The 225,125-nt window shown below is 70.1% G+C and carries 225 protein-coding genes, 1 tRNA gene, 1 other RNA gene and 2 pseudogenes (2 of these 229 only partly in view); 144 read left to right on the top strand and 85 right to left on the bottom strand.

Going from position 1 to position 225,125, the window contains the following annotated elements; all coding sequences use genetic code 11:
- From murA to DEJ22_RS09680, 4 genes are all read left to right on the top strand, one after another.
- Window positions 1–831, top strand: the 3' portion of a protein-coding gene (gene murA, locus DEJ22_RS09695; protein WP_111226341.1) for a UDP-N-acetylglucosamine 1-carboxyvinyltransferase. The gene continues 537 nt to the left of window position 1, outside the view; only the last 831 of its 1,368 coding nucleotides appear in the window; the start codon falls outside the window, past its left edge; its stop codon occupies window positions 829–831.
- 4 nt (window positions 832–835) lie between these two features.
- Window positions 836–1,684 carry a lysophospholipid acyltransferase family protein gene (locus tag DEJ22_RS09690; RefSeq protein ID WP_258379547.1) on the top strand — a complete coding sequence of 283 codons (849 nt, stop codon included), beginning with the start codon at window positions 836–838 and terminating at the stop codon, window positions 1,682–1,684.
- 91 nt (window positions 1,685–1,775) lie between these two features.
- On the top strand, window positions 1,776–2,789 hold the full coding sequence (locus DEJ22_RS09685) for an NAD(P)H-dependent glycerol-3-phosphate dehydrogenase (RefSeq protein WP_111226461.1): 1,014 nt from the start codon (window positions 1,776–1,778) through the stop codon (window positions 2,787–2,789).
- 32 nt (window positions 2,790–2,821) lie between these two features.
- Complete coding sequence (locus tag DEJ22_RS09680; RefSeq protein ID WP_284174606.1) at window positions 2,822–3,934, top strand: D-alanine--D-alanine ligase family protein; 1,113 nt, start codon at window positions 2,822–2,824, stop codon at window positions 3,932–3,934.
- 50 nt (window positions 3,935–3,984) lie between these two features.
- Here DEJ22_RS09680 and DEJ22_RS09675 read toward each other — a convergent pair whose 3' ends face one another.
- Window positions 3,985–4,470: a DUF3515 family protein gene (locus tag DEJ22_RS09675; protein WP_111226340.1), complete on the bottom strand. Its 486-nt coding sequence runs from the start codon at window positions 4,468–4,470 to the stop codon at window positions 3,985–3,987.
- 34 nt (window positions 4,471–4,504) lie between these two features.
- Here DEJ22_RS09675 and thiL point away from each other — a divergent pair, with 34 nt between their 5' ends.
- A complete protein-coding gene (gene thiL / locus DEJ22_RS09670; RefSeq protein WP_111226459.1) occupies window positions 4,505–5,503 on the top strand; it encodes a thiamine-phosphate kinase in 999 nt (332 codons plus the stop codon).
- 43 nt (window positions 5,504–5,546) lie between these two features.
- Here thiL and DEJ22_RS09665 read toward each other — a convergent pair whose 3' ends face one another.
- Window positions 5,547–6,107, bottom strand: coding sequence for an RsmD family RNA methyltransferase (locus tag DEJ22_RS09665; protein WP_111226339.1), 561 nt, complete (start codon window positions 6,105–6,107; stop codon window positions 5,547–5,549).
- 152 nt (window positions 6,108–6,259) lie between these two features.
- On the opposite strand from DEJ22_RS09665, the gene DEJ22_RS09660 reads away from it, so the two are divergent.
- The 7 genes from DEJ22_RS09660 (at window position 6,260) to DEJ22_RS09630 (ending at window position 15,420) form a co-directional block, all read left to right on the top strand.
- Window positions 6,260–8,473: an ATP-dependent DNA helicase RecG gene (locus DEJ22_RS09660; protein ID WP_111226458.1), complete on the top strand. Its 2,214-nt coding sequence runs from the start codon at window positions 6,260–6,262 to the stop codon at window positions 8,471–8,473.
- A 26-nt stretch (window positions 8,474–8,499) separates the two neighbouring features.
- On the top strand, window positions 8,500–8,994 hold the full coding sequence (gene coaD, locus DEJ22_RS09655) for a pantetheine-phosphate adenylyltransferase (protein WP_111226338.1): 495 nt from the start codon (window positions 8,500–8,502) through the stop codon (window positions 8,992–8,994).
- A 70-nt stretch (window positions 8,995–9,064) separates the two neighbouring features.
- Entirely contained in the window at window positions 9,065–9,631 is a 567-nt protein-coding gene (locus tag DEJ22_RS09650) for a YceD family protein (RefSeq protein WP_111226337.1), read from the top strand.
- 43 nt (window positions 9,632–9,674) lie between these two features.
- Complete coding sequence (rpmF, locus tag DEJ22_RS09645) at window positions 9,675–9,878, top strand: 50S ribosomal protein L32 (RefSeq protein ID WP_058728177.1); 204 nt, start codon at window positions 9,675–9,677, stop codon at window positions 9,876–9,878.
- A gap of 13 nt (window positions 9,879–9,891) precedes the next feature.
- Entirely contained in the window at window positions 9,892–10,617 is a 726-nt protein-coding gene (gene rnc / locus DEJ22_RS09640) for a ribonuclease III (protein WP_258379546.1), read from the top strand.
- A 4-nt stretch (window positions 10,618–10,621) separates the two neighbouring features.
- Entirely contained in the window at window positions 10,622–11,599 is a 978-nt protein-coding gene (gene mutM, locus DEJ22_RS09635) for a bifunctional DNA-formamidopyrimidine glycosylase/DNA-(apurinic or apyrimidinic site) lyase (RefSeq protein WP_111226336.1), read from the top strand.
- An 80-nt stretch (window positions 11,600–11,679) separates the two neighbouring features.
- Entirely contained in the window at window positions 11,680–15,420 is a 3,741-nt protein-coding gene (locus DEJ22_RS09630) for a chromosome segregation SMC family protein (RefSeq protein WP_111226335.1), read from the top strand.
- A gap of 192 nt (window positions 15,421–15,612) precedes the next feature.
- Here DEJ22_RS09630 and DEJ22_RS09625 read toward each other — a convergent pair whose 3' ends face one another.
- Window positions 15,613–16,638 (bottom strand): TerC family protein, encoded by a 1,026-nt coding sequence (locus DEJ22_RS09625; protein WP_111226334.1) that lies wholly within the window; start codon window positions 16,636–16,638, stop codon window positions 15,613–15,615.
- Between the two features lie 216 nt (window positions 16,639–16,854).
- Between DEJ22_RS09625 and ftsY the strand changes: the two genes are divergently transcribed.
- Together ftsY and DEJ22_RS09615 are read left to right on the top strand one after the other, a co-directional pair.
- Window positions 16,855–17,724 (top strand): signal recognition particle-docking protein FtsY, encoded by an 870-nt coding sequence (gene ftsY, locus DEJ22_RS09620; protein WP_111226333.1) that lies wholly within the window; start codon window positions 16,855–16,857, stop codon window positions 17,722–17,724.
- Between the two features lie 111 nt (window positions 17,725–17,835).
- Window positions 17,836–17,994 carry a DUF4175 domain-containing protein gene (locus tag DEJ22_RS09615; protein WP_137767577.1) on the top strand — a complete coding sequence of 53 codons (159 nt, stop codon included), beginning with the start codon at window positions 17,836–17,838 and terminating at the stop codon, window positions 17,992–17,994.
- 98 nt (window positions 17,995–18,092) lie between these two features.
- On the opposite strand, the gene lipA is transcribed toward DEJ22_RS09615, so the two are convergent.
- Both lipA and lipB read right to left on the bottom strand, forming a co-directional pair.
- Window positions 18,093–19,076, bottom strand: coding sequence for a lipoyl synthase (gene lipA / locus DEJ22_RS09610; protein WP_111226332.1), 984 nt, complete (start codon window positions 19,074–19,076; stop codon window positions 18,093–18,095).
- Window positions 19,073–19,771: a lipoyl(octanoyl) transferase LipB gene (lipB, locus tag DEJ22_RS09605; protein ID WP_220033743.1), complete on the bottom strand. Its 699-nt coding sequence runs from the start codon at window positions 19,769–19,771 to the stop codon at window positions 19,073–19,075. Before lipB ends, lipA begins: the two co-directional genes overlap by 4 nt.
- A gap of 86 nt (window positions 19,772–19,857) precedes the next feature.
- Between lipB and ffh the strand changes: the two genes are divergently transcribed.
- Window positions 19,858–21,411, top strand: a complete 1,554-nt coding sequence (ffh, locus tag DEJ22_RS09600; protein WP_111226331.1) for a signal recognition particle protein — start codon at window positions 19,858–19,860, stop codon at window positions 21,409–21,411.
- 72 nt (window positions 21,412–21,483) lie between these two features.
- Here ffh and DEJ22_RS09595 read toward each other — a convergent pair whose 3' ends face one another.
- On the bottom strand, window positions 21,484–22,614 hold the full coding sequence (locus DEJ22_RS09595; protein ID WP_111226330.1) for a glutamate--cysteine ligase: 1,131 nt from the start codon (window positions 22,612–22,614) through the stop codon (window positions 21,484–21,486).
- A gap of 78 nt (window positions 22,615–22,692) precedes the next feature.
- Here DEJ22_RS09595 and DEJ22_RS09590 point away from each other — a divergent pair, with 78 nt between their 5' ends.
- From DEJ22_RS09590 to trmD, 5 genes are all read left to right on the top strand, one after another.
- Window positions 22,693–24,828, top strand: a complete 2,136-nt coding sequence (locus DEJ22_RS09590; protein ID WP_111226455.1) for an oxidoreductase — start codon at window positions 22,693–22,695, stop codon at window positions 24,826–24,828.
- 182 nt (window positions 24,829–25,010) lie between these two features.
- Window positions 25,011–25,427 carry a 30S ribosomal protein S16 gene (gene rpsP / locus DEJ22_RS09585; protein ID WP_111226329.1) on the top strand — a complete coding sequence of 139 codons (417 nt, stop codon included), beginning with the start codon at window positions 25,011–25,013 and terminating at the stop codon, window positions 25,425–25,427.
- Window positions 25,428–25,431: 4 nt separating this feature from the next.
- On the top strand, window positions 25,432–25,668 hold the full coding sequence (locus tag DEJ22_RS09580) for an RNA-binding protein (protein WP_022902329.1): 237 nt from the start codon (window positions 25,432–25,434) through the stop codon (window positions 25,666–25,668).
- Between the two features lie 19 nt (window positions 25,669–25,687).
- Entirely contained in the window at window positions 25,688–26,248 is a 561-nt protein-coding gene (rimM, locus tag DEJ22_RS09575; RefSeq protein ID WP_181430684.1) for a ribosome maturation factor RimM, read from the top strand.
- 2 nt (window positions 26,249–26,250) lie between these two features.
- A complete protein-coding gene (trmD, locus tag DEJ22_RS09570) occupies window positions 26,251–26,940 on the top strand; it encodes a tRNA (guanosine(37)-N1)-methyltransferase TrmD (protein ID WP_111226327.1) in 690 nt (229 codons plus the stop codon).
- Between the two features lie 74 nt (window positions 26,941–27,014).
- Here trmD and map (DEJ22_RS09565) read toward each other — a convergent pair whose 3' ends face one another.
- Window positions 27,015–27,797, bottom strand: a complete 783-nt coding sequence (map, locus tag DEJ22_RS09565) for a type I methionyl aminopeptidase (RefSeq protein ID WP_111226326.1) — start codon at window positions 27,795–27,797, stop codon at window positions 27,015–27,017.
- Between the two features lie 167 nt (window positions 27,798–27,964).
- Here map (DEJ22_RS09565) and rplS point away from each other — a divergent pair, with 167 nt between their 5' ends.
- The 9 genes from rplS to DEJ22_RS09520 all read left to right on the top strand — a co-directional run bounded on the left by rplS (window position 27,965) and on the right by DEJ22_RS09520 (window position 33,661).
- Entirely contained in the window at window positions 27,965–28,321 is a 357-nt protein-coding gene (gene rplS, locus DEJ22_RS09560) for a 50S ribosomal protein L19 (protein ID WP_111226325.1), read from the top strand.
- A 153-nt stretch (window positions 28,322–28,474) separates the two neighbouring features.
- A complete protein-coding gene (gene lepB / locus DEJ22_RS09555) occupies window positions 28,475–29,218 on the top strand; it encodes a signal peptidase I (protein ID WP_111226324.1) in 744 nt (247 codons plus the stop codon).
- Window positions 29,215–29,916 (top strand): ribonuclease HII, encoded by a 702-nt coding sequence (gene rnhB, locus DEJ22_RS09550; RefSeq protein WP_111226323.1) that lies wholly within the window; start codon window positions 29,215–29,217, stop codon window positions 29,914–29,916. Before lepB ends, rnhB begins: the two co-directional genes overlap by 4 nt.
- Before the next feature lie 46 nt (window positions 29,917–29,962).
- Window positions 29,963–30,286 (top strand): DUF2469 family protein, encoded by a 324-nt coding sequence (locus DEJ22_RS09545; protein WP_058730091.1) that lies wholly within the window; start codon window positions 29,963–29,965, stop codon window positions 30,284–30,286.
- Between the two features lie 137 nt (window positions 30,287–30,423).
- Window positions 30,424–30,777 carry a histone-like nucleoid-structuring protein Lsr2 gene (locus DEJ22_RS09540; protein ID WP_111226322.1) on the top strand — a complete coding sequence of 118 codons (354 nt, stop codon included), beginning with the start codon at window positions 30,424–30,426 and terminating at the stop codon, window positions 30,775–30,777.
- Between the two features lie 152 nt (window positions 30,778–30,929).
- Window positions 30,930–31,283, top strand: coding sequence for a YraN family protein (locus DEJ22_RS09535; RefSeq protein WP_111226321.1), 354 nt, complete (start codon window positions 30,930–30,932; stop codon window positions 31,281–31,283).
- A complete protein-coding gene (locus DEJ22_RS09530) occupies window positions 31,280–32,239 on the top strand; it encodes an ATP-binding protein (RefSeq protein WP_258379545.1) in 960 nt (319 codons plus the stop codon). Before DEJ22_RS09535 ends, DEJ22_RS09530 begins: the two co-directional genes overlap by 4 nt.
- A 47-nt stretch (window positions 32,240–32,286) precedes the next feature.
- Window positions 32,287–33,081, top strand: a complete 795-nt coding sequence (locus tag DEJ22_RS09525; RefSeq protein WP_146241692.1) for a DUF8453 domain-containing protein — start codon at window positions 32,287–32,289, stop codon at window positions 33,079–33,081.
- 265 nt (window positions 33,082–33,346) lie between these two features.
- Window positions 33,347–33,661, top strand: coding sequence for a hypothetical protein (locus DEJ22_RS09520; RefSeq protein WP_111226319.1), 315 nt, complete (start codon window positions 33,347–33,349; stop codon window positions 33,659–33,661).
- A gap of 114 nt (window positions 33,662–33,775) precedes the next feature.
- On the opposite strand, the gene DEJ22_RS09515 is transcribed toward DEJ22_RS09520, so the two are convergent.
- The 7 genes from DEJ22_RS09515 to DEJ22_RS09485 all read right to left on the bottom strand — a co-directional run bounded on the left by DEJ22_RS09515 (window position 33,776) and on the right by DEJ22_RS09485 (window position 37,127).
- Window positions 33,776–34,261: a DUF3846 domain-containing protein gene (locus tag DEJ22_RS09515; protein WP_181430683.1), complete on the bottom strand. Its 486-nt coding sequence runs from the start codon at window positions 34,259–34,261 to the stop codon at window positions 33,776–33,778.
- A gap of 68 nt (window positions 34,262–34,329) precedes the next feature.
- Window positions 34,330–34,881, bottom strand: a complete 552-nt coding sequence (locus DEJ22_RS09510) for a putative PDDEXK endonuclease (protein WP_111226317.1) — start codon at window positions 34,879–34,881, stop codon at window positions 34,330–34,332.
- Window positions 34,878–35,240, bottom strand: a complete 363-nt coding sequence (locus DEJ22_RS09505; RefSeq protein ID WP_111226316.1) for a hypothetical protein — start codon at window positions 35,238–35,240, stop codon at window positions 34,878–34,880. Before DEJ22_RS09505 ends, DEJ22_RS09510 begins: the two co-directional genes overlap by 4 nt.
- 350 nt (window positions 35,241–35,590) lie before the next feature.
- Window positions 35,591–35,905: a hypothetical protein gene (locus tag DEJ22_RS09500; protein WP_111226315.1), complete on the bottom strand. Its 315-nt coding sequence runs from the start codon at window positions 35,903–35,905 to the stop codon at window positions 35,591–35,593.
- A 35-nt stretch (window positions 35,906–35,940) separates the two neighbouring features.
- Window positions 35,941–36,141 (bottom strand): hypothetical protein, encoded by a 201-nt coding sequence (locus DEJ22_RS09495; RefSeq protein ID WP_146241691.1) that lies wholly within the window; start codon window positions 36,139–36,141, stop codon window positions 35,941–35,943.
- Window positions 36,134–36,343, bottom strand: a complete 210-nt coding sequence (locus DEJ22_RS09490) for a hypothetical protein (RefSeq protein WP_146241690.1) — start codon at window positions 36,341–36,343, stop codon at window positions 36,134–36,136. Before DEJ22_RS09490 ends, DEJ22_RS09495 begins: the two co-directional genes overlap by 8 nt.
- A complete protein-coding gene (locus DEJ22_RS09485; RefSeq protein WP_111226313.1) occupies window positions 36,336–37,127 on the bottom strand; it encodes an ArdC-like ssDNA-binding domain-containing protein in 792 nt (263 codons plus the stop codon). Before DEJ22_RS09485 ends, DEJ22_RS09490 begins: the two co-directional genes overlap by 8 nt.
- Window positions 37,128–37,642: 515 nt before the next feature.
- On the opposite strand from DEJ22_RS09485, the gene DEJ22_RS09480 reads away from it, so the two are divergent.
- Entirely contained in the window at window positions 37,643–37,993 is a 351-nt protein-coding gene (locus DEJ22_RS09480) for a hypothetical protein (RefSeq protein ID WP_111226312.1), read from the top strand.
- Between the two features lie 3 nt (window positions 37,994–37,996).
- Here DEJ22_RS09480 and DEJ22_RS09475 read toward each other — a convergent pair whose 3' ends face one another.
- From DEJ22_RS09475 to DEJ22_RS09460, 4 genes are all read right to left on the bottom strand, one after another.
- A complete protein-coding gene (locus DEJ22_RS09475; RefSeq protein WP_111226311.1) occupies window positions 37,997–38,272 on the bottom strand; it encodes a hypothetical protein in 276 nt (91 codons plus the stop codon).
- Window positions 38,272–38,784: a hypothetical protein gene (locus DEJ22_RS09470; protein ID WP_111226310.1), complete on the bottom strand. Its 513-nt coding sequence runs from the start codon at window positions 38,782–38,784 to the stop codon at window positions 38,272–38,274. Before DEJ22_RS09470 ends, DEJ22_RS09475 begins: the two co-directional genes overlap by 1 nt.
- A 50-nt stretch (window positions 38,785–38,834) precedes the next feature.
- The gene (locus DEJ22_RS09465; RefSeq protein WP_111226309.1) at window positions 38,835–39,740 is read right to left on the bottom strand and encodes an ERF family protein; all 906 of its coding nucleotides are present in this window, start codon (window positions 39,738–39,740) and stop codon (window positions 38,835–38,837) included.
- A 126-nt stretch (window positions 39,741–39,866) separates the two neighbouring features.
- Window positions 39,867–40,166, bottom strand: a complete 300-nt coding sequence (locus DEJ22_RS09460) for a hypothetical protein (RefSeq protein ID WP_146241689.1) — start codon at window positions 40,164–40,166, stop codon at window positions 39,867–39,869.
- A gap of 458 nt (window positions 40,167–40,624) precedes the next feature.
- Here DEJ22_RS09460 and DEJ22_RS09455 point away from each other — a divergent pair, with 458 nt between their 5' ends.
- Window positions 40,625–41,329, top strand: coding sequence for a replication-relaxation family protein (locus DEJ22_RS09455; RefSeq protein ID WP_181430682.1), 705 nt, complete (start codon window positions 40,625–40,627; stop codon window positions 41,327–41,329).
- Between the two features lie 75 nt (window positions 41,330–41,404).
- Window positions 41,405–41,548 carry a hypothetical protein gene (locus tag DEJ22_RS09450; protein ID WP_181430681.1) on the top strand — a complete coding sequence of 48 codons (144 nt, stop codon included), beginning with the start codon at window positions 41,405–41,407 and terminating at the stop codon, window positions 41,546–41,548.
- A 196-nt stretch (window positions 41,549–41,744) separates the two neighbouring features.
- Here DEJ22_RS09450 and DEJ22_RS09445 read toward each other — a convergent pair whose 3' ends face one another.
- Both DEJ22_RS09445 and DEJ22_RS09440 read right to left on the bottom strand, forming a co-directional pair.
- Entirely contained in the window at window positions 41,745–42,083 is a 339-nt protein-coding gene (locus tag DEJ22_RS09445) for a hypothetical protein (protein WP_146241688.1), read from the bottom strand.
- Between the two features lie 352 nt (window positions 42,084–42,435).
- The gene (locus tag DEJ22_RS09440) at window positions 42,436–42,762 is read right to left on the bottom strand and encodes a hypothetical protein (protein WP_111226307.1); all 327 of its coding nucleotides are present in this window, start codon (window positions 42,760–42,762) and stop codon (window positions 42,436–42,438) included.
- Between the two features lie 54 nt (window positions 42,763–42,816).
- Between DEJ22_RS09440 and DEJ22_RS09435 the strand changes: the two genes are divergently transcribed.
- The 4 genes from DEJ22_RS09435 to DEJ22_RS09420 all read left to right on the top strand — a co-directional run bounded on the left by DEJ22_RS09435 (window position 42,817) and on the right by DEJ22_RS09420 (window position 44,964).
- Window positions 42,817–43,308, top strand: a complete 492-nt coding sequence (locus DEJ22_RS09435; RefSeq protein WP_111226306.1) for a YdbT family protein — start codon at window positions 42,817–42,819, stop codon at window positions 43,306–43,308.
- Window positions 43,309–43,824: 516 nt separating this feature from the next.
- A complete protein-coding gene (locus tag DEJ22_RS09430) occupies window positions 43,825–44,394 on the top strand; it encodes a CAP domain-containing protein (protein WP_111226305.1) in 570 nt (189 codons plus the stop codon).
- Window positions 44,391–44,696 (top strand): hypothetical protein, encoded by a 306-nt coding sequence (locus DEJ22_RS09425; RefSeq protein WP_111226304.1) that lies wholly within the window; start codon window positions 44,391–44,393, stop codon window positions 44,694–44,696. Before DEJ22_RS09430 ends, DEJ22_RS09425 begins: the two co-directional genes overlap by 4 nt.
- Window positions 44,689–44,964: a hypothetical protein gene (locus tag DEJ22_RS09420; protein WP_111226303.1), complete on the top strand. Its 276-nt coding sequence runs from the start codon at window positions 44,689–44,691 to the stop codon at window positions 44,962–44,964. The genes DEJ22_RS09425 and DEJ22_RS09420 overlap by 8 nt, the downstream gene beginning before the upstream one ends.
- Before the next feature lie 36 nt (window positions 44,965–45,000).
- Here DEJ22_RS09420 and DEJ22_RS09415 read toward each other — a convergent pair whose 3' ends face one another.
- Together DEJ22_RS09415 and DEJ22_RS09410 are read right to left on the bottom strand one after the other, a co-directional pair.
- The gene (locus DEJ22_RS09415) at window positions 45,001–45,294 is read right to left on the bottom strand and encodes a hypothetical protein (RefSeq protein ID WP_111226302.1); all 294 of its coding nucleotides are present in this window, start codon (window positions 45,292–45,294) and stop codon (window positions 45,001–45,003) included.
- On the bottom strand, window positions 45,291–45,662 hold the full coding sequence (locus DEJ22_RS09410) for a hypothetical protein (RefSeq protein ID WP_111226301.1): 372 nt from the start codon (window positions 45,660–45,662) through the stop codon (window positions 45,291–45,293). The genes DEJ22_RS09415 and DEJ22_RS09410 overlap by 4 nt, the downstream gene beginning before the upstream one ends.
- 372 nt (window positions 45,663–46,034) lie before the next feature.
- On the opposite strand from DEJ22_RS09410, the gene DEJ22_RS09405 reads away from it, so the two are divergent.
- From DEJ22_RS09405 to DEJ22_RS09360, 10 genes are all read left to right on the top strand, one after another.
- Window positions 46,035–46,997 carry a DNA adenine methylase gene (locus DEJ22_RS09405; protein ID WP_111226300.1) on the top strand — a complete coding sequence of 321 codons (963 nt, stop codon included), beginning with the start codon at window positions 46,035–46,037 and terminating at the stop codon, window positions 46,995–46,997.
- Window positions 46,998–47,030: 33 nt separating this feature from the next.
- Window positions 47,031–47,738 carry an HNH endonuclease signature motif containing protein gene (locus tag DEJ22_RS09400; RefSeq protein ID WP_146241687.1) on the top strand — a complete coding sequence of 236 codons (708 nt, stop codon included), beginning with the start codon at window positions 47,031–47,033 and terminating at the stop codon, window positions 47,736–47,738.
- A gap of 166 nt (window positions 47,739–47,904) precedes the next feature.
- Complete coding sequence (locus DEJ22_RS09395) at window positions 47,905–48,414, top strand: hypothetical protein (protein ID WP_146241686.1); 510 nt, start codon at window positions 47,905–47,907, stop codon at window positions 48,412–48,414.
- Window positions 48,389–49,927 (top strand): hypothetical protein, encoded by a 1,539-nt coding sequence (locus DEJ22_RS09390; protein WP_111226297.1) that lies wholly within the window; start codon window positions 48,389–48,391, stop codon window positions 49,925–49,927. Before DEJ22_RS09395 ends, DEJ22_RS09390 begins: the two co-directional genes overlap by 26 nt.
- Window positions 49,928–49,944: 17 nt before the next feature.
- On the top strand, window positions 49,945–51,309 hold the full coding sequence (locus DEJ22_RS09385; RefSeq protein WP_111226296.1) for a phage portal protein family protein: 1,365 nt from the start codon (window positions 49,945–49,947) through the stop codon (window positions 51,307–51,309).
- A complete protein-coding gene (locus DEJ22_RS09380) occupies window positions 51,284–52,078 on the top strand; it encodes a phage minor head protein (RefSeq protein ID WP_146241685.1) in 795 nt (264 codons plus the stop codon). Before DEJ22_RS09385 ends, DEJ22_RS09380 begins: the two co-directional genes overlap by 26 nt.
- Window positions 52,079–52,123: 45 nt before the next feature.
- Window positions 52,124–53,233, top strand: a complete 1,110-nt coding sequence (locus tag DEJ22_RS09375) for a phage protease (protein WP_181430680.1) — start codon at window positions 52,124–52,126, stop codon at window positions 53,231–53,233.
- A gap of 15 nt (window positions 53,234–53,248) precedes the next feature.
- Window positions 53,249–53,641, top strand: a complete 393-nt coding sequence (locus DEJ22_RS09370; protein WP_146241684.1) for a capsid cement protein — start codon at window positions 53,249–53,251, stop codon at window positions 53,639–53,641.
- Between the two features lie 29 nt (window positions 53,642–53,670).
- Window positions 53,671–54,615 (top strand): major capsid protein, encoded by a 945-nt coding sequence (locus DEJ22_RS09365; protein ID WP_111226294.1) that lies wholly within the window; start codon window positions 53,671–53,673, stop codon window positions 54,613–54,615.
- Window positions 54,616–54,629: 14 nt separating this feature from the next.
- A complete protein-coding gene (locus DEJ22_RS09360) occupies window positions 54,630–54,923 on the top strand; it encodes a DUF7210 family protein (protein WP_111226293.1) in 294 nt (97 codons plus the stop codon).
- 25 nt (window positions 54,924–54,948) lie between these two features.
- Here DEJ22_RS09360 and DEJ22_RS09355 read toward each other — a convergent pair whose 3' ends face one another.
- Window positions 54,949–55,551 carry a hypothetical protein gene (locus DEJ22_RS09355; protein ID WP_146241683.1) on the bottom strand — a complete coding sequence of 201 codons (603 nt, stop codon included), beginning with the start codon at window positions 55,549–55,551 and terminating at the stop codon, window positions 54,949–54,951.
- Window positions 55,552–55,586: 35 nt separating this feature from the next.
- Complete coding sequence (locus tag DEJ22_RS09350; protein ID WP_146241682.1) at window positions 55,587–56,159, bottom strand: hypothetical protein; 573 nt, start codon at window positions 56,157–56,159, stop codon at window positions 55,587–55,589.
- Window positions 56,160–56,231: 72 nt separating this feature from the next.
- Between DEJ22_RS09350 and DEJ22_RS09345 the strand changes: the two genes are divergently transcribed.
- The 17 genes from DEJ22_RS09345 (at window position 56,232) to DEJ22_RS09265 (ending at window position 69,310) form a co-directional block, all read left to right on the top strand.
- Window positions 56,232–57,143 (top strand): phage protein Gp36 family protein, encoded by a 912-nt coding sequence (locus tag DEJ22_RS09345; RefSeq protein WP_111226290.1) that lies wholly within the window; start codon window positions 56,232–56,234, stop codon window positions 57,141–57,143.
- Window positions 57,143–57,601, top strand: coding sequence for a phage virion morphogenesis protein (locus DEJ22_RS09340; protein ID WP_111226289.1), 459 nt, complete (start codon window positions 57,143–57,145; stop codon window positions 57,599–57,601). The genes DEJ22_RS09345 and DEJ22_RS09340 overlap by 1 nt, the downstream gene beginning before the upstream one ends.
- Window positions 57,594–58,103, top strand: a complete 510-nt coding sequence (locus DEJ22_RS09335) for a hypothetical protein (RefSeq protein WP_111226288.1) — start codon at window positions 57,594–57,596, stop codon at window positions 58,101–58,103. Before DEJ22_RS09340 ends, DEJ22_RS09335 begins: the two co-directional genes overlap by 8 nt.
- A 42-nt stretch (window positions 58,104–58,145) precedes the next feature.
- Complete coding sequence (locus DEJ22_RS09330) at window positions 58,146–58,346, top strand: hypothetical protein (RefSeq protein ID WP_146241680.1); 201 nt, start codon at window positions 58,146–58,148, stop codon at window positions 58,344–58,346.
- Window positions 58,339–59,298: a phage tail tube protein gene (locus DEJ22_RS09325; protein ID WP_111226287.1), complete on the top strand. Its 960-nt coding sequence runs from the start codon at window positions 58,339–58,341 to the stop codon at window positions 59,296–59,298. Before DEJ22_RS09330 ends, DEJ22_RS09325 begins: the two co-directional genes overlap by 8 nt.
- A 100-nt stretch (window positions 59,299–59,398) precedes the next feature.
- Window positions 59,399–59,698, top strand: a complete 300-nt coding sequence (locus tag DEJ22_RS09320; protein ID WP_111226286.1) for a hypothetical protein — start codon at window positions 59,399–59,401, stop codon at window positions 59,696–59,698.
- A 278-nt stretch (window positions 59,699–59,976) separates the two neighbouring features.
- Window positions 59,977–62,643: a tape measure protein gene (locus DEJ22_RS09315; protein WP_111226285.1), complete on the top strand. Its 2,667-nt coding sequence runs from the start codon at window positions 59,977–59,979 to the stop codon at window positions 62,641–62,643.
- Window positions 62,640–63,476 (top strand): phage distal tail protein, encoded by an 837-nt coding sequence (locus tag DEJ22_RS09310; protein WP_111226284.1) that lies wholly within the window; start codon window positions 62,640–62,642, stop codon window positions 63,474–63,476. The genes DEJ22_RS09315 and DEJ22_RS09310 overlap by 4 nt, the downstream gene beginning before the upstream one ends.
- Complete coding sequence (locus DEJ22_RS09305) at window positions 63,477–64,616, top strand: hypothetical protein (RefSeq protein WP_111226283.1); 1,140 nt, start codon at window positions 63,477–63,479, stop codon at window positions 64,614–64,616.
- Between the two features lie 37 nt (window positions 64,617–64,653).
- Window positions 64,654–65,091, top strand: a complete 438-nt coding sequence (locus tag DEJ22_RS09300) for a hypothetical protein (protein WP_146241679.1) — start codon at window positions 64,654–64,656, stop codon at window positions 65,089–65,091.
- Window positions 65,088–65,555: a hypothetical protein gene (locus DEJ22_RS09295; protein WP_111226281.1), complete on the top strand. Its 468-nt coding sequence runs from the start codon at window positions 65,088–65,090 to the stop codon at window positions 65,553–65,555. Before DEJ22_RS09300 ends, DEJ22_RS09295 begins: the two co-directional genes overlap by 4 nt.
- Window positions 65,552–65,974 carry a hypothetical protein gene (locus DEJ22_RS09290; RefSeq protein WP_146241678.1) on the top strand — a complete coding sequence of 141 codons (423 nt, stop codon included), beginning with the start codon at window positions 65,552–65,554 and terminating at the stop codon, window positions 65,972–65,974. Before DEJ22_RS09295 ends, DEJ22_RS09290 begins: the two co-directional genes overlap by 4 nt.
- Window positions 65,975–66,034: 60 nt before the next feature.
- Window positions 66,035–66,898, top strand: a complete 864-nt coding sequence (locus DEJ22_RS09285; RefSeq protein WP_146241677.1) for a hypothetical protein — start codon at window positions 66,035–66,037, stop codon at window positions 66,896–66,898.
- Window positions 66,898–67,245: a hypothetical protein gene (locus DEJ22_RS09280; RefSeq protein ID WP_111226279.1), complete on the top strand. Its 348-nt coding sequence runs from the start codon at window positions 66,898–66,900 to the stop codon at window positions 67,243–67,245. Before DEJ22_RS09285 ends, DEJ22_RS09280 begins: the two co-directional genes overlap by 1 nt.
- Window positions 67,242–67,472: a hypothetical protein gene (locus DEJ22_RS09275; protein WP_111226278.1), complete on the top strand. Its 231-nt coding sequence runs from the start codon at window positions 67,242–67,244 to the stop codon at window positions 67,470–67,472. Before DEJ22_RS09280 ends, DEJ22_RS09275 begins: the two co-directional genes overlap by 4 nt.
- A gap of 1 nt (window position 67,473) precedes the next feature.
- Window positions 67,474–68,808 (top strand): peptidoglycan amidohydrolase family protein, encoded by a 1,335-nt coding sequence (locus DEJ22_RS09270; protein WP_111226277.1) that lies wholly within the window; start codon window positions 67,474–67,476, stop codon window positions 68,806–68,808.
- A 163-nt stretch (window positions 68,809–68,971) separates the two neighbouring features.
- The gene (locus DEJ22_RS09265) at window positions 68,972–69,310 is read left to right on the top strand and encodes a histone-like nucleoid-structuring protein Lsr2 (RefSeq protein ID WP_111226276.1); all 339 of its coding nucleotides are present in this window, start codon (window positions 68,972–68,974) and stop codon (window positions 69,308–69,310) included.
- A 198-nt stretch (window positions 69,311–69,508) separates the two neighbouring features.
- Here DEJ22_RS09265 and DEJ22_RS09260 read toward each other — a convergent pair whose 3' ends face one another.
- From DEJ22_RS09260 to DEJ22_RS09235, 6 genes are read right to left on the bottom strand one after another with little or no spacing between them, the layout of a single operon-like run.
- Complete coding sequence (locus tag DEJ22_RS09260) at window positions 69,509–70,096, bottom strand: hypothetical protein (RefSeq protein ID WP_111226275.1); 588 nt, start codon at window positions 70,094–70,096, stop codon at window positions 69,509–69,511.
- Window positions 70,093–70,368 carry a hypothetical protein gene (locus DEJ22_RS09255; protein ID WP_111226274.1) on the bottom strand — a complete coding sequence of 92 codons (276 nt, stop codon included), beginning with the start codon at window positions 70,366–70,368 and terminating at the stop codon, window positions 70,093–70,095. The genes DEJ22_RS09260 and DEJ22_RS09255 overlap by 4 nt, the downstream gene beginning before the upstream one ends.
- A complete protein-coding gene (locus DEJ22_RS09250) occupies window positions 70,365–72,608 on the bottom strand; it encodes a type IV secretory system conjugative DNA transfer family protein (RefSeq protein WP_111226273.1) in 2,244 nt (747 codons plus the stop codon). Before DEJ22_RS09250 ends, DEJ22_RS09255 begins: the two co-directional genes overlap by 4 nt.
- Window positions 72,609–72,641: 33 nt before the next feature.
- Entirely contained in the window at window positions 72,642–72,821 is a 180-nt protein-coding gene (locus DEJ22_RS09245; RefSeq protein ID WP_111226272.1) for a hypothetical protein, read from the bottom strand.
- Window positions 72,821–73,018: a hypothetical protein gene (locus tag DEJ22_RS09240; protein WP_111226271.1), complete on the bottom strand. Its 198-nt coding sequence runs from the start codon at window positions 73,016–73,018 to the stop codon at window positions 72,821–72,823. Before DEJ22_RS09240 ends, DEJ22_RS09245 begins: the two co-directional genes overlap by 1 nt.
- A gap of 24 nt (window positions 73,019–73,042) precedes the next feature.
- A complete protein-coding gene (locus DEJ22_RS09235) occupies window positions 73,043–73,279 on the bottom strand; it encodes a hypothetical protein (protein ID WP_111226270.1) in 237 nt (78 codons plus the stop codon).
- Window positions 73,280–73,415: 136 nt separating this feature from the next.
- On the opposite strand from DEJ22_RS09235, the gene DEJ22_RS09230 reads away from it, so the two are divergent.
- Window positions 73,416–73,970, top strand: a complete 555-nt coding sequence (locus tag DEJ22_RS09230) for a hypothetical protein (protein ID WP_111226269.1) — start codon at window positions 73,416–73,418, stop codon at window positions 73,968–73,970.
- Here DEJ22_RS09230 and DEJ22_RS09225 read toward each other — a convergent pair.
- Window positions 73,933–75,369 carry a recombinase family protein gene (locus DEJ22_RS09225; protein ID WP_111226268.1) on the bottom strand — a complete coding sequence of 479 codons (1,437 nt, stop codon included), beginning with the start codon at window positions 75,367–75,369 and terminating at the stop codon, window positions 73,933–73,935. The genes DEJ22_RS09230 and DEJ22_RS09225 overlap by 38 nt on opposite strands.
- On the opposite strand from DEJ22_RS09225, the gene DEJ22_RS09220 reads away from it, so the two are divergent.
- Genes DEJ22_RS09220 through DEJ22_RS09210 form a run of 3 tightly spaced genes read left to right on the top strand, consistent with a single transcriptional unit; the run spans window position 75,353 to window position 78,296 of the window.
- Window positions 75,353–76,087, top strand: coding sequence for an ATP-binding protein (locus DEJ22_RS09220; protein ID WP_502861842.1), 735 nt, complete (start codon window positions 75,353–75,355; stop codon window positions 76,085–76,087). The two genes, DEJ22_RS09225 and DEJ22_RS09220, sit on opposite strands and share 17 nt — an antisense overlap.
- Window positions 76,084–77,322 carry a DNA-processing protein DprA gene (gene dprA, locus DEJ22_RS09215; RefSeq protein ID WP_111226267.1) on the top strand — a complete coding sequence of 413 codons (1,239 nt, stop codon included), beginning with the start codon at window positions 76,084–76,086 and terminating at the stop codon, window positions 77,320–77,322. Before DEJ22_RS09220 ends, dprA begins: the two co-directional genes overlap by 4 nt.
- A gap of 41 nt (window positions 77,323–77,363) precedes the next feature.
- Window positions 77,364–78,296 (top strand): tyrosine recombinase XerC, encoded by a 933-nt coding sequence (locus DEJ22_RS09210; protein ID WP_111226266.1) that lies wholly within the window; start codon window positions 77,364–77,366, stop codon window positions 78,294–78,296.
- Between the two features lie 106 nt (window positions 78,297–78,402).
- Here the strand turns inward: DEJ22_RS09210 and DEJ22_RS09205 are convergent, their stop codons facing one another.
- Complete coding sequence (locus DEJ22_RS09205) at window positions 78,403–78,999, bottom strand: murein hydrolase activator EnvC family protein (RefSeq protein ID WP_111226265.1); 597 nt, start codon at window positions 78,997–78,999, stop codon at window positions 78,403–78,405.
- Window positions 79,000–79,289: 290 nt separating this feature from the next.
- Here DEJ22_RS09205 and DEJ22_RS09200 point away from each other — a divergent pair, with 290 nt between their 5' ends.
- The 10 genes from DEJ22_RS09200 (at window position 79,290) to DEJ22_RS09155 (ending at window position 88,055) form a co-directional block, all read left to right on the top strand.
- A complete protein-coding gene (locus DEJ22_RS09200) occupies window positions 79,290–80,732 on the top strand; it encodes a sugar porter family MFS transporter (RefSeq protein ID WP_111226264.1) in 1,443 nt (480 codons plus the stop codon).
- A gap of 305 nt (window positions 80,733–81,037) precedes the next feature.
- The gene (gene rpsB / locus DEJ22_RS09195; protein WP_111226263.1) at window positions 81,038–81,931 is read left to right on the top strand and encodes a 30S ribosomal protein S2; all 894 of its coding nucleotides are present in this window, start codon (window positions 81,038–81,040) and stop codon (window positions 81,929–81,931) included.
- Between the two features lie 87 nt (window positions 81,932–82,018).
- Window positions 82,019–82,846, top strand: coding sequence for a translation elongation factor Ts (gene tsf / locus DEJ22_RS09190; protein WP_111226262.1), 828 nt, complete (start codon window positions 82,019–82,021; stop codon window positions 82,844–82,846).
- A 155-nt stretch (window positions 82,847–83,001) separates the two neighbouring features.
- Window positions 83,002–83,721 (top strand): UMP kinase, encoded by a 720-nt coding sequence (gene pyrH, locus DEJ22_RS09185; protein ID WP_111226261.1) that lies wholly within the window; start codon window positions 83,002–83,004, stop codon window positions 83,719–83,721.
- A 45-nt stretch (window positions 83,722–83,766) separates the two neighbouring features.
- Window positions 83,767–84,321, top strand: a complete 555-nt coding sequence (gene frr / locus DEJ22_RS09180) for a ribosome recycling factor (protein ID WP_111226260.1) — start codon at window positions 83,767–83,769, stop codon at window positions 84,319–84,321.
- Window positions 84,321–85,316: a phosphatidate cytidylyltransferase gene (locus tag DEJ22_RS09175; protein ID WP_111226259.1), complete on the top strand. Its 996-nt coding sequence runs from the start codon at window positions 84,321–84,323 to the stop codon at window positions 85,314–85,316. Before frr ends, DEJ22_RS09175 begins: the two co-directional genes overlap by 1 nt.
- A 113-nt stretch (window positions 85,317–85,429) precedes the next feature.
- Window positions 85,430–85,978 carry a DivIVA domain-containing protein gene (locus tag DEJ22_RS09170; protein ID WP_111226258.1) on the top strand — a complete coding sequence of 183 codons (549 nt, stop codon included), beginning with the start codon at window positions 85,430–85,432 and terminating at the stop codon, window positions 85,976–85,978.
- 339 nt (window positions 85,979–86,317) lie between these two features.
- Window positions 86,318–87,010 (top strand): aggregation-promoting factor C-terminal-like domain-containing protein, encoded by a 693-nt coding sequence (locus tag DEJ22_RS09165; RefSeq protein ID WP_111226453.1) that lies wholly within the window; start codon window positions 86,318–86,320, stop codon window positions 87,008–87,010.
- A 14-nt stretch (window positions 87,011–87,024) separates the two neighbouring features.
- Window positions 87,025–87,330 (top strand): Rv1322 family protein, encoded by a 306-nt coding sequence (locus tag DEJ22_RS09160; protein ID WP_502861841.1) that lies wholly within the window; start codon window positions 87,025–87,027, stop codon window positions 87,328–87,330.
- Window positions 87,327–88,055: an alpha/beta hydrolase gene (locus DEJ22_RS09155; protein WP_181430679.1), complete on the top strand. Its 729-nt coding sequence runs from the start codon at window positions 87,327–87,329 to the stop codon at window positions 88,053–88,055. The genes DEJ22_RS09160 and DEJ22_RS09155 overlap by 4 nt, the downstream gene beginning before the upstream one ends.
- A 133-nt stretch (window positions 88,056–88,188) precedes the next feature.
- Here the strand turns inward: DEJ22_RS09155 and DEJ22_RS09150 are convergent, their stop codons facing one another.
- Window positions 88,189–90,030 carry a hypothetical protein gene (locus DEJ22_RS09150; RefSeq protein WP_181430678.1) on the bottom strand — a complete coding sequence of 614 codons (1,842 nt, stop codon included), beginning with the start codon at window positions 90,028–90,030 and terminating at the stop codon, window positions 88,189–88,191.
- A gap of 185 nt (window positions 90,031–90,215) precedes the next feature.
- Between DEJ22_RS09150 and DEJ22_RS09145 the strand changes: the two genes are divergently transcribed.
- Together DEJ22_RS09145 and DEJ22_RS09140 are read left to right on the top strand one after the other, a co-directional pair.
- Window positions 90,216–91,955: a DUF8094 domain-containing protein gene (locus DEJ22_RS09145; RefSeq protein WP_111226257.1), complete on the top strand. Its 1,740-nt coding sequence runs from the start codon at window positions 90,216–90,218 to the stop codon at window positions 91,953–91,955.
- Entirely contained in the window at window positions 91,952–92,962 is a 1,011-nt protein-coding gene (locus DEJ22_RS09140; RefSeq protein ID WP_111226256.1) for a tetratricopeptide repeat protein, read from the top strand. The genes DEJ22_RS09145 and DEJ22_RS09140 overlap by 4 nt, the downstream gene beginning before the upstream one ends.
- A gap of 345 nt (window positions 92,963–93,307) precedes the next feature.
- On the opposite strand, the gene glgB is transcribed toward DEJ22_RS09140, so the two are convergent.
- The 3 genes from glgB to DEJ22_RS09125 all read right to left on the bottom strand — a co-directional run bounded on the left by glgB (window position 93,308) and on the right by DEJ22_RS09125 (window position 100,410).
- Window positions 93,308–96,025, bottom strand: coding sequence for a 1,4-alpha-glucan branching protein GlgB (gene glgB / locus DEJ22_RS09135; RefSeq protein WP_258379541.1), 2,718 nt, complete (start codon window positions 96,023–96,025; stop codon window positions 93,308–93,310).
- Complete coding sequence (locus tag DEJ22_RS09130; protein ID WP_258379540.1) at window positions 96,022–98,022, bottom strand: alpha-1,4-glucan--maltose-1-phosphate maltosyltransferase; 2,001 nt, start codon at window positions 98,020–98,022, stop codon at window positions 96,022–96,024. Before DEJ22_RS09130 ends, glgB begins: the two co-directional genes overlap by 4 nt.
- A gap of 339 nt (window positions 98,023–98,361) precedes the next feature.
- Window positions 98,362–100,410 (bottom strand): glycogen debranching protein, encoded by a 2,049-nt coding sequence (locus DEJ22_RS09125; RefSeq protein WP_111226255.1) that lies wholly within the window; start codon window positions 100,408–100,410, stop codon window positions 98,362–98,364.
- A gap of 60 nt (window positions 100,411–100,470) precedes the next feature.
- On the opposite strand from DEJ22_RS09125, the gene DEJ22_RS09120 reads away from it, so the two are divergent.
- The 7 genes from DEJ22_RS09120 to DEJ22_RS09090 all read left to right on the top strand — a co-directional run bounded on the left by DEJ22_RS09120 (window position 100,471) and on the right by DEJ22_RS09090 (window position 106,758).
- Complete coding sequence (locus DEJ22_RS09120; RefSeq protein ID WP_111226254.1) at window positions 100,471–101,634, top strand: cysteine desulfurase family protein; 1,164 nt, start codon at window positions 100,471–100,473, stop codon at window positions 101,632–101,634.
- Between the two features lie 74 nt (window positions 101,635–101,708).
- Window positions 101,709–102,818: a peptide chain release factor 2 gene (prfB, locus tag DEJ22_RS09115; protein WP_111226253.1), complete on the top strand. Its 1,110-nt coding sequence runs from the start codon at window positions 101,709–101,711 to the stop codon at window positions 102,816–102,818.
- Between the two features lie 72 nt (window positions 102,819–102,890).
- The gene (gene ftsE / locus DEJ22_RS09110) at window positions 102,891–103,649 is read left to right on the top strand and encodes a cell division ATP-binding protein FtsE (protein ID WP_066654786.1); all 759 of its coding nucleotides are present in this window, start codon (window positions 102,891–102,893) and stop codon (window positions 103,647–103,649) included.
- Window positions 103,646–104,560, top strand: a complete 915-nt coding sequence (gene ftsX, locus DEJ22_RS09105; RefSeq protein WP_058729500.1) for a permease-like cell division protein FtsX — start codon at window positions 103,646–103,648, stop codon at window positions 104,558–104,560. The genes ftsE and ftsX overlap by 4 nt, the downstream gene beginning before the upstream one ends.
- Before the next feature lie 119 nt (window positions 104,561–104,679).
- The gene (gene smpB / locus DEJ22_RS09100) at window positions 104,680–105,156 is read left to right on the top strand and encodes an SsrA-binding protein SmpB (protein WP_066654782.1); all 477 of its coding nucleotides are present in this window, start codon (window positions 104,680–104,682) and stop codon (window positions 105,154–105,156) included.
- A gap of 151 nt (window positions 105,157–105,307) precedes the next feature.
- Window positions 105,308–105,684: a transfer-messenger RNA gene (ssrA, locus tag DEJ22_RS09095) on the top strand.
- A 171-nt stretch (window positions 105,685–105,855) separates the two neighbouring features.
- Window positions 105,856–106,758, top strand: coding sequence for a hypothetical protein (locus DEJ22_RS09090; RefSeq protein WP_111226252.1), 903 nt, complete (start codon window positions 105,856–105,858; stop codon window positions 106,756–106,758).
- Between the two features lie 18 nt (window positions 106,759–106,776).
- On the opposite strand, the gene DEJ22_RS09085 is transcribed toward DEJ22_RS09090, so the two are convergent.
- The 6 genes from DEJ22_RS09085 to DEJ22_RS09060 all read right to left on the bottom strand — a co-directional run bounded on the left by DEJ22_RS09085 (window position 106,777) and on the right by DEJ22_RS09060 (window position 113,717).
- Entirely contained in the window at window positions 106,777–108,081 is a 1,305-nt protein-coding gene (locus tag DEJ22_RS09085; protein WP_111226251.1) for an LLM class flavin-dependent oxidoreductase, read from the bottom strand.
- 2 nt (window positions 108,082–108,083) lie between these two features.
- On the bottom strand, window positions 108,084–109,487 hold the full coding sequence (locus tag DEJ22_RS09080; protein ID WP_111226250.1) for an O-acetylhomoserine aminocarboxypropyltransferase/cysteine synthase family protein: 1,404 nt from the start codon (window positions 109,485–109,487) through the stop codon (window positions 108,084–108,086).
- 87 nt (window positions 109,488–109,574) lie between these two features.
- On the bottom strand, window positions 109,575–110,288 hold the full coding sequence (locus tag DEJ22_RS09075; RefSeq protein ID WP_111226249.1) for a M50 family metallopeptidase: 714 nt from the start codon (window positions 110,286–110,288) through the stop codon (window positions 109,575–109,577).
- Window positions 110,285–110,452 carry a hypothetical protein gene (locus DEJ22_RS09070; protein WP_181430677.1) on the bottom strand — a complete coding sequence of 56 codons (168 nt, stop codon included), beginning with the start codon at window positions 110,450–110,452 and terminating at the stop codon, window positions 110,285–110,287. The genes DEJ22_RS09075 and DEJ22_RS09070 overlap by 4 nt, the downstream gene beginning before the upstream one ends.
- A complete protein-coding gene (locus DEJ22_RS09065) occupies window positions 110,422–110,586 on the bottom strand; it encodes a hypothetical protein (RefSeq protein ID WP_181430693.1) in 165 nt (54 codons plus the stop codon). Before DEJ22_RS09065 ends, DEJ22_RS09070 begins: the two co-directional genes overlap by 31 nt.
- A gap of 398 nt (window positions 110,587–110,984) precedes the next feature.
- On the bottom strand, window positions 110,985–113,717 hold the full coding sequence (locus DEJ22_RS09060; protein WP_111226248.1) for a helix-turn-helix transcriptional regulator: 2,733 nt from the start codon (window positions 113,715–113,717) through the stop codon (window positions 110,985–110,987).
- Window positions 113,718–114,239: 522 nt separating this feature from the next.
- Between DEJ22_RS09060 and DEJ22_RS09055 the strand changes: the two genes are divergently transcribed.
- A complete protein-coding gene (locus tag DEJ22_RS09055) occupies window positions 114,240–115,739 on the top strand; it encodes an MFS transporter (protein ID WP_111226247.1) in 1,500 nt (499 codons plus the stop codon).
- On the opposite strand, the gene DEJ22_RS09050 is transcribed toward DEJ22_RS09055, so the two are convergent.
- From DEJ22_RS09050 to aroA, 4 genes are read right to left on the bottom strand one after another with little or no spacing between them, the layout of a single operon-like run.
- Window positions 115,726–116,508, bottom strand: a complete 783-nt coding sequence (locus DEJ22_RS09050; RefSeq protein ID WP_111226246.1) for an inositol monophosphatase family protein — start codon at window positions 116,506–116,508, stop codon at window positions 115,726–115,728. The genes DEJ22_RS09055 and DEJ22_RS09050 overlap by 14 nt on opposite strands.
- 18 nt (window positions 116,509–116,526) lie before the next feature.
- On the bottom strand, window positions 116,527–117,666 hold the full coding sequence (locus DEJ22_RS09045) for an ABC-2 transporter permease (protein WP_146241676.1): 1,140 nt from the start codon (window positions 117,664–117,666) through the stop codon (window positions 116,527–116,529).
- A 41-nt stretch (window positions 117,667–117,707) separates the two neighbouring features.
- Window positions 117,708–118,766: a ribosome small subunit-dependent GTPase A gene (gene rsgA / locus DEJ22_RS09040; RefSeq protein WP_111226244.1), complete on the bottom strand. Its 1,059-nt coding sequence runs from the start codon at window positions 118,764–118,766 to the stop codon at window positions 117,708–117,710.
- 4 nt (window positions 118,767–118,770) lie between these two features.
- The gene (aroA, locus tag DEJ22_RS09035) at window positions 118,771–120,132 is read right to left on the bottom strand and encodes a 3-phosphoshikimate 1-carboxyvinyltransferase (RefSeq protein ID WP_111226243.1); all 1,362 of its coding nucleotides are present in this window, start codon (window positions 120,130–120,132) and stop codon (window positions 118,771–118,773) included.
- 120 nt (window positions 120,133–120,252) lie between these two features.
- On the opposite strand from aroA, the gene DEJ22_RS09030 reads away from it, so the two are divergent.
- The 3 genes from DEJ22_RS09030 to DEJ22_RS09020 are packed head-to-tail and all read left to right on the top strand — an operon-like array spanning window position 120,253 to window position 121,778.
- The gene (locus DEJ22_RS09030; RefSeq protein ID WP_111226242.1) at window positions 120,253–121,047 is read left to right on the top strand and encodes a sigma-70 family RNA polymerase sigma factor; all 795 of its coding nucleotides are present in this window, start codon (window positions 120,253–120,255) and stop codon (window positions 121,045–121,047) included.
- On the top strand, window positions 121,044–121,286 hold the full coding sequence (locus tag DEJ22_RS09025; protein ID WP_111226241.1) for a zf-HC2 domain-containing protein: 243 nt from the start codon (window positions 121,044–121,046) through the stop codon (window positions 121,284–121,286). Before DEJ22_RS09030 ends, DEJ22_RS09025 begins: the two co-directional genes overlap by 4 nt.
- Window positions 121,287–121,337: 51 nt before the next feature.
- Window positions 121,338–121,778, top strand: coding sequence for a GNAT family N-acetyltransferase (locus tag DEJ22_RS09020; protein ID WP_111226240.1), 441 nt, complete (start codon window positions 121,338–121,340; stop codon window positions 121,776–121,778).
- A gap of 118 nt (window positions 121,779–121,896) precedes the next feature.
- Here the strand turns inward: DEJ22_RS09020 and DEJ22_RS09015 are convergent, their stop codons facing one another.
- Window positions 121,897–125,622, bottom strand: coding sequence for a multifunctional oxoglutarate decarboxylase/oxoglutarate dehydrogenase thiamine pyrophosphate-binding subunit/dihydrolipoyllysine-residue succinyltransferase subunit (locus DEJ22_RS09015; RefSeq protein WP_181430676.1), 3,726 nt, complete (start codon window positions 125,620–125,622; stop codon window positions 121,897–121,899).
- Window positions 125,623–125,900: 278 nt separating this feature from the next.
- Between DEJ22_RS09015 and guaB1 the strand changes: the two genes are divergently transcribed.
- Window positions 125,901–127,340 carry a GMP reductase gene (guaB1, locus tag DEJ22_RS09010; protein WP_111226239.1) on the top strand — a complete coding sequence of 480 codons (1,440 nt, stop codon included), beginning with the start codon at window positions 125,901–125,903 and terminating at the stop codon, window positions 127,338–127,340.
- A gap of 83 nt (window positions 127,341–127,423) precedes the next feature.
- Here the strand turns inward: guaB1 and DEJ22_RS09005 are convergent, their stop codons facing one another.
- The 4 genes from DEJ22_RS09005 to DEJ22_RS08990 all read right to left on the bottom strand — a co-directional run bounded on the left by DEJ22_RS09005 (window position 127,424) and on the right by DEJ22_RS08990 (window position 131,903).
- The gene (locus DEJ22_RS09005) at window positions 127,424–128,518 is read right to left on the bottom strand and encodes a hemolysin family protein (RefSeq protein WP_258379539.1); all 1,095 of its coding nucleotides are present in this window, start codon (window positions 128,516–128,518) and stop codon (window positions 127,424–127,426) included.
- The gene (locus tag DEJ22_RS09000) at window positions 128,515–129,909 is read right to left on the bottom strand and encodes a hemolysin family protein (protein ID WP_111226238.1); all 1,395 of its coding nucleotides are present in this window, start codon (window positions 129,907–129,909) and stop codon (window positions 128,515–128,517) included. Before DEJ22_RS09000 ends, DEJ22_RS09005 begins: the two co-directional genes overlap by 4 nt.
- Before the next feature lie 276 nt (window positions 129,910–130,185).
- Window positions 130,186–131,268, bottom strand: a complete 1,083-nt coding sequence (locus DEJ22_RS08995; protein ID WP_111226237.1) for an NADH:flavin oxidoreductase/NADH oxidase — start codon at window positions 131,266–131,268, stop codon at window positions 130,186–130,188.
- Complete coding sequence (locus DEJ22_RS08990) at window positions 131,265–131,903, bottom strand: HAD family hydrolase (RefSeq protein WP_111226236.1); 639 nt, start codon at window positions 131,901–131,903, stop codon at window positions 131,265–131,267. Before DEJ22_RS08990 ends, DEJ22_RS08995 begins: the two co-directional genes overlap by 4 nt.
- Window positions 131,904–131,927: 24 nt before the next feature.
- On the opposite strand from DEJ22_RS08990, the gene DEJ22_RS08985 reads away from it, so the two are divergent.
- Entirely contained in the window at window positions 131,928–132,788 is an 861-nt protein-coding gene (locus DEJ22_RS08985) for an ADP-dependent NAD(P)H-hydrate dehydratase (RefSeq protein ID WP_111226446.1), read from the top strand.
- Between the two features lie 142 nt (window positions 132,789–132,930).
- Here the strand turns inward: DEJ22_RS08985 and DEJ22_RS08980 are convergent, their stop codons facing one another.
- Window positions 132,931–133,647 (bottom strand): YceI family protein, encoded by a 717-nt coding sequence (locus tag DEJ22_RS08980; protein ID WP_111226235.1) that lies wholly within the window; start codon window positions 133,645–133,647, stop codon window positions 132,931–132,933.
- Between the two features lie 61 nt (window positions 133,648–133,708).
- Between DEJ22_RS08980 and DEJ22_RS08975 the strand changes: the two genes are divergently transcribed.
- Window positions 133,709–135,025, top strand: a complete 1,317-nt coding sequence (locus tag DEJ22_RS08975) for a glycosyltransferase family protein (protein WP_111226234.1) — start codon at window positions 133,709–133,711, stop codon at window positions 135,023–135,025.
- Window positions 135,022–135,330: a thiamine-binding protein gene (locus DEJ22_RS08970; RefSeq protein WP_111226233.1), complete on the top strand. Its 309-nt coding sequence runs from the start codon at window positions 135,022–135,024 to the stop codon at window positions 135,328–135,330. Before DEJ22_RS08975 ends, DEJ22_RS08970 begins: the two co-directional genes overlap by 4 nt.
- A gap of 74 nt (window positions 135,331–135,404) precedes the next feature.
- On the opposite strand, the gene DEJ22_RS08965 is transcribed toward DEJ22_RS08970, so the two are convergent.
- Window positions 135,405–135,584, bottom strand: a complete 180-nt coding sequence (locus DEJ22_RS08965) for a hypothetical protein (RefSeq protein ID WP_111226232.1) — start codon at window positions 135,582–135,584, stop codon at window positions 135,405–135,407.
- A 134-nt stretch (window positions 135,585–135,718) separates the two neighbouring features.
- Between DEJ22_RS08965 and DEJ22_RS08960 the strand changes: the two genes are divergently transcribed.
- Together DEJ22_RS08960 and DEJ22_RS08955 are read left to right on the top strand one after the other, a co-directional pair.
- Window positions 135,719–135,934: a hypothetical protein gene (locus DEJ22_RS08960; RefSeq protein WP_111226231.1), complete on the top strand. Its 216-nt coding sequence runs from the start codon at window positions 135,719–135,721 to the stop codon at window positions 135,932–135,934.
- A 311-nt stretch (window positions 135,935–136,245) separates the two neighbouring features.
- Window positions 136,246–137,511 carry an MFS transporter gene (locus DEJ22_RS08955; RefSeq protein ID WP_111226230.1) on the top strand — a complete coding sequence of 422 codons (1,266 nt, stop codon included), beginning with the start codon at window positions 136,246–136,248 and terminating at the stop codon, window positions 137,509–137,511.
- Between the two features lie 54 nt (window positions 137,512–137,565).
- Here the strand turns inward: DEJ22_RS08955 and DEJ22_RS08950 are convergent, their stop codons facing one another.
- The 6 genes from DEJ22_RS08950 to DEJ22_RS08925 form a co-directional block, all read right to left on the bottom strand.
- Complete coding sequence (locus DEJ22_RS08950) at window positions 137,566–138,045, bottom strand: hypothetical protein (RefSeq protein ID WP_111226229.1); 480 nt, start codon at window positions 138,043–138,045, stop codon at window positions 137,566–137,568.
- Between the two features lie 315 nt (window positions 138,046–138,360).
- Window positions 138,361–139,032, bottom strand: coding sequence for a response regulator (locus DEJ22_RS08945; protein ID WP_069710716.1), 672 nt, complete (start codon window positions 139,030–139,032; stop codon window positions 138,361–138,363).
- A 99-nt stretch (window positions 139,033–139,131) separates the two neighbouring features.
- Window positions 139,132–140,454, bottom strand: a complete 1,323-nt coding sequence (locus tag DEJ22_RS08940) for a hypothetical protein (RefSeq protein WP_111226228.1) — start codon at window positions 140,452–140,454, stop codon at window positions 139,132–139,134.
- Complete coding sequence (locus DEJ22_RS08935) at window positions 140,451–141,608, bottom strand: sensor histidine kinase (RefSeq protein WP_111226227.1); 1,158 nt, start codon at window positions 141,606–141,608, stop codon at window positions 140,451–140,453. The genes DEJ22_RS08940 and DEJ22_RS08935 overlap by 4 nt, the downstream gene beginning before the upstream one ends.
- A gap of 187 nt (window positions 141,609–141,795) precedes the next feature.
- Complete coding sequence (metX, locus tag DEJ22_RS08930) at window positions 141,796–142,995, bottom strand: homoserine O-acetyltransferase MetX (protein ID WP_111226226.1); 1,200 nt, start codon at window positions 142,993–142,995, stop codon at window positions 141,796–141,798.
- A 116-nt stretch (window positions 142,996–143,111) separates the two neighbouring features.
- On the bottom strand, window positions 143,112–144,443 hold the full coding sequence (locus DEJ22_RS08925; RefSeq protein ID WP_111226225.1) for a bifunctional o-acetylhomoserine/o-acetylserine sulfhydrylase: 1,332 nt from the start codon (window positions 144,441–144,443) through the stop codon (window positions 143,112–143,114).
- 244 nt (window positions 144,444–144,687) lie between these two features.
- Between DEJ22_RS08925 and DEJ22_RS08920 the strand changes: the two are divergent.
- Window positions 144,688–144,780: pseudogene (locus DEJ22_RS08920) on the top strand (DivIVA domain-containing protein); the annotation flags it as partial.
- 72 nt (window positions 144,781–144,852) lie between these two features.
- Window positions 144,853–144,969 (top strand): annotated as a pseudogene (locus DEJ22_RS08915) (DivIVA domain-containing protein); the annotation flags it as partial.
- A 13-nt stretch (window positions 144,970–144,982) separates the two neighbouring features.
- Here the strand turns inward: DEJ22_RS08915 and DEJ22_RS08910 are convergent.
- Entirely contained in the window at window positions 144,983–146,080 is a 1,098-nt protein-coding gene (locus DEJ22_RS08910) for an acyltransferase family protein (RefSeq protein WP_111226223.1), read from the bottom strand.
- A 72-nt stretch (window positions 146,081–146,152) separates the two neighbouring features.
- Here DEJ22_RS08910 and DEJ22_RS08905 point away from each other — a divergent pair, with 72 nt between their 5' ends.
- The 5 genes from DEJ22_RS08905 (at window position 146,153) to DEJ22_RS08885 (ending at window position 149,609) form a co-directional block, all read left to right on the top strand.
- A complete protein-coding gene (locus DEJ22_RS08905; protein ID WP_111226222.1) occupies window positions 146,153–146,947 on the top strand; it encodes an SDR family oxidoreductase in 795 nt (264 codons plus the stop codon).
- Between the two features lie 91 nt (window positions 146,948–147,038).
- A complete protein-coding gene (locus tag DEJ22_RS08900) occupies window positions 147,039–147,572 on the top strand; it encodes a phosphoribosyltransferase (protein WP_258379538.1) in 534 nt (177 codons plus the stop codon).
- On the top strand, window positions 147,569–148,288 hold the full coding sequence (locus DEJ22_RS08895) for a Type 1 glutamine amidotransferase-like domain-containing protein (RefSeq protein ID WP_111226445.1): 720 nt from the start codon (window positions 147,569–147,571) through the stop codon (window positions 148,286–148,288). Before DEJ22_RS08900 ends, DEJ22_RS08895 begins: the two co-directional genes overlap by 4 nt.
- Window positions 148,289–148,292: 4 nt before the next feature.
- Window positions 148,293–148,973 (top strand): uracil-DNA glycosylase, encoded by a 681-nt coding sequence (locus DEJ22_RS08890; protein ID WP_111226221.1) that lies wholly within the window; start codon window positions 148,293–148,295, stop codon window positions 148,971–148,973.
- Window positions 148,974–149,000: 27 nt separating this feature from the next.
- Window positions 149,001–149,609 (top strand): GNAT family N-acetyltransferase, encoded by a 609-nt coding sequence (locus DEJ22_RS08885; RefSeq protein WP_111226220.1) that lies wholly within the window; start codon window positions 149,001–149,003, stop codon window positions 149,607–149,609.
- A 257-nt stretch (window positions 149,610–149,866) separates the two neighbouring features.
- On the opposite strand, the gene DEJ22_RS08880 is transcribed toward DEJ22_RS08885, so the two are convergent.
- Entirely contained in the window at window positions 149,867–150,580 is a 714-nt protein-coding gene (locus tag DEJ22_RS08880; protein WP_111226219.1) for a FadR/GntR family transcriptional regulator, read from the bottom strand.
- A 218-nt stretch (window positions 150,581–150,798) separates the two neighbouring features.
- Between DEJ22_RS08880 and DEJ22_RS08875 the strand changes: the two genes are divergently transcribed.
- Complete coding sequence (locus tag DEJ22_RS08875) at window positions 150,799–152,349, top strand: GntP family permease (RefSeq protein ID WP_258379537.1); 1,551 nt, start codon at window positions 150,799–150,801, stop codon at window positions 152,347–152,349.
- Window positions 152,349–152,867: a gluconokinase gene (locus DEJ22_RS08870; protein WP_111226218.1), complete on the top strand. Its 519-nt coding sequence runs from the start codon at window positions 152,349–152,351 to the stop codon at window positions 152,865–152,867. The genes DEJ22_RS08875 and DEJ22_RS08870 overlap by 1 nt, the downstream gene beginning before the upstream one ends.
- On the opposite strand, the gene DEJ22_RS08865 is transcribed toward DEJ22_RS08870, so the two are convergent.
- Complete coding sequence (locus tag DEJ22_RS08865; protein ID WP_146241675.1) at window positions 152,860–153,777, bottom strand: L,D-transpeptidase; 918 nt, start codon at window positions 153,775–153,777, stop codon at window positions 152,860–152,862. The genes DEJ22_RS08870 and DEJ22_RS08865 overlap by 8 nt on opposite strands.
- A gap of 73 nt (window positions 153,778–153,850) precedes the next feature.
- Between DEJ22_RS08865 and DEJ22_RS08860 the strand changes: the two genes are divergently transcribed.
- Both DEJ22_RS08860 and DEJ22_RS08855 read left to right on the top strand, forming a co-directional pair.
- Complete coding sequence (locus DEJ22_RS08860; RefSeq protein WP_349775141.1) at window positions 153,851–155,167, top strand: cytochrome P450; 1,317 nt, start codon at window positions 153,851–153,853, stop codon at window positions 155,165–155,167.
- A 36-nt stretch (window positions 155,168–155,203) separates the two neighbouring features.
- On the top strand, window positions 155,204–155,473 hold the full coding sequence (locus DEJ22_RS08855) for a hypothetical protein (protein ID WP_111226215.1): 270 nt from the start codon (window positions 155,204–155,206) through the stop codon (window positions 155,471–155,473).
- A gap of 43 nt (window positions 155,474–155,516) precedes the next feature.
- On the opposite strand, the gene DEJ22_RS08850 is transcribed toward DEJ22_RS08855, so the two are convergent.
- Window positions 155,517–155,906, bottom strand: a complete 390-nt coding sequence (locus DEJ22_RS08850; RefSeq protein WP_111226214.1) for a MerR family transcriptional regulator — start codon at window positions 155,904–155,906, stop codon at window positions 155,517–155,519.
- 88 nt (window positions 155,907–155,994) lie between these two features.
- Window positions 155,995–156,375, bottom strand: coding sequence for a helix-turn-helix domain-containing protein (locus tag DEJ22_RS08845; protein WP_111226443.1), 381 nt, complete (start codon window positions 156,373–156,375; stop codon window positions 155,995–155,997).
- 129 nt (window positions 156,376–156,504) lie between these two features.
- Here DEJ22_RS08845 and DEJ22_RS08840 point away from each other — a divergent pair, with 129 nt between their 5' ends.
- Window positions 156,505–158,088, top strand: a complete 1,584-nt coding sequence (locus tag DEJ22_RS08840; RefSeq protein WP_111226213.1) for a SulP family inorganic anion transporter — start codon at window positions 156,505–156,507, stop codon at window positions 158,086–158,088.
- A gap of 383 nt (window positions 158,089–158,471) precedes the next feature.
- Here the strand turns inward: DEJ22_RS08840 and DEJ22_RS08835 are convergent, their stop codons facing one another.
- Window positions 158,472–160,136, bottom strand: a complete 1,665-nt coding sequence (locus tag DEJ22_RS08835; protein WP_111226212.1) for an ABC-F family ATP-binding cassette domain-containing protein — start codon at window positions 160,134–160,136, stop codon at window positions 158,472–158,474.
- A gap of 119 nt (window positions 160,137–160,255) precedes the next feature.
- On the opposite strand from DEJ22_RS08835, the gene DEJ22_RS08830 reads away from it, so the two are divergent.
- Window positions 160,256–160,858 carry an NAD(P)H-dependent oxidoreductase gene (locus DEJ22_RS08830; protein WP_111226211.1) on the top strand — a complete coding sequence of 201 codons (603 nt, stop codon included), beginning with the start codon at window positions 160,256–160,258 and terminating at the stop codon, window positions 160,856–160,858.
- Between the two features lie 15 nt (window positions 160,859–160,873).
- Here the strand turns inward: DEJ22_RS08830 and DEJ22_RS08825 are convergent, their stop codons facing one another.
- The 3 genes from DEJ22_RS08825 to DEJ22_RS08815 are packed head-to-tail and all read right to left on the bottom strand — an operon-like array spanning window position 160,874 to window position 163,861.
- Complete coding sequence (locus DEJ22_RS08825) at window positions 160,874–161,542, bottom strand: response regulator (protein WP_111226210.1); 669 nt, start codon at window positions 161,540–161,542, stop codon at window positions 160,874–160,876.
- The gene (locus tag DEJ22_RS08820; protein WP_111226209.1) at window positions 161,539–162,903 is read right to left on the bottom strand and encodes a sensor histidine kinase; all 1,365 of its coding nucleotides are present in this window, start codon (window positions 162,901–162,903) and stop codon (window positions 161,539–161,541) included. The genes DEJ22_RS08825 and DEJ22_RS08820 overlap by 4 nt, the downstream gene beginning before the upstream one ends.
- Complete coding sequence (locus DEJ22_RS08815) at window positions 162,890–163,861, bottom strand: CPBP family intramembrane glutamic endopeptidase (protein ID WP_111226208.1); 972 nt, start codon at window positions 163,859–163,861, stop codon at window positions 162,890–162,892. The genes DEJ22_RS08820 and DEJ22_RS08815 overlap by 14 nt, the downstream gene beginning before the upstream one ends.
- Before the next feature lie 120 nt (window positions 163,862–163,981).
- On the opposite strand from DEJ22_RS08815, the gene DEJ22_RS08810 reads away from it, so the two are divergent.
- Window positions 163,982–164,893: an NmrA family NAD(P)-binding protein gene (locus DEJ22_RS08810; protein ID WP_111226207.1), complete on the top strand. Its 912-nt coding sequence runs from the start codon at window positions 163,982–163,984 to the stop codon at window positions 164,891–164,893.
- Window positions 164,894–164,904: 11 nt separating this feature from the next.
- Complete coding sequence (locus DEJ22_RS08805; RefSeq protein WP_111226206.1) at window positions 164,905–166,344, top strand: amidase; 1,440 nt, start codon at window positions 164,905–164,907, stop codon at window positions 166,342–166,344.
- A gap of 156 nt (window positions 166,345–166,500) precedes the next feature.
- On the opposite strand, the gene DEJ22_RS08800 is transcribed toward DEJ22_RS08805, so the two are convergent.
- The 6 genes from DEJ22_RS08800 to DEJ22_RS08775 all read right to left on the bottom strand — a co-directional run bounded on the left by DEJ22_RS08800 (window position 166,501) and on the right by DEJ22_RS08775 (window position 172,568).
- On the bottom strand, window positions 166,501–167,286 hold the full coding sequence (locus DEJ22_RS08800) for an ABC transporter ATP-binding protein (protein ID WP_181430675.1): 786 nt from the start codon (window positions 167,284–167,286) through the stop codon (window positions 166,501–166,503).
- A complete protein-coding gene (locus DEJ22_RS08795; RefSeq protein ID WP_111226205.1) occupies window positions 167,283–168,086 on the bottom strand; it encodes an ABC transporter ATP-binding protein in 804 nt (267 codons plus the stop codon). The genes DEJ22_RS08800 and DEJ22_RS08795 overlap by 4 nt, the downstream gene beginning before the upstream one ends.
- On the bottom strand, window positions 168,083–169,027 hold the full coding sequence (locus tag DEJ22_RS08790) for an ABC transporter permease (protein WP_258379536.1): 945 nt from the start codon (window positions 169,025–169,027) through the stop codon (window positions 168,083–168,085). Before DEJ22_RS08790 ends, DEJ22_RS08795 begins: the two co-directional genes overlap by 4 nt.
- The gene (locus DEJ22_RS08785; protein ID WP_111226204.1) at window positions 169,024–169,977 is read right to left on the bottom strand and encodes an ABC transporter permease; all 954 of its coding nucleotides are present in this window, start codon (window positions 169,975–169,977) and stop codon (window positions 169,024–169,026) included. The genes DEJ22_RS08790 and DEJ22_RS08785 overlap by 4 nt, the downstream gene beginning before the upstream one ends.
- A gap of 61 nt (window positions 169,978–170,038) precedes the next feature.
- Window positions 170,039–171,562 carry an ABC transporter substrate-binding protein gene (locus DEJ22_RS08780; protein ID WP_111226203.1) on the bottom strand — a complete coding sequence of 508 codons (1,524 nt, stop codon included), beginning with the start codon at window positions 171,560–171,562 and terminating at the stop codon, window positions 170,039–170,041.
- A 61-nt stretch (window positions 171,563–171,623) separates the two neighbouring features.
- Window positions 171,624–172,568, bottom strand: coding sequence for an alpha/beta fold hydrolase (locus tag DEJ22_RS08775; protein WP_181430674.1), 945 nt, complete (start codon window positions 172,566–172,568; stop codon window positions 171,624–171,626).
- Between the two features lie 60 nt (window positions 172,569–172,628).
- On the opposite strand from DEJ22_RS08775, the gene DEJ22_RS08770 reads away from it, so the two are divergent.
- Together DEJ22_RS08770 and DEJ22_RS08765 are read left to right on the top strand one after the other, a co-directional pair.
- Complete coding sequence (locus DEJ22_RS08770) at window positions 172,629–173,558, top strand: siderophore-interacting protein (protein WP_111226202.1); 930 nt, start codon at window positions 172,629–172,631, stop codon at window positions 173,556–173,558.
- The gene (locus DEJ22_RS08765) at window positions 173,555–174,379 is read left to right on the top strand and encodes an ABC transporter ATP-binding protein (RefSeq protein WP_220033749.1); all 825 of its coding nucleotides are present in this window, start codon (window positions 173,555–173,557) and stop codon (window positions 174,377–174,379) included. Before DEJ22_RS08770 ends, DEJ22_RS08765 begins: the two co-directional genes overlap by 4 nt.
- A 28-nt stretch (window positions 174,380–174,407) precedes the next feature.
- Here the strand turns inward: DEJ22_RS08765 and DEJ22_RS08760 are convergent, their stop codons facing one another.
- From DEJ22_RS08760 to DEJ22_RS08740, 5 genes are all read right to left on the bottom strand, one after another.
- On the bottom strand, window positions 174,408–174,764 hold the full coding sequence (locus DEJ22_RS08760; RefSeq protein WP_111226201.1) for a Fe-S oxidoreductase: 357 nt from the start codon (window positions 174,762–174,764) through the stop codon (window positions 174,408–174,410).
- Between the two features lie 2 nt (window positions 174,765–174,766).
- Window positions 174,767–176,170 (bottom strand): dihydrolipoyl dehydrogenase family protein, encoded by a 1,404-nt coding sequence (locus tag DEJ22_RS08755; RefSeq protein WP_111226200.1) that lies wholly within the window; start codon window positions 176,168–176,170, stop codon window positions 174,767–174,769.
- 86 nt (window positions 176,171–176,256) lie between these two features.
- Window positions 176,257–177,078 carry an arginase family protein gene (locus tag DEJ22_RS08750; RefSeq protein ID WP_111226199.1) on the bottom strand — a complete coding sequence of 274 codons (822 nt, stop codon included), beginning with the start codon at window positions 177,076–177,078 and terminating at the stop codon, window positions 176,257–176,259.
- A gap of 45 nt (window positions 177,079–177,123) precedes the next feature.
- The gene (locus tag DEJ22_RS08745) at window positions 177,124–177,849 is read right to left on the bottom strand and encodes a PspA/IM30 family protein (protein WP_111226198.1); all 726 of its coding nucleotides are present in this window, start codon (window positions 177,847–177,849) and stop codon (window positions 177,124–177,126) included.
- A gap of 62 nt (window positions 177,850–177,911) precedes the next feature.
- On the bottom strand, window positions 177,912–179,804 hold the full coding sequence (locus DEJ22_RS08740) for a TPM domain-containing protein (protein WP_284174519.1): 1,893 nt from the start codon (window positions 179,802–179,804) through the stop codon (window positions 177,912–177,914).
- Between the two features lie 204 nt (window positions 179,805–180,008).
- Between DEJ22_RS08740 and DEJ22_RS08735 the strand changes: the two genes are divergently transcribed.
- Window positions 180,009–180,212 carry a hypothetical protein gene (locus DEJ22_RS08735; protein WP_058729997.1) on the top strand — a complete coding sequence of 68 codons (204 nt, stop codon included), beginning with the start codon at window positions 180,009–180,011 and terminating at the stop codon, window positions 180,210–180,212.
- Window positions 180,213–180,252: 40 nt separating this feature from the next.
- Window positions 180,253–180,840, top strand: coding sequence for a 4'-phosphopantetheinyl transferase superfamily protein (locus DEJ22_RS08730; RefSeq protein WP_111226196.1), 588 nt, complete (start codon window positions 180,253–180,255; stop codon window positions 180,838–180,840).
- On the opposite strand, the gene map (DEJ22_RS08725) is transcribed toward DEJ22_RS08730, so the two are convergent.
- Window positions 180,821–181,591: a type I methionyl aminopeptidase gene (gene map / locus DEJ22_RS08725; RefSeq protein WP_111226195.1), complete on the bottom strand. Its 771-nt coding sequence runs from the start codon at window positions 181,589–181,591 to the stop codon at window positions 180,821–180,823. The two genes, DEJ22_RS08730 and map (DEJ22_RS08725), sit on opposite strands and share 20 nt — an antisense overlap.
- Window positions 181,592–181,636: 45 nt before the next feature.
- On the opposite strand from map (DEJ22_RS08725), the gene DEJ22_RS08720 reads away from it, so the two are divergent.
- Complete coding sequence (locus tag DEJ22_RS08720; RefSeq protein WP_111226194.1) at window positions 181,637–181,969, top strand: helix-turn-helix transcriptional regulator; 333 nt, start codon at window positions 181,637–181,639, stop codon at window positions 181,967–181,969.
- Here DEJ22_RS08720 and DEJ22_RS08715 read toward each other — a convergent pair.
- The 4 genes from DEJ22_RS08715 to DEJ22_RS08700 all read right to left on the bottom strand — a co-directional run bounded on the left by DEJ22_RS08715 (window position 181,966) and on the right by DEJ22_RS08700 (window position 188,409).
- Entirely contained in the window at window positions 181,966–183,321 is a 1,356-nt protein-coding gene (locus tag DEJ22_RS08715) for a M1 family metallopeptidase (protein WP_111226193.1), read from the bottom strand. The two genes, DEJ22_RS08720 and DEJ22_RS08715, sit on opposite strands and share 4 nt — an antisense overlap.
- Complete coding sequence (locus DEJ22_RS08710; protein ID WP_111226192.1) at window positions 183,318–187,265, bottom strand: Pls/PosA family non-ribosomal peptide synthetase; 3,948 nt, start codon at window positions 187,263–187,265, stop codon at window positions 183,318–183,320. Before DEJ22_RS08710 ends, DEJ22_RS08715 begins: the two co-directional genes overlap by 4 nt.
- 364 nt (window positions 187,266–187,629) lie before the next feature.
- Window positions 187,630–187,701: transfer RNA gene (locus DEJ22_RS08705), tRNA-Arg, on the bottom strand.
- A 135-nt stretch (window positions 187,702–187,836) separates the two neighbouring features.
- Complete coding sequence (locus DEJ22_RS08700) at window positions 187,837–188,409, bottom strand: hypothetical protein (RefSeq protein ID WP_111226191.1); 573 nt, start codon at window positions 188,407–188,409, stop codon at window positions 187,837–187,839.
- Between the two features lie 59 nt (window positions 188,410–188,468).
- Here DEJ22_RS08700 and argS point away from each other — a divergent pair, with 59 nt between their 5' ends.
- The 9 genes from argS to prmC all read left to right on the top strand — a co-directional run bounded on the left by argS (window position 188,469) and on the right by prmC (window position 200,653).
- Entirely contained in the window at window positions 188,469–190,139 is a 1,671-nt protein-coding gene (argS, locus tag DEJ22_RS08695; RefSeq protein WP_111226190.1) for an arginine--tRNA ligase, read from the top strand.
- A gap of 442 nt (window positions 190,140–190,581) precedes the next feature.
- Window positions 190,582–191,337: an LmeA family phospholipid-binding protein gene (locus DEJ22_RS08690; protein ID WP_111226189.1), complete on the top strand. Its 756-nt coding sequence runs from the start codon at window positions 190,582–190,584 to the stop codon at window positions 191,335–191,337.
- Window positions 191,338–191,412: 75 nt separating this feature from the next.
- Window positions 191,413–192,822 (top strand): diaminopimelate decarboxylase, encoded by a 1,410-nt coding sequence (lysA, locus tag DEJ22_RS08685; RefSeq protein ID WP_111226188.1) that lies wholly within the window; start codon window positions 191,413–191,415, stop codon window positions 192,820–192,822.
- A 46-nt stretch (window positions 192,823–192,868) separates the two neighbouring features.
- Complete coding sequence (locus tag DEJ22_RS08680) at window positions 192,869–194,188, top strand: homoserine dehydrogenase (protein ID WP_111226187.1); 1,320 nt, start codon at window positions 192,869–192,871, stop codon at window positions 194,186–194,188.
- Between the two features lie 50 nt (window positions 194,189–194,238).
- Window positions 194,239–195,318: a threonine synthase gene (thrC, locus tag DEJ22_RS08675; protein ID WP_111226186.1), complete on the top strand. Its 1,080-nt coding sequence runs from the start codon at window positions 194,239–194,241 to the stop codon at window positions 195,316–195,318.
- A gap of 32 nt (window positions 195,319–195,350) precedes the next feature.
- The gene (gene thrB, locus DEJ22_RS08670; RefSeq protein WP_111226439.1) at window positions 195,351–196,307 is read left to right on the top strand and encodes a homoserine kinase; all 957 of its coding nucleotides are present in this window, start codon (window positions 195,351–195,353) and stop codon (window positions 196,305–196,307) included.
- Between the two features lie 177 nt (window positions 196,308–196,484).
- Window positions 196,485–198,671, top strand: a complete 2,187-nt coding sequence (gene rho / locus DEJ22_RS08665; protein WP_111226185.1) for a transcription termination factor Rho — start codon at window positions 196,485–196,487, stop codon at window positions 198,669–198,671.
- A 3-nt stretch (window positions 198,672–198,674) separates the two neighbouring features.
- Entirely contained in the window at window positions 198,675–199,757 is a 1,083-nt protein-coding gene (prfA, locus tag DEJ22_RS08660) for a peptide chain release factor 1 (protein WP_111226184.1), read from the top strand.
- 20 nt (window positions 199,758–199,777) lie between these two features.
- Window positions 199,778–200,653 carry a peptide chain release factor N(5)-glutamine methyltransferase gene (gene prmC, locus DEJ22_RS08655; RefSeq protein WP_111226438.1) on the top strand — a complete coding sequence of 292 codons (876 nt, stop codon included), beginning with the start codon at window positions 199,778–199,780 and terminating at the stop codon, window positions 200,651–200,653.
- 35 nt (window positions 200,654–200,688) lie between these two features.
- Here the strand turns inward: prmC and DEJ22_RS08650 are convergent, their stop codons facing one another.
- Window positions 200,689–201,342 carry an HAD-IA family hydrolase gene (locus DEJ22_RS08650; RefSeq protein WP_181430673.1) on the bottom strand — a complete coding sequence of 218 codons (654 nt, stop codon included), beginning with the start codon at window positions 201,340–201,342 and terminating at the stop codon, window positions 200,689–200,691.
- A gap of 36 nt (window positions 201,343–201,378) precedes the next feature.
- Between DEJ22_RS08650 and DEJ22_RS08645 the strand changes: the two genes are divergently transcribed.
- The 19 genes from DEJ22_RS08645 to DEJ22_RS08555 all read left to right on the top strand — a co-directional run.
- Window positions 201,379–202,053, top strand: a complete 675-nt coding sequence (locus DEJ22_RS08645; protein ID WP_111226182.1) for an L-threonylcarbamoyladenylate synthase — start codon at window positions 201,379–201,381, stop codon at window positions 202,051–202,053.
- Window positions 202,050–203,276: an MraY family glycosyltransferase gene (locus DEJ22_RS08640; RefSeq protein WP_111226181.1), complete on the top strand. Its 1,227-nt coding sequence runs from the start codon at window positions 202,050–202,052 to the stop codon at window positions 203,274–203,276. The genes DEJ22_RS08645 and DEJ22_RS08640 overlap by 4 nt, the downstream gene beginning before the upstream one ends.
- Window positions 203,273–203,809: a Cg1360 family ATP-synthase-associated protein gene (locus DEJ22_RS08635; protein WP_111226180.1), complete on the top strand. Its 537-nt coding sequence runs from the start codon at window positions 203,273–203,275 to the stop codon at window positions 203,807–203,809. The genes DEJ22_RS08640 and DEJ22_RS08635 overlap by 4 nt, the downstream gene beginning before the upstream one ends.
- Before the next feature lie 179 nt (window positions 203,810–203,988).
- Window positions 203,989–204,774 carry a F0F1 ATP synthase subunit A gene (gene atpB / locus DEJ22_RS08630; RefSeq protein WP_111226179.1) on the top strand — a complete coding sequence of 262 codons (786 nt, stop codon included), beginning with the start codon at window positions 203,989–203,991 and terminating at the stop codon, window positions 204,772–204,774.
- Window positions 204,775–204,830: 56 nt separating this feature from the next.
- Window positions 204,831–205,067 (top strand): ATP synthase F0 subunit C, encoded by a 237-nt coding sequence (gene atpE / locus DEJ22_RS08625; protein WP_027465781.1) that lies wholly within the window; start codon window positions 204,831–204,833, stop codon window positions 205,065–205,067.
- 9 nt (window positions 205,068–205,076) lie between these two features.
- Complete coding sequence (locus tag DEJ22_RS08620) at window positions 205,077–205,631, top strand: F0F1 ATP synthase subunit B (RefSeq protein ID WP_111226178.1); 555 nt, start codon at window positions 205,077–205,079, stop codon at window positions 205,629–205,631.
- Window positions 205,632–205,633: 2 nt separating this feature from the next.
- Window positions 205,634–206,428 carry a F0F1 ATP synthase subunit delta gene (locus DEJ22_RS08615; protein ID WP_111226177.1) on the top strand — a complete coding sequence of 265 codons (795 nt, stop codon included), beginning with the start codon at window positions 205,634–205,636 and terminating at the stop codon, window positions 206,426–206,428.
- Window positions 206,429–206,537: 109 nt separating this feature from the next.
- Entirely contained in the window at window positions 206,538–208,166 is a 1,629-nt protein-coding gene (gene atpA, locus DEJ22_RS08610) for a F0F1 ATP synthase subunit alpha (protein WP_111226176.1), read from the top strand.
- A complete protein-coding gene (locus tag DEJ22_RS08605) occupies window positions 208,167–209,069 on the top strand; it encodes a F0F1 ATP synthase subunit gamma (protein WP_111226175.1) in 903 nt (300 codons plus the stop codon).
- Window positions 209,070–209,117: 48 nt separating this feature from the next.
- On the top strand, window positions 209,118–210,572 hold the full coding sequence (atpD, locus tag DEJ22_RS08600; protein ID WP_111226174.1) for a F0F1 ATP synthase subunit beta: 1,455 nt from the start codon (window positions 209,118–209,120) through the stop codon (window positions 210,570–210,572).
- 1 nt (window position 210,573) lies between these two features.
- The gene (locus DEJ22_RS08595; protein WP_058729238.1) at window positions 210,574–210,837 is read left to right on the top strand and encodes a F0F1 ATP synthase subunit epsilon; all 264 of its coding nucleotides are present in this window, start codon (window positions 210,574–210,576) and stop codon (window positions 210,835–210,837) included.
- Window positions 210,834–211,604, top strand: coding sequence for a YaaA family protein (locus DEJ22_RS08590; protein WP_349775162.1), 771 nt, complete (start codon window positions 210,834–210,836; stop codon window positions 211,602–211,604). The genes DEJ22_RS08595 and DEJ22_RS08590 overlap by 4 nt, the downstream gene beginning before the upstream one ends.
- Before the next feature lie 752 nt (window positions 211,605–212,356).
- Complete coding sequence (locus DEJ22_RS08585; RefSeq protein WP_111226171.1) at window positions 212,357–213,049, top strand: FHA domain-containing protein; 693 nt, start codon at window positions 212,357–212,359, stop codon at window positions 213,047–213,049.
- Between the two features lie 53 nt (window positions 213,050–213,102).
- On the top strand, window positions 213,103–213,924 hold the full coding sequence (locus DEJ22_RS08580) for a PP2C family protein-serine/threonine phosphatase (protein ID WP_258379534.1): 822 nt from the start codon (window positions 213,103–213,105) through the stop codon (window positions 213,922–213,924).
- Between the two features lie 134 nt (window positions 213,925–214,058).
- Window positions 214,059–215,468 carry a serine/threonine-protein kinase gene (locus tag DEJ22_RS08575; protein ID WP_181430672.1) on the top strand — a complete coding sequence of 470 codons (1,410 nt, stop codon included), beginning with the start codon at window positions 214,059–214,061 and terminating at the stop codon, window positions 215,466–215,468.
- Entirely contained in the window at window positions 215,465–221,296 is a 5,832-nt protein-coding gene (locus tag DEJ22_RS08570; protein ID WP_111226170.1) for an Ig-like domain-containing protein, read from the top strand. The genes DEJ22_RS08575 and DEJ22_RS08570 overlap by 4 nt, the downstream gene beginning before the upstream one ends.
- 53 nt (window positions 221,297–221,349) lie before the next feature.
- Entirely contained in the window at window positions 221,350–222,321 is a 972-nt protein-coding gene (locus DEJ22_RS08565; RefSeq protein ID WP_111226169.1) for an AAA family ATPase, read from the top strand.
- Window positions 222,318–223,727: a DUF58 domain-containing protein gene (locus DEJ22_RS08560; RefSeq protein WP_111226168.1), complete on the top strand. Its 1,410-nt coding sequence runs from the start codon at window positions 222,318–222,320 to the stop codon at window positions 223,725–223,727. Before DEJ22_RS08565 ends, DEJ22_RS08560 begins: the two co-directional genes overlap by 4 nt.
- Window positions 223,728–223,801: 74 nt before the next feature.
- On the top strand, window positions 223,802–225,125 hold the 5' portion of the coding sequence (locus DEJ22_RS08555; RefSeq protein ID WP_111226167.1) for a transglutaminase TgpA family protein. Its footprint extends 1,091 nt past the window's final position; the window shows 1,324 of its 2,415 coding nt (coding positions 1–1,324); it begins with the start codon at window positions 223,802–223,804; its stop codon lies off the right edge, out of view.

Below are 225,125 nucleotides of genomic sequence, written 5' to 3'. Positions count from 1 at the left end.
CTGCCGTACCCGAGCGTCGGTGCGACGGAGCAGGTCCTGCTCTCGTCGGTCCTGGCCGAGGGCGTCACCGAACTGCGCAACGCCGCGATCGAGCCCGAGATCATGGACCTCATCGCGATCCTGCAGAAGATGGGCGCGATCGTCACGGTCGAGCCGAGCCGCACGATCTTCATCGAGGGCGTCGAGTCGCTCCGCGGGTACACGCACCGCGCGATCAACGACCGCAACGAGGCCGCCAGCTGGGCCTCCGCCGCGCTCGCCACCAACGGCGACATCTTCGTCGAGGGCGCCGACCAGCAGGACCTCATGACGTTCCTCAACGTCTTCCGCAAGGTCGGCGGCGGGTTCGACATCCAGGAGGACGGCATCCGCTTCTACCGCGAGCGCGAGGTCCTGCGCCCGGTCGTCGTCGAGACCGACGTGCACCCCGGCTTCATGACCGACTGGCAGCAGCCGCTCGTCGTCGCCCTGACGCAGGCCGAGGGCACGAGCATCGTGCACGAGACGGTGTACGAGAACCGCTTCGGCTTCACCGACGCGCTGAACGAGATGGGTGCCGACATCGTCGTGCACAAGGAGGGGCTCCCCGGCCACGACCGCCGTGTCGCCCGCCGTCCCTTCGAGCAGGCCGCCGTCATCACCGGCCCGACGCCGCTGCACGCGGCGAACGTCCGCGTCCCCGACCTGCGCGGCGGCTTCAGCCACCTCATCGCGGCGCTGACCGCCGAGGGCGAGTCGCACATCACGAACGTCGGCATCATCAGCCGCGGCTACGAGCACTTCATCCCGAAGCTCCGCAAGCTCGGCGCCGACTTCGACTTCGCGGGCTAGGCGCGTGGCTGGCACGGCGAGCGGTGACGGCCCGGTGAGCGGAGCGGGCGACGGCCTGGAGACGCGGCGCGCCGCCGCCACGGACGTCACCACGGGCCTCCCGAACCCCGGACGCCGGTGGCGGCGCGGCGAGCTGAACACGGCCTTCCGCATCACCGCATCCGTGGTGATCCCGGTCTTCCGCTTCACCGCCAGGTACCACTGGCACGGACCGAAGCGGCTGCCGGAGGGCGGCGCCTTCGTGCTCGCGCCGAACCACTTCACGAACATCGACCCGCTCGTGGTCGGGACGGCCGTCTGGCTGTCCCGCCGTGCACCGCGGTTCCTCGCCAAGGCCTCGATCTTCCGGGTGCCGGTGGTCGGCAAGCTCATGGCGGGCATGGGGCAGATCCCGGTCGAGCGCTCCGGTCGCACGCGGCTGAACGACCCGCTCGGCGGCGGGAAGTCCGTCATCGAGCAGGGCGGGGCCATCATCGTCTACCCCGAGGGCACGCTCACGCGCGACCCCGACCTGTGGCCGATGCGGGGGAAGACCGGGGCGGTGCGCATCGCGCTCGAGAACGACGTGCCGCTCATCCCGATGGCCCACTGGGGCACGCAGCGGATCATGGCGCGGTACTCGAAGAAGCTCCGCCTGTTCCCGCCGTCGCGCGTCGACGTGATCGTCGGCGACCCGGTCGACCTGTCGGCGTACCGCGGGAAGGCGCTGGACCAGAAGACCCTGCTCGCGGCGACCGACCAGCTCATGCAGCGCATCACCGAGCTGCTCGAGGAGCTCCGCGGTGAGCAGGCCCCGGCGACCCGCTGGGACCCGGCCGCCAACAACCAGAAGGAGACCGGGAAGTTTGAGTGACGAGCGCCCGGGCCTGCGCCCGCACGACGACCACCCGGACCCCGCCGTCGCCGCCCCCGGCGCCGTCGACACCGCTGCGATCCGCGTGGTCATGCAGTCGACGGACAAGCCGCGCGTCGCGGTGATCGGTGCCGGCAGCTGGGGGACCACGTTCGCGAAGGTGCTCGCCGAGGGCGGTGCCGACACCGTCGTCTGGGCGCGCCGTCCCGAGGTCGCGCGGGAGATCACCGAGACCAAGCGGAACTCCGACTACCTGCCCGGCATCAACCTGCCGCGCACGCTGACGGCGTCGACCTCGCTGTCGGCCGTGCTCGACGGCGCCGAGCAGGTGTACGTCTCGGTGCCGTCGCAGTCGCTGCGGTCGAACCTCTCCGCGATCGCACCGCTGCTGCCCGAGGGCATCCCCGTGGTGAGCCTCATGAAGGGCGTCGAGAAGGCCACCGGCCTGCGGATGAGCGAGGTCCTGCACGAGGGCCTCGGCATCGACCGCGACCGCATCGCCGTCGCGAGCGGCCCGAACCTCGCGCTCGAGATCGCTCGCCGGCAGCCCACCGCCGCCGTCGTGTCGTCGACGTCGCTCGAGACCGCGACCGCCGTCGCCGCGGTGGCGACGAACCCGTACTTCCGGTCCTTCACGAACACCGACGTCATCGGCACCGAGTTCGGCGGCGTGCTGAAGAACCTCATCGCGGTCGCCATCGGCATCGTCGACGGCGTCGGCTACGGCGAGAACACGAAGGCGTCGATCATCACGCGCGGCCTCGCCGAGATGACCGACTTCGCGGTGTCGCTCGGCGCACAGCCCTCGACGCTCGCCGGCCTCGCCGGACTGGGGGACCTCATCGCCACCTGCCAGTCGCCGCTGTCGCGGAACAACACCGCCGGGCGGCTGCTCGGGCAGGGGTACCGGTTCGACGAGGTCGTGCGCCAGATGAACCAGACCGCGGAGGGCCTGGCGTCGGTGGCGCCGATCCTCGAGCTCGCGTCCGCGAACGGCGTCGACATGCCCATCGTCGGTCAGGTGGCCGAGGTCCTCGCCGGTAGGCTCGATCCGCGCAACATCGCGCCGCACCTCACCGAGACCGACGAGCCCCAGGGCGAGTGACCGGTCCGGTCCCGACACACGAGAGGGCCGCCGTGCCGACCATCGCCGAAGGCGCACCCACGACCACGACCACCGTCGCCGTCCTGTTCGGCGGACGGTCGAGCGAGCACGAGATCAGCTGCGTGACCGCCGGCGGGATCATGGACGTGGTCGACCGCGCCGAGTACGAGATCGTGCCGATCGGCATCACGAAGGACGGTGCGTTCACGCTGCAGTCCGACGACCCGGCGCAGTGGGCGCTCCGCGACGGTGCCCTGCCCACCGTGCCGGACAACGGCACGCGCGTGGCCTTCCCGACGTCGCCGGCCACCCGTGACCTCGTCGTGTCGCACCCGGACGGCACCGTCACGACCATCGCGGACGTCGACGTCGTCTTCCCGATCCTCCACGGCCCGTTCGGCGAGGACGGCACGGTGCAGGGCATGCTCGAGGTCGCCGGTCTGCCCTACGTCGGCGACGGCGTGCTCGCGAGCGCCCTGGCGATGGACAAGCACACCGCGAAGGCCGTGCTCGAGCACGCCGGCCTGCGCGTGGCGCCGTGGACCACGGTGCTGCGCCGCGAGTGGGCGGCCGACCCGGTGGGCGTCGCCGAGACCGTCGCGGCGCACGGATGGCCGCTCTTCGTGAAGCCGGCTCGTGCCGGGTCGAGCATGGGCGTCTCCCGCGTCGACGAGCCGGCGCAGCTCGGTGCCGCGATGGACCTGGCGTTCGAGCACGACTCCAAGGTCATCGTCGAGCCGCGGGTCGTCGGTCGCGAGGTCGAGGTCGCCGTGCTCGAGGGTCGCGACGGCGTGCCGCGCACGAGCCTGCCCGGCGAGATCGTCGTCGCAGAGGACGGCTTCTACGACTTCGCCTCGAAGTACCTCGGCGGCGACGAGGCGCTCCTGTGCCCCGCACCGCTCACCGAGGACGAGACCGAGGCGATCCGGTCGATCGGTGCCCGGGCGTTCGAGGCCATCGGCGGTGCCGGGCTCGCCCGCGTCGACTGCTTCCTGACCGACGACGGCTTCGTCGTCAACGAGGTCAACACCATGCCGGGGTTCACCCCGCTGTCGATGTACCCGCGTTGCTGGGCCGCGTCCGGGGTGTCCTACGGCGAGCTCGTCACCGAGCTCATCGAGCTGGGCCGCAGCGCCGTCCGCTGACGTCCGGCTCGACGTCGCGCGCCGCGGTCGCTGGGCACCGCGCGCGGTCGTCAGCCCTGGACGTCCGAGGGGTCGAGGCAGCGGTGTCCGTCCTCCGGCAGCGTCGACACGACGTCGGACAGGTCCTGGACGACCTGGTTCGTGGTCGTCGTCGAGTCGATGACGACCTGCACCGCGGGGGAGCGACCGAACGTCGTGTAGACGACGCGGTCACCGCGGTCGTCACGGATCCAGTCGACGCCGCCCTGGCTGAAGCACGGCAGGTCGGACACCGTCGGGGCGGCGACACCGCAGTGGTACAGCGCTGCGGCCGGGTCGCCCCACGCGGCGGTCGACTGCGCGTTCGTGTTGCGCAGCCGCAGGTCGTTCCCGACCACCTCGGGCAGTCGGACCTGCACGGCGGCGCACGCGGCGGTGTCGGCTGACGGCGCGGGGGCCATCGACACGGCGTTCGTGCACCCGGTCAGGCCGGCGGCGAGGGCCACGACGACGCCCGCGATCGCGGTCCAGCGGAGGGGTCGGCGCACGGTGTCCATCGACGTCCAGGCTACCGTTGCGGACGTGGACGAGATGGACGACGCCTGGACCGGACCGACCGTGGGCGAGTGCGGGGAGCTCGTCGTCCTCGACCGCATCGTCCGCCGCCTGCCCGCCGGCACGCCCCTGCTCGGGCCCGGGGACGACTGTGCCGTCGTCGCTGCCCCGGACGGCCGGTTCGTCGTGACGACCGACATGATGGTCCACGGCCCGGACTTCCGGTGGGCGTGGTCCTCGCCCTCGGACGTCGGGTGGAAGGCAGCCGCGACGAACCTGTCCGACGTCGCAGCGATGGGGGCCACACCGAGCGGCCTCGTGATCGCCCTCGCGGCGCCGCAGGACACCCCCGTCGCGGTGCTCGAGTCCTTCGCGGACGGGGTGCGGGCCGCCGTGGAAGCGCTCTCGCCGGGCTGCGGCGTGGTCGGCGGGGACCTGTCGACCTCGGCGACCTTCACGGTCACGGTGACGGCCTTCGGCGACCTCGGTGGCCGGACCGCCGTGCTCCGCTCCGGTGCTCGCGCCGGCGACGTCCTCGCGGTCTCCGGGGAGCTCGGGCGAGCGGCGCGCGGCCTCGCCCGGCTGTTCCGCGACGGCGTCGACGAGCAGGGGGAGCCGTCGCGGGCGGCGACGGTGGCGAGCGGCGCTGACGCCGACCCGGACGTCGATCGGCAGCGTCGCCCGGTGCCGCCGGTCGCCGACGGTCCGGTCGCGGCCGCCGCCGGCGCGACCGCGATGCTCGACCTGTCGGACGGCCTGGCGATCGACGCCGGTCGGCTCGCGCGCGCCAGCGGCGTGACGCTGGCACTCGACCGCGCGGACGACCCCGCGGTCGACCTGGACCCGGTCGCCCTCCACGGCGGCGAGGACCACGGCCTGCTCGCGACCTTCCCGCCGGACGTCGCCCTGCCCGGCGGCTTCCGCCGGGTCGGGGTCGTCGTCGCCCGCGGCGACGCTGACCTGGTCCGAGGCGGGCAGCCGGTCCCGACGACCGGTTGGGACCCCTACGCCGACTGGGACGGCGCAGCGGGCTGACGTCGGGGCCGCACCGGGCCTCCCGGCTGCTCCGGTGTCCGTGTCAGGACGCGGTGACGGCTTCCCACGCCACGGTCTCGCCGTAGCTGCGCTTGCTGAACGGCTCGAGCCCGACCGGCCACGTCGGCTCCGGTGAGCGCTTGCTGCGCTCGACCACGACGACGGCACCGGCGGTGAGGCGCGGGACGAGCGCCTCGAGGACGTCGGCGATCTCCTGCTCGGCCACGTCGTACGGCGGGTCGACGAACACCAGGTCGAACGTCCGCACGGTGCTCCGGAGGTACCCGAGCGCCGGCTGCGGCTGCACGTCGATGCGCACCCCGGGGACACGCTGCTGCACGGCCTTGGCGTTCGCACGGCACGCCTGTGCGGCGGGGGCGGCCCGGTCGACGAGCACGACCTCGACGGCGCCGCGCGAGGCCGCCTCGAGCCCGAGCGCACCCGTCCCCGCGTACAGGTCGGCGACGGCGGCGTCGTCGACGAGTCCCCGCGCCTCGAGCGACGAGAACAGGGCCTCGCGCACACGGTCGCTCGTCGGCCGCGTGCCCGACTTCGGCACGCGGAGCGCGGTGGAGCCGGCGGCACCGGCGATGATGCGGGTCATGCTGACACCGTAGCGGCGCGGACGCAGCCCCCGGGGCGTCCGTCGCCGGTGCGCCCTGCACAGGCCGGTCGGGAGGCGCCCGGTGCGTCGGACGCGCCCGGTACCGTGGTCGCGTGGTCACCTCCGACGCCCCCGACACCGCGGCCCCGCCGGTGCGGCCCGACCTCGGTCCCGCACCCCTCGACGCCCGGCTGGCCGGCGTGCTCGGCGGACGGACGGCGAAGGCGATCGAGAAGGCGTTCGGCTACCGCACCGTCGGCGAGTTCCTCGAGCACGCGCCGCGACGGTACGCGGAACGCGGTGCACTGACCGCCCTCGACTCGCTCGCCATCGGAGAGTCGGTGACGATCGTGGCCGAGGTGATCGACGTGCGCGAGCGGACCATGCGCGCCCGCCGGGGGTCGATCCTCGAAGCGAAGATCGGCGACGGCAAGGGCCTGCTGACGCTGACGTTCTTCAACCAGGGGTGGCGGACGAAGGACCTGGTCCCCGGCGCCCGGGGGATCTTCGCCGGCAAGGTCAGCGACTACCGCGGTGCCCGTCAGCTCGCCCACCCCGACTACGAGCTGTTCGACCGCGACGACCCGAGGGCCACCGCCGACCCCGAGGACGAAGAGGCCATCCGCTGGTCGCGGCAGCCGATCCCGATCTACCCGGCGACGGCCTCGTTGACCTCGTGGCAGATCGCCAAGGCCGTCGCCGTCGTCCTCGACACCCTGCCGGACCTGCCCGACCCGATCCCGGCACCCGTCCGGACCCGACTCGGCCTGGTGCCGTTCCGCCGGGCACTCGAACTCCTGCACCGCCCGGAGAAGGTCGCCGACTTCAAGCGCGCGCAGGACGCCCTGCGCTACCGCGAGGCGTTCGTCCTGCAGACCGCCCTCGTACAGCGGCGCATGGCGGCGCGAGCGACCGCGGCGACCTCGCGGACGGTCTCGCCCGGTGGGATCCTCGAGCGCTTCGACGCCGCACTGCCGTTCACCCTGACCGACGATCAGCAGGCCGTCGGGGCCGAGATCGCGCACGACCTGGCCGGGGACTGGCCGATGCACCGCCTCGTGCAGGGCGAGGTCGGCTCCGGCAAGACCCTCGTGGCGATCCGGGCGATGCTCACGGTCGCCGAGTCCGGCGGGCAGTCGGCGCTCATCGCCCCGACCGAGGTGCTCGCCGCCCAGCACCTCCGCTCGATCGTGAAGTTCCTCGGGCCGGACCTGGCCGCGGAGCTCCGGCCGGTCATCCTCACCGGGTCGCAGTCGACCGACGAGCGTCGGCGCGCCCTGCTCGCGGCGGCGTCCGGCAGCTCACGGCTCGTCGTCGGCACCCACGCGCTCCTCGGCGACCGGGTGGACTTCGCCGAGCTCGGTCTGGTCGTCGTCGACGAGCAGCACCGTTTCGGGGTGGAGCAGCGCGAGGCCCTCCGCACGAAGGGTTCGACGCCGCCGCACGTGCTCGTCCTCACCGCGACGCCGATCCCGCGCACGGTCGCGATGACGGTGTTCGGCGACCTCGACGTCTCCACGATCACGGGGCTGCCCTCGGGCCGTGCGGGGGTCGAGACCTTCGCGGTCGGCCTCGCCGAGCACCCCGGGTGGGAAGGACGCATCTGGTCCCGGATGGCAGAGGAACTCGCCGCCGGGCGCCAGGCGTTCGTCGTCTGTCCCGCGATCGACGACGCCCACGCCGAGGACGACGGGACCGCGCCGGTCGACGGGCAGGACCCCCCGGACGTCGGCGACGGCGTGCCCGGGCGCGCTCCGGCGACGGTGCTGGCGACGGCCGAGCGGATGCGGGCGATGCCGGTCCTGCAGGGTCGGCGGATCGAGGTGCTGCACGGCCGGATGACGGCGGAGGAGAAGGACCGCGTGATGACCTCCTTCGCCTCGGGCGACGTCGACGTGCTCGTCGCGACGACCGTGATCGAGGTCGGCGTGGACGTGCCGAACGCGTCGATGATGGCGGTGCTCGACGCCGACCGGTTCGGGGTGTCCCAACTCCACCAGCTGCGCGGGCGCATCGGTCGTGGGCAGTACGCCGGGGTGTGCCTGCTCGTCACCACGGCGGAGCCGGAGACGACCGCCCGCGAACGGGTCGACGCGGTCGCGGCGTCCGACGACGGCTTCGAGCTCGCGCGCGTCGACCTCGAGCTCCGGCGCGAGGGCGACGTCCTCGGCGAGCGGCAGTCGGGCGGTCGGTCCTCGCTCAACCTGCTGCGGGTCGTGGAGCACGCCGACCTCATCGTCGACGCACGGGGCGAGGCCGAGCGGGTCCTCGGTCCGGACCCCGAGCTGCGGGACCACCCCGCCCTGCGCGAGGCCCTGGCCCGTCGGCTCGACGAGTCGGACGCCGCGTTCCTCGGCAAGAACTGACGAGCGCGCCCGGTAGCGTGACGGGCATGGCTCAGATCGCGGTCGTCCCCGGCTCCTTCGATCCCGTCACGCTCGGGCACCTCGACGTCATCGGCCGCGCCGCGCGGCTGTTCGACGAGGTGCACGTGCTCGTCGTGCACAACCCCGACAAGCAGCCGGCCATGTTCGCCGCGGCGGACCGGGTGCGGCTGATCCAGCAGTCGTTGACGGAGACCGGCGTGGCCGACACCGTGCGGGTGGGGGAGTGGACGTCCGGTCTGCTCGTGGACTACTGCCGCCGGGTCGGTGCGGGTGTGCTCGTCAAGGGCGTCCGGTCGGGGGAGGACGTCGCCTACGAGACGCCGATGGCGATCATGAACCGGCACCTCGCCGACGTCGAGACGGTGTTCCTCCTGCCCGAGGCGTCGCGGGCCCACGTGTCCAGTTCGCTCATCCGCCAGGTCGCGACCCTCGGCGGCGACGTCACGCCCTACGTCCCGCGCGCGGTCGCCGACGCGCTCGCGGAGCACCTCGGCCACTGACACGCCGCGTCCCGGGCGTCCTCGACGTACCGACCGGATCGCGCTAGGCTTGACGATCGTGTCTTCCCCCGTGAACAGCCCCTACGCCCTGCGCGTGCGCGACCTCGCGCACCGGCCGGGCGAGATGCGCGAGCACTCGCTCGACGTCGAGGTGCCGGACGCGATGGGCGCCGGCGTGATCGCCGTGCGCGAGGGCTCGGTGCTCCACCTGGACGTCAAGCTCGAGGGCCTGCACGAGGGGGTCCTCGTGTCCGGCCACGCGTCGGCAGAGGCGACGGGGGAGTGCTCGCGCTGCCTCATCGACATCAGCGAACCGGTCGAGGTCGACTTCGCCGAGCTGTTCGCGTATGATGCCTCGGAGGATTTCGACTTCTTCGTTCACGATGACCACGTGGATTGTGAACCGGTCGTTCGAGATGCGGTGGTGCTGTCGCTGCCGTTCCAGCCGGTCTGCCGACCGGACTGCCCCGGCCTCGACCCCGTCACGGGCGAGCGGCTGGCCGACCTCGGCGAGGTCGCTCCTCGTGAGGTCCTGGACCCGCGCTGGGCCGCCCTGAGCGGCTTCCAGGGGGCCGGCACCGACACCGACGACAGCACCCCCACCCAGAGCCCCGAGGGCGACGGCCGCACGGCCTGACGCACCTCGACCCTGACCACCGACCAACCGAAAGAGAACCACCATGGCCGTTCCCAAGCGCAAGCAGTCCCGTGCCAACACGCACGCCCGTCGTTCGCAGTGGAAGGCCGCGCCGGTCCAGCTCGTGAAGACGATCGAGAACGGCAAGGTCACCTACAGCCTCCCGCACCGCGCGAAGGTCGTCGAGGACTCGGCCGGCACCGCCCTGTACATGGAGTACAAGGGCCGCAAGGTCGCCGACGTCTGATCGGACACCGCACATGACAGCGACGTCCGGCGCCGCGGGGTCCCGCCCCGTGGGGTCGGACGTCGTTCGTCTGCAGGGCATCCTCGGGGTCGGCCTCGACCCGGAACTGCTCCAGCTCGCCCTGACCCACCGCTCGTACGCGTACGAGCACGGTGGCATCGGGCACAACGAACGCCTCGAGTTCCTCGGGGACTCCATCCTCGGCCAGGCCGTGACCGTGAAGCTCTTCCGGTCCTTCCCCGACCTCGACGAGGGCGAGCTCGCCAAGCGGCGTGCCAGCCTCGTCTCGACGGTCGCCCTGGCCGAGATCGCCCGCATGATCGGGCTCGGCTCCTACCTGCGCCTCGGCAAGGGCGAGGAGCAGACGGGCGGGCGCGACAAGGCGTCCATCCTGGCCGACACGGTCGAGGCCGTCATCGGTGCGACGTACCTGTCCGCCGGGCCGGACGACGCGACCGCACTGGTCCTCCGGCTGGTCGAGCCGCTGCTGGTCGACCCCGACCGCTTCGGCGCCGCGATGGACCCGAAGACGAGCCTGCAGGAGCTGGCCGCGAGCCTGTCGCTCGGCAACCCGGCGTACCGGGTGACCGAGGAGGGCCCGGACCACGACAAGACCTTCCACGCGACGGTCGTGCTCCAGGGCGAGGACGTCGCGACGGGCTCCGGCTCGAGCAAGAAGACCGCCGAGATGGCCGCCGCGCTCGAGGCGTGGACGCGGCTGTCCGGCCGGGCGGCCTGACCGCGTGCCCGAACTCCCCGAGGTCGAGGTCGTCCGTGCCGGCCTCGAACCCGCCGTCACCGGCGCTCGCGTGCTGCACGTCGACGTCGTGGACGACCGGGCGCTGACCCGTCACGACGGCCCCGCGGAGGACTTCGCCGAGCGGTTGACCGGCAGGACGATCGCGGCCGCCGTTCGTCGCGGCAAGTTCATGTGGTTCCCCCTGGTGAGCGACGGCAGCGACGGTGGCGCGCGGCCGGAGGCGCTCGTCGCGCACCTCGGCATGAGCGGCCAGATCCTGCTCGGCCGCGGGCGTGAGGCCGCCAAGCACCGCCGGATCCTCATCGACGTCCAGCCCGGGGGGACCGCCCGCGACGGTTCCCCCGAGGTGCCCGTCGAGTTGGAGTTCGTCGACCAGCGCACCTTCGGCTCCATGGCCATCGACACGATGGTGCCCACGATCGACGGCGCACCGGCCGGCTCCGCCGGGGCGGTCGACAGCCGCGAACCGGATGCGATGTGGCGGCGCGCCATCCCGACGCAGGTGTCGCACATCGCGCGGGACCCGCTCGACCCGGCCTTCGACGACGACCGCTTCGTCGCGATGACGCGCAAGCGCTCCAGTGGCATCAAGCGGGTCCTGCTCGACCAGGGTGTGGTGAGCGGCATCGGCAACATCTACGCCGACGAGTCGCTGTGGGCGGCGAAGCTGCACTTCGACCGACCTGCAGACCGCTTGCCGCGCGCCGACCTGCACCGGCTGCTCGCCGAGGTACGGAGCGTGCTCGGACGCGCGCTCGAGGACGGTGGCACGAGCTTCGACGCCCAGTACGTCAACGTGAACGGGCAGTCCGGGTACTTCTCGCAGCGGCTCGCCGTGTACGGACAGCAGGGGAAGCCCTGCCCGCGCTGCGGCACGACCGTCGTCCGCGAGGCCTTCATGAACCGGTCGAGCCACCGCTGCCCCGTGTGCCAGCCCGCTCCACGCCAGCGCAGGCGTTAGCCTGACGCGCAGCAGGTCGTGTCCGCCGCACGGCCGTGCACGCAGCAGCGCAACCCGCAGCAGACCGCCCGGAGACCCGCATGTACTTGAAGAGCCTCACCATCAAGGGGTTCAAGTCCTTCGCGCAGCCGACGACGTTCGCGTTCGAGCCCGGTGTGACCTGCATCGTCGGTCCGAACGGGTCCGGCAAGTCGAACGTGGTCGACGCTCTCGCCTGGGTCATGGGTGAGCAGGGCGCGAAGACGCTCCGCGGCGGCAAGATGGAGGACGTCATCTTCGCGGGCACCTCGACGCGCGGTCCGCTCGGCCGTGCGCAGGTGCTCCTGACGATCGACAACACCGACGGACTGCTGCCGATCGAGTACTCCGAGGTCACGATCTCCCGCACGCTCTTCCGGAACGGCGGCAGCGAGTACGCCATCAACGGCGAGAACTGCCGACTGCTCGACGTGCAGGAGCTGCTGAGCGACACCGGGCTCGGCCGCGAGATGCACGTCATCGTCGGGCAGGGCCAGCTCGACAAGGTGCTCCACGCCACCCCGGAGGACCGCCGCGGCTTCATCGAGGAGGCAGCCGGGATCCTCAAGCACCGGCGCCGCAAGGAGAAGACCCTGCGGAAGCTCGACGCGATGCAGACCAACCTGACGCGCCTGTCCGACCTGGCGGGGGAGATCCGCCGGCAGCTCAAGCCGCTCGGTCGACAGGCCGAGGTCGCCCGCAAGGCGCAGTCCGTCGCCGCCGTCGCCCGCGACGCCAAGGCACGCATCCTGGCCGACGACGTGGTCCGCCTGCGCCGTGAGCTCCACGAGCACCAGGAGGTCGAGACCGGCCGGAAGTCCGAGCGGATCGTCCTGCAGGAGCGCCTCGACCAGACCCGTGCCCGCCAACAGCAGGTCGAGCAGAGCATGGTCGGGGACGACGTCGACCGGGCCCGGACGGTGGTGCACCGGCTCGAGAGCGTGCAGGAACGGCTCCGCGGGCTCTCCAACCTGGCGAACCAGCGTCTGATGTTCCTGGCGCAGCAGGCCGACGCCCCGCAGCAGGGGCCGACGATCACGCCCGAGCGGGTGCAGGGCGTCCGGACGGAGGCCGAGCGGCTCGAGGCCCGGGCCGCCGAGATGGCCGCTGGTTCCGGTGCCGCGGCCGACGCGGTGCAGCAGGCTCGTGGCCGCCTCGACGCGCTCGACGAGCAGATCGCCGCGCAGGCCGCGCTCGTTGCGCAGCACGACCTCGAGGCACAGCGGCTCGGCAGCGCCGTGGACGTCGCCCGGTCCCGACGTGGGTCGGTCGTCGCCGACCGCGACCGCCGCGCCCGCGCGCTGGCGGAGGCCGAGGAGCGCGCGGCCCGCGCCGCGTCGGCGTTGAGCGACATCGGTGTCGACCCGGGCGAGGGGGTCGACGAGGACGCCCTCGCAGCCGCGCACGACGAGGCCCGACAGCAGCTGGAGCGGGCGCAGTCCGTCCGCGACGCCCTGCGCGACGAACTGCACGCCCTCGAGCGCGAGCGGGACGCCCTCGACGCCCGTGTCGCCGCCCTCGGCATGTCGATCGACGTCCGCGACGGCTCGCAGGCCGTGATCGACGCGCACCGCGACGGGGTGCTCGGTCGACTCGCCGACGCCCTGACCGTCGAGCCGGGTTTCGAGGCCTCGATCGCCACGGCGCTCGACGGGCTCGCCGACGCGGTCCTCGCGGTGGACCGCGACACCGCGCTCGCCACCGTCGCGCACGCCCGGGACGCCGACCTGGGCCGCGTGGACGTGGTCGTCGCCGACGCGGTCGTCGACGGCACGGTCCTGCCCTCGGCCCTGCCCACCGGTGTCCGTCCGGCCCTCGAGCTGGTCCAGGGGCCGCCCGCGCTCACCGCCGTGCTCGGCAGCACGGTGGTCGCCGTGGACGACGACGTCGACCTGGAGGCGGTGCTCGCCGCCGCCCCGCTGGCGACGGTCGTGACGCGGGCGGGCGACCTGGTGCGCGCCGTCCGTGTGACGGGCGGCGGCGCCCGGACCGTGTCCCGCATCGAGCTCGTCGCGGAGCGCGACGACGCGCAGACCCGGCGGGACGCGGTCGCGGCGGACGCTGCGGACGCGGCCACGGGCCTCCAGGCGGCACGCACCGCGGTGGACGACGCCCGCCGCGCCGCGGACGACGCGGACCGGGTGCTGCGGGCGCACACGGCGGCCGTCGCGGAGTACGACCGGTCGACTGCCGCGGCGCGGGCGAAGGCGGAGAACGCCGCGGCCGAGGTCGAGCGGCTCCGCGCTGCGCTCGGCGAGACGGACGGCGGCGTCGAGGCGGCCGACCGCGCCCTCGCCGAGGCGGAGGACGCCCTGCGGGTGTTCCGCGGGCGACCGCGCCCCGTGGTGGACGCGTCCGGCCGGCCCGCGCTGCAGGAGGCGCTCGAGGCGGCGCGTGCCGCGGAGATCGAGCAGCGCGTCCAGGTCGAGACGGTCCGCGAGCGGGCCCGGTCGGAACGGAACCGGGCAGCGGGGCTGCAGCGACAGCTCGAGGCGGAGCGGGCTGCGGCCGAGGAGGCGGCGCGTCTCGCGGTGGTCCGGCGCGGGCAGATCGTGGTTGCCGAGGGCGTGCTCGCCGACCTGCCCGGTGTGCTCGGTGCGGTGGACCGCTCGCTCGCCGAGGCCCGGGTGCGCCTCGCGACCGAGGAGGCCGAGCGCACCAAGCGCAACACCGAGCTGCAGGTGATCCGGAACGAGGAGCGCGAGCTCCGCGACCGACTGCAGACCATCACCGACGGCGTGCACTCGCTCGAGATGGAGATCTACGAGAAGAAGCTGCACGTGTCCGGCGTGCTCGACCGCGCGCAGAGCGAGTTGGGGCTGAACGAGGCCGTGCTCGTCGCGGAGTACGGACCGCACGTGCCCGTGCCCGTCGACGTGCTCGTCGACCCGCGGGTGCTCGCACGGCGGCACCGGGAGGCCGAGCGGGTGAGGGTGGCGGCCGACGCCGCAGCGGCACCTCCCGCAGACGGCGCTCACGTCGACGACACCGCCACCGTGGAGGACGATGCCGCCGCGGACCTGCCCGAGCTCGTCGACGCGGAGTCGACGCTGCCCGGCGGTCCCGCGCTGCCCGAGTTCGACGCCACCGACGAGGTGGACCCGGCCGACGTCGAGACCGTCCCGTACGTCCGCGCCGAGCAGGAGCAGCGCCTGGCTGCAGCGGAGCGCGACCTCGGCCGGCTCGGCAAGGTGAACCCGCTCGCGCTCGAGGAGTTCCAGGCGCTCGAGCAGCGGCACGCGTTCCTCGCCGAGCAGCTCGACGACCTGCAGAAGACCCGCGCGGACCTGCTCACGATCATCGAGGAGCTCGACACGAAGATGCAGACGATCTTCGAGTCGGCGTTCCACGACACGCGTGAGGCGTTCGACGTCATCTTCCCGATCCTGTTCCCGGGCGGGACGGGATCGATCACGCTGACGAACCCGGACGACCTGCTCGCGACCGGCATCGACGTGCAGGTGAAGCCTGCGGGCAAGAAGATCGACCGGCTGACACTGCTGTCCGGCGGGGAGCGGTCGCTCGCGGCCGTGGCGCTCCTCGTCGCGATCTTCACGGCCCGGCCGTCGCCGTTCTACATCATGGACGAGGTCGAGGCGGCGCTCGACGACGCCAACCTCGGGCGGCTGCTCACCGTGTTCGAGCGGCTGCGGGAGTCGTCGCAGCTCATCGTCATCACCCACCAGAAGCGCACGATGGAGATCGCGGACGCGCTGTACGGCGTCTCGATGCGGCAGGACGGCGTCTCCGCCGTCGTCGGCCAGCGCGTGCAGCGGCGCGAGCCGGCCGACGCGGTCGCGTAGCGCCGCGCTGCGCAGGACGCGCCCCGCGAGGGGTGCGCCACAGCGACAGTGCGCGACCGCGGAGCACGCGACCAGTGTCGCTCCGGCGCACCGCTCGGCGCTCGCACGGCGGGCGGCGCGGAACCGCACCACTGACGGACGGGAGGCGCGGTGCCAGCTGGCACCGCGCCTCCCGTCGCCGGACCCTCGCGACTACTTCGCGTCGGCCTCCACCGGCTCCTTCGGCTGGCCCGTCGGGGTGAGCCCGCGCTCCTGGCGCTTCTTCGACACGACGAGCGAGGCGACCGTGGCCACCGCGATCGTCAGTGCGATGAAGCTCAGCGAGAACCAGATCGGGATCTCCGGGGCCCACTCGATGTGCTCACCGCCGTTGATGAACGGCAGCTCGTTGACGTGCATCGCGTGGAAGACGAGCTTCACGCCGATGAAGGCGAGGATGACCGCCAGGCCCTGACCGAGGTAGATGAGGCGCTCGAGCAGCCCGGCGATGAGGAAGTACAGCTGGCGCAGGCCCAGGAGCGAGAACGCGTTCGCGGTGAACACGATGAACGCGTCCTGCGTCAGACCGAAGATCGCCGGGATCGAGTCGAGGGCGAACAGCACGTCGGTGAGGCCGATCGCGACCATGACGAGCAGCATCGGGGTGAACAGGCGCTTGCCGTCGACGCGCGCCGTGAGCTTGTCGCCGTGGTAGTCGTCGGTCGTCGGGATGACCCGGCGCAGGGCGCGGATGAGCTTCGAGTCGCCCTCGGTCTCGTCGTGGCCGCCGCCCTTCGCCTGGGACCAGGCGAGCCAGAACAGCAGTGCACCGAACAGGTAGAAGACCCACGAGAAGTTCTCGATGATCGTGACGCCGAGTGCGATGAACACGCCTCGGGCGACGAGGGCGATCGCGACGCCGACCAGCAGGACCTTCTGCTGGTACTCCTTCGGCACCGCGAAGCTCGACATGATGATGAGGAAGACGAACAGGTTGTCGACGGACAACGCCTTCTCGGTCAACCAGCCGGCGAAGTACTCACCGCCGGCCTGTCCACCACCGAAGACCAGGATGCCGACACCGAACAGGATCGCGAGGCCGACGTAGAACGCCGACCAGAACGCGGACTCCTTGATGTGCGGGACGTGCGGCGTGCGCACGTGGGAGTAGAAGTCGAACACCAGCAGCGCGAGGATGCCCGCGATGGTGATGAGCCAGACGGAGAGGGGGACGTCCACCGGATTCCTTCAGGATTCGGGGCGCTCCGCGGTGTGCGGGTACGCCGATGCCTGAAGGTCTCCTCCGCCGTGTCGACCTGGTGGTCCGACACGACCGGCGTCCCGGGTCTGGATCGTCCCAGACCGTACTGACGGGTGCGCCGCGCGGGAGTACTCCCCTTCAGGACACGAGGATACCGGGCACGGCGCTCACTCGCCGCGCCCTAAGCTGGGAGCATGGCGAGTTCCTGGTCACTGTCCACCCGTCTCCGCGGCCTGTTCCAGCGGAAGACCATCGACGAGACCACGTGGGACGACCTCGAGACCGCGTTGATCGGTGCGGATTTCGGCCCCGACATCGCGGACGAGATCATCGAGGACCTGCACGCCCGGGTCGACCGCTACGGCACGACCGACCCGGCCGACCTGCAGCGCATGCTCCGCGAGGTCCTCGAGGAGCGCCTGTCGAAGCTCGACACGACGCTCAAGCTCAGCAACCGTCCGGCGGTCGTGCTCGTCGTCGGCGTGAACGGCGTCGGCAAGACCACGACGATCGGCAAGTTCGCCAAGTTCCTCAAGACGTACGACCGCACGGTGGTCGTCGGCGCGGCCGACACCTTCCGTGCGGCGGCGGTCGAGCAGGTCGCCACGTGGGCGCAGCGAGCGGGGGTCGAGGTCGTGCGTCCGGCACAGCCCGGCCAGGACCCGGCCTCGGTCGCCTACCAGACCGTCGAGAAGGCCATGCGCGACGGCACCGAGATCGTCGTGATCGACACCGCCGGCCGGCTGCACACCAAGGCCGGGCTCATGGACGAGCTGTCCAAGATCAAGCGCGTGGTCGAGAAGCAGACCGAGATCGCCGAGGTGCTGCTCGTCCTCGACGCCACGACCGGGCAGAACGGCCTCGCCCAGGCGCAGGCGTTCATCGAGGGCGCAGGGGTGACCGGACTCGTCATCACCAAGCTCGACGGGTCGGCGAAGGCCGGGTTCGTCCTCAGCGTGCAGGAGAAGACCGGGATCCCGATCAAGCTCATCGGCCAGGGCGAGGGCATCAACGACCTGACGGGCTTCACACCGCACGTGTTCGTGCAGAACCTGGTCGGCTAGGCACCGAGCAGGGTCCGGTCGGGGCGCAGCGCACACGATCGCGGCTCGACGAGTAGCGTCTCCGTCGGCCCGGGCGTCCGCTCGGTCTCGTTCCAGGGATTGGAGACCCTCATGCCCGCACTGCTGATCATCGCGATCATCGTCGGCCTCGTCCTGCTCTTCAGCGGCATCTTCGTCGGTGCCCTGAAGTTCCTGCTCTGGGTGGGCATCGTGCTCATCCTGCTGGCGGTCATCGGCTGGCTCCTCCGGAGCATCCGCGGTCGCGCGTAGCGACGGCCGGTCACGCACGATGTGACCGCGCGATGACGGGAGGCCCGGTACCAGTCGGTACCGGGCCTCCCGTCCGTCCGTCGGTCGCTGGACCGGCGCTACACGGCCTGGCGACCCGGGGTCGCCTCGAGCAGGTGGGACAGGTGCGGCGGCACCGTGCCGCCGCGGGCGACCGTCGCACGCGCCCAGAGCCGTCCGGCCCGGTACGACGAGCGCACCAGTGGACCGGCGAGCACGCCGGAGAAGCCGATGTCCTCAGCGATCTCGCGCAGGTCGACGAACTCCTCCGGCTTCACCCAGCGCGCCACGGGCAGGTGCCGGGGGGACGGGCGGAGGTACTGCGTCAGCGTGATGATGTCGGTTCCCGCCTCGTACAGCTGCTCGAGCGCGTCGACGACCTCGTGCCGCTCCTCGCCCATGCCGAGGATGAGGTTCGACTTCGTCACGAGCCCCGCGTCCCGACCCTGCGTGATGACGTCGAGCGAGCGCTCGAAGCGGAACGCCGGACGGATGCGCTTGAAGATCCGCGGGACCGTCTCGACGTTGTGCGCGAACACCTCGGGCCGGGCGTCGAAGACCTGCCCGAGCTGGTCCGGACGGCCGGTGAAGTCCGGCACGAGGATCTCCACCCCGGTGCCGGGGGAGTGCGCGTGGATCGCCCGGATCGTCTCGGCGTAGAGCCAGGCGCCACCGTCGTCGAGGTCGTCCCGGGCGACGCCGGTCACCGTCGCGTACTTCAGGCCCATCGACACGACGGAGTCCGCCACGCGCCGGGGTTCGCCGCGGTCGAGCGGGCTCGGCTTGCCGGTGTCGATCTGGCAGAAGTCGCAGCGCCGGGTGCACTGCGAGCCGCCGATCAGGAAGGTGGCCTCGCGGTCCTCCCAGCACTCGAAGATGTTCGGGCAGCCTGCCTCCTGGCAGACGGTGTGCAGCTGCTTGTCCCGGACCAGGCCGGAGAGCTCGCGGAACTCCGGCCCCTGCGTGGCTCGGGTCTTGATCCACGCCGGCTTCGTCTCGATGGGTGTGGCGGCGTTCCGGGCCTCGACGCGGAGCATGCGGCGGCCGTCGGGGGCGAGGGTCATGCGGCGACCTCCTGTCGCGTGGTGCTGGTGTGGCTGATCCGTCGTCCGGCGTGCATGCCGTCGACGGCCTGCTGGATGCGCGGTCCGACGAGGGCGGCGACCTCGTCGACGGTGACGGGTCGCCCCGCCGCGCGGCTCAGGGTGGTGACGCCCGCGTCGGCGATGCCGCACGGCACGATCGCGCCGAAGGGGGCGAGGTCGTTGTCGCAGTTGATCGCGATGCCGTGGCTCGAGACGTGCTCCGCGACGTGCAGGCCGATCGCACCGACCTTGTCGAGCGGGCCGCCGCCGGCTCCGGGGACCCAGACGCCGCTGCGCCCGGCGACCCGTTCCGCCGAGACCCCCACCGCGGCCGCCGCGTCGAGGACGACCTGCTCGAGGTCACGGACCCACGCGACGACGTCGAGGGGCTCGGACAGCCGGACGATCGGGTAGGCGACGAGCTGCCCCGGCCCGTGCCAGGTGATCCGCCCGCCCCGGTCGACCTCGACCACCGGGGACCCGTCGGTCGGCAGGTCGGCGGGCTCGGTCCGGCGCCCGGCCGTGTAGACGCTCGGGTGCTCGCAGAGCACGACGACACCGGGGGAGCGGCCGGCGACGACGTCGACGTGGTACGCCCGCTGGACGGCGAGGCCCTCCTCGTAGTCGAGGAGCCCGGGCCAGCGGATGATCTCGAGCTGGGGCACGTCGAGCACGCTACCCTGGTTCTTGGACGCAGTCCAACAACGTCGTTGCTCACCGTCGAGGGTGGTCGGAGGCGGCCCTGTAGAATCGTCGGACCATGGCACAATTCGGCTCACTCTCCGATCGGCTGACCGAGACCTTCCGCAACCTGCGGAGCAAGGGTCGTCTGTCCCCGTCCGACGTCGACGGCACCGTCCGCGAGATCCGCCGGGCCCTGCTCGACGCGGACGTCGCGCTCGAGGTCGTCAAGGCGTTCACCGCCTCGGTGCGGGAGCGCGCGCTCTCGGACGAGGTCAACAAGGCGCTCAACCCGGCGCAGCAGGTCGTCCAGATCGTCAACGAGGAACTCGTCGGCATCCTCGGCGGGCAGCAGCGACGGCTCGAGTTCGCGAAGCGCCCGCCGACGGTGATCATGCTCGCCGGTCTCCAGGGCGCCGGCAAGACCACGCTCGCGGGCAAGCTCGGCAAGTGGCTCAAGAAGGACGGCCACACGCCGATGCTCGTCGCGGCGGACCTCCAGCGTCCGAACGCCGTGCAGCAGCTCCAGGTCGTGGGTGAGCAGGCCGGCGTGCACGTGTTCGCGCCGGAGCCCGGCAACGGTGTCGGTGACCCGGTCAAGGTCGCGAAGAACGCGATCAAGGCCGCGGTCGACCAGCAGTACGACACCGTCATCGTGGACACCGCCGGTCGTCTCGGTGTCGACGCCGAGCTCATGAAGCAGGCTGCGAACATCCGCAAGGCGGTCGACCCGGACGAGGTCCTGTTCGTCATCGACGCGATGATCGGACAAGACGCCGTCGCCACCGCGCGTGCCTTCCAGGAGGGCGTCGACTTCACCGGTGTCGTCCTGTCGAAGCTCGACGGTGACGCCCGCGGTGGTGCGGCACTGTCGGTCGCCAGCGTGACCGGTCGGCCGATCATGTTCGCCTCCACGGGTGAGGGCCTCGACGACTTCGAGCCGTTCCACCCGGACCGCATGGCGAGCCGCATCCTCGACCTCGGTGACATCCTGTCGCTCATCGAGCAGGCGCAGCAGGCGTTCGACGAGGACGAGGCGCGCAAGGTCGCCGAGAAGATCGCGACCGACTCGTTCACGCTGAACGACTTCCTCGCGCAGATGCAGCAGCTCCGCAAGGCAGGCTCGATCAAGGGCATGCTCGGCATGCTCCCGGGTGCCAAGGGCATGCGCGAGGCGCTCGACAACTTCGACGAGAGCGAGATCGTCCGCACCGAGGCGATCATCCAGTCGATGACGAAGCAGGAGCGCGAGCTCCCGAAGCTCCTCAACGGCTCGCGCCGTCTCCGCATCGCGAAGGGCTCCGGCACCACCGTGACCGAGGTCAACGCGCTCGTGAACCGCTTCGAGCAGGCCGCGAAGATGATGAAGACGGTCGCGCGCGGTGGCGTCCCGCAGATGCCCGGCATGGGTCCGATCCCTGGCATGCACGGCGGCAAGAAGAAGCAGCAGCAGGGCGGCGCCAAGAAGAAGAAGGTCGGCAACCCCGCCAAGCGCGCGGCGCTCGCGTCGGGCGCCGCGGCGCAGCCGCAGCAGGCGCCCACCGGTTCCGGCCTCGGGCTCGGCGGTCCGAAGGGCGGCAAGGCGCCGACCGAGGAAGAGTTGGCCAGCCTGCAGAAGTTCCTGGGTCGCTAGTCGCGACCGGACGACGGACGGGAGGCCCGGTGCCAGCTGGCACCGGGCCTCCCGTCCGTCCGTGGGTCGCGGCTAGAGCGACTCGCGCAGCTCCGTGACCAGGTGGCGGACCACCGCGCGGAGGTCCCCGCCGTTCTCCTGCGCCACCCGCAGCTGCCGCTGGTAGGACGCACCCTCGGCGATCATCGTGTCGAGGTGGTGCAGCTCCTGCTGGCAGCCGAGTCGCTCGGCGATCGGGTCCAGACGCTCGACCAGGTCGTGCACCTCGTCGGTGACCAGGCGCTCGTCGCCGGCGGCGTTCGTGATGATCTCCGCCTCCATGCCGTAGCGCGCCGCACGCCACTTGTTCTCGCGGATGAACCACGGCTGCATCGACGGCAGCGTCTCCCCGCGGTCGAGTCGGTCCGACAGCGCCGTGACCAGGCACTGGACGAACGCGGTCACGGCGCCGACCTCGTGCAGCGTCGAGATGCCGTCGGAGACGCGGTTCTCGAGCGTGCCCCAGCCCGGCGAGGGGCGGATGTCCCACCGGAGGTCCTTGAACCCGTCGATCACACCGGTCTTCGTCAGGTCGTCGACGACGGTCTCGAAGCCGGTCCAGTCGTCGATGCCCGGGGGCAGTCCGCCGGTCGGGAGCTGCTGGAACATGAGGGCGCGGTTCGACGCGTAGCCGGTGTCGGTCCCGCCCCAGAACGGGCTCGACGCGGTGAACGCCTGCAGGTGCGGGACGTAGGCGAGCATCGCGTTCATGATCGGCACCGCCTTGTCGCGGTGGTCGATCCCCACGTGCACGTGGACGCCCCAGATGAGCATCTGACGACCCCACCACCGCGTCCGGTCGATCAGCGTCGTGTAGTGCTCGCTGTCCGACGTGATCTCCTGCTGGTCCCACTGCGCGAACGGGTGCGTCCCGGAGCACATCACCTGCGCGTCGAGCGGCTCGGCGGCGTCGATGACCTCACCGATGATGCCCGCGAGCTCGCTCGTCGCCCCGCTCACGGTCTCGTGCACACCCGTGACCACCTCGACGGTGTTCGTCAGGAGCTCCTCGGTGACCCGGTCGGGGTCGCCGAGGCGTTCCTGCACGGCGGCGAGCACGGCAGGGGCACGGGGCGCGAGGTCGCCGGTGCCGCGGTCGACCAGCGGGAGCTCCCACTCGACGCCGAGGGTCGACGGGCGGGACTCGGTGAAGCGGATGTCCATGGGGCCATCCTGCCCGTCGGGTTGGAGGGTCGGCACAAGGAGTTCGGTCCGGGCGCGGCGGTCGGGCAGAGTGGTCGCATGAGCAGCGTCGCTTCCGCACCCGTGGTCCCGGAGTCGCTCCGGACCGTCGCCTCGCCCTGGACCCTCGGACCGCTCCACCTGCGGAACCGGGTGGTGATGGGATCGATGCACACCGGACTCGAGGTCCTCGACGACGGCGGTGCCGCGATGGCCGCGTTCTACCGCGAGCGCGCCGAAGGCGGCGTCGGCTGCATCGTCACCGGCGGGATCGCCGTGAGCGACGAGGCGCGCGGCGGCCCGGACTTCGCGGTGTTCGGCGTCGGGGGAGCGGACGAGCGGTTCCGGGTCGCCGTCGACGCCGTGCACGACGAGGGCGGCGCGATCCTCGCACAGCTCTTCCACGCCGGCCGGTACGCGCTCGTACAGGGCGTGACCGATCGGCACGGGCGCCCGCAGCGCGTGGTCGCACCGTCGGCGCTGCCCTGGGCCGCGGCGCGGGGGATCGTCCCGTCCGCCATGTCGGGCGCGGAGGTCGAGCGGACCGTCGAGGACTTCGCGGCCGCCGCGCGGTCGGCGCGGGCGATCGGGTTCGACGGCGTCGAGATCATGGCGTCCGAGGGGTACCTCATCAACCAGTTCCAGTCACCGCTGACGAACCTGCGCGACGACGAGTGGGGCGGCGACCCTGTCCGTCGCCGTCGGTTCGCCGTCGAGGTCGTGCGTGCGGTGCGGGCGGCGGTGCCGGACCTGGCGGTGACGATCCGCCTCTCCGGCGCCGACCTCATGCCGGGCTCGACCACCGATGACGAGGTCGACGCGCTCGTGCACGACCTGCTGCCGCTCGGGCTCGACGGCATCTCGGTCGGCATCGGTTGGCACGAGTCCCGAACGCCCACGGTGCAGGCCGCGGTGCCGCACGGCGCCTGGCTCGCGTACGCCGAGCGGATCGCGGGCGTGGTCCGTGCGTCGTCACACCCCGGGGTGCAGGTCATCGCCTCGAACCGGATGACCGACCTGCGGGACGGCGAGGCGGTGCTGGCCGACGGGCTCGTCGACGCGGTGGCCCTGGCGCGGCCGTTCCTCGCCGACCCGGCGATCGTGGCGCGGTCACTCGGCGGGCGGTTCGACCTCGTGAACACGTGCATCGGCTGCAACCAGGCGTGCCTCGACCGATCGATCGTCGGCGCGCCGGTGTCGTGCCTGGTCAACCCATGCGCGGGCCGGGAGCTGGCGTTCCCCGCGCGCCCGACGACCCGGCCGCTGCGTGTCGACGTCGTCGGCGGAGGGCCGGCCGGACTCACCGCCGCCGTGGACGCCGCCCGGCGCGGGCACACGGTGACGCTGTGGGAGGCGGCGCCGACGCTCGGCGGCCAGTTCGCGCTGGCCGCCGTGGTGCCCGGCAAGGAGGACTACGCGGCCACGGTGCGGGCTGCTCGTGCCGAGCTCGACGAGCGCGGGGCGACGGTCCACCTCGGGCGGGCAGCGACCGCGGGCGACCTGCTCGCCAGCGACGCGGTGGTGCTCGCGCCCGGCGTCGTGCCGCGGGCGGTCGACGTGCCGGGGGCCGAGCTGCCGCACGTGGTGTCGTACGAGACCGCCCTGCGCGACGGCGTCCCGGAGGGCTCGGTCGCGGTGATCGGCGGTGGCGGGATCGGGGTCGACACGGCGGCGTTCCTGGTGGAGTCGCCGGACGAGGTGGTCCGGGCCGCGGAGTTCGCCGCCCGCTGGGACGTCGCGGTCGCCGACGACGTCATCGGCGACGTCCCGCAGCGGCTGCCGGCCGCGGAACGTGTGCTCCGGCCGGGGGGACGGGTGACCGTGCTCCGCCGGTCGGGCAGGTTCGGCCAGGGGGTCGGGGTCACCTCGCGCTGGGTGGCCGTCGGCCGGTTGCGCGACGCCGGCGTGCGGATGGTCGGCGGCGTGCAGGAGTACCTCCGGATCGAGCCCGGCACGCTCTGGGTGCGCGACGAGGACGGGGTCGAGCGCGCCGTGCCGGCGGACCACGTGGTGGTCTGCGCCGGGCAGGAGTCGGCCGACGGCGCCGGGGCGACGGCCGGCACCGGACTCGCGGACGACCTGCGCGCCGCGGGCGTGCCGTTCGCCGTCGTGGGAGGGGCTCGCGACGCCCGGAGCGTCGACGCGGTGCGCGCGACGAGCGAGGCGCTCGAGGCCGTCCGGCGGCTCGCGCCGTAGTCCTCGGGACCGTCGGCGCGTCCTGGCTCGCTTCTCGGTCGGAAACCTGCAAGAATGAACGGTCGAATCGCGTCTGCTCGACCCTCTATCCAGCAGGTCGCGACTCCCTTCGAGCTTCCACCGCGCGTGCCCCCACGCCCGCGGTTCCGGTTCAACCACAACAACACGCAACAGGAGCAATTGTGGCTGTCAAGATCCGTCTCAAGCGTCTCGGTAAGATCCGTGCGCCGTACTACCGTGTCGTCGTCGCCGACTCGCGCACCAAGCGCGACGGTCGCGTGATCGAGGAGATCGGCAAGTACCACCCCACCGAGGAGCCCTCGGTCATCGAGATCAACTCGGACCGTGCGCAGTACTGGCTCGGCGTCGGTGCGCAGCCGACCGAGCAGGTCGCGGCGCTCCTCAAACTGACCGGCGACTGGGGCAAGTTCAAGGGCGAGGGCAACACCGAGTCCACCGTCAAGGTTGCCGAGCCGAAGGAAGCCTTCGTCGCCGACTCCGCGAAGAAGCCGGTCCTCAAGCCGAAGTCGGAGAAGAAGGCCCCCGAGGCCCCCGCCGCCGACGAGTCGGCCGACGCCGCTGAGACGACCGAGGCCTGATTCCTTGCTCGAATCCGCGCTGACGCACCTCGTCAAGGGGATCGTCGATCACCCGGACGACGTGCGCGTCGCCAGTTCCACCTCCGCGCGGGGCGAGGTCCTCGAGGTGCGTGTGCACCCCGAGGACCTCGGCCGCGTGATCGGTCGCGCCGGACGGACCGCAAAGGCGCTCCGCACCCTCGTCTCGGCTCTCGCCGACGGCAAGCGGGTGCGGGTCGACGTGGTCGACACCGATTCCTAGGGAGACGACCCAGCTCCGGGTGGGTCGCATCACGAAGGCGCACGGGCTCAAGGGCGGCATCAAGCTCGAGCTCTACACCGACGACCCGGATCGTCGGTTCACGCCAGGAGCGGAGTTCACGCTCCAGGTCCCCGCGGACTCCCCGTGGTCGGGGAAGTCGATCACGCTGGACGAGCTCCGCTGGTACAACGGCCATCCGGTCGCCTTCTTCGAGGGCGTCGCGGACCGCACCGCCGCTGAGACACTCGCGCGGGCGATCCTCTGGGTCGAGCAGGACGCCGACGCCGAGACCGGTGAGGACGACGCCTGGTACGACCACCAGCTCGTCGGGCTCCGCGTGCTCCGCGACGGCGTCGAGGTCGGCTCCGTCGCACGCGTCGACCACCTGCCCGCGCAGGACCTGCTCGCGATCGACACCCCCTCGCGCGGCGAGGTGCTGGTGCCGTTCGTCTCGGCCATCGTGCCGACCGTCGACATCGCGGCCGGCACCGTCACGGTGACGCCGCCGACCGGGCTGTTCGAGGAGCCCGAGGACACCTCGCGCCCCGAGACGGTCACGCCGACCGACCCGCGGGGCTGATCGTGCGCATCGACATCGTCACGATCTTCCCCGAGTTCTTCTCCGTGCTCGACGTCTCGCTGCTCGGCAGGGCCCGGCAGGAGAAGCTCCTCGACGTGCACGTGCACGACCTGCGGCACTGGACGACGGACCGGCACCGGACGGTCGACGACACCCCGTACGGCGGTGGCGCGGGCATGGTCATGAAGCCGGAGCCCTGGGCGCAGGCGCTGTCGTCGATCCTCCGCGAGGACGGGTCGTCGACGCTCGTCGTCCCCACCCCGGCCGGCACACCGTTCCGGCAGGCGATCGCCCGGTCGCTGGCCGACCACGAACACCTCGTGTTCGCCTGCGGGCGCTACGAGGGGATCGACGCCCGGGTGTTCGAGTGGGCGGCGTCCCGCTGCTCGGTGGTCGAGCTCTCGCTCGGCGACTACGTGCTCAACGGCGGCGAGGTCGCGGCCATGGCCATGATCGAAGCGGTCGGCCGTCTGGTCCCCGGCGTCGTCGGCAACCCCGAGTCGCTCGTCGAGGAGTCCCACGAGGACGGTCTGCTCGAGTACCCCTCGTACACGAAGCCGGCGGTCTGGCGTGACCTCGAGGTGCCGGACGTGCTGCTCAGCGGGCACCACGCCCGGGTCGCCGCGTGGCGGCACGACCAGCAGGTCGAGCGGACGCGACGCGTCCGGCCGGACCTGCTGTCCGACGCGTAGCTCGCGGTCCACCGACCGGGCACCGCACCGGACCGGGAGGCGCGGTGCCAGCCGGCACCGCGCCTCCCGTCCGTTCACCGGTCGCGCTGGGCGCGACGCAGGGTGAGGACCTCGGGTCCGGCCTCGGTGACGGCGACCGTGTGCTCGACGTGTGCAGCACGCGAGCCGTCGACGCTCTTCAGGGTCCAGCCGTCCTCGTCCTGCACGAGCTCGTCGGTGCCCTGCATGAGCCAGGGCTCGATCGCGACGACCAACCCGGGCCGCAGCTTCAGCCCCCGACCGGGGCGGCCGTCGTTCGGCACGTGCGGGTCGCCGTGCATCGTGCGCCCCACGCCGTGCCCGCCGAACTGCGTGTTGACGGTGTAGCCGGCGTCCTTCGCGACCCGACCGATGGCGTAGGACACGTCGCCGAGCTTGTTCCCCGGGCGGAACTGCTCGATCCCCGCGACGAGTGCCCGCTCGACGGTCTCCACGAGCCGTTGGTCGTCCTCCCGGGCGGTCCCCACCTGCACGGTGACCGCCGAGTCGGCGACCCAGCCGTCGACGCTCGCGGCGAAGTCGAGGCTGACGAGGTCGCCGTCCTCCAGGACGCGGTCGTAGGGCAGGCCGTGCAGCGCGGCGTCGTTCACCGAGGTGCAGAGGTTCCGGCCGAACGGTGAGTTCCCGAACGACGGGTGGTAGTCGACGTAGCAGCTGACGGCGCCGCGCTCGGCGATCATGCGGGCGGCCACGCGGTCGAGGTCGAGCAGGTTCACGCCCACGTCGACGGTCTCGAGCAGCTCGTCGAGGACGTCGGCGACGAACCGGCCGGCGGCACGCAGGCCGTCCAGCTCGGCGGGGGTGCGGAGTTCGATCATGGGTCCATCCTGCACCGGTTGGCAGCGGCCCCCGTTCTGTGGCAGGATTGGTCGCTGTGCCCTGGCTGGACTCTGCCATGGGGGAGTCGCCGATTCCGGGCACGAACACTTCCTTCCATCTACCGATCCGCGGCGACCCGTGCGCGTCCGCAGAGAGTGAACCGAACATGAGCCAGCTCCTCGACCACGTCGACGCAGCGTCGCTGCGTACCGACGTCCCCGACTTCCGCCCCGGCGACACCATCAAGGTGCACGTCAACATCATCGAAGGCACGCGTTCGCGCATCCAGGTCTTCCAGGGCGTCGTCATCGCGCGTCAGGGCCACGGCCTCGGCGAGACCTTCAAGGTCCGCAAGGTGAGCTTCCAGGTCGGCGTCGAGCGCTGGTTCCCGGTGCACTCGCCGATCATCGACCACATCGAGGTCGTCACCCGCGGTGACGTCCGTCGCGCGAAGCTGTACTACCTGCGCGAGCTGCGCGGCAAGGCGGCCCGCCGCAAGATCAAGGAGAAGCGCGACGCCTGATCGCCTTCACAGTGAGTGCCCGCGAGCCGGGTGCCGCTGGACGCCCCTCGTCGATGTACGGTTGTGCATCGACGGGGGGCTTTCCCGTTGTGCGCGCCCGCAGTGGCGCAGGGTCTCCGCACTCGTCGGGTGCGGACGTGAACGAGAGCGGAAATGACGGACACGACGCAAGGATCGGGGCGCCGCCCGCGGACGGAGAAGCAGGGGAACGGCGTCCTGACCTTCCTGCGGGACCTCGTCATCATCTTCCTCGCGGCACTGCTCGTGTCGTTCCTCGTGAAGACGTTCCTGATCCGGTCGTTCTACATCCCGTCGGCGTCGATGGAGAACACGCTGCAGATCAACGACCGCGTCATCGTGAACGAGCTCGTGCCGGACGTCGTGTCGCTGAAGCGCGGCGACGTCGTCGTGTTCAAGGACCCGGGCGGATGGCTCGCGGGCACGGACGTGCCGAGCGTCGCGCCGACGACGCAGCCGGCGAAGGCGATCGACTGGCTGCTCACGCAGGTGGGCCTGGGGACCGGCGACAGTGACGACCACCTCATCAAGCGCGTGATCGGCTTGCCGGGCGACACGGTGTCGTGCTGCAACGACCTCGGGCAGATGTCCGTCAACGGGGTGCCGATCAAGGAGCCGTACACGCTCCTGCCCGACGGTGCCCCCGCCTCGGCCGATCCGTTCTCGGTGACCGTGCCCGAGGGGTCCATCTGGGTGATGGGCGACAACCGGAACGACTCGAAGGACTCCCGGTACAACCGCGACACCCCGTCGAAGGGCTTCGTCCCGCTGTCGGACGTGACCGGGCGCGCCTTCGTCATCTCGTGGCCGACCAGCCGGTGGACCTGGCTCGACGACTACCCGGACGTCTTCGCAGGCGTGGAGGAGAAGGACCGGTGACCGTCGTCCGGCCCTCCCTGCGCGTCGAGAAGAAGCTGCTCGGTGCCGGACGGGTCACCGTGATCGGCATGGACGAGGTCGGCCGCGGTGCGATCGCGGGGCCGGTCGCCGTCGGCGTCGCTGCCGTGACGATCGACGTCGCGCGTGTGCCGCAGGGCCTCGCCGACTCGAAGCTACTCACCGCCACACGTCGGACGGAACTCGTGCCGGTCGTCCGTCGCTGGGCGCGCACGGCCGTGGGCATGGCGTCCGCGCAGGTCGTCGACGAGCAGGGCATCGTGCCGGCGCTCGGACAGGCGGGCGTTGCGGCCCTCGGGGCCCTGGTGCAGGACGGGCTCTCGCTCGACGGCGCGGTGGTCGTGCTGGACGGGTCGTTCGACTGGTTGTCCCGGGCGGTCCCGCCGTCCGCCGCCCCGCTCGACGTCGTGGTCCGCGTGAAGGCCGACCGTGACTGCGCGTCCGTCGCCGCGGCGTCGGTCGTCGCCAAGGTGGAGCGGGACGCGCTGATGGTCGCCGCGCACGAGGACGCGCCGCACTACGCATGGGCGTCGAACAAGGGGTACGGGTCGGCCGCGCACTACGACGGCATCCGGGCCGTGGGTGCGCATGCGCTGCACCGGAAGAGCTGGCTGCACCAGGCGTCGAGCATGGCCCTCGACGGGTTCGACGCGCTCCAGGACCTCCCCGTCGCGGGCTGACCGGCTGCGTCCACGGTCCGTCGACTCGCCGTAGACTGGGCGGGCGATGGATGACGACGAATTCGACGACTACGACCGCGAGGTCGAACTTGCCCTGTACCGCGAGTACCGCGACGTCGTGTCGCAGTTCCGGTACGTGGTCGAGACCGAGCGCCGGTTCTACCTGGCGAACGAGGTGGACCTCGTCCGCCGGGACACCGAGCACGACTTCTACTTCGAACTCACGATGAACGACGTCTGGGTCTGGGACGTCTACCGCTCCGACCGTTTCGTGAAGTCCGTCCGCGTCCTCACGTTCAAGGACGTGAACGTGGAAGAACTGACGAGTCGCGAACTCGAACTCCCGAAGGAACTCGCGCTCGACGAGTGATCGTCGCTTTCCTGTCGGAATAGCGACGCGGCGGCATTCCGGTGACATTCCTGGAATTGTCGCGCTACGGTGGTGGAGATCCTTTCCCCGTGACTCGTCGTCATGGGGACCACCACCCCTCGACCCAGGAGCACGACATGGCACAGAAGGTCACCGTCCAGCTCGTCGACGACCTCGACGACTCGCCCATCGCCGCCGGCGAAGGCCGTACCGTGGAATTCGCATTCGACGGTTCCAACTACGAGATCGACCTGTCCGACGACAACGTGGACAAGTTCCGCGAAGCGATCTCCGACTACGTGGCAGCGGCCCGCAAGGTGTCCGGTCGCCGTTCCGGCGGCAGCGGTTCCGCGCCGAAGTCGTCGCCGAAGCGCGGGAACTCCGAAGAGCTCGCGAAGATCCGCGAGTGGGCGAAGGAGAACGGCTACGAGGTCTCGAGCCGCGGCCGTATCTCCACGCAGGTGCAGGAAGCCTACGCAGCCGCGCACTGACGCTGTCGTTCCAGACCCCGGGTGATCACGCATCACCCGGGGTCTCGTCATTCCTGCACAGCATTTCCTCCAGTCGTGCTCCTCCACAGATCGGCCCTCCGGAACTTCGGCGGAGGCTGTCGTCGCGGATCGTTGTCGACGGAGGCGACGACATGGAACGACGAACACTCGGCGGGTACGGCGAGGACCACGCGGTGGAATGGCTCACCGATCACGGGTACCGATTGGTGGAACGCAACTGGCGGTGTGCGCGCGGAGAGATCGACGTCGTCGCGTGGCACGGCCCGACGCTCGTGTTCATCGAGGTGAAGACGAGGGCGGGGGTGTCGACCGGTCACCCGTTCGAGGCGATCACGCCGGCGAAGACCGCGCGGCTGCGCCAGCTCGTCCCGATGTGGTTCGCGGCGCACCCGGGAGTGCACGCAGCGGCGATCCGGCTCGATGCCGTCGCGGTGCACGTCGACGGCGACCGGGTCGGGGTCGAGCACCTCGAGGGGATCCTGTGACCGGGATCGGCCGGTCGGCCGCGGTCGCGCTCCTCGGCGTCACCGGCCGACGGATCGAGGTCGAGGCACACCTGACGAGCCAGCTGCCGGCGTTCAGCATCATCGGACTGCCGGACACGTCGCTGGGGGAGGCCCGGGAACGCGTCCGTGCCGCTGCCGCGAACGCCGGGGCTCCGCTGCCCGCGCGACGGATCACGGTGAACCTGACCCCGGCCGCGATCCCGAAGCGAGGGTCGGGGTTCGACCTCGCCATCGCCATGGCGGTGCTCGCCGGGGCGGACGTCGCACCGCGCGTGAGCGAGCGCGTCGTCTACATCGGTGAGCTCGGGCTCGACGGGCGGCTCCGGCCGGTGCCCGGTGTCGTCCCGATGCTGCTCGCTGCCCGCGACGCCGGTGTCGACCGGGTCGTCCTGCCCGCTGGCAACGCCGACGAGGCGCGGTTCGTGCACGGTGTCGAGGTCCGCGCGGTCGACTCGCTCCGGGCGGCCGCCATCGACGCCGGCGCGCTGCTGCCCCCGGTCGACGTCGAGCCGGTCACCGCCCCACCGGTCCTGCCCGAGCGGTCACCTGCCGCCGAGCTCGCGGAGGTCATCGGCAACCCGGTGGGGGTCCGCGCGGTGGTCGCTGCCGCCGCGGGTGGGCACCACGCGCTGCTCGTGGGGCCGCCGGGTGCGGGCAAGACGATGCTCGCCGAGCGCCTGCCCGGGCTGCTGCCGGACCTCGACGAGGAAGCCGCCCTCGAGGTCGCGGCGGTCCGGTCGGTCGCCGGGCACGGCGTGGCCTCGTGGACGACGAGGCCACCGTGGGAGGCACCCCACCACTCTGCGTCCGCCGTGTCGCTCATCGGGGGCGGCTCCGGCACCGTGCGCCCCGGTGCGGTGTCGCGGGCGACGCGCGGTGTGCTGTTCCTCGACGAGTCAAAGAATCTGGACGAAGCACGAACGATACCCCTCTGAGAGGGGCTGTGCGGGCCTTGACGGCCGAGAACTGCCAGAATCGCTACATGATCGCAGGCGTGACGGAACGAGACTTCGAGAGGCTTCTGGAGGCTGTTCAGGGCACTGGGCCGTCAGTCACGGACTGGATCATGGCCGCTGCCGCCGTGCTAACGTTCGGCGTGGCCCTGGCAGCTGCCCTTTATGCCCGGAAGCAAATCGACGAGGGCAAGGAAGCTCGCAAGCAAGTTGCCGAGCTTGAGGTTGAACGCAGTCAGCCGTATGTCGTCATGTACACCGAACCGAGCAGCGCGTCGCAAGTGCTGATCGAACTCGTCATCAAGAACTACGGCCAGACGGCGGCACTCGACGTGCGGACCGACATCACCCCGGCTCTTAGGCGCACGGCTTTCGGTTCGACGGAGCCGGTGGCCATGCCTGACGTGATTCCGGTCCTCGCGCCCGGCCAGGAGTGGAGGACGCTCTGGGACAGCGGCATGACGCGCAAGAAGAGCGACCTTCCGGATCGTCACGAGGGATTTGTTAGGTACAAGGGCGTCGGGGGCGCGGAGCGCGTCTCGAAGGTCGTGCTCGATTGGTCCGTCTACAAGACGCGGCGTTGGGTCGAACTGAAGACCGTGCACCACGCTGCCAAGGCCCTCATTGAGATCCAGAAGAACCAGAAGAAGTGGAACGAGAGCATCCACGGAGGGTTGGGGGTCGTCATGCGCGACGGACACCGGATCGACGCTGAGAACGAGGCGTACTACGCGGAGCAGATGGAGCAGTCGAAGGACTTGGAGCAGATGCTGTTCCCCGAGCAAGCAGCGGAGCCGTCGACCCCGGCTGACGAGGACATTTAAGGTCGAGGCCGCAACCTCTTGAGTACCAGCTGAGCGACTTCTCGAAGAGCCCCCTGGTCCAGCACGCGCAACGGAACGCCGCTGGCGGCGGCCGACTTTTCCACGTAGCTGGCGAGATCGAACGTGTTCATTTGTAGCTTCTATTGTACCAACAGAGGTCGCCTAATACTGTTGTATTAACTACAATTTACGGCAGTCATTGAATATGTCTCAATAAGGGCAGCGACACGGCGCGTGCTCGCTCGCAACTAGAAGGGAAAGATCAATGGCCTACCGGTCGGTCCGCGTGTCGGACCTGTCAGGCAAGGAAGACGCCGACGAGAAGTTCGTCACGGTCGTCGTCCGACGCCACCCGCAGCTGGACGAGCCCGTTCAGTTCGACGCCCTGCCCGAAGAGGTCTCCGGCCTCAAGGACGCGGGGAACCTCGTCGCTCTCGAGATCCGCAATGGGGACACCCAGCAGATCGTCGTCACCCTGGAAGAGTTCAACAAGCTCTCCCCGAAGATCAACGACGTTCTCAAGAACGCCGACGGCCTCCGGGGACGACGCAAGGGTTTTCGTCCCAGCCAGCAGGACTGATCCGGTCCTGATCACCCGCCCGCCCCCTGTCCGCTTGAGGTTACCGATCTCGCGGACAGGGGGCTCTTCAATTGGACGTGAAAACCCGCCGCTGACGCGACGGGTCTTCCATGATCACTCGGGCACCACTCGCACCCGTTCGACCGCCATCCAGCGGTCGGAGAGGGCGAGCGCGAAGTTGTACGCGTCCACCCAGTCGGGGAACCGGCGCTGGTTGATGTTCCAGGCTTCGCCGTTGTCGGCCGTCTGCACTTCGACGCGCAGCGTCTCCCTGACCGTGAGCAGCATCTTGAGTTCCGGAGGCACGTCCTGCGTCTCTCCGTCTTCGTTGCCGGGGCCGAGCACGATGGCCGGTCCCTTCACTACGTCCCGGTCGCGGAACGCCGGGTTGTGCATCCACAGGATCAGGGACGCGCGGCGGTTGAGCGGCAGGTTCTTGAGCTTGCCTTCCTCGTCGAACCAGATCGACGCTTCGGGGGAGTCCAAGTCGACGACTTCGACCCACCCTCCGATCGCGGCCTGGTAGTCGGACACCTTCTTGAGCTCGACCACGCGGAGCGGTTCGGCTTCTTCTACGGGGATCAGGATGCCTTGCGGCATGGTGGCACCTCTTCGGATCATGGGCTTGAGCCGCGTCCGAAGTCCGGGCGCAGCAGTAGGCCCGTGACCTACTTCTTGATCTTCTTGGCCTTGTACCCGAACGAGTATTGGCAGCCCTTCGCCAGGCAACGCGTCTGGCCCGGCGCGATCATGTGGCCGTTGCGGCACGTCTTGGTGTCGTCGTCCTTCTTGGCGGGCGCGAACACCGTCTCGATCTGTTCCAACACTTCCTCGCGCGTGCGTGGGATGTCGTGACTCATCGGCCGGCGCAGATCCGCGATCGTCTCGTTGGCCTCTTTCAGTTCCGCGACGATGTTCACCAGGTCGTCGAACCTCAGCACGGCCAGCGGCTCGTCCTTGAGCTGCACGACCAGCAGGGGAACGCGCCCCATGCTCGCTCCGGCGACCGTCTGTCCCCAAAACTCGCCGAGCTTGATCGTCTTGTGGTTCTTCGCTTCGATGTCGAACGGCGTGTCCCGGAAGTAGTCGCTGATGTCCATCTTCTGATGGCTGCCCGCGCCGGACTTGCCATCGCGCTTCACGCGGGCGCCGAGCTTCTTCTGAAGCGTCTTCGCTATGTAGTTCTCCAGGCTCTTGCCCTTCTCGCTGCTCTCGCTCATGACTCGTCGTCCTTTGAGCGCATGGTCTTCACCGCGCGGATCACCGCGTAGTGGCCGAGCACGGTCAGGTGACGGTCGCGCAGGTAGCTGATGCGTTCCGCGATCTGCTCGTCGGTGTCGTCTTCCCAGACGGCTCGCATCATCTCGAACTCGTCGGTCGGGACGTAGGCCATCGGGCCCCGTGCCACCTGTTCCAGTTCGAGGTACTTGAGTTCCAGTTCAACTTGCCGGTCTTCTTCCGACAGGTGTTTGACGTGCTCTTCGAGCACGTGGTCCGGCTGGTCGCCGTAGATGTCGCCCAGCAGCAGAAGCGCCTCGTCGGGCTTCTTCTCAGGGTGACGGGATGATTTTCGTTCCATTCGTTCGGTTCTCCTATGACGGGCGCACGAGCAGGTGGAAAAGCTCGTGCGCGCCGAACGCCCGGTCACTGCGGTTCAGAGCACCACCAGTAAACGGGCGGTGATCGGGCGATCGGCATCAGTCCGGCAGTCAAAGCCGCGAGAGGCAGGGGCTTTTCAGAACCCTGCACCGCGGAGGCATATAGGAGCCGTGGAAACCCCTTGCGGGCCGTCTCCGCACCCGCCCTCATCGGCGTAACGTTTCGCCTAGCTTTCCTCAATATCAGCCACTCGTCGCGGCTTGACTGTCGAACCGATCCTGAAAAGGTGCGAACCGGCCGCTTGTCGCGACGTACGTCCTCGGCGGACGCTTACCGGTTACGTGGGCTTTTCAACCGCCTGTTGGCGGCCAGCACGGCCCACAGCTGCTGAGTTGCCCTTATGACTTGACGGCGGGAACGCTCTGCAGCCCGTAGTGCCGCTTCAGCGCGATACTGCCTCGCCAGCTTGTTCAAGTCGGGTTCCGATTCGAGCGGCAGGAACTGCATCCTGAGCGTCCCGTAATCGGTGCGGATCACCATAGGCTCTCCTGGGCCGATTATCTCATCTTCATTGAGGAACGACAATCGGATTTTGTTGAGCCACTTCTTCACGAAGATGATGATGTCTTCGATAGGGTCTTCCATCGGAGGAAGGTCCGAGTGGGTAGGGGTGGGTAGGCTCATTCCGTACCCTCTTGATCGTCCTTGTATTGCTCGAAGATCGCCACGATCGCTTCGACCGCTTGCGTGCGGTCTATTGGTTCGTCGGGCTCGTAGTCGGGATTCAACTTATTCTCTTCGTCACCGATGCCACTTGCCGTTCCCCAGTACTGTCCCTGTACAAAGCATCTGTACACGATCTCATCAATCTCGTCAGTCATGCTCGCCATTCCTCCGTTCTTCCATCGCCCTGTTGATCACCTCTCCTCGTCGCTTGAAATACTCGTCCATTGCCCGTTCGCCCAGTGCGGTGACGGCTGACGGCAGAGTGGTCCCGAGTTCGATCAGCTCGGCTTCGGTCATCGACGTGACGTCAGGTTCTAATTCCCTCGAATTCGGTGCAATTGGCTCCTGCTCACTCATCGCGCCCCGCTTTCAGGATCTTGTCCGTAGCGGTGAACACGGAGCGCATCTGCCCTTCGTCGGGCTTCGTAGTCGTCTTCAACCAGTTTTGGATGTAGGCGCGGCTCTCGGCAGGGTTCATCTGATCCCGTGCCCCGATTTCGTTCATCGTCAGGTAGGCGGTCGCTTCCGCCTGGAACTCCGCTATGCCCCTGTGCTGCTGGTACTCTTCCTCGCTCCACTTCGGGTGCTTGAGCACCAGGTGACCGAGTTCGTGCATCGTGGTCTTGAGCGGCCAGCGCGCTGCCGGGTTGATCGCCAGCTCGTCGTTCTCGTTCGCGTAGCCCTGGATGTTTCCGTTCAGTTCGGTGAAGGCGACTTCCTTGATCGCCAGGTTGGCCAGCGCGCGCTCACGGCTCCACTCGGCCGGTCGGTAGGGCGGAAGCTCTTCGCCCTCGGTCTGCGAGTACTGGAACAGGCACCTGACCCACTTGAATCCGCGCACCTTGCGTTCCTGGAAGCCGAACTCGTCTTCCTTGTTGACGACGATCGGGCGGAGGATGGCTAGCGCCTTTTCCCCGCGCTGCACCTGGCGCTGCATCTCAAGCCACTTCTTGTAGGTGGCCACGGGCTCGGTCGCTCCCTGCATGCGAAGCGCGATCTGATTCAGGAAGCTGTACGGGTAAAAGCGGTTGTACGTGTCGCTCAGCTGCCCGGGAGCTTCGAGCGCTTCTTCGAGCAGTACGCCCCAGTTGGGTTTCTGCTTCAGGTCAAGATGCCGGCCTTCGGCAAGTTGTTCGCTCATTCATGATTCTCCTGTTTAGTTATATGGTCCGCTCCTGGACCGGATCGTCCGGCGCGTTGTACAGCACTAACGGTTGAATGTTATTGCCGCGCCGAACGATTCGTTGCATGAGCCTGTGGAGAAGTGCGAGTCGGGTAAGGTTTTGACAAGTCCGTCACATGGTGGGCTGGCGGCGTAGCTATGACACATTTCGTTCGTTCTGTCGTTCGTTTCGGCTAATTGACAGGCCGACAAAATGTGTCCTCGCAGAACTACGCCGCGTCACCCCTGTTGCTAACGTCGGGAAATATACATTTGACGATCCGACGCTATTGCGACATGTGCTACCTCGTCGCCGCGACGACGATTGACATGCCAGCGAGACCGCTGAGTGTTCCCACGACGAGCGCGACCGGCACTGAGAACTGCGAGTGCGTCAGCATCAAAACCCATTGCGCGGTGATGTCGAGGAAGACTGATAAGAGTAGTCCGATAACTAGGGTCATATGACCTCCTGTGATTAAATGTAAGTATTAATGGCGCGCGACTACGACATCGACGAGATCCTTTACCTGTCCCAGACCAAGGGCATGAGTGCCGCGTGGATCAAGGAAGAGCTCTCGCTGTCGATTACCCAGCGTCAGCTGCAGCGCCTCATTGCGCAGCGCGTGGGCCGTCGGCCGACCAGGCAGGCGATCCGTATGCCGGACACTGTCAGGAGCCGTGTCGTCGCGTACATGGAGTCGAGAGGGCTGGATCAGTACTACTGCTCGCTGTGTCTGAAGCGCAGGATGGAACCCGGCTTCATTCACGCACTCAACGGCGACCCGTCCCTTGACGTCCTGGTGTTCGTGTGCCGCCACTGTTCGGTGGCGAGCGATAGGTAGGTGCTAGGCGCGGTTGTTCTTGTGGTCCCGCGCCTGGTAGTCCTCGACGATCTCTCCAATCGTCACGCCCTGCTGCTGATCATCTTCGGTGACGAAGTAGATCGTGGGCCACGCTCCGGTCGCCCATAGTGTCAGGCCGTGCTCTTTCACGTACCAGAGGATCGCTTTGGAGGGGAGCGCCCGTATCTCGCCATCAGCGGTCCGATACGGGTCCGGCTGCTTCTCCGGCACCTCGTCTCCGAAGATGTTCGAGCCTTCGAGCAAACCGAGCTGTTTCATCAGCGGTCGGACGTCTCGACTTGCACGCGGCGGAACCATCCCGGTTTGCGCTGCATGATCGTGCAGAGGATGCCGCTGTTCTGATGTTCGCGGGTAGATGCGTCGTCGGCCGCGCTGAAGGCTTGCTCGCTCTTCTTGACGGCTGCGTCCGCTTTGCCGTTGGCGATGTTCGCGACGGACTTTGCGTTGCTGACGTCACCGGACAGTTTGGCAACCGCATCATTGAACTGTTTCAGAGTGACGTACTCGTGCTCGGCGGGGTTCTCTTGAACCTCCTTGAGGTCGTTGATCAGCGTCTGTTCGGCCGGCGTCGTCTTGCGGCTCGTGTGTCGGGCCAAGAGGTATGCCTGGTACGCCTTCCACGTCTTGAGGCGCTTGATGGCCCGGACGGTGGACACGCTGACGCCAGTAACTTCGGCGACCTTCTCGGCTTTGTACAAGCCTTCCTTCACAACCTGCTTGATGTAGCGATTGATGTTGTTGAACGTGCGCTGTTGTAGCGGCTTGCTCATGTGGATTGTTCTCCTGGGCCTCGGCCCGTTATTCAGTTGTGTGTGCGGTCCTACGCGACCGGCTCGTCGACGATGATCTCTTCGTCCGACGGCGCGTAGAACTCTGCTGGCAGGTGGTAGGTGCCCTTCTCGAGCGCTGCCAGGTACTCGTCAAGCTTCTTGAAGTCCTCCGGCGTCTTCACGTTCGCCATGAACGGCTTGCCGGTGGCCGACTTGACCACCTTGTTCTCGTAGGACGGGCTCGCCAGCTTGAGCGCCTTGAGCCGGGCTCCGAGCGTTCCGACCGGCGTGCTGTCGTCTATCGGCAGCGTGTCGGGGTCCTCGGTGACTTCGATCGCCGTGGCGTTCTTCACCGACTCGACGTCGCGCATCTTCTCGGCGACGATCTTCTCGAAGTTGATGATCGCCAGTGCGGCGGAGTCCCGGGACTTGAGCTTGAAGACCTCGGCCGCGATGTTCTTCCTCGGCCACTTGAGGTGCTTCAGAAGCGTCTCGATCTGGCCCTTCTGTTCCTCGGTCACCGGCGCGATGGCACCCGCAGCCTTGTTGCCGTCGTCATCCTCTTCTTTCGCCGTGATGCCGATCATGGCCATCAAGGCGTACCTGCGCGTGTAGGTGACGGCAGAGCCGTGCTTCTGAGGATCGATCTCCCGTATGGCGAGCTTGGTGGTCCTGATGAAGCTCTTGCCGCTCTCGTGGACGAGGATCGTTTCGAGGGCTGCGTGGCCGTGTTCGTCGGTGATCATCGGCTGCATCACCGCGATCTTCCTGGCGGACAGCAGCTCGTGCGCCTTCTCTGTCACCACGTCGAGCGGCACGTAGTTGCTTCCGTAGGCGTCGTTCGCAGCGCTCTTGGTAAGAGCCTTGAGTTCCGACTGGATGCTGATCAGCGCTTTGGCGATGACCGGCGGTACCAGGTACTCCGGCGTCTTCTTGCCTACTGAATCGTCGTCCATACGAGGGCCTTGCTCAGAGAGCGTGCTAGTGAGTGCTGGGGTGACTTGCCGAACGATCGTCGTCGTGGCTGGTAGCGGGGCGCTGAGGCGGCCATGCGGCGGTCCAGGCGGGCTTCCGTGGCTCGACTACGTTCGTTCTTGTTCCTTCGGGTTGTTGTGAGTGCTTGCATCGGTGGTGAGTTCCTTTTTAAGTTGTGTGTACAGACGTCGCAGTTCGGCGCGCTTCTGGCGGTGGAACGCTGAGTCCTTGGTGCTGAGGTCGGTGAGGATGGTTCCTCTCGATACCTTGCGGCCGGTACGCTCGCTTTCCCGCTTCGAGAGGCCGTCGAGGGCTTCTATGAAAGACGGGTCGAGCTTGTGGTGGAGTTTCTTGAGCGTGGAGCCCTTCACTTTGGGTGGCAGGTTCCACTGGTGTTCTCGATTCATTCGGTGTTTGAGCCTTTCGTTTCCCCCTTTTTGATATGTAGTCATGCAGTCGCAAGGGCGTCCCTTCTGACACATGCGGTAGGCGGAAGGGACTGAGACGCAGAGACACGCGGTACTTAGGCGCGTTTCACTTTCAGCGGGCCGAAGGACTGACGGTCCAGTGCGTCGTGCGCCCTTGCCGCTGCATGACCTGGTTGTTAAATATGCGGTGACTACAGGCTGTCGAACTTGCTATCGGCGTTCCGCTTTCGTCTGTGCAATAGTGTGGACTATGGTCGTTCAATAGTCAACGCTTTTATGTCGCAAACAAGTCGTTTTGCTGTGGATAAATCATGACGGCCTCTGGGTGTGGAGATGGACGTGGACCTGTTGTGGACTTCGGGCCACGGCGCATCCGCGCTGGCGCGGGGATCGGGCGGCCGTTGACACGCGTACTTGGCTCCCTCATAGTGATCCCCATGATCATCCTCGACCGTGACCGCCTCATCGTGCTGTCTATTGCACGCTTCGGACAGCTTGCTTCCGAACACATAGCGGCCATGCATTTCGCGGACGTGAAGAGCCCTACTCCGCAGTGGCGGACCATGCACCGGCTCATCGATCACAACTACGTGAAGCTCGTAGAACGCCGTCCAGTGGGCGGAAACGGCTCGGGCAGCGGTCAGTACGTCTATCAGCTCGGAAGCGCCGGACACGCGCTCTCAGGACGTCCGGGCAAGTATTGGCCTTATCGTTCGGTGAACCTGCATACGCTCGCCATTGCCGACGTGCACGTGGAATTGGTCCGGGCGGAACAGGCGGGCCGCATCACGATCGACCGCTACGACACAGAACCCCACACGCACAGGGTAGTGGCCGGTGCCGAACTGAGGCCCGACTACTACGTTGATGCCGGCGACCACGTGAAGCGGCGGAACGTCGAACTCTGGATCGAAGCCGACCGGGGGACCGAACGCCAGGACGCGATCAAGGACAAGCTCAAGCGATACGCACATGCGTACGAGCAGGGGAGCATGACGTTCTTTCCGCGCGTGGTGTTCATCGCGCCGGACGAGCAGCGCGCCCGTGAGCTGCGCACGATCATCGAGCGGGGCAGGGATGAAGTGAAGGACCTTTTTTACGCGTGCACGCTTCCCGAGTTTACGGGCTTGTTCTTCGGTTGACCTCTGTAAATAGGGTTGACTATTACGGCGCGGAAGCGCATAATGAAAGGGTAATAACTAAACAGGACAAGAAGTATGATAACCATCACGTTGAGTGAAGATGAAAAAGGATTGCTGTTGCTCGTCATAGACGACATGCTTGATCAGCTGGACATGGACTCGTTGAACGAAGTCGCGCTGTTGGGCGAGGTCAAAGACAAACTGCAGGCGGCCGCGTGATCGTCAATACCGCCACCGGCGAGATTCTCGACTTGAGCGCCCTGGGACGAAAGCCCCGCGGTCCGAGGACGAAAAGACTCAACGTACGATACTGGCAACAGAACGAAACGCTTTGGCTCTTGACGGTTCTGTCGCTGCTCTTCGCCGCCGTATCAATCGCACTCTGACATAGAAAAAGCCCCGCTCGCCAGCGGGGCTACTCTTTTGTGGCAGATGAATCCGGTTTCTTCGACCTGCGAGCAGCCGCTTCCTCCATCTTCTTCACCAATTGTGACTGATAGTTCTGTCCATGTCCACCCTTTTTCGTTTGGAACTCTGCCAGGTCGGCGTCTATGAACTTCTGCGGCCGTTTCATTTCGGGCACCTGGTGCCAGCCGAACAGTGTTGGTTTTCGGGGAGCTGTCATGCCTTGATTATGCACGAGCACAGGCGCTTTGCATAGTTCAATATTGACCGGCATGCGGTCGGCGTGGTTTGATAGTAGCAACCGTTTGCCATTCACAACAACTGGCTCACGGGGGTATAAGTCGGCCATTAAGAAAGCCCCGATCTCTCGGAGCTTCTGTTCGCCATTCACAACTGGTTCTATTTTACCAGTTCTGTTCCCTTATGCAAATACTTTAGCAACAGATTGCACGCCGTAACCCCTCGCAGTACGAAGCCAAGGCAGCAGTCAGGACTTTGCGGTCAGCGCTAAAACCAGGCTCCGATGGATTTTTTACCGGCGTCGGTAAAAAATCTGATTGCCCCCTAAACGTCGTCCTGGTCTATGCGGTGCTCACAAGCGGTCCGGTTGCTCTCACTCAGTACTCGGGAAAAGGAACGGTCTTAGAGAGCAGCTGAAGGTTTCGCGCCCGTCTGGTCCCTGCTGCTAGGGAAGGGGGGCTCTATGCCCGGATGAAATCGGCGAGCGACAACGCGGTCAGTACGCCGAGGATGCAAATGCCGGTGGCCAGGAAAGGGTAGCCGATCGTGAACAGGAACGAGTACCAGAGCGAGTAGTCGCCCGTCTCCAGCGCGGGCACGATCTTCCGGTTGGCGAAGATCATCAGTAGCACGAAGATGATGATGGCCACAATCGCGCCGATCACGTTGTCGGCCACGTCGGTAGAGAGCCTGCCGAGCAGCGCGATGATGAACGAAGCGATCAGCGAGCCGATCGTGCCCCACAGGAGAGCGTTGCTGATCTGGCGCGGGGTCATCTTGTCTGTCATGGGGCAAGCATAGGGGCACGTTGACTTTTTGTCGGGTTCTGTCACATTCGGGTCATGGAACAGCTACCCGTACGCATCTACAAGCACTGGATCGGCTACGTGATCATCGCGTTGGCCGGCCTCTGCGTGATCGGGATCTTCTGGTCCGGGCTTGGCACCATGCTCGAACAGACCGGCATCAATCAGATGCTCGTGCTCGGCATCGCCGCCCTGGCCATCCTCTCGACCGCCGCGATCTCGATCGTCCTTATCTACGTGTACGGCCTCAGCTACGTCGAACTCACTGAGAACGGGATCACGGTCAAGAACTGGGTCACGCCGTTCACCAGCCGCGACGAGCAATCCGAATGGGTGCGCGTCACGCGGTCCAACGCGCTCATAGGCGGCATCTTCGGCAGGGTCCTCAACTACGGAACGCTCAGTGTCGAAACGAACGGCGGATCGAATCAAGTCCGGTTCACCTACCTGCCGCGTCCGGAGCATTGGCAATACGTCATACAACTCGAAGCCGACAATGCGACTCCCGATGTTCCTACTGTTTCCTAAAAATAGGGTTGACTATTCAGTACCAAGGCGCATAATGAGGGCAGTTCGAAAGAACGACTTAACAATCAAGCGTAGTAGCGTCGGCAGACGGAGACAGCCAGAGAGCTGGTAGGTATAACTAGGCGATCGCCAAGGCGGGATTCAACGGTCATCCTCGCCGAGAGGACGGATGTCCAGGGACGTGAGTTAGTTACTTGCGGGCCGGTTCACCCGGGACGACACTGACGACTTCGGGTCAAACCCCGACGAATCTGCCGACACTCATACGCTTGATCGCACCTTTCATCGACTCATCACATGGGCGCACTGTCGAACGGAGAGATACCTAAGAACAGCGCGCTCAACCAAGTGATTGAAGGGCAGCCAAAAGAGTGATCTGCGGCGGCACAATGCTTTCGAGCTAAGTTCTCATTATGGCCAGTTCAATCACTCGCCGGCAGTTCCCTGTCTTGGGCTCTGCCGGCGTCCATGCGATCAGTCGATCGTCATATTCACAACTAAAGAAGGAACATCAACGTGCAAAGGAAATTATCGGACAAAGACTACGGGCTGCTCATAGCGGCAGGGTGCGGCGCACTCATCGTTCTCGGCATCTGGCTTCTGGTCCAGGCCGTCACCAACTTTCAGAACCAACTTCAAGAGCCCGCGGTCACACCGGCGGCGGCAGTCACGGCCCGCCCGCAGCAAGCTGCCGAGACGGTGCCTGGCGCACTGGAGCTCGTTGACCAGTACCGGGCGAGCAAGCATCTTGCGATGCTGTTCCTAGACCCTCAGCTGACCGAATCGGCTCAGGCCAAGGCCGACGATCTTGTGGCTAATCAGTATTGGGCTCACAACCGCCTCGGCGCTACGTCATGGGACTGGTTCGCGAAAGCCGGGTACGTCTACAGCGTCGCGGGGGAGAACCTTGCGAAGTGCTGGCCGGACACTAGCTCCGTCGTCAACGCCTGGATCGCCAGCCCCACCCATGAAGCGGTCCTGACCGGCAACTACCAGGACGTCGGCTTCGGCATAGCCAAGAACCCGAAGGACGGTTGCAACTACGTCGTCGCTCACTTCGGAACGCGCCAGGGAGCGGAGCAGTGAGCGCGGAATCCGGCCCTCCATTTTACCCGACTGAAGCGTTCGATCTCCCCTCGTACCCTTCCATCCACGTAGAGGCGACGCACTACCTGCACCTGTACGCCGACCCCGAGGTCTTCACGATGGAGCAGTTGAAAGAGCGTTCCAACTATTACTCTCGGCTCGCATCTTGGACGAGCGACCGTGCGAAGGGTCAGGCGCTGTCGATCATCCAAGCCTTGGATTTCGAGATCGCCATGCGCACGGCCGAAGCCATCGAGATCGAACAGATCGTCGAGTATGGCTGGATTCCTGAAGGTGACTGACGACGACCACTTCGCCGTCAACGCCTGGATGATCGGCAACGGCTTCAAGTGGGAAGCGCGGGTGCATCCGGACGGGGGAGTGTGGCGCAGCTTCCATCCGGACGTCGGCAATATCGAACTGACTCAGGCTGCTGCCGTGTTCGCGTTCTTCCAGTACCTCAAGGGCGGGCGGCAGGGCGCGCAGAACGCGGCCGATCTCGTCCCGCAGCGCCTCAACCTGAGACAGGCGCTCTACGCGATCCTGCGCATGGGAAGACCCCGCGCCTAGGTTCGGGACACCAGACGCGGGGTCGCTTGGTTTCAGTCAGTGCGACTGGTGGCTCTCTTCAGGAATAGTGTCGTCGGGCTCTTGACTGATCTCGACGGCGTAGCCGAGACGTATGGCCGATCGGATCATGCGCCCGTCGTAGCAGGCCTGCCACTCGGCAGCGTCGTAGCTGCGGAAACGGACGTGCGATTTGCTCGGGTATGCGGGGAACAGGACCGCGACGATGTTCCTGTCGACGGTCGGACGTCGGCCCGTCAGCTGGTCTTGGAAGGTGCCGGACAGGCCGTGGCCGATGCGTCCCCACTCGATCAGCCAGCCCAGCTGGTTCACGACTCGCGCCTGTATCGGACGATGCGCTCTTCCGGGTACGGGCCTCGTCCCAAGTTCAGATCCTCGAGCGCGTAGATCGTCGACTCGACCAGGTAGGACTCGTCAGCCGGGACCAGCTGCGTCCACAAGCCGAACTCCCATGCGCGCCGGATCAGCTCTTCGTCGAAGCACGCGACAGGGTTGCCCCCGTCGATCGTGTCCATGGAGAGCTGCAGGTGGTGCAGGGCGGGCTGCGCGGGGAAGTAGTTCAGCACGGTGCCGCTGTTCAGGTCCGAAGCCAGCGGGAAGAAGGCCATGACGGCCTGCTCCGTCGACAAACCCTCGTCGGGTTTGCGTCTGCCCCAGTCGGCCATATCGAATGTCGTCATCCGTCAATGGTCGCCGTGCGTCCGCAGTCCGTCTATTGACGTCGATTACAGAACACGTTGTGGAAGTCAGAAACGTTCGAATCAGTCGCCAAGCCCGACGCACATGTACCTTGCGCTTCTTTCTTGACGTGCAAGCCTGCGCTACGGTTGCTCGCTAGAAGAAGGGTTGTTCATGGCGACTGAAACCGCGCCCGCGCACAACGTACGTATACGGCACGACGTGTACGAGTGCCTCGTGCGAGAGGCGGAGGACCGCGACCAAACCATCACGAGCCTCATCAACAACATCCTCGCAGACAGGGTCAACTTGGAGACGGCACCGCCCCAACGGGCGCGTTCGTCCACCCTCCGCGCTGCTCGTAGGATGGTCGGATGACCTCGCTGACCGCCGCCCGCCGAGAGCCTTGGAAGACTGACGGACCGCGCAGCGTGCCGCAAGCCTTCCCCTACCAGGGCTCGAAGCGCGCTCTCAGCGCTCAGATCCTCTCGCTCTTCCCCGATGGCGGCCCCACCCGGCTGATCGAGCCCTTCGCGGGTTCCGCTGCCATCTCGGTGGCCGCGCGCCGTTACGGGTTGGCGGGCGACGTCAGTCTGTCAGACGTCAACGGGCCGCTGATGGGCCTTTGGCAGCGCATCATTGACGACCCGGAAGGGCTCGTGGACGACTACTCAAGGATGTGGACCGAACAACAAGAGGATGCGCGCGCTTACTTCTTGCAGGTACGTGACGACTTCAATCGGTCGCAGGACCCGACGTTGCTGCTCTACCTGCTCTGCCGGGTCGTCAAGGCGGCCGTTCGATACACCAAGAACGGCGCCTTCAACCAGAGCGCCGACCACCGCCGGCTCGGGGCCAAGCCGTCGAACATCAAGCAGCGAGTGTTCGAAGCGTCACGGCTCATGCAAGGGACCGAGCTTCACAGCGAGAGCTATGAACCGTTCCTCGTCGACGCGCCGCGTGACGCCCTGGTCTACATGGATCCTCCGTACCAGGGAACGACGGACGTGCCGGACAGCCGCTACTTGATGGGACTTCGCCGCGAACCGTTCGTCGAAACGCTCCAACGGGCGGTGGACAACCAGGTGAGCTTCATCGTGTCCTACGACGTGGTGCGCGACGACAACAAGTACGGTCTCAAGCTTCCGGACGAACTCGGACTGACGCATCGCCACGTAGTCGTGGGGGTTTCGTCACAGGCCACGTTGAGCGGTCGCAGCGAGATGTCGATCGAGTCCCTCTACATCAGCCCTGCGCTGGTGCAGCGTCTTGGTGGCGAGGACAACATCGACGCGCGGATTGACGTAGAGCCGGCGGATCAAGCTTCGCTCTTCTGACGCCTAATTGAACCGGATCACTATGATGATCAGGTGTCAGTTAACGCGCCGCTTCAACTTACCCCCGAACAGGTCACATGGCTTAAGGGCCTCAAGATGTCGAAGCGGGCGGCGGTAGTCCGCGACCACATCCTCGAACACGGCGCCATCACTACTGACGAGCTGGCGAAGCTCGGGTACAACCACCCGCCGCGTGCGGCGCGCGACTTGAAGGACGCCGGAGCGGGCGTCCGTTCGGTCATGGTGAACGTCGGCGGCAAGCGGATGGCCAGCTACACCTTCGACGGCAAAGCCAACGAGGACGGCGCGGGACGCGTGGTGCTTCCGAAGGCGTTCACGGACCGCGTGAAAGAGAGCACCGGCTTCAAGTGCGAAGTGTGCCAGGGCAAGTTCGCGGGAAGGGTGCTGCAGGCCGACCACCGCGTACCGTTTGCGATCGCGGGGGACCAGCCCGAGATGCTGCTCGAGGACTTCATGCCGCTGTGCGCACCGGACAACCGCGCGAAGTCCTGGTCGTGCGAGCACTGCCCCAACTGGACGATCCGTGACGCATCAGCTTGCGAGCGTTGCTTCTGGGCGCACCCCGACGACTACACGCATGTTGAGCTGCGGGCGGAGCGGCGGTTGAACCTGGTCTTCCAGGAGACCGAGGTGCAGACGTACGACGACGTAAGGGAGCGCGCCTCTGCTGAAGGTAAGTCTGTCCAGCAGGTGGCAAAAGAAGCGCTCGCCCAGGACTGATCCGGACGGCACGCGGCCCTATGGATTCTCTTATCACAAAACACCCGGACTCGAAGTAGATAAGCGCCGCAGGCCGGACGATGTTTTTTCGATTAGGGGTCAATGAAAACCGCTCTTTTCTAATCGTTCCGCTTGTGCGTTAATAGGGGTAGATATGGCGACTCCTATGCAAACGAAAGCAATTCAGATCTACGTGGAAGGACATGGAAAAGTCAGCGTTTCCGAGTCCATGCGCCGCGCCGGGTATTCGGATGCCACAGCGAAGAACCCGAGCAACCTCACCCGCACGATGGAGTGGAAGGAAGCGATGGAAGCGTTTCTGCCGGACATCGACCTGCTGGCGAAGCATCACGAGCTGCTGAACGCGCAGAAGCTCGAATCGGCCAAGTTTCCCATCTGGGTGCCGCAAGAACGGATCAGGGAGATCCTGCTTGAAGCCGGTTGTTCGCCGCGCAACTCGGAGACGAACCCGATGACGGGCGTGACCGTCGTCTGGTACTACGCGCCCAACCACGACGCGCAGGCGAAGGCGCTTCTGTTGGCCTACAAGCTCAAGGGCAAGCTCACTGAGAAGGTCGAGCACTCAGTGAACCCGGACGGCCTTTATGGAAACAACGAACTGACGATCACCGTCGTCGAGAACTCGCACGATGCCGAACATCCGACTGGGGCCTAAGCAGCTTCTCGCCTTCAACGTGCTCAACGACCCGTTCGTGGTCGACCTGCTCTTCGGAGGCGGCGCGGGCGGCGGCAAGAGTCTGCTCGTCACTATGTGGGCGGCGATCGAGTGCCGCAAGTTCCCGGGCATCACTATCGGGCTCGGACGCAAGGAGATCTCCAACCTCGGCAAGACGACCGTCGCGACCCTGCTGACCGAAGCGCACCTCTACCTCGGCATCGGCAAGGATGACTTCACCTACAAGGCTCCCGGCTCCCCGAACCCCGGCATCTACTACAAGAACGGCAGCGCGATCACGCTGCACGACCTCGCGTACGCGCCGTCCGATCCGAACTACGACCGCTTCGGTTCCCTGCCTCTGACGCACGCGATCATCGAAGAGATCGGCGAACTGGACGAGCGGGCCGTGCGCGCGTTCGCGTCACGTGTCAACCGCAAGCTCAACCGCGAGTACGACATCACCGGCAAGACGATCCAGACTTGCAACCCGTCTCAGAACTTCGCGCGGGAGCAGTACTACGACGTGTTCGAACGCCTGGGCGGTGGAGACATGCAGTCATGGCCGCGCGGCGACGTGTGGATCGGCGGAAAGCTCTACGTGGACGGGGCGAAGCGTGTCTTCATCAAGTCCCTGCCGACTGACAACCCGTTCCTTCCCCGCAACTACATCGAGACGCTTAGAAGCCTCCCTCCTGCTCAGCGCCGGCGCCTGCTCGAAGGTGACTGGGACTTCGACCAGGACGAGGGCAAACTGATCGCCTCGCACAAGATCCGCACGACCGACGACTTTGACCGCAACGCCAGGTCGGCGTTCGGGTGCGACCCTTCGAGGGGCGGGGACGGCTGTATCTTCACCGAGCTCAAGGGCGGAGTGGTCGTCGACTCCAAGCGGCTTGAGATCCCGCAGGATGATCCCCACTTCGACGTCGACACCTTCATCGCGCAAGAGTTCATCGACTGGGTGCAGTCGCGAGGGGGCGGTTACGAGGACGCGGCGATCGACGCCGTGGGTATCGGCTCGGGCGTCCTGGACGCCTGCAACCGCCTTGGCTTCTACGTCCAGGCGTTCATCGCCGGTTCGACCGTAGGCATACGCGTGCTCGATAAGTACGGCGTGATCATCGACGATCCGACGCCAGCTCAGAAGAAGGACAGCATCGCGCTGTTCAACAACATCAGGTCCCAGAATTACTCCGACATCGCGACCGACTTGGAGAAGGGCACCCTGCTGTTCTTCGAGGACGTGCCGCACCTGCAGGAGTACAAGAAGGACCTCTCGGCGCACAAGGTCAAGTTCAAAGAGCGCCAGACGATTATCGAGAGCAAACCCGAACTCAAGTTGCGCCTCGGCCGGTCGCCCGACTACTCCGACGCCCTGCTCGCCGCTTACTGGGTGGACAAGAACCGCCCTCAGGACTTCGCCTACGAATCGCCGAAGAGCGACGACGAAGACGACGGCGGATTCCGCGGCACGACGATGACTGGGGGCTTGTTAAATAAGCGCTTCTAGCTCATATTTACAAGCAGATGGCGACAAAGCAGAAACCGACCCGCAAAGATTACCCAGAGACCGGACAGTCCGGAACTCAGATCTTCAACGGCATCATCACCAACGAGGAATACAACTTCGAGCTGATGGGCCGGAGGGCTCCGAAAGTCTGGGAAGAGATGCGCCGGTCGGACGCCACGGTCAAGATGTCCCTCCGCGTCGTGAAAGAGCCGGTTAAGGCCCTCAGCTACCACGTGCAGCCCGCGTCCAAAGAGGCGAAGGACTTGGAGGTGGCGGAGATGATCACCGATCAGATGTTCAACGTGCTGCGCTGGAAGACGACGCTCGGCGAGATCCTGACTCATCTTGAGTTCGGATTCGCCGCGTTCGAGAAGGCGCTCTCCTACGGTCCCGTGCACGGCGTAAACCGCGTGTACATGAGCAAGCTCGCGTTCCGCAAGCAGACCAGCATCACCAAATGGGAAGCGGCAGGGAAGCCGGGCATCACTCAGACCGGTCCGGGCGGCATAGACATTTCGATCCCGCTTGAAAAGCTCGTAGTGTTCACCAACGAACAGGAGGGCGACAACTTCGAAGGCGTGAGCGTGCTGCGCTCCGCGTACAAGCACTACTACTACAAGGACAAGCTCTACCAGATCGACGCGATCGGCCACGAACGGCAGGGACTCGGCGTGGTGAAGATCAAGCACCCGAAGAACGCGGAGGCCAAACAGATCGTTGCCGCCGAACGTGCGGCCGAAGACCTTCGCGCAAGCGAGATCGGTCACATCACCGAGCCTGACGGCTGGAACATCGACTTCATGGACATGCAGGCGAAGACACTCAAAGAGTCCATGCCGTCGATTGAGCACCACGACCGGCAGATCTCCGTCAACGTGCTTGCTCAGTTCATGAACCTCGGGTCCACCAGCGGCAGCGGTTCCCGCGCCGTAGGAGAACCTCAACTGGCGATCTTCGAGCACTACGTCAAATTCATTGCCGACTACATCGCGGACACCCTCAACAGGTACGTGATCAAGGACATCGTGGACCGCAACTTCAACGTGACCGAGTACCCGAAGCTGGTAGCCGGTGACGTGGACGGAGAGAGCCTGACCGAACTGGCCGCAGCGCTCAAGAGCCTGGTCGACGCGGGCATGATCGTTCCTACTTCCGAAGACGAGGCGTACCTGCGAGGCATCCTGCGCCTTCCTGAACGCCCTGAAGAAGATGAAGCCGCACAGGACGATGGCGAACCCGCTTCGGATGGTCCGGACGACGAGGACGCGCCTGACGACGAACAGAACCCGACCGACAAGAAGGCGTCGGTTGTCGAACGAGCGCGCGGCGTTCTCGCCAGCCTGAGGGACAAGCTGTATGGCAAGTCGCGACGAGATCCTTAGGACCGCCGAAGAGCTGCACGTAGAGATCCGGGCGACCGAAGAGTGGCAGGACAGCTACAAGCAGTCGGAGGACACCTTCCGTGCTCTGCTCGAACTGGAAGCCATGATGCAGACAGCCATGGGTGAGTACCTGCTCGAGCTTGGAACGCGTGCCGCCGGCTACGTCGACTGGACGCGGTTGCCGCAACCGATCAGCGCGGATTCGGGACCTGTCTTCAACAACGACGACCCGGCGTGGGCCCGCGAGGAACAACTGCTCACAGCCGCCGTGCTTGACATCATCGTTTCACTGATCGCGACTGGCGCTCTGGCAGGCGAGTTCATCTACGAGATCCCTGCCGGGTTCTCGACGCTCGACGAGGCCGTCCTGGAAGCCGCACGTCTCCACGTGGCCACGTTCGTCAAGGGCGCGACCGTCACGACCCGCAAGCTCATCCGCGAGGCCGTAGCCCAGAGCATCAGCCTGGGGGAGGACGCGACGCTCGCGAAGCAGCGCCTCTTCAAGATCATCAACAACCCCGTACGCGCCGAACTGATCGCGCAGACCGAACCGGTGAACGCCTACCAGACGGGCTACAAGCTCTACGCGAAGGCCACCGGAGCGAAGAAGAAGACCTGGGACGGCCTGGCCGGTGCGTGCGCTCTCTGCACCCCGCTTATCGGCAAGACGATCGACATAGACGACCTGTTCATGATGAGCAACGGCGTCGAGATAGACCGTCCGGCCGCTCATCCCCGCTGCCGCTGCTCCCTGATCTACGTCTATTAAATCGTGTTGACAAAGCTTATGCCGTAGCTCATATTCATGGCAGCAATGGCAAACAACAAGTTCATCCGACAGATTCAGATAAAAGCCGACGATCAGGGCGGTCTTCCCAAGACCATCCAACTGCTGCACGCGGGCAACTGGAACACACCGTGGCACGGCGACTTCGAGTTGACCGAAAGCGACATCCGCGCGTTCGCCACGAACTTTGCCGCGAACGTGGGCCTGCCTGACGACTCCGAAGGCAAAGCCCCTATCAACTACAGCCACTACGGCGGTGAGAAAGCCGCAGGGTGGCTCTTCAACGTGCGCGCCGAAGACGTCAACGGAGTCTTGTCGCTATTGGCAGACATCGAATGGACCCCTGCGGGTCAGAAAGCAATCGTGGAGGGCGAGTTTCGCTACATCTCTCCGGAGTTCAACCCACGGGCCCTGCCCTGGGAAGACCCAGAGGAAGAGTGGCACATGGTCCCGAACGTCCTTACCGGCGCGGGGCTGACCAACCGTCCGTTGTTCAAGAAGCTCAAGAAGGTCGCGGCCTCGGAGATTCAAGGCAGCAGCAATAAAAGAACAGAAGGAGAACCTATGAGTTTGAAACTCGAAGACGTCCGAACGATGGAAGCAAGCGCTCTCAAAGACGAGCACCGCGCTTTCCTCGAAGAACACAAAGACCAACTGTCTGCTGAGGAACTGACTAAGTTCGGCATCAAGACTGAAACGAAAGTCGAAGCGAACGACAAACAGGTGCACATCGGCGCCGACGAACTCGCGACGCTCCGTGCCAACGCTCAGCGCGGCGTCGAAGCGGCTGAAAAGCTCGCTCAAACGGAAGCAAGCACTTTCGCTGACGCTCGCATCGAAGCCGGCCAAGTGAAAAGCGATCAAAAGGCAGATCTCGTGAAGATCCTTCTGGCATCCGGTGAATCTCGCCCGGCGCTCGAAAGCTTCCTGAACGGCCTCCCGGTCAACAAAGACATCAACGCCGACGAGATCGGCAAAGGCGGAACGCCTGAAGGCACCGCTACCGAACAGCTCATGACCCGCGCGGAGAAGATCGTCGCGGACTCACAAGGCAAAACCCGCTTGAACGAAGCGATGAAGACTGTCCTCGCATCAGACAAAGCTCTGAGCAAAGCGGTCGACGAAGAACGAAAGTAAAAGGAAAGGAATCACATGACATCATTTCGACAAGGTGACTACGACAGCCGACAAGCGGGTGCAGATCTGACCGCGAAACAGTACTTCATCGTGAAGACTGACGCGCTCGGACAGTACATCCTCGCTACCGGACCTACGGACAACATCCGTGGCGTCCTGGCGAACGCGCCTAAAGCAACGGAGACGGCAGACGTCGCGAACCTCAACGGATCGGGAACTTTCAAAGTTCTGGCCGGGGGGACGATCGCGAAGGACGCCCTCTTGACATCAGACGCGAGCGGCAAGGCTGTCACCGCGGTCCAATCAACAGCTGGCGCTCAACCGTCGGTCCGCGTGTTCGGTCGAGCACGCGCAGCAGCAGCAGCGGGCGACGTACTCGAATACGACAAGCTCTCGCTCCTGTACTAAACAACTAAATCCACAAAGGAAAACTGAATATGGCAACCGGACAATCATACGTCGACCCAGTACTGACCAGCCTGAGTCAGAAGTACACCAACGGCTCGGACGATTTCATTGCTCGCAAACTGTTCCCAGTGATCGTCGTCGACAAACCGACCGGCAAATACTGGGCGTACAACAAAGACAACCTGCGCGCTGGCGGTACGAACATCGATCTCCGTACGGGTCGCAGCAAGACTTCTGAGATCACCTTCGGCAAGTCTCTGAAAGACTTCGGTCCTCTTCAAGAGCACGCGTTGAAAGACTTCATCAGCAAGGACGAATACAAGTTCGTCGACTCGCCGTTGAACATCGAAAGCGACTCTGTCGAAAACCTTAACGAAGTCATGACGCTCGCCGAGGAAATCAGCCTGGCTACAATGCTGCGCGACACTTCGATCGTCACGAACAACATCACCCTTTCGGGCACGAGCCAGTTCAGCGACTACGCGAACTCCGATCCGTTCGTCACGATCAAGAACCGCATCATCCAGCAACGCAACACGTCGTTCAAGCGTCCTAACACGATCGCTTTCGGCTGGGACGTCTGGCTTCAGCTCGTCGACCACCCGAAGATCCTCGAACGCATCAAGTACACGCAGACCGGCGTAGTCGGCACCGCCGACTTCATCAAGCTTTTCGCTCCTTACGGAATCACCCAGGTGTTCGTAGGCGCTGCCATGTACGACGCGACGACCGAAGGGCAGACCGGAACTCCGACATCAGTCTGGGGCAAGGACATCATCATCGGCTTCGTCCAGGGAACGCCTTCCCTGCGCGCTGTAAACGGCGGTTACACGCTCGTTCTCCGCGATGGCAAGTACGTCGACAAGTGGGATGAGAACGACCCTAAGGGCACGTACGTCCGCAACAACGACTACTACGACCAGATGCTCTTCGCGAGCGAACTGTTCTCACTAATCAAGAACGCTGTGGCGTAGGAAGGAACATCAACATGGTTTCAGTAAAAGCACTCACGAACATTGAACACGACGGCGAAATCTACACGAAGGGCCAGTCGATCGAACTGAAGACCGACCAGGCCGACGCCCTCATCGAAGCGGGCGTCGCGACCAAAGGCCGCCACGCTCAAGAAGCGGAAGTCATCGAAGAAAAACCGAAGACCAAAGCCGAACTGCTGGCCGAAGCTGAATCCGAAGGGCTCGTCCTGGAAGGAATCAACGGCGACAGCAAGCGCGATCAGATCGTGGAGGCCATCGCGGCCGCACGTGCAGTAAAACAGGACTAATCGGTCCTACGCGCCAAACGGAGCCCTACGGGGCTCTTTTTGTTTGCTCCGTGTCTAGTTCGAGGTACTTGCGGACTGCAGCGATGAAGTCGTCCTTGAACTTCTTATGCGTGGTCCTGATGAGCTTCCGCTCTTCGTCGTCGTCGGGAACCTTTGAGGCGTCTCTGGACACGTAGGTGAACAGGAACATCGGATCGCCGATGTCCCTGCCGACGAGCAGGTTCAATTGGTTCGCTTTCGAGAACATGGACTGGAGGTCCTCGCTGAACCGTTTGAGCTGCTCCGAGTAGCCGGGGAGCTTGGCGTCGTCGATGTCCCCGTCGTCATTGCGCAACGAATCGAGCACGCGGCCGGACCAGGCTAGGTCGTCTCCGAGCGCCACTATGTCCGCGGCAAGTTCCCGGACGACGGTGTGCCAGCGGATCTGGTCTTCGCGGAGGTTGCGCCTTCGATCCATCGACCGGTTGAAGACGTACCCGAGGCACGCACCGGCGAGCAGGAAGATGCCGGCGATCACTGGTACTCCCCACCAAGGGGCAGTTGACGCCTGGTTGGACAGCTCCACCACGATGGGGGACGGGCTGGGCGTCGGAATCGTCGTCGCACCTGGTACCGAAGTGAGGCTCACTCCGCGACTCTAGCGCGCACCCTTTGCCCCGCTAGTCACTCGATTCCGAAGTGGCTCCGGACCGCAGTTTCGAGCGAACCGACGGACGTACGGACGGTCCTCTCCCGGGCGTAGATGTCAGCCATCTCGGTTGTCATCATCAGCTGCCAGACCTCGTCTTTGACCGTCTGAGCCACGTCGCGGATGCTGCTGGTAGCGATGAGCCGGAGCGACGTCAGTTCGCTCGCGATCTCTTCGTAGGTGTCCATGAATCGGGCAAGAGTCGGAACGGGCACGGGAGGTGGGGCTACCGGTTGGCCTGCGTGCATCTGGGCGATCCCCGCTTCGGCCATGGTGCGCGTGGACAGTTCGTGCTCATGTGCTTCGGCGATGAACCGCTCCGCCAACAGAACTACGCGCGAAGTGTGGTCGAGGACGTTCTGATCCCAACGCTCGAGCTTTTCACGCTTGGCTCTGTGTTTGTCCTGGAGGCGATTGAAGAGGAACCCCAGAATCGCGCCGACGATCAGGAAGCAGCCCGCCACGACGGGAACGCCCCACCAAGGGGCGGTCGGGGCAGCGGCTTGGCCGACCGCGTGCAGATGAACGGCCGACCCGGGCGTGAGCATGGGGCGACTGTAGCAGAACCGCGAGGGCCGCTCGCATTACTATTCAATTAGTGGAGTCACTGTGTCATATTGATGCTCAAGGAAACACGAAACTCAATGCCAGTACCCCTCTTCGTCAAGTCATTCAGGAACGAGAACGTCACCGAACGGTCGGAGCTTGCTCTCGACGCGGCGGAGGGGGCTTCCGCCGTCAGCGTGGCTGATACGGCCGGTTTCATTGCCGGTCAGTCGATCTACTTGGGCGAACCGGGCCTGGACGGCTGCGAGAAGGCCGTAGTTGAGGCCGTTGCCGATGAAACGACCCTGAACCTGGCCGCGCCATTGGAACGCGCACACAAGCGCTTTGAGCCCGTCACGGCCGTGCTCGGCGACCGGGTGCGCATCCGCAGAGCAGTCAACGTCGACGGCAGGGTGCCGTTGATCGAGGCGTTCAGCCCTCTGGCCAGCCGGGCGATCCAGGCGGACCGGCCCGACACCTATTACGCCGATCCAAGCGGGGGTGCCGGCTACTGGTACCTGCTCACGAACTGGAACGAGCTCACTGACGAAGAGACGCCGCTCGATCTGTCTGCCGCCGTCCGCGGGGATGACTATGCGCGCTACGCGTCGCTCGGAGACATCCGGGCCGAGGCGGGCTTCACCAACTCGACCAACCTGAGCGACACCGCCGTGGACCAGCAGCGTCGAGCCGCGCAGGCAGAGATTAACGCCGCCCTGGCGAACTACTACGAGACGCCCTTCAAGCCGGTGCCCGACGCGGTGCGCGTTCTGACCGAGAAGCTTGCAGCAGCCTTCCTTCTGCTCAACGCCTACGGCTCGAAGTACCAGAAGCTCGTCGACGAAGCGCGCGCCTCAGTGCAGCTGTACGCCAACCAGGGCGCATCCCTGACCGACACGGACGGGAACTCGCTCTCCACCACGGAGGGGGTGAGTTATGACTTCGGCGATCAGCCGCGCATGTTCGGGATCGGACAGCGGTTCTGATGGCTGACTTCTCGGTCACGATCAAGGTCAGCGGCAGCCGGGAGTTCATGTCCCGGTTCCAGAAGTTCGGGGCGACCATCTTGAATCTCGGCCAGGCGATGAACGCATCCGGCAAGTACCTCTCGCAGTTCTTCTCCGGCGAGGTGTTCGCGTCTCGAGGCCAGATCGTCGGCAAGCCCTGGCAGCCTCTCAGCGCCTCCTACGCGGCCCTCAAGGCGCGACGCTTCCCCGGCCGTCCTCCGCTCATTCGCAGCGGCGCGATGAACCGCGGCTACAAGTTCGACGCCAAAGAGAGCTCGGTGTTCCTGTTCAACGACAGGTTCTACTTCCGCTTCCACCAGAACGGCGAGGGCGTGCCTCAGCGCGTCACGATGGACGTCGACGCTCCGCGCGCTCAGCGCGTAGGCGAGTTCATCGCTGACAACATCGGCAAGAACATGGAGTCGGCCGGTGTCTGATTTCGACCCTCTGGCGGGCGACTACGGCGATCGCGTCACGAAGGTGATCGATCTGCTTCGCGACCGCTTCGGGGAGTACTTCAAGCGCTACTTCGACGACGACCCCGGAGACATCGCCGCGTTCGACCTCCCTTGCGTCATCGTCAGCGAGAACCAAGACGTCACCAGCCAGGGCTCAATGAGCCAGGACGACATCGAAGAGCAGATCCTGATCAAGGTCGTCTTCGACAAGAAGGACGACTACCGGAACGACAAGGAAGTCCTGGACGCGCCGACCCAGCGCAAACTGCGGGCGATCGTAGGCCGGCGCGACGAAACCACCGGTCACTACATGGACCAGACGGTCAAAGGCGCGATCCGCGACTTCGGACGACTCGACCAGAACGAGATAGCCGACGACATGACCACTGAATACGGCATCCAGCCGCGCGATTCGGGGCTGATGACGATCGAGGCCCACGTGACCTTCGGCATCCAGTACTCGGTCGACGTGCGCTATTAGTTTCCTATTCTAAAATGATTGCGCTTGCTTTATATTGGCCGCATGACTAAGAAACAGGAAGAACCTATCAAGAAGGTGGCGGAAGCCGAGGAAGTCGACATGACGAAGACTTTCACTTTCCCCTACACCGGCATCTCGGTCCAAGCCGAAACCCTCGCTGAAGCGACGGAGAAGCACGACGCGATCGTAGCGAAACAACAAGAAGCGGCCGACCAAGCCGGAAAGGAGAAGAGCGATGAGTAGCCACCAGCAATTTGACGGACGGATCGAGGCGGTCGGGCTCGGGCTCGAAACCACGCCCGGCGTTCCGGTAGCTCCGCAGATCTTCTACCGATGGCTCGACAACGACTTGCAGCCGAACCTGAACATCATCGAGAACAACAGCGCGATGGGAAACCCCGTCAAGGTGAACGACAGCGAGATCGTCGCGCGCTCTTATGCGGGCACGCTCGGCGGCAAAGTGACGGACATCGGCATCGGCTACCTGTTCTACCTGCTCTTCGGTTCCGTCAGCTCCGTAGCGAACGGCGGACTCTTCAACCACACCTTCGACGTGCTTCCAAGCTCCGTTCCGAAGACGGCGACCCTCTCCATGGTCAGCCCGGCTCACAGCAAGCGGCACCCGTACGCGGTAGTCGACAGCATCGAACTGAAGGCGGAAGCAGGAGGATGGGTCACCGTCTCCGCTCCGATGAAGGCGCGGCTCGGCTCGGTCGTCACTACTTCGGCGGCGTTCGTCCCTGAGACCGAGTTCACCAGCAAGCACGTCTCGATCAAGTTTGCTGCGAACCAGGCGGGGATCGCAGCCGCTCCGGTGATCGACGCGACCAGCGTCACGCTGAACCTCGACCGCTCGACCGGCGATCCGTTCTTCCCGCTCGGCACCGACTCCAACGCGGAGTTCGACCGCGGCCCTTGGGAAGCGAAGGGCGAGATCACGATGCGCTACAAGAACACCGACTTCGAAGACGGCTGGTTCGCCAACTCGATTCAGTCCGCTCAGATCACGATCGCGAACGGAACGAAGACACTTGTCCTCTCGGGCAACCGTGTGCGCATCCGAGAAATCTCTCTGAACAAGGGATTGGACGACATCGTGACCCAGACGGTCTCGCTCTACTTCGAGCCTGACACCACCGGAAAGACGGTGGTTCCCGTTCTCACGAACGCACAGGTAAGCTATCTTCCTGCTTAAAGCTTGACCGTTGACTCTCAAGTGCCCTTATGCGTAAATAAGGGCACTATTTAATTGGAGCAACACATACATGTCACGATTGGACCTAACGAAAACTTACTTGCTTGACGGCCTGGCCGACGGATTCGACGACCAGACGTTCATCCGTTTTCAACCCTTGAGCAACGATTACAGCAACGAGGTGCAGGCCAAACTGCAGAAGCTGCACAAGGATGACGAAGCCGGAACGGTAGAAGTCTTCCGCGAAGCAGCGAAGCACGCGTTCAAGGGCGGCACGGTCGTCGTGGACGGCGAGCACGTGGAAGCCGAGGTCGACGACCTCGACGACTTCGGCAAAGTGGTCCTGACTGACATCTTCACCACGATCACGCAGAGCAAGTTCGTCGCCCCAAAAGCCTAGAGGATCAGCGGCGTCAGTTCGCGGACCTTTGGGAGCAATACAGCAAGGTCGTCGTACGGAACGAACTCGACTCCGCCGATCCGGAAGTGGTGCGCGCGGTTCTCGAATACCGCTACAGGGAGAGGTTTCACCTCTCCCGTCTTCAATTTGAGCGCGAGCCGGAAGAGGCCGTGGACGAGTTCATTTGGTTCTGTCTACTCGACCAGGAGCGTGTTAAATTGGACGAAGAAAGACAGAAAGCGCGAAACAACAACTAAACACTGTCAATTGAATAACGAGTGGCACAAAATCGCATCGGCATCCTGATTGAGACGAAAGAGAGCGGCAGCAAGGCCGCCTCTGATTCGGTTCGAAAAAATCTCCAACAGGTCGAGAGCGATACGGGCAGCGCCTCGCAAGCGGCCGAACGCTTCAAAAGCAACTTCGACTTCATCGGGACGGCTGCCAAAGCGGCAACGGCCATCGTCGCCGGAAGCGCTACCGCGTTCGTCGGCTTCGGCCTGGCCAGCGCCACTCAGCTGCAGAATACGGCGGCCTCCTTCCGGGCTCTCACCGGCGACGCCCAGACGGCCAAAGACCTCTTCACCGATCTCTACGACTTCGCGCGCGGCACTCCGTTCGCCTTCCCTGACGTCACTGCCGCCGCCAAGACGCTGCTCGGTTACGGACGCACCGCTCAGGACGTGAAGGGCGACATCCAGACGCTCGGCGGGCTCGTGGCTACCACGGGTGCCAACTGGTCGAACCTCGCCGTCGTGTACGGCCAGGTCAACGCCGCGGGCAAGCTCTACGCGCAGGACGCGCTCCAGCTGATCGAGAACGGCGTCCCGATCACGACCGCCCTGGCGAAGAAGCTCGGCGTGTCCATCACCGACGTCCGCGACAAGATGGCGGCCGGCGAGATCTCCGCGCAGACGTTCAACGAGGCGATGCGCGGCATGGTCCCGGCCGACGCCATCGAGAAGATGAGCAACACGATGACCGGCCGCCTCAGCGGCTTGACCGGCTCCGTCCGTTCCCTCGCGTTCTCACTGATCGGCATCGACTACTCGAAGTTCGACGACGGCTCTCCGGTGCTCGTTCAACAGGGCGGGCTCTTCGACCGTTTGACGAAGGCAGTACAGGGCTTCTCCGATGCCATGTCGACTCCGGAGCTCAAGAACGCCGCGAAACAGATCGGCAACGGGCTCGCCAACTTCGTCGAAGGCGCTGGACAGAAGCTCGTCGAGTGGATCAAGTGGGGCGCCACGCATCTCCCTGAGATCAAGTTCGCACTGATCGGCGTCGCTTCCGCGTTCGTCGCGTTCAAGATCGGCAACGTCATCACCGACCTGGTGGCGTTCGCCAAAGCCGCTCAGACCATCGGCCTCGCCCTCAGCGCGCTGAGCCTCACTCCTATAGCGCTCGGAATCGCGGCTGCCGCGGCGCTTGCGGTCGGGCTCGTATACCTGCAAACCAAGTTCGACATCGTCGGCAAGGCAGCGGACGTGCTCAAGGACGCGTGGGGACAAGTCCAAGACGCTTGGAACGACTCGGTCGAGTTCGTCAAGGGCAAGTTCTCTGACGCGATGAAGGCGGGCGGAGACGCCGTCGACTGGATGCGCGACCGGGTGAAGGACGGCATCGACTTCTACAAGTCGTATGAGGGCTGGATCAAGGGCATTGCGATCACGCTCGGCGTGATCTTCGGTCCCGCTCTCATCCGTGCGGGCGTCCTCGCAGTAGTACAGGGCGTCAAGATCGCGGCGTCCGGCATCGCGGCCGGCGCGGGTTGGGTCGCGGGAGCCGTTTCGGCGTCAGCGGCATGGGTAGCGAACCTGGCCAAGACGGTCGCGTCCGGTGCGGTGAACTCGGTCAAGATGGCCGCTCACGCGGTCGTAGCCGGAAGCGCCTGGGTTCTCAACGCTGCGAAGGCCTCTCTCGCATGGGCGCTCGAGTCCGCGAAGATCCTGCTCTCCAGCAGCGTGACATCGATCAAGGTTGCGGCTCATGCTGCGGACGCCGGTTGGGCTTGGATCCTCAACGCCGGACGCGCCTCCTTCGCGTGGGTGACCACGCAGCTTCCGAAGATCGTCGCCGCAACGCTGCTCACGTCCGCCAAATCAGTCGCTCATGCCGCCGCGGCCTCCGCGGCTTGGGTGGCATCCGCAGCCACATCTTCGTTCGCATGGGTGACGACCGAGCTTCCGACGATCGTCGTCGGCTTCGTGACCACGGCTGCCAGCGCCACGGCGCAAGCGGCAGTAGCGAGCGCGGCTTGGATCGCCAACGCCGTCAAGGTGTCAGTCGCGTGGGTCGTGACCGAGCTTCCGAAAGTGGTCGCGGCTTTCGTCGTGACGACCGCCGCGGCAGTCACTCAAGCGGGACTGTCAGCCGGGGCGTGGGCGACGGCGGCAGCGACCACCAGCGCGACGTGGGGCGCACTCTCGGCACTCCTGGCCACGCCGCTGGTCATGCCTGCCATCGCGATCGGGGCCGCGCTCGTTTCCATCGCGGCGGTCATGACTGCCTACAACAACATGAAGGCCGCGATCCAAGGAGCCAAGGACGCGGCTGCCGCCAACAGCAAAGCGACTCAGGACATCTTGAACCGCAACGCCCAGGTGCAAGCGTCCGGCGTCTATTCGGCCGATTACAAGGCGAAGTACAACCAAGTCGCGCAGAACGCGCTCAAAGCGGACGCGCAGCTGATGAACCTGCCGATTCCGAAGTTCGCGACGGGCGGCTACACGGGTCCGGGTCCGGTCAATGAGATCGCCGGAGTCGTTCACAAGGGCGAGTACGTCGTGCCGAAGAAGGACGTCGACCAATCGACCGGACTGCCGAAACAACAACAAACTAATGACCGCGGAGGACTCGTCATTGAAGGCGGGCTGCACATCCACAACAACTTGGACGAGCAGAAGTTCCTGTCGCTTATCGGTCGAAAGCTAGCAACACGATGATCGTAGGAGTAAATGGATTCAAACTGAACGACCCGAGCGCGGCAAACCGCGTCTATCTCGACGAGCCCGTCGAAGGGCTCTCTATGGCACCGGTCAGAACCAGCAGCGGCAATTATTCGGGCCGCAACGGCGGCTACGTGGGAGCGCAGTTCTACGGAGCGCGCCTGATCACGTTCACGGGCCGCGTGTGGGCCGACGACGTGTTCGGATTGGAAAACACCCGCCGCGCGTTCGAAACGGCCGTAGCGACCGGCTCAGTGCTTCTGACGATCACGACGGACGCTGGCAACCAGTACCTCGTCTACGCGTACTTGGACAGCTTGGACATGCCGATCGTCCGTTCGTGGCGGCAGGCTCCGTTCACGCTGACGCTCGTCGCACCCGATCCGACCATCTACGACAACTCGGGCGGCCTGAACACGGCGGCCATTTCTCCCGTCTCGGGCGGCGGCGTGGTGTGGCCTATCGCCTGGAACCCGGTCAAGTGGCGTCCGGGCGGACTCCCTACGAGCATCGTCAACTCCGGCAACGTCGCCGTCTTCCCTGTCATCACGCTCACCGGTCCGATGACGAACCCCACGATCACGAACGTCAGCACGAACCAGTTCTTTACCTTGCAGGGGCTCACCACTTCGGCGGGCGACGTCGTGACGATCGACATGTACAACCGCACGGTCCTGCTCAACGGAGGATCGATCCTCGCCTACCTGACGCCGACGAGCAGCTGGTTCCCTCTGCTTCCCGGCGGCAACTCGATCAAGCTGACGACGACCAACGGCTCGGACACCGTAACGGGCACCTTCTCTTGGAGAAGCGGCTTCAGGGGCATCTAGATGGACCTGGGACAGCAGCGCGTCTACGAGTTCGAACTATGGACCAAGGACGGACAGAGGATCGCTGACATCAGCGCCCTCGCCTTCAATCGCCAGTTCACGCTCACCAGGAACGAAGCCGAACAGCTGACGTTCTCTCTCGACCTGTTCGCGTTCGAGAGCTATTGCGCCAACGCGCTCGGGGGAGCGGACCCCAAGGTGCTCATCGCTCCGTACGTCACCGACGTCAAAGTGAAGCGCAACGGGGTCTACCTGTTCGGCACGCAGGTCGTCGACGTCAGCTTCAACCTCCAGCAGGACAACTCGCGCGCCGGATCGATCGGAGGCACGGGTCAGAACTACATCGTCACGATCACCGCGACGGGCTACTTGAACCTGCTCAAGGACCGCTACGTGACGAAGACCTACACGCAGACCGAGCGCACGGCCATCGCCGCCGACCTCATCGCCACGACGCAGGCTCAACCGAACGGAAGCGTCGGTATGACGATCGCTTCCAATCAGTACGGGACGGGCAAGCTCAGCGACCGCACCTACCAGTCCGACGAAGTGAAGTCCAAGATCCAGGAGCTCGCCCAGTTGAGCGACTCTCCGTTCGACTTCGGCTTCGACTACATGAAGAACTTCCGGACCTACTCGCAGATCGGCGCCCGCCGGCTGGACGTCAACCTCATCTACGGGGGAGCGCTCGGCAACGTCGCCGGCTTCGCGATGTCCCGCAGCGCGTTGACTCTGTTCAACAAGATCTACGGCGTCGGCTCCGGGTTCGGCTCCGACCAGCTGAGCAGTACCAAGGGCGACGTCATCAGCCAGGTCAACTACTACGTCCGCGAGAAGGTGGTCCAGTTCAACAGCGTCGTCCTGCAGGACACCTTGGACGTGAACACTCAGACGGAGGTCGACCAGGCCAAGGACATCCTCGAGCTTCCCGTCGTGACGATCACCGGCAAAGAGATCCCGGCGAACGCCTTCCTCGTTCCCGGCGACCGCGTGCCGCTGCGCGTGATGGATCACAAGTGGCTCGACAACGTGAACGGGCTCTACCGGATCGAACAGGTGGACGTGACGATCGACGAGAACGATTTTGAGAGCGCCGTACAGCTGACGTTCGACTCGTTCGGGGTGAGCCAGGGTGAGTGACGTTGTTGACCGACAGGACCACGAGGCGCTGCGCGTCATGATGAACCGTCTCGACGCCGACGTGCGAGAGCTTCGCAGCCGACAGAGCATCCCCCGCACGCTGACGACCAAAGCCGTACAGACCGCATTGCCAGGTACGCGCGACGTTGCCAACTTCACCGTCCCGGCCAATACCAGCGCCCGATGGAGCATCGTCTGGAAGGCGGACGGTACACAAGCCGCGCCGATCGTGTGGGCGTCTGCGGACGTGTACGACGGCACGACCAAGCTCGGACGCTACGGAGTGCTGGACAGCTTGGGCCGGGGGTACCTGCTTTATTACACGCGCATCTTGACCGAGCGGTGGAGTTCCATCGGCGCGCAAGAATACGACTACACGATCGACGTCTATGCGGGTTCTGCACCGGTCAACCTGTCCTTCAAGTTCTTCGTCATCGCTTCCTGTAAAGGGACGCTGGAGATAACGGCGGTATGAACAGGTTGAACAGAAGCGAGGAAGAGTCGCTGATAGCCCGCATCAAGAGCCTCGAAGACGCGGTGCGGGAACTCAAAACGGGCAATCAATACGTCGAAGCGGTGATGTACGAAACCCAGTCGGCGAACCAGTTCGATTTGTCCGGTACCTTCAACGCCGCGCCCGGGGCGAACTATGCGGTCGCGATCTTCTCGGTCGCGCGCAGCGCTGCGGACGGAGAGACCCGCTTCCACTCTCAAGTGGTGCCGCAGCTGTTCACCCCCACTCAGTCAACCCTCTTCGAAGACACCGGCGCTACCGCGCTGGCCGTGACCGCGGGGCAGAGCCCGGGACTCGGCGGGTCGAGCATCGAGTATTACTACCGGATCACCACGAGAGCCGCGACGCCGACTCAGAGCTTTTGGTTCAAGTACATCGCCTACGCGACGACTCCGGTCATCGTGAGCGTCGCGAGGGTCCTATGACGCGCCTGGACAGGACGAGCGAAAATCAGCTCGTAGAAAGACTGCATTACCTGCGTCAGACGCTGGACGACATGAAGGGTCTGCAATCCTTCGGAACGAGTAATTTCGGCGTTCGATGGCTGCGCAAAAAGACGGCGGACGTCACGGTGTTCGTTCCGACCGGAGGAGCCGCTTGCGTGGAAGTCACCGTCACTCCCAAGTCGGCCATCTCAAACCCCGTGATCGTCATCGGCATCGAAGCTATAGACATGGTCGTTGGGGCGTCGCCGGCGATCATCACTCCGCTCAAGCCTGTCAACGGAGTTCAGAAATGGCACGCGTGGATCAAGTCCAATAGAAACAAGGACGAACAAGTACCTTATCGTTTCGTCTTCCAGTCGGTGTCAGATGCGACGTGGACAGCCGTGCAAATCGCCTAGGCAAAAGCCGCAGCGTGTTTTATATTGATGGCATAAGCAAAACTAAACAGAGAACCGCAAGTGTCTAAAATCGTCGTCAACTACAACGGGGGAGCATCTGACGAGTACGCGACCTTCAAAGGTCTCAACGAAGCGTTCTCCGGTCAGGTGTTCAAGGGCCTCGACGTAGTACCGAACGGCTCGGCCAACATGACTGTCCGCGTCAACCCTGGCTCCGGACGCATCCCTACCGGCACGGCTCCGGCTGACTACTACTACATGATCAGCCACGACACGACCGCCGGGGAGTCCGTGACGATCGCCACGGCGTCCGCTTCTCCGCGCATCGACTACGTGGTCGCCTACGTCGACAAGAGCGTGACCGCGGTCCAGTCTCCGGTGAACAACACGAACAACGTGCTGAAGTTCGTCGCGGTCGCGGGTACTCCGGCTTCTTCACCGGTCGTGCCTACGACGGCTCAGATTCAGAGCGCTGTCGGAGCGGCGAACCCTTACATCATCTTGGCTCAGGTCGCGGTACCGGCATCAACAACCCAAATCACGGCTCCGAATATTGCCGACCTTCGACAGTTCGTTACGACTAGTGCGGGCGTTGCGGTGAAGACTATCACGAACTCAGGGAACGCAGGCGGCACAATTTTCTACATCAATTTGGGGGGTTTGAAACTTTTATGGGGAACGTCTTCGCAGCAGAACAACACCGGTGGTGCCAACACGAAGATAGCTGTCGTCGTGAACTTCCCTGCAGGCTTCTTGACGGCCGTGCAGTCCGCGACTGCTACGGCATCCGGGCCGTACGCGAATACTGATGGGATTTATGCCAACGTCGGCACGGTCACGAAAGACTCGATGCCGGTCAATCTGTTCACAACGGTCGGGGCGAACGGCTACATGTCCTTCAACTGGTTCGCCATAGGTCTCTAATGTCAGACTTCCAGATACCTCAGAACCCGACTATCACCGATGTGCTCGTGTACCTCGTGCAGATGGACGGCAAGCTCGAACGCGTCGAAGCTCAGGCAACGAAGACGAACGGCCGGGTGAATTCGATCGAAGAGTGGAAGACCGGCCTTCAAGCAGTCGCCCAGTACCAGGAGAAACACCCGAACCAGCAGCCTCAACAGATCAATGCTCCGAACGCGACGACTGTACAGGTCGTCACCCCGAGCAAGTGGTTTCAGAACGAGAAGCTGGTGGCCGGGGTAGTCGCGGTGCTCTTGGCTTTGGCCGGAGTGCTCAGCTTCATGGTGGGACAGGGGGTGTCGCAGTGACGGTCAGTCTTACGTTCGTTCTGCTCATCAGGCTCGTGCCTTACGCGCTCGTGGCCGTCTACGCGTCCCGGAAGCGCTACAAGTGGCTGACGTTCTTCGCCATATATCTGATCATCGTTGCGCTCATCAACGCGATTGTCCGGCCGGACGCGGACGTACGGGCCCTGTTCTCGAGCGGCGGCGCTTTGCTGCTGCTCATGCACGCGCTAGACATCAAAAGGAGGTGACATGGATGCAAAGTTCAACATAGCAATAAACTGGTACCTGACGCAGCAAGCGCGGGGCATCACGTACTCGATGACGAGCCGTTTCGGTCCGAACAGCTTCGACTGTTCAAGCGCGGGGTACTTCTCGCTCGAAGCAGCGGGACTCCTGCCTGCCGGTCTGCGCATCGGCAACACGGACACGATGTTCCGCGACTTCGAGGCGAACGGCTGGGTGCAGATCAAACCGAACGCTCAGGGGAACTACGACACCAGGAAAGGCGACGCTGCGATCTGGGGCAAGCGCGGAGCAAGCGGGGGAGCCGCCGGTCACTACATGTTCTTCATCGACGCCGATCGGGTGATCAACTGCCGGGTCGCCGGGATCAAGATCGATAACTACGACCAGCTGCGCGCTTGGAACGACTACCCGGAGCAGACCTTCTACCGCTACGCGGGCTCAGACGCTCCGGGTCCCGTAGGCAACCCGACGGATCAGAACGTGGACGTCGGTTCGTTCATCAAGTTCGCCGACCCGCTCACGGTGTCGAAGGTCGAGCTACAGGGCGGACTCTGGCAGGTGTTGAGCAACGATCTATGCCCTGTCGACCCGACCTGGGATGACAACGGCGTGCCGGCCGAACCGCTCGTCGAGGTGGACGCTGACGGCTACGCCACGGACGATCAGGACTTGAACCCAGGATCTCGATTCGTTCTGCCGGGCAAGCACCAGGTGCTTGATCTCGGCCAGAGCGGCGGCATGTGGTTGGCCCTCATCCAATGGAACGTCTACAAGTTTTGGGTCGACATTGCCAAGGCGACGGAGGTCGCGGGCACCGACGGCGGAACTCCCGTTCCAGGCAAGCGTCCGTCAGTTGCAGCGCCTCAGCCCGCACCGGCCGAACAGCCGGCGCCGGAGACTCCGCCCGCGCAACAGCCCGCGGAAGAACCGGCCGCTCAACCGGAGCCAGAGCAACCACCGGCAGATGAGCCTGAACCGGCTCAACAACCGACGAAAGAACCAACTACTAACGAACCAGCAAAGGAGCCAACCAAGATGGCATTCAGCGAAGCAGAACAGAAGCAACTCCAAGTAGCAACACAGAGCGCGCAGAAGCTCGCTGACGACGTCCAGGCGAGCGACGTGGTAGCGGAGATCCAGTCAGGCATCTCGAAGAAAACCAAGGTCATCGTCTACGTAGTCGGTGACTCTCTCATCGGCCTCGGTCTGGTCGCGCCTGGCCTTGCGGTCGTGCTCGGCTTCACCGACTTGATCCGCATCGTGGCGCTCAGCGGCCTGCTCGCAACTGCAGGCGCGTTCATACTGACCATGTTCGGCATCTACAAGTCGAAGCAGTAGTCTCACGCGTGCGCAGACGCGCCAGGATGCGGCTTCGCTTCGCAACATGAACGTGTAGCCGTCCGCAAAGCACAGGCCGCTCAGAAACGCTCTGAGCGGCTTTCTATATGCGCGCTTTCATGTATGCTGACCGCGACCACGGAATCGAACGAAGGATTGCACCATGGCTCAGAAGGTCACCACGACGCTCATCGACGACCTGGACGGCGCGCCGATCGAAGACGGCAAGGGCGGCACGGTCCAGTTCGGCTTCGACGGCACCAGCTATGAGATCGACCTGTCCGACGCGAACAAGGACAAGCTGCGCGACGCGCTGTCCGACTACGTGGCTTCCGCGCGGCGCGTCGGCCGTTCGTCGGGCTCGGCTTCCAAGCCCGCGCGCAACAACTCGGAAGACCTGACTGCCATCCGCGAGTGGGCCGCTGCGAACGGCCACGAGGTGTCGTCGCGCGGCCGGATCTCACAGTCCGTGAAGGACGCGTACTACGCCGCGAACAAGTAAGTAGTTCACGTCAAAAAGAGGGGTTCGGCGAAGGCCGATCCCCTCTTTTTGCACTCCCCTACCGGTTTTTACCCCACTTGTAGGATTTACAACGCTGACCTCTGTTACGCACCCCTCTTCGGTAGGGTAGGGGAGTGGTGTCACCCCTATTACATCGCGTTTCAAGGGCGGAGTAGGGGAGTGGTGGGTAGCGCCCCCTCACGCGTGCAGACGCGCCTCCACCAGGAACGCCGGGACCAGCCCCGCCTTCTGCTCTCCGAACGGCCGCTCGGCCATCGGAAGCGACTCGTGATCGCCCGCGAAGTTGGTCCACATGTTCTGCCCGACCGTCTCGCACCAGAGCGCGTTGTGAGCCAACCGGGGCATCGTGTCGCGGTGAGTCGCCCACGCCAACTGCTCGCCCTTCGGTCCGAAGCTGCCGCCCGAGAGTACGTGTCCCATGACGTCGTGCACGCCGCGGAAGACGTCGTTCAGAACGACGAACCCTTCGATCCCCGACTCCACTTTCTGACGCATCGGATGGTCGTCAGGAAGCGAGCCGCCGTTGTCCGCGTAGACCCGGAGCGTCAGCTTGTCTTCCACGTCGCGGCGCATCTCGGACGAGTCGGCGTACGGGTCGTCCTTGTTGGCCACGAACTTCAAACCGCCGTCGATCAGCTGCGTCCACTGGCTCATTACGACGCGCTTGAAGGCGGAGTAGGAGGCCAGGACGAACGCGTGTCTCGGGTCGTGCTGGAGTCCGTCGTAGATGCTCGCGCCCCACAGCGTTTCCTGCCGCTTGATCATGATCCCGTCCTCTTAGAGTTTTTGAAGAACATCGTGAGCCCGTTCGATCCGCGTTCCACGTGTTCGGTGACCACGCGCATGGCACTGCCCATAATCTCAATGTTCTTCGCCCCGTTTTCGGTGAGCTGCCGTTCGCGCAGTTCCTCCGTCATAGAGCGGGCCATGCGCAGGTGGCGCGCCAGAGCTTCCGCCGCGCGGATTCCTTCGTCGATCCAGTACAGCGCCCGCTCGATCTCGGCTTCCCCGCCGTTCTGATTCATCTGCTCGCTCATCGTGTTCTCCTTCCGTTTATTGGTTCGTCGTCCCATGCCCTGATCCCGATCATCGGCCTGCTCTTCACGGCCTTGACCGTCGCCTGCCGCCTGTTTTCCATGTCGTCCTCGACTTCGCCGATCGGCCGCCCGTAGGTCTTCCGACTCAGTTCGCGCACGGCCCTCGCCTGCCCCGTCGGCGTCAGCGGGGGCCGCGCCTTCAACGTGACCGGAGCGGTCACGCCCGACTCCGTGGCGATCTCCGCGACCGCCTCGTACTGCCTGATCCGCATGAAGTCGTTCTCGTCTAGCGTCCGGCCGAACTCGCTGCTCCACATGCGCGCTTCCTTCGCGCTGGACTGGAAGATCACCCGCGACCTGGCGTTGTTCGTGATCGCGTTCTTCAACTCGGCCGGCACGTCTTCGAGGTACTGGGTTCCCATGACGACGCCGAGGCCATGCTTGCGCGAGCGGTTCAGCATGTCGTCGAGTCCGGTCGGAAGCCGCGTCATCACCTGGAACTCGTCGAGGTACAGGAAGTTCGGCCGGTCGGGGCTCATCGTCTGCGCTCCGCTCCACACGGCATTGACGATCAGCGTGCCGAGGATCGACGCGGTGCCGGGAGGCAGGCCGTTCAAGCTGATCAGCAGGATCTTGTTGTCGCGCAGCACTTCCTGCACCTTGAACGACGACTTGGCCTGTCCGAGCATCCCGCGCAGTTCCGGACGGGCGTCGAGCTGCCACATGCGGTTGATGAGCGGCTGCGTGTTGCGGTCCCGCTCCGACTGGTTGAAGTTCTCCCACCTGTTCCAGAAGTTCCGGAGTTCCTTGTCGCGCACTCCCCGCCTCAGCTCGTCGGCCCACGCGACCTCTTCTTTGGTTTGCGGGTTGATCAGCGGCATCAGTTCGGAGATCGTCATGCCGTCGTGCTCGGCGAGCGTGTAGAGCCCGTGGAAGAGCAGCTGCTTCGTCCAGACGCCCGCCGTGTCCTGGTAGAGGTGCGCGAACAGGTCTTTGATCTGGTCGGCCACGACGCGCGGCCTTCCCTGGTCGAGCACGTTGAAGCCGACCGGCATGTCCCCGTCTTCGCTCGGGTTCATGATGATCACGTCGTCCAGGCGGTCAGATGGGATCAGGTTGAGGGCCCGGCTGAACATGGTTTCGCTCGAGTTCGAGTTGGACGCGTCGATCACGATCGCGCCGTAGCCGTTCTTGACGACCTGTCCGAAGTTGTTGGCCATCGCCACGGTCTTGCCGGTGCCCGTCTTGCCGCCGTAGTAGACGTGCTGGACGGCCTTCTCGAAGGTGAGGGCGATCGGCCGCTCATGCCCCGGGTAGTTGCTGTCGCCGATGACGATGCCTTCGGTCGCGATGTCTTCGTTCGCGTAGAGGTGCCTGGTCGAGCCCTGCGGCAGACCGGCGACGAACGGCTGGCCGATCGGCCAGGAGATCACCGCGGCGAGTTCCTTGAGGTTGAACTGGCCGGGAAAGAGCAGGGGAGTGGCGGCGTCCTTCGCGTCCGCGATGACCCGGGCGGACTTGGCGGCCGTGCGCCTGAACCGGTTGGCCGGGCTGTTCGCTCCTGCAAGGGAAGACTCGACGCGCAAGATCAGCTCACCGGCCCGCCTGGGGTTGTTCGCTTTCACCACGACGCGGCCGACGCCCAGGAGGTTCGGTTCTTCAAGCTTCTGCCGGCGGTCGTTGAGCTCGTCGTTCTGCGCGGTCAGGACACCGGAAGTGATCAACGCCTTCATCGAGAACTCGGCCGACCGGCTGTTGCCGTCGCGCGCGGGAAGGATCTCGGGACGGGCAGCGCCGAGCACCCACTGGATCATGACCGCCTCGTCTGATCCCAGGGACTGAACGGACGCCAGGACGCTCGCTGACAGGTCGTTGTGGCTCATGATGCGCAGCTGCCTGGTCGGGCTCGTCATCCCGAGTTCGAGGCCCGCGGTCCAGTCCTCTCCGGGGCGGGTGGCGTCCTTCGTCACGGTGATGCCGGGAGCCAAGGTGCGCAGCTGGGAGGCCACGTATTCGGACGCGCTCTTCGGAACGTGCACGCGGTGAGCGATCCCTCTGGCCGACGCCCACGTTTCGAACGCGAGCGTCGACCAGTCGAGGAAGCGGTTGGTGCGTTTGGGAAGGGTGCCGCTAACAGACCGGAGCCAGGCGAGCACCCGTTCGGCGGCGAGGTCAGTAGGGAAGGTGACGAGGTATACGTCCCGATTCGCGTCCCTTTTAGTTTGGCGCTTGAATCTCATGCCTGCACCTACTTAAACACGTAGCCTGCGGAATTAGAAGAAGCGGCGGCGCTCAGCGAACCGCCGCCAGATGAAGACCGCCACGGCGACCAGGAAGACGACGACGATCACCGCGGCGATGGCCGGAATCCAAGGCTTGATGACGGCCGCGATGATCGAGATCGCGAAGACCGCGACGACCACGAACCAGAGAAGCGCCCACGCCTTCTTCATCAGATTTGTCCGTTCTCACGGAGGATCTTCTCGGCGGCGATGCGCTCGCTCTCAGCGTCGATGATCTGCTGGCGCATCTGCTTCTCGATCAGCTTGCGGCGCTCGACCGCTTCGAGCTTCTTGAAGACGCGACCGATGATCGCGCCGAGGCAGGCAGCCCCGATGAGGAAGGCGAGGACGAGGATCGTTTCGAACATGACTGTCTCCTTGGTGTGTGAGCGCTACTGGTGCCAGGTGCCGGACGAGCTGCCCGACTCGGCCTCTTCGATTCGTTCGATCGAGCCGACGACGTTGCCGTTCTGATCGCGCTGGATCTCCACGACGCGGCGGCGCACGTAGCTCCGGTCCATCTGGATCGAGCCGACCGGCATCCCGGCGAGCTGGCGCAAGGCGTCGATGACGGCCGTGTCTCCGTTGGCGACCTGGTCGCTGATGATCCGGGCGATCTGCTTCTTCACGGCCTGCTCCTTTGATCGGTGGCGCAAGCGTACGGCTTTGGACGCTATCTGTCTAGTGGTTCCTCGTTTTGGTCACCAACAGTCAAACTCGGTCCTCTGTTTGCCGATCGATGTCCGGGCGACTAGCTTTGAGTCTGTGGACACCGACGCGAGTGAAGAGCGGACCGAATGGGCCAGGGTCGACACCCTTCTGGCAATGCGCAGGACGATCGGGGACGACGGCCCGGTTGATCCCGGGCTGTTCGGCGTTCCGGACAAGCGATCGCTTCGCATGCTGCTGGAGCTGTTCTTGCGCATCGCGCCTGACAGCCCGTCCGTGCAGGCGTTTAGGACGGCGTTTCACTTCGGTCATCTGAATGAGGAGGCTGACGTCAATGAAGCGCTCATGGACAGACGCGAGTCGGTAGCGAAGCGGTTCGGCGTCAGCGTTCGCACGGTACAGCGGCTTGAGCGATCCGGAGCCGCGCTGATCGACGAGTACTTCCGTCGATTCATGAGCGAAGGAGGCGTGCGCTGGTTGGCGGATGTCTCGTTCTTCGCGATCTCATGGGCGGCAGAAGAAGGAGACCGGCGCGGCATCGAAGCCAGCATCGACGCGCACGTGGCCGCATCCTATGTGAGGCGTGCGATGCAGAGACTGGATGAGGGGCCAGCTACGCCCTCCAACGAATCTGAATCAGATCAGGATTGAACTGCCACCCCTTGTAGAAGGTGCGGGGTGATCCCTTTGGCACTTTCATGATCTCGACGCGGTCGATGAAGACGCTCAACAGCTGGCGCTTCCATTGGAGGTCCGAGCCGTCCCACGCTTCGCGGAGCGTCTTGCCGACCGGGACGTTGGCGATGGTCCCCTTGCCCGACGACTGGTTCACCTTCCGTGACGCGCGTTCCTTCTCTTCGTGCGCGGCAGCCTTCATCGCCTTGTACTCGGCGAAGTCGATCTCGCCCGCTCCAAAGAGCCCGTAGATCTCTTCCAGGCGCTGCGTGGCGGCATGCAGCTCTGCAAGGTGCGTCGACAGCGCTTCGTTGTCCGAAGACGCGTCTGAGAGCACCTGGTGCATGTCCTCCGTGTCGAGCCGGTAGAAGAGGGAGTCGATAACCAGATCGTCGACGGCCGCGAGCATGCGCTTTACGGAGCCGCAACCGACCTGACCTTTTTCGTCGTCGTTCTTCCTGCACCCGTAGGCCGGTTCGTAACGTCCGCCAGCCCGCTTCGTCCCGTACACGTTGAGGCGGTTGCCGCACTCTCCGCAGTACGCGAAGCCCTTGAGCAGGTGCTTTCTGAACGGTCCGCGCTGCGTGTGGACGTTGCGGCTCACCGCGATGGCCGTCTGCAACTGGTCCCAGAGTTCCTGATCAATGATCGCGGGCCACTGGGCCGGGTAGCGGTCAGTGCCGTTGTGATCGACGATCCCGATGTTCCGGAGCCTAATCGTGAGGTTGCGCACTTTGAGCGCGTTCCAGGCCATGCCGTTCGCCGTGACGATCTTCCGGGTGTTCCAATCGAGGGCGACCGTTCGCCATGAGTCGCCGAGTACGAACCGCTGCGCGGCCTCCCGGACGAGCGCCGCTTCTTCCTCTCTTACGGTCATGCCGTCAGCGTCGTAGCCGAAGGGGCGCTGGCCGCCCCGCCACTTGCCTGACTCGGCTGCCTGCTTCTTGGCCGCCAGGACGCGTCCGGTTGAAGTCTCCACTTCATAGGCGGCCCAGGCCGCGAGGGTACGCGCGACCGCACGGCCGCTCGGAGTGGACAGATCGAAGTGGCCGGCCTTCACGGTGTAGGTGTCGATCCCGGCCTTGTCGCACACGTCTATATAGGACTCGAGTTCCGTCGGCCTGCGGTGGAGGCGGTCGTGGCTCCACGAGATCACCGCGCCCACGTCGCCGGTCTGGATCAGGCCGATCAGCTGCTCGTAGCCCGGTCGTCGCTTGCCGGAGTAAGCGCTGATGTCGTTGTCGGACAGGACCGCGGCCACTTCCCAGCCGCGTTCCGCCGCCAGCTTCCGGCAGTCGGCTTCCTGGCGTTCGACGCCGAGCCCCGCTCCCGCGTGGTCCCTAGAGATTCGGACGTAGATGGCTGCTCGCTTCATTGCTGGCCCGCACTATGAGGCATCGGGCCGGTCGTGGCAAGAGATTGGACGCCCGGACGGGGCTGGCAACAGGGGCGGTGATTTTCACAACGCAAGGCGATACCGAACTTTCGACGAGGCACCGGAGTTCCCGCGCGCCGTGCTCGACGCGCTCCGCCAGCCGCTCGAGTCCGGTCGCATCACCGTCCACCGGGCCGCCGGGGCCGCCGAGTTCCCCGCGCGCTGTCAGGTCGTGCTCGCCGCCAACCCTTGTCCGTGCGGCAACGCCGGGTCGTCCCGACAGCCGTGCGAGTGCCCCCCGGCCACCGTGCGGCGGTACCTCGGTCGGATGAGCGGGCCACTGCTCGACCGGATGGACATCCGCGTGCGGGTGCCGCGGGTCACGACCGGGCTCATCCGGGGCGAGGACGGTTCGACCCCGACGACGGCGCAGGCGCGTGCGACGGTCGCGGCGGCACGGGCGGCGATGCGCAGCCGTCTGGCGGGCACCGGGTGGACCAGGAACGCCGAGGTCTCCGGGGCGTGGCTCCGCGGGCCCGGGCGGGCCGTGCCGGGCGCGTCCACACTCCTCGACCATGCGCTCGACCTCGGCACGCTCACCATGCGTGGCTGGGACCGCACCATGCGGCTGGCGTGGACCCTGGCGGACCTGCAGGGCGCGGACCGTCCCGACGACCGCCACGTGCGCGACGCCCTGGCCCTCCGGAGCGCCCTGTGAGCGGGGGTGTCGACGTGCTCCCCACGGTGCGGGCGCTGCTCGGCCCGGACGGCTGTGCCGTTGTCGACCCGGTCGAGGCGGCGGCACGGATGGCGTGGTCGACCGTGGTGGAGCCGGGGGACGCCGTCGCCGGGGTGCTCGTGCAGGGGCTCGGTGCGGAACGGTCACTCGCACTGGTCCACGCGGCCGGCGACGACGGGACCCGGATGCTGCTGGAGTCGTGCGGGGACGCAGGACTGCCCGGCACCGAGTCACCCAGGGCGTTCGCCCGGGCCCTCGACGAGGCGCTCCGACGCTGGTCGCCCCGCCTCGACCGCAGCGACGTGCAGGGCGTCGCCGCTGCGGCACGGGCCGTCGGCGCACGGCTGCTCGTGCCCGGCCACCCCGGTTGGCCCGTGAGCGTCGACGACCTCGGACCGCACGCTCCGGTCGTCCTGTGGGCCCGGTCGGGGCGTCGCGCCACGGCGGCCGCCCTAGCCGTCGTCGGGTCGCGGGCGAACACGGTCGCGGGCGCGGAGGCGGCGGCGGAGATCACCTCGGCAGCGGCGGACGCCGGGTGCACTGTCGTGAGCGGGGGCGCCTACGGGATCGACGCCACCGCGCACCGTGTCGCGGTCGCCGCCGGCGTCCCGACGGTCGCCGTGCTCGCGGGCGGGATCGACCAGCTCTACCCGGTGGGCAACACCGACCTGCTCCGGGACGTCGCGCGGCAGGGCGCCCTGCTGGCCGAGTCCCCGCCCGGGACGCGGCCCTCACGGTGGCGGTTCCTCGCGCGGAACCGACTCATCGCCGCCCTGGGTGCGGCGACCGTGGTGGTCGAGGCGGGAGCGCGGTCGGGGGCACTGAACACCGCGCACCACGCCGGGCAGCTCGGGCGGCCGGTGTTCGCGGTGCCGGGGGCCTTCTCGTCCGCGGCGTCGGTCGGGTGTCACCGGTTGGTGGCGGAGGGGCGGGCGCAGATCGTGGTGCGACCAGGCGACCCGGTGGACGCGGTCGTCGGCCACGGGAGTGCCGCCGGGGTCGGCGGCGAGCCCGGGGTCGGTGAGCCGCTCCGCTCCGGTCGGGAGGACCCCGGGGTGCTGCGCGTGCTCGACGCACTCGGACGGCGGGCATCGGGGGAGCAGGAACTCGCCGTCCGGTCGGGGATGTCACTCGGCGAGGTTGCCGACGCACTCGCGCTGGCAGAGCTGCAGGGCCTGGTGGCGCAGACCGTCGGCGGGTGGGCCCGGGCGTGAAGCAGGACGGCTGGAGCAGGAGACGCGCCTACCCTGGAGCCGTGACAGAGCAGACGGACGGGCGACTCGCGGCGGCGGTGGAGTCGTTCCTCGAGCACGCCCGTCACGCCAGGGGGCTCGGTGAGCAGACCGTCCGGGCGTACGCCAACGATCTCGACCAGCTCGTGCGGTTCGCAGCCGGCCGACGAGTCACCGACGCTCGCGGCCTCGGGCTCGAACTGCTCCGGGACTGGCTGTGGGAGGCCGACCAGCGCGGGCTCGCCCGTTCCACGATCGCCCGACGGTCGTCCTCGGTACGGGCCTTCACCCGCTGGGCGAGCGAGACCGGTGTGCTCGGGACCGACCCGGGGGCGCGACTCCGTGCACCGAAGGGCGCCGCGCACCTGCCCCGCGTCGTGTCGTCCGACCAGGTGCGCACGGTGCTCGACCAGCTCGGAGCGCTCGCCGACACCGACGAGCCCGGTCCGCTCCGGGACCTGGCGGTCGTCGAACTCCTCTACGCCGCAGCGATCCGCGTGAGCGAGCTCGTGGGGATCGACGTGGTCGACCTGGACCGGACCCGCCTGACCGTCCGTGTGCTCGGCAAGGGTTCCAAGGAACGGGTCGTGCCCTTCGGGGTGCCTGCCCGCGACGCCCTCGAGGCATGGCTCGACCGTGGACGCCCCGCGCTCGCTGCCCGGGCGGGAGCTGCCGAGCCGTCAGCACTGTTCCTCGGCGACCGCGGTGGACGGATCGGGGTCCGCAGTGTGTACCGGATCGTCGCGCGCGCGCTCGACGGACTGCCCGGCGCCGGTCCGAACGGGCCGCACACCTTCCGGCACACGGCCGCGACCCACCTGCTCGACGGGGGAGCGGACCTGCGAGCGGTGCAGGAGCTCCTCGGTCACGCCAGCCTCGGGACGACGCAGATCTACACGCACGTGTCCTCCGCGCGGCTCCGCGAGGTCTACCGGACGGCCCACCCCAGAGCCTGACCGCCGACCGCCGGCCGCCGACCGCCCACCGCCCACCGCCCACCGCCGTTCGAATCTCGACGGTTGCTCCGCACCGGGCACCCTCCGCGTCCGTCGCCCCGGGGGCTCAACCCGGCCACGCCGACTCGGGGAGCAGGACCGGCCAGGCCGCCGTCGGCAGGAACGGCATCGGGTCGACGTACCGGCCGTCAAGCCGAGCGCCGAGGTGCAGACACGGCGCGGCGTCCGAGCAGTGCCCGACCGCCACGGCCCCGACCTGATCGCCCTGCGCGACGACCTCGCCCTCGGCGACCCGGGGATCGACCGAGTCCAACGTGCTGACGAGTCCTCCGCCGTGGTCGATCGACACGACCCCACGCCCGGCGACCTGCCCGGCGAACGACACCGTCCCGTCCGCCACCGCGACCACCGTGGCGCCGCGCGCCGCCGCAACGTCGATGCCCCGGTGCCCTGCGGCGTACTCGTCTGCGGGCTGCTCCCATCCCCGGACCACTGCGTTCGAACCCGTCGGCCACACCCACGTCGGGGTGCGGTCTCCGTCGTCCGCCCGAGCCGCCGCGTGGTGCACGGCCCCCGCGTCGGGTCCCGTTGGCGGCGTCGAGCAGCCGGTCGTGAGCGCCACGACGAGCGCCGCGACCGCGGCGACACCGAGCGGGGCCGCGGTCGGTCGTCGGGACGTGGTGGTGACGAGCGGGGCGTGCATGACACCAGCGTCACCCGGACCGGACGGACCGAGGGCTGCGGTGGAGCGACCTGTGGAGGGTGGGCCGTGCCTCCGTACCGGTGCAGGAGCGAGTCGGTCACCCCGGCCCGGTGGCTGCGGTCCCCGGCGGCGCCGCGCCGCCGCGCCGCCGCGGCGCCGATGTGCCCCGCGGGCCGCCAGCGGGTACAGTCGGGGCCGCTCCGGAACACGCAACGCCGCTCGGACGGCGAACCAGCCGACCGCCGGGGCACCGTGCGCCACCCAGCACGGCGGCAGGAACCTGGAGCACCGTGTCGAACACGTCCACCCAGCACGGCGAGGACCGTGCGTTCAAGGGGAAGGTCACGCTGTTCGCCGTCGCGGCGGCAGTCGGCGGCTTCCTCTTCGGATTCGACTCCTCCGTCATCAACGGAGCCGTCGACGCGATCAAGGGCGAGTTCGGCCTGTCCGAGGCCGCCAGCGGCTTCGCGGTCGCCTCCGCCCTGATCGGCTGCGCGTTCGGCGCCTACTTCGCCGGTCGCCTCGCGGACCGCTGGGGCCGCACCCGCGTGATGTTCTGGGCGGCCGTGCTGTTCTTCGTCAGCTCGATCGGCAGCGCCTTCGCCTTCGCCACCTGGGACCTGGTGATCTGGCGTCTCGTCGGCGGCCTGGGGATCGGCACCGCCTCGGTCATCGCCCCCGCGTACATCTCCGAGGTCTCGCCGAAGGCCATCCGCGGTCGGCTGGCGTCGTTCCAGCAGCTCGCCATCACCCTCGGTATCTTCGCCGCGCTGCTGTCCGACCAGATCTTCGCGGTGACCGCCGGTGGCGCGTCCGAGCAGGTCCTCGGCCTCGCTGCCTGGCGCTGGATGTTCCTCGTCGGTGTGATCCCGTCGGTGGTCTACGGCGTGCTCGCGATCACGCTGCCCGAGTCCCCGCGGTTCCTGCTCTCGAAGGGCCGCGCGGACGACGCCCGCGAGGTCATGGGCAAGATCGTCCCCCGCGACACCGTGAACACGAGCCTGGAGGAGATCCAGGACGGCATCAAGAAGGAAGCCAACGAGAAGAAGGGCTCGATCCGGGGCAACCGCTTCGGCCTGCAGCCGATCGTCTGGGTCGGCATCATCCTCGCCGTCCTGCAGCAGTTCGTCGGCATCAACGTCATCTTCTACTACTCGACGACCCTCTGGCAGGCGGTCGGGTTCAAGGAGGAGCAGTCGTTCCTCATCTCGACGATCACGTCCGTCGTGAACGTCGCCGTCACGTTCATCGCGATCTTCACGGTCGACAAGCTCGGCCGGAAGCCGCTGCTCATCGCCGGTTCCTCGGGCATGTTCGTGTCGCTGACCATGGTCGCGATCGCCTTCTCCCAGGCCACGATCGTCGACGGCGAGCCGAACCTGCCGGGCGCCTGGGGGCTCATCGCGCTCGTCTTCGCCAACCTCTTCGTCGTCTCGTTCGGCGCGACCTGGGGTCCGCTCATGTGGGTCCTGCTCGGCGAGATGTTCCCGAACCGCATCCGCGCGACCGCGCTGGGTGTCGGCTCCGCGGCGAACTGGATCGCGAACTTCCTGGTCACGATCACCTTCCCGGTGCTGTCCGGCTTCAACCTGACGGTCACCTACGGCATCTACGCGCTGTTCGCCCTGCTGTCCCTGTTCTTCGTCATCGGCAAGATCCCCGAGACGAAGGGCCGCTCCCTCGAGGAGATGGGCATCTCGGCCGAGGGGGACACGGTCAGCGCCAAGTCCTGACGCGACGTCACCACCAGCCGGGAGGCGCGGTGCGGGTCCGACCCGCACCGCGCCTCCCGTGCGTCCGGACCTGCTAGCATTACGACCGCAGCGCGCTCCTGCGCGCTGACTTCGCGTGTCCACAGTGCTCGTGCAACGACCCATCGCTCGTTCGACGACACGTCCCACGGCCACCGGTCCTGCTCTCGCGAGCGGGCGGCCGCGTGGACAGGGCGCCAGGGGCCACGACCACCGGGTCGTGACCGACACAACCGCAACCGTGCGCACGGCCGAACAGCCGCGCGCCGAGAACAAGGAGGGACGGCATGGCCGTCGTCACCATCCGCCAGCTGCTCGACAGCGGCGTCCACTTCGGACACCAGACCCGTCGGTGGAACCCGAAGGTGAAGCGCTTCATCCTCGCCGAGCGCTCGGGCATCCACATCATCGACCTGCAGCAGTCGCTGGCCTACATCGACCGTGCGTACGACTTCGTCAAGGAGACGGTCGCGCACGGTGGCACGATCCTCTTCGTGGGCACCAAGAAGCAGGCGCAGGGCTCCATCGCCGAGCAGGCGACCCGCGTCGGCCAGCCGTACGTCAACCAGCGTTGGCTCGGCGGTCTGCTCACGAACTTCCAGACGGTCTCCAAGCGCCTCGCGCGCATGAAGGAGCTCGAGGAGATCGACTTCGACGACACGACGAAGGGCTTCACCAAGAAGGAGCTCCTCATCAAGAAGCGCGAGCTGGACAAGCTCCACAAGACCCTCGGTGGTATCCGCAACCTCACGCGGACCCCGAGCGCGCTCTGGGTCGTCGACACGAAGAAGGAGCACCTCGCGATCGACGAGGCGCAGAAGCTCGGGATCCCGGTCATCGGCATCCTCGACACCAACTGCGACCCCGACGAGATCACGTACCCGATCCCGGGCAACGACGACGCGATCCGCTCCGTCGGCCTCCTCACCCGCATCGTCGCCGACGCCGCGGCCGAGGGCCTCAAGACCCGTCACAACGGCGGCGACGAGGAAGCGGCCGAGCCGCTCGCCGAGTGGGAGCAGGAGCTCCTCGCCGGTCAGACCGAGTCGGCCCCGGCCGCCGGTCAGACCGAGGGTGAGGGCGCGACGGTCGAGGAGAACGACGCCGACGCGCAGGTCGCCGCGAAGGAGATCGGCGAGCCGATCGCCGACGACGCGAAGAACGCCACCCCCGCCGAGTGATCGTCCGCGGGCGCCGGTCCCTCGGGGCCGGCGCCCGCGCTCACTCTCCACCTCTCCACAACCACAGTCCAGAAAGGACTCCAGCCAATGGCCAACTACAGCCTTGCTGACGTGAAGAAGCTCCGCGAGGACCTCGGGGCCGGCATGATGGACGCGAAGAACGCGCTCGTCGAGGCCGACGGCGACTACGACAAGGCCGTCGAGCTCCTCCGCATCAAGGGCGCGAAGGCCGTCGCCAAGCGCGACGACCGTGCGACCTCCGAGGGCGTCGTCGTCGCGACGACCGAGGGTGGCGCCGCCACCGTGGTCGAGCTCGCGAGCGAGACCGACTTCGTCGCGAAGAACGAGAAGTTCACCACCCTCGCCGACAAGGTCGTCGCCGCGGTCGCCGCTGCCGGCGCTGCCGACGTCGAGGCCGGCAACGCCGCGCCGCTCGACGGCAAGACGGTCGCCGAGGCGATCGACGAGGCCGCCGCCGCGCTGGGCGAGAAGCTCGCACTGCGCACGGTCGTCCGTGTCGAGGGCGACGCCTTCGAGGTCTACCTGCACAAGACCAGCCAGGACCTGCCGCCGCAGATCGCGGTCGTCATCGCGTACGCGGGCTCCGACGCCGCGGAGGCGCGTTCGATCGCCCAGCACGTCGCGTTCGCGAACCCGACGTACCTGACCCGCGACGAGATCCCGGCCGAGGCCATCGAGAAGGAGCGCGCGACCGTCGAGGCGATCACGCGCGAGGAGGGCAAGCCGGAGGCCGCCCTGCCGAAGATCGTCGAGGGTCGCCTCAACGCGTACCGCAAGCAGGTCGCGCTCCTCGAGCAGGACTACGCCAAGGACAACAAGCTGTCCGTCGCGAAGGCCGCCGAGAACGCCGGCCTGACGATCCAGGGCTTCGCCCGCGTCAAGGTCGGCGCGTAACGAACCCGTGACGGGGCTCGGAACCACATCGGTTCCGGGCCCCGTTTTCTGCGCGCTGCGACACGCGCGGAACCGGTGCGGAGGCACGGCCTCCTCCGCCGGACCGGCTGCGGCCGGGTAGATTCCCACGAGACATTCGACGAAGGGTGCGCCACATGACGAACGAGAAGACCGGACGCCGCCGGGTCCTGCTGAAGCTGTCGGGGGAGGCCTTCGGGGCGGGTTCCCTCGGTGTGAACCCCGACGTCATCAGCACGATCGCCAAGGAGATCGCCGAGGCCGCGCAGGACGTCGAGGTCGCCATCGTCGTCGGCGGCGGCAACTTCTTCCGCGGCGCCGAGCTGTCCCAGCGCGGGATGGACCGTGGGCGTGCCGACTACATGGGCATGCTCGGCACGGTGATGAACGCGCTCGCCCTGCAGGACTTCCTCGAGCAGGCCGGTGCCGCGACGCGCGTGCAGTCGGCCATCAGCATGACCCAGGTCGCCGAGCCCTACATCCCGCGTCGCGCGGAACGGCACCTCGAGAAGGGCCGCATCGTGATCTTCGGCGCCGGCGCCGGCCTGCCGTACTTCTCGACCGACACGGTCGCGGCGCAGCGCGCGCTCGAGATCGACGCGCACGAGGTCCTCGTGGCGAAGAACGGGGTCGACGGCGTGTACACAGCCGACCCCAAGAAGGACGCCACGGCCGAGAAGCTGCACCACGTCACGTACCAGGACGCCCTGCTCCAGGGGCTGAAGGTGGTCGACGCCACGGCGTTCTCGCTGTGCATGGACAACGGCATGCCGATGCACGTGTTCGGCATGGAGGGCGAGGGTAACGTCGCCGCCGCGATCCGTGGGGAGCGGATCGGCACGGTCGTCAGCAACTGACGTGCACGCTGACTAGACTCGACGCAGTACCGAAGGAGAACCACCGTGATCAGTGATGTCCTGACCGAAGCCACCGAGAAGATGGCGAAGGCCGTCGACGTCGCCAAGGACGACTTCGCGACCGTCCGCACCGGACGCATCAACCCCGCGCTCTTCCAGAAGATCCCGGTCGACTACTACGGCACGCCGACGCCGCTCGCGCAGCTCGCCGGCCTGCAGACGCCTGAGGCGCGCACGCTCGTCGTGACGCCCTACGACAAGTCCGCGCTGAAGGACATCGAACGCGCCATCGCGACGTTCCCGAACCTCGGCGCCAGCCCGTCGAACGACGGCGAGGTCGTCCGCGTGACGATCCCGGAGCTCACCCAGGACCGCCGCAAGGAGTTCGTGAAGCTCGTGCGCGGCAAGGGCGAGGACCACAAGGTCGTCGTGCGCAACATCCGCCGCAAGGCGAAGGACGACCTCGACGCGCTCAAGGGCGAGATCTCGGACGACGAGATCGCCCGCGGCGACAAGGAGCTCGACGTCATCACGAAGAAGCACGTCGACCAGATCGACGACGCGCTGAAGAAGAAGGAAGCCGAACTCCTCGAGGTCTGATGCGTCTCCCCGAGCCGGGCGGCGACCGCCCCACAGAACCGCGCCCGTCCGCGAAGAAGGGGCTCCGACAGGACTTCGACGCCCGTGCCCGCGCGGCGCGCGCCGACTTCGAAGCGCAGCTGAAGCAGCGCAAGGCGGAGCTCGGCGCGCGCAACGAGGCCCTCACGGCGCGGACCGGTCGCAACCTGCCTGCGGCGATCGGGATCGCCCTGGCGTTCGCGGTCGTCATGCTGGCGGCGCTCCTCATCTGGAAGCCGGCCTTCATGGTCGTCGCCGCGTTCCTGCTCGGTGTGGGCGTCTACGAGCTCGCGAGCGCGATGCGCTTCGCGGGCCGTGACGTGCCGCGCATCCCGAGCGTCGCCGTCAGCGTGGCCGTCGTCCCTGCCGCCTTCCTCGGCGGCCAGGTCGCGGCGCTGTTCACGCTGCTCGGCGGGATCGTGTTCATCTCGCTCTGGCGCCTGGTCGAGGTCGCCGTGGCGCGCGACAAGCCGCCGGTCGGGCACGTCGTGCGCGACCTCACGAACGGCCTCTTCGTGCAGGCCTACATCTCACTGCTCGGGGCGTGCGTGGTCCTGCTCTCGGCGCAGCTCCGCGGCCAGCTCTGGGTGATCGCGTTCATCCTCGTGGTCGTCGCCGTGGACACCGGTGCGTACGCGACCGGGCTGAACCTCGGCAAGCACCCGATGGCGCCGCGGATCAGCCCGAAGAAGACGTGGGAGGGCTTCGCCGGGTCGGTCGCGGCGAGCATCGTCGTCGGGATCGTCGTGGTCGTGCTGCTGCTCGGTCTGCCCTGGTGGACCGGTGTGCTCCTCGGCGTGCTCATCTCCGGCTCGGCGACGCTCGGCGACCTGACCGAGTCGATGATCAAGCGCGACCTCGGGATCAAGGACATCTCGTCGTTCCTGCCGGGACACGGTGGACTGCTCGACCGGATCGACAGCATCCTGCCCTCGGCGGCGGTCGCGTACGTCATGTACCTGATCGTCGTGCACTGAGGCCTGCCGTCCGAGGGTCCCCCGTACCGAGCGGCCCGGCCGCTGCATGACCACGCGGTCCGGCGTGGGCGCGTCCAGGTGGCGCCAGGGTCCGGTGCTGTCAGAATGTCGCCGTGGCAACCACCTTCCCCAACGCAGACCGCAAGGCACTCGGCTACGACGTCGACGAGGTCGAGCGCTTCCTCGAGGACGCTCGCCGCGCGTACACCGCGGGGGACACGTCACCGGGCATCGAGGCGGCCAAGATCCGTGCGACCGCGTTCTCGATGCGCAAGGGCGGGTACTCCACGGCCCACGTCGACGCCGCGATGGAACGGTTGGAGGACGCCTTCGCCGCCCGTGAGCGCGAGCGTGAGATCGCGTCGGTCGGGCAGAAGGCCTGGTACGCCGAGGCTCGCGCGAAGGCGTCGGACGTGGTGGCCCGTCTCGAGCGGCCGTCCGGCCAGCGCTTCGCCCGCACGAGCGTCCTGGGGACCGGCTACCACCCGAAGGACGTCGACGCGTTCGCCGAGCGTCTCGCGGGGTACTTCCGCGACGGCAAGCCGCTCAGCCTGACCGAGGTGCGCTCGGTCGTGTTCCGGCCGAAGCACGGCGGCTACCGCGAAGCCCAGGTCGACGCGCTGCTCGACGCCGTCGTCGAGGTCATGCTCGCCGTCCGCTGACGACTCGCGGGCACGAGGTGCTTCTCATCCCGTGACCGTTCCGTTATCCTGGACGGACTCATGGGCAGGCACACGGCAGACTCCAGCTCCGACCGCGGTACCCGCGAGCACCTCGACCGTCCGGTCGTCGGTGAGCGCCGCGCGGCACGCGACCGACTCCGCACGGCGGAGCACGCGGTCCTCCACGCGACCCCGCGGGTCGAGACGGCATCGCTGCCGGCCACCGCGACGGGCGCACCCTCCACCGCGCCGACCCCGGTCGCATCCTCCGCGACGAACACGGCCCCGGTCCTCGTCCGCGGCCCGCTCGCACCGACCGGCGCCGTCGACCCCCGTGCCGTGAAGCAGCGCCGTGCGGTCGCCACGACCCCGGCGGCGAAGGCCCCGCGGACGCTCAACTCCTTCATGCGGAAGCGCGCGACGATCCCGGCGCTGTCGTTCTTCGCGGTGTTCGGTTTCGTCGGTGGTTCGCTCTTCAACCCGATGCAGCCCGACGTGGCACAGGCCGCGGTCGTCGCGCCGGTGCTCGTCAAGGCCCCGGTCGAGCCGCAGCAGTTCACCGCTCACGGCACCTACGCCGCGTTCGACGTGACGCGCGACGGCTACGGTGTCACGCTGCCGAAGCCCAAGGTGGTCGAGGCGCCGGCGGCGACCGAGGACGACGGTGCGTCCACCGAGAAGGCGGCCGTCACGCCGTCGAACACGCTCGCCGCCACCGCCGCGACGCCCGACCCGGGCAGCGCCCAGGCCATCGCCCAGCAGATGGTGGCGGCTCGCGGGTGGGGTGCCGACCAGTACAACTGCCTCGTGTCCCTGTGGAACAAGGAGTCGGGCTGGCGGGTCAACGCCTACAACCCGAGCGGCGCCTACGGCATCCCGCAGGCACTGCCGGGCAGCAAGATGGCCACGGCCGGCGCGGACTGGCAGACCAACCCGGCGACCCAGATCACCTGGGGTCTCAACTACATCTCGGGCGTCTACGGCACGCCGTGCGGTGCCTGGGGACACAGCGTCTCCCACAACTGGTACTGATCGGCAGCACCGGGGTGCCGCGCAGCAACCGACCGCGGCGACCCCGCGGTCGCGGACCGGAGTCGTCCGAGGACGAGACGGGTCTCGACCGGCTCATGAGCTCGTGGAAGCGGACCGAGATCCGTCGGGGCCGTTCCTTCACCGTGCAGCCGGTGTCCGCCGCGTCGGCGCAGAAGGAGTACGTCTGCCCGGGTTGCGGCGGGACCGTGATGCCCGGCACTGCGCACGTGGTGGTCTGGCGCGCCGACGGGGTCCTCGGCGACGAGGCCGACCTGGCGTCGCGTCGTCACTGGCACGAGCACTGCTGGAGCATCGCATGAGCACCGAGATCCGATCGAACACGGAACTCCCCGCCCGCCGGACCGAGATCGAACTCGTGACCGACGACCACCTGACGCTCGTCGGCGAGCTCGCCGAGCCGCTCGGCCGTCCTGCCCGCGGCACCCTGGTCACGCTCCACCCGCTGCCCACGGCGCAGGGGTTCATGGATTCGCACGTGCTGAAGAAGGCCGCTGCGCGACTGCCCGCCCTCGCCGACATCGCGGTCCTCCGCTTCAACTTCCGGTCGGTGACGTCGCCCCGCGGCACCTCGGAGGGGGTCTTCGGCGACGGGGTCTCCGAGGGGTTCGACCTCCGGGCCGCCGTGCATGAGACGGTCGACCGGGGGCTGCCGACACCGTGGCTGCTCGGCTGGTCGTTCGGCACCGAGGTGGTCCTCAAGCACGCCCTCGAGCACGTCGCCGCCGGTACGGTCGCGGGCGTCGTGCTGCTGTCCCCGCCACTGCACCGGACCTCGGAGGACGAGCTGCGCCGATGGTCCGGGGTGCCCGTGCCCGTCGTGGCACTCGTCCCCGAGCACGACGACTTCCTCCGGCCCGACGAGGCCGCACAGCGCTTCGCCGTGGCGCCGAACGTGCAGGTCGTGCCGGTCGAGGGCGCGAAGCACCTCTGGGTGGGGGAGCGGTACGTCCGCACGGTCCTCGACACGGTCGCCGACCTGGTGGTCCCGGGCAGCGCGCCGCTGCCGACGCACGTCGACGACTGATCGTCCCGGGTCCGGGTACGACGCTCGGGCAATCCCGTGACCCTGCTGCCCGACCACGTGCCGCGACACGTGAGCGGACCGGGAGGCGCGTGTCGCGCCTCCCGGTCGGCTCACCGTCCCGCTGCTGGGGAGGTCAGCGCGTGGCGCTGTCCTCGTCGTCCGCGGGAGCGCCGGCCTCGGCCTGGGCGGGCGTGCCGTCCAGCAGACCGGTGGCGTGCATGAGCACGCCCCGCAGGTTCTCGAGGTAGCCGGCGACGGCGTCCCGCTCGTTCCGGATCGCCGCGAGCCGGTCCTCCGAGTCCGCTTCGATGGCAGCGGTGCGCTCCTCGGCCTCCGCGATCATGCGGTGCACCCGCTCCTGCGCATCGGTGACGATGGTGCGGGCACGCTCCTGTGCCGCAGCAGTGCTGGTCCGCTCCAGGTCGTCGGCCTCCTGCTGCAGGCGCTCGGCGCGTTCGCGGGCCTCGGTCGCCCGACGGGTCGCCTCGGCGAGCTGCAGGTTCGCCTCGTCCAGGTACTTCTGCGTCTCGGTCACCGTCTCGTGGTGCTTCTGCAGGTACTCCTGCTCCGCGTCGTCACGGCGCGCAGCGAGCTCCGACTCGAGCGATGCCCGGGCCTCGTCCCGCTCGCGGGTGATCTCCGCACGGACCTCGTCGCGCTCCTTGTCGAGCCCCGCGCGCATGGTGTCGATCTCCTGGCGGAGCGCCGTGCGCTCGGCCTCGAGCGCCGTCAGCTCCGCGGCGCGACGGTCGGCGATCTCGGTGTCGACCTCGGCGTGCTCCCGCTCGCGACGGGCGGCGAGCTCCTCGGCGTGCTCCCGAGCCGCGCGCTCGGCGGCCGCGTCGGCCTCGGCGCGTTCCCGCTCGATGCGCGCGCGGTGGTCCTCGAGCTCCTGCTCGATGCGCGCCTGGGTCTCCTGGACCAGCCGTTCGTTCTCTGCCCGGGTCTGCTCCTGGTCGACGCGGAGCTGTGCACGTGCGGCCTGGAGCTCCTGGTCGAGCGCGGTTCGCGCCTCGGCAGCCTCGCGCTCCCAGCGTGCCCGAGCGGCGCCGAGTTCGGCGTCCAGTTCCCGCCGGCGGTCGCTGATCTCGGCCTCGAGCGCCGCACGGCGTCGGTCCACCTCGGCCTCGAGCTCGGCCCGCTCCGTCTCCATCGCGAGGGCGTGCTCGCGCTGCTGCTCGTCGCGTTCGCGCTGCCAGGTCGCGCGGCCCTCGGTGACCTCGCGCTCGAGCGCTTCGCGGCGCGTCGTCTCCTCGCGGTCGAGGTCCTCGGTGCGCCGAGCATGGTCGGCCTCGAACACGCTACGGCGGTGCTCGGTCTCGCGGTCGAGGTCGGCCGCTGCTCGGCGGGCGTCCTCGGCGGCGCGCTGCGCGTCCTCGCGGAGCTCGGCGACCTCGCGCTCGACACGGGCGCGCAGCGCGTTGGTCTCACGGATGGCGACCGAGCGGACCTCTGCCGCCTCGGTGACCGCTGCGCCACGGACGGCGGCGGCCTCGTTGCGGGCGTCCTGGGTGAGCAGGCCTGCCTCGGCGCGGGCGCGCTCGATCGTGTCGGCGGACTCGGCGCGGGCGCGGGTCAGCTCGTCGGTGGCGCGGGAGCGGGCGTCCTCGAGCGTCTCGGAGGCCTCCTGCCGGGCCTCGCGCAGGAGTCGCTCCGCTTCGTTGCGGCTCGATGCGCGCAGGCGCTGGGCGTCGATGTCGGCCTGGCTGATGAGGCGGGTCGACTGCTCCTCAGCGACGCGCAGCGTGGACTCGAGCCGGGTGCCGAGCCCGCTGTAGGTGGGGGTGCCGGCCTCGTCGAGCTCGCTCTGCAGGTCGGCGACCCGGGCCTGGAGCAGACGGATCTCCTTCGCGGCCTCGGCGCGGTCGGTGTTCGACTTGATGAGCTCGCGGCGCAGCTCGTTCACCGAGCGGTCCACCTCGTCGCGGCGGTACCCGCGCAGCTCGGTCCCGAACTCGGCCTCGTCGTTCGCCACGTGTTGCTCCTGGGGGTCGGCGGAGGGCCAGCGTCTGGCCCGCGGACGAGTCTAGTGGCGGCCGGTCCGCCGGGACTGTGACCGCGGACAGCGGTGGGGGATGCGATGTCCAGGGTGCGTCGCTATCCTGGAGCGCTGATTCGCGCGCCGATCCCCCCACCCCCGGCGCGGTAGGGAGAAGATCCGTGCGATTCGTCCTGGCGATCGTCAGTTTCGTCATCGGTCTGCTGCTCGTCGGGCTCGCGGTCGGGCAGCGCACCGTGTTCGCGCCGCCCGCTTCGCTGGTCGCCCAGTCGTCGAGCAAGGCTTCCGCGCCCGTGACCGTCATCCCGGGGGCCACGCTCAACGCGAACCCCGGCTACCAGCGCATCAACGTGTCCGGGTCGGGCACGGTCTTCGCCGCCTACGGCAAGACGAGCGACGTCGAGGCCTGGATCGGGGACGCGAAGCACACCACCCTCCGCTTCGACGCCGAGCAGGACCGCCTGGTCGGCAGGACCACGGGCACCGAGGACTCGGTCCCGGACCCGTCGGGCAGCGACCTCTGGTACCAGGAGTGGGACGGCGCCGGGCAGTTCACCGTCCGGCTCCCCGCCGACGTCTCGGTCGTGGTGCTCGCCGACGGCGAGCGTCCGGCACCGACCGACGTCTCCGTCACCTGGCCCCGCGACACCGCGACACCGTCCGTCGGGCCGCTGCTCGTGGCCGGTGGACTGTTCCTCGCCGGCGGGGTGGCGCTCCTCGTCTGGGCGTTCCTGCACCAGCGTCGCGGACGCGGCCCGCGTCGCCGGAGCGGCGGGACCCGGCCGCCTCGGGTGCGCGCATCACGCCGTGCCGCTGCCGCCGGTGCACAGGTGCCCGTGCGCGGTCGCCGGGGCCGCCGGTCCCTGGTCGCCGTCCCGATCGTGCTCGTCGGCGCGCTCGGGCTCGCGGGCTGCTCCTCGGACTACTGGCCGCAGGGCGGTGGCTCCGGTGCGACCCCCACGCCGACCGCGTCGGCCACCGGTGCCGCCGAGTCGTCCACGCCGACCGCTGCCACGAAGCAGCAGATCCGTCGCATCGTCGAGCGGGTCGCGTCCGTCGCGTCGAAGGCGGACGCGGACCGCGACGCGTCGCTCCTCGAGTCGCGTTTCACCGGCGCCGCCCTCGAGCTCCGCAAGGCCAACTACGCCATCCGTGCGAAGGACTCCGACGTCACCGCCCCGCCGGCGATCTCCGCGGCGCAGGTGTGCGTCGCGCTGCCGCAGCAGACGGACACCTGGCCCCGTACGGTGTTCACCGTCGTGGCCGAGGACTGCAACGCGAAGACCGCCCCCCAGGCCCTGACCCTCGTGCAGGACAGCGCGCGCGACGCCTACAAGGTCGCCTACGACGTCTCGCTCGAGGCCGCCGCGGAGATCCCGAGCCTCGCGCCGACGTCGCTCGGGGCCGCCCGGCTCGCCGGCGACACGAAGCTCCTGCGCATCGCACCCGACGACATCGCCGCGGCCTACGGCGACGTGCTGGCGAAGGACAGCGAGTCGTCCTCCGCGTCGTTGTTCGCGTCCGAGGGCGACGGCCTGCGCTCCACCATCGGCAAGGCGTACAAGGACAAGAAGGCGGAGTCGCTCCCCGACACCGCGAAGATCGAGTACTCGTCCGAGGTGCCCGACGACAGCGCGATCGCGATCGCGACCGACGGAGCGGGGGCACTCGTGTCCGCCGACCTCGACGAGATCGAGAAGGTCACACCGACCGCCGCCGGGGCCGAGGTCAACACCGAGGGGGCCGTCAAGGCGCTCTCCGGCGTCGACTCGAGCACCAAGGGGATCAGCGCCACGTACAGCGTGCAGCTGCTGTTCTCCGTGCCGCCGGTCGGCAGTGATGAGAAGGTGGTCCTGCTCGGGTTCACGCAGGGCCTGACCGCAGCGAGTGAGGTGCAATGACCAACGTCCCCCCGACCCCGTCCGGTCTCCGCGGAGCCGTCGACCTGTCGTCGCTCGTCGACCGCGCGCAGCGGCCGCAGCAGCCCGTGACCGGCCCGGCAGCGGGAACCGCCCCCGCCGGTGCCACGAGTGCGACCGGTCCCGTCGACGCCGGTGCGCCCGGCGGTGACCTGACGGTCCCGTCGCTCGTCCTCGACGTCACCGACCAGACCTTCCAGGACGTCCTCCAGCTGTCCTCGGTGGTCCCGGTGATCGTGGACATCTGGGCGGAGTGGTGCGGCCCCTGCAAGCAGCTCTCACCGGTGCTCGAGCAGCTCACCGCCGAGTACGACGGCCGGGTCCTGCTCGCCAAGGTGGACGCCGACACCAACCCGCAGCTGGTGCAGGCGTTCCAGGCACAGTCGATCCCGACCGTCGCAGCCGTCATCGGCGGCCGCCCGCTGGGGCTCTTCGTCGGCGCGCTGCCCGAGGCGCAGGTGCGTGACGTGTTCGAACAGGTCCTCGCCGCTGCCGAGCAGAACGGCGTGTCCGGACGCGTCACGGTCGACGGTGCCGGCGCCCCGGAGCCGCAGGCCGAGGCCGAGCCGGAGCCGCTGCCGCCGCACCACCAGGCCGCGTACGACGCGATCGAGCGCGGGGACTACGCCGCGGCCGTGCAGGAGTACAAGACCGCGATCGCGCAGGACCCGAACGACCAGATGGCCGTCGCGGGCCTGGCACAGGTGTCGCTGCTCGACCGGCTCAGCGGGCGGACTGCGGACGAGCTGCGCAGCGCGGCCGCTGCGGCACCGCAGGACGTCGAGGCGCAGATGGCCGTGGCCGATCTCGACGTCAGCGGCGGCCACGTGGAGGACGCCTTCGGTCGTCTGCTCGACCTGGTGCCGACGGTGTTCGGCGCCGAGCGCGAGGCGCTGCGCGTGCGGCTCGTCGAGTACTTCGAGCTGATCGGTGTCGACGACCCGCGCGTGGTCGCGGCCCGCCGCCGGTTGGCGAGCGCCCTCTACTGACGCACGGCCGACGAGACGCCCCCGGAGACGGGGGCGTCTCGTCGTTCGTAGGATGTCAGCGCGGCGCCCGCCTCTCGGCAGGACCCCGGCGTTCCGCCGAGACCCCGGCGTTCCGCTGAGACCCCGGCGGGCCGTCGAGACCCCGGCGGGCCGTCGAGACGCCGGTGGGTCGTCGAGACGCGTCCGGGAGTGACGGTGTCCCGGTGACGGCCGACCGTCTCGCGGCGGTCGGGGCGGGTCGCCGAGCGACACCGCCGACCACACCTGCTCGTGAGCAGGGACGGGGGACGGACGGGAGGCCCGGTGCCAGCTGGCACCGGGCCTCCCGTCCGTCGTGTGGTCCGCTCAGTCCGCCAGGCGGAGCCAGACCGCGCCGAGCGGCGGCACCACGAGGTGTGCCGAGGCGGGCCGACCGGCCCACGGCGTCTCCTCAGCGGTGACGGATCCGAGGTTCCCGACCCCGGATCCGCCGTACTCGGCGGCATCGGTGTTGAGGACCTCGTGCCACGTCCCCGCGGACGGCAGCCCGAAGCGCCGCTCGACCGGGACCCCGGAGAAGTTCACGAAGACCGCGATCCGGTCGTCGCCGTCCTTGCGGAGGAACCCGAGGGTGGAGTGCGGTGCGTCGCCGCCTTCGATCCACTCGAAGCCCTCGGGGGAAGCGTCACGGGCCCACAGGGCGGGCGTGTCCTTGTACACCCGGTTGAGCTCGGCGACGAGGTCCTGGACACCGAGGTGCCCGGGGTCGTCCAGCAGCCACCAGTCGAGCCCGCGGGCTTCGGACCACTCGGACGGCTGGGCGAACTCCTGGCCCATGAAGAGCAGCTGCTTGCCCGGGTGCGCCCACATGAACGCCAGGTAGGCGCGCAGGTTCGCGAGCTTCTGCCACTCGTCGCCGGGCATCTTGCCGTACAGCGATCCCTTGCCGTGCACGACCTCGTCGTGGCTGATCGGCAGGGTGAACTGCTCGCTGAAGGCGTAGACCAGCGAGAAGGTGATCTCGTCGTGGTGGTAGGCGCGGTGTGCCGGGTCCCGCTCGACGTACTGCAGCGAGTCGTGCATCCAGCCCATGTTCCACTTCTGCCCGAACCCGAGCCCGCCGGCGCTCGTCGGCTGCGTGACACCCGGCCACGAGGTGCTCTCCTCGGCGATCATGACGATGCCGGGGTAGCGCTTGTACGCGGTGGCGTTCGTCTCCTGCAGGAACGAGATCGCCTCGAGGTTCTCACGGCCGCCGTGGATGTTCGGCAGCCACTCGGTGCGGGAGTAGTCGAGGTACAGCATCGATGCAACGGCGTCGACGCGGAGGCCGTCGATGTGGAACTCCTCGAGCCAGTAGAGCGCGTTCGCGACCAGGAAGTTCCGCACCTGGGGGTGCCCGAAGTCGAACACGTAGGTGCCCCAGTCGAGCTGCTCGCCGCGTCGCGGGTCCGGGTGCTCGAACAGCGCGTAGCCGTCGAACTTCGCCAGCGCCCACTCGTCCTTCGGGAAGTGGCCGGGGACCCAGTCCATGATCACGCCGATGCCCGCCGAGTGCAGACGGTCGATCAGGTACCGCAGGTCGTCCGGGGTGCCGAAGCGCGCGGTCGGCGAGTAGTAGCCGGTGACCTGGTAGCCCCAGGACCCGCCGAAGGGGTGTTCGGCGAGCGGGAGGAACTCGACGTGCGTGAACCCGAGGTGCTGCACGTGGCCGATGAGCTGGTCGGCTGCCTCGCGGTAGGACAACCCCGGGCGCCAGGAGCCGAGGTGCACCTCGTAGACGCTCATCGGACGGTCGTGGGTCGTCGTCTGCGCGCGCTGCTCCATCCAGGCGTCGTCGCCGTCGGACCACGTGTAGTCCGACGCGGTGATGACGGACGCGGTCGCCGGCGGGACCTCCGTGCGACGGGCGAACGGGTCGGCGCGCTCCACCCACCCGGAGTCGGTGAGGATCTGGAACTTGTAGCGCTGGCCGACGAGCGCACCCGGCCAGAAGAGCTCCCAGACACCGAGGTCGTTGAGCCGCCGCATCGCGGTGGTCCGGCCCTCCCAGCCCTCGAAGTCACCGATGACCCGGACGGCCGTGGCGCGGGGTGCCCAGACGGTGAACGCCACGCCGTCGACGCCGTCGACCGTCCGGACGTGGGCGCCGAGGTGCTGCCACAGCTGCTCGTCGCGCCCCTCGCCGAACAGATGCAGGTCGAGCTCGCCGATGGTCGGTGGGAACCGGTACGCGTCGTCGGTCGTCCACGTCGCGTCGTCGGCGTCGGTGGAGTCGTCGAGGTCGTAGTCGGCCTCGACCCGGTAGCGTCCGAGCGTACCCGCGGTGGCGCCAGCCCACATGCCGTCGCCCTCGTGCGTGAGTTCGACGTCGTCGCCGTCGGGGCGGACGACGCGTACGGCGGTCGCGAGGTGCCGGACCACGCGGACGCTGGTGCCGCCGTCGACGGGGTGCGGACCGAGGACGTCGTGCGGCTGCGACCACCGGCCCTCGGCGACCTGCTGGCGGAGCCAGTCCTCGACCGGGGCCGGACGGGGCCCGTCCGGGGACGGTGCACTCGTCGCGGTCGGCGTCGCGGTGGCAGTCGAGCTCGAGTCCGGGGTGGTGGCATGCGTGACGCCCGTCCCGGTGGTCGTGTCGCCCGTCGGAGCCGCTGCGATGTCGGCGGCGGTCGGGGTGACCGCGGGGCCACTCTCGGACGCCGGAGCGTCGGCGCCGTCCGAGGGGGCGACCGTCGCGTCGTCGGGAGTGTCCGCCGGAGCGTCGCCCGTGGGCACGACGGTCGGGTCCTCGGGACGGTCCGCTCCGGCGAGCGTCGCCGACTCCGGGACGCCGCGGTCGGGTCGCTCCTCCGGTGCCGGGGTGGCTCCGGGCAGGTCCTCGTGGGGAGCGGAGACCCGCGGTTCGTACCGCGGACCGGTCTCGTCGCCCGCGGGCACCGCACCCGGGGCACGGACGCGGGTCACCGGCGGCGGGGGCGGCGGCACCGGCGGGACGCTCGGTCCCTGGCCTCGGGCGGGCGTGGCGGGCGTGGGACGGTCGGAGCCCATCGGCGGGGTCCCCTTCGGGTCGCGGTCGGTCATCGGTGGGGTCCTTCCACGACGAGCAGGTGCACGGGTTCCTGGAACGCGTCCAGGCGGACGTAGTTCGACGAGCCCCAGACCCAGCGCTGGCCGGTGACGACGTCGCGGACGTCGAAGGGCTGCTCGGTCGACAGGCCGAGTGCGGCGAGGTCGAGGTGCACCGTCGTCTCGCGGACGGAGTGCGGGTCGACGTTCGCCACGACGATGACCGTGTCGTCACGTCCGGAGCGGGTGAAGGCCCCCGGGAGGTGCTTCGAGTAGACGGTGATCGCCGGGTCCTCGGCGCTGTGCACGTGCAGGTTCCGCAGCTGTCGGAGCGCGGGGTGCGCCTGACGGAAGCGGTTCAGCATCGTGACGTACGGAGCGAGGCTCGCGCCCTCGGCTTCGGCGAGGGCGAAGTCGCGCGGCTTGTACTCGTACTTCTCATTGTCGATGTTCTCCTCGGAGCCCGGGCGGGCGACGTCCTCGAAGAGCTCGTAGCCGGCGTACATGCCCCACGTCGGAGCGCCGGTCGCGGCGAGCGCCGCGCGCACCTTGTACCCGGCCCTGCCGCCGAACTGCAGGTACTCGGTGAGGATGTCGGGCGTGTTCACGAAGAGGTTGGGGCGCAGGTACGCGCTCGTCTCGTGGCTGAGCTCGGAGAAGTAGTCCTCGATCTCCTCCTTCGTGTTCCGCCACGTGAAGTACGTGTAGGACTGCTGGAAGCCGGCCTCGGCCAGGGCCCGCATCATCGCCGGGCGCGTGAACGCCTCGGCCAGGAACACCGTGTCCGGGTGCTCGTCGCGGATCTCGCGGATGACGCGCTCCCAGAACCACAGGGGCTTGGTGTGCGGGTTGTCGACGCGGAAGATCCGGATGCCGAAGGCGATCCAGTGCCGCAGGACCCGGAGCACCTCGGCGACGATCCCCTCGGGGTCGCTGTCGAACTGGATCGGGTAGATGTCCTGGTACCGCTTCGGCGGGTTCTCGGCGGTGGCGATGGAGCCGTCGGCCCGGACCGTGAACCACTCCGGGTGCTGCTCGACCCACGGGTGGTCCGGGGAGCACTGCAGCGCGAAGTCGAGGGCGACCTCCATCCCGGTGTTCTTCGCCGTCTCCACGAAGTCGCGGAAGTCGTCCTCCGTGCCGAGGTCGGGGTGGATGGCGTCGTGGCCGCCTTCGGGAGCACCGATGGCCCACGGGCTGCCCGGGTCGTGCGGTCCGGGCGTCAGGGTGTTGTTCGGCCCCTTGCGGGCGGTCGTGCCGATCGGGTGGATCGGCGGCAGGTAGATGACGTCGAAGCCCATGCGCGCGACGGCCGGCAGCCGGCGTGCGGCGGTGCGGAAGTCACCGCTCTTCCACGAGCCGTCCGGGTTCTTCTTCGCACCCTCGCTCCGCGGGAAGAACTCGTACCAGGCACCGACCCCGGCACGCTGGCGCTCGACGTCGAGCAGCTGCGTGGGGGAGTGCGTGCGGAGGGAGGTGAGGGGGGAGTCCTCGACCTCGCCGGTGATGCGGGCGTCGTCGACGGCGGCGAGACGCTCGGTCGGCTCGAGGTCGGTGTCGCGCAGCTGCTCGGCGGCACGGACGGCGGCCGTCGAGTCCGTCTCGGCGGCGAGTCGGTCGAGCAGCACGGCGCCGTCGAGGAGCGTCGCCTCGGTGTCCACGCCGGCGGCGATCTTCAGGCGAGCGGCGTGCAGCCAGGTCGCCCAGTCGTCGGAGAAGGACTCCACGTGCCAGGTCCACACCCCGACGTGGTCGACCTGCACGGTCGCCTCGTAGCGGTCGGTCCCGGCGGCGACGAGCAGCATCGGCACCGTGCGGGTACCGCCGTCGGGTCGTTCGAGGACGAGGTCGGCGCCGATGATCCCGTGTCCCTCGCGGAAGACGGTCGCGCCGAACGTGATCACCTCACCGTCGAACGCCTTGCCCGGGAACCCGTTCGGGGTCGTCGGAGCGAGTTGGGTGATCGGGATGCGTCCGATCTTCGGTCGGCGGGGTCGGTCTGCGGTGGCCACGGAGCCGACGCTACCCGGCTGGCGCGCCCGCGTTCCCCGGAACGCGTTCCCTGTGCACGGCCGGGCGCGTCACGCGGCCTGTGCAGGGGCATCACGAGCGTGCGGTGGTGCCCGTTCGTTCCCAGGACGATCGCGATCCCGAGCGGTAGCGGGCGTACCTGGTGGGGCGGGACGACCCGGTACGCCCGTTCCTGCCAGCGGTGCCCGATCCCACCAGGCGACCGGCTCCCACCGCGATGCCCGCGACCCTGCACCCTCGCCCGACGCGGCGGAGGGGAGGCGCGCGGGGACGCCGCCACGTGCCTCCCGTCCGACGGGACGAGCGTGGAGGGGACGGTCCTACGCGATCTCGAAGACGTGGATGCCCGGCCCGTAGGCCGTGAACACCTGGCCCGCCGGTCGCAGGCGTTCGTGGTCGCGGTGCTTCTCGCTCGACCACGCCAGGCGGTACCCGAGCAGGTCCTGCCGCACCGGCAGGGTCAGGTCCCGCGTCCGCCCGCTGCCGTGCACGACGACGAGCACCCGGTCGAAGGGCTCGTGCTCGGGCGTCGACTCGACGTAGTACTGCACCACGCGGTGGATCGGCTGGTCCCACCCCTCCGACGTCATCGGATGCCCGTCCGGCCCGTACCAGGACATGCGGGACGCGCCGGGCGTCTCCTGCCCCTCGACGCCGAACCGTGTCGGGCGGAGCGCCGGGTGTGCCGCGCGGAGCCGGGTGAGTGCGGCGACGGCCTCGGTCATGGCCTCGGCGTCCTCGTCGTCGGTCCAGTCGACCGGTGTGAGGTCCTCCGTCACGACGTACGCGTTGTTGTTGCCGTGCTGGGTCCGGCTCCGCTCGTCACCGGCGGTGAGCATCGGTACACCCGCCGAGAGCATGAGCGTGCCGACGAGGTTCCGCATCGAGCGTCCGCGGGCAGCGCGCACCCCGCGGTCCGCCGTGTCGCCCTCGACGCCGTGGTTGAACGATCGGTTGTCGTCCGAGCCGTCGCGGCCGTCCTCGCCGTTCGCCTCGTTGTGCTTGCGGTCGTGGGACACCAGGTCGAGCAGGGTGAAGCCGTCGTGGGCGGTGACGAAGTTGATGCTCGCCAGCGGTCCGCGCTCCTGCCCGAAGGTGCCGCGCGACCCGGTGAGCGCCTCCGCGAGGCGACCGATGCCCGCATGCGGCGTGCCGTTCCGTCGTTCCTCGGCGATGTCGGTCAGCCAGAACTGGCGGACGGTGTCCCGGAACCCGTCGTTCCACTCGCTGGTCCGCTCGCCGAACGCACCGGTGCGCCACCCGTCGGGGCCGACGTCCCACGGCTCGGCCACGACGAGCACGTCCTGCAGGTCCGGGTGCCGTCGGATCCGCTCGAGGAGCGGGTGAGCGGGGTCGAACACGTGGCGCTCGTCACGGGCGAGCGCGGCCATCAGGTCGAACCGGAACCCGTCGACCTGGACCTCCCGGGCCCAGTACCGCAGGCTGTCGACGACGAGGTCCGCGGTGGCCTCGACCGACGTGTCGAGCGTGTTCCCGCAGCCGGTGGTGTCGTAGTACGACGCACCGTCCTCGGTCCAGCGGTACCGGTTCGCCCCGTCGATGCCGCGCAGCGACGTGGTGGGTCCGCCGGGGCCCTCCTCGGCCGTGTGGTTGTAGACGACGTCGAGCAGCACCTGGATGCCCGCCTCGTGCAGGAGGCGCACCATGCCCTTGCACTCGCGGAGCACCGCGGAGGCACCCGCCGCACGGGCGTCGGGCGAGGCGTACGCGGCGTGCGGCGCGAAGAACCCGAGGGTGTTGTAGCCCCAGGCGTTCTCACGGCCGGCATCGCAGAGCCAGGCCTCGGTGTCGAAGGCGTGGACGGGCAGCAGCTCCAGGGTCGTCACACCGATGCGGCGCAGGTGGGCGATGGTGCTCGGGTGCGCGACGCCCGCGTAGGTACCGCGCAGGTGCTCGGGGACGTCCTGGTTCGCGGCGGTCAGCGTGCGGACGTTCGCCTCGTAGACGACGACGCGGTCACGGGGGACCGCCGGCTTGCCGACGCCGCCCCAGTCGAAGGACTCGTCGACCACGACACCGGTCCACCGCTGGCCGACGGCGTCCGCACCGGTCGGCTCCAGACCCCGCGCGTACGGGTCGAGCAGCGGGCGCTCCGGGTCGAAGTCGTGCCGCGGTCCGTCGGGACCGTCGACGAGCAGGTGGTACCGGTCGCCGGGACGCACGTCGGGCGTGTCCGCCGTCCAGCGGTCCGTGCCGGGGACCTGCGACAGGGGGAACTCGGTCACGACGTCGCCGGCCCCGACGACCACCAGCGTCACCGCGGTCGCGGTCGCCGAGCGCACGGAGAACCGGGGCGCGCCGTCGCCGAGGCGGAAGCCGGGGGTCTCGTCGATCGCGGTGCGGTGCATGACGACCAGGGTACGAGGGGCCGCGGGTATCCTGGGAACGCACACGGAAGGGGCGCAGTCATGCCGGTCTACCTCGACCACGCGGCGACGACGCCCATCCTGCCCGAGGCGCTCGCCGCCTTCACCGAGGCGCTCGCCACGGTGGGCAACCCGTCGTCGATCCACAGCGCGGGACAGCGCGCGAAGATGCTGCTCGAGGACGGGCGGGCCGCGGTGGCACGCTCGCTCGACGCCGAGCCCGTCGAGGTCGTCTTCACCTCCGGCGGCACCGAGAGCATCAACCTCGCGGTCAAGGGCCTGTACTGGGCGCGGCAACAGGACCGTCCGCGGCCCCGGATCGTCGTGCCCGCAGGGGAGCACCACGCGACGGTCGACACGGTCGAGTGGCTCGAGCGCCACGAGGGCGCCGTCGTCGACGTGGTCCCCCTGGACGCGCAGGGCCGCGTGGACCTCGCCGGACTGGAGGCGCGGCTCGCCGACGCCTCGGACGTCGCCCTGGTCACGTTCCTCTGGGCGAACAACGAGGTCGGCACCCTGCAGCCGGTCGCCCGCATCGTCGAGCTGGCGCACGCCGCCGGGGTCCCGGTCCACAGCGACGCGGTCGCCGCGTACGGCCAGGTCCCGATCTCGTTCGCGGCGTCCGGGCTCGACGCGCTCAGCGTGTCAGCGCACAAGATCGGCGGCCCCGTCGGCATCGGTGCGCTGGTCCTCGGACGGCGGGCCACCGTCGAGCCGCTCATCCACGGTGGTGGGCAGCAGCGTCAGGTGCGGAGCGGTACGCAGGACGCCCCGGCCGCTGCCGCCTTCGGGGTCGCCGCAGCCGCGGGGGTGCACGACGCGTCGGCGCTGCGCGACCGCTTGGTCGCCGGTGTCCTCGAGGCCGTCCCGTCCGCGGTGCTCATGGGGGACCCGGTCGTCCGGCTGCCCGGCAACGCGCACTTCACCTTCCCCGGGTGCGAGGGGGACTCGCTGCTGTTCCTGCTCGACGCGGCCGGGGTCGCGGTGTCGACCGGGTCGGCGTGCCAGGCAGGCGTGCCCGAGGCCTCGCACGTCCTCCTCGCGATGGGCCTGTCCGAGGAGGAGGCCCGGGGTGCGCTGCGCATCACGCTCGGGCACACGTCGACCGACGCGGACGTCGACGCCTTCCTCGCCGCACTGCCGGACGCCGTCGCGCGCGCGGGCCGGGCCGGCATGGCGTCCAGGGCGCCGCTGCTCGGACGGTGACCGGCGGGGCGGACCCGCACCGGGCCTCCCGTCCGGTCCGCCGCGACCGGCGTGCGCCGGTAGGATCGGTGACCATGGTCGAACTTGACTTCACCGAGCAGCTGTCCGCCCTCCGCGAGACCTTCGGCAACATCCGCTCGGTCGTCGACGTCGACCGGCTGCAGCGCGAGATCGCCGAGCTGAGCGAGCAGGCGGGCGCGCAGGACCTCTGGGACGACGTCGAGCACGCGCAGCAGGTCACGAGCGCGCTCTCCCACAAGCAGGCCGAGCTCCGGAAGATCACCGACACCGAGCAGCGCATCGACGACCTCGAGGTCCTGGTCGAGATGGCCAACGAGGCCGACGACGCGGACTCGGCGGCAGAGGCGCAGGACGAGCTCAAGGCGATCCAGAAGACCATGGGTGACCTCGAGGTGCAGACGCTCCTCGACGGCGAGTACGACGAGCGACCGGCCGTCATCACGATCCGCGCCGGTGCCGGCGGTGTCGACGCCGCGGACTTCGCCGAGATGCTCCTCCGCATGTACCTGCGGTACGCCGAGCAGCACGGGTACAAGACCACCGTGATGGACACCTCCTACGCCGAGGAGGCGGGCATCAAGTCGGCGACGTTCGAGGTGGACGCGCCGTACGCCTTCGGCACCCTGTCGGTCGAGGCCGGAACGCACCGCCTCGTCCGCATGTCGCCCTTCGGTGCCGCGGGCAAGCGCCAGACGTCCTTCGCGGCGGTCGAGGTCATCCCGCTCATGCCGGAGACCGCGGTCATCGACATCCCCGAGAACGACATCCGCGTCGACGTGTTCCGGTCGTCCGGCCCCGGTGGCCAGTCGGTCAACACGACGGACTCCGCCGTGCGCCTGACCCACATCCCGACCGGCACCGTCGTCTCGATGCAGAACGAGAAGTCGCAGATCCAGAACCGCGCCGCCGCCATGCGCGTGCTGCAGTCGCGCCTGCTGCTCCTGAAGAAGGAGGAGGAGAACGCGAAGAAGAAGGAGCTCGCCGGCAACATCACGGCGAGCTGGGGTGACCAGATCCGCTCGTACGTCCTCGCGCCGTACCAGATGGTCAAGGACCTCCGGAGCGAGCACGAGGTCAACAACCCGTCGGCGGTGTTCGACGGCGACCTGGACGGCTTCATCAACGCAGGCATCCGCTGGCGCAAGCAGGGCGACGATTCCTGAGCGTCCTCGCGGGGGAGCTGAGCCGCGCGCCTCGGTTGACTTCCGGCCGGGTCGACCTACCCTGATCCGGTCATGATCAAATTCGACCAGGTCACCAAGGTCTACTCGGGCAACCCGAGTCCTGCGCTCGACGACCTCTCCCTCGAGATCCTCAAGGGCGAGTTCGTCTTCCTCGTCGGCGCGTCCGGCTCCGGCAAGTCGAGCTTCCTGCGCCTCGTGCTCAAGGAGGAGAAGCCGACCCGCGGGCAGATCCACGTGCTCGGCCAGCGCCTCGGCGCGCTGTCGTCGCGCAAGGTCCCGTACTTCCGCCGCAACCTCGGTGTGGTCTTCCAGGACTTCCGGCTCCTGCCGAACAAGAACGTCTTCGACAACGTCGCGTTCTCGCTCCAGGTGATCGGCAAGAGCAAGGGTTTCATCAGCGAGGCCGTCACCGACGTGCTCAAGCTCGTCGGTCTGGCCGGCAAGGCCACCCGCATGCCGCACGAACTCTCCGGTGGTGAGCAGCAGCGCGTGGCGATCGCCCGCGCGGTGGTCAACAAGCCGGCGATCCTGCTGGCCGACGAGCCCACCGGCAACCTCGACCCGACGACCTCGGCCGGCATCATGGCGCTCCTCGAACGCATCAACCAGGGAGGCACGACCGTGCTCATGGCGACGCACGACGCCAGCATCGTGAACCAGATGCAGCGCCGGGTCATCGAGCTCTCGAACGGCACGGTCCTGCGTGACGAGCAGTCCGGCGGCTACCAGACGCAGGCGCTCCCGATCCAGCGCGGCTCCGGCGTCTCGAACACGACCGGCATCCAGACGATCCCGGGGCTCATCCGATGAGGCTCGGGCTCGTCATGTCCGAGGTCGGCTCGGGCCTGCGCCGGAACGCGTCGATGGTCGTGTCCGTCGTCCTCGTGACCTTCATCTCGCTCACCTTCGTGGGCACCGCGATCCTGCTGCAGATGCAGATCAACCAGATGAAGGGCTACTGGTACGACCGGGCGCAGGTCGCGGTCTACCTGTGCACCGACACCGACACCACCGGCAACTGCACCGGCGCCAAGGCGACCGAGGACCAGCGTGAGCAGGTCCAGGCGCAGCTCGACTCGTCCACCCTCAAGCCGTACATCGAGAAGACGTACTACGAGGACCAGGACCAGGCGTTCACGCGGTTCAAGGAGCAGTTCAAGGACTCGCCCGCGACCGAGTTCGTCAAGCCGGAGTACCTCAACGAGACCTTCTGGGTGAACCTGAAGAACCCGTCGCAGGCGGACGTCCTCGTCGAGAGCCTGTCGAAGGTCGCCGGCGTGCAGAGCGTCGTCGACCAGCGCGGGTACCTGCAGCCGATCTTCAACCTGCTCAACGCCTCGTCGTACACGGCGATCGGCATCGCGTCGCTCATGCTCGTGGCCGCGGTGCTGCTCATCGCGACGACGATCCGGCTCTCCGCGTTCAGCCGTCGACGCGAGCTCGGCATCATGCGTCTGGTCGGCGCGTCGAACCGGTTCATCCAGACCCCGTTCGTGCTCGAGGGTGTCATCGCGGCGGCCATCGGCGCCGTGCTCGCCGGTGGTGCGATCACCGCCGTCGTCTGGTTCTTCGTGCGGAACTACCTGGCGCAGCGCTTCTCCGGCACGGCGTTCATCGGGATGGGGGACGCGGCCGTCGTCGTGCCTGCCGTGATCGTGATCGGCGTCCTGCTGGCCGGGGTCTCGGCGCTCATCGCGATCCGTCGGTACCTGCGCGTCTGACCCCGCGAACCCCGGGACCGCGGCGCGCCGGGAAGGTGCGCCGCGGTCCTCGTGTTCACTAGGCTGTAGGGCTGCGCAGCAGCACCGGGGTCCGACCTCGGTCACCGAAGGGAGTCACCATGGCGAAGGAACGCGGCGAGAAGATCGTGGCGACCAACCGTCGCGCGCGCCACGACTACCTGATCGAGGACACGTACGAGGCGGGCATGGTGCTGTCCGGCACCGAGGTGAAGTCCCTCCGCGAGGGGCGGGCGTCCCTCGTCGACGGCTACGCGTTCATCGACGGCGGCGAGGCATGGCTCGACTCCGTGCACATCCCCGAGTACACCGAGGGGACGTGGAACAACCACGCGCCGCGACGGAAGCGCAAGCTCCTCCTGCACAAGCAGCAGATCGTGAAGATCTCGCACAAGACGGCGCAGGGCGGCTACACGCTCGTCCCGATGAAGATCTACTTCCACGACGGTCGGGCGAAGGTCGAGATCGCGGTGGCGAAGGGCAAGCGCGAGTTCGACAAGCGCCAGGCCCTGCGCGAGAAGACCGACAAGCGTGAGGCCGAGCGTGCGATGCGCTCGCGCAACCGCCTGGGCGAGTGAGTCGTCCGGCGGGCGCGCCCGTTGCCGGGTGAGCCCACGGCGAACACCGCTGGCATCGTCCAGCGGACCCCGCTAGGCTGGGGTACCGCTCCTCCCGAGGAGCATTGGCAACTCAACAGCGTGACAGCGGCTCGCACGTTCCGGCCCGTACGGGGATGATCGGTTTCGACATTGCCTGTGTGCCGACGGGAAGCGGGCCGAGGACCCACGGTCATCTCGTGAACGATCCGTGGAAAACAACAAGTGCCAATTCCAAGCGCACTGACTTCGCTCTCGCTGCGTAAGCAGCCCAGCACATGAAGTCCGTCGGCCAGGTGACCGTCCCCTAACCTGATCCCGGCGTCATCCAGAGGACTTGCTGCACGGTTGCGCCTCAGGGCCGTGCGGGACTTGCACTGAGACTGGGCCCGTCGTCCTAGAAGCCGGTAGCAAAGGACGGGGCCGAGCAGAACGCCTCATCCGGATACGCCCGTAGAAGACGTCGAAGCTCAGCGATGGACGGGGGTTCGATTCCCCCCATCTCCACCACCGCCGGACGTCGGGCCGCTGTCACGCTGATCACCGAGATCGCCCCCTGAACGCCCCGTCGCCGTCCCCTGGACGTCGGCGGGGCGTTCGCTGTTCCTGCGGGGACCGAGGACTACTGTCCGGGTCAGGCGTGGGGCAGGCCCACGTCGTCCCCGAACGAGAGGCCCACGCGTGGTGCAGGAGATCGCGATCCGAGTCCGTCTGCGAGAGCAGGACCGTCTGGGGCTGGCGGAGTACGAGCGGATCGTGGGGTCCGTCGCGACCGTCGCCGCGGTGGTCGCCTGGCTCCCCACGCCCGGATCACGACTCGTCGTCCGCGGTCGTGGCGCCGAGCCCGTGCGCCTCGAGACGGTCTCGTACGGCAACGTCTTCGAGATGCTCGTCGTGCTCGACCAGCGCTCGGCCGCTGTGGAGCGTGCTGCTGCTGCCGTCGCCGCGCTGGTCGCCTCGGTCCGGGACGAGCGGGTCGAGGACGACACCGCGGGCATCGCGGGGGAGCTCGACCGCTTGGACCGGTCGGCGCCGCGGGGTCGGTCGACCGTCGAACGAGCCCTTCGCGGGTTCCTCGAGGGAGCCCGGGCCGACGTGCTCGCTCGGAAGACCACCACGCGGGTGCGTGCCGCCCAGGCGTTGCTGCGGCTCGCCGAGGACGGGGCCGAGCTCGTGGTCGAGCGGGTCGAGGACGCCCTGGCCCCGGTGGTCGAGGAGCAGCAGGTCGACGTGCTCGCGGACACCGGCACGGCCGTCGTGGTCGAGCCGGTCGACGGGCTCTCGCCCTCCGGTGCGCGTGCTCCGCAGGCGGACGACGAGGACGGGTCCCACGAGGAGCAGCCCGGCACGGAGGACGAGGCCGAGGAGGAGTCCGGCACAGAGGAGTCCGGCAAGGAGCAGTCCGGCAAGAAGGACAAGCACAAGGAGAAGTCGGACAAGAAGGACAAGCACGAGAAGAAGTCCGACAAGGTGAAGTCGGACAAGAAGGACAAGCGCGAGAAGAAGTCCGGCAAGAAGTCCGACAAGGAGAAGTCGGACAAGAAGGACAAGCGCGAGAAGAAGTCCGGCAAGAAGAAGCAGTAGGGCGGGACCGGGTCCGGGTCAGAAGTCGAACAGGTTCGCCCGGAGACCCCCGTCGCCGTACTCCCGACGCAGCAGCCCGCGCCTGCGGAGCGCCGGCACCAGGTCGCCCGTCATCCGGTAGACCTGCGCGGGGTGCAGGTCCCCGGACAGGATGAACCCGTCGTTGTCGGCATCGGCGCCGAGCTCCTCGACGAAGTCGGCGAACTCCTCGGCGGTCCCCACGAACCCCTCGTGCGTACTGATCCGACCGAGGCGCGCCTTCCGCGCGAGGAGCTCGCGGAGCGGCGCGTCCGGCGTCTCCCCGACGAGCCCGCGGACCGTGCCCGCGGACACGTGCTCACCGAACGTCCCCGCCGGGATCGGCGCGTCGAGGTCGAGCGTGAGCAGGTCCGTCTCGGAATCGCTCGACCAGGCGACGGCTGCCGCACGGAGATCCGCGTCGGAGGGGTGCCGGGAGGCCTCGACGAGTCGGTCGGCCTCGTCCGCCGACGACACCACAACGGGCTTCAGGACGAACAGCACCCGGAGGTCGTCGGCGCTGCGACCGGCGTCGGCCGCTGCCGTCAGCACCCGTGACCGGTAGGAACGCACCGCTGCGGCCGTCAGTGGTGCGAGCGCCAGCTGCACGTCCGAGTGCGTCCCGGCGAACCCGAGTCCGCGTCCGGAGCCTCCGGGGGAGACCACGACCGGGTCGCGCTCGAGCGGTAGGGCGTTGAGCGGACCGTCCGCGGTGAAGTGGGCGCCCTCGTGGTGGAAGGCGTCGAGCGCGGCACCGTCCGCGAAGTGCCAGTCGGACGGGTCCCCGACGTACCCGTCGCCCCACGAGTGCCAGAGGCGACGGAGCAGCGTGATCCACTCCTCGGCCCGGTCGTAGGCGGCGTCGTGCGGCAGCTGCGCAGCCCCGACGTGCCGGGCGCTGCCGGTGTCGGTCACCACGTTCACCCCGAAGCGGTCCGAGGACAGGTGCGCGAGGGTGGCCGCCTGTCGGGCGGCCAGGTACGGGGGCGTGATGCCCGCGTTCACGGTCGGGGCGATGCCGATGTGCTGCGTGGCGGCGAACAGGTACGGCGCGAGGAGCAGCGGGTCGTGCTTCGGTCCGCCGTACGCCTGCCGGATCCGCAGGTCGAGCGTCGCGGGGTTGCCGAGGGAGATCGCGTCCTCCGCGATGACCAGGTCCATGCCGGCCTGTTCGAGCGCGCGGACGGACTGCTGGTACAGGTCCGGCTTCGTCCAGTCGTGTCCCCAGTCCCAGTCGGACCTGCCCCACGCCTGGGGCCCGAAGCCCCGCGAGAAGAAGTAGCCGAAGTGCTGCAGGTCGCCCACCGTCAGACCTCCTCGGCGACGACGTGGCCCTGCGCGACGCTGTGCGCGAGCGCCGCGACCGACGGGGCGGGGGTGTGACGCGCCTCCCGGCCGGTCGTGTCACGATCCGCGGCGGCGCGCACCGCGGCCAGGCCGCGCTCCACGTCGCGGAGCAGGTCCGCGACGTCCTCGATGCCCACCGACAAGCGGACGAGTCCGTCGCCGATCCCGAGCTCCGCCCGCTCGGCCGCCGTGCGGCCCGCGTGCGTCGTGGTCGCGGGGTGCAGCACGAGCGAACGGACGTCGCCCAGGTGGGTCATCCGGCTGAAGAGCGCGACACCGTCGATGAAGGCGCGCGCGGCGGGCTCGCCACCGGCGAGGGTGAAGGCGAACACGGATCCCGCGCCACGGGGCAGGTAGCGCCGGGCGAGGTCGTGGTACGGACTGGAGGCGAGACCCGCGTGGTCGACGCTCGTCACCTCCGGCTGCTGCTCCAGGAACGACGCGACGGCCAGCGCGTTCGCGGTGTGGCGTTCCACCCGGAGCGACAGCGTCTCGATGCCCTGACGGAGCAGGAACGCGTTGAACGGCGACGGCGCCGGGCCGATCCGGGACGCGACGACATCGCGCGCGTACACGACGAAGGCCCGGCTGCCGTAGCGCTCGACGTAGCTCTGCCCAGCGAGCGCCCGGTCCGGGGCGGTCAGGTGACCGAACCGCTCGGGGTGCCGTGCCCAGTCGAACCGACCGCCGTCGACGACCAGTCCACCGAGCCCCGCGCCGTGTCCGGAGAGGAACTTCGACGCCGAGTGCACCACGATGTCGGCACCGTGCTCGACCGGTCGCACGAGGTACGGCGTCGCCAGGGTGTTGTCCACGATGAGCGGCACCCCGGCACGGTGCGCGGTGTCCGCGACGCCGGCGATGTCGAGCACGTCGTTCTTCGGGTTCGGGATCGTCTCGGCGAAGAACGCCTTCGTGTTCGGCCGCACCGCGCGCGCCCACTCCTCGAGGTCGCGCTGGTCGGCGACGAAGTCGACCTCGATGCCGAGCCGCGCCAGGTTCTGCAGGAGTAGCCCCTTCGTGCCCTCGTAGATGCTCCGGGCGCTGACGACGTGGTCGCCGGCCTGCAGGAGCCCGAGGAGCGCCACCGTGACGGCCGCCTGGCCGCTGCCGACGAGGATCGCCTCGGGACTCCGCTCGAGCAGGGCGACGCGACGTTCGACGTCGGCGTTCGTCGGGTTGCCGAGCCGGGTGTACGTGTAGCCGTCGTCGACCCCGGCGAAGCGGTCCCGCGCCTGGTCGAAGTCGTCGAAGAGGAAGCCGGAGGACATGTGGATCGCGGGCACCCGGGCGCCGTGCGCGGTGTCGGGCAAGAACCCGCCGTGCACCTGTTCCGTGGCGAAGCCGTGGCCGTCGTCCGACATGGGTCCTCCTGGTGTGTCCGTCGTGCGGGTACTCTCGCAGGCCGGACACGTCGGTGGGCCTTTGCGGCGTCGGGTTACGGTAGCGGTTCAGACCAGCGCGCGCACCCCGGCGGCGACGGTGTCCCACGTCGCGAGCAGCGGCTCGCGGGCGAGCCACACCACCACGCCGTTCACGACCAGGAACAGCGCGAACCAGAGCACCGCCGGCACGCGCATCTCGGCAGCGGCGATGTGGAAGTCGGTCTGCACCCGGGCACCGGTGAGCAGCCACCGGGCGACGTGCACGAGCGAGCGCAGTCCGTCCACGACGAAGGCGGCACCCACGGCAGCGACGACGAGCACCGTGACGTCCGACGGCCGGACCGCGACCCAGAGTGCGAGCGCGTCGAAGCCGACCACGACCAGCAGGCCGAACCAGTTCCGGACGAACGCGAGCGCGACGAGACCGACGACCGCCAGCACCGCGACCGGCAACCATCCCGACCCGTGCAGCACCCCGGTGACGAGCAGCACGCCGGCCCACAGCGGCGCGCTGTACCCGGCGAACAGGTTGAGCACGCGGACGAGCCACCGGATCCCGCCGGGGACCCGGCCGAGCCGGACCCAGGCCTCACCGGAGCCGTCGGGGTGCAGGTCGATGCGCTCGATGCGGCCGCCGAACGGCACGACGACGACGCAGTGGCCGACCTCGTGCACGATCGTCGCGGCGATGCGGGCGACCCGCCCGAGCAGCGGGACGAACGGCAGGACGGCGCCGACCAGGACGGCGACGAACACGAGGGGCGGGGCTGCGGTGCTCAAGGCACCAGGATCGCAGCCGACACCAAGAGCGGTCTGAGCGCCCCGCTCCGGGCCGTCGTGTCCACGACGGCGAGCACCACCACGACGACCGTCGTGACGATGGCGAGTCCGGCCAGGACGGCGAGGAACACCGTCAGCCGGTCGACGCGGGCGTGCCTGGCCATCCGTCCGTCACCGACTTCGCGAGGTTGCGGGGCTCGTCGACGTCGCAGCCGAGCTGGAGCGCGAGTTCCCGGGCGAGCACCTGCAGCGGGACGACGGCCTCGATCGGGCCCCACGGGGCGATGATGCCGCACATCTGGTGTCCGTTCGGTGGGGGACCGGGCCGCGGAGGTGGACCGGGAGCGGCACCGACCGCCGTCGGGTCTGCCGCATGTCCGGGGCCGTCGGCCGGCTGACCGTCCACGGATCAGGCAGGGACGGGCGGGTGCTCGACGGTTCGGGTACCGGACGTCGGGGGTGCGGACCGGCCCTGCGGGGAGGGCACGGCGGTCGGTGCACGAGAAGCCTCATCCGGTCCGGACGTCGGGACAACACCGCGCTCCCGCTCTTGCGGTTCCCCGCGTCGGCGGTGCGACGCACCCCGGGACGGTGCGGACTCCCGCAACCCGACGACCGACCCGACGACCGACGGACGGGAGGCCCGGTACCAGCTGGTACCGGGCCTCCCGGCCGCGCGCGGTCGCGCCGTGCCGCTCAGGTGAGCAGCGCGACCAGGTGGGAGCGCGATCGTGCGCCCACCTTGCGGTAGATCTGCGTCAGGCGCAGCTCCACCGTTCGCTGCGACATGAACAGCGACGATGCGATCTCCCGGTTGCGGTACCCCTCGGTCACCTTCTGCACGACGGCGCGCTCCTCGGTCGTCAGCGACGTCAGCACCGCGGACGCGTCCGGGGCGCTGCGCGGCGTGGCAGGGGACGGCGCGGACAGCACCGGACCGGAGCGCAGTGTCGTCGGCACACCGAACGACGGCATGGCGACGGCCGCCGCCGGCGTGGCGAGCGGACGCCGGAGTCCCGCCGCCTCGTACGCCGCCGCAGCTGCGGCACCGAGCCGCGGTCGCTCCGCCTCGGTCCCGACGGCGGCGAGTGCCGCGAAGGTGCGCGCCCGCTCGTACTGCGAGTCGTGCGGCTGGAACAGCTCCAGCGCACGGCGCCTGGCGGGCTCGCGCGTGGTGTCGTCGGCGACGAGCGCGAGGCTCCTGGCCAGGACGAGCGCGCCCCAGCGGGACGGCCGTGCGTGGTGGTCGGCCGCGAGCCGCGCCGCCGTGCCACGCGCGTCGTCGAGCCGTCCGAGGCGGACGTAGCCCTCGACCAGGTCGCCGAGGTGCCTGAGCACCGTCGGGTTCCGCAGCGAGCGTCCGACCGCGTCCGCGGCCTCGAGCGCGACCACCGCTTCCTCGATCCGCCCGTCGAGCAGCAGGACGCGACCTCGCAGGGCGTGGAGCTGCGCGGTCGTTCCCCAGAGCAGCGCGGTCGACCGGAGCGCGAGGCAACGGTCGACGACCTCGAGGGCGTCGTGCGAGCGCCCCTCGGCGAAGTGGCGCCACGCGACCGCCACCACTCGGGAGGGCTCCCGGAGACGCTGCGCCGACAGGGCACTCCCGGCCTCCCACGCGTCGATCGCGCGGAGGGCCTGGCGGAAGTTGCCGGAGCGGAGCTCGTTCTCAGCCGACAGGTAACGAGCGCCCTCGACCCACACCGCCTCCGTGTCCTGGCCACGTGCGACCACGAGCGCGAACACCCGTCGGGCGCTGCGGTGGCGCTCCGCGATGCTCAGGCCGTGTGCCACGAGCAGCAGCGCCGGGTCCGACATCGCCAGCAGGCGTGCCGAGGACAGGCCGTCGTACAGCTCGGTGTCCGCCGGTAGCGTGCCGTCGAGCGCCGCGACGAGGCACTGCACGGCGCCGGCGATCTCCGCGGTGTGCGGGGTGAGGACCGGACTGAGCTGCTCCACGCGGGCGAGGAGGTCACGGGCCTGCTCGAGGTCCCACGTCTCCGCTCGGAAGCTCGCCACCATGGCCAGCAGCCCGGCGGTCGCGGGGGCTTCGGGTGCCTCCGCGGCCACGGGGACGAGGAGCTCGTCGGCGTGCACGGTCTCGCCGCGCAGGTACTGCACGGAGTACAGCGCGCGCAGCCGTCGGACCTCGTCGGTCGGCCGGCGGAACGGCCGCATGGCGGTGAGGTACCGCGCCGCGAGGCCCAGGAGCCGCTGCGCGAGGAACGCCTCGGTCACGACGAGCAGTGCCGCACGCTCGTCCTCGCCACCGGAGCCGACGTGCAGGGCACGTTCGGCCAGGGCGACCGCGGCGTGCGGTGCGCCGTCGGCGACGTAGCCTGCTGCGGCCTCGAGCAGCGCGACCACGTCCGGGACGTCGTCGACGAAGCTCCGGTGCCAGGCCGCCGCGCGGGGGTCGCACTCCGTGCTCGCCGCGGCGAGCTCGGCGTGCAGGCTCCGTCGGGTCCGAGCCGAGGTGCGCCAGTGGAGCGCCGACCGGAGCAGCGGGTCACGGACCGCGACGGTCTGGCCACGCACGACGACGACCCCGGCGTCGGCGAGGTCGTCGACGGCGTCGCGGTCCCACGCGGCCGTCCTCGCAACGGGGACGAGGGCGAGGCGCGCGAGGACGTCCAGACCACGTCCCGCGTCGCCGCCGTCGTCGACTGCCGTCCCGACCTCGGGGTCGGGGCGGTCGAGGCGGTCGAGCGTGAGCGCGGCGAGCGCCTCGGTCGTGGCGGTCGGACGGAGCGGCAGGACGAGCGGCTCCGCGCCGGCGAGCTGGGCGCGGGTGAGCGCGTCGAACTGCTCGCGGAGTGCCCCCGGGTTGCCACCGGTCGCATCCGCGAGGATCGCGAGGACACCGTCGTTCGCACCCTCCGGTGCCATCGACCGGGCGACGGCGAGCGCCTCGTCCGCGACCAGCGGTTCGAGCCGGAGCACCGGCAGCGCTGCGAGCGGACCGTCGGACGGCACCGTGCGGACCGTGGCGACGAGGCGGAGGGCCGTCCCGGCGAGCCGACCGGCGAGGAACCCGATGAGTTCCTGGCTCTCGGCGTCCATGCGGTCGAGGTCGTCGATGAGGACGACCGTCGGCGGCAGGGTCAGGGTCTGCACGGCCTCGAGGAAGTCGTGCGCCGCGGCGAGTCCGCTCGTCGCACCGCCGGCCTGGAGCAGGTGCGCGATGTGGGCGGTCGCCCGCGGGTCGTCGAGCGCGGTGAACAGTGAGGTCACGCCGGCCAGGGGCCAGCGGGACTCGCTCCCGTTGACACCGACCCGCACGACGGGGAGGGAGACGCGGTCGGCGACCGCGTCGAGGACGCTGCTGCGCCCGGAACCAGGGTCGCCGACGACGACCATCGCGGACTCACGAGGGAGTACGGCGAGGGTCGCGATCCGGTCGACCTCGAGACGGCGACCGGTGAGTGCCATGACTCACCGGCCCCCGGGGACGGGGACGGATGCTGCGGTGGGCGTCCGGTCGACGGCACGGCGGGTGACCGTGGCGCCGGACGGGGTCCGGTCGTCGGGACGGCGGGTGACCGTGGCGACGGACGGACGCGAGGCGGCGACGGAGCGCGCACCAGGACTGTCGGTGAGATGACGCGGACGACGAGTGCGGATGCACTCGGTTCCGCCTGGGAACGATGAAGTCATCGTCTGGACCACCCCTCGGGTCAGGGTTTTTCGGACGAGGTTGCACGGCGGACCGGACGCAGCCCGGGTCTAGGGAACCCGGGCGACACCTGACCTGCCGCTCGTCGAACATAACCGGTCCATCGGACGGCCCCGAGGGGCCGTCAGGGGTATGTCCGTCCTCGGTGTCCCCAGTCCGGGGGGTCCGTCCCCCCGTGCGGGGGACAGGGTGAGCGGCGGTCGTCGCGTCCAGGGGACAAGCGGGGTACGGTGCCGGCCGGGAGCGGTCGGCGGGACGTCGGTGTACCAACTGAGGAGATGTCCACTCCCACTCCGCCCCCGACCTCGGCAGACATCGACGACCGCACGAAGTGGCGCGCGTTCGCGGTCTGCGTGGCGGTCGCGGCCCTGACCATCCTCGACCTGTCGAAGGTGAACGTCGGGCTGCCGTCCATCGAGCGGTCGCTCGGGGCCTCGAGCTCGTCACTGCAGCTCATCGTCGCCGGGTACGCACTCGCCTTCGGACTCGCCCTCGTCCCGGCCGGGCGGCTCGGTGACCTCAAGACCCGTCGCGCGCTCTTCATCGTCGGGCTCGTGGCGTTCACGGTGTCGAGCCTGCTCTGTGCACTGGCGCCGACCATCGAGGTGCTCATGGTGACCCGCATCGTGCAGGGACTCGCCGCCGGGACCCAGATGCCGCAGGTGATCGGCCTGGTGCAGCAGCTGTTCCGCGGCCCCGAGCGCGGACGGGCGTTCGGGTTGTTCGGCGCCGTGATCGGCATCTCCACCGCGCTCGGTCCGACCATCGGCGGCGGGCTCATCGCGATCGGCGGCGAGGCCTCCGGGTGGCGACTGCTCTTCTGGATGAACGTGCCGCTCGGCATCGCGGCGCTGTTCTTCGCGGTGAAGCTGCTGCCGAAGGGGGTCCAGGGGCCGGCGAAGGACCGGGAGTTGGACGTCGTCGGCATCCTGCTGCTCGGCGCCGCGATCGTCACGCTCATGCTGCCGTTCGTGCTCACGACCGGCTCGGGGGACTCGGGGGCGCGGTGGGCGTGGTTGGTCGCGTTCGCGGTGTTCCTGGCGCTCTTCGTGCTGTGGGAGCGCCGCTACAGGGCGCGGGGGCGCTCGCCGGTCGTGCACTTCGCGTTGTTCCGGCTGTCGTCCTACCGGAACGGCCTGTCCATCGTCGCGGTCTACTTCGCCGCCCTGCCGGCGTCGTTCCTCATGGTGACGCTCTTCCTGCAGGAGGGGCTCGGCCTCGAGCCGCTCTTCGCGGGCATGGTGAGCATCCCGTTCGCGGCGACCAGTGCGGTCGGTTCGTACGTCGGTGGTCGCATCGTCGACCGCTTCGGTCGATCGCTCGTGGTGGTCGGTCTCGGCGCAGTCGTCGTCGGCTTCGTGCTGCTCATGCTCGCCGCCGTCCTCACCCCGCCGGAGCTCACGCCGTGGGCGATGGCCGGAGCGTTCCTGGTCGGTGGTCTCGGCGGCGGGTTCGTCGTGTCACCGAACCAGACGCTGACGCTCGCCGAGGTCCCCGTCGAGCAGTCCGGTGTCGCCGGGTCGATGCAGCAGCTCGGGCAGCGCGTCGGGACGGCGATCGGCACCGCGGTCGCCACGAGCATCTTCTACGGCATCGTCCGGTCGGAGGCAGCCGGGTCCTCGGGCGACCGGCTCGACGCCTACCACGACGCGTTCCGCAGCGGTACGACCTTCACGGTGTCGCTGATGGCCCTCGCCCTCGCCCTGGCCGTCACCGACCTGGTCGTGCGACGACGCGCGGCGCGTCGGGCGGCGGACGCGGACGTCAGCGCCGGATGACGTCGACCACGGCGTCGTGCACGAGCCCGTTCGTCGCCAGTGCGCTCCCGTGCCACGGGCCCGGGTCGCCGTCGAGCGAGGTGAACCGGCCGCCGGCCTCCTCGACGATGGGGACCAGCGCGGCGATGTCCCACGGCTTGAGGTCGGGTTCGCCGGCCACGTCGAGGACCCCCTCGGCGACGAGCATGTAGGACCACATGTCCCCGTAGGCGCGGGTGCGCCACACCTTGCGGGACAGCGTGACGAGGGCGTCCAGCCGGTCGTCCTCGTCCCACTGCTGGATGCTGTTGTAGCTGAGGCTGGCGTCCGAGAGGTCGGCGACGCCGGACACCCGCAGCGGTCCGTCGGTGGAGTGCGCCCCGAGGCCCTCTGCGGCCCACCAGCGCTTGCCGAGCGCCGGCGCGCTGACGACGCCGAGCACCGGGCGTCCGTCGACGGCCAGGGCGAGGAGCGTCGCCCAGACCGGCACGCCGCGGAGGTAGTTCGCGGTGCCGTCGATCGGGTCGACCACCCACTGGCGGTGTCCCTCGCTCAGGGCGTCGGCGCCGGTGTCAGCCGTGGTCTCCTCGCCCAGGAACGCGTCGTCGGGCCGTTCGGCCGCCAGGCGCTCGCGCAGTGCCCGCTCGACCGCCTGGTCGGCGTCGGTGACGTGCGTGCTGTCGGCCTTCGTCGTCACGTGCAGGTCGGCGGCACGGAACCGCTCGAGGCTGATCGCGTCGGCGGTGTCGGCGAGGGAGCGGGCGAAGTCCAGGTCGGCGCTGAGGTCCACGAGGGCCAGGCTAGCGTCCTACGCCGCCACGACCTCCTCCTCTTCGAGCCGCGTCACCTCGCGCTCGCGGGCGACGCGGGTGCGACGTGCGGCGAGGCCGTGCACGAGGACGCCGAGCAGCACGGCGGCCGCCAGCCACAGGACGAGGACGAGGGATGCACGGCCGAGGGGCGCCGACGGGAAGTACACGAGGTCCTGCGCCGCCTCGAGCCACGCTGCACCGCTCCAGAACGTGTTGAGGGCGGCGAAGAAGCCCGGCTGGAACGTCGGCTGGAAGATCCCGCCCGAGCTCGTGAAGTTGAGCATGACGAACAGCATCGTGAGGATCGGCGTGGTCCACCGGCCGAGCAGTGGGTGCAGGCCGACGCCGAGGGCGACGATGACGGCGTCGTAGAGCCAGGCGAACAGGAAGACCTCCCACCGGTGCTCCGGGATCACCCCGTACACCGGCCCGGCCACGAGGACGCCGATGCCGGCGACGACGCCCGCGGTGACGGCGCCGACGACGACCGTCCACAGCGCTCGGAGCTTCGCGGCGGACGCGGCGACCGCGATGGCCGACGCGTAGCCGCCGACGCTCAACCCGACGAGCAGGAAGAACAGGCCCTGGCCGGTGGGGTCCTCGCTGCCGGTGGGCACGACGTCCTCCACGGTGAACGGCAGGTGCTGCGCGAAGGCGATCGGCATGAAGACCTTCTGTGCGGCGGTCGCGGTGGTCTCGCTCGCGGCGGTCGAGACGTAGAGCGTCGCGCCGTCGGTGGCCGGCGCGTACACCGCGGCGAGCTCCCGGTCGCGGACCCGTCGCTCGGCCTCCGTGTCGGTTCCGACGACGTGCGCGACGAGCCCGCCGTCCGACTCGTCGGTGACCGTCTGGGCGAAGACCTGCGCGGCCGGGCCCTGGCCGACGACGCCCACCGGGAGCTCGTGCGGGGTGGGGGCGTGGAAGGCGCCGAGGTAGGCCAGGCTCATCCCGACCGCGAGGAACAGCGGGACGAGGATGTGGGAGCCGAACGAGCGGAGGCTGCCGCCGAGGTGCGCGGGCCGCAGGAGCGCCACGAGCGCCGGTCGACGACTGCTCCGCTGCGGGTGGGTCGCCGCGTGGTCACCGTGGTGGGCCGACTCCGGCCGGGGCGTGTTGTGTTCTGCAACTTCGGGCACGGAGAACAACCGTACACCCGCCCCGGCACGCCGCCGCCGCGTCAGTCCGCGCCGGGGTCGTCCGCGCCCATGCCCGTCAACAGGGCACGGAACGACTCGAGACGCTCGACCCCGGTCGGACCGAGCTCGCCGTCGTGCACCCGGTCGACGATCTCCCAGTCGTGCGCCTGCGACAGCGGGATGCCGTCGTCGGGCTCGCGCACGGGTACGGCATGCGCGGCGAACGCCCGGAAGACGTTCTCCGGCTGCACGTGGCCGAGCCCGAACGACCGCACACCCGGAGTGTCGATGATCCACCCGCCCTCCCGCACGCGCAGCGCGATGGAGGACGACGACGTGTGCCGCCCGCGCCCGGTCACGGCGTTCACGACACCGGTGGCCCGCGTCGAGCCGGTCAGGGCGTTCACCAGCGTGGACTTGCCGACGCCGGAGTGCCCCACGGTGACCGTCACCTTGCCGTCGAGCACGTCGTGCAGTGCCTCGTACGGCACGTCGTCCGACCGGCTCGTCACGATCCGCAGGTCCAGGCAGGCGAAGTGCGCGAGGAACGGCGCCGGATCGGCCAGGTCGGTCTTCGTCACGCAGAGCACGGGGTCGAGTCCGGCGTCGAACGCGGCGACGAGGTACCGGTCGATCAGCCGCGGGCGCGGTTCGGGGTCGGCTGCCGCGACGACGATGAGCATCTGGTCCGCGTTCGCGACGATGACGCGCTCGACCTCGTCGCTGTCGTCGGCGCTCCGTCGCAGCAGGGTCGAGCGCTCCGCGACCTTGACGATGCGCGCGAGGGACCCGGCGTCGCCGGAGACGTCGCCGGCGAGCGACACGTGGTCACCGGTCACGACGGACTTCTTGCCGAGCTCGCGGGCCTTCGTCGCCGTGATCACCCGCTCGTCGTCCTGTCCGGCCGACACCAGCACCCCGAAGCGTCCGCGGTCGACGTTCGTCACCCAGCCGGTGGGGGCGTCGTCGTAGGTGGGTCGGACCTTCGTGCGCGGGCGGTTGCCCTTCGGGTTCGGGCGGATGCGGACCCGCGACTCGTACTGCCCGTACGGCTCGTCCTCGTCGGTGTCGTCGCCGTCGACGTCGTCCCACCAGCTCACGGTGTCAGCTCCCCTTCGTCGGGCTGCTCGCCACGAGGTCGGCCCAGAGTCCGGGGAACTGGGGCAGCGTCTTCGCGGTGCAGCCGATGTCGTCGACGGCGACGCCGTCGACGAGGAGGCCCACGAGGGCGCCCGCGGTCGCCATCCGGTGGTCGTCGTACGCGGCCCAGTCGCCGCCGTGCAGCGCGGCCGGCGTGATCCGCAGGCCGTCGTCGAGTTCCTGCACCGCGCCTCCCGACCGGTTCACGTCCGCCGCGAGCGCGGCGAGCCGGTCCGTCTCGTGTCCCCGCAGGTGGCCGATCCCGGTGATCTCGCTCGGGCCGTCGGCCAGGGCGGACAGCGCGACGAGCGCCGGTGCGAGCTCACCGCCGCGGCTCAGGTCGAGCGTGACACCCGGCAGGGAGGCCCCACCCGCCACCCCGACGCCGCCGTCGAACACGAGGTCGTCGCCGTCCCGCGTGACCGTCGCGCCCCACAGCGGCAGGAGCGTCTCGAGGTCGGCGCCCACCTGCGTGGTCGCCACCGGCCAGGTGCGGATCCGCACGGTGCCGCCCGCGACCAGCGCGGCCGCCGCGAAGGGCGCGGCGTTCGACAGGTCGGGCTCGATCGTGACGTCGCGCGCCGCGATCGGCCCGGGGTGCACGACCCACTCGCCGACCGCCGGCTGGTCCACGCGGACCCCGCGCGCACGCAGCGCCTCGACGGTCATGTCGATGTGCGGCAGGCTCGGCAGCCGCTCGCCCACGTGGGTCAGGTGCAGGCCCTCGTCGAAGCGTGGCGCCGACAGGAGCAGCCCGGAGACGAACTGCGAGGAGGCGGACGCGTCGATCGACAGTCGCCCGCCCCGCACCGAGCCCGTCCCGGTGAACGAGAACGGCATCGCACCGCCACCGTCGTCGGTGACGTCGACCCCGAGGTCGGCGAGGGCACGGATGATGGCCCCCATCGGACGCTTCCGGGCGTAGGGATCGCCATCGACGGTGACCGGGCCCGTGGCGAGGGCGGCGAGCGGCGGCAGGAAGCGCATCACCGTGCCGGCGAGCCCGCAGTCGACGGCGACGTCGCCGTGCATGGGAGCCGGGATGATGCGGAGGTCCGGGCCGTACGGGTTCGACAGCTCGCCGGCCCCGGGCTCGACCTCCTCGATGCCGACGCCGAGCTGGCGGAGCGCCGCGACCATCAGGGCCGAGTCGCGCGAGTGCAGGGGGAGCCGGACGGTCGAGGGGCCGTCAGCCAGCGCCGCGAGCACCAGCTCCCGGTTCGTCAACGACTTCGAGCCGGGCAGGGCGACGTCGCCGCGCAGGGGCCCGCGGGCGAGGGGTGCGATCCAGGGATCGGGGCGGTGGGAATGCGTCGACTCGGCCATCGGTTCACCAGGGTACTGAACACCGTGGGAGGACCATTGGCGACAGCGACACTCGAACGGTCGCGGACGGCACTGCCGCCCGTGCGGACGACGATCCGGCTCGGCCTAGACTCGTCCGTGATGACGACCGACGAACCGCAGGCAGCACCGCACGACCTGGTCGAGGAGACCGAGGCGCAGCTCGACGCGGTGTCCGACGAGGCCGCCGCGCTGGACGCCGATGACGGATCCGGTGACGAGCCGGAGCCCGCGGACGAGAAGACCGTGTCCGAGGGCGAGCTGCGGGCACTGTTCGAGGAGCAGGCGCTCCCGTTCATGGACCAGCTCTACGGCGCCGCGATGCGGATGACGCGCAACCCGGCGGACGCGTCCGACCTCGTGCAGGAGACCTTCGTCAAGGCGTACGCGGCGTTCCGGCAGTTCCGTCAGGGCACGAACCTGAAGGCCTGGCTGTACCGCATCCTGACGAACACGTTCATCAACACCTACCGCAAGAACCAGCGGAACCCCTACCAGGGCACCATCGACGAGCTCGAGGACTGGCAGCTCGGCGGCGCGGAGAGCGTCACCCAGTCCGTGTCCGCGCGCTCCGCAGAGGCCGACGCGATCGACCACCTGCCGTCCTCCGCCGTGAAGGACGCGCTCCAGTCGATCCCCGAGGACTTCCGGATGGCCGTGTACTTCGCGGATGTCGAGGGCTTCTCCTACCAGGAGATCGCCGACATCATGAAGACCCCCGTGGGGACGGTCATGAGCCGTCTCCACCGTGGTCGCCGGCTCCTCCGGGGGCTCCTGGCGGACCACGCACGCGAGACCGGCATCGTTCCGGACGCAGCGTCGACGGCGACGATGCGCGGGCGGGGTCGGAAGACGACTGCGGCTGCTGGCCGCACCGACGGGAAGGACGCACGATGAGCGGCTGCGACTGCTCGAAGGCGAAGGCCGAGCTCGAGGAGTTCCTCCACGACGAGCTCTGCCGTGAGGACGCCGCGGACATCCGCGAGCACATGGAGACCTGCGAGGACTGCACGAGCGAGCACCGCGTGGGTGTCGTGCTCATGGAGACGGTGAAGCGCGCGTGCCGCGAGACCGCTCCGGAGCAGCTGCGCACGGAGATCCTGGCGCGGATCCGCGTGGAGCAGGCGACCCACTAGACGCCACGGGCGCGGTCGTCACACGGCACCTGCGCTGGGTAGGGTCGCCCCATGACCCTCACCGCCGAGCCGATCGCCACCTGGTCCGACGCGGACGTCGCCGACGTCACCGCCCTCGTCCGTCTGCTCGGGCACGTCGTCGACGAACCCGCCATGCGCGCACGCCTCGAGCGGCTCGTGCCCGAGGCCGGCCACCGCACGTGGCTCGTCCGTGGCGAGGACGGCCGGGCCGTCGCGGTCGCCGGCGCGCAGGTCACGTGGTCGTACGCGAGCGACGAGCCCACGGCGCAGCTCCTCCTGTTGGTCGTCGATCCGTCGGCCAGGAGGCACGGCACCGGTTCCGCGCTCATCGACGTGTTCGAGACGTGGGCCGTCGAGCAGGGTGCGCACCGCCTCAGCGCCGTGTCCGCCGCGGCGACCGACAGCGCGCACCGCTTCTACCAGAAGCGCGGCTACCACGAGGCCGGCGTCCGATACACGAAGCTCAAGTAGCTCGCGGGCGCTGCACCCGGCGCTGCAGCGACGCACGGGCAGCACCCTCGGTCCGCGCCCGGTACGGACGATGCGCCCCGTCTCCACGGGGCGCATCGTCCGTACCGGGCGCTGTCGGTCAGCCGAGCGCCCTGCGGATCACGTCCGACGCCTCCTGCGCCGACCGCTTGGACGAACCCGTCGCGGGCGCGGCGCTCGCCGGACGCGCGGCCACGGACAGCCGACGACCGTCGAGGTGCGGCGACAGGTTCATGCAGACGAACGGCCAGGCACCCTGGTTCTCGGGCTCCTCCTGGGCCCAGACGACCTCGGCCTGCGGGTACCCCGCCAGCACCTGGAGCAGCTGGTCGAGGGGGAGCGGCGCGAGCTGCTCCAGCCGGACGAGGGCGACGTCGGCGGCGCCGGACTTGTCGAGCTCCGCACGCAGGTCGTGGTGCACCTTGCCGGAGTGCAGCACGACGCGGCGCACGGCACCCTTGTCGGCCACGCGGTCGTCGTCGAGCACCTCGAGGAAGGAGCCGTTCGTGAAGGCCTCGACCGGGCTCGTCGCCTGACGAAGGCGGAGCATCGCCTTCGGGGTGAAGACGACGAGGGGCTTCTGCGGCCGCGCCCAGGCCTGGCGGCGGAGCAGGTGGAACCACGAAGCCGGGGTCGAGGGCCGCGCGACGATCATGTTGTCCTCGGCGCAGAGCTGCAGGTACCGCTCGATGCGCGCCGAGGAGTGGTCCGGCCCCTGACCCTCGTAGCCGTGGGGGAGCAGCAACACCAGGCCCGAGCGCTGCCCCCACTTCTGCTCGGCGGACGAGATGAACTCGTCGATCACGGTCTGCGCGCCGTTCGCGAAGTCGCCGAACTGCGCCTCCCAGAGCACGAGGGCCTCGGGACGCTCGACCGAGTAGCCGTACTCGAAGGCCATCGCCGCGTACTCGCTGAGCAACGAGTCGTAGATGTACAGGCGGGCCTGGTCCTCGGCCACGTTGGCCAGCGGCAGCCACTCCTGGCCGTTCACCCGGTCGTGGAAGACCGCCTGGCGCTGCACGAAGGTGCCGCGTCGGGCGTCCTGGCCGGCGAGGCGAACGGGCTTGCCCTCGACCAGCACCGAACCGATCGCCATGAGTTCCGCCATCGCCCAGTCGATGCCGCCGGAGCGGGTCATCTCGGTGCGCTTGGTGAGCAGTTGCTGCAGCTTCGGGTGGATCGAGAAGCCGGCAGGCGGGTTGCTGTGCGCGTCGCCGATGGCCCGGACGAGCTCCTCGGAGATCGCCGTCTCGTGCACCTCCACCTCGACGTCGTCGCGCTGGGCGGTCGGACGCTCGAGGCCGTCCACGGCGCCGTCGTCGTCCGTCGTGATGACGGGCATGGTGCCGGTCTGTGCCTCGTGGGTCTCGGCGAAGGCGCGCTCCAGGCGGTCCTGGAAGTCGCGGTGCGCCTCGTCGTACTCCTCCTGCGTGATGTCCCCCCGACCGACGAGGGCCTCGGTGTAGAGGGTGCGGACGGAGCGCTTCGCCTCGATGAGGTTGTACATGAGGGGCTGCGTCATCGACGGGTCGTCGCCCTCGTTGTGCCCGCGACGGCGGTAGCAGACGAGGTCGATCACGACGTCGCGGTGGAACTCCTCGCGGTACGCGAAGGCGAGTTCGGCGACGCGGGCCACGGCCTCGGGGTCGTCGCCGTTCACGTGGAAGATCGGCGCCTGGATCGTCTTCGCGACGTCGGTGGAGTACACCGAGCTGCGCGCGGACTCCGGGGGCGTGGTGAAGCCGACCTGGTTGTTGATCACGAGGTGGACCGTGCCGCCCGTGCGGTAACCGCGGAGCTGCGACATCTGCAGCGTCTCGACGACCACACCCTGTCCGGCCATGGCCGCGTCGCCGTGCACGAGCACCGGCAGCACGCCGAAGGTGCCGGGCGGCGTGCGGTCCTGCTTGGCGCGGACGATGCCCTCGAGCACGCCGTCGACGGCCTCGAGGTGCGACGGGTTCGCCGCGATGGTCACCGGGATGCTCGATCCGTCGGACGCGCGGAACAGGCCCTCGGTGCCGACGTGGTACTTCACGTCGCCCGACCCCTGACCCGAGACCGCGCCCGGCAGCGACGACCCCTCGAACTCGCGGAAGATCTGGCCGTACGTCTTGCCGGCGATGTTCGTGAGCACGTTGAGGCGTCCGCGGTGGGCCATGCCGATCGCGACCTCGTCGAGCCCGGCGCCGGCGGCGTGCTGGATGAGCGTGTCGAGGAACGCGATCGTGGACTCGCCGCCCTCGAGCGAGAACCGCTTCTGGCCGACGTACTTCGTCTGCAGGAAGGTCTCGAACGCCTCGGCCTCGTTGAGCTTGCCGAGGACGCGGAGCTGCTCGTCCTTCGACGGCTTCGAGTACGGCACCTCGATGTGGCCCTGCACCCAGCGCCGCTGCTCGGGGTCCTGGATGTGCATGTACTCGACACCGACCGTGCGGCAGTAGGCGTCGCGCAGGATGCCGAGCACGTCGCGCAGCGGAGCGGTCGTGGTGCCGGCGAGGCCGCCCGTCACGAACTCGCGGTCGAGGTCCCAGAACGTCAGCCCGTGGTTCTCGAGCTCGAGGTCGGGGTGGGTGCGCTGGCGGTACTCGAGCGGGTCGATGTCCGCCATGAGGTGGCCGCGCACGCGGAAGCTGTTGATGAGCTCCTGCACGCGGGACGTCTTGTTCACGCGGTGGGCCAGGTCGACGTTGATGTCGTTGGCCCACTGGATCGGCTTGTAGGGGATGCGCAGCGCCGCGAAGATGCCCTCGTAGAAGCCGTGCTCGCCGATCAGTCGCTCGTGCACCTTCTTCAGGTACTCACCCGAGCCGGCACCCTGGATGACACGGTGGTCGTAGGTGCTCGTCAGCGTGATGGTCTTGCCGACACCGAGCTCGACCAGGGTCTTCGTCGCCGAGCCCTGGAACTGCGCCGGGTACTCGAGCGCGCCGGCGCCGATGATCGACCCCTGGCCCTTCGTCAGGCGCGGGACCGAGTGCACGGTGCCGATGCCGCCCGGGTTGGTCAACGAGATGGTGGTGCCCTGGAAGTCCGCGGGGGTGAGCTTGTTGTCGCGGGCGCGCTTGACCAGGTCCTCGTAGGCGGAGAGGAACTGGCCGAACGTCAGCGTCTCGGCGCGCTTGATGCTCGGCACGAGGAGCGAACGGGTGCCGTCCTTCTTCGGGACGTCGATCGCGATGCCGAGGTTCACGTGCGCGGGCTCGACGACGAAGGGCTTGCCGTCGCGCTCCTCGTAGAACACGTTCTGGCTCGGGAAGTCCTTCAGGGCCTGCACCATCGCCCACCCGATGAGGTGGGTGAAGGAGATCTTGCCGCCACGGGCACGGCGCAGGTGGTTGTTGATGACGATGCGGTTGTCGATCATCAGCTTCGCGGGGATGGTCCGGACGCTCGTGGCCGTCGGCACGGACAGCGAGGCGTCCATGTTCGACGCGAGGGTCTTCGCCATGCCGCGGAGCGGGGTCGCCACGTCCTCGTGGGTCTCCTCGTGGTCGTCCGCCTGGTCGTTCGCCTCGGCCGGGATCGGCTGCGGTGTCGGCTGGCGCGACGTGGTCTTGGCCTGGATCGGGCCGGCGGGCTTCGCCTCGGCCGGCGCGTCACCGGTGGCGGGCTGCTGCGTCGACGACTGCCCCTGCGGAGCGGGAGCGGACGTGGACGGGGCTGCGTCGGCCTGGGAACGGTGGTAGCTCTCGAGCACGGGCCACCACGACTTGTCGACGGACTCCTTGTCGGCGACGAACTGCTCGTACAGCTCGTCGACGAGCCACTCGTTCGCCCCGAATTCCCCCGCGGTCTCGTCCGTACCCGTCAGATGGCTCGACACAGCCGATCGCCCACTCTCCGTCGATAGATGCTCGTGTGTGTCGTACGGGGCAACCCTGCTCCGCACTGCCCGCAAGCCTAGCCGTTCCGCGCCGACCGTTCGGTGACCGTCGGACGTGAGCCGTGCCTCCCGGCCGCGGTCGCGCGTGTCGCCGTCTGGTGGTCAGGGCGGACGACACCTGTCGCACCGGCGAACGCGCACCCGCGCGCCACGGGCCACTGCGACCGTCGGCGCACGCACGCGCGTCGGGGTCGGTGCGTGGTCGTACAGTGGCACCCATGAGGTTCTACGAGACGCGGCCGACGCACGACCTGACCTACTCCGACGTCTTCCTCGTGCCGAGCCGGTCCGGCGTGACGAGCCGGTTCGACGTCGACCTCGCCACGAACGACGGCACGGGTGCGACCATCCCGATCGTCAGCGCGAACATGAACTCGGTGACCGGGCCGCGCCTCGCCGCGACCCTCGCCCGTCGCGGCGGTCTCGGCGTGCTGCCGCAGGACATGCACCTGCAGGACCTCGACGCCGCGATCCGCTGGGTCAAGGACCAGCCCGTCGACTTCGACACCGCCTACGACATGCGCGCCGACACCACGGTCGCCGAGGCGCTCGAGCAGCTCCTGCCGGTCGCCGGTCGCGGCGTCGTCGTGCGCGACGCGGCGGGGGAGTACCTCGGCTGCGTGCCGGCCACGCGGCTGGGCACGGCCGGGGCGGACGCCACGATCGGCGACCTGCTGCACGGCCCGTCCACCGCGATCGACGCGGACGACGCCGGCACCGCACGCCACGTGTACGACGTGCTCACCGCGGCCGAGGTCGACTTCGCACCGGTCGTGCGGCACGGCCGGGTGGTCGGCACCACCAGCCAGACGAGCGCGATCCGCTCCGACATCTACACGCCCGCCGTCGACGGGGACGGCCGCCTGCGGGTCGCCGCGGCCGTCGGGATCAACGGCGACGTCGCCGCGAAGGCGAAGGCCCTGGCCGCTGCCGGGGTCGACGTGCTCGTCCTCGACACCGCGCACGGGCACCAGGAGGGCATGCTCCGCGCGCTCCGCACCGTCTCGTCGCTCGACCTGGGCCTGCCGATCGTGGCGGGCAACGTCGTCACCGCCGACGCCGTCGCGCACCTCGTCGACGCCGGCGCCACCATCATCAAGGTCGGTGTCGGTCCGGGCGCGATGTGCACCACCCGCATGATGACGGCCGTCGGGCGCCCGCAGTTCTCCGCCGTGCTGGAGACCGCGGCCGCGGCCCGCTCCCTCGGCGCGCACGTCTGGGCGGACGGCGGCGTCCGGTACCCGCGCGACGTGGCGCTCGCACTGGCCGCCGGCGCGTCGAGCGTCATGATCGGCTCGTGGTTCGCCGGCACGCTCGAGGCGCCCGGTGTGCTCCGTCGGGACGCCGCGGGCAAGGCGTACAAGGAGAGCTGGGGCATGGCGTCCGCCAAGGCCGTGCGCGAGCGGTTCGAGCGACTCGACCCGTACGAGCGGGCCCGCAAGGCGCTCTTCGCCGAGGGCATCTCGTCGTCGACGATCTACCTCGACCCGGAGCGACCGAGCGTCGAGGACCTGCTCGACATGATCACCACCGGCATCCGCAGCTCGGCGACGTACGCGGGGGCGTCCTCGCTCACCGAGTTCTCCGAGCGTGCGCTCGTCGGCATCCAGTCGGCCGCCGGCTACGAGGAGGGCAAGCCGCTCCCCGTGAGCTGGTAGCGCTCCGCTCGGCGCGCGACGAGCGGACGGACGGGAGGCGCGGTGCCGGCTGGCACCGCGCCTCCCGTCTCCGGTGGCCGGGTCTACCGGCGTCGGGTCGCGTCCTCGACGGTGCCGACGAGTTCCTCGAGGATGTCCTCGAGGAACAGCACGCCGATCGTGCGCCCTTCGGCGTCGAACGCGCGCGCCACGTGACGTCCCGCCGCGCGCATGGTCGCGAGGGCGTCCTCGAGGTCCATGTCCGTGTACAGCGAGATGAGCTGCCGGATCCGCTTCGGGGGCACCGGGACGTCGAACTCGTCCGGACGCAGGTCGATGACGTCCTTCACGTGCACGTAGCCCGTCGGATCGCCGCCCTCGCTGACCAGCACGTACCGCGAGAAGCCACGCTGGGCGACGGCCCGCTCGACGTCCTCGGGGGTGGCCTCCTCGGGCAGCGTGACCAGGTCGGACATCGGCACGGCGACGTCCTTGACCTTCTTCTCCGTGAACTCGAACGCCATCGCGAGCTTGCCGTCGTCGGTCAAGGTGCCCTCGCGACGCGACTGCTCCACGATCGTCTGCACCTCCTCCACGGTGAAGGCGCTGACGGCTTCGTCCTTCGGCTCGACCTTGAACAGGCGGAGCACGCCGTTCGCCGCCTCGTTCAGGCCGACGATCACCCAGTGCAGACCGTGGCCGATGTACCAGAGCGTCGGGACCAGCAGCAGCGCCGCACGGTCCGGCATCGAGAACGAGATGTTCTTCGGCACCATCTCGCCGAACACCACGTGCAGGAACGAGACGAGCAGGAGCGTGAAGACGAACGCCACCGTGCCGATGACCTCGACGCTCCACCCGGTCAGCCCGAGCGGGACCTCGAGCAGGTGGTGGATCGCCGGCTCGGACACGTTGAGGATGAGGAGCGAGCAGACCGTGATGCCGAGCTGGGTGGTCGCGAGCATGCGCGTGGCGTGCTCCATCGCCCAGAGGGTCATCTGCGCGGCCTTCGACCCGGCCTCGGCGCGGGGCTCGATCTGCGAGCGACGTGCGGAGATGACGGCGAACTCGGCGGCGACGAAGTACGCGTTGCCGAGCAGCAGGACGACCAACCAGAAGATGCCCCACCAGTCGGACCCGGAGGAGGCGGACTCGCCGGCTGCGCGGACCAGGCCGTCGTGGACGGACGCGGTGCTCATCGGGAGCCTTCCTTCGTGGCGGGGATGATGATCCCGGTGGCGGGTCGGGTGTCGTCGGAGCGTCGGGGACCGGACGCGTCGGCGAGCGGTTCGGGCTGCGTCGGGGTCCACCGGATGCGGTCGACCCGGCGGCCGTCGAGGCGCTCGACGCGGAACACGCCGTCGTCGAGCGCGACCTCGTCGCCGACGGCGGGCAGGCGGCCGAGGGTCGACATGATGAAGCCGCCGACGGTCTCGTACGGACCGTCCTCGGGCACCGTCACGCCGGCCCGGTCCTCGAGCTCGTCCGGACGCAGCAGCCCGGGGAAGGTCAGCCAGCCGCGGGAGCGCACCACGTCGATGCGCGCGCGGTCGTGCTCGTCGGAGACCTCGCCGACGATCTCCTCGACGAGGTCCTCGAGGGTGACGACCCCGGCGGTCCCGCCGTACTCGTCGACGACGATCACCATCTGGTAGCCGCGGCTGCGGACCTCGGCGAGCAGCGTGTCGCCGGGCATCGTCTCGGGCACGCGCTCGGCCTCGGTCATGAGGGCGCCGACGGGGACCTCGGGCCGTTTCTCGCGGGGGACCGCGACCGCCTGCTTGACGTGCACGATGCCGACGACGTCGTCCGCGTCCTCCTCGATGACGGGGAAGCGGCTGAACCCGGTGCGTCGGGCGAGGTCGATGACGTCGTCGGCGGACTCCGACACGCGGATGGTCGACAGCCGGGGCCGCGGGGTCATCACGTCGCTCGCGCTCAGTTCCGAGAACGCGATGGTGCGCTGGAGCAGCGTCGCCGTGTCCTGCTCGAGCGAGCCCTCGGACGCCGACCGGCGCAGCAGGGAGCTGAGCTCCTCGGCGCTCCGTGCGCCGGACAGTTCCTCCTGGGGCTCGATGCCCATGGAGCGCAGGACGGCGTTCGCGGTGCCGTTGAGGACCGCGACCGCGGGCTTGAACACGGTGGTGAACGCGACCTGCAGCGGCACGACCAGCTTCGCCGTCTGCAGGGGCAGCGCGAGCGCGAAGTTCTTCGGCACCAGCTCACCGAGGATCATCGACAGCAGCGTCGCGATGACGAGCGCGACGATCGACCCGACGGTCTCGACGATCGCCTCGGGGAGCTGCATCGCGAGGAACGGTGCCTCGAGCAGTCGCGCGATCGACGGTTCGAGCAGGTAGCCGGTCAGCAGGGTCGTGAGCGTGATGCCGAGCTGTGCGCTCGACAGGTGCGTCGACGTGACCTTGAGCGCGCCGATCACCGGTGCGAGACCGGATTCACCGCGGTCGCGACGGGCCTCGACCTCGGCGCGGTCGAGGTTCACGAGTGCGAACTCCGAGGCGACGAAGACACCGGTACCGAGGGTCAGCAGGATGCCGCCGACCAGCATGACGATGTCGAGGGGACTCATTCTCCACCTCCCGACACAGGGGAAGCGGGGCTGCTCACCGAGTGAGCGCCGGATGAGTGGGAAGGCGAAGAGGCATTCGGAGGATCGTCCACAGTGACAGTCATGGTACCGGGTGCGCGGTGTCGGAGCCGAGAGGACGTACAGGGAGTGCGCCGTGCCCCTCCCCACCGGCACGGCCGGGACGCCGCTGGAGCGGCGTCCCGGAACCGGCGGTGTGGGCCCGGTCCGGTGTCGGCCGACCGGACGGGAGGCGCTGGGCGGGCCGGGCGCGCTGGGCTACGCCGTGACGCGGGCTCGGTGGTACTGCTGCGGCTCGTAGTCGATCGCGACGCCGAGCTCGGCGGCTGCGCGCAGGGCGAAGGACGGGTCGCGGAGGAACTCGCGCCCGACCATGACGACGTCCGCCTGGCCCGTGGCGAGGATCTGCTCGGCCTGGAAGGCGGTGGAGATCATGCCGACCGCGATCGTGCCGATGCCGGCCTCGCGGCGGACGGTCTCGGCGAAGGGCACCTGGTAGCCGGGGCCGACCGGGATGGGGGCACGCGGCACGTTGCCGCCCGTCGACACGTCCGCCAGGTCGGCGCCGTGCTCGGCCGCCCACCGGGCCACCTGCACGGTCTCCTCGACCGTGAGCCCGCCGTCGACCCAGTCGGTCGCCGAGAACCGGACGACGACGGGGAAGCCCTCGCCGACCTCGGCGCGGACGGCGTCGATCGTCTCGAGCAGGGCCCGGGCGCGGTTCTCGAGCGAGCCCCCGTACGAGTCGGTGCGGCGGTTGCTCAGCGGCGACAGGAACTGGTGGAGCAGGTAGCCGTGGGCGGCGTGGAGTTCGACCAGGTCGAAGCCGGCCTCGACGGCGCGACGTGCGGCGGCGGCGAAGGCGAACGCGACGACCCGGATGTCCTCGGTCTCGAGCTCGCGCGGCGTCGCGTACCCGTCGAAGGCCACGGCGGACGGCGCGACCGTCTGCCAGCCGCCCTCGGCCTCGGGCACCGTGCCCTGGACCTCGTTCCACGGGCGGAACGTCGACGCCTTGCGGCCCGCGTGTGCGAGCTGGATGCCGGCCGCGGCGCCCTGCGCGTGCAGGAAGTCGACGATCGGCCGGAAGGCGTCGCGCTGCTCGTCGTTCCAGATGCCGACGTCGTGCGGGGTGATCCGTCCCTCGGGCACGACCCCGGCTGCCTCGACGACCACCGCGCCGGCGCCGCCCTTGGCGAACCCGCCGAGGTGCACGAGGTGCCACGGCGTCGGGACACCGTCCTGCTGCTCGACCGAGTACTGGCACATCGGCGAGACCCAGAGTCGGTTGCGGACGGTCAGGTCGCGGATGGTGATCGGTTCGAACAGGGCGTGCGTCACGCGGGTGCTCCTTCGGCGGTCCGTGCCGCCAGGTCCCGCAGGAAGGTGCGCAGGGCGGCAGGCGACGTGTAGTGGTGGCCGACCGCACCGATCGCGTCTGCGCCGGCGGCGTTCTCGGCCCTGTTGTCGACGAACACCATCTGCTCGGGCGTGATTCCCAGTCGCTCGCACGTGGTGCGGTAGATGGACGGGTCCGGCTTCAGGACGTGTTCCTCGGCGCTCACCACGACGGTCTCGAAGAGCGAGCCCATCGGCGACCACCGGTAGGGGTCGCCGAAGTCGCGACCCGCGTTCGAGAGCAGGGCGAGGCGCGTGCCGGCGTCGTGCAGCTCCTCGACGATCGCCAGGGTCTCGGGGTCGACCTCGAACCAGCCGGTGAAGTCCACCGCCCAGAAGCGGTGGACGTCGGCGACGCTCCACTGCCGGCCGGTCCGCGCCGCGATCGCCCGCCAGTACTCGAGGACCGTCAGGTCGCCGCGGTCGAGGTCGTGCCGGAGCTCCTGGTAGACCGGCAGCAGCTCGTCCGCGGGCACACCGGTCATCGCGACGAGGGTGTCCCACGCGCCGTGCGGTGTCCGGCTGATCACCTCGCCGTAGTCGAAGACCACCACACGACCGGGCAGGAACAGGCTCATGCGCCCCACCGTAACGTGGCGGTCGTGAACGACTCCGTCCCCTTCGCCCCGACCGACGCCGCTGCCTGGACCACCGAACCGCACGGTGCGTCGACCAAGTACCGCCGAGGTGTGCTCGGCATCGCGACGGGCTCCGACCGCTACCCCGGGGCAGCCGTGATGGGCGTCGACGCCGCGGTGCACACCGGCGTCGGGATGGTCCGCTACGTCGGACCGTCGCGAGCGACCGACCACGTGCTGACCCGGCGCCCCGAGGTCGTCTCGGGCGTCGGTCGCGTGCAGGCCTGGCTCGTCGGCTCCGGCATCTCCGCCGATTCGCTCGGTGCGCTCGACCCGGCGACCGCGGACGCGTTCGGGCACGCGTCGGACGACGGGGTTCCGGTCGTCGTCGACGCCGGGGCGATCCCGCTCGTCGACCTCGGCCCGCTCGCGGTGCTGACGCCGCACGCGGGGGAGCTCGCACCCGTGCTCGACACGTCCCGCGAGACCATCGAACGCGATCCCGCCACGGCCGCACTGCGCGCCGCCGAGCGGACCGGCAGCGTCGTGCTGCTCAAGGGCTCGGACACGCAAGTCGCGACGCCGGACGGAGCGGTGCGGCTCGTGGCCTCGTCGGCGACGCCGTGGCTCGCGGCGGCCGGTGCGGGGGACGTGCTCGGCGGGGTGCTCGGGGCACTCGTCGCGACGCGGCAGGGCGCTGCGGAGGCGTCCGGTGCACCGCTGGCGCCGTCGGACCTCGCGCACCTGGCCGCGACCGCCGCGGTCGTGCACGGGGTCGCGGCCCGGCGGGCGTCACAGGGAGGTCCGTTCACGATGACGGCGCTCATCGAGCAGCTGTCCGGCGTCGTGCGGGACCTGGTCGTCGACGGCGACGCGCGGGGGTAGGGCGCGGCCGGTCGCAGCGGAACGACAGGTTCGATGTCGTGCGACAGCGCACCTGTCGTCCTGCGTCGGCGAGGCGACCCGAGGTCGGACGGGAGGCGCGGTGCGTGCCGGCACCGTGCCTCCCGTCCGACGGGCGGGCGCGTCAGGACGCGGGCGTCGCGTGCACCACGAACTCGACGGCGCCCGCGTCGTCGACCTTGACGAAGCCGAGGTCGGGGGCCTGCACGCCGAAGTCCGAGAACGTGATCGGGACCGTTCCGGACACCGTGACGCCGTCGCCGTCCAGCCCGATCTGCAGGTCGGCGCGGACCGCCTTGGTCACCCCGTGCAGCGTGAGCTCGCCGTCCGCGCGGACCTCGGTCGTGCCCGAGCCGCTCGGGACGGCGTCGGTGATCGGCTCGGTGAGGGTGAAGGTCGCCTGTGGGAAGGCCGAGGCGTCGAGGGCGGAGTCGCGGAAGTACGAGTCGCGCTGTGCGGAGTCGGTGGCGATGTCGGCGACCTGCACCGTGATGGTCGCGGCGGTGATCGACGTGCCGTCGACCCGGGCCGAGCCGGTGACGCTGTCGGTCCGGCCGGTCACCGTGACGTCGGAACCGTTGAGGACCTCGTGGACGCGGTAGCCGGCCTCGGAGTCCCCGCCGACCGTCCAGTCGCCGGACAGGTCGGCCGCGTCGAGCGTGGACGGAGCACGACTGGCTGCGACGGACGGCGTCGCTGACGCCTTCGCGTTCTCGCTCGACGAGTAGACGTTCGTACCGACCGCGACGCCGACGACGGCGAGCACCGCGACGAGCAGGACGATCGCCGCCCAGACGAGGGGCTTGCGGGTTGCGGGGCGATGGCGGGGGTCGGTGCTCACCCGGGAACGGTGACACGTCCTCCTCAGGAGAGCCTGTGGGTCCGCCCGCTACGCTCGCACGGTGCAGCAGCGGTTCCGGTGGGTCGAGGGCGTCTCGCTCGCCGTGGTCTTCGTGCTCGTGCACACCGTGCTGTGGTGGCTGGCGACGACGGCACCGAACCAGCCGCTCGGCGACGTCACCATCACCTACCGGCGGTGGATCGAGGTCGGCCGGATCGACCACTCGTGGGTCGGCGTCGACTCGGACTGGGTGTACCCGGTGTTCGCACTCGTGCCGATGGCTGCGGCGGCGCTGGGCGGCACCGCGGCGATCGCGAGCGGCTGGCTCGCCCTCATGGTGCTGCTCGACGCCGTCGCCTGTGCCTTCCTCTGGCGGTTCCGCGCGCTCGGCGTGCGGGTCGTCTGGTGGTGGCTGGTCTTCCTGCTCGCGCTCGGGCCGATCGCACTCGGGCGGATCGACACCGTGGCCACCGCCCTCGCCCTCGTCGGGGTGGCCTTCGTCGTGACCCGGCCCGCGGTCGCATCGGCGCTCTTCACCGCCGCGGCCTGGACCAAGGTGTGGCCGGCCGCCCTCGTGGGCGTGCTGCTCCTGCTGCGGCGGGGACACCGCGGCGCCGTCCTGACCGGGGCCCTCGTCGTGACCGGGCTGATCGTGCTCGTCGACGTGCTCTACGGGGGAGCGCCGCACCTGCTGTCCTTCGTGAGCGAGCAGAGCGACCGGGCACTGCAGATCGAGGCGCCGCTCGCGACGCCCTTCATGTGGGCGGCGGCGCTCGGGGTGCCGGGGGCCGCGGTGTACTACGACCGCGAGATCCTGACGTTCGAGGTCTCCGGCGCGGGCACGCACGCGGCAGCCGCCCTCTCGACCCCGCTGATGGCGCTGCTCGTGGTCGGAGGTGCCGTCCTCGCGCTGCTCGCGGTGCAGCGCGGTGCCCGTCGCACCGAGGTCGCGCCGGTCCTGGCGCTGCTGTTCGTCGCGGCGCTCATCGCGGCGAACAAGGTCGGGTCGCCGCAGTACGTCGGGTGGTACGCGGTGCCCGTCGTCTGGGGGCTCGTCGCCGGACACCCGAGCGCACGGCGCTTCCTGCCCGTCGCGATCGGGCTGCTGCCCCTGGCGCTGCTGACGCAGGTGGTCTACCCGGGGTTCTACGACCAGCTCCTCGGGGTGCGCGCCTGGATCGTGTTCGTGCTCACGGTGCGGAACGTGCTCGAGGTCGCCGTGCTCGTGTGGGCGGTCGTCGTGCTCGTGCGGCTGGCGCGGCGCTCGCCGGGGCGTCGGGGTGGGTTCCCGTCCGGCCGTTCGGCGGGACGCTCATCGGAGGCGGCGTCCGGGTCAGCGGTGCGCGGGGGAGTCGACCGGGGCAGGATGGACGCATGATCGTCGCGTTCTCCGTCGCTCCGTCCGGTGGTCCCTCGGCGTCCTCGGACGGGTCCGTGCACGATGCGGTCGCCGCAGCGGTCCGGGTCGTCCGCGAGTCCGGGTTGCCGAACCGCACCTCGTCGATGTTCACCGAGGTCGAGGGGGAGTGGGACGAGGTCATGGACGTCGTCAAGCGCGCCACCGAGGCCGTCGGCGCCTACGGCACCCGGGTGTCCCTCGTGCTCAAGGCCGACATCCGGCCGGGGCACACCGGGGAGATCGACGGCAAGCTCGAGCGGCTCGAGGCGGCGCTCGGCGACTGAGCCGGTCCGAGGACGGCAGCGCCGCACCGGGGCCGATCGGCGCGGTCAGGGGAGCGGAGTCCCGTGCCCGCGGATCAGGGGTACATGCGACCGTTGTTGCGGTCGCGCTCGGCCTGACGGAGCGCCTCGGCGATCTCGGGCGCACTGCCCTCGTACTGCCGCGAGCGTGACCCGAGGTCCGTCAGGTGGTGCATCCACAGCCACAGTCCCACCGCGGCGAGCAGGACGACACCGGTCACGATCCACCACCCCATGACGCGCACGCTACCGCAGCTCGTCGGAGCCGTCGAAGCGGACCCGGCACCGCCGGGGCGTCTGATCGACACGCCGATCGCCTCCCTCTGATGTCGGTGGTCGGGTGTCTCATTGACCGCATCGAGCCGCACCGGTGGCTCGGGACCCGGACGACGACGAGGAGCGCGTGATGATGCACGACGGCTGGTGCCCCGACTGCGACCTGCAGACGGTCGTCATCGACACCGACGAGCAGGGCGACAACGCCTGGGCGAGCTGCACCGAGTGCGGGTCCGGGTGGGTCCACCGCGACGACCTGCCCGAGCCGGTGGCGGTCGGCTCCGCGAGCGAGGACCGTCGCGCGGCCTGAGGCCTTCGCGTCGGCAGGACCTTGGACGCCGATGGATCCCTCCGACTGACATCGAATCGATTCGGCCCGTCGTCTTCCGTCTGCCGTTTGGAGCGGTCTACACTGCTGGGACCGGGCCGCTGCAGGCGTGCTCGGACCGTTCGACGCCGAACACGGACCGACCTCGCTGCCGTCCGATCGCCGCATCGCCGAGGTGCTGGTGCCGGAGCAGCGGGACGCGTGGTGACGACGCGGCGGTCCGGTCGACGAACCGGGGTCATCCCGAACCCGGCCTCCGCCCGCCCGCGCTCCTCCCGATCCAGACAGGTCGCATGACGCTCACCACCCCGACGCAGCGTGCGTTCGCCCTCATCGCCCTCGCCCTCGGTGGCTTCGCCATCGGGTCGACCGAGTTCGTAGCGATGGGCCTGCTGCCGAACATCGCCGAAGCCCTGCTGCCCGCACAGTACGCGGCCGACCCCGCCGCCGGCGTCGCACACGCCGGCTGGCTCGTCAGCGCCTACGCACTGGGTGTCGTGGTGGGTGCGCCGACGATCGCGGCGATCTCCGCCACCTTCCCGCGCAAGGGCCTGATCCTCGTGCTGCTCGTCGGCTTCGTGGTCGCGACGGTCGCGAGCGCGGTGCTGCCGAGCTTCGGCCTCGTGCTCGTCGCGCGCTTCGTCGCCGGGCTGCCCCACGGCGCCTACTTCGGCATCGCCTCCATCGTCGCCGGCGAGATCATGGGCCCGGGCAAGCGCGGCAAGGGCATCGCGATGGTGATGCTCGGCCTGTCGATCGCCAACGTCGTCGGCGTGCCCGCGATCACCTGGATCGGGCAGAACGCCGGCTGGCGCATCGCGTACGGCGTCGTGTCGCTGCTGTTCGCCCTGACCTTCCTGGCCGTCGCAGCGTTCGTCCCGCGCAGCGCCGCCGACGAGCACGCGACCATCGGGCGGGAACTCCGAGCCTTCCGGTCACCGCAGGTCTGGATCGTGATGGGTCTCGGCGCGGTCGGGTTCGGCGGCTTCTTCGCCGTCTACTCGTACATCTCCCCGCTCGTGCAGAACGTCACCGGGCTGCCCGAGTCCGCCGTACCGCTCGTGCTCGTGGTCGTCGGCCTCGGCATGGTCGTCGGCGGAGTGCTCGGCGGTCACCTGGCCGACCACAGCGTCAAGCGCACGATCTACATCGGGATGCTCGCGCTCATCGGTGCCCTGCTCGTGACGGTCTTCACGGCGCAGTGGGTCTGGGGTGTGTTCCTCGGCGCGTTCCTGCTCGGGGCGACCTCCTCCGCGATCCCGCCGGCGGTCCAGTCGCGTCTCATGGACGTCGCCGGTGACGCCCGGACCATCGCTGCGGCGCTGAACCACTCCGCGTTCAACATCGGGAACTCGCTCGGCGCCGCGCTCGGCGGGGCGGTCATCGCCGCGGGCTTCGGGTTCCTCGCGCCGGCGTGGCTCGGCATCGTGCTCGCGCTGCTCGGCCTGCTCGTGACGATGGTGAGCTACGGCGCCGAGCGGCGCTCGGTCCGTCGCGCCGCACTCCGGTCGTCGTCGCCGTCGACCGGACCGATCACGGCACCGGTGCCGACGGTCTGACCCCCAGCGGAGCCGGGCGCGACACCGGTCGGCTCCACCGCACTTGCTGATCGGTCACCGTCCGGACGTCGCGCTGCGACGCCGCCACCACCGTCGCAGTCGTGATGCGTCCCCCCAATGGAACACCAGGATCGTCAGGACCGCGAGGCCGATCGCAGCGACGATCGCCGGGCTGACCCAGGTCGAGTCGATGTCGTCTCCGTTCCACACGGTGCCCGGCTCGGCGTCGAGCAGGTCGGCGTCGCGGTAGCCGGTCCGGACGTCCCCGACGGGAGCGTCCTGCGGATCGGAGGACCCGCTGTCGTACTCGACGTCGAGAACCGGACGTGACCCGTCGTCCGGGGTCCACGTGCCGTACCAGGAGCAGGTCTCCCCGCCGTACCGATTCGTCGAACAGTCGCGCTCGGTCAGGCGGAAGGTGCCCCAGTGCACCGGCTGGTCCCGTCCGGCGTAGCGTGTCGCCGCCGCGCCGGCCGTCCCGATCACGAGCGCGAGCACGACGGCGTACGCCGCCAGCGCCAGGACGGTGAGCACGAGCGGACGTCGATCCGAGGAGCGTCCTGCGTGTCGTCCGACCCCACGTGCGCGACGGGCTGCTGAGCGAGGGCGGGTCAGGTCGGACACCTGCACATCCTCCCGTGTCGACGCCGGTCTGCGCGCCGACGCTCCGTTGCGCCTCGGCGCCGTCTCGGTGAGCTCCGCGGAAGCGACAGAACGCGGCAAACGTTCCGTGTGATCCTGTCGCTTCCGCGGAAGAGTCGCGGCAACCGGCGGGCGCCTGCGCCCAGACGACGGACGGGAGGCCCGTGGCGGTGTCGCCACGGGCCTCCCGTCCGTCGTCGTGTGCGGTTACAGCCCGACCGGGCTGCCGTCCTGCACGATGATGCCGTCGGTGATCGCGCGCTTCCGCAGCGCGACCTTCGTGCCGACGTCGAAGCCCGCGACGCGGTACTTCTCGCGGATGCGCTTGAGGTAGCTCTTGGCGGTCTCCTCGGAGATGCCGAGCTGGTAGGCGACGCTCTTGACGGGCTCGCCGCCGCCGTAGAGCGCCATCACGCGGCGCTCCTGGGCGCTGAGCTTGGGGACGCCACCGACGTCACCGCTGTTGATCGCGAGGTCGAGCTCCGCGGAGACGTACTGCTCACCGCGCTGGGCGGCGCGGATCGCCTCGACGATCATGTCGGCGTCCTCGCTCTTGACGAGGTAGCCGAGGGCGCCGGAGGCCAGGGCCTCACGGACGACGTTCGGCTCGGAGTAGGTGCTCATGACCACGGTCTTGACGCCGGCGGTCTTCAGCGTGGAGATCTTCAGCGAGACCGGGATCGAGTCCTTGAGGTCGAGGTCGAGCAGGACGACGTCGACGGGGAACGCGGGGCTCGTGAGGAGCTCGGGCCAGGTCGTGACGGCGGCGACGAGCGTGATGTCGTCGGCGGCGCTGCGGATCCACTCCGTCAGTGCGCCGAGCAGCATCCGGTGGTCGTCGACGAGCGCGAGTCGGATCGGTTCCTCTGGAGTCGCCATCAGGCGTCCTTTCCCTAGAAGGCGGTGCGTGGCCGATCCTAGGTGGACGGGCCGTCCGGGCCGAGCAGGCGGACCGGGTGTTGGCGAGTCGGCGTCCCGTTACATCGACGGGTGTCGGTCGACGACGCAGTGCGAGACCACGCGGAGCACACCGTCGCGGACGGAGTCGGTGTACGGCCCGATGCGCTGCAGCGCACTCCAGGCGGTCGGACCGAGACGGCGCCGGGGCACGCCGCGGGACTCGAACACGATCGGCACGTCCATCCGCTCGTCGGACACCGGGTGGCCGTCCGAGCCGATCGGGCCGAGGGTCACCGAGACGACCGGCTGGCCCGGCTGCGTCGCGCGCCCGTCGCCGACCATCTGCCAGAGCGCCTGCAGCAGGCCGTCGCGCTGCGCCGGTGTCAGGTGACCGGCGAGGGACTGCGGATCGGCCACGCTGACCGAGCGTCCGAGGTGGTCGGACTCGGTGATGGCGTGGTACAGCCAGGTCTCGCGTCGCCCCTCGATGAGGTGGAGCCGGAGCTCGGTCGCCAGGGAAGCGGCGACCGACGCGGAGGCGTCGGACAGCGGCAGCGGGTCGGAGCCGTTCGCGACGGCGTCGAGGAGCTTCTCGGCGGCGAGGTCGAGCCGGGCGAGTTCGTCCGAGGCGAGCATCCCGACCGCGAACTGCGGCGCCTGCACGTTGCTCTGCACGAGCACGCGGTCGAGCTCGCGCTGCACGAGTTGCCGGAACCGGTGCACGACGTACAGCGAGATCGTCGGCGGCACCACCACGAGGGCGAGCAGCGAGACGATGCCGGGCAGGGTGTCCGGGGTGATCGGCGTCGAGATCCCCGCCATCACGGCGAATGCGAGGCCGAGCACGGCGATCGCGACGGCGACCTCGCGGGCGGGTCGGAGCGCGGCGACGGGCAGGAGTGCGAACCCCGCGGCGACGGAGGCGCTGGCGGTGTGGGCGACGTCGTGCTCCGGGAAGATGCCGACGAAGTCGAGCGTCACGACGCAGGCGAGGACGGCGCAGATGAGCCCGAACGCGGTGCCGGTCAGTCGCTCGCCGTACGTCATCAGGCTGAGCCCGACCCCGATCGCTGCGACGAGGTACAGCGCCCACGCGGCCGCGGGCAGCCACGGGTCGGAGTACTCGGGCAGGCGGACGAGGAAGAAGCCGATGCCCGCGACCGCTTCGATCCCGGCGAGGATCGCCGCCCCGAGGCCGAGGTACCCGGCCCCCAGCGAGGCGCCGGGCTTGGCCGCCTGGCGGAGGGAGCGGGCGCCCGTCGAGGTCGACGGCAGGCCCCGCGCCTGGCGGCGTTCGCTGCCGCGGTAGCGCTCCCGCGCCTCACGACGGGTGCGGGGTGCCTGCTGCACGGTGTCGCCGGGCAGTCCGCGACTGATGGTGTCCTCGGGGAAGCCGGTCATCGGGGAGCCTCCAGGACGACGGTGGTGCCCGAGCCGGGGGCGGAGAAGAGCTTCGCGTCGCCACCGACCTCGCGGAGGCGGCTCACGACGCTCTCCTTGAAGCCGAGGCGTTCGGCGCTGACCGCCTCGAGGTCGAACCCGACACCGGAGTCCGTGACCATCGCCCGCACGGTCTCCTGGTCGTGGACGATCGTGACGTGTGCCTCGCCGACACCGGCGTGGCGTCGGACGTTCTCGAGGCACTCACCGAGTGCGAGGAGGAACGCGTCGAGCACGTGCGACGGCAGGAGCACCTGACCGGTGCCGTGCCAGCTCACCTCGAGCCCCATGCGGCCGAAGCGCTGCTTGACGGACTCGAGGGTCTGGCCGAGCGGTGACTCCTCGACCCTCGTGAGGGAGTAGTCGCCGGACTGCTGGGGCTGCGGGGTCGCACCGAGACGGAGGTGTCGGAGGAGCCGGGCGTCCTCGGCGGCCTGCTCGCGCATGGCCTGCTCGGAGACGCCGACGCCCGAGTGGGCGAGCAGGGTCAGGGTCGCGAGGACGGTGTCGTGCAGGAGCCGTGCACCCTGCCGGCGCTGCGCCTCGGTCTCGCTCGCCTGGCGCTCGGCACGGTGGGCGGTGCCGATGCTCTGGATGCGACGCGCCACGCGGGGGATGCTCCTCGCGATCCAGACGGAGACCACGGCGATGAGCACCCAGCCGAGGACGACCCCAGCGGTCGCTCCCGAGAACGGACTACCGGACGCCCACGCGACGGCTCCGATCGTGGCGACGCCGGTGACGATCGTCATCGCGAGACCGACAGGTGCGCCGCGATGCGACATCAGCGGCGCGGAGAGCGACCCGGCCGCGAGGGGCACCACGGCGCTCGCCACGACGTCGCGGGTGTCGGGGTCGGTTCCGAGGAGCAGCAGGGCGAGTGCGCCGAGGCCGGCGGCGAGCGCGAGGGCCGTCCACCAGACGGAACCGTTCATCGCGAAGACGAACAGGGCGGCGACGAGCACCGCGATGCAGACGAGGGCTCCGAGCAGGGGCACCAGGGGTACGGCGAGCGAGCTGACGATGCCGACGACGGAGACCAGGGCACACGTGACGCCGACGACACGGGTGGTCGACCGCAGCAAGCGGTCGCGTTCCTGTGCGATGAAGTCCATCGATGTCCTGGTTGGTGACGTCAGCGTGTGTACAGCAGGTTGTCGTCTGTACAGCGGGTTGTCGGCGGGAAGTCGAGCCCCGGTCAGGGGCCCCGACGCCATCATTCCACGCGCGACACCCGTTGGAGGGTGTTCGGCGCGCGGGGACCTCCGGATGGCCCGGACGGAGCACCGGGCGCGGCGCGGCTCAGTCGAGCAGACGTCGGAGGTGGGCGCCCACCGCTTCGTGCTCGATGAGGAACCCGTCGTGCCCGAACTCGCTGTCGAGCACCGCGGCCCGATCGCCGTCGAGCGTGTCCGGCACGCCCGCGGCGATGCGGTGCTGGTCCTCGAGCGGGAACAGCCGATCGCTCGTCACGCCGAGGACGAGCGTCCGGGCGGTGACGCGTCCGAGCGCGGCGGACACGCCTCCCCGCCCGGCCCCGACGTCGTGCGAGTCCATCGCGTGGGTCAGGGTGACGTAGGACGAGGCGTCGAACCGCCTGGTGAACCGGTTCCCGTGGAAGTCCAGGTAGCTCTCCACCGAGAACCGGCCGTCGTCACCGAGCGGGGAGACGTCGCTCTGCCACGACCGGGCGAACCGGCCGTTGAGTTCGTCGGGGGCCCGGTAGGTCATGAGGGCCATCCGACGGGCGAGCGACAGGCCGCGGTGCGGTCCCTCGCCGGCCTCGGCCTCGTAGTAGTCGCCGCCGTTGTAGGCAGGGTCGGTCTGGACGGCGGCGCGCTGCAACGAGTTCGCCGCGATCTGGTCGGCGGTGGTCTGCGCCGTGGACGCGAGGACGGCGAGCCGGGTGACCCGCGACGGGTGGGAGACCGCGAACTCGAGCGCGTGCATCCCGCCCATCGACCCGCCGACCACGGCCGCGAAGACGTCGATGCCGAGGTGGTCGGCGAGCTGCGCCTGGACGGCGACCTGGTCGCGCACCGTGACGAACGGGAAGCGCGAGCCCCACTCGACGCCGTCCGGCGCCACCGACGACGGCCCCGTCGTGCCCTGGCAACCGCCGAGCACGTTCGGCGCGACGACGAACCACCGGTCCGTGTCGATCGCCCGCCCGGGGCCGACGACGTCGCCCCACCAGCCGGCCGTGCGGTGTCCCGGACCGGCCGGACCGGCGACGTGGGAGTCGCCGGTCATCGCGTGGAGGAGCAGCACGGCGTTGCCCCGCGCCTCGTCCAGTTCGCCCCACGTCTCGTAGGCCACGCGCACGGCCGGGATCCGGCCTCCGCGCACCCACTGCTCGCCGAGCGAGGCGAACTGCCGTGCGCCGGGGTGGTCACCCGGACGCCAGGCACCCGTCACCGGGGGCTTGCCGATCGTCCCGAGCTCGGCGCCGGGCACGAGGGTGGACGGGACCGAGTCCTCGGGGATCGTCTGCCAGTCCATCGGGTCCAGTCTGCCGGGAGGCGCGCCCCGCCTCCGCCGTGTTACGTCACGTCGGCGAGGCAACCGGCCCGCCCCACCGCCCGCTCGACACGTCCAGCGGACCCGGTGGGTCGGGGCTACGCCCGGAGGCCCTCCTGCGAGACCGCGCGCGCCGCGGCGAGTCCCGCCTCGAGGTCGGCGCGCAGGTCCTCGACGTTCTCGATGCCGACCGAGAGTCGCACGAGCCCCGGGGTGACGCCGGTGGTGAGCTGCTGCTCGGGGGTGAGCTGCGAGTGCGTCGTCGACGCCGGGTGGATGACGAGCGAGCGCACGTCACCGATGTTCGCCAGGTGCGAGAACAGCCGCAGCTCGTCGACGAAGGCCTTGCCGGCGGGCACGCCGCCCTTCAGTTCGAACGACAGCACCGCTCCGACGCCGCGCGGCGCGTACTTCGTCGCGGCGGCGTACCAGGGCGACGTCGGGAGTCCGGCGTAGGACACCGACGCGACGTCCGGGTGTCGGTCGAGCCACTCGGCGATCTCCTGGGCGTTCGACACGTGCCGTTCGATGCGCAGCGACAGCGTCTCGATGCCCTGCAGCAGGGCGAAGGCGGTGTCGGGCGAGTTCGACGCCCCGAGGTCGCGGAGGAGCTGCACCCGGGCCTTCACGACGAACGCGAGCTCGTTCCCGACCGCCTGGGCGAACACGGCGCCGTGGTACGAGGGGTCGGGGGAGTTGAACTCCGGGAAGCGGTCGGCGTGCTCTGACCAGGGGAAGCGCCCGCCGTCGACGATGACGCCACCGATGACCGTGCCGTGCCCGCCGAGGAACTTCGTCGCCGAGTGCACCACGATGTCGGCACCGTGCTCGAACGGACGGATGAGGTAGGGCGTCGCGATCGTGTTGTCGACGATGAGCGGTACGCCGCTCTCGTGCGCGACGCTGCTCACGCCACCGATGTCGAGGACGTTGATCCGCGGGTTGCCGATCGTCTCGGCGAAGAAGAGCTTCGTGTTCGGTCGGACCGCGCGACGCCACTCCTCGAGGTCGTCCTGGTCCTCGACGAACGTGGTCTCGATGCCGAGCTTCGCCAGCGTGTACTTGAACAGGTTGTACGTGCCGCCGTAGATCGACGACGACGAGACGATGTGGTCGCCGGCCCCCGCGATGTTGAGCACCGCGTACGTCTCGGCCGCCTGCCCGCTCGACACCAGGAGCGCGCCCGTCCCGCCCTCGAGCGCGGCGATCCGCTGCTCGACGACGTCGTTCGTCGGGTTCATGATGCGCGAGTAGATGTTGCCCGGCTGCGCCAGCGCGAACAGGTCGCGGGCGTGGTCCGAGTTCTCGAACACGTACGACGTCGTCTTGTAGATCGGCGTCGCCCGCGCCCCGGTGGTCGGGTCCGGCTGCGCGCCGGCGTGCACCTGCGTGGTCTCGAACCGCCAGGCGGCGGCGTCGTTCGTGCTCATCGGGGCTCCTGATGGGTTCGGTCCGTCATCGGTCGCCGCGGTCGGCCGGGAGGCCCGGGGCGTCGTCGCGACGCTGGTCACGCTACGCAGGTGGCGGAGCGGGCACCAGCGCGACCGCCTCGCGACGTAACGCACGCCGACGGCTCGGGCCGTGCCTCCCGGCCGTCGCCATCGGTCACGGGAACGGCCTCGGACGCGTCAGCCGTCGACTGGCAGGATCGGACGGGACGAGAGGGGGAGCGTCATGCGCGCTCAGGACGTGGCGGACAAGAAGTTCCAGCCGACGGTGTTCCGGAACGGGTACTCGCAGGACGACGTGGACGACCTGCTCGACCGGGTGCAGGCGACCTTCACCGCTGCCGAGCAGGGCGGCCGTCCAGCGCCCGGACGGCAGGCCGGTGGCCGGACGGTGACACCGGAGGACGTGGCGGCGTCGCGCTTCCGCCGGACCCGGATGAAGTCCGGGTACGACTGCGACGAGGTGGACGACTTCCTCGACGAGGTCGTCGTCGCGCTCCGCGCGCTCGGCACCTGACCCGTCAGCGCTCGACGGGCTCCCGGCGGAACAGCCAGTCGACCTTCGGCTCGAGCAACCAGCGCATCCCGCGGCGCACGAACGGCTGCGCCAGGAACAGGCTCACCGCGCAGGCCACCGCGACCATGAGGAGCACGTACGGCCACGCCGAGTGCTCGCCCGCCAGCACCCCGGACTCCCGGATCGGGTAGAGCACGAACGTGTGGAGCAGGTAGACGTACATCGTCGCGGCGCCGAACCGGGTGATCCAGACCGTGCGGCGGGGGACGAGCAGCAGGAACGACGCCGTCAGCACGGTCGCGAGGAGCACCAGGCCGAGCCGGACGCCGCCGGCCCACCAGGCGTCCTCGCCGAGCCCCGAGTACGAGTCGTCGTAGAAGAACCAGTGGTGCAGGTCGAACTCCTTGAACTGCGGGATGAACAGCAGGCAGGCGACCGCCCACACGGCGAAGACCGCCGCGGCCGCGACGCGGAGCCGGACGACGACCCGCCGCGGGGCCTCGTACCAGCGGTCGAACACGCCCCACCGCTTGACCTGCCACCCGAGCAGGAAGAACGGCAGCAGGCTGATCGCGCGGCCCAGCGAGAACGTGGAGTCGACGTTGTCGAGGTAGCCCACGCCGACACTGAGCACGACCGCCCAGACGAGGGGCCAGCGCAGGATCGCCAGGTACGGCAGGATCAGCCGGAAGATCCCCAGGGCGAGCAGGAACCACAGCGTCCACGTCGGCTTCGTCGGGTTGAAGTCCTTGCCGCCCTCGACGATCGCCTGCACCACCGTCCAGATCGTCTGCATGACGATGTACGGCACCACGATGTCCGTGAACGTCCGACGCATCCGTTCCGCGGTCGGGGTCGCCGCCGACGAGAAGTACCCGCTGATGACACCGAACGCGGGCATGTGGAACGCGTAGATGAACGTGTAGAGCGCGAGTGCGTGCTCGCTGCCGGCGGTCTGCCGCTGGATCGCGTGTCCGACCACCACGAGCGTGACCGCCACGAAGCGGGCCGTGTCCCACATCGGGATCCGGCGCGGCGCGCGTCCCGGCTCGAGGGCGGTCGCCGGGGCGGAGGGCGCTGGGGGAGCGGCGTCCGTCGTCATGACCGGTCACGGTACCGGATCGTGACCTCTGCGGGTCGGTACGGTGGTGGCCGACACCACCTGGAGGCACCCATGGCAGCACGACCCGACACCACCGAGCGGCTCGCCGTCGTCACGGGCGCGAGCTCGGGCATCGGCGCAGCGACCGTCCGGCTCCTCCGCGCGCACGGTTGGCAGGTCCTGGCCGTCGCCCGGCGGCAGGAGAAGCTCGAGGCGCTCGCCGCGGAGACGGGGGCGGCGTTCCTGGTCGCCGACGTCACCGACGCCGACGCGGTCGCGGCGCTCGCCGCGCGGGTGGCCGACGCCGGTGGGGCGGACGTCCTCGTCAACAACGCCGGTGGAGCCCTCGGCTCGGCGAGCGTCGAGGAGTCCGACGTCGAGGACTGGCGTGCGATGTTCGAGGTGAACGTCATCGGGACGAAGCGGGTCACCGCCGCTCTGCTCCCGCAGCTCCGCCGCCGCGCCGGCACCGCGGGCGTCGCCGACGTCGTCACCGTGACGAGCACCGCCGGGCACGTGGCCTACGAGAACGGCGGCGGGTACAACGCCGCGAAGTTCGCCGAGCACGCCCTGGTCGCGGCGCTGCGGCTCGAGCTGAACGGGGAGCCGCTCCGCGTGGTCGAGATCGCGCCGGGCCTGGTGAAGACCGACGAGTTCGCCCTGACGCGGTTCCGCGGCGACCGCGAGAAGGCCGAGGCCGTCTACGCCGACGTCCCGGAGCCGCTCGTGGCCGAGGACGTCGCCGAGGCGATCGTGCACGCGGTCGAGCTGCCCGCCCACGTCAACCTCGACCTGGTCACCGTGCGACCGGTCGCCCAGTCCGCCCAGCACAAGCTCGCCCGCGGACCGCTCGCGCCGCGGGTCTGACACGCGGGTCCCCGGTGAGCGCGCGTCGCGGACGCGCGCGGACGCAGGGGACGGGTCGCGGCGGCGGGGTCGCTGCCGGTACCGTGGGCGGATGCCGATCAGCAGCGAACCCGGGTCAGCCGAGCAGGCTCCCTCGACCGTGACCGTGACGAGCGGGCCCGAGGTGCTCGGCTGGTTGGAGTTCGGCGACGCGGCACGGTTGCTCGCCAAGGACGTCCTGTCGTCCGGCTTCGAGCCCGAGGTCGTCGTCGCGGTCGCCCGCGGCGGCCTGATCATCGCCGGCGCCGTCGCCTACGCGCTCGGCACCAAGGAGTGCGGCTCGATCAACGTCGAGTTCTACACCGACGTCGAGCAGCGGCTGGACGAGCCGGTCATCCTGTCGCCCGCGCTCGACGCGCCGAGCCTGGCGGGCAAGCGCGTCCTCGTGGTCGACGACGTCTCCGACTCCGGCCGCACCCTGCGCCTCGTGGTCGACATCATCCGGAACGCCGGCGCCGACGTCCGCAGCGCCTGCCTGTACTCGAAGCCCGGCACCGTGCTCGAACCCGACCACGTGTGGCGCCGGGTCGACGGCTGGATCACCTTCCCGTGGAGCGCGCTCGCACCGGTGACGGCCGAGTCGTGAGCATCCACCTCGTCGGCGGAGGCCCCTTCGTCGCGGCGGACGTCGCCGCCCCGTTCCTCGCCGAGGCCACCGCGCGTTCCGCCGCCGTCGGCCGCAGCGTTCCCCGGATCGCCCTGCTCTCCGTGACCGGTCCGTCCGGTGCGACGCCGTCGTCCACCCCCGACATCGCCGAGGTCCTCGGCGGCGCCCGGCAGGCCGAGGTCCTGGTGACCGAGGTCGCCGCGGGTGAGGTGTTCGCGACGTCGGTCCTCAGCGACGTCGACGCCCTGGTCGTCGGCGGGGGCGTCACCCCGGCCTACCTCGACGCGATCCAGCCCCTCGTGGACCAGATCCGCCTCCTCGTGTCGGACGGTCTGCCGTACCTCGGCTACTCGGCCGGCGCGATGGTCGCCGCGGACCGCGCCCTCGTCGGCGGCTGGCGCATCGGCGGCGTCGAGGTCTGCCCGCAGGAGGCGTCCGAGGGGATCGACGAGGTCGAGCTCCGCGAGGGCCTCGGGCTCGTCGACCTGACCATCGACGTGCACGCCGTGCAGGCCGGCACGCTCGCCCGGCTCGTCGCCGCGGCCGAGGCCGAGTTCGTGACGGCGGGCCTGGCGATCGACGAGGACACGGCGCTGGTCGTCGGCGAGGGTGCACTCGAGGTCCGTGGGACGGGGAGCGTCTGGCGCGTCGTCGCCGGTGACGAGTCCGTCTCCGTCGCGACCATGGGCGCCTAGGCGCGTGCGACCACACGCCCTCGGCGAGCTCGTCGACCCGGGTTGGGCCGAGGCGCTCGCCCCCGTCGAGGGCGACGTCCACCGCATGGGTGCCTGGCTCCGGGACGAGGTCGCTGCCGGCCGGCACTACCTGCCCGCGGGCGACGTCGTGCTGCGCGCCTTCACGCAGCCGTTCGCGGACGTCAAGGTGCTCGTCGTCGGCCAGGACCCGTACCCGACCCCCGGCCACCCGATCGGCCTGTCGTTCGCGGTCGACCCGCACGTGCGGCCGGTGCCGCGCAGCCTGGCGAACATCTACCGCGAACTGCACGACGACCTCGGGGTGACGCCGCCGGAGCACGGGGACCTGCGGGCGTGGTCCGACCAGGGCGTCCTGCTGCTGAACCGGGTCCTGACGGTCGAGGCCGGTGCTGCCGGCAGTCACCGCGGCAAGGGCTGGGAGGCCGTCACCGACCAGGCCGTCCGTGCGCTCGTCGCACGCGGGACACCGCTCGTCGCCGTGCTGTGGGGAGCGCAGGCGGCGTCGGTCCGGCCGCTGCTCGGCGACACCCCCGTGGTCGCGTCGGCGCACCCGTCGCCCCTCAGCGCGTCGCGCGGCTTCCTCGGCAGTCGGCCGTTCTCGCAGGTCGACGCACTGCTGCGTGCGCAGGGTGCCGAGCCCGTCGACTGGACGCTGCCCGCCTGACCGGGGCGCACCCCGTAGGCTCGGACCGTGCTCGAGGAGGAATACCAGCGGCGGCGTGTCCTGCCGCGGCACCTGCGTGCGCCCGTGCCGGCCGAGGCCGCGTTCGCGTACACGATCCGCGCCGCCGAACCGCGGGACCTGCCGGACGTGCGCGAGATCCACACGCACTACGTCCGGAACTCGTCGGTGACCTTCGACCCGGCGGCGTTCACCTTCGCTCGGTGGAAGCAGCGCTACGACGAGGTCCGCCGACGTGGGCTGCCGTTCCTCGTCGCCGAGAACCCCTCTGGGCAGATCCTCGGCTACGCGCTCGTCGACCCGTGGAACCCGCGCGACCGGTCGAACCACGTCGTCGAGGACTCGATCTACCTCGGCGCCGCGTCGGGCGGCAAGGGTCTCGGGCGCGCGCTCATGGAGGCGCTGCTCGACGAGTGCCGGGCGGCCGGGGTGCGCGAGGTCATCGCCGTGATCGCCGACCGGCAGGCCGAGGCCTCGATCCGCCTCCACGAACGGCTCGGCTTCGAGGAGGTCGGGCGCATGGGCAAGGTCGGCTTCAAGTACGACCGGTGGCTCGGGACCGTGACCATGCGGCTCCGGTTGCGGGGCCCGCGCCTGTTCGCGCGCACCAGGCGCTGAGGCGCGGAGCGCCCCGGGCCGCTCGCGCCACGACGTCCCGCGCGACGCGAGTGCGGCCGTGAGGACGGTTCGGCGGCGGACGGGAGGCGCGTGGCGAGGTCGCCCCGAGCCTCCCGTCCGCCCGTTCCTTCCCATGACACGCGCGATGGCTGGTCGTTCCAGGCGTACCTGGTGCTCTGGGAACGGCAGGTACGCCCGGTTCCGTCAGGTGTGCCCGGTTCCGCCCGGCGTTCGCGAGCAGCGCGCCCGAGTGGCCGTCAGGCGTCCGGTGCCTCGGCGATGAACTCGTCGCGGGTGACCCGCAGCAGCGCCGTGGCCGCCTCGCCGGCCGCGGTGGCATCCCCGGCGACGACCGCGAGCGCAACCGCCTCGTGCCGGACCGCGGCGTCGCGGGTCCAGCGGGAGATGGTGTCCCGTGTCTCCGAGGTCCGCGTCCGCAGGAGTGCTTCGACGGTGCCGGCGAAGTGCGTGAACACGGCGTTGCCCGACCCGGTCAGGAGCGCACGGTGGAAGCGGACGTCGGCCTCGAGGTAGGCGCGGCTGTCCTCGCGACCCCAGGCGTCGAGCATGTCCCGCGCGGCGAGCAGGACCGCCTCCCCGGGCGAGCCGGCGGCACCGGCGGCACCGGCGACGAGCGCCGCCGCCACGGGCTCCACCCCGAGTCGGAGTTCGAGCAGTTCGCGCTGCTGCACGAAGTAGGCGGGGGAGGCGCCCCGCCACCGGATCACGGTCGGTGCGAGGAGCTCCCAGGACGCGGTGGGGAGCACCTGCGTGCCCACGCGCTGCCGCGGCTCCACGAGGCCGAGGGACTGCAGGACGCGCAGCGCCTCGCGCACGACCGAGCGCGACACGCCGAACTCGGACGCCACGAGCTCCGGCCGGACCACGGCGCCCGCGGGGAGCAGTCCGTCGACGATCCGCTGCCCGAGCGTCTCGAGCACGTGTGCGTGGAGACCGCGCGCGGTGGTCATCGTTCCTCCGGGGTACTCGAACAGGGCGGCGTCGGCGTGACGCGGACTCCATCGAAGCGGCAGACTGCGCCGCAGGGCGGGTGGCGCGCGGCAGATCGTTGTACAGTCTGATTTATCAGATTATTGGGAGCGGCCGCAGGACACGGCCGCTCGATGCGTGACGACACGCACACGAAGGCGACGGAGCCGCGAGGCAGCGGCTCCAGGAAGGGGCACAGATGCCTCACGCACCCACCGGAGCGACCGCTCCGACCGACGCGCTGCACGGCCTCACCGTCCTGGCCGCCGAGGGCGGCGGCACGCAGACCGTCGACCCGTCCGGACCGATCGGGCAGCTCGTCACGGCGGCACTGCTCGGCATCGTCGTCATCATCGTGCTCATCACCTGGCTCAAGGTGCACCCGTTCGTCGCACTGACGATCGGCGCGCTCGGGGTCGGCATCGGTGCCGGTCTCGCGCCCGACGCCACGGTCACGAGCTTCGGCAACGGGTTCGGCGCCACGATGACGAGCGTCGGCATCCTGGTCGGGCTCGGGGCGATGTTCGGTCGGATGCTCGTCGACTCCGGTGCAGCCGACCGCGTCGTCGACACCCTCGTCCGCCGGTCCTCGAAGGCGGCGCTGCCGTGGACGATGGCGCTCATCGGTGCCCTGATCGGCCTGCCGATGTTCTTCGAGGTGGGCCTGGTGCTCCTCATCCCGATCATCGTCCTGGTCGCCAAGCGCAGCGGCGTTCCGATCATGAAGATCGCGGTGCCCGCCCTGGTCGGCCTCTCCACGATGCACGCCTTCGTGCCACCGCACCCCGGTCCGCTCGTCGCGGTGTCCACGGTCGGCGCGAACCTCGGCACGACGCTCGCGTTCGGCATCGTGCTGGCGATCCCGGTCATCGTCCTGGCCGGCCCCGTCTTCGCCCGCTTCGCCGCCCGCTGGGTCGACATCCCGGTTCCGGACATGTTCGGCTCGCGCAGCTCCGGCGGTTCGGCGCAGTCCGACCCGGCGCACGCCGGACGGGAGGCACGGCGCGGCTCCGCCACCCAGGACACGGCCTCCTTGCCGAACGGCAAGAGCGACTTCACGCGCGTCATCAGCGAACCGCGCAGCCCGTCGTTCGCCGTGGCACTCGTCGGCATCCTGCTGCCGGTCGTCCTCATGCTCGCCCAGGCCGTGCGCGAGGCCACCGCGCCCGACGCCTCCGGCAGCTGGGTGTCCCTGCTCGACTTCCTCGGCACCCCGATCATCGCGATCGGCATCGCGACCGTCTTCGCGATGGTGTTCTTCGCGATCGGCGGCGGCATGGACCGTGGCGCGGTGGCGAAGTCCCTCGAGGACGCCCTGCCGCCGATCGCCGGCGTGCTGCTCATCGTCGGTGCGGGCGGCGGCTTCAAGCAGGTCCTCATCGACACCGGCATCGGCGGGGTGATCGCCGACGCCGTGCAGGAGTCCGGCATCTCGGTGCTGCTCGTCGCGTGGGTGGTGTCCGCCCTCGTGCGTGTCGCCACCGGTTCGGCGACAGTCGCGACGGTCACCGCGGCGGGCATCATGGCCCCGATCGCCGCCGACCTGTCGTCCCCGGAGACCTCGCTGCTCGTGCTCGCGATCGGCGCCGGATCGGTGTTCCTGTCGCACGTCAACGACGCCGGGTTCTGGCTCGTCAAGGGCTACCTCGGCACCACCGTGGGTCAGACGTTCAAGACGTGGACGGTGCTCGAGTGCCTCATCTCGGTCATCGGTCTGGTGGGCGTGCTGATCGCAGGGGTGTTCTTCTGATGGCGGGCACGGCGCCGCGCGTCCTCGTGGTGATGGGCGTCTCGGGTTCGGGCAAGTCGACGCTGGCGGCGACCGTCGCCGGACGGCTCGGGTGGGACTTCGCCGAGGGCGACGAGATGCACCCGCCCGCGAACGTGGCGAAGATGCAGGCCGGTACCCCCCTGACCGACGACGACCGGTGGCCGTGGCTCGACGTCGTCTCCGGCTGGATCCGCGAGCGCCTCGACGGCGGCACCACCGGGGTCGTCACCTGCTCGGCACTGAAGCGCTCCTACCGCGACGTGCTGCGGGCGCCCGGGGTCGTGTTCGTGCACGTCGCCGGGGACCCTGCGCTCATCGAGCAGCGGATGTCGGCGCGGTCCGGGCACTTCATGCCGACGTCGCTCCTCGCCTCGCAGCTCGCGACGCTGGAGCCGCCGCAGCCGGACGAGGCGCACCTGACCGTGTCGGCCGACCGCACGCCCGACGAGGAGAGCGCGGACGTCGTGGCCCGTCTGGGGCTCCGACCCGTCAGCTGAACCAGATCGCGGTGCCGACCGGCAGCTCGGACAGGGTCTTCGTCATCGCTGCGGAGATCCGGACGCACCCGTGCGAGCTGCCGGTCGGGTCCGGGTAGTAGTGCAGCGCGGTCAGGGCCGCGTTGCCGCCGTACTGGGGGATGCGCGAGGAGTGGGCGCCGGTCAGGATGATCGGGTTGCCCCGGGTGTAGGTCACGCGGGCGTCGACGTACGCGGCCTCGACGTAGGTCGCGGTGGCGGTCGGCGTGGGATCGTCCGGGGTGCCGAGGCGTGCGGGCTCGGAGGCGGACACCGAGCCGTCCTTCCCCACGACGGACACCGTCGACGCGGCGACGTCGACACGGATCATGCGGTCCGTCGGGGCGATCGTGAAGTCGGCGGCACGGGCCCACGCGAACGTGGCGCTCGGCGCCGTGGGGTCGCCGCCGTCGCCGGGCGTGCGGTTCCGTGCGGGGGTCGAGACGAGGACCATCCCGCCGTCCTCGCCGTCCGACCGGCCCCACACCGCGGTCGCGGCGGGTGTGTCGATCGTGGAGACCGTCGAGGCGAGGGTGGCCACCGGGCGGGCGTCGGGTGTCGTGTCGGCGTACAGCGCGACGAGACGCTGCTTCGGGGTGGCGATCTCCCACCGGTTGTCCGGCCGCACGTGGCTGCCGTCGAGCAGCTCCGGGACGACGGCGTCGTGGAAGGCCAGGGGGAGTGCCGCGAGCTCGGCGTCCGACGCGGCGGCCGGGATCGTGGGGAGCGTCGGTGTCGGCATGGGGGTGGGCGTCCGTTCCGGTGTCGGCGTCGTCCGCGCGGCGGTCGTGGCCACCGGTTCCGGCTGCTGCACGGCCGCTCCGATGCCCACGGCGGCGATGATCGCCGCTGCCGCCGCGCCGATCGTGATGCCCCAGGTCCTGCGTCGCATGTCCCCTCCCGCACACAGTCCACCAGATCCTGCCCGTGAGGGCACCTCGGCACGCGCTGGCAGCATGGCGGACATGGCGATCGACGACTCCCTCGGACTCCTGACCCGCGGCTACGGCTTCGGCGCCCACCTGTGGCGGCGGACCGCCCCCGGCGCCCGCGCGGTGCCGTTCCGGCTGCTCGGTCGGCCGGCGCTGCTCGTGCGGGGCAAGGAGGGCGTCGACCTCTTCTACGACGGCTCCAGCACCCGGCGGCACGGTGCCATGCCCGCGCTCGTGCAGCGGACCCTGTTCGGCGTCGGGTCGGTGCACTCGCTCGACGGCGCGGAGCACCACCACCGCAAGGCGACCTTCGTCGACGTCGCGTACGAGGACGAGCAGGTCCGCCGGCTCACCCCGTTCCTCGCCGAGGAGTGGGCACGCGAGCTCGACGCCTGGCTCGCCGGCGGTCGGCGCACCGCGTACGACGCAGCGGTCGGCGCGATCGGACGGGCGATGATGCGGTGGGCCGGACTCCCGGGTACCCCGGCCGCGAAGACCCGCTGGGCCGCGAAGCTCGCGCAGGTCGTCGACGGCTTCGGCGTGCCGTACTCGCCGGAGTACCTGCTCGCCGTGCTGAACCGCCACTGGTCGGACCGGCACGCCGCCCGGCTCGTCGAGGCGGTCCGCGGCGGACGGCTGCACCCCGCCGAGGGCACGGCGTTGCACGAGTGGGCCTGGCACCGTGACCAGGAGGGCGCCCTGCTCCCACCACGGACGGCGGGCATCGAGTTGCAGAACTCGATCCGCCCGGCGATCGCCGTCGCGCGGTTCGTCGCCTTCGCGGCGAAGGAGCTGCACGACCGGCCCGAGTGGCGCGGCCGGATCGCCGAGGAGACCCTGTCCCGCGGTTCGCTCGTCGACGGGCCCGTCGCGGTCGCGTTCGCGCAGGAGATCCGCCGCACCGCACCCTTCGTCCCCGTGCTGCCGGCGTGGGCTACCCAGGACGTCGAGCTCGACGGCGAGCACCTCCGTGCGGGCGGCCGGGTGGTGCTCGACATCCTGGGCACGGACACCGACGACCGCTCCTGGTCCGACCCCGACCGGTTCGACCCCGCCCGGTGGCTCGACGTCACGAGCTGGGACGACGTCGAGGCCGTGGCGACCTTCGTGCCGCACGGCGGAGCGGACGTCGCCACAGGCCACCGGTGCCCCGGGGAGAAGGTCGCCGTCGCGGCCCTCGCCACCGCCGTCGCCGTGCTCAGCGACCCACGGATCGAGGTGCTGGACGAGGGGCTCGACGTCGACCGGCGCCGGATGCCGACGAAGCCCGCGTCGGGTGGACGCGTCACGCGTCGCGGTGCACGCGCCGCGGGATCCGGCGGCTGCCCGTTCCACCGGTCCGCGCACTGACCGCCCATCCGCCGTCCGTGCGAGCGGTCTCACAAGATGCCGATCACGCGGATGCGGAAGCTGGCCCTCGTGCTGGGACTCGCCGCCGGAGTTCTCTGGTGTGTCGCGCTTGCGCTGCCGGTCTACCTGATCGTCCTCGTCGGCAACCTCTCCGGGGAGGACCCTGAGCGCACCGAGCGGTCCCTCGTGATCGCTTTCGGGGCTTTCTCGAGCTTCGTGCTCCTCGCGATCCCCGCGACCATCGGCTCCGTCGTCGTGCGCCGCGCAGGAGTCCGCAGCAACAGCACCGAAGCGAACTCGACCTGAGATCCGTGCCCGGAAGACGATCGCCCGCCTGGCGGCCTGGCGTTCACCGGCCGCGGAGGATGCCGAGGAACTCGTCGGCCATGCCGAGGTGCTCCTCGAGCTTTGCTCGACGGGCTTCGGTGTCGCGGATGTACTCGTCGAGCTGCTCGCGAAGACGCGCTTGCTCGGCGTCGTCGTCGGCCGCCTCGAGGGCGTTGACGACGGCGAGGAGTTCACCCATCTGCTCGAGCGTGAACCCGAGCGGTTTCATGCGCCGGATGATGAGCAGCCGCGCGAGGTCGGTGTCCGTGTAGAGCCGGAAGCCGCCCCCGGTGCGCCCCGACGGGCGGAGGAGACCGACCTCGTCGTAGTGACGGATCGTACGGTTCGACAATCCGGTCCGGTCGGCGAGTTCGCCGATGTGCATCGTCGTCGGTACCGCGTCGTCCGTCATCCCGGGGGCCTTCTCGTGCTCGTGCTGCGTCGTGGCGAGCGTAGCGCTGCCCGGTCCGCGCAACCTACGCTCGCTGCGACCGAGCCGGTCAGTGAGCGCGGAGTTCCTCGAGGAACTCGTCGACCATGCCGAGCTGCTGCCCGAGGACGTCCCGGCGGGTCTCGGCGTCGCGGATGAAGGCGGCCACCCTGGCGCGGACCGCGGTGAGGTCCTCGTGGGGTTGCGCTTCGTCGAGCACCTTCACCGCGTCGACGAGGATCGACGCCTCTCCGAGGCTGAACCCGAGGGGCTTCATCCGCCGCACCATCAGCAACCGGGCGACGTCGTCCTCGGAGTACAGCCGGAACCCGCCGTCGGTCCGCCCGGACGGGTGCAGCACCTCCGCGGCGTCGTAGTCCCGGATCGTCTTGATCGACAGCCCGGTCCGCTCGGCGACCTCGCCGATGTGCATCAGGTACCCGTTCGACATCGTCACGTCGTCTTCCTCCACTCCACTTGCGCACCAACCCTTCCGTAGCGGTAGAGTCGCATGATACCAACTCTCCCGTAGCGGAAGGTTTGGGACGTGCCGGACGCTCTGACGCCCCGGCTGTGCGCGATGACGCGCCCCACGACAGCTCATGCGGGCGCAGCGCCCGCACCCCTCATCCGAAGGAGAACCGTGACGACCGTCACGCAGTCCGTGCCCGTCCAGGCGCACCACAGTCCCACCGTCCTGTCCGCACTGCGGAACCCGAAGATCCTGCTCCGCGAGGCCCTCGCCGGCCTCGTGGTCGCCCTCGCCCTGATCCCCGAGGCGATCTCGTTCTCGATCATCGCCGGCGTCGACCCCCGAGTCGGCCTGTTCTCGGCGTTCGTGATGGCCGTCGTCATCTCGTTCGTCGGCGGGCGCGCCGCCATGATCACCGGCGCCACCGGCGCCATCGCCCTCGTCGTCGCCCCGGTGGTGCAGGAGCACGGCCTCGACTACCTGATCGCCACCGTCCTGCTCGGGGGCGTCTTCCAACTCGTCCTCGGCGGCCTGGGTGCGGCGAAGCTGATGCGGTTCGTACCGCGGTCCGTGATGGTCGGGTTCGTCAACGCGCTCGCGATCCTGATCTTCACCGCGCAGCTGCCGAACATCATCGGCGTCTCGTGGCTCGTCTGGCCGATCGCCGCCGCCGGCATCGCGATCATCGTCCTGCTGCCCCGGATCACCAAGGCGATCCCCGCACCGCTGGTCGCGATCGTGGTCCTCAGCCTGGTGACCGTGTCCGCGTCGATCGCGATCCCGACCGTCGGCGACGAGGGCAAGCTGCCCGACAGCCTCCCCACCCTGTTCATCCCGAACGTCCCGCTGACCCTCGAGACCCTCACGATCATCGCCCCCTACGCACTCGCGATGGCGCTCGTCGGGCTCCTCGAGTCGCTGATGACGGCGAAGCTCGTCGACGAGGTCACCGACACCGGCTCCCGGAAGACCCGTGAAGCCCTCGGGCAGGGCGTCGCGAACATCGCCTCCGGCCTGTTCGGCGGGATGGGCGGCTGCGCGATGATCGGCCAGACGATGATCAACGTGAAGGCCTCCGGTGCCCGCACCCGCATCTCGACGTTCCTGTCCGGCGTGTTCCTGCTCGTCCTGGTGGTCGGGCTCGGCGACGTCGTCGCGATCATCCCGATGGCAGCCCTCGTCGCCGTCATGGTGATGGTCTCCGTCGGCACCTTCGACTGGCACAGCATCACGCCCTCCACCCTGAAGCGGATGCCCGTCGGCGAGACGATCGTCATGGTCCTCACCGTCGTGATCGTCGTCGCCACCGACAACCTCGCCATCGGCGTCGTCATCGGCGTCATCGCCGCGATGATCGTCTTCGCCCGCCGCGTCTCCCACTTCACCAACGTCCAACGCTCCATCGAGACGCTCAGCACCGGCGAGCAGCACGCGCTCTACACCGTCGAGGGCGAGCTGTTCTTCGCCTCCTCGAACGACCTCACGACCCAGTTCGACTACTCCGGCGACCCGGAACTCGTCGTCATCGACATGACCAGGTCGCACGTCTGGGACGCCTCCACCGTCGCAGCGCTCGACGGCATCGAGACGAAGTACCACCAGCACGGCAAGCGCGTCGAGATCCGCGGCATGAACGACGCCAGCCAGGCCTTCCACGGCCGCCTCGCCGGCAACCTCGGCTCCGGTCACTGAAGCCGACCCGCCTCCGCCCGGCCCCGACCCGGGGCCCGAGCGAACGGGCGGAGCAGCGAGGCTCACGCGCTGGAGTGCGTCCGCGACGACCGAGCAGCAGCCCTCGCCCGCCGACGACGGCGACAGAGCACCGGTCGACGATGGTCGCCCCTGACGCACGTACGGGCCGGGACAGCAGCGCGCTGCTGCCCGGGCCCGAACGGATGGCCGTCCGGCCCTTCCAAGCCTCGGGTTGAGCGCCTGTGCTGCGGATCAGCACTGAGAGCAAGCTCCTCCACCGCGCCCCGCCGCGCTTCCGAGGAGGAGAAGGCGCAAGCCGCGGCGCTCCACGAGTCGGTCGGGAGGCCCACGGCCGTCCCGCCACGCACCTCCCGACCGCGCCGTCACACCTCCGTGACCCGCCCCGCCTCCACCCGCCACCGGCGGTCCAGCCGGACCGTGTCGAGCATGCGCCGGTCGTGGGTGACGAGCAGCAGCGTGCCGTCGTACGACTCCAGGGCCTGCTCGAGCTGTTCGATCGCGGGCAGGTCCAGGTGGTTGGTCGGCTCGTCGAGCACGAGGACGTTGACCCCGCGGGCTTGCAGCAGCGCGAGTCCGGCGCGCGTCCGCTCACCCGGCGACAGCGCCGACGAGGGGCGGCCGACGTGGTCCGCCTTCAGCCCGAACTTGGCGAGCAGGGTCCGGACGTCGGCCGTCGTCATCTCGGGGACCAGCTCCTCGAACGCCGCGGCGAGGGGCTGCTCGCCCGTGAACGCCGCACGGGCCTGGTCGACCTCGCCGATCGCCACGCTCGACCCCAGTGAAGCGGAGCCGCTCGTCGGCTCGGTGCGTCCGAGCAGGGCACGGAGCAGGGTCGACTTGCCGGCGCCGTTCGGGCCGGTGATGCCGATGCGGTCGCCGCCCGAGACCTGCAGCGACACCGGTCCGAGCGTGAAGTCCCCCTGCTCGTAGACGGCGTCGGACAAGGTGGCGACGACGGCCGACGAGCGCGGGGCGCTGCCGATGGTGAAGGCGAGCTGCCACTCCTTGCGGGGCTCCTCGACCTCGTCGAGCCGGGCGATGCGCGACTCCATCTGCCGGACCTTCTGCGCCTGCTTCTCGCTCGACTCGCTCGCGGCCCGGCGGCGGATCTTGTCGTTGTCCGGGTTCTTCTTCATCGCGTTCCGCACGCCCTGGCTCGACCACTCGCGCTGGGTCCGGGCGCGGGAGACGAGGTCGGCCTTCGTCGCGGCGTACTCGTCGTACGCGTCGCGCTTGTGCTGCCGGGCGATCTCGCGCTCCTCGAGGTACGCCTCGTACCCGCCGCCGAACAGCCGGTGGGACGACTGCGCCAGGTCGAGCTCGAGGACGGCCGTCACCGAGCGGGCGAGGAACTCGCGGTCGTGGCTGACCAGGACGGCACCGCCGCGCAGCCCCCGGACGAACTGCTCGAGCCGGTCGAGTCCGTCCAGGTCGAGGTCGTTCGTCGGTTCGTCGAGCAGCACCACGTCGAACCGCGACAGCAGCAGGGCGGCGAGACCGACGCGTGCGGCCTGACCACCCGACAGCGCGGTCATCAGCGAGTCCGGGCCGACGCCGCTGCCGTCGGCACCGGTCTCGAGTCCGAGTTCGGCGAGGACGACCGGCAGACGCTCGTCGAGGTCCGCGGCGCCGGACGCCAGCCACCGCTCGAGCGCGGCGGAGTACCGGTCGGCCGCGGCGTCACCGGCGTCCGGGTCGCTCAGGGCCTCGGCGGCACGGTCCATGTCGGCCGTCGCGGCCGCGCAGCCCGTGCGTCGGGCGACGTACGCGGCGACGGTCTCACCGGCGATCCGCTCGTGCTCCTGGGGGAGCCAGCCGACGAAGGCGTCCGGCGGGTTCGTCGACACCGTGCCGGCGAGGGGCTCGTCGACGCCGGCGAGCAGGCGGAGCAGCGTGGACTTGCCGGCACCGTTCACCCCGACCAAGCCGATCACGTCGCCGGGGGCCACGGTGAGGGCGAGGCCCTCGAAGAGCGTGCGGGCGGCGTACCCACCGGCGAGGTCCTTGGCGACGAGCGTGGCGGTCATCCGGCAATCGTCCCACGGTCCCGTCGCCGCTCAGGCCGGACGGGAGGCACGGTGCTGGCCTGCACCGCGCCTCCCGTCCGGCGGGGCGTCCGTCCACCTGCTGCTGGCACGATCGAGCCGTGCCGACGCTCATCGTGACCGCCCACCCGGACCCCGACTCGCTGACGCTCGCCGTCGCCCACCGTCTCGAGGCGGCGCTCGGCGTCGCCGGTGCGGGGCCGGCGACGGTCGCGGACCTCGCCGCCGAGGGCTTCGACCCGCGCTTCACCGCTGCGGACCGGCACACCTACCGGACGGGGACCGACCCAGCACCCGACGTCGCGGCCGAGCAGGCGCGTCTGGACGGGACGGAGCACCTGGTGCTCGTGTTCCCGGTGTGGTGGTGGTCGCTGCCGGCGCTGCTCAAGGGGTGGCTCGACCGGGTGTTCGTGAACGGGTGGGCGTTCGGTGTCGGGGAGGACGGCCGCATCGAGCGGCGCCTCGGCCGGTTGACGGTGCACCTCGTGCCGATCGCGGGCGACGACGCCGGGGTGTACGAGCGGCACGGGTACGAGCAGGCACTCCGGACGCAACTCGAGCACGGCGTGGTGGACTTCTGCGGCGCGCGGCGAGGGGCGACGGCGTTCGTCCACGAGTCCGAGCACGAGGACCCGGCCGTGCGCGAACGCGCCGTGGCGGCCGCGGTCGAGCGGGTGGTCGCCGCCGTGTCCTCCGGGGTGTGAGCGCCGGCGCCGCGGCTACCCCTCGGGGACGGCCACGACGCGGTTCTGGTACGCCCAGACCACGGCCTGCAGGCGCGAGCGCACCCCGAGCTTCGGCAGCATCCGCGCCAGGTGCGACTTCACGGTGGAGACCTCGACGACGAGCTGCGCGGCGATCTCCTCGTTCGACATGCCCTGGGCCAGGAGCAGCAGCACGTCGCGCTCCCGGGCGGTCAGCAGCTCCGAGGCCCGGTCGCCCGTCACCGGCTGCAGGCTCCGCCGCGACACGAACTCCCGCAGCACCCGCCGGGTCAGGCTCTGGTCGATCGTGCCGTTCCCGGCAGCCACCTGCCGCACCGCGTCGACGATGACGTCCGGCTCCGCGTCCTTGAGCAGGAACCCGGACGCGCCCGCCTCGAGCGCCCCGAACACCAGGTCGTCGAGGTCGAACGTCGTCAGCATCAACACCGGCACCGCCGGGTCGGCGTCGGGGGCGCAGAGCTCCCGCGCGACCTCGATGCCGTTCCGGACCGGCATCCGGATGTCGAGCACCGCGACGTCCGGCCGGGTGCTCCGCGCGAGCGCGAGGGCCTCGCCCCCGTCGGCCGCGACCCCCACCACCTCGACGTCCGGCTCGGCCGCGAGCAGGGCCGACACCCCGGCCCGGACGAGCGGCTGGTCGTCGGCCACGAGCACCCGGATCACGGCGTCACCTCGGACGTCTCGCGTGCGAGTCGGAGGGACACGGACCAGCCGCCGGTCGCCGTCGGCCCGGTCTGGAGGCGCGCCCCCACCAGGTCCGCCCGCTCACGCATGCCACGCAGTCCGTTCCCTCCCGCTCCCGCGATCCCCGGGGCCGGGTCGCTGGACGCGGGGGGTGCGGTGTTCTCCACGCGGAGCTCCAGGTGGTCGGCGGCGCGGTCGTCGAGCGTGACGGTGACGACCGCACCCGGGGCGTGCAGTGCGGCGTTCGCCAGGGCCTCCTGCGCGGTGCGGTAGGCGGCGAGCTGCGCCAGGGGGCCGACCCCCTCGGCGACCTCGTGCTCGCCACGGAGGACCTCGAGCCGCACGTCCGACCGGTACCGGGCACGCTCGACCAGGTCGACGATCCCCGCGACGGTCTCCACGGCACGTTCCGCGGGGGCGTCGTCCCGCAGGAGCCCGACCAGGCGCCGGAGGTCCTCGAGCACCGCGGTGCTCTGCTCCCGGACCTGGCGGACACCCTCGTGCGCCGCGGCCGGGTCGGTGTCGATCTGCCGGTCGATGACGGCGGACATGAGCGCGATGCCGGACAGGTGGTGCGCTGCGATGTCGTGGAGCTCCCGGGCCATCGCCGCGCGCTCGCGGGACACGGCTGCGTCGACCCGGGCGTCCTGCTCCCGGACGACGGCCGAGGCCTCGGCGGTGCGGGCCACGAGCTCGGCGTCACGTGCGGCGCGGACCTCGCGGCGGGACCGGACGACGAGCGCGACGACGAGCGGGAGCCCCACGGCGCCGACGGCCTGGGTGACGCCCTGCGCGGTGCCGTCCGCCAGCCCTCGTGCGATCTGACCGCCGCGGAAGGCGCCGTTCGCGACTGCCCAGTGCCAGCCGGTACCGACAGCGACCAGACCCGCGGCGACGACCAGGGCCGGCCACGCGCGCACCAGGGGGACCCGGAGCGACAGGAGGACCACGGCGACCACCACGGGGAGTGCACTCAGGCCGAAGAGGTCGAGCACCCGCGGCGGCAGCACCGCGACGATCACCGGCAGCGTGGCGACGACGAGGAGGACCGTGCGTGGTGCCCGTCGGGCCGCCAGGAGCGCTGCGGACTGGGCGAGGAGGACGAGCGCGAACAGGACCCAGGCGGGACTGCCGACCTCCGGCGCGACGAGGGTTCGACCCAGGGTGTCCGGGTCTGCGGCGTCGAGCGGCGGCAGCCCGAGCACCAGCCCGAGCGAGACGACCGCGGTGGCGACGGCGACCAGGACGTCGGTGCGGCGCAGGCGGCGGCCGCCGTCGACCTCCCGCGCGGTGCGGGGGTCGGCGGCGACGCGAGCCGCACGCGCGTCAGCGGGTGCCATCGTCCGATCCTACGAGGCGGGCGGACACCGACGCGGGGAGGTGATCCGTGCCTCCCGGCCGGCGGTCGTACCCGAGCCGACCCCGCGTGGCGACCAGCAGGACGGCCGCGGCCACGGTCGAGACGATCGCGAGCCCGTGCATCATCGTCCCGGCCGTCATCCCCGGGTACATGTCGGCCCACAGGGTCGAGATGGTGTTGTTCACGCCGACGTGCAGCAGGAGTGCGATCGGCAGGCTCTCGCCGGTGCGGTTGAACACCCACGTCATCACGACGTTGAAGGTGATCGTGAACAGGGCGAACACGAGCGGCTCGGACCAGTGCGCCTCGGGCCACCCGCCCCAGTCGGACAGGTACAGCGGCATGTGCCACAGCGCCCACAGCGGCCCGAGCACCGCGGCCGCACCGAGCGGCCCGTACCGCTCCTGCAGCCGGGGGAGCGCGAAGTCTCGCCAGCCGGGCTCCTCGGACAGCCCGGTGGTGAACAGCTGCACCACGAGCCCCGGCACCAGTGCCAGCAGCGCGAGCGCACTCGGTGCCTGCACCTGGCCACCGGAGAACGGCAGGCCGGTCACGACCACCAGGGCCGGGACACCGACCAGGGCGAGCGCGTACCAGTACCAGGACACCCGCCACCGCCAGAGCCGACCGACCCAGCGGCGCAGGCCCGGACGACCGTCGGCCAGCGCGGTGACGACGAACGCGCCACCGAGGGGACCGAGGAGCGCTCCCGGCAGGATGCCCGTGAACTGCGCGGTACCGAGGAACTCCGGGAAGTGGATGTCCCACACCCCCAGACCGTGCGGGCTCAGGACGTAGGGGACCCACGCGAGCCAGCTCAGGCCGAGGGCGAGGGTGGCGAAGGCAGCGAGCGGGTGCCGGGACACCACGCCCCGGATCCCCGTCGCACGGGGTGCAGCGGTGCCGGCACCGGGCCGGACTTCGGTCGTGTTCGTCATGACACCGACGCTAGGAACGACCGCTCGCCGTGACGACCGGCGGAGGGACGCACCACCGGGAGTTCCACCGAAGGATGCAAGCCGGGGCCCTCGCTGCCCGTGGTGCGTAGCGTCGGACCCATGACCACCACCGTCCTCGTCGCCGGCGCCACCGGCGACCTCGGCGCACGCATCGTGCGCGCGCTCCTCGACCACGACCACGACGTGCGCATCCGTGCGCTGAGCCGCTCCGCCTCCTCACCCGCAGCCGAGCAGCTCGGAGGGCTGTCCGACCGCGTGTCCCTCGTCTCCGCCGCCTACGACGACCACCGAGCGCTCGTGGCGGCGCTCGCCGGTGCCGACGTCGTGGTCTCGGCGCTCAGCGGGACGCGGTCCGTGATCGTCGACGCGCAGACCGCCCTGCTCCGGGCGGCGGTCGACGCCGACGTGCCCCGGTTCGTGCCGTCCGACTACTCCGCGGACTACCGGGCCGTCACCCCGGGGACGAACCGCAACTTCGAGCTCCGCCGCGAGTTCGCCGCGACGGTCGACGCTGCAGCGGTCCGGGCCACCTCGGTGCTCAACGGAGCCTTCACCGACATGCTCACCGGACAGGCGCCGATGATCCTGTTCGGCCGCCGGACCGTCCTGTACTGGTCGTCACCCGACCAGGTGCTCGACTTCACCACGAAGGATGACACCGCCTGGGTGACGGCACGCGTCGCCCTCGACCCCGACGCCCCGCGCGTCGTCGAGGTCGCCGGCGACCGGGTGACCGCCAGGAGCGTCGCCGACACGCTCTCGCGGCTCACCGGCACCCGCTTCCGCACACAGTGGGCCGGCACCGCCGGCACGTTGTCGGCGATGGCACGGATCGGCCGTCGCCTCTCGCGCGCCGACGACGCGGAACCGTTCCCCGCCTGGCAGGGGATGCAGTACTTCGTGAGCATGTTCAGCGGCGAGGCCGAACTGCACCACATGGCGAACGACCGCTACGGCCCGCACGACTGGACGACGGTCCGGGACGTGCTCGCCGCGCACGTGCAGGCCTAGGCTCGGGGACCGTGTTCGAACTCCACCACCTCTCGGCGCAGGAACTCTGGGACTGGATCCGTCGGGGGGACGCGACCGCGCTCGAGGTGACCGAGCACTACCTCGCCCGCATCGAACGGCTCGACCCGGCACTCGGCGCGTTCGTCACGGTCACCGCCGACGCCGCACGGGCACGGGCCGATCAGCTGGGGTCGCTCGTCCCGACCTCCCGGCCGCTCTGGGGCCTGCCCACCGCCGACAAGGACCTGTACGACCGCGCCGGCGTCCCCACCCGGCACGGCTCCGCCGCACTGCCCGTGACGCCCGCGAGCGCCGACCACCCGCTGGTGGCGGCGCTCGCCGCGGCGGGCACGACCAGCCTCGGCAAGACGACGTCACCGGAGTTCGGCATGTCGTCGTCGTCGGAGACCCGGTTCAGCACCACCAGGAACCCGTACGACACGTCCCGGGCTCCGGGCGGGTCGTCGAGCGGCACCGCCGTGGCCGTCGCCGCGGGACTCGTGCCCGCGGCCGTCGGGACGGACGGCGGGGGATCGGTCCGCATCCCCGCCGCCGCGACGGGCCTGGTGGGGCTGAAGCCGAGCCGCGGCCGGGTGCCGTCGATGCCGGGTCGGTCGGGCCTCGGCGGCCTGAGCGTCGCCGGGCCCATCACGCGGAACGTGGCCGACGCCGGGATGCTCCTCGACGCCCTCGTCGCGCCGACCGGGCTGCCCGAGCCGTCGCCCTACGCGCTCGTCACGCCCGACGTCGGCGACGGCCCCTTCACCGCCGCGGCCGTGCGGGGCGAGGGCCGCTTCGTCGTCGGGCTGCTCGACGGCTCCCCGTGGGACGACACCGTCGACGTCGTGGTCGACCCGGCCGCGCGGGCGGCGGTCGAGACGGCGGTGCGCGTCCTCGGCGAGGTCGGCCACGGCGTCGAGGACGTCGCGATGCCCCGACTGCCGTACGCCGACGCGTTCCGGGTGGCGTGGGAGTCCGGCGCTGCCGGGCTGCCCCGTGTCCCGGGGATCGACCTCGCCGCGTTGACTCCGCTGGTGTCCTGGCTGGTCGACCGCGGGCGAGCGCTCACCGCCACGCAGGTGCTCGACGCGATGACGACGCTCGACGCCTTCTCGGCCGGGCTCATCCGGGCCTTCGCGCCGTACGACGCCGTGCTCACCCCGACCCTGGCGCTGACCCCGAGGCCGCTCGGCTGGTACGGGGACGACCCCGAAGAGGACTTCCGACGCCAGTGCGCCTACTCGCCGTGGACCTCGATGGCCAACGTGGCGGGGTTGCCCGCGATCACGCTGCCGGTCGGCGTCACCGACGACGACCACCCCGACGGGGCCGGTCTGCCGATGGGTGTGCAGCTGATCGGACGTCCGGGCGGCGAGCGCGTGCTGCTCGCCATCGGGGCCCAGCTCGAGCGGCGACTGCGCTGGCAGCGGCGGCACCCCTCGATGTGGTGACGCTGGGCTGAGGTCCGCGCGGGGGCGGCGGCGCGGGGCCGACGTCGGCGCGAGGGACCGGCGGCTGGTGCGACGTCGTGGTCGTCGTCCGACAGCGGCCCTGTCGCGCGGGCCGGAGCCGCCGGGAGCACGGAACCCCGCTCCGGTCCGCGCCCGCTACGGCAGCGTCGGCGCCGCCGCCACCAGCGCCCGCGTCACCGGGTGCTGCGGGTCGTCGAGCAGCGCGACCGGCCCCTGCTCGACGATCCGGCCGGCCGAGAGCACCGCGACCGTGTCGCACAGCCGCTGGACGACGCCGATGTCGTGCGACACGAGCACGAGCGTCAGCCCGAGGTCGTCGGCGAGGGAGCGGAACAGGTCGATCACCCGGGCACGGACGACCACGTCGAGGGCGCTCATCGGCTCGTCACCGAACAGGATGCGCGGCCGGTGCACGACGGCCCGGGCGATCGCGATGCGTTGCCGCTGTCCGCCGGAGAACTCGTGCGGGTAGCGCTCGGCGGCGTCGGCCGGCAGGTCCACGCGCTCGAGCACGTCGCGGACCGCATCGGGGTGTGAGCCGGGCACCCGCAGGGCGCGCAGCGGCTCGGCGACGATGGTCCCGACGCGCATCCGGGGGTCGAGGGACGCGTACGGGTCCTGGAAGACCACGCCGGTCTCGCGACGGAACCAGCGCATCGCCCCCGCGGATGCCGAGGCGACCACCGGACGACCGCCGGCCGACACGGTGCCGGAGGACGGTGCCTCCAGACCGGCGAGCAGCCGGACCAGCGTGGACTTGCCGGAGCCGGACTCACCGACGATGCCCAGCCGCGACCCCGAGGCGACCGAGAGGTCGACGCCGTCGACCGCGGTCCGCACCTGGCCGGGCTCGAACGGCCCACGCCGGGGCAGCCGGTACGTGCGGTGGAGGTCGGTGGCCTCGAGGACGGGTGCGGTCACGGGGTCCTCCTGGCGGTGGCTCGGGCGGCCTCGACGAGCGCCGCCGTCGCGGGGTGCTGCGGGGCGTCGAGCAGGGCGCGGACGGAGCCCTGCTCGACGACGCGGCCGTGGTCGAGCACGACCGCGGTGTCGGCGATGCGGGCGAGCACCGCGAGGTCGTGCGTGACGAAGAGCATGCCGGTGCCACGGTCGCTCGACAGCCGCTCGAAGAGCTCCAGGATGCGCGCCTCGGTCGTCACGTCGAGCGCGGTCGTCGGTTCGTCGGCGACCAGGTAGGCGGGGGAGCCGGCCATCGCCATGGCGATGCAGATGCGCTGCCGCTGCCCGCCGGACAGCTGGTGCGGGTACTGCCGGAGCAGCGACGCGGGGTCGGGCAGGCCGACGGCGTCCGCGAGTGCGACGGCGGCCGTCGTCGCGGCACGTCGGTCGAGTCCACGGTGGAGCCGGAGGGGCTCGGCGATCTGCGCACCGACCCGTCGCAGGGGGTCGAGGGCGGTCGCGGGCTCCTGGAACACCATCCCGATGCCGGAGCCGCGGTGGCGGGCTCGGTCGCGGTCGCGCAGCCCGACGAGTTCGGTGCCGTCCAGGCGGATGCTCCCGGTGACCGCCGCCCCGCTCGGCTCCAGGCCCATCAGGGCGAGCGACGTCATCGACTTGCCGGAGCCGGATGCGCCGATGACACCGACGCGTCGGCCGGGAGGCACGGTGAACGTCACGTCGTCGAGCACCGCCCGTCCCGCGATGCGGACCGTCAGGCCCCGCACCTCGAGTCCGTCTCGTCCGGTGCCGTGGTCGCTCACGCCGTCACCCCCGGTGTGGTCGTCGTCGTGCCGTCGGTGTGCGGGTCGCCGCCGGCGGTGCGTCCGGTGACCCCGCCGACGTCCGCCCGGTCGGCGCGTCGGCCGCCGCGCGTGCGGTCGGCGGTCGTCAGCCGGGGGTCCGTCGCGTCGCGGACCGCGTCGCCGAGCAGTGAGAGTGCCGCGACGACCAGGGCGATCGCCGCGCCCGGCCACGTCGCGCTCCACGGGTGTACGCCGATGTAGGTCTGCAGGTCGGCGAGCAGGTTGCCCCACGACGCGGTGTCCGATCCCGCGCCGTACCCGAGGTACGACAGCCCGGCCTCGGCGAGGACCGCGGTCGCCATCGCGAGGGAGAGCTGCACGGTGAAGAGCGGCGCAGCGTTCGGGACGAGGTGCCGGGTCAGCACGCCGAGGGGTCCGACACCGGACGCCCGGGCCGCGACGACGTAGTCGCTCCGGGCGATGCGGCGGATCTCCCCGCGCGCGACGCGGGCGATGGTGACACCGAAGGACAGCCCGACGCTGACGACGACGATGCCGAGCGACCCGCCGAACACCGCGGTCAGGAGCATGGCGGTGAGCAGGGTGGGGAACGCGACGAGGATGTCGAGGAGCACGGCGGTACCCTCCCTGACCCACCGTGCGGTCAGCGAACCGATCGCGGTGAGCACGACGCCGACCACGCTCGCGACGACGCCCGACCCGACGGCGACGAGCACGGTCGTCCGGGTGCCGGCGAGCAGGTAGCTCGCGATGTCGCGGCCGGAAGCGTCGGTGCCGAACCAGTGTGCGGGGCTGGGTGCCGCCCACTGCCGGAAGGGGTCCGTGCGGAAGGGGTCCTGCGGCGTCCACACCGACGAGACCGCGGCGAGGAGGACGAGGAGCGTGAGGACCACGACGGCGAAGCAGCCGGTGGGTCGGGCGACGAGCCGGCGGATCACTCGCCCACCTCCCGCTGCCGGGGGTCGAGCGCGCGGTGCACGACGTCCACGGCGAACCCGACGAGCAGCACGAGACCGGTGAGCACGAGGAGCTCGGACTGCACCTTCGTGACGTCGCGGCGTCCGACGTCGGTCACCAGCATCCGGCCGACGCCGGGCAGCGAGAACAGCTGCTCGACGACGACCGCGCCGACGAGGAGTCCGGCGATCTGCACACCGAGCACGGCCAGCACCGTGAGGGCCACGGAGGGCAGCCCGTGCCGCAGGAGGGCCTGGGTGCGGGAGAGGCCGACCGCTGCGGCGGTGCGGACATGGTCGGCGTCGAGCACGCCGAGCGTCGCCGACCGGGTGAAGCGGAGGATGACAGCGCCCTCGACGGCACCGATGGTGAGCGCCGGGAGCACGAGCGACGAGAACGCGCGGCCGGGGTCGTCCCAGCCGTCGAGCGGGAAGCCCTGGGTCGGCAGCCAGTGCAGGGTCACGGCGAAGAGCGCGATGAGGAGCATGCCCGCCCACACGACGGGCACCGCGGCCACGGCCTGTGCGACGAACCCGATGACGGCACCGCCCGCGCGACGTCGGAGCACCGCGGCGAGCACGCCGAGCGGAACCCCGAGCACGAGCGCGGCGACGAGCGACATCCCCGCCAACGGCAGGGTGACCGCGAGCTTTTCGGCGATCTCCGGACCGACGGCACCGTTCGTGACGAGCGACCGTCCGAGGTCGCCTCGGAGCACACCGCCGATCCAGTCGAGGTACTGCACCACCACGGGGCGGTCGAGCCCGAGCTGCTGCCGGAGCTGCTCGACCTGCGCTGGCGTGGACTGGGTGCCGGCGACGACCTGCGCGACGTCGCCGGGCAGCACGCGCAGCGTGGCGAACACGATGATGCTCGCCACGAGCAGGCCGACGACGAGCAGCAGCAGTCGCCCGACGAGGAACCGGGTCACGCGTCCGATGCTACGGGGGCAGCGACGCGAGCCCGGACCGCAGCGCCGTACGGGACAGCGGTCACTTGACGGCCAGCCCGGCCAGGTCGAGGCGCGAGTTGCCGCCGTCGACCGGGAAACCCGTCACGCCCTTCCGCACCGCGGTGATCTCCGTCGCGGTGTACAGCCACTCAGCGGCGGCGTCCTCGCTGACGATGCGCGCGGCCTTGCGGAGCGCCTGCTCCTTCTCGGTCTGCGAGGTCGTCGCGACCGACTCGGCGTAGAGCCGCTGCACCTCGGGGTTGTCGTACCCGAAGTAGTAGTCGGGGTTCGCCCAGTTGCCGAAGTCGCGCGCCTCGACGTGGTCGACCATCGACAACTGGAAGTCCTTGTCCTTGAAGACCTGGGACAGCCAGGTGGCGAAGTCGACCCGCTCGACCTTCAGCGTGATGCCGACGTCGGCGAGCTGCGACTTCAGGACGTCGCCGATCGTCGCCGGGTAGACGTTCGCGTAGGTCAGGGTCAGGTCGAGGTCGGTCTTCCCCGCCTCGGCCAGGAGCTGCTTCGCGTTGTCCGGGTCGTACGCGTCGATGTCGGTCAGGTCCTCGTACCCGGGGTCGAGCTCCGGGATCGGGCCGCCCTGCTCGACGCCCGTGCCGCCGATGGCCTTGATGAGCGCCTTCGGGTCGATCGCCTGCCGGATCGCCTGCCGCACGCGCTTGTCCGTGAACGGCGCTTCGGCGTCGTTGAACGCGAGCGTGTACTTGTCGGTCGTCCTGCCGCGGTGCAGCGCGATGTCCGGGTTGCCCTGCAGCTGGCTCGCGAGGGTGCCGTCGACGGGGTTGAGCACGTCGAGGTCGCCGTTCGCCATCGCGTTGACCGCGGTGGCCGGGTCGGTGATGTACCGGAAGACGATCTTCGCGACCTTCGGCTCGGTGCCCCAGTAGTCGTCGTTCCGGGTGAAGGTGAGCGAGTCGCCCTGCTTCCACGACGAGACCTCGTACGGTCCGGTGCCGTTGGCGCTGTCGGACAGGTCGTTCCCCGCGGCCTGCTCGAGCACGAGCCCGGCGCGGCCGGTCAGGGTGAAGAGCAGGTCGGAGTCCGGCTGCGCGAGCTGCAGCTCGACGACGCGGTCCGACGGCGACGTGATCGAGGTGACCCCGGCGAGCTTGGCCGAGTCGACGTAGGACGCGTTGTCCTTCGCCTGCTGCAGCGACCACACGACGTCGGCGGCGGTGACCGGCTTGCCGTCCTGGAAGGTGGTGTCGTCGCGGAGGGTGAACGTGTAGGTCTTCCCGTCCGCCGAGACCTCGTGCTTCGCCGCGAGCACGTCCCGGATGTCCCCGTCCGCGGTGCGACCGACCAGGCCCTGGTAGACGTTGTCGATGAGCACCTGGTCGAGCGCAGCGCCCGACTGCGTGCGGATGTCGAGGCTCGTCGGTTCGAGCACGAGACCGACACGCACCGTGGCGTCGTCGCCGCTGCGGCCGTCGTCCGAGGAGCCGGAGCAGGCCGTCAACGTCAGTGCGGACACGACGGCGACCGCCGTCGCGGCCAGGGCGACGCGTGCTGCGCGGCCGCCGGTTCGGTGGAGGAGCGGACTCATGGGTTGTGGGTTCCTTCCGGGCGCGTGGGGGCGACGGTCGTCGCAGCACGCTCGCACGAGGTTACCGGCGTTCGGCGCCGGATGACGGTTGTTGGACCTGGTGCAACAACCCGTGCCGCTCGCCCCATGCCCGGATGGCCGACGCCAGTTCGAGGGGGGCCTGGTTCTGCACCGCGTGGCGGGCGGCCACGGTCACGACCTCGGCGTCCGGCAGCCGCTCGGTGAACCCCGCGTGGAGCTTCGGCGACACGTACCCGCGGTCGCCCCGTACGAGCAGGATCGGCGCGTCGAGGGCCTCGAGATCGGGCCATGCGTCGGCGAAGCGCCCGACCGACGCCGTGCGGCCCGCCGGGAGGTGCGGGAAGTGGTGACGGCGGACGAGACGACCGTCGTCGCCGAGTCGCGTCGTGTGCCGGGCCTCGCGCAGGAGCACGGCCCGGTCGTCGCCGACGCGGGCCTCGACGGCCCGGTCGACGACCTCCTCGAGCGACGCGAACGGTGTCTCGTCCTCCAGCGCGCGAGCGATGCGGTCGACGGCGCGCTGCGCGAAGTCCGGGGACATGTCGACGAGCACGAGTCCGGTGACGCGCTCGGGTGCCGTCGCCGCCAGTCGTGCGGCGAGGATCGCTCCGAGGGAGTGCCCCACGACGACCCCGGGCGGCACGTCGAGCGCGTCGAGCGCGGCCAGCACCTGCGGGGCCGTCGTGCTCGCGCCGTAGTCGGCGTCGTCGCGCCAGGACGACCGGCCGTGCCCCGGCAGGTCGACGGCGACCGCCGGTTCCCCGACCGCGATGGCGGTCTGGTCGAAGCTGTGCGCGTCGATGCCGAGCCCGTGCAGGTAGGTGACCCGAGCCTCCCGGCCGTCTCCGGCGTCCCAGCGGATCGCCGCGGTCTCGCGTCCGTCGGTGGTGCGGACCACCTGCCGGGAGGCGCGGAGCGGCTCCGTCACGCCGCTCGCGGCGGCGAGGGCGGCGAGGTCCGAGAATTCGTCGTCGGGTTCGTGCACGGGTCCGATCCTCGCACCCCGGCGGGTACCCCGGTCGACCCTGGAAGCCTTAGGTAAGGCATGCCATACTCGTACCTCGTGGCAGCCCGGTACCGAGTCTTCTCCGTCCGCGTCGCGGCCGTGTCGGCGCTCACCCCGTCGTTCGTCCGGGTGACGCTCACCGGTGACGCGCTGGCGGACTTCTCCGCGGTCGGACTCGACCAGCGCATCAAGGTCGTCCTGCCGATCCCCGGACACGGGTTCACCGACCTGCCCGACGGCGACGACTGGTACGGCGCGTGGCGCGCACTGCCCGACGCCGAGCGCAACCCGCTGCGCACCTACACCGTTCGGTCGTTCCGCCCGGACGCGCGTGAGCTCGACATCGACTTCGTGGCGCACGGTGACACGGGCCCGGCCTCGCGGTGGGTGTCGTCCTGCCGCGTCGGCGACGAGCTCCGGATCGTCGGGCCCGCCGTGCCGTCCTCGCCGGCCGAGCTGCCGAGCGGTGCCGCGGAGTTCGCCCCGGGGAGCGCGACCCGGATCCTGCTCGCCGGCGACGAGACGGCCGCTCCGGCGATCTGCGCCATCCTCGAAGCGCTCGACGTCGCGACCGTCGGACACGTCTTCATCGAGGTCCCGACCGACGCCGACCGGCTGCCGGTCACCGCTCCCGCCGGGGTCGAGGTGCGCTGGATCGCGCGCAACGGCGCCTCCCACGGGGTTCGTATGACCGACCAGGTGCACGCGTGGGCGTCCGAGGTGGCTGCCGGTCCGGCGCGCGGCGACGGCACCGCGCGCGGCGTCGTCGAGCTGGCCGACGTGGACGTCGACGAGCAGGTGCTCTGGGACGTCCCCGAGGTCGCCGAGGAGCGCCCCGTCTACGCCTGGATCGCCGGTGAGGCCGGGTGCGTCAAGGAGCTCCGTCGCCACCTCGTGCGCGGCGTCGGGCTCGACCGTCGGCAGGTCGCCTTCATGGGCTACTGGCGGCACGGCAAGGCCGAGCACTGAGCGGGGCAGCACCCGCCCCGGTCGTCGGCGCGGTCCCGGCGACCGCCCTGGGTGCGCGCGGCCTGACGCTGGCGTACGACGACCGGGTCGTGGTCCCGTCGCTCGACGTCGACGTACCCGACGGCGAGCTGACCGTCATCGTCGGGCCGAACGCATGCGGCAAGTCGACGCTGCTGAAGTCCTTCGCCCGGACCCTGAAGCCGAGCGCGGGGACGGTGTACCTCGACGGTGCGCCGATCGACTCGCTGCGCCCGAAGGCCGTCGCCCGGCGGGTCGGGATGCTGCCCCAGACCCCGATCGCGCCCGAGGGCATCACCGTCCGCGACCTGGTGTCCCGCGGGCGCTTCCCGCACCAGGGCCTGCTGCATCCGTCGTCGGGATCCGACCGGATCGCCGTGCAGGCCGCGCTCGAGCAGACCGACACCGTCTCGCTCGCCGACCGCAGCGTCGGGGAACTCTCCGGCGGGCAGCGGCAGCGGGTCTGGATCGCGATGGTCCTGGCACAGGAGACCGACATCGTGCTCCTCGACGAGCCCACGACGTTCCTCGACATCGCGCACCAGTACGACGTGCTCGAGCTCGCGTCGGCCCTGCACGCGTCGGGGCGCACGGTGGTGGCGGTGCTCCACGACCTCAACCAGGCGGCCCGCTACGCGACGCACCTCGTGGCGATGCGCGACGGGGCGATCGTGGCGCAGGGGACCCCGGCGTCGGTGCTCACGGCGGAGCTGGTCGAGGACGTCTTCGGTCTGCCGTGCGTGGTCGTCCCCGACCCCGAGACCGGCACACCCCTCGTCGTCCCACGTCGTCGCACGGCCTGACCCACCACCGTCGGTCGTCGGTGGGGGATCAGCGGTAGCCGCCGTCCTCCAGGCCGGCCTCGACCTCGAAGCGGTTCCGCAGTGGTTCCCGACCGGCCACGGCGTAGAGCAGCGGCATGAGCATGCCGTACCGCCGCCACTGTGCGACGTGCACCCGTTCGTGTCGCAGGACCCGCGGGCCGTCGTTGTCGCGCGTCAGGTAGACCGACCCGACGCACGTGCCGCCCCGCCGGAACACCCAGCGCGGCAGGCCCGTGCAGACGACCAACCCGTCCTCGACGCGGACCCGACCGGTCGAGAGCGGCACGCCGACGGCCAGCCCGACGGCGGTCGCGAACAGCCAGCCCGCGCGGGAGACGGGGGAGTCGAGGAGCGGGTTGCGCACCCCTACTCCGGGCGACCGTAGGTCTCGAGCAGGCGCAGCCAGACCTCGTTCATCGTCGGGTAGGCCGGGACCGCGTGCCAGAGCCGGTCGACCGGGACCTCGCCGACGACGGCGATGGTCGCCGCGTGCAGCATCTCGGCGACGTCCTGGCCGACGAAGGTCACGCCGACCACCACGCCGCGGGACTCGTCCACGACCATCTTGGCCCGCCCCGAGTAGCCGTCGGCCTGCAGCGCCGAACCGGCGACCGCACCGAGGTCGTACTCGACCGCGCGGACGTCGATGCCCTGCTCGCGTGCGGCTGCCTCGGTCAGGCCGATGCTCGCGACCTCCGGGTCGGTGAACGTGACCTGCGGGACCGCCGCGTGGTCGGCCGTCGCGACGTGTGCGCCCCAGGGCTCGGCGTGGACCGGACGTCCCTGGTGGCGGGCCGCGATGGCCTCGCCGGCGGCGCGTGCCTGGTACTTGCCCTGGTGCGTGAGGAGCGCGCGGTGGTTCACGTCCCCGACGGCGTAGAGCCAGTCGGTGCCCTGCACGAGCATCGTGTCGTCGACCTGCAGCCAGTCGCCGGCGGTCAGGCCGACCGACTCGAGGCCGAGGTCCGCCGTGTGCGGCTTGCGTCCGGTGGCGGCGAGGACCTCGCTCGTGACGACCGTGGTGCCGTCGTCGAGCGTCGTCGTGACCAGGCCGTGCTCGTCACGGTCCACGCGCGTGGGACTCACACCGGTGCGGACGTCGATGCCGAGGTCGCGCATCGCGTCGGCGACGAGCTCGCCCGCGAACGGCTCCATGCCGCCGAGCAGGCCGTGCCGGGCGACGAGGGTGACCTTCGACCCGAGCGAGGCCCAGGCGGTGGCCAGCTCGGACCCGGCGACACCGCCACCGATCACGAGCAGGCTCTCCGGGACCTGCTGCGCGCTGGTCCCCTCGCGGGTGCCCCACGGCTGCGCCTCGGCGAGTCCGGGCACGTCCGGCAGCTGGTGCAGCGAACCCGTCACGACGGCGACGGCGGCGCGCGCCGTGTGCGTCTCGCCGCCCACCTCGATCGTCTTCGCACCGGTGATGCGGGCGTGGCCGCGGATCAGGGCGATGTCGGCGGACTCGAGCCAGGCGACCTGGCTGTCGTCCTGGTAGTCCGAGGTGAAGGAGTTGCGACGCGCCAGGACCTTCGCCGCGTCCACGTGCCCGGTGACCGCCTGCGCGGCGCCGTCGACGCGCTTCGCCGCCGCGACCGCGTGCCCGCTGCGGAGCAGGGCCTTCGACGGCATGCACGCCCAGTAGGAGCACTCGCCGCCGACCAGCTCGGCCTCGACCACGGCGACCGACAGGCCGCGCTTGTGGGCGTAGTCCGCCACGTTCTCGCCGACAGCGCCGGCTCCGATCACGATGAGGTCGTAGTCCGTCATGCCCCCGAACCTACGCGGGTCGGCGGGGGACCGGCCGGGTGCGGTGCGCGCCCGGGACGCCGGGCGAGCAGGAACCCGGGATCGTGTCAGACGGCGCGTGCGGCCGTCGTCAGGGCACCGACCGCCCGGAGGATCACGCCGAGGTCGTCGACCGCTCGTTCCGGGTCGACGGGTGCGAATCCCGTCAGGGCCGCGCCCACCAGCCGACGACCGCGGGTCGCCGCCTGGATCCGTTCGACCAGCCCGGAGGCGTCGAGGCCGAACGGCACCGGCTCGAGCAGCCCGTCCACCTCGGCCGGGTCGAGCACGTCCAGGTCGACGTGCACGAAGACCGACGCAGCCCCGGTCGCGTCGACCGCGGCGGCGAGGACGTCGGGTGTCGCGGCGTCGACGTCGAGGTGTGTGACGCCCATCCGGTCGAGTGCGGCGAGCTCTGCCTCGTCGGTCCCCCGGACGCCGGCGAGCACGACGGCGCCGGGAGCGATCGTCGGCAGGTCGGGGAACAGCCCGTCCGGTCGGTCGACGAGCAACCGGAGCGCTGCGGTCTCGGCCGCGACCGGTTGGGCCCGGTTCAGCGACCGGTAGCCGCTCGATCCGGCGATGCGCACGAAGGCGGTGTCCGGCCGCACGAGCACGGTCGCACCGAGGACGCTGGACCCGTCGCCGCCGACCACCAGGACGGCCTCGCTCGCGACCCCTGCCTCCTCGGCCACGCGCTCGGCGACGGCGCGGACCGATGTGTACCGTGCGACCGCGGTCTCGAGCCGGTCGCCGGCACCGGCGGGGACGTCGACGACGGTGGTGACGGCACGGGGCAGGTCGGCCGCGATGGCCCGGGCTCCGTCGCCGAGGCGCATCGCGCGCGACGACGCCGAACCCTGCCACTGACCGACGACGAGGAACTGCATCGTCCCAGTCTGGCAGCACGGTCCGGCGTCGTCCGGGGAACCGGATCAGATCGACCCGGAACCGCCGTTCTTCAGGGCGGCGAGACGCGCCTCGACCTCGGCGTCGCGTCCGACGTCCTCGAGGCTCTCGAACTGCGCGTCGAGGCTCGACGCCTGCAGTTCCTGCTGCCCGAGCACCTTGGCCTCCTCGCGACGGACCTTCTCCTCGAAGCGGTTGAGGTCGCTCGTCGGGTCCGTGATGTCGATGTTGCCGATCGCGTCGTTGACCTTGGACTGCGCCTCCGCCGTCTTCTGGCGGGCGACGAGCGAGTCGCGCTTGGCCCGGAGCTGCTCGAGCTTCTGCTCCATGCCGGCGAGACCGGACTTGAGCTTCTCGACCTGCTCGTTCTGGGTGGCGAGCGGGCCCTCGTTGTCCTTGACTTCCTGCTCGGCGGCGATCTGCTTGCCGATCGCGATCTTCGCGAGGTTGTCGAACTTGTCCGCGTCGGCGGTCTTGCCCTCGGCGCGGTACTTGTCGGCGGCTGCCGAGGCATTGGCGGCCTTCTGCCCCCACTCGGTGGCGGCGCGCTTGTCCTCCTCGTGGTCCTGCTCGAGCAGGCGCAGGTTGCCGATCGTCTGCGCGATGGCGGTCTTCGCGTCCGCGATGTTGTTCGTGTAGTCGCGCACGAGCTGGTCCAGCATCTTCTGCGGGTCCTCGGCGTCGTCGATGAGCTGGTTCACGTTCGCCCGGATGAGCGAGGAGATCCGGCCGAAGATCGTCTGCTTTGCCATTGCTTTCCCTTTCGTGGAAGGTCTGTCGTCCTGCTGCTGGTGTGTGTCGTCGGTGTCGCCGGTCAGAACCGGCCGCCGCCGGAGAAGCCGCCGCCGCCCTGACCGGGCCACCCGCCCAGGTCGTCGTTGGCCGCGTCCATCGCGGCGGCGGCGTACTGCTCGGCCGCCCGTGCGGCCTGCACGGCGCGGGCGGGGTCGCTCGTGGCGAGGTCGACCGCGTCGTCGAGCGCCCGCTCGGCCTCGGACAACCGGGTCCTGGCGGTCGGGCCGACGGCGCCGCGACGGAGCGAGATGAACTCGCGGGCCTGGCTGATCCGCGCCCTGGCGTCGCGCAGGGCGGCGTCGAGGGCCCGCTGCGCGCGCTGCTGCTGTTCCTGCGCCCCTCGAGCGGCGGCCAGGGCAGCGTCGATGTCGGTGTTCGCCCGCGTGAGCGCGTCGACCGCTGCGATCGGGTCCCGCGGGTCGACGCCCTGTCGGAGGACGGTCTCGGCCCGGGTGACGGCCGATGCGAGCGCAGGGTCGCCCGAACGCATCGCGCGCGCGGCGGCGACGTCGCCCTCGATGTCGACGCGCATCGCGTCGGCCCGTGCCGCCGCCTCCGAGAACGACCGCTCGGCGCCGGTCGCGCTCGTGGTCAGCTGCTGCACCTGCGCGAGCGCGTGCTGCGCGTCGCGGACGGCGATGACCGCCTCGCCCTTGTCACCCGCTGCGATCGCGGCGGTGGCCGCCCGGGACCGCTCGGTCGCGTAGCCGAGCACCCGCTCGGCCTGGTCGACGTTGTCGGACACCGTCGCGAGCGTCCGCCCGCCGTAGGAGCCGCGCACCCGCTCGAGCGAGCGACGAGCGGCGTCGAGGTCCAACGGTGCCGCGGCGACCGCGGACGCGAGTGCGGTGGCGGCGTCCTCGACGCCGTCCTCGAGGGAGCGGAGCCGGTCGAACGCCTCGGTCTGCTGGTCGATGGCCGCGTGCGCCCGCTCGCAGATGGCGATGATCTGGTTCGCCCACTGGGCTCGCTGCTGCGGGCTGTCCGGCACCTCGTCGTCGAGCTGCTGCTGGTACGCGAATGCCTGACGCACGTCCCTCTTGGCGGCCGCCACGGCCTCGGCGAAGGGCTTCGCAGCGTCCTCACCGAACTGGGCCGTCGCGAACCCGATTTCCTGCTCGGCGGTGCGCAGCTCGTCGTCGATCGTGACGAGTGCGGCTCCGGCCTTGCGCTCGAGACCCGCCAACGAGGCCTCCTGCGCGCGTGCGGCCTCTGCCGTCCTGCGCTTGTTGCGCGTCCGGACGACCAGGACGACGGCCACGAGTCCGACCACCACCACGAGCAGCAGCACCCACAACCACGTGAGGTCCGGTGGTGCCTGACCGGCGACGAGGCCGTCGGCGAACGCCACCGCGGCACCGGCCCAGGCACCGTCCCGGAGCTGCGGCACGGCGTCCTGCTGGTAGGCGGACTCGACGTCGCTGCGCGAGAGCGCGGTCTCGTTCGTCTGCTGGATGTCGGCGATCCGGTCGTCGACCGCGACGGCGAGCACGATGCTGTCCGAGTCGATCTGGTTGCGCTCCATGAGCGCGTCGCCCCAGGCCGTGTGGTCGCTCGGGTTCGTGAAGGTCGGCACGTACACGACGTAGAGCTGGGTCTGCGTCTCGTCGTACAGGTCCTGGACCGCCCGCTCCACGCGGGAGCGCTCGGCGCTGCTGAGCGCGCCCGCCTCGTCCACGACGTAGGCGCCCCGGAGGTCGACGGGGTCGGTCGCGTGAGCGGCGGTCGCCGGCGCGAACACCGACCCGGCGGCGAGGAGCAGCGCGGCCAGGCGGCCGACCAGTCGCGCACCACGACCGGGCCCTCCGGCGCCGCGACCCGCGGTCGACCGGGATGTCCGACGTCGTGGTCGGCGCAGCACCAGCAGCACCCCGCGGTCGTCCGGGCTCGATCCGTCGTGGACCGCTCGCATCCGTCCTCCATCCGTCGCCGGGGCAATCGACGTGCCCCCGACGACGCCCGCCCGGGCGCCGCCGTCCCGATGCTATCCAGACCACGCACAGAGCGGATGGATGCTCGGAGCAACCCTTGCTGACGAGCGTCATGTGGAGGATTTGTACCCCGTACCGGGGTATGGTGGTGGCCATCGTTCGACGACGAGCGGAAGGGGAAAGCGATGGAGCGTACGACGAGCACAGAGGTCGTCCCACTGGAGGACGGCTACCACCGCGTCTCGACGCCGGCGAGCGGCGTCATCGGGTTCGTCCGTGAGCAGGACGGCCGCTACGAGGTCCTCCGCGGGCGTGTCCGCCAGGCCACGCGCTCCGAGGGTGCGTACAGCACGATGAACGTCGCGCTCATCGCGCTCACCCACGCCTGACGCCGCCGGCCCCGGACGGCGCGGTCGGTAGGCTCACCGAGTGGACCTCCCCACCCGCGCCGTCCTCGTGACGGTCGTCCCGCCCGGCGCCGACCGGGAGGCACTCCTCGCCGCCGTCGCGCGGGTCGCTGCCGTCGACGTCGACGCGGTGCGCGCGGGGCGCGAGTGTCCGCACTGTGGCTCGACCGGTCACGGCCGCCCGTGGGCGACCGCCGCGGGTGCCGCCGTCGCCGTGAGCACTGCCCGGTGCCCGGGACAGGCCGCGGTCGCCGTCGTGAGCGGGCCGGGAAGGACCGACGACCGCCTCGGGATCGATCTCGAGCAGGTTGCCCGGGTCGCGGCGGCGTCGCTCGACGCCTTCGGTCCTCGTGAGCGCCGACGACTCCGGGACGACCGGGACCGCACTGCGGCCTGGGCCGTGAAGGAGGCGGTGCTCAAGCGTGACGGTCGCGGGCTGCGCGTCGACCCGAGGGCGGTCGAGGTCGACCTGCGCCGCTCGGTGGCCCGTCTCGAGGGGCGCGAGGAACCCGTGACCGTGGTGTGGACGGCGTCGGGCACCGTGCTCGCGGTCGCCTCCGGTGGGCTCCCCGTCGTCGTCGAGGACCGCGTCAGCGCGTCGGCCTCGTGAGGACCTCGGCCCCGTCCTCGGTGATCGCGATCGTGTGCTCGGTGTGCGCCGTGCGCGACCCCGTGGCGCTCCGGAGCGTCCACCCGTCGGGATCGGTGACGAGCTCGTCGGTGTCGGCCATGACCCACGGCTCGAGCGCGAGCAGGAGTCCGGGCCGCAGGGTGTAGCCGCGCCCGGGGCGTCCGGTGTTCGCCACGTGCGGGTCCTGGTGCATGGTCGAGCCGATGCCGTGGCCGCCGAACTCGGTGTTCACCCGGTGGCCGGCTGCGGTGAGCACACTGCCGATCGCGTGCGAGAGGTCCCCGGTGCGGGCTCCCGGCCGGGCGGCGGCGATGCCCGCGGCGAGGGCGCGCTCGGTGACCTCGACGAGCGCCGTGTCGGCCGGGTCCGCCGTGCCGACGACGAAGCTGACCGCGGCGTCCGCGGCGATCCCGTCGAGGGTGACCGCGAGGTCGAGGGTGAGCAGGTCGCCGTCGTCGAGCACGCGGTCGTGGGGCATGCCGTGCAGCACGGCGTCGTTCACGGCGGTGCAGACGTGGTGGCCGAACGGCCCGCGTCCGAACGACGGGGCGTAGTCGACGTAGCAGGACTCGGCGCCGGCGTCCTCGATCATCGTCCGTGTCCACCGGTCGATCTCGAGCAGGTTCGTCCCGACGGTCGTGCGCTCGCGCAGCGTCTGCAGGATCGTGCCGACCAGCGCACCGGTCCGCCGGGCGCGGTCGAGTTCGGCGGGGGAGAGGATCTCGATCATGGGATGATCGTACCGGTATTGTTCGCCCGGCATTAGTATCGGGGCATGGTCCGTCTCCCGCTCAGCCCGGACGAGCTCGAACGCGGTCGCCGGCTCGGCGCGCTGCTGCGGCGCGCCCGCGGCGACCGCTCGATGCTCGACGTCGCCCTCGTCGCCGGGGTCTCCCCGGAGACGCTGCGGAAGATCGAGACCGGTCGGATCGCCACGCCGTCCTTCGCGACGATCGCGGCCGTCGCGGGTGTCGTCGGACTCTCGCTCGACGAGCTCTGGGCAGCGGTGCACCCTTCCCTGCAGCAGACCCCGCCCACGACCGCCCGCCCGTCCCTGGGCGGCCTCGGACGTGCCGGTGTCGCTGCGAGCGGTGGCGTCCGGTCCTAGGACTCGCCGGCGTCGGGGAGCGCGGGGACGCCGGGCTCGTCGATCCAGGGTCCGGTGACCCGGCGCACCGCGAGCACCGGCACGCCCGCGGCGGTCGCGAACGCCTCGTACACGGCCGCCGATGTGACGGATCCGTGCCGGTGCGCCGCGGTGATCGTCCGCAGCCCGGCGGTGAACGCCGCGTCGCCGAAGGTCCGCCGGACGGCGTGCAGGGCCAGGGCGCCCCGCTTGTACACCCGGTCGTCGAACATGTCGGCGGCCCCGGGGTCGGCGACCACCAGGTCCTGCGGACCCGCGAGGAGCCCGGTCCGGTGGCGCTCCGCGAGCGTGTCGGCCGTGTCGCCACCGCGGTGCTCCGACCACAGCCACTCGGCGTAGCAGGCGAAGCCCTCGTGCAGCCAGATGTCCCGCCACCGCGCGGCGGTGACCGAGTTGCCCCACCACTGGTGCGCGAGCTCGTGGGCGATCAGGCGGTCGGTCCCGTGCGCGCCGTCGACGTGGTTCCGCCCGAAGACGGCCAGGCCGTGCGCCTCGAGCGGGATCTCGAGCTCGTCGTCGGTGACGACGATGCCGTACGACGAGAACGGGTACGGCCCGAAGACGTCCGCGTAGAGGGCGAGCATGTCGGGCACCCGCCCGAAGTCCGTCCGGACGGCGGCGGTCATGTCGGCCGGGTGGTGCACCGTCACGGTCGGCAGGGTCCCGACGGCGGCGGTCGCGCGGGCGGCGCCGTGCAGCGTCGTGGTCCGGTAGCGCCCGATCTGCACGGTCGCCAGGTACGTCGCCATCGGCTCGGTGACGGCGTACGTCCAGGTCGTCCCTGCCCGTGCTCGTTCGCGGCCGAGCAGGTCGCCGTTCGCGACGACGTCGTAGCCGGTCTCGGCGGTGACCTCGAAGCGGTAGGTGGCCTTGTCGTCGGGTCGGTCGTTGCAGGGGAACCAGGACGGGGCACCGGTGGGCTGCGCGGCCACGATGACGCCGTCGGTCAGCTCCTCCCACCCGATCTGGCCCCACGGGCTGCGCAGGGGGTGCGGGGCTCCGCGGTAGCGCACGTGCACGGTGAACTCGGCGCCGCCGCCGACGGGCTCGGCCGGCGTGACGGTCAGCTTGTGCGTGGACGACGACACCTTGGTCGCGCGGGCTCCGTCGACGTCGACGCGGTCGACGCGCAGGCCGTGCAGGTCGAGCACGATCCGGTCGAGGCGCTCCGCAGCGCGGCCGGTCACGGTCGCCGTGGCGTCGAGCCGGTTCGTCGCCACGCGGTAGCCCAGGCGGAGGTCGTAGTGCAGCGCGCTCCACCGCCGGTCGCCGCTGTGCGGGGTGTAGGGGTCGGCGTCGGGGTTCGGCTTCACGGTGCCGCCGAGTCTGCCACGACGAGGTCCCCGTCGGTCTGTGCGGTGCGTTCCACGACCGGTACGGGCGGAGCGGAGGGCCACGGGGCGATCGGGTTGCCCGCCCACTGGGTCCCGCCGGGCACCTGCTCGCCGCGCATCACCAGCGACGACGGCCCCACGGTCGCGCCGGCACCGATCCCCGACGCGGGCAGGGCGACGCTGTGCGGGCCGAGGGTGGCGCCGTCCTCGAGCCGGACGGTGTCGAGCTGCATCACCCGGTCGTGGAACAGGTGCGTCTGCACCACGGTCCCGCGGGCGACCGACGCGCCGTCGCCGATGGACACGAGGTCCGCCTCCGGCAGCCAGTACGTCTCGATCCAGGTGCCGCGGCCGATGCCCGCGCCGAGGCTGCGGAGCCACGTGGCCAACGCCGGCGTGCCCGTCGCCTGCTCTGCGAACCACGGCCGGGCCACGGTCTCGACGAAGGTGTCCTGCACCTCGTTGCGCCACACGAAGGACGACCAGAGCGGGTGCTCGCGTGCGTCGATCCGGCCGACGAAGACCCACTTGGCGGCCGTGGAGACGGCGGCGGCAACGGCTCCCGCGGCGATGAGCACGGGACCGGCGAGGAGCACGGTCCAACCGATGCCGACGGCGGACCACAGTGCCAGCAGGCTCCCGGCGACCCCGAGGGCGATCGCGCCGGACAGCATCGGCGCGACCAGGCGGAGCAGCTCCCAGCACGCGCGGGCGACCTTGAGCCGGCGCGGCGGTCGGAAGGTGCGCTCCTCGTCGAACTCGGCGGCGGCACGGCGCAGCCGGACCGGCGGCGATCCCAGCCAGGACGACCCGCGCTTGGCCTTCTTCGGCACGGCGGAGAGGACGGCGACCAGGGCCTCGCGAGGGACCGACCGCCCGGCCCCGGTCATGCCGGAGTTGCCGAGGAACGCCCGCCGACCGACCTTCGACCGGCCGATGCGCACGTAGCCGCCGCCCAGCTCGTACGTCGCGACCATGGTGTCGTCCGCCAGGAAGGCGCCGGAGGCGATCTGGGTGAGCGAGGGGATGAGCAGCACCGTGGAGATCTCGGTGTCCCGACCGACGCGAGCACCCAGGACGCGCAGCCACACCGGGGTGACGAGCGACGCGTACAGCGGGAAGAGCAGGGTCCGGGCGGCGTCGAGCACCCGCTCGGTGCACCAGGCCTGCCAACCGGACCGGGAGCGTACCGGGTGACGTCCCTCGCGGAGCCCGAGGGCCAGCAGCCGGACGGCGGCGACCACGAGGACGGCGTACACGAGCCCCGCGACGAGGGTGGCGACGGGGACGGCGGCGAGCCCGCGGAGCACCGCGGCGCCGATCGAGCCGGCCGGACCGACCAGCGCGACCACGACCGCGAGTCCGGCGGCGACGCCCGCGACGGGCAGACCCGCCACGACGACGGAGCCGACCCCGTACGCGGCGAGCCACCGGCGTCGGGCAGGGGGACGTGCCTCCCGTCCGTGCCGGGCCGACCCGACGCGCTCCGCCGGCGAGCCCGCCCAGCGCTCCCCGGCGGGGACCCGGCCGGTCACCGCGGAGCCGGCCTCGACCTCGGCGCCCTCGCCGACGTGCGCCCCTGGCAGCAGGGTCGAGCGGCTGTGCACCACCGCGTCCGCGTCCACCCGCACGTGCCCGAGCCGGAACAGGTCGCCGTCGACCCAGTGCCCGGCGAGGTCGACCTCGGGTTCGATCGATGCCCGCTTGCCGACGGTGAGCATGCCGGTGACCGGCGGCAGCGTGTGCAGGTCGACGTCGCGGCCGACGCGGGCTCCGAGCGCTCGCGCGTAGTAGCTGATCCACGGGGCGCCGGCGGTCGAGGGGCCGTCGACGGCCTCGGCGATGCGTTCGGCGAGCCAGACGCGCACGTGCACCGAGCCGCCGCGGGGGTGGTCACCCGGACGGACCCCGACGAGCAGGAGTCGTGCGAGCACGACGGTCACCGTCATCTTGCCGATCGGGGTGACGAACAGCAGGAGCGCGACGACGAGTGCCCACCAGGGCAGGACCGGGACGACGGGCAGCGTGGTCGCGTGCAGGACCGCCCCGACGAGTGCCGTCCACGTCAGCACCCGGAGGCCGCGGAGCACCTGGACCGGCAGGCCGAGCAGGGTGAGCAGGAGCCCGGTCGTCGGCGCGACCGGACGCACCGGACGGCGCGCGGCAGCGGCGGGGCCGGCGTCGTCCAGGGCAGCGGCGAGGGCACCGATGCGCGGGTGGTCGTAGACGTCCGCGACGGTCGTCACCGGGAAGCGCTCGCGGATCGCGGAGACGAGCTGTGCGGCGGTCAACGACCCGCCGCCGTGGGCGAAGAAGTCGTCGTCGACGCTCGTCACCGGGACCCCGAGGATCGCCGACCAGCGCTCGGCGATCCACGCCACGGTGTCGGGGAGCAGCGCGGCGTCGGTGGCGCCGGGCAGCGGCCACGGCAGTGCGGCGCGGTCGACCTTGCCGGACGTCCTGGTGGGCAGGGCGTCGACCACCGCGAGGAGCGGCACGAGGGCGGCGGGCAGCTCCTCGCGCAGGCGGGCGTTCGCCGCGCCCGTGTCGATCGTCGCGCCGGCCACGGGAGCGACGTAGCCGACCAGCACCTGGTTGCCGGCCGGGGTGCGCTGCACGACGGCCGCCCCGCCGGCGACGTCCTCGAGGCCCTGCAGTGCGGCGTCGACCTCCCCGAGCTCGATCCGGCGACCGCCGAGCTTCACCTGGTCGTCCGCGCGGCCCTGGAAGACGAGCCCCTCGGGCTCGTAGCGGACGAGGTCGCCGCTCCGGTACGCCCGGTCCCAGCCGAGCTCCGGGAAGGGCGCGTACTTCTCGGCGTCCTTCGCCGGGTCGAGGTACCGGCCGAGGCCGACCCCGCCGATGACGAGCTCGCCCACCCCGCCAGGGGCGACCCGCCGGCCCTGCTCGTCGACGACCGCCAGGTCCCACCCGTCGAGCGGCAGGCCGATCCGCACCGGCTGGCCGCCGTCCATCAGGGCGCCGCACGCGACGACGGTCGCCTCGGTCGGACCGTAGGTGTTCCAGAGCTCCCGGTCGCGGGACGCGATGCGGGCGGCCAGTTCGGGTGGGCACGCTTCGCCGCCGAAGATCACGAGCCGGACCTGCTCGAGGGCGTCGTCGGGCCACAGTGCCGCGAGGGTCGGCACGGTGGACACGACGGTGATCGTGTGCGCGATGAGCCAGGGGCCGAGGTCGACCCCGGTGCGGACGAGGGACCGCGGGGCGGGCACCAGGCACGCGCCGTGGCCCCAGGCCAGCCACATCTCCTCGCACGAGGCGTCGAACGCGACGCTCAGGCCGGCGAGCACGCGGTCGCCGGGGCCGATCGGCGCGTCCTGCAGGAACATCCGTGCCTCGGCGTCGACGAAGGCAGCTGCGGAGCGGTGTGTCACCGCGACGCCCTTGGGCACGCCCGTGGACCCGGACGTGAAGATCACCCAGGCGTCGTCCTCGACCCTCGGCGTCCCGGCACGGGCGCCCGGGGCGACGACGGGAGCGGGCTCGGCGTCCGGGTCCCCGCGCGTGCGCAGGACGCCGCCGGCCCCGACCACGCCGACGACCCCGGCCTCGCCGAAGACCAGGGCGGCGCGTTCCTCCGGGTCGTCCGCGTCGACCGGCACGTAGGCGGCACCCGCCGCGAGGACCGCGAGGATCGACAGGTACAGGTCGCGCCCGCCCGACGGGATGCGCACGCCGACCCGGTCGCCGCGCCGGACGCCGCGCGTGGCGAGGTCGTCGGCCTGCGTCCGGACGAGCCGCAGCAGCGTCGCGTAGTCGATCGTGCCAGCCGGGTCCTCGAGCGCGAGGGCGTCGGGCGTGGCGCGCGCGGTCGCCTCGAGGACGTCGAGGAGGGTGCGCGGGGCGGGTGCGTACTGGCCGCGGGCGAGGGGGGCCTGGAGGTCCGTGGTGCCGGTGCTCATCGGCGCGGATCATACTGACGCCGGGTGTCGTCCCCGGAAACACCGGGCGGTCCGGCGCGTGGTGACGAGCGCGGCGGGCGCGTCCATCGGGGACGGTGGCCGCAGGCGACCCCGCGCGACGTGGACCGAGCCGGACGTGGCGGTCGCAACGACGGGGGACGGTCGCCGCAGGCGACTTCGCGCGACGCGGACCGAGCCTGACGTGGCGGTCGCAACGACGGGGGACGGTCGCCGCAGCCGACTTCGCGCGACGCGGACCGAGCCGGACGTGGCGGTCGCAACGACGGGGGACGGTCGCCGCAGGCGACTTCGCGCGCGGCCGATCGAGCGAAGCGAGAACGTCCGCCTGCGCGGGAGTTTCTTGTGCCCCCAGGAGGATTCGAACCTCCGCCCCTGCCTCCGGAGGGCAGTGCTCTATCCCCTGAGCTATGGGGGCCCGTGGGTGACACCAACCGTAGCAGGTCCCGCGAGCGGCTCCCGACAGCGCGTGTCGCGTCCGTGTCGCGACGACCGTCGGACGGGAGGCACGGCGCCGGCCTGCACCGCGCCTCCCGTCCGGTGCGGGGTGGCGTCAGCCGGCCGGGCTGGCGGACGCGGACGGCTGCAGCACGGCGCGTACCGCGTCCACCACGGGCTGCGCCCCGCCCGGCTCGGTGTAGAGCGTCGATTCGGTGGTGACCCAGTACGGGTCGGGGAAGGCGTCCGCGCGGCCGACGCCGTCGTCCAGGGCGTAGTACCCCTCGACGCGGTAGGTCGGGACGGAGCCGCCGCGCTCGTAGAGCGCGTCCTTCAACGTCGTGAGCGACTTCTCAGGCAGGTGCGCGACGGCGAGCGTGATCGTCGTCGACGGGTCGTCGGTGGCGACGAGGCGGCAGACCCGACCACGCTGGTGCGCGATCGTCGCGGCCGGCGTGCCCTTCGCGGGTGTCCACGTCGTGTCCTGCTCGAAGGTCGTCCCGTAGACCGCGAGGGCGCTCGAGGGCAGCAGCTCGGCGCACGTCTGCCGCACGGCGGTGCCGATCGGGGTCGCGCTCGCGCTCGGGGCCGTGTCGTCGGAACCGCCCGTGCAGCCGGTCAGGGCGACGGACGCGGACACGGTGAGCAGGGCGACGGTGATCGCCCGGGCACGGCTGCGGGTGGTCATCCCGACATGATGGTCCATCGGCCGGGAGGCACCTGGACGTCCCGGTAGACTCGACCCTCGTGACTCCTGCCGAACTCTCCGCCGCGTACCTGTCGATCCTGACCGGGATCGTCGAGCGACGAGGCGCGTCCGACACCGTGACGATCGGGGAGTCCCACGTGGCCCTCGAGCGGCCGAAGAACCGTGCGCACGGCGACTGGGCGTCGAACGCGGCGATGCAGCTCGCGAAGCGCCTCGGCACGAACCCGCGCGAGCTCGCGACCGAGATAGCCGGCGAGCTGACCGAGCTCGACGGTGTCGCCTCGGTCGACGTCGCCGGTCCCGGCTTCATCAACATCACGCTCGAGGCCGCCGCAGCCGGCGAGATCGCCCGCACGATCGTCGACCAGGGGGTCGCGTTCGGGCACGGTGACCTGTACGAGGGCGTGTCGATCGACCTCGAGTTCGTCTCCGCCAACCCGACCGGCCCGATCCACATGGGCGGCGTCCGCTGGGCTGCCGTCGGTGACTCGCTCGCCCGCGTGTTCGAGGCGCAGGGCGGCCTCGTCACGCGCGAGTACTACTTCAACGACCACGGCGCGCAGATCGACCGCTTCGCCCGGTCGCTCGTCGCCTCGGCGCTGGGGGAGCCCACGCCGGACGACGGCTACGGCGGTGCGTACATCGGCGAGATCGCGGCGCGCGTCATCGCGACCCTGCCCGCGGGCACCGACGTCCGTGACCTGCCGCGCGACGAGGCGCAGGAAGTCTTCCGCCGCGAGGGCGTCGAGTTCATGTTCGCCGACATCAAGTCGTCGCTGCACGACTTCGGGGTCGACTTCGACGTGTACTTCCACGAGAACTCGTTGCACGAGTCGAAGGCCGTCGAGCGTGCCATCGAGCGGCTGCAGTCCCTCGGTAAGATGTACGAGGCCGACGGTGCGCTCTGGCTCCGCACGACCGACTTCGGCGACGACCGCGACCGTGTCGTGATCAAGTCCGACGGGCAGCCGGCGTACATCGCGGGCGACCTGGCGTACTACCTCGACAAGCGCGAGCGCGGGTTCGAGCGGAACCTCATCATGCTCGGTGCGGACCACCACGGCTACGTCGGTCGGATGATGGCCATGTGCGCCGCGTTCGGCGACGAGCCGGGCAAGAACCTCGAGATCCTCATCGGCCAGATGGTGAACCTGCTCAAGGACGGCCAGCCGTTCCGCATGTCGAAGCGCAACGGCACGATCGTGTCGATGGAGGACCTCGTCGACGCCGTGGGTGTCGATGCCGGCCGCTACGCGCTCGTGCGGTTCGCGAGCGACACGTCGATCGACATCGACCTCGACCTGCTGACGAAGCGGACCAACGACAACCCGGTCTTCTACGTGCAGTACGCCCACGCCCGCACGCAGTCCGTCGCCCGCAACGCCGCCTCGGCCGGGGTCGACCGTTCGGCGTTCGACGCGTCGCTGCTCACCCACGAGACCGAGGGCGCCCTGCTGGGGGCCCTCGCCGAGTACCCGCGCGTCGTGCGGCAGGCGGCCGAGCTCCGTGAGCCGCACCGCATCGCGCGGTACATCGAGCAGCTCGCCGGGCTCTACCACCGCTGGTACGACGCCTGCCGCGTGACGCCGCTCGGCGACGAGGCCGTGACGGACCTGCACCGCACGCGCCTCTGGCTGAACGACGCGACCGGCCAGGTCGTCCGCAACGGTCTCGGCCTCCTCGGGGTGAGCGCGCCCGAGCGCATGTAGCGCCGTCGCCCTGGGCTGCGCTGCCTCGCCGGCGCCCGGCGCGGCGCTGCCGTGCCGGCGCCCGGCGCGGCGCGAGCACGCCTCGCCGGTGGAGCCGCGGGCGGTCCCGCTGGTCCCGCCTGGCCCGCCTGGCCCGCCTGGCCCGCCGGGCTGTTCCGGGCGTACCAGGCGGTTCCGAGCGTACCGGGGGGGGTTCCGGAGCACCAGGTACGCCCGAAACCACCGACCATCGCGACGGTCATGGGAAGGAACGGGCGGACGGGAGGCGCAGGGCGGCCCCGCCACGCGCCTCCCGGCCGAAGACGGTTGCGCCCCACGCCCATCCGGCGCACGCGCGCGTCCGCGCCGTCGCGCCGACCGGGCGCAACCGCGCCGTCGCGCCGACCGGGCGCAACCGCGCCTCCCAGGCGGGCTGCCGGGGGAGCCTGGCAGGGTGGGAGTCATGTCCGCAGCCACCGAGCCCACCCGGAAGCGCCGTCGCTGGCCCGTCGTCCTCGTCGTCCTGGTGCTCGTGCTCGCCGCACTCGTGGTCGTCGCGGAGTTCGTCCTCCGCGGCGTCGTGGACCGGATCATCGCCGACCAGGTCGAGCAGTCCCTGCCCGAGGGTGCCACCGGCGAGGTGACCGCCCACGCCGACGGCATCGTCATCCCGCAGCTGCTCGCCGGCACGCTCGACCGCGTCGACATCACGTCGGACCGCCTGACGGTCGACGGCATCCCGCTCGCAGCGGACGTCACGGCGCACGACGTCCCCGTCGACGGCGTGGGTGACGTGCACGACGTCGACGGTCACGTCACGCTCGCCGCCTCGAGTGTCAAGGACCTCGCGAAGTACAGCCCGCTCTTCGACCGGCTGCGGCTCGTGGACGACGGCGTCGAGCTGTCGGGCTCCACCGCGGTGCTCGGCTTCGACATCACGTACGCGGCGACGGGCGACGTCGTGACGCAGCGCGACGGCCGTGGCGTGACGATCACCCCGCAGAACGTGCGGATCACGAACTCCGCCCTGGGCCTCGAGGTCGACTCGATCCCCGGGGTCACGAACGTCCCCGTCCGGGTCTGCACCGCGCAGTTCCTGCCCGAGCAGCTGCGCATCCGGTCGCTGGACATCAGCGCGGAGCAGGCGACCGTGCGGGTCACCGCCGAGTCGCTGCCGCTCACCGAGCAGGGCCTCCGCACGGTCGGCCGCTGCGACTGAGGGGCAGCAGCTCCGACCGACGGTCGGCGTAACACCGGACGGGAGGGTCGGCCGGGCTCGGTAGGATCGGGTCCCGTGAGCGCGAACCCCCTTGCCCCGCCGCGGCTGCGGTTCCCGGCCGACGCGTCCGCCCTGACCGCGCGGATCTGGCCGGCCTCCGCGACGCGCACCGACGACGGCGAACTGGTCGTCGGCGGGATCACCGCGTCCGACCTCGTCGCGCAGTTCGGCTCGCCGCTCTACGTGGTCGACGAACACGACGTGCAGGCGCGCGCAGCGCGGGTGCGCACCGCATTCACCGAGGCGTTCGGACGCATCGGCACCCGCGCCCACGTCTACTACGCGGCGAAGGCGTTCCTCACGACCCAGGTCGCCGCGTGGATGGCCGAGGCCGGTCTGCGGATCGACGTGTGCACCGCGGGCGAGCTCGCGGTGGCGCTGGCCGGGGGAGCGGACCCCGCGCTCCTCGGGTTCCACGGCAACGACAAGTCCGACGCCGAGATCGCCCGGGCGGTCGAGGTGGGCCTCGGCACGATCGTCCTCGACAGCCACGAGGAGATCGGGCGCGTCGCCCGTGCGGCCGCCGACGCGGGCACCGTGCAGCGCGTCCGCATCCGGATCAACAGCGGCGTGCACGCCTCCACCCACGAGTACCTCGCCACGGCGCGGGAGGACCAGAAGTTCGGCATCCCCCTCACCGAAGCAGCCGAGGCCGCCGCCGCCGTCCGCGCGGAGCCGTCGCTCGCGTTCGTCGGGCTGCACTCGCACATCGGTTCGCAGATCTTCGACGAGTCCGGCTTCCGCGAGGCCGCCCGCCGCCTGATGGACGTGCACGCGGAACTCGTGGCGTCCGGTCCGGTGCCGGAGCTCAACCTCGGCGGGGGCTGGGGCATCGACTACACCGAGGCTGACGAAGCGTTCGCGCCGGAGGACGTCGCCGACGCCCTCGCGACGATCGTGGCCGATGCCTGCGCAGAACGCGGCATCCCGGTCCCCGAGATCGCGGTCGAGCCCGGCCGGTACATCGTCGGTCCCGCCGGGCTGACGCTCTACCGGGTGGGCACGATCAAGCCCGTGACGCTCGAGACCGACGACGGCTCGTCGGCGACCCGGACGTACGTCTCGGTCGACGGCGGCATGAGCGACAACCCGCGGCCGGCCCTGTACGGAGCCGACTACACGGCGCGGCTCGCCCGGGCCTCCGACGCCCCGGCGGTGCTCACCCGGGTCGTCGGCAAGCACTGTGAGTCGGGCGACATCGTGGTCAACGACGACTACCTGCCGGGTGACGTGCACCGGGGTGACCTGCTCGCCGTCGCCGCCACCGGTGCGTACTGCTGGTCGCTCGCCAGCAACTACAACCACGTCGGACGCCCGCCGGTCGTCGCGGTCGCGGACGGCGCAGCCCGTATCCTCGTCCGTGGCGAGTCGATCGACGACCTGCTCGCCCGCGACACGGGGGTCGTCGCCGGCTCCGGCCGCTGACCCCGACCGACCGGGCTGACGCTCGACCCACAGGAATGCGCACCACATGATCGAATACCGCAACGTCCGCGTCGCGCTGCTCGGAGCCGGCTCCGTCGGTTCCCAGGTGGCGCGCCTGCTCCTCGAGCACGGCGACGAGCTGGCGTCACGGGCCGGTGCCGGCCTCGAGCTCGTCGGCATCGCGGTGCGGGACCTCGGAGCGCCGCGTGACGTGGACCTGCCGAAGGAGCTCTTCACGACCGACGCGCAGTCGCTGATCCTCGGCGCGGACATCGTCGTCGAGCTCATCGGCGGCATCGAGCCGGCGCGCACCCTGGTGCTGCAGGCGCTGCAGTCCGGCGCGGACGTCGTCACCGGCAACAAGGCGCTCCTCGCGACGCACGGTCCCGAGCTCTTCGCTGCCGCCGAGCAGGTCGGTGCACAGCTCTACTACGAGGCTGCCGTCGCCGGGGCGATCCCGATCATCCGGCCGCTGCACGACTCGCTCGCGGGTGACCGCATCGAGCGCATCATGGGCATCGTCAACGGCACGACGAACTTCATCCTCGACCTGATGGACCGCGAGGGCTCGACCTTCGAGGCTGCTCTCGCCACCGCGACCGAGCTCGGGTACGCCGAGGCCGACCCGACCGCCGACGTCGAGGGCTACGACGCCGCGCAGAAGGCCGCGATCCTGGCCTCCCTCGCGTTCCACACCTCGGTGCCGCTCGCCGCCGTGCACCGCGAGGGCATCACCGCCGTCACGATCGAGCAGGTCCGCGCCGCGCGCAAGGCCGGCTACGTCGTGAAGATCCTGGCCACCGCCGAGCGCCTGACGGACGAGTCCGGCGTCGAGGGCGTCAGCGCCCGTGTCTACCCGGCGCTCGTCCCGGAGTCGCACCCCCTCGCGAGCGTGCACGGCGCGAAGAACGCCGTGTTCGTCGAGGCCGAGGCCGCTGGCGACCTCATGTTCTACGGTGCCGGTGCCGGCGGTGTCGAGACCGCGTCCGCCGTGCTCGGCGACCTGGTGTCGGCGGCCCGCCGTCACGTCATCGGGGGCCCGGGCATCGCGGAGTCGACCCAGTCGGCACTGCCCGTCTTCCCGATCGGCACCGTCCGCACGCGTTACCAGATCACGCTGCACGTCGCCGACGCCCCGGGCGTGCTGTCGACCGTCGCCGGCGTCCTGGCGAAGCACGGCGTCAGCGTCGAGACCGTCGAGCAGACCGCCGCCACCGACCCGGGCGACGGCACTGCCGGCACCGCGAACCTCGTCATCGGCACGCACCTCGCCCGCGAGTCCGACCTGGCCGCCACGGTCGTCGCGCTCCGGAACGAGGACGTCGTCGTCGAGATCACCAGCGTCCTGCGGGTCGTCGGGGCCTGAGCCCCGCACCGTCCGCACCCGACTGCACAACACCGAACAAGGAGAGCCTGATGGCCCACCAGTGGCAGGGAGTCCTGCGCGAGTACGCCGACCGCCTCGACGTCACCGAGGCGACGCCCGTCGTCACCCTCGGCGAGGGCGGGACCCCGCTCATCCCGGCCCGTCGGCTGTCCGAGCGCACCGGCGCCGACGTGTACGTGAAGTTCGAGGGGATGAACCCGACCGGGTCCTTCAAGGACCGCGGCATGACGATGGCGATCTCGAAGGCCGTCGAGCACGGTGCGAAGGCCGTCATCTGCGCGTCGACCGGCAACACCAGCGCCTCGGCCGCCGCGTACGCCACGCACGCCGGCATCACCGCCGCGGTGCTCGTGCCCGAGGGCAAGATCGCGATGGGCAAGCTCAGCCAGGCCGTGGCGCACGACGCCCAGCTGCTGCAGGTGCAGGGCAACTTCGACGACTGCCTCGACATCGCCCGCGACCTTGCCGCCAACTACCCGGTGCACCTGGTCAACTCGGTCAACAACGACCGCATCGAGGGCCAGAAGACGGCCGCGTTCGAGGTCGTCGACGTGCTGGGCGACGCCCCGGACTTCCACTTCCTGCCGGTCGGCAACGCGGGTAACTACACGGCGTACTCCCGCGGCTACCGCGAGGACGTCGCCGCCGGCCGCTCGACGAGGATGCCGCGCATGTTCGGGTTCCAGGCCGCCGGCTCGGCGCCGATCGTCTCCGGCGAGGTAGTCCGTCACCCGGACACCATCGCCTCCGCCATCCGCATCGGCAACCCGGCGTCGTGGCAGTACGCGCTCGAGGCACGCGACGAGACCGACGGCTACTTCGGTGCGATCACCGACGAGGGGATCCTCGCCGCGCACCGCATCCTGTCCGCCGAGGTCGGCGTGTTCGTCGAGCCCGCGTCGGCGATCGGCGTCGCGGGGCTGCTCGAGCGCGCGGACGCCGGTGTCGTGCCGCAGGGTGCGAAGGTCGTCATCACGGTGACGGGCCACGGCCTGAAGGACCCGCAGTGGGCCCTCCGCACCGAGGACGGCGGCGAGGTCGCCCCGACGAGCGTCCCGGTCGACACGAAGTCGGTCGCCGAGGTGCTCGGACTGGTCGGCCCCGCGTGAGCGTCGACCGCTCGTCCGGACCGGGGGAGGGCGTGACCGCCCGCAGTGCTGTACCGGCCGGACGGGCGGTCCGTGTACGGGTCCCGGCGACCTCCGCGAACCTGGGCCCCGGGTTCGACTCGCTCGGTCTGGCGCTGTCGGTCTACGACGAGGTTGTCGTCCGCGTCCGTCCGGAGCCCGGTGCGACCGTGACCGTCGAGGGCGTCGGCGCCGGCGAGGTCGCCACCGACGAGTCGAACCTCGTGGTGCAGGCCGTCCGACGTGGCCTCGAGCACGCCGGTGTGGAGCAGCCCGGGCTCGAGCTGCACGCCGTGAACGCGATCGCGCACGGCCGTGGCATGGGCTCGTCGGCCGCGGCGATCGTCGCCGGGCTGATGGCGGCCCGCGGCCTGCTCCAGGGGGTCGTCGACCTCGACGCGTCGACGCTGCTCACCCTGGCGACCGAGATGGAGGGCCACCCCGACAACGTCGCACCGGCGCTGTTCGGCGGCCTGACGATCGCGTGGATGACGGCCGAGGGCCCTGCGGTCAAGCGACTGCTCGTGCACCGTGGTGTCTCGCCCGTGGTCTTCGTGCCGACGTCGACCCTGTCGACGAAGCTCGCGCGGTCCCTGCAGCCCGCGAGCGTGCCGCACGAGGACGCCGCGTTCAACGTGTCGCGCTCGGCGCTGCTCGTCGCGGCGCTCATCCAGAGCCCGGAGCTGCTGCTGGCCGCCACCGAGGACCGCCTGCACCAGTCGTACCGTGCGAGCGCCATGCCGGAGACCGACGCCCTCATCGGCTTGCTGCGACAGCACGGGCTCGCCGCGGTCGTGTCGGGTGCCGGCCCGAGCCTGCTCGTGCTCGGGAGCGACCCGTCGCAGCGTCTCACCGCGGCCGACCTGGTCGCTCGACACGCGCAGTCCGACTGGCGGGCGCTCATGCTGGCCGTCGACCTCGGTGGTGCTACAGTGGTGCCGCACTCGGCGCTCGAAGCCGATCCAGCGTAGGCGCGAGGACTGATCCGCACCGGATCCATCCGCGCTGGCGCAGGGTCCGGTGCGCGGGGGCACTCTCTTTCAGATCACCGAATCCCGGTCCGTCGTCTGAACGGCGGTCGAAGCGCACCCTTGCGCCGGGACGGTGGAAACTCTCCGCGTTCTGCGGTTCGAAAGGAAACACCGACCTTGACGAACGTCAACGACTCCACCCAGGTGGAGATCCCCAGCGACCTGCGCGCACTCCGCCTGCCGGAGCTCCAGCGCATCGCCTCCTCCCTCGGCATCACCGGGCTCTCGAAGCTCCGCAAGGGCGACCTCATCGCGTCGATCGAGGACAAGCGTCCCGCCGTCGACACCGACGAGCCCGCGGCGGAGCAGGGCGCGTCGGCGGAGCAGCCGACGTTGGCCGCCCCGACGACCTCGCCGGCCGCCGACGAGGCGTCCGAGCAGTCCCCTGCCGAGCCGGCGGCCGCCGAGCAGCCGGCTGCCGCGCAGGCCGACGGCCAGCAGACCGACGGCCAGCAGGTCGACGGCGAGCAGCCGAGTGCCGGACAGCGCGGTCGTCGGTCGCGCCGTGCCTCCTCGAGCGGCACCGTGAACGCCGGTCCGACCTCGGCCGCCGAGCACACGAACCACGGGCACACCGGCACCGAGGACCTGCTCGCGGGGCTCGACCAGGTGCGTGCGGAGAAGGACGCCGAGGAGGCCGCACAGGCCGGTCGCCGTCGCGGTCGTCGCGGTGGCCAGGACACGGCACAGCAGGCCCAGCAGGACGAGCCGCAGCAGGACGCCGGCCAGGAGGCGCGCGGTGCCTCGACGGAGCAGCCCACGTCCGCCCCGGAGCAGGACGACCAGGCGGACCAGCAGGGCGAGAGCGGTTCGCGCCGTGGTCGTCGCAGCCGGGGTCGCGGTCGTGGCCGCGGGCAGAACGCCGAGGGCGCCGAGCAGCAGAGCGGCGACCAGCAGGGCGGCCAGCAGAACGGTCAGCAGCAGAAGCAGGGTGGCAAGCAGGACGAGCAGAAGTCCGGCGACGCGAAGCAGGACGACCGTCAGCAGAAGCAGAACGGCCAGCAGCAGAACGGCCAGCAGAAGCAGAACGGCCAGCAGCAGCACGCCGACGAGGCCGAGACCGGCCGCGGGCGCCGCCAGCGCGACCGCAAGCGCGGCCGCGGTGGTCAGAACGACGAGTTCGAGCCGGAGATCACCGAGGACGACGTCCTCATCCCGATCGCGGGCATCCTCGACGTCCTCGACAACTACGCGTTCGTCCGCACGACCGGGTACCTGCCGGGTCCGAGCGACGTGTACGTGTCGCTCGGCCAGGTGAAGAAGTACCACCTGCGCAAGGGCGACGCGGTGGTCGGCGCGATCAAGCAGCCGCGGGACAACGAGCAGCAGAGCCGCCAGAAGTACAACGCGCTCGTCAAGGTCGACACCGTCAACGGGCAGACCGCGGACGAGGCAGCGGCACGCGTCGACTTCCAGGACCTCACGCCGCTGTACCCGAACGAGCGCCTCCGTCTCGAGACCGAGCCGCAGAAGCTCTCGACGCGCATCATCGACCTCGTCGCACCGATCGGCAAGGGTCAGCGCGGTCTCATCGTCTCGCCGCCGAAGGCCGGCAAGACCGTCGTCCTGCAGGCCATCGCGAACGCGATCGCGAAGAACAACCCCGAGGCGCACCTCATGGTCGTCCTCGTGGACGAGCGGCCCGAAGAGGTCACCGACATGCAGCGCTCGGTGAAGGGCGAGGTCATCGCCTCGACCTTCGACCGTCCCGCCGAGGACCACACCACAGTCGCCGAGCTCGCCATCGAGCGCGCGAAGCGCCTGGTCGAGCTCGGCCACGACGTCGTCGTGCTGCTCGACTCGATCACCCGTCTCGGCCGCGCCTACAACCTCGCGACGCCGGCCTCCGGCCGCGTGCTCTCCGGCGGCGTCGACTCGGCCGCGCTCTACCCGCCGAAGCGCTTCTTCGGCGCCGCGCGCAACATCGAGGACGGCGGCTCGCTGACCATCCTGGCGACCGCGCTGGTCGAGACCGGTTCGAAGATGGACGAGGTGATCTTCGAGGAGTTCAAGGGCACCGGCAACATGGAGCTCCGCCTCAACCGGCACCTCGCCGACAAGCGGATCTTCCCGGCCGTGGACATCAACGCCTCGGGCACTCGTCGCGAGGAGCAGCTGCTCTCCGCCGACGAGGTCAAGATCACGTGGCGCCTCCGCCGTGCGCTCGCGGGCCTCGACCCGCAGCAGGCGCTCGACGTCGTCCTCCGGAACCTCAAGGAGACGCAGTCGAACGTCGAGTTCCTGGTCCAGGTGCAGAAGTCGGTCCCGACGACCGGCGGCCACCACAACGGTCACCAGGAGTAGGGCGTGTTCGAGTCGGTGTCGGGGCTGCTGGCGGAACACGAGGACCTGACGCAGCAGCTGTCGGACCCCGCGCTCCACGCCGATGCGGCCCGGGCCAAGAAGGTGAACCGGCGGTACGCCGAGCTCAGCCAGATCAAGGCCGCGTACGAGGCCTGGCAGGCGGCGGGGGACGACCTCGCCGCCGCCCAGGAGCTCGCCCGCGAGGACGAGGCCTTCGCGGACGAGGTCCCCGTGCTCGAGGAACAGCTGTCGGAGCGCCAGGAGCGTCTCCGCCGACTGCTCATCCCGCGCGACCCGGACGACGGCCGTGACGTCATCATGGAGATCAAGGGCGGCGAGGGCGGCGAGGAATCGGCGTTGTTCGCGGCCGACCTCCTGCGCATGTACTCGCACTACGCCGAGTCGAAGGGTTGGAAGGTCGAGCTCCTCGAGCGCACCGAGTCCGACCTGGGCGGCTACAAGGACGTCCAGGTGGCCATCAAGTCGAACGCGACCGACCCGTCGCAGGGCGTCTGGGCGCACCTCAAGTACGAGGGCGGCGTGCACCGCGTGCAGCGTGTGCCGGCGACCGAGTCGCAGGGCCGCATCCACACGTCGACCACGGGCGTGCTCGTCTTCCCGGAGGTCGACGAGCCCGAAGAGGTGCAGATCAACCAGAACGACCTGAAGATCGACGTGTACCGGTCGTCCGGTCCCGGCGGTCAGTCGGTCAACACGACGGACTCCGCGGTCCGCATCACCCACCTGCCCACGGGCATCACGGTGGCCATGCAGAACGAGAAGTCCCAGCTGCAGAACCGCGAGGCGGCGATGCGCGTCCTGCGTGCCCGCATCCTCGCGAAGCAGCAGGAGGAGCTCGACGCCATCGCGTCGGACGCGCGCAAGTCGCAGATCCGCGGCATGGACCGGTCGGAGCGCATCCGTACGTACAACTTCCCGGAGAACCGCATCGCGGACCACCGCACCGGGTACAAGGCGTACGACCTGGACCGCGTGATGAACGGCGCCCTCGAGCCCGTCATCCAGTCCGCGATCTCGGCGGACGAAGAGGCCCGACTGGCCGCCATCGGCGACCAGGACGCCTGATCACCGGCCCGGAGGCACGGATCACGTCCGACACGCACGGCACCTTCGCCGCGGACCGGCTCCTCAGGGAGGCGGCCGCGGCGCTCGGTGCTGTCGGCGTGCCGACGCCGCAGGTGGACGCGGAACTCCTGCTCGCCTGGGCCACGGACACCTCCCGGGGTGCCGTCCAGGCCCGGGCACTCACCGGCGGCGCGATCGCCGGCGCGCACGTGGAGCGCTTCCGGCAGGCCGTGGCGCGTCGAACGACGCGCGAGCCGCTGCAGCACATCACGGGAGAGGCGCACTTCCGGGCGCTGACCCTGTCGGTCGGTCCGGGCGTCTTCGTGCCGCGGCCCGAGACCGAGGGCGTCGTGCAGTTCGGCATCGACGCGCTCCGCGCCACCGCGGTCCCGACGCCCGTGGCGGTCGACCTCGGCTCCGGCAGCGGTGCCATCGCCATCGCGATGGACACCGAGGTGCCGAACGCCGTGGTGTACGCCGTCGAGCGGTCGCCCGAGGCGCTGCCGTGGACGCGACGCAACGTCGAAGCGCACGGCGGCACCGTGCGGCTCGTCGAGGGCGACCTCGCCGACGCCCTGCCGGAACTCGACGGTACGGTGTCCGTCGTCGTGTCGAATCCCCCGTACGTGCCCGACGACATGGTGCCGGTCGACCCCGAGGTCCGTGACCACGACCCCGCGCTCGCGCTGTACGGGGGAGCGGACGGCCTCGACGCCGTGCGCGCCCTGACCGGGACGGCCTGGCGGCTGCTCGTCCCCGGCGGCCTGCTCGTCATCGAGCACGCGGAGCAGCAGGGCGCGGGCGTGCGCGAGGTGCTCGCACGGCGGGGGTTCCGGTCCCCGGAGACGCACGTCGACCTGACGGGGCGCGACCGCACGACCACCGCGACCCGCTAGGCGGAACCGGGCAGGGCCTCCTGGCCGTCCTCCGGTCAGGCGACGGCCGTCGCTGCGGCCTGCTGTGCCGTGACGAAGGCGCGGACCGCCGCACGCAGGTCGGTGTGCTCCTCGACGAGCACCGCGTGGATGCCGACGCCGCGGGCCGCCTCGACGTTGACCGGCATGTCGTCGGCGAAGAACGTGCGCTCGGCGGGGAAGCCGTGGTGGGCGAGTGCGCGCTCGAACACCTCGGGCTCGGGCTTCCGGGCGCCGAAGTTGCTCGTCGTGTCCAGGTGCTCGCCGAACAGCGGGGGCAGCGACGGCGCCCAGCGGTGGATCCACCGTCCGGCGAGCGGCCCGTTGTTCGTGAGCAGACCGACGCGGCCGTGCTCGGCCGCGATCCGGACCGCCTCGATGCGCTCGGGCAGTTCGGTCATCGCCGCACCGCGGATGCGGGCCCAGTCGTCCTCCGGCACGTCGCACTCCACGGCCGCGGTGAACGCAGCGAGGTAGGCGTCACCGTCCGCGAAGTGCCCGGCCTCGGCCCGGGCCTCGTCGCCGCAGTCCCACCAGCGTCGACGGAGCTCGTCGAAGGTGTGCCCGGTGTACTCCGCGAGGGCCGCCATCCGGACGCGCCAGTCGTACCGGACGAGCACCTCGTCCATGTCGAAGAGGAACAGGAGTCGGGGCGCGGGCGTCTCGTTCACGATGTGACCATTGTGGCGCACTATCATCGTCGAGTCATGGCCTCCCGATACGACTGCACCGACCCCGACGGGCTCCTGACCGGGATGCGGCTCGCACGTGCCGCGCTCGGACGGGGCGAACTCGTCGTCGTCCCCACCGACACCGTGTACGGCGTCGCGGCGGACGCCTTCAGCGCGAGCGCCGTCCAGCGCCTGCTCGACGCGAAGGGCCGCACGCGGCAGTCGCCGCCCCCCGTCCTGATCCCCGGACCGCCGACGCTCGAGGCGCTCGCGACCGAGATCCCGCAGCAGGTCCGCGACCTCGTCGACGAGTTCTGGCCGGGCGGGCTCACCGTGATCCTCCGTGCGCAGCCGTCGCTCGACTGGGACCTGGGGGAGACCCGGGGGACCGTCGCCCTGCGCATGCCCGACTCGCGGATCGCGCTCGAACTCCTGCAGGAGGTCGGACCGCTGGCGGTGTCGTCCGCGAACTCGACCGGAGACCCCGCCGCGATGGACGTCGACCGGGCCGAGTCGATGCTCGGCGACAGCGTGTCGGTGTACCTCGACGGTGGCCCGCTCGCGCTGCACGACGGGTTCGCGGCCTCGACGGGCTCCACGATCGTCGACGCCACGGGGCTGTCCACGGGCGGGAAGCTCACGATCGTCCGGCACGGGGTGATCGCCGACGAGGACATCGTCCGGGTCGTCGGAGCCGACCTCGTCACGTGAAGTACTACCTGCTCGCGGGGGCCATCGCGGCCGTCGTGAGCTTCGTGTGCAGCTGGGCCGTGTGGAAGCTCGGACTGCGGTACGGCTGGTACCCGAAGGTCCGTGAGCGCGACGTGCACCGGACGCCCACCCCGCGGCTCGGCGGCATCGCCATGTACCTCGGCGTGATCGTGTCGCTGCTCGCGGCGTGGTTCCTGTTCCCGTCCATCGCGGGGACCGACTACTTCCGGTTGGTGTTCTCGGAGCCGGGGCGCGTGATCGCGGTGCTCGCGGGCGCGACCATCATCGTGGTGCTCGGGGTCGTCGACGACATCTGGGACCTCGACTGGATGACGAAGCTCGCGGGGCAGATCATCGCTGCCGGCATCCTCGCGTGGCAGGGCGTGGCGATCGTGTCACTGCCGATCGGCAACACGCTCGGTGTCGGCTCGTCCTACATGAGCCTGATCTTCACCGTGCTCGCAGTGGTGCTCGTGATGAACGCCGTGAACTTCATCGACGGTCTCGACGGGCTGGTCGCCGGCGTCGCGATCATCGCCGGGGGCGTCTTCTTCCTGTACACCTTCTTCATCAACCGCGTGGTCGTGCAGACGGAGTTCTTCTTCAACCTGCCGTCGCTGCTGACAGCGGTGCTCGTGGGCGCCTGCTGCGGGTTCCTCGTCCTCAACTGGCACCCGGCGAAGCTCTTCATGGGCGACGCGGGGGCGCTGCTCGTGGGGTTCCTGATGGCCACGAGCGCGGTCTCGGTGACGGGCAACATCGACCCCGCGGTGATCCAGACCCGTCAGGCCCTGCTGCCGGCGTTCATCCCGATCCTGCTGCCGTTCGCGATCCTGATCGTGCCGATCCTCGACTTCGGCCTCGCCGTGACCCGCCGCCTGAGCGCGGGCAAGTCGCCGTTCTCGGCCGACCGGAAGCACCTGCACCACCGCCTGCTCGACATGGGCCACTCGCACTTCCACGCGGTGCTCATCTTCTACGCGTGGACGGCGACGGTCGCCTTCGGCTGCCTGCTGTTCCTGTTCGTGGAGTGGTACTGGGTCGTGACGTTCGTCGCCGTGGGCTTCACCGTGTGCGCGGTCGCGACCTTCGCCCCGCTCGGCCGCAAGCGCGCGGAGTTCGTCGCGCAGGCCGCCACCCGCTCGAACAGCGTGGTCGACGCCAGCCTCGACCCGCTCGACCGTGCCGCCAACGACCGCTCGATCCCTGGAGACCCCTCGTGACCGCACCGAACGCCCTCGACCACGTCCGGCCGGTCTTCCGCCGGATCCTCCTCTGGGCAGCCGTGCTCGCCGTCGCCCTCGCCGTCGTCGGCGGAGTCGTCGGACTCGTCGTCGCGGGTACCCCCGGCCTCGTGGGCGGGCTGCTGGGGGCGGTGCTCAGCGTGGTGTTCCTCGGACTCACGGCCGTCTTCGTGCTGGTGGCCCTCCGGGTGTCGAAGGGCCAGATGATCTCGGGCGCCTTCTTCGGCATCGTGATGGGCACCTGGATCCTCAAGTTCGTGCTGTTCCTGGTCGTCCTCGTCGCGCTGCGTGACCGCACCTGGGTGGACTTCCCGGTGCTCGCCGTGGTGATCATCGCGGGCGTCGTCGGATCGCTCGTGATCGACGTCGTCGCCGTCGCCAAGGCCCGCATCCCGATCGGGGTGAGCCTGCCCGGCGACGTCGCGCGCGCCGGCCGTGACGCCGCTGCCGAAGGGTCGCGATCCGCGTCGGGCGGCTCCGCCGACGCTGGGAGCGACACCCCCCGCCCCTGAGAGCCCGAGAAGCCTCTCGCACCTGATAGGCTTCTCGAAGTCCGCGTCCGGAGCCTCGCTCGGAGCGGACGAGCCTCCACAAAGTCCACCATCGCGTGCCGTGTGTGCGCGCGCCGACACAGGAGACAGCGCTGCTATCCCACGCTCTTCCCCTGTCCCTCACCGCCGCGGCCAACACCGTGGCGGCGGGGAGCAGCAAGGCCGCCGAATTCCATGGTCCGTCGATCAACGAGTTCTTCCCGGACCCGATCTTCTTCGCCGGGACCCCGATCGAGATGGACCGCATCGTCCTCATCCGCTTGTTCGCGGTGGCCGTGCTGCTCGTCTTCGCGTTCGTCGGGACGCGCGCGCTGAAGCTGGTCCCGAACCGCGGACAGGCTTTCATCGAGTACGCGTTCGACGTCGTCCGTCGCAACACCTTCGACAACCTCGGTGAGAAGGACGGCAAGCGCTTCCTGCCGCTCCTCGCCACCATCTTCTTCGGTGTGCTCTTCATGAACCTGACGGGTCTCATCCCGTTCATGAACATCGCCGGTACCAGCCGCATCGCGATGCCGATGATCCTCGCGATCGTCGCCTACGTCGCCTTCATCTACGCGGGTCTGCGCAAGCACCCGGGCACGTTCCTCCGGAACGCGCTCTTCCCGCCCGGTGTGCCGTGGTACCTCTACATCATCGTGACGCCGATCGAGCTCGTCTCGACCTTCGTGCTCCGTCCGGTGACGTTGACGCTGCGACTCCTCATGAACATGGTCGTGGGTCACCTCCTCCTGGTGCTCTTCTTCTCGGCCACCTGGTTCTTCTTCTTCGACGCCGAGAGCCTCTTCAAGCTCTTCGGTGTCGGGACCCTGGCGTTCGGCATCGCGTTCAGCTTCTTCGAGATCCTCGTCGCGCTGCTGCAGGCGTACGTCTTCATGCTGCTGACCGCTGTGTACATCCAGCTCGCGCTGGCTGACGAGCACTGACCTACTGACCCCCATACGGCACGACATCCGTCGGGCCGCACTCGAAAGGAAAACACGTGGACGCAACGACCGTTCTCGCGGAGATCAACGGCAACATCGCAACGGTTGGCTACGGCCTCGCCGCGATCGGTCCGGCCATCGGCGTGGGCATCGTCGTCGGCAAGACGATCGAGTCCGTCGCTCGCCAGCCGGAGCTCCAGGGCCGTCTGACGACCCTCATGTACATCGGTATCGCCTTCACGGAGGCCCTGGCCTTCATCGGTATCGCGACGTACTTCATCTTCACCAACTAAGGCTTCTCGATGCAGACTGCACTCATCATCGCGGCGGAGGAGACCCACAATCCGCTGATCCCACCGGTGTACGACATCGTGTGGTCCGCGGTGGCCTTCGTCATCATCTTCCTCGTGATGTGGCGCGTCGTGACGCCGCGCATCACGAAGATGCTCGATGAGCGCACCGAGGCCATCGAGGGTGGCATCAAGAAGGCGGAGGCCGCTCAGGAGCAGGCCGCCGCTGCACTCGACGAGTACAACAAGCAGCTCGCGGACGCGCGTGCCGAGGCCTCGCGCATCCGTGAGCAGGCCCGTGCCGACGCCACCGCGATCGGCAACGAGGTCCGCGAGCAGGCGCAGGCCGATGCAGCACGCATCACCGCCAACGCCCAGGCGCAGATCGAGGCCGAGCGGCAGAGCGCGCTCCAGTCGCTGCGGAGCGAGGTGGGCACCCTCGCCCTCGACCTCGCCTCCGGTGTGATCGGGGAGTCCCTGAAGGACGACGCGAAGTCGGCTGCGGTCGTCGACCGCTTCCTCGCCGATCTCGAGGCGTCGCAGGGCCAGACGGCCGGGGAGCGCTGAGCATGCGCAGCGCCACCAGGGAAGCGCTCGCGTCGACGCGGGCGGTGCTCGCCGACCTCGGCGACGCCGTCCAGCTCGGCACGGGTGTCGAGATCCTCGCCGCAGGGCGTGCGATCGCCGGGGCGCCCCAGCTGCTCGGTCTGCTGGCCGACCCGACCGCGGACGTCGTCGGCAAGAAGGCGGTCATCGACCGTGTCTTCGGCGGTCAATCGGACGCCACGCGTGCCGTCCTGACCGCGGTGGCCGGCTCGCGCTGGTCCTCGCAGCAAGACCTGCTCGCCGGCATCGAGGACGCGGGCATCCGCGCCGTCGCCCGGACCGCATCGGCGGAGACGTCGATCGAGGCCGAGCTGTTCACCTTCGAGACCGCGGTCCGTTCGGACGCGGCGCTCGAGCTGGCGCTCGGCACCAAGCTCGGCAGCCCGGCGGAGAAGGGGGCGCTCGTGCAGCGCCTCGTCGGCTCCAAGGTCTCGCCGCAGACCACCGCGATCCTGGAGCACCTCGTGCAGCAGCCCCGTGGCCGCCGCATCGGTGAGATCGTCCGTGACGCCTCGCGCATCGTGGCCGACCAGGCCGGCAAGGTCGTCGCGACGGTCATCACCGCGACGCCGCTCTCCGACGGCCAGGCGGCACGCGTCGCCCGTGGCATCGCCGAGCGGTACGGCAAGGACGTCAGCGTCAACCAGGTCGTCGACCCCACGGTCGTCGGCGGTGTGCGCGTGCAGGTCGGTGGCGACGTCATCGACGGCACGGTGTCCACGCGCCTGTCGGAGCTCCGGCTCCAGCTGGCCGGCTGAGCGTACCGTCGAAGCCGACTCCTCCAAGTCCACAACGGGAACTGTCCCTCACCGGGCAGCATCACCCTCTCGGAGCCGAAGGGCCCCGGAAACCAACAAGGAAAATCCCATGGCAGACATCACCATCAGCCCCGATGAGATCCGTGATGCCCTGAAGGACTTCGTCTCGAACTACGAGCCGACGAAGGCCTCCACGGCCGAGGTCGGGCACGTCACCGACGCCGGTGACGGCATCGCACACGTCGAGGGCCTCCCCGGCGTCATGGCGAACGAGCTCATCCGCTTCGAGGACGGGACCCTCGGTCTCGCGCAGAACCTCGACGAGGACGAGATCGGCGCGATCGTGCTCGGCGAGTTCGGCGGCATCGAAGAGGGCCAGGAGGTCACCCGCACCGGAGAGGTCCTGTCGGCCCCCGTCGGCGACGGCTTCCTCGGTCGCGTGGTCGACCCGCTCGGCAACCCGATCGACGGTCTCGGCGAGATCCAGGCCGAGGGCCGCCGCGCCCTCGAGCTCCAGGCACCGGGCGTCATGTCCCGCAAGTCGGTCCACGAACCGCTCCAGACCGGCATCAAGGCGATCGACGCGATGATCCCGGTCGGCCGCGGCCAGCGTCAGCTGATCATCGGCGACCGCCAGACCGGCAAGACGGCCATCGCGATCGACACGATCATCAACCAGAAGGCCAACTGGGAGTCGGGCGACGAGGACAAGCAGGTCCGCTGCATCTACGTCGCGATCGGCCAGAAGGGTTCCACGATCGCCTCCGTCAAGGGTGCGCTCGAGGACGCCGGCGCGATGGAGTACACCACCATCGTCGCCGCCCCGGCCTCCGACCCGGCTGGCTTCAAGTACCTCGCCCCCTACACCGGTTCGGCCATCGGCCAGCACTGGATGTACGGCGGCAAGCACGTCCTGATCATCTTCGACGACCTGTCGAAGCAGGCCGAGGCCTACCGTGCGGTGTCGCTCCTCCTGCGTCGTCCGCCGGGCCGCGAGGCCTACCCGGGTGACGTCTTCTACCTGCACTCCCGCCTGCTGGAGCGTTGCGCGAAGCTGTCCGACGACCTCGGCGCCGGTTCGATGACGGGTCTTCCGATCATCGAGACCAAGGCGAACGACGTCTCGGCCTACATCCCGACCAACGTGATCTCCATCACCGACGGCCAGATCTTCCTGCAGTCGGACCTGTTCAACGCGAACCAGCGTCCGGCCGTCGACGTGGGCATCTCCGTGTCCCGCGTGGGTGGTGACGCTCAGGTGAAGTCGATCAAGAAGGTCTCCGGCACGCTCAAGCTCGAGCTCGCGCAGTACCGCTCGCTCGAGGCGTTCGCGATGTTCGCGTCCGACCTCGACCAGGCGTCGCGTCGCCAGCTCGACCGTGGTGCCCGCCTGACCGAGCTCCTCAAGCAGCCGCAGTACTCGCCGTACCCGGTCGAGGAGCAGGTCGTCTCGATCTGGGCCGGCACGAACGGCAAGCTCGACGAGGTGCCCGTCTCCGACGTGCTCCGCTTCGAGGCCGAGCTGCTCGAGCACCTGCGTCGCAACTCCGACGTCCTGACCACCCTCCGCGAGACCAACCAGCTCAGCGACGACACCGTCGCCGCGATGGACCGCGAGATCGACGCCTTCAAGAAGGGCTTCCAGACGAGCGACGGCAAGACGCTCGGCTCGGAGCAGTTCGACGCGGCGGACGCCGAGGACGTCGACCAGGAGCAGATCGTCAAGGGTCGTCGCTAGATGGCAGCCCAGGTCCGGGTCTACCGACAGCGCATCAAGTCGGCGAAGACCACGAAGAAGGTCACCCGCGCGATGGAGCTGATCTCGGCGTCGCGGATCCAGAAGGCGCAGGCCCGCATGGCCGCGTCCGGCCCGTACTCGCGGGCCGTGACGCGGGCCGTGTCGGCCGTGGCCACGTTCTCGAACGTCGACCACGTGCTGACCACGGAGCCGGAGACGTCGACCCGTGCGGCGGTCGTCCTGTTCACGTCCGACCGCGGTCTCAACGGTGCGTTCAGCACCAACGTCCTCAAGCAGGGCGAGGAGCTCGCCTCGCTGCTCCGCAGTGAGGGCAAGGACGTCGTCTTCTACCTCGTCGGCCGCAAGTCGGTCGGGTACTTCGCGTTCCGCGAGCGTCCGTCCGAGCGGCAGTGGATCGGTGGGACCGACCAGCCGGAGTTCTCGACGGCCAAGGAGATCGGCGACGCGGTCGTGTCGAAGTTCCTCCAGGACACGGCGGAGGGCGGCGTGGACGAGATCCACATCGTCTTCAACCGGTTCATCAGCCTGGCGACGCAGGAGCCGCAGGTCGTGCGCCTGCTCCCGCTCGAGGTCGTCGAGGGTGTGGAGGAGCCGTCGGACGGCGAGCCCCTGCCGCTCTACGAGTTCGAGCCCGACGCCGACGCCGTCCTCGACGCGCTGCTCCCGGTGTACATCGAGAGCCGCATCTTCAACGCCATGCTGCAGTCGGCCGCTTCCGAGCACGCCGCCCGTCAGAAGGCCATGAAGTCTGCGAGCGACAACGCCGACTCGCTCATCAACGAGTTCACCCGGCTCGCGAACAACGCGCGTCAGGCCGAGATCACCCAGCAGATCTCCGAGATCGTCGGCGGCGCCGACGCCCTCTCGTCGAAGAAGAAGTAGTCCGCGAACGTTCGCGGACAGATACCACCCCTCAGGAAGGCACACGCCATGACCGACACCGCCACCACCGCGGTCGAGACGTCGTCGGCGCCCGGTGTCGGACGGATCGCCCGTGTCACGGGTCCCGTCGTCGACATCGAGTTCCCGCACGACGCCATCCCCGACATCTACAACCTCCTGCACACGACGGTCTCCATCGGTGACCAGTCGCAGGAGATCGGCCTCGAGGTCGCGCAGCACCTGGGCGACGACCTGGTCCGCGCCATCTCGCTGAAGCCGACCGACGGTCTCGTCCGCGGTCAGGAGGTCCGTGACTCGGGCGCCCCGATCTCGGTCCCCGTCGGCGACGTCACCAAGGGCAAGGTCTTCGACGTGCTCGGCAACGTGCTGAACACCGACGAGAAGCTCGAGATCACCGAGCGCTGGCCGATCCACCGCAAGGCCCCGGCCTTCGACCAGCTCGAGTCGAAGACCACCATGTTCGAGACCGGCATCAAGTCGATCGACCTCCTCACGCCGTACGTGCAGGGTGGCAAGATCGGCCTCTTCGGTGGTGCGGGCGTCGGCAAGACCGTCCTCATCCAGGAGATGATCCAGCGCGTCGCGCAGGACCACGGTGGTGTCTCGGTGTTCGCCGGTGTCGGCGAGCGCACCCGTGAGGGCAACGACCTCATCGGTGAGATGGAAGAGGCGGGTGTCTTCGACAAGACCGCCCTCGTGTTCGGCCAGATGGACGAGCCGCCGGGAACGCGTCTGCGCGTGGCCCTGTCGGCGCTGACGATGGCGGAGTACTTCCGCGACGTCCAGAAGCAGGACGTGCTCCTCTTCATCGACAACATCTTCCGCTTCACGCAGGCCGGTTCCGAGGTCTCGACGCTGCTCGGCCGCATGCCCTCCGCGGTGGGCTACCAGCCGAACCTCGCCGACGAGATGGGTGTGCTGCAGGAGCGCATCACCTCGACGCGTGGCCACTCGATCACCTCGCTGCAGGCGATCTACGTGCCGGCTGACGACTACACCGACCCGGCCCCGGCGACCACGTTCGCGCACCTCGACGCCACGACCGAGCTCTCGCGCGAGATCGCGTCGCAGGGTCTGTACCCGGCCATCGACCCGCTGACCTCCACGTCGCGGATCATGGACCCCCGGTACCTGGGTGCCGACCACTACGAGACCGCGACGCGCGTCAAGCAGATCCTGCAGAAGAACAAGGAGCTGCAGGAGATCATCGCGATCCTCGGTGTCGACGAGCTCTCCGAGGAGGACAAGATCACGGTCGAGCGCGCTCGTCGTATCCAGCAGTTCCTCTCGCAGAACACGTACATGGCCAAGAAGTTCACGGGTGTCGAGGGTTCGACGGTCCCGCTCAAGGACACGATCGAGTCCTTCCGCGCGATCGCCGACGGCGAGTTCGACCACGTGGCCACGCAGGCCTTCTTCAACGTCGGTGGCATCAACGACGTCGAAGAGAAGTGGGCGCAGATCCAGAAGGAGAACCGCTGACATGGCGGCACTCACCGTGAGCGTCGTCTCGGCGGACCGCGAGGTCTGGACGGGCGACGCCACCATGGTCGTCGCACGGACGACGGAGGGCCAGATCGGCATCCTCGCGGGGCACGAGCCGCTGCTCGCCACCCTCGCGCAGGGGCAGGTCCGCATCACCCGGGCCGACGGCTCGACGGTGACCGCGGACGCCGAGGACGGCTTCCTGTCGGTCGAGCACGACACGGTCACGATCGTGGCGCGGCAGGCCGCGCTGGCGTCCTGACCGGACTGACCGTCCTCCTCCCGCCCTCGGAGACGAAGCGGGAGGGCGGGGACCGGACCCGGACCCTCGACCTGGGTGCGCTGTCCTTCCCGGAACTGGCCGACGAGCGGGCCGCGGTGATCACCGCGGCCCGCTCCGTCAGTTCCGAGGAGTCCTCCGCGCGGACGGCGCTGAAGCTCGGCCCGAAGTCGATCGGGGAGCGCCTCCGGAACCTCGAGTTGGAGACGTCGCCGACGATGCCGGCCATCGAGCGGTACACCGGGGTGCTGTACGACCCGCTCCGTGTCGAGGGAGCGGACGAGGCGACCCGTCGCTGGTGGTCTGCACACGTCGTGGTCCAGTCCGCGATGTTCGGACCCATCGGTGCCGGTGACCGCATCCCGGCCTACCGCCTGTCGCACGACTCGCGTCTCGGGGGGCTCCGGCTCGCGAAGCACTGGCCGTCGGCGGCGTCCGGCGCGCTCGGAGCGCGGTCGGACGGTCTCGTCCTCGACCTGCGGTCCGAGGGGTACCGTGCCCTCGGCCCCGTGCCCGACGCGGTGGCACTCCGGGTCGTCAGCATCGACGACGGCGGGCGGCGCAGGGCGCTCAACCACTGGAACAAGACGGCGAAGGGGCGCCTCGTCGCGCTGCTCGGCCGGACCTCGGCCGACATCGCCGACATGGACGAGCTCGTCGCGTGGGCCCGGTCGCACGACGTGATCGTCGAGCGGACCGCGGACGGCTGGGACCTGGTCGCGGAGAGCGTTGAGGCCGTGCGGGATTGATCCTGCACAGGAGGGTCCTCGCCGTCCATCCTGCACAGGGTGGCGGCGCTCTGCGATCCGTCGGGCTGCCTGTCCGTCACGATCTCGGGCATGACCTCTGCGAGACACGATCAGTCGAGACCGGACCAGACCACACAGGACCAGCCGAGCCCGGACCAGAGGAGCCGGGCACGCCCGTCCACCCCGGGGCGGTACCCCCGCGAGATCGCGGCAGCCGTCACCCTCCGGGCCGCGTGTGGGGTCCTCGTCGCATCGTCGTCGGCCGGGGAGCCCGCCGACCGCGTCGACCGCCGGAGCGCCGTCGTCGTGGTGACGGCGTGCGGCGCCCTCGCGACCCGGTTCGCGTTGATCGGTTTCCTGGCCGACCCCCGCGGTCCGGACCCGCGGGGTGTGGTGCCGTTCGACCCGTTCCGCGACCCGACCCCGCCCGCGCTCGGCGGTTCCGGACCGGCGCCGGACCGGGTCCGGTTGCGTGTTGCCGGAGACCGGTGCGCGGCGGCCTGGCGCTCGTGGCGGGCGGACGGCGCACCTCCGGGTGACGTCGCGATCGGAGCGGCGGGTGCACTCGCCCTCGGATCGTGGTGCGCGTGGGCGGTCGGCTCGTCTGCGCGGGCAGAGGTGCGTGCACGGCACGCGCTCGACGCCCGGTCCGACGACCCCCTCGCCTGGCTGGTGCTCCGAGCCGTGCGGTCCGGCTACGCGCCGGCGTGGTGGGGGAGCCACACGGGGCGGACCGGATCGTCTACGGTGGGATGACCATGGAGGCAGAGCCGGTGCGCGAGGACGATGTCGACGACACGGTGGTGCGTCCGCGCCCGGTGCCGCACAGGGACGACGACCGGTCCGCACCCGGTCCCGACGACACCGTCGTCCGTCCACGCACCTCCGTGTCGGTGGACGGCGATCCGTTCGGCGACACCGTCATCCGTCCGCGCGCCCGCACGGCGCCGACGCTCGACACGGTGGCGGCCGACGCTTCCGGCGACACCGTCGTGCGCGGGGCCAGCGTCGGACCCGTCCCCGCGGCACCCGCGCCGACGGTCGGGACCGCGCGCGCCCGCGTGCCGTCGATCCGGCTCGGCGGACGCGTCCTCCGCCTGGACCGCCCGGTCGTCGTGGGCCGGAGACCCGCGTCGCCCCGGGTGGTCACGGGTGCGGAGCCGCTGCTGATCGCGGTCTCCTCGCCGAACGGCGAGGTCTCGTCGTCACACCTGCTCGTGCACGCGGAGGGTGAGGCCGCGGTCGTCGACGACCTCCGGTCGACCAACGGCACGGTCGTCCGCCCACCCGGAGCCGCACCGTTCCGGATGGCGTCGGGTGCGTCGGTGGTCGTCCTGACGGGTACGGTTGTCGAGATCGGTGACGGCAACGTCATCGAGTTCCTGTCGCCGCACCTCCGGGTCGGACCGGACGACGTCCTCCCACCGTTCCCCTCGGTCCCCTGACGGACCGACCGACCGGCACGCCCCCCCGACCTCCAGAGAGCGACCCTGAAACCGTGACCGAACTCGGCCGAGCTGCCACCGAGCACGCCATCGACGTCCCCGGTGCCGACGGCACCCCCCTGACGCTCTCCTGGGGCGCCGCGACCGACGTCGGCAGGCGCCGCGACCACAACGAGGACAGCTACCTCGTCGGGGCACCGTTCTTCGTCGTCGCCGACGGCATGGGCGGCCACCTGGCGGGGGACCGAGCGAGTGACGCCGTCGTCCGGCGGCTCGACCAGGTGTCCGACGGCCCGTTCACCACACGCCAGCAGATCCAGCGGGCGCTGCTGCTGGCCACCGCGGACATCGAACGAGCGGCCGGCGGGAACGCGCTCGGTGCGGGCACCACGGTGACCGGCGTGGCGCTGGTTGCCGGGCAGGGACAACCAGCCGCGCTCGTCTTCAACGTCGGGGACTCCCGGACCTACCGCATCGAGGGTGGATCCCTCCACCGCGTGACGGTCGACCACTCCGTGGTGCAGGAGATGGTCGACGCGGGCCTGCTCCGGGCCGAGGACGCCGAGCAGCACCCGGACAGCAACGTGATCACGCGCGCCGTCGGGTTCGGCGAGCCGCCGGAGCCGGACTGGTGGACGCTCCCGCTGCGTGCCGGGGACCGGTACGTCATCTGCTCGGACGGGCTGACGAAGGAGCTCGGTGACGTCGGCATCGGCCGCATCGCCGCCCGCGTCCCCTCCGCCCAGGCCCTCGCCGAGCGACTGGTCGGCGACGCGGTCGTCGCCGGTGGTCGCGACAACGTCACCGTCGTCGTCGTCCAGGTGGACGGCGCTCCTGCCGACGCCGACGTCGAGGACACGCTCCCACGACACTGACACCCCCCGAAGTGGGGGATGGTGGCTCTCCACAGCGTCGCCCGGTGCGCTCGGCCGTGCCCCTGCGCTTCGTAGAATGACCTGGCCGCCAGGAACGGACGGCCGACGCTCGGCCGGGGAAGGGGAGGACGCACGTGGCCCGACGCCTGCCGTCCGACCCGCCGGTGATCGCGGGTTTCAGCCCGGTGCACGTGCTCGGCTCGGGCGGCTTCGCCGACGTCTTCCTGTACGAGCAGGACATGCCGCGTCGCCAGGTCGCGGTGAAGGTGCTGCTCGACGAGGTCGTGGACGACCGGGTGCGGCAGATGTTCCAGGCCGAGGCCAACCTGATGGCACGGCTCAGCACCCACCCGTCGATCCTCACCGTGTTCCAGGCGAGCATCGCTCCCGACGGGCGCCCGTACCTCGTCATGGAGCTGTGCTCGTCCTCGCTCAGCGAGCGCTACCGGCGCGAGCCGGTGCCCGTGTCCGAGGTGTTGGCGATCGGCGTCCGGATCGGGTCCGCGCTCGAGACCGCGCACCGCGAGGGCGTCCTGCACCGGGACGTCAAGCCGTCCAACATCCTCCGCACGGCCTACGGCGCCCCCGTGCTGTCGGACTTCGGCATCGCGGCCACGATCGGCAGCGTCGACCCCGACGAGCCCGTGGGCATGTCCATCCCGTGGTCCGCGCCCGAGGTGCTCGGTGACGAGTCCCGTGGCTCCGTCCAGTCAGAGGTCTACTCGCTCGCGGCGACCGTCTGGTCACTGCTCGCCGGCCGCAGCCCCTTCGAGATCCGCGGTGGAGCGAACTCCGCAGCCGACCTCATGGACCGCATCGACAAGGGCGGCGTGAAGCCGACCGGTCGGCCCGATGTGCCGCCCTCGCTCGAGCGGCTGCTCGCGACCGCGATGGCCCGTCGGGTCGCAGCTCGACCTGCGACCGTCATGGAGTTCGTCCGCGGTCTCCAGCAGGTCGAGGCGGAGCTCGGTCTCCCGCAGACGCCCGCTGACGTCGCGGTGGAGGCCTGGGCGGTGAGCACGCCCTCGTCCGGCGCCGAGCGGACGGTCGTGCGCGAACTGCAGCCGCCGTCGCGGGTCGGCGCCCGACGGCGGCGGCGACGTCCTGTCCAGGGCGGGACGTCCGTCGGTGTGCAGAGCGTCGGCACCGTGCACCGGACCGGATCCGCGACCCGCGCCCGACGACGCAGTCGGTCGAACCTGCTCTGGATCGGTTCGGCCGGGGCCGTGGTGGTCGCGGCACTCGCGGTGGTGGCGGTCCTGCTGGTGGGCCGGGCGGGCACGGCGTCGATCCCGACCGTGTCCGACGTCCGCGCGCAGGCCGGAGCCGACTCGGTGTCCTTCAGCTGGACGGACCCCGGGCTCCGTTCCGGTGACACCTTCGTGATCACCTCGGCCGGGGCCACGACACAGCAGACGGGGACGACCTTCGTGGTCTCCGGGACGTCCGGTGCCGAGGAGTGCATCACCGTGGCGGTGAACCGCGACGGCAAGACCGGTGCGATGAGCGCTGAGCAGTGCGGCACGATCGGAGGCGCCGGGTGATCGGCGCCTTCCTCGCAAAGCACCGCTCGGCGGCCGTGTCCGTCGGTGCTTCCGTGGTGGTGGGGGCCGTCGTGGCGACCGCGGCCGTGGTGTCCAGCGGGTACCACACGCAGCGTGTGGACCTCGGCGACGGGACGGTGTGGGTCCCCTCCGCGGAGTACGGTGCGGTCGGTCGGGCCAACACCGGCGTGCTCGAACTCAACACGGCGGTCGAGACCCCGAGCGACGACCTGTCGGTCCTGCAGCGCGGAGCGGACGTCTACAGCGTCGACGGGACGAAGGGCACGATCGCGAAGATCGACGTCGCCGACGCGACCGTCGGCGATGCCGTGACCCTGCCGGCCGGCTCACCGCAGGTCTTCTTCGCCGGTGCGACCGCGGTCGTCGGGAACGGCGACTCCGGCGAGCTCTGGGCGACGCCCGCGGCGGACCTCGCCGACTTCGACGCGGCGACGAAGGCCGACCTGACCCTCGGGGCTGACGCCGTGTTCGACGCCTCCGACGAGCACGTCGCGGTGTACTCGCCGCGCACGGGACGGGCCGCGCTCGTCGACGTCACCGCCGCGGGCCTGAGCGTCGAGCGACGGTGGAACGTCCGCTTCGACCGCGACCACGACTTCCAGGTGGCCTCGTTCGGTGAGCACGTGGCCGTGCTCGACCGCACGACCGGCGAGCTCTCCGTCGACGGGAGCACGGTGGACCTGGGGGACCGGGTGGGCAGCGCGCCCGCTCTGCAGCGTTCCTCCGACGGCTCGTCCGAGGTCGTCGTCGCCGGAACCGCCGGACTCGTGCGCGTGACGGCGTCCGGGCAGGTCGACCGCACGGCGCTCCGGGTCTCCGGGCGGGCGGCGCGTCCTGCCGTCGTCGGGTCCTGCACGTACGCGGCGTGGGGTGGCGGCCAGGCCATGGACTCCTGTCGCGGTTCGGCGCTGCAGCAGCTCGCCAGGACCGCGGACGTGGGGGACCTGCAGATCGTGCACAACGGCGAGACGGTGGTCGCGAACGACCCGCGGTCCGGCCGGTCCTGGGCCATCGACCGCAGCGGGCAGGTCATCGACAACTGGGCCGACCTGGTCGAGCAGGACGACGAGCGGCAGCAGGAGCGGGTCTCGGACGACGACCCCGAGGTCGACAAGGACCAGAAGCCGCCGGTGGCGGTCGACGACGACCTCGGTGCACGGCCGGGCCGGACCACGAGCCTCCCCGTCCTGCTCAACGACCACGACCCGAACGGCGACCCGCTCGTCATCAGCGAGGTCGGCAGCATCGACGACGCCACCGGGAGCGTCGCCGTGGTCGGCGACGGGCAACGGCTGCAGATCACCCTCGCGGCCGAGGCGGCGGGCACGGTCTCCTTCCCGTACACGATCACCGACGGCAACGGCGGTTCGGACTCCGCGACGGTGCGCGTCACCGTCCGTCCGGACTCCGAGAACGAGCCGCCGCGTCAGGTCCGCAGCACCTCCGCCGACGTCGTGCAGAACGGCCACGTCGTCACGAACGTGCTCGCCGACTGGGTGGACCCCGACGGCGACCCGGTGTACCTCGAGTCCGCATCGGCCGACGGCGACCAGGTGTCGACCACGCCCGACGGCCTGCTCGACTTCCGCAACGCGAGCGGCCGGACGGGCGAGCGTGCCGTCCAGCTCGTCGTGAGCGACGGACGCGAACGCGGTCGCGGGGCGATGACCGTCCGCGTCGCGGAGCAGGGGCGCGTCCCGCTGCACGCGGACCCGTTCGCCACGCAGGGCTACGCCGGCAAGGCGTTCACGGTGGACCCACTCGCGCACGTCCGTGGCGGCAACGGCACCGTGACGCTGACGAGCGTGTCCTCCGCGGCCGGTCTCATCGTGACCCCGTCCTACGACGCGGGCACCTTCCGGGTGCAGGGTGACGGAGCGGGCGACCACCAGCTCGAGTACACCGTGACCGACGGTACGAAGACCGCGAGCGGCGTCGTGCGCATCACGGTGCTCGCTCCGCCTGACGCCTCGACACCGCCCATCACCACTCCGAAGACCGTCTTCGTGAACACGCTGTCGACGAAGGACACCGACGTCACCGCGACCGACACCGACCCGGCGGGTGGGGTGCTCATGGTCACGGCTCTCGACGGGCCACCGCGGGGGAGCGGTGTCCAGGCCAGTGTCCTCGACCAGCACGTCGTCCGCGTCACGCTGACCGCACCGCTCGATGGGCCCGTGTCGTTCCGGTACACCGAGTCGAACGGTCTGGCCACCGCCACCGGCACCATCACCGTGGTCGAGATCCCCAAGCCCGACCGGATCCAACCCCCGGTCGCGCAGGCGGACTCCGCCACGGTGCGCGTGGGTGACGTGGCGGAGATCGACGTCCTCGCCAACGACACCCAGCCGGAGGGCCAGCCCCTGACGCTCGCCCCCGACCTCGTGCAGAACGTGCCGGGCGACGGCGGTCTGCTGTTCGTGTCGGGCGACCGGCTGCGCTACCTGGCGCCGGACACCCCGGGCAACCACACCGCCGTCTACCGGGTCGCCGGCCCCGACGGTCAGTACGCCGACGCCACGGTCTCGATCTCGGTGCGCGAGCGGGACGCAGCGACGAACAACCCGCCCGTCCCGGAGACCGTCACCGCGCGCGTGGTCGCCGGGCAGGCGGTGCGCGTCACGGTCCCGCTCAACGGCATCGACCCCGACGGTGACTCGGTGCAGCTCGTGGGTGTCGCTGACAACCCGGACAAGGGCTCGGTCAGCGACGTCGCCGCCGACGCGCTGACGTACGACGCCGGTGACTACTCCGCAGGCACGGACGAGTTCAGCTACACGGTCGTCGACGCCCTCGGGGCCCGTGCGACCGGGATCGTTCGGATCGGCATCACGCCCCGCGCCGAGCAGGCCGGGAACCCGATCGCGCAGGCGGACCACGTCACGATCCGACCGGGAGGGTCGGTCACGGTGCGGGTCCTGCAGAACGACTCGGACCCCGAGGGCGGCCAGCTCCGGGTCACCGCCGCCGACCCGACGACGTCCGGTGTCGGCGCGGAGGTCCTGCACCGCAGCCAGGTGCGGGTCACGCCGCCGCGCTCGGCGACCGAGGGCGACTTCGCCGTGCTCTACACGGTGGAGAACCCGAGCGGCGGGTCGAGCACGGCCTTCCTCACCGTGACCGTGGACCGCGACGCGGCGCCCCTCCGCCCGGAGGTCGAGGACACGACGCTCGACCTGCAGGACGTCCTCCGGCGCCAGAGCGTCACCGTCGACGTGCTGCGGAACGTCTTCTTCGCCGAGGGCTCGACCTCGCGGCTCCGGGTGGGCGTCGTCGACGGGTACGGCGACACCGCGAGCGTCACGCCGGATCGTCGAATCACGGTGCGGCTCACCGACGCGTCACAGGTGATCCCGTTCTCGGTCGCCCGGTCGGACCACCCCGACGTCGTCTCGTACGGGTTCATCCACGTGCCGGGGTTCGACGACGCGCTGCCCCAGGTGGACCGGACCGCCGGCGTCATCACCGTCAGGAGCGAGGCGACGGTGCGGATCCCACTGGACAGGTACGTCGTCACGGCGAACGGCCGGACCGCGCAGATCACCGACCGAGGGACGGTGAAGGCGACGCACGCGAACGGGCAGGACCTGGTGGTCGACCGTTCCACGCTGCAGTTCACGTCGTCGAAGCTCTACTACGGCAACGCCTCGATCTCGTTCGAGGTGACCGACGGTTCGAGTGCGAACGGGGGGAAGGGCCGTGTCGCGACACTCGTGCTGCCGATCAAGGTGACCCCGCGGTCGAACCAGCCGCCGGCGTTCACCGGCTCCGTCCTCGACATGCAGCCGGGGGAGTCACGGACGATCGACCTCACGAAGCTGACCGACTACCCGTACCCGGACGACCTCCGTGAGCTCCGGTACTCCGTGGTGAGCCGACCCGACGCGGGCACGACGGCCACGGTACAGGGCCAGCAGCTCCGGATCAGCGTCGCCGAGAACGCACGCAAGGGCACGACCGCCTCCATCGGCATCGGCGTCGCGGACGACGCCAACGCCGGTCGATCCGGTGTGGTGCAGGTCGGTGTCGTCGGGTCGACCCGACCGCTCGTGCAGCCCGCGGCCGACCGGGCCGTGGTGGAGCGGGGGCGGTCGTCCACCATCGACGTCCTCGCCAACGACCGGCCGACCAACCCCTTCCCGGACGAGCCGCTGCGCGTCGTGGCGATCCGCGGGCTGTCGGGCGGGCTGCCCGCGGGTGTCAGCGTGACGCCGAGCGCCGATCGGTCTCGCCTGCAGGTGTCGGTCTCGGGCACCGCGAAACCGGTGGACGCGCACCTGCAGTACCAGGTCGCGGACGCGACCGACGATCCCGACCGGTACGTCTGGGGCGACGTCACGATCTCCGTCCAGGACGTGCCGGACGCACCGGGTGCACCGAGCAGGACGGGCACCTTCCAGGGCGGCCGGGCGACGCTCTCCTGGTCGGCGCCGCAGGCGAACAACGCACCGATCACCGGTTACCGGCTGCAGGGGACCAACGGCGTCGCGAAGGACTGCGGGACATCGACGGTGTGCACGATCACCGGGTTGGACCCGACGGCGTCGTACCGGTTCTCGGTCGTCGCGCGGAACGCGGTCGGCGACTCGGAGCCGTCCGTGACCTCGGCGCCGATCAGTGCCGACTTCGTGCCCGCGGCGCCGAAGGGACTGCGCGTGGTCCCCAGCAGCGTGACACCCGACCAGCTCGACGTCAGCTGGAGTGCCGTGAGCACGCCGAACGGCGGGTCGGCGGTGACGAACTACGTGGTCTCGGTCGCCGGCCCGGGACTCGCGACGGCACGGAACGCGGGGACGGCGACGAGCGTCTCCTTCCCTGGAGCGCAGAGCGGTGCGGAGTACACCGTGACCGTCTCGCCGCGGAACGCCGCCGACCGTGACGGGAGCCCCGTGCAGTGGAACGAGGCGTCGGCGACGGGGACGGCCGTGGGGGTTCCTACAGCGGTCTCTGTCGGAATTCCGTACACCGATGCATCCTCAGGACGCACCGTCGTGAGCGTGGACCATTCACCTTCCGACGGACAAGGCGCGCCGATACAGAGCTACGTCCTCGTCAGGGTTGCTGGTGCTGTCTCGTGTGGGCCTGTCGCGGGAGGCACCGAGGTCGACTCGACGGGTCCGGCGGGTGGCACCCTCCGCGACCAGAACGTGCCGGATGGGAGTTCGGCCAGCTGGGTGGTCGTGGCTACGAACACCTTCGGGTTCTGCAGCGTGAGCAGCGCGACCCAAAGCGTCACCAGTTACGCGACCCCGGGCGAGGCGAACGCGCCGGACGTCAGGATCGTGAAGACGTCGGAAGGTGTGTACCAGGTGCAAGTCGATACTCGCGGCGTGCAGTCCGGCACGGCTGATCACTACCGCGTCCGGTACAACGGGGGCTCTTGGGTGGACGAGCCGTCGACTCCGACCGATGCCCTGGGCTACGGGACCCCGGTCCGCGTTTCGGTCCAGGGATGTCGTGGGCCGAGCGACTCGTACTGTGGGACAGCGTCCCCCGCGTCCGATCCGGTCACGCCTGTGCTTACGCGGCCGAGCGCGGTGCAAGCAGAAGAAGGCAAGCCGCTGTCCGTCACGGATCCTCAGAACGGCGGGCTCGTGCCGACTTACGTCGTCGAATTCGACGGTGAGAAGCTCGACGATGAGCAGCGCCCTTACACGACGACCTCGGTCGTTCCGACGAACCCCCTCTCGCCTCTCGTGACGACCCGCGTTCGCATCACAGTGATGATCGGCGGTCAACAAGATGTGTACGAGTACACCGCGGGGCCGGCGAGGACTGCACCGCCACCGTCTTCCACCGGTTGATCTGTGACAGTTGTACCTCCCCGCAACGCCCCCGAGAACGAGGACCCCACCGCATGAGCATGACCCCCGAGCAGGCCACCTGGTTCGCCGACGTCGCCGGCCGCATCGTGACCAACGTCGAGCAGGTGCTCCTCGGGAAGACGTTCGTGATCCGTCTCGCCGTCACGGCGATGCTCAGCGAGGGGCACCTGCTCCTCGAGGACGTCCCGGGCACCGGCAAGACGAGCCTCGCGCGCGCGATGGCCCAGAGCGTGCAGGGGTCGACGAACCGCATCCAGTTCACGCCCGACCTGCTGCCCGGTGACATCACGGGCATCAGCGTCTACGACCAGCGCACGCAGGAGTTCGACTTCCACCGCGGCCCGGTCTTCGCGAACATCGTGCTGGCCGACGAGATCAACCGTGCCAGCCCCAAGACCCAGTCGGCCCTGCTCGAGGCGATGGAGGAAGCCGCGGTCACCGTGGACGGCGTCAACCACCGGCTCGCCGCGCCGTTCATGGTCATCGCGACCCAGAACCCCGTCGAGCAGGCCGGCACCTACCGCCTGCCGGAGGCGCAGCTCGACCGCTTCCTCATGCGCACCTCCATCGGGTACCCCGACCACGCCGCGACGGTGCGCATCCTCGAATCCTCCTCGGCGCCGTCGGCGTCGGTCCCGCTCGCGAGCGTCGTCCCCGCGGCGACGGTGACCGAGATGGCCGCCCTCGCGCGCACGGTGCACGTCGACCCGACGATCGCCGACTACGTCGCCCGTCTGGTGGACGCCACCCGTGCCGCGAGCGAGGTCCGACTCGGCGTCAGCGTGCGCGGCGCCATGGGTCTGGTCCGTGCGGCCCGCGTCCACGCTGCGGTGCAGGGGCGGCACTACGTCACACCGGACGACGTCAAGGCGCTGGCCGTGCCGGTGCTCGCCCACCGTCTCGTGCTCGACGCCGAGGCGGAGTTCGACGGCGTGAGCGCCACCAGCGTCGTCGCGCAGCTCCTGGTCGAGACCCCGCCGCCGACCGACCGAGCGGTGTCGTGACCGACCACCGTCCGAGCGTCACCCGGTCGCAGCGCGCGGCGACACGGTCGCGCCGCGGCGCGGCCGTGCCGGACCGGACGAGCACCGTCGCCGGCCTCACCAACGTCCGCACCCGGCTCGTCGGGGACCGCGAGGGCGTGGCCGCGGACGCCGTCGTCGGTGCAGCGAAGGCATGGACCTCGTTCTGGAGGCTCGTCCTCCGCGGGTGGGCGGAGCTCGCCTCGGTGGTCACCGGCCTGGGATGGACGGTCGCCGCCGTCACGCTCCTGGCGTTCGTCGTCGGGTACCGCTACGGGCTGCGCGAGGTCGTCGTGGTGGGCTTCGCCGGCGCGGTCCTCGTGGCGGTCGCCGCGATCGCCCTCATCGGCCGCTCACGGCTGCTGGTCCGCATGCGGCTGCCGCAGCACCGGGTCGCCGTCGGTGACGACGCAGGGGTCGTCGTGACGGCGGAGAACCCCGCGCGCCTGCCGTCCGTACCGACCACCGTCGAGGTCCCGGTCGGCGCTGGTCTCGTCGACGTCGCGATCCCGGCCGTCCCACCACAGGGCGCCTTCGAGCGACAGGTGCCCGTGCCGACGGCTCGGCGGGGCGTCCTCGACGTCGGGCCGGTCACCGGCGTTCGGGCGGACCCGGTCGGACTGGTCCGGCGCGAGGTGGTGTGGACCGCCCGGGAACAGGTCATCGTCCACCCGCGCACGATCGCGATCCCGTCCACGAGCACGGGCCTCGTGCGCGACCTCGAGGGGCAGGCGACGACGGACCTCTCGCCGGCGGACATCGCCTTCCACGCCATCCGCGAGTACATGCCGGGCGACGACCCCCGGACGATCCACTGGAAGTCGACTGCGAAGTCCGGATCGCTCATGGTGCGGCAGTTCGAGGACACACGGCGCTCGCACCTCGTCGTCGCGCTCGCCACCGGTCGCACCGAGTATGCGGACGAGGACGAGTTCGAGCTCGCGGTGAGCGCCGCGGCCTCCCTCGGCACACGAGCCGTGCGGGACGGCCGCGAGGTCTCGGTCGTCGTGTCCGAGCGCACGCCCGAGTACGCGAAGCGCCCGGTCCGCGCGGTGCACCCGCTCCCGACGGTCACACCGACACGACTCCTCGACGAGTTCGCCACGGTCGGTCTGTCGGACGCCTGCCTGCCGATCGCGGAGGTCGCGCGGATCGTCGGGTCCGACACCGCCGGCATCTCCGTCGCCTTCCTGGTGGTCGGTTCCACGGTCGGACTGTCCGCCCTGCGGCTCGCGGCGACGCGGTTCCCGGTCGGGGTGGAGGTCGTGGCGGTGACGTGCGAGCCGGAGGCCCAGCCGCGGTTCCTCCGCATCGCCGGCCTGACCGTCGTGACGATCGGCTACCTGGAGGACCTGCGCCAGGCGCTGCACCGATCGGCGGCAGCATGAGCGCTCCGTCGACCGCGCCGACACGGCGGCGGACACGACGGGCGGAGCGTCGTTCCGACCGGCGGCGCGCACCGATGCGTCACGCGGGTGGGACGCTCGTCGTCTGGCTCCTGGTCGCCGTCGCGAGCACGGCGTGGTGGCCGGTGCACCGCGACGGGTCGATGATCACCGCCGGCGTCACCGCGGTGGTCGCGGGTACCGTCGTCGCCCTCGTCGGCACGGCCGCGCGCCTGCCCGCCGTGGCGGTCGGCGCGTCGACCGTCGCCGTCTTCGCCCTGACCGGCGTGCCGGCGGCGGTCCCGGCGCAGGCCGCGGGGCTCCTGCCCACCGGCTCCGGTCTGGTCGACCTCTTCGCCGGGGTCGCGCTCGACTGGAAGCGGCTCGTGACCATCAGCCTCCCGGTCGGGTCGTACGAGTCGTTGCTCGTGCCCTACTTCGTGACGACGCTCGTCGCGACGGTGGCCGCCGTCAGCCTGGTGACCCGCGCCTCCCGTCCGGAACTCGCGAGCGTCCCCGCGCTCCTGCTGTTCGCGGCGGGCGTCGTCGTGGGACCGAGCCGTCTCGACGTCTCGGTGGTGACCGCGGTCGGGCTCGGCGGTGTCGCCCTCGTCTGGGCGCTCACGGTGCGACACCTGCGCCGTGCGGTCGCGGTGGCGACCACGGTCGGCACGCCCGTGCCGGTGTGGCGGTCGGTGGCGCGTCCTGCGCTCGTGGGGACCGGGACGATCCTCGTCGCCGCGGTGGTCGCGACCGGGCTCGGACTCGTCGCGCCGCCGACGGTCGCGCGCACCGTCGCGCGCACCGACGTCGTGAAGCCGTTCGACCCGCGCGACGAGGTGAGCCCGCTGAGCGCGTTCCGGTCGTACGAGGAACCCGATGCGGCGGAGGCGACGCAGCTGCGTGTGTCCGGGCTGCCCGCGGGTGGCTTCGTGAGGATCGCGACACTGGACACCTACGACGGCGTCGTCTACCGGGTCGGCGGGGAGGACGGCTCCGCTGCTTCGGGCACGTTCGAACGGGTGCCGACGGCAGTCGACGTCAGCGGTGTCCGAGGGAGCGACGTCCGGGTCGGGGTGGACGTCGACCGCTACCGTGGGGTCTGGCTGCCGACGGTCGGGGACCTCGAGTCGGTCTCGTTCCGCGGAGCCGGAGCGGCCCGTGACCGCGGCGCCTTCTTCTACAACCGGTCCACCGCCACGGGGGCGGTGGTCGGCGGCGTCGGAGCCGGCACGCGGTACGACCTCGAGGCCGTCCTCCCGGACCAGCCGAGCGACGAGCAGCTGGCGACGGCACGACCGGGCCCGGCCGACGTGCCGGCGCCCACCGGTGTGCCGGACGCCGTCCGGGAGCGTGTCGAGGCGACGACCGGCGATGCGGCGACCGACGGTGCGAAGCTCG

This window comes from Curtobacterium sp. MCSS17_007 (genome assembly GCF_003234175.2).
GTDB lineage: Bacteria > Actinomycetota > Actinomycetes > Actinomycetales > Microbacteriaceae > Curtobacterium.
This window is presented reverse-complemented; position numbering and strand designations above follow the sequence as displayed.

Coding starts and splice junctions, on each gene's coding strand:
- DEJ22_RS09685 (WP_111226461.1), top strand. CDS start 1,776: ATGCAGTCGACGGACAAGCCGCGCGTCGCGGTGATCGGTGCCGGCAGC.
- DEJ22_RS09675 (WP_111226340.1), bottom strand. CDS start 4,470: ATGGACACCGTGCGCCGACCCCTCCGCTGGACCGCGATCGCGGGCGTC.
- thiL (WP_111226459.1), top strand. CDS start 4,505: ATGGACGACGCCTGGACCGGACCGACCGTGGGCGAGTGCGGGGAGCTC.
- DEJ22_RS09665 (WP_111226339.1), bottom strand. CDS start 6,107: ATGACCCGCATCATCGCCGGTGCCGCCGGCTCCACCGCGCTCCGCGTG.
- coaD (WP_111226338.1), top strand. CDS start 8,500: ATGGCTCAGATCGCGGTCGTCCCCGGCTCCTTCGATCCCGTCACGCTC.
- rpmF (WP_058728177.1), top strand. CDS start 9,675: ATGGCCGTTCCCAAGCGCAAGCAGTCCCGTGCCAACACGCACGCCCGT.
- rnc (WP_258379546.1), top strand. CDS start 9,892: ATGACAGCGACGTCCGGCGCCGCGGGGTCCCGCCCCGTGGGGTCGGAC.
- DEJ22_RS09630 (WP_111226335.1), top strand. CDS start 11,680: ATGTACTTGAAGAGCCTCACCATCAAGGGGTTCAAGTCCTTCGCGCAG.
- ftsY (WP_111226333.1), top strand. CDS start 16,855: ATGGCGAGTTCCTGGTCACTGTCCACCCGTCTCCGCGGCCTGTTCCAG.
- DEJ22_RS09615 (WP_137767577.1), top strand. CDS start 17,836: ATGCCCGCACTGCTGATCATCGCGATCATCGTCGGCCTCGTCCTGCTC.
- lipA (WP_111226332.1), bottom strand. CDS start 19,076: ATGACCCTCGCCCCCGACGGCCGCCGCATGCTCCGCGTCGAGGCCCGG.
- ffh (WP_111226331.1), top strand. CDS start 19,858: ATGGCACAATTCGGCTCACTCTCCGATCGGCTGACCGAGACCTTCCGC.
- DEJ22_RS09595 (WP_111226330.1), bottom strand. CDS start 22,614: ATGGACATCCGCTTCACCGAGTCCCGCCCGTCGACCCTCGGCGTCGAG.
- DEJ22_RS09590 (WP_111226455.1), top strand. CDS start 22,693: ATGAGCAGCGTCGCTTCCGCACCCGTGGTCCCGGAGTCGCTCCGGACC.
- map (WP_111226326.1), bottom strand. CDS start 27,797: ATGATCGAACTCCGCACCCCCGCCGAGCTGGACGGCCTGCGTGCCGCC.
- rplS (WP_111226325.1), top strand. CDS start 27,965: ATGAGCCAGCTCCTCGACCACGTCGACGCAGCGTCGCTGCGTACCGAC.
- lepB (WP_111226324.1), top strand. CDS start 28,475: ATGACGGACACGACGCAAGGATCGGGGCGCCGCCCGCGGACGGAGAAG.
- DEJ22_RS09545 (WP_058730091.1), top strand. CDS start 29,963: ATGGATGACGACGAATTCGACGACTACGACCGCGAGGTCGAACTTGCC.
- DEJ22_RS09540 (WP_111226322.1), top strand. CDS start 30,424: ATGGCACAGAAGGTCACCGTCCAGCTCGTCGACGACCTCGACGACTCG.
- DEJ22_RS09535 (WP_111226321.1), top strand. CDS start 30,930: ATGGAACGACGAACACTCGGCGGGTACGGCGAGGACCACGCGGTGGAA.
- DEJ22_RS09525 (WP_146241692.1), top strand. CDS start 32,287: ATGATCGCAGGCGTGACGGAACGAGACTTCGAGAGGCTTCTGGAGGCT.
- DEJ22_RS09520 (WP_111226319.1), top strand. CDS start 33,347: ATGGCCTACCGGTCGGTCCGCGTGTCGGACCTGTCAGGCAAGGAAGAC.
- DEJ22_RS09515 (WP_181430683.1), bottom strand. CDS start 34,261: ATGCCGCAAGGCATCCTGATCCCCGTAGAAGAAGCCGAACCGCTCCGC.
- DEJ22_RS09510 (WP_111226317.1), bottom strand. CDS start 34,881: ATGAGCGAGAGCAGCGAGAAGGGCAAGAGCCTGGAGAACTACATAGCG.
- DEJ22_RS09505 (WP_111226316.1), bottom strand. CDS start 35,240: ATGGAACGAAAATCATCCCGTCACCCTGAGAAGAAGCCCGACGAGGCG.
- DEJ22_RS09500 (WP_111226315.1), bottom strand. CDS start 35,905: ATGGAAGACCCTATCGAAGACATCATCATCTTCGTGAAGAAGTGGCTC.
- DEJ22_RS09495 (WP_146241691.1), bottom strand. CDS start 36,141: ATGACTGACGAGATTGATGAGATCGTGTACAGATGCTTTGTACAGGGA.
- DEJ22_RS09490 (WP_146241690.1), bottom strand. CDS start 36,343: ATGAGTGAGCAGGAGCCAATTGCACCGAATTCGAGGGAATTAGAACCT.
- DEJ22_RS09485 (WP_111226313.1), bottom strand. CDS start 37,127: ATGAGCGAACAACTTGCCGAAGGCCGGCATCTTGACCTGAAGCAGAAA.
- DEJ22_RS09480 (WP_111226312.1), top strand. CDS start 37,643: ATGGCGCGCGACTACGACATCGACGAGATCCTTTACCTGTCCCAGACC.
- DEJ22_RS09475 (WP_111226311.1), bottom strand. CDS start 38,272: ATGAAACAGCTCGGTTTGCTCGAAGGCTCGAACATCTTCGGAGACGAG.
- DEJ22_RS09470 (WP_111226310.1), bottom strand. CDS start 38,784: ATGAGCAAGCCGCTACAACAGCGCACGTTCAACAACATCAATCGCTAC.
- DEJ22_RS09465 (WP_111226309.1), bottom strand. CDS start 39,740: ATGGACGACGATTCAGTAGGCAAGAAGACGCCGGAGTACCTGGTACCG.
- DEJ22_RS09460 (WP_146241689.1), bottom strand. CDS start 40,166: ATGAATCGAGAACACCAGTGGAACCTGCCACCCAAAGTGAAGGGCTCC.
- DEJ22_RS09455 (WP_181430682.1), top strand. CDS start 40,625: ATGATCATCCTCGACCGTGACCGCCTCATCGTGCTGTCTATTGCACGC.
- DEJ22_RS09450 (WP_181430681.1), top strand. CDS start 41,405: ATGATAACCATCACGTTGAGTGAAGATGAAAAAGGATTGCTGTTGCTC.
- DEJ22_RS09445 (WP_146241688.1), bottom strand. CDS start 42,083: ATGGCCGACTTATACCCCCGTGAGCCAGTTGTTGTGAATGGCAAACGG.
- DEJ22_RS09440 (WP_111226307.1), bottom strand. CDS start 42,762: ATGACAGACAAGATGACCCCGCGCCAGATCAGCAACGCTCTCCTGTGG.
- DEJ22_RS09435 (WP_111226306.1), top strand. CDS start 42,817: ATGGAACAGCTACCCGTACGCATCTACAAGCACTGGATCGGCTACGTG.
- DEJ22_RS09410 (WP_111226301.1), bottom strand. CDS start 45,662: ATGACGACATTCGATATGGCCGACTGGGGCAGACGCAAACCCGACGAG.
- DEJ22_RS09405 (WP_111226300.1), top strand. CDS start 46,035: ATGACCTCGCTGACCGCCGCCCGCCGAGAGCCTTGGAAGACTGACGGA.
- DEJ22_RS09395 (WP_146241686.1), top strand. CDS start 47,905: ATGCAAACGAAAGCAATTCAGATCTACGTGGAAGGACATGGAAAAGTC.
- DEJ22_RS09390 (WP_111226297.1), top strand. CDS start 48,389: ATGCCGAACATCCGACTGGGGCCTAAGCAGCTTCTCGCCTTCAACGTG.
- DEJ22_RS09385 (WP_111226296.1), top strand. CDS start 49,945: ATGGCGACAAAGCAGAAACCGACCCGCAAAGATTACCCAGAGACCGGA.
- DEJ22_RS09380 (WP_146241685.1), top strand. CDS start 51,284: ATGGCAAGTCGCGACGAGATCCTTAGGACCGCCGAAGAGCTGCACGTA.
- DEJ22_RS09375 (WP_181430680.1), top strand. CDS start 52,124: ATGGCAAACAACAAGTTCATCCGACAGATTCAGATAAAAGCCGACGAT.
- DEJ22_RS09370 (WP_146241684.1), top strand. CDS start 53,249: ATGACATCATTTCGACAAGGTGACTACGACAGCCGACAAGCGGGTGCA.
- DEJ22_RS09365 (WP_111226294.1), top strand. CDS start 53,671: ATGGCAACCGGACAATCATACGTCGACCCAGTACTGACCAGCCTGAGT.
- DEJ22_RS09360 (WP_111226293.1), top strand. CDS start 54,630: ATGGTTTCAGTAAAAGCACTCACGAACATTGAACACGACGGCGAAATC.
- DEJ22_RS09350 (WP_146241682.1), bottom strand. CDS start 56,159: ATGCTCACGCCCGGGTCGGCCGTTCATCTGCACGCGGTCGGCCAAGCC.
- DEJ22_RS09345 (WP_111226290.1), top strand. CDS start 56,232: ATGCTCAAGGAAACACGAAACTCAATGCCAGTACCCCTCTTCGTCAAG.
- DEJ22_RS09340 (WP_111226289.1), top strand. CDS start 57,143: ATGGCTGACTTCTCGGTCACGATCAAGGTCAGCGGCAGCCGGGAGTTC.
- DEJ22_RS09330 (WP_146241680.1), top strand. CDS start 58,146: ATGACTAAGAAACAGGAAGAACCTATCAAGAAGGTGGCGGAAGCCGAG.
- DEJ22_RS09325 (WP_111226287.1), top strand. CDS start 58,339: ATGAGTAGCCACCAGCAATTTGACGGACGGATCGAGGCGGTCGGGCTC.
- DEJ22_RS09310 (WP_111226284.1), top strand. CDS start 62,640: ATGATCGTAGGAGTAAATGGATTCAAACTGAACGACCCGAGCGCGGCA.
- DEJ22_RS09305 (WP_111226283.1), top strand. CDS start 63,477: ATGGACCTGGGACAGCAGCGCGTCTACGAGTTCGAACTATGGACCAAG.
- DEJ22_RS09300 (WP_146241679.1), top strand. CDS start 64,654: ATGATGAACCGTCTCGACGCCGACGTGCGAGAGCTTCGCAGCCGACAG.
- DEJ22_RS09295 (WP_111226281.1), top strand. CDS start 65,088: ATGAACAGGTTGAACAGAAGCGAGGAAGAGTCGCTGATAGCCCGCATC.
- DEJ22_RS09290 (WP_146241678.1), top strand. CDS start 65,552: ATGACGCGCCTGGACAGGACGAGCGAAAATCAGCTCGTAGAAAGACTG.
- DEJ22_RS09280 (WP_111226279.1), top strand. CDS start 66,898: ATGTCAGACTTCCAGATACCTCAGAACCCGACTATCACCGATGTGCTC.
- DEJ22_RS09270 (WP_111226277.1), top strand. CDS start 67,474: ATGGATGCAAAGTTCAACATAGCAATAAACTGGTACCTGACGCAGCAA.
- DEJ22_RS09265 (WP_111226276.1), top strand. CDS start 68,972: ATGGCTCAGAAGGTCACCACGACGCTCATCGACGACCTGGACGGCGCG.
- DEJ22_RS09260 (WP_111226275.1), bottom strand. CDS start 70,096: ATGATCAAGCGGCAGGAAACGCTGTGGGGCGCGAGCATCTACGACGGA.
- DEJ22_RS09255 (WP_111226274.1), bottom strand. CDS start 70,368: ATGAGCGAGCAGATGAATCAGAACGGCGGGGAAGCCGAGATCGAGCGG.
- DEJ22_RS09250 (WP_111226273.1), bottom strand. CDS start 72,608: ATGAGATTCAAGCGCCAAACTAAAAGGGACGCGAATCGGGACGTATAC.
- DEJ22_RS09245 (WP_111226272.1), bottom strand. CDS start 72,821: ATGAAGAAGGCGTGGGCGCTTCTCTGGTTCGTGGTCGTCGCGGTCTTC.
- DEJ22_RS09240 (WP_111226271.1), bottom strand. CDS start 73,018: ATGTTCGAAACGATCCTCGTCCTCGCCTTCCTCATCGGGGCTGCCTGC.
- DEJ22_RS09220 (WP_502861842.1), top strand. CDS start 75,353: ATGGCTGCTCGCTTCATTGCTGGCCCGCACTATGAGGCATCGGGCCGG.
- DEJ22_RS09225 (WP_111226268.1), bottom strand. CDS start 75,369: ATGAAGCGAGCAGCCATCTACGTCCGAATCTCTAGGGACCACGCGGGA.
- DEJ22_RS09205 (WP_111226265.1), bottom strand. CDS start 78,999: ATGCACGCCCCGCTCGTCACCACCACGTCCCGACGACCGACCGCGGCC.
- rpsB (WP_111226263.1), top strand. CDS start 81,038: ATGGCCGTCGTCACCATCCGCCAGCTGCTCGACAGCGGCGTCCACTTC.
- tsf (WP_111226262.1), top strand. CDS start 82,019: ATGGCCAACTACAGCCTTGCTGACGTGAAGAAGCTCCGCGAGGACCTC.
- pyrH (WP_111226261.1), top strand. CDS start 83,002: ATGACGAACGAGAAGACCGGACGCCGCCGGGTCCTGCTGAAGCTGTCG.
- DEJ22_RS09175 (WP_111226259.1), top strand. CDS start 84,321: ATGCGTCTCCCCGAGCCGGGCGGCGACCGCCCCACAGAACCGCGCCCG.
- DEJ22_RS09155 (WP_181430679.1), top strand. CDS start 87,327: ATGAGCACCGAGATCCGATCGAACACGGAACTCCCCGCCCGCCGGACC.
- DEJ22_RS09140 (WP_111226256.1), top strand. CDS start 91,952: ATGACCAACGTCCCCCCGACCCCGTCCGGTCTCCGCGGAGCCGTCGAC.
- glgB (WP_258379541.1), bottom strand. CDS start 96,025: ATGACCGACCGCGACCCGAAGGGGACCCCGCCGATGGGCTCCGACCGT.
- DEJ22_RS09125 (WP_111226255.1), bottom strand. CDS start 100,410: ATGCACCGCACCGCGATCGACGAGACCCCCGGCTTCCGCCTCGGCGAC.
- DEJ22_RS09120 (WP_111226254.1), top strand. CDS start 100,471: ATGCCGGTCTACCTCGACCACGCGGCGACGACGCCCATCCTGCCCGAG.
- prfB (WP_111226253.1), top strand. CDS start 101,709: ATGGTCGAACTTGACTTCACCGAGCAGCTGTCCGCCCTCCGCGAGACC.
- ftsE (WP_066654786.1), top strand. CDS start 102,891: ATGATCAAATTCGACCAGGTCACCAAGGTCTACTCGGGCAACCCGAGT.
- ftsX (WP_058729500.1), top strand. CDS start 103,646: ATGAGGCTCGGGCTCGTCATGTCCGAGGTCGGCTCGGGCCTGCGCCGG.
- smpB (WP_066654782.1), top strand. CDS start 104,680: ATGGCGAAGGAACGCGGCGAGAAGATCGTGGCGACCAACCGTCGCGCG.
- DEJ22_RS09080 (WP_111226250.1), bottom strand. CDS start 109,487: ATGTCGGACGACGGCCACGGCTTCGCCACGGAACAGGTGCACGGCGGG.
- DEJ22_RS09070 (WP_181430677.1), bottom strand. CDS start 110,452: ATGGCCAGGCACGCCCGCGTCGACCGGCTGACGGTGTTCCTCGCCGTC.
- DEJ22_RS09065 (WP_181430693.1), bottom strand. CDS start 110,586: ATGTGCGGCATCATCGCCCCGTGGGGCCCGATCGAGGCCGTCGTCCCG.
- DEJ22_RS09060 (WP_111226248.1), bottom strand. CDS start 113,717: ATGGCACTCACCGGTCGCCGTCTCGAGGTCGACCGGATCGCGACCCTC.
- DEJ22_RS09055 (WP_111226247.1), top strand. CDS start 114,240: ATGTCCACTCCCACTCCGCCCCCGACCTCGGCAGACATCGACGACCGC.
- aroA (WP_111226243.1), bottom strand. CDS start 120,132: ATGGCCGAGTCGACGCATTCCCACCGCCCCGATCCCTGGATCGCACCC.
- DEJ22_RS09030 (WP_111226242.1), top strand. CDS start 120,253: ATGACGACCGACGAACCGCAGGCAGCACCGCACGACCTGGTCGAGGAG.
- DEJ22_RS09025 (WP_111226241.1), top strand. CDS start 121,044: ATGAGCGGCTGCGACTGCTCGAAGGCGAAGGCCGAGCTCGAGGAGTTC.
- DEJ22_RS09020 (WP_111226240.1), top strand. CDS start 121,338: ATGACCCTCACCGCCGAGCCGATCGCCACCTGGTCCGACGCGGACGTC.
- guaB1 (WP_111226239.1), top strand. CDS start 125,901: ATGAGGTTCTACGAGACGCGGCCGACGCACGACCTGACCTACTCCGAC.
- DEJ22_RS09005 (WP_258379539.1), bottom strand. CDS start 128,518: ATGAGCACCGCGTCCGTCCACGACGGCCTGGTCCGCGCAGCCGGCGAG.
- DEJ22_RS09000 (WP_111226238.1), bottom strand. CDS start 129,909: ATGAGTCCCCTCGACATCGTCATGCTGGTCGGCGGCATCCTGCTGACC.
- DEJ22_RS08990 (WP_111226236.1), bottom strand. CDS start 131,903: ATGAGCCTGTTCCTGCCCGGTCGTGTGGTGGTCTTCGACTACGGCGAG.
- DEJ22_RS08970 (WP_111226233.1), top strand. CDS start 135,022: ATGATCGTCGCGTTCTCCGTCGCTCCGTCCGGTGGTCCCTCGGCGTCC.
- DEJ22_RS08965 (WP_111226232.1), bottom strand. CDS start 135,584: ATGGGGTGGTGGATCGTGACCGGTGTCGTCCTGCTCGCCGCGGTGGGA.
- DEJ22_RS08955 (WP_111226230.1), top strand. CDS start 136,246: ATGACGCTCACCACCCCGACGCAGCGTGCGTTCGCCCTCATCGCCCTC.
- DEJ22_RS08945 (WP_069710716.1), bottom strand. CDS start 139,032: ATGGCGACTCCAGAGGAACCGATCCGACTCGCGCTCGTCGACGACCAC.
- DEJ22_RS08940 (WP_111226228.1), bottom strand. CDS start 140,454: ATGACCGGCTTCCCCGAGGACACCATCAGTCGCGGACTGCCCGGCGAC.
- DEJ22_RS08935 (WP_111226227.1), bottom strand. CDS start 141,608: ATGGACTTCATCGCACAGGAACGCGACCGCTTGCTGCGGTCGACCACC.
- metX (WP_111226226.1), bottom strand. CDS start 142,995: ATGGACTGGCAGACGATCCCCGAGGACTCGGTCCCGTCCACCCTCGTG.
- DEJ22_RS08925 (WP_111226225.1), bottom strand. CDS start 144,443: ATGAGCACGAACGACGCCGCCGCCTGGCGGTTCGAGACCACGCAGGTG.
- DEJ22_RS08910 (WP_111226223.1), bottom strand. CDS start 146,080: ATGACGACGGACGCCGCTCCCCCAGCGCCCTCCGCCCCGGCGACCGCC.
- DEJ22_RS08905 (WP_111226222.1), top strand. CDS start 146,153: ATGGCAGCACGACCCGACACCACCGAGCGGCTCGCCGTCGTCACGGGC.
- DEJ22_RS08900 (WP_258379538.1), top strand. CDS start 147,039: ATGCCGATCAGCAGCGAACCCGGGTCAGCCGAGCAGGCTCCCTCGACC.
- DEJ22_RS08880 (WP_111226219.1), bottom strand. CDS start 150,580: ATGACCACCGCGCGCGGTCTCCACGCACACGTGCTCGAGACGCTCGGG.
- DEJ22_RS08875 (WP_258379537.1), top strand. CDS start 150,799: ATGCCTCACGCACCCACCGGAGCGACCGCTCCGACCGACGCGCTGCAC.
- DEJ22_RS08870 (WP_111226218.1), top strand. CDS start 152,349: ATGGCGGGCACGGCGCCGCGCGTCCTCGTGGTGATGGGCGTCTCGGGT.
- DEJ22_RS08865 (WP_146241675.1), bottom strand. CDS start 153,777: ATGCGACGCAGGACCTGGGGCATCACGATCGGCGCGGCGGCAGCGGCG.
- DEJ22_RS08860 (WP_349775141.1), top strand. CDS start 153,851: ATGGCGATCGACGACTCCCTCGGACTCCTGACCCGCGGCTACGGCTTC.
- DEJ22_RS08855 (WP_111226215.1), top strand. CDS start 155,204: ATGCCGATCACGCGGATGCGGAAGCTGGCCCTCGTGCTGGGACTCGCC.
- DEJ22_RS08850 (WP_111226214.1), bottom strand. CDS start 155,906: ATGACGGACGACGCGGTACCGACGACGATGCACATCGGCGAACTCGCC.
- DEJ22_RS08845 (WP_111226443.1), bottom strand. CDS start 156,375: ATGTCGAACGGGTACCTGATGCACATCGGCGAGGTCGCCGAGCGGACC.
- DEJ22_RS08840 (WP_111226213.1), top strand. CDS start 156,505: ATGACGCGCCCCACGACAGCTCATGCGGGCGCAGCGCCCGCACCCCTC.
- DEJ22_RS08835 (WP_111226212.1), bottom strand. CDS start 160,136: ATGACCGCCACGCTCGTCGCCAAGGACCTCGCCGGTGGGTACGCCGCC.
- DEJ22_RS08820 (WP_111226209.1), bottom strand. CDS start 162,903: ATGGCACCCGCTGACGCGCGTGCGGCTCGCGTCGCCGCCGACCCCCGC.
- DEJ22_RS08815 (WP_111226208.1), bottom strand. CDS start 163,861: ATGACGAACACGACCGAAGTCCGGCCCGGTGCCGGCACCGCTGCACCC.
- DEJ22_RS08810 (WP_111226207.1), top strand. CDS start 163,982: ATGACCACCACCGTCCTCGTCGCCGGCGCCACCGGCGACCTCGGCGCA.
- DEJ22_RS08780 (WP_111226203.1), bottom strand. CDS start 171,562: ATGAGTCCGCTCCTCCACCGAACCGGCGGCCGCGCAGCACGCGTCGCC.
- DEJ22_RS08770 (WP_111226202.1), top strand. CDS start 172,629: ATGCCATACTCGTACCTCGTGGCAGCCCGGTACCGAGTCTTCTCCGTC.
- DEJ22_RS08755 (WP_111226200.1), bottom strand. CDS start 176,170: ATGACGGACTACGACCTCATCGTGATCGGAGCCGGCGCTGTCGGCGAG.
- DEJ22_RS08750 (WP_111226199.1), bottom strand. CDS start 177,078: ATGCAGTTCCTCGTCGTCGGTCAGTGGCAGGGTTCGGCGTCGTCGCGC.
- DEJ22_RS08745 (WP_111226198.1), bottom strand. CDS start 177,849: ATGGCAAAGCAGACGATCTTCGGCCGGATCTCCTCGCTCATCCGGGCG.
- DEJ22_RS08740 (WP_284174519.1), bottom strand. CDS start 179,804: ATGCGAGCGGTCCACGACGGATCGAGCCCGGACGACCGCGGGGTGCTG.
- DEJ22_RS08735 (WP_058729997.1), top strand. CDS start 180,009: ATGGAGCGTACGACGAGCACAGAGGTCGTCCCACTGGAGGACGGCTAC.
- map (WP_111226195.1), bottom strand. CDS start 181,591: ATGATCGAGATCCTCTCCCCCGCCGAACTCGACCGCGCCCGGCGGACC.
- DEJ22_RS08720 (WP_111226194.1), top strand. CDS start 181,637: ATGGTCCGTCTCCCGCTCAGCCCGGACGAGCTCGAACGCGGTCGCCGG.
- DEJ22_RS08710 (WP_111226192.1), bottom strand. CDS start 187,265: ATGAGCACCGGCACCACGGACCTCCAGGCCCCCCTCGCCCGCGGCCAG.
- DEJ22_RS08700 (WP_111226191.1), bottom strand. CDS start 188,409: ATGACCACCCGCAGCCGTGCCCGGGCGATCACCGTCGCCCTGCTCACC.
- DEJ22_RS08690 (WP_111226189.1), top strand. CDS start 190,582: ATGTCCGCAGCCACCGAGCCCACCCGGAAGCGCCGTCGCTGGCCCGTC.
- DEJ22_RS08680 (WP_111226187.1), top strand. CDS start 192,869: ATGATCGAATACCGCAACGTCCGCGTCGCGCTGCTCGGAGCCGGCTCC.
- thrC (WP_111226186.1), top strand. CDS start 194,239: ATGGCCCACCAGTGGCAGGGAGTCCTGCGCGAGTACGCCGACCGCCTC.
- DEJ22_RS08645 (WP_111226182.1), top strand. CDS start 201,379: ATGGCCTCCCGATACGACTGCACCGACCCCGACGGGCTCCTGACCGGG.
- DEJ22_RS08620 (WP_111226178.1), top strand. CDS start 205,077: ATGCAGACTGCACTCATCATCGCGGCGGAGGAGACCCACAATCCGCTG.
- DEJ22_RS08615 (WP_111226177.1), top strand. CDS start 205,634: ATGCGCAGCGCCACCAGGGAAGCGCTCGCGTCGACGCGGGCGGTGCTC.
- atpA (WP_111226176.1), top strand. CDS start 206,538: ATGGCAGACATCACCATCAGCCCCGATGAGATCCGTGATGCCCTGAAG.
- DEJ22_RS08605 (WP_111226175.1), top strand. CDS start 208,167: ATGGCAGCCCAGGTCCGGGTCTACCGACAGCGCATCAAGTCGGCGAAG.
- atpD (WP_111226174.1), top strand. CDS start 209,118: ATGACCGACACCGCCACCACCGCGGTCGAGACGTCGTCGGCGCCCGGT.
- DEJ22_RS08595 (WP_058729238.1), top strand. CDS start 210,574: ATGGCGGCACTCACCGTGAGCGTCGTCTCGGCGGACCGCGAGGTCTGG.
- DEJ22_RS08585 (WP_111226171.1), top strand. CDS start 212,357: ATGACCATGGAGGCAGAGCCGGTGCGCGAGGACGATGTCGACGACACG.
- DEJ22_RS08565 (WP_111226169.1), top strand. CDS start 221,350: ATGAGCATGACCCCCGAGCAGGCCACCTGGTTCGCCGACGTCGCCGGC.